Origin of the sequence: Xanthomonas sp. NCPPB 3583 (assembly GCF_041475715.2) — a bacterium.
Classification (GTDB): domain Bacteria; phylum Pseudomonadota; class Gammaproteobacteria; order Xanthomonadales; family Xanthomonadaceae; genus Xanthomonas; species Xanthomonas euvesicatoria.
Genome location: NZ_CM191263.1, coordinates 115,344 through 344,929 on the forward strand (window position 1 = coordinate 115,344; position 229,586 = coordinate 344,929).

General features: G+C 65.2%; 196 protein-coding genes, 2 other RNA genes and 6 pseudogenes (2 of these 204 cut by a window edge). 131 read left to right on the top strand and 73 right to left on the bottom strand.

All coding sequences use genetic code 11. The features are described from left to right. Positions 1–1,057 carry the 5' portion of an amino acid aminotransferase gene (locus ACCQ07_RS00495; protein ID WP_014088932.1) on the bottom strand. 146 nt of this gene lie to the left of the window's left edge, so the window shows 1,057 of its 1,203 coding nt (coding positions 1–1,057); its start codon is at positions 1,055–1,057; the stop codon falls past the left edge of the window. A gap of 156 nt (positions 1,058–1,213) precedes the next feature. Between ACCQ07_RS00495 and ACCQ07_RS00500 the strand changes: the two genes are divergently transcribed. From ACCQ07_RS00500 to ACCQ07_RS00520, 5 genes are all read left to right on the top strand, one after another. Then, positions 1,214–3,352, top strand: a complete 2,139-nt coding sequence (locus ACCQ07_RS00500) for a TonB-dependent receptor family protein (protein WP_372363687.1) — start codon at positions 1,214–1,216, stop codon at positions 3,350–3,352. Positions 3,353–3,453: 101 nt separating this feature from the next. Then, positions 3,454–3,750: a hypothetical protein gene (locus ACCQ07_RS00505; protein WP_031420532.1), complete on the top strand. Its 297-nt coding sequence runs from the start codon at positions 3,454–3,456 to the stop codon at positions 3,748–3,750. A 194-nt stretch (positions 3,751–3,944) separates the two neighbouring features. After that, on the top strand, positions 3,945–4,463 hold the full coding sequence (locus ACCQ07_RS00510; protein WP_057681993.1) for a hypothetical protein: 519 nt from the start codon (positions 3,945–3,947) through the stop codon (positions 4,461–4,463). Positions 4,464–4,848: 385 nt separating this feature from the next. Continuing rightward, complete coding sequence (adh, locus tag ACCQ07_RS00515; protein ID WP_057681991.1) at positions 4,849–6,378, top strand: aldehyde dehydrogenase; 1,530 nt, start codon at positions 4,849–4,851, stop codon at positions 6,376–6,378. Positions 6,379–6,553: 175 nt separating this feature from the next. Continuing rightward, complete coding sequence (locus ACCQ07_RS00520; RefSeq protein WP_011345853.1) at positions 6,554–6,949, top strand: DUF779 domain-containing protein; 396 nt, start codon at positions 6,554–6,556, stop codon at positions 6,947–6,949. A gap of 102 nt (positions 6,950–7,051) precedes the next feature. Here the strand turns inward: ACCQ07_RS00520 and ACCQ07_RS00525 are convergent, their stop codons facing one another. Beyond that, entirely contained in the window at positions 7,052–7,231 is a 180-nt protein-coding gene (locus ACCQ07_RS00525) for a hypothetical protein (RefSeq protein WP_014088937.1), read from the bottom strand. Positions 7,232–7,381: 150 nt separating this feature from the next. On the opposite strand from ACCQ07_RS00525, the gene ACCQ07_RS00530 reads away from it, so the two are divergent. Further along, complete coding sequence (locus tag ACCQ07_RS00530) at positions 7,382–7,780, top strand: hypothetical protein (RefSeq protein ID WP_033478792.1); 399 nt, start codon at positions 7,382–7,384, stop codon at positions 7,778–7,780. After that, positions 7,780–8,739, top strand: a complete 960-nt coding sequence (gene ku, locus ACCQ07_RS00535) for a non-homologous end joining protein Ku (protein ID WP_008573931.1) — start codon at positions 7,780–7,782, stop codon at positions 8,737–8,739. The genes ACCQ07_RS00530 and ku overlap by 1 nt, the downstream gene beginning before the upstream one ends. Before the next feature lie 137 nt (positions 8,740–8,876). On the opposite strand, the gene lldD is transcribed toward ku, so the two are convergent. From lldD to ACCQ07_RS00555, 4 genes are all read right to left on the bottom strand, one after another. Next, positions 8,877–10,043, bottom strand: a complete 1,167-nt coding sequence (gene lldD, locus ACCQ07_RS00540; protein WP_031420537.1) for an FMN-dependent L-lactate dehydrogenase LldD — start codon at positions 10,041–10,043, stop codon at positions 8,877–8,879. A gap of 139 nt (positions 10,044–10,182) precedes the next feature. Continuing rightward, complete coding sequence (locus tag ACCQ07_RS00545; protein WP_057681990.1) at positions 10,183–11,697, bottom strand: carotenoid oxygenase family protein; 1,515 nt, start codon at positions 11,695–11,697, stop codon at positions 10,183–10,185. 26 nt (positions 11,698–11,723) lie between these two features. Beyond that, on the bottom strand, positions 11,724–12,146 hold the full coding sequence (locus tag ACCQ07_RS00550; RefSeq protein WP_031420540.1) for a DUF2141 domain-containing protein: 423 nt from the start codon (positions 12,144–12,146) through the stop codon (positions 11,724–11,726). A gap of 217 nt (positions 12,147–12,363) precedes the next feature. Beyond that, positions 12,364–12,930: a methyltransferase family protein gene (locus ACCQ07_RS00555; protein WP_008573922.1), complete on the bottom strand. Its 567-nt coding sequence runs from the start codon at positions 12,928–12,930 to the stop codon at positions 12,364–12,366. Positions 12,931–12,989: 59 nt separating this feature from the next. Between ACCQ07_RS00555 and ACCQ07_RS00560 the strand changes: the two genes are divergently transcribed. The 4 genes from ACCQ07_RS00560 to ACCQ07_RS00575 all read left to right on the top strand — a co-directional run bounded on the left by ACCQ07_RS00560 (position 12,990) and on the right by ACCQ07_RS00575 (position 16,656). Continuing rightward, the gene (locus ACCQ07_RS00560; protein ID WP_033478795.1) at positions 12,990–14,189 is read left to right on the top strand and encodes a sensor histidine kinase; all 1,200 of its coding nucleotides are present in this window, start codon (positions 12,990–12,992) and stop codon (positions 14,187–14,189) included. After that, entirely contained in the window at positions 14,186–14,818 is a 633-nt protein-coding gene (locus ACCQ07_RS00565; RefSeq protein WP_014088941.1) for a response regulator transcription factor, read from the top strand. The genes ACCQ07_RS00560 and ACCQ07_RS00565 overlap by 4 nt, the downstream gene beginning before the upstream one ends. Before the next feature lie 601 nt (positions 14,819–15,419). After that, positions 15,420–15,818 carry a hypothetical protein gene (locus tag ACCQ07_RS00570; protein ID WP_031420546.1) on the top strand — a complete coding sequence of 133 codons (399 nt, stop codon included), beginning with the start codon at positions 15,420–15,422 and terminating at the stop codon, positions 15,816–15,818. A 289-nt stretch (positions 15,819–16,107) separates the two neighbouring features. Further along, complete coding sequence (locus ACCQ07_RS00575) at positions 16,108–16,656, top strand: hypothetical protein (RefSeq protein WP_031420548.1); 549 nt, start codon at positions 16,108–16,110, stop codon at positions 16,654–16,656. Positions 16,657–16,777: 121 nt separating this feature from the next. On the opposite strand, the gene ACCQ07_RS00580 is transcribed toward ACCQ07_RS00575, so the two are convergent. Next, positions 16,778–17,176 carry a hypothetical protein gene (locus ACCQ07_RS00580; protein WP_031420549.1) on the bottom strand — a complete coding sequence of 133 codons (399 nt, stop codon included), beginning with the start codon at positions 17,174–17,176 and terminating at the stop codon, positions 16,778–16,780. After that, on the bottom strand, positions 17,173–20,520 hold the full coding sequence (locus tag ACCQ07_RS00585; RefSeq protein WP_057681989.1) for an nSTAND1 domain-containing NTPase: 3,348 nt from the start codon (positions 20,518–20,520) through the stop codon (positions 17,173–17,175). Before ACCQ07_RS00585 ends, ACCQ07_RS00580 begins: the two co-directional genes overlap by 4 nt. 279 nt (positions 20,521–20,799) lie before the next feature. On the opposite strand from ACCQ07_RS00585, the gene fabV reads away from it, so the two are divergent. The 5 genes and pseudogenes from fabV to ACCQ07_RS00610 all read left to right on the top strand — a co-directional run bounded on the left by fabV (position 20,800) and on the right by ACCQ07_RS00610 (position 28,003). Next, positions 20,800–22,008, top strand: a complete 1,209-nt coding sequence (gene fabV, locus ACCQ07_RS00590) for an enoyl-ACP reductase FabV (protein WP_218497294.1) — start codon at positions 20,800–20,802, stop codon at positions 22,006–22,008. A gap of 31 nt (positions 22,009–22,039) precedes the next feature. Next, positions 22,040–22,525 (top strand): annotated as a pseudogene (locus ACCQ07_RS00595) (hypothetical protein); the annotation flags it as partial. A gap of 110 nt (positions 22,526–22,635) precedes the next feature. Beyond that, entirely contained in the window at positions 22,636–23,274 is a 639-nt protein-coding gene (locus ACCQ07_RS00600; protein WP_218553956.1) for a DUF1629 domain-containing protein, read from the top strand. A gap of 786 nt (positions 23,275–24,060) precedes the next feature. Next, entirely contained in the window at positions 24,061–27,312 is a 3,252-nt protein-coding gene (locus tag ACCQ07_RS00605) for a coiled-coil domain-containing protein (RefSeq protein ID WP_372165794.1), read from the top strand. Positions 27,313–27,352: 40 nt separating this feature from the next. Then, positions 27,353–28,003: a hypothetical protein gene (locus ACCQ07_RS00610; RefSeq protein ID WP_372164859.1), complete on the top strand. Its 651-nt coding sequence runs from the start codon at positions 27,353–27,355 to the stop codon at positions 28,001–28,003. Between the two features lie 150 nt (positions 28,004–28,153). Here the strand turns inward: ACCQ07_RS00610 and ACCQ07_RS00615 are convergent, their stop codons facing one another. Further along, positions 28,154–29,176, bottom strand: a complete 1,023-nt coding sequence (locus tag ACCQ07_RS00615; protein ID WP_372164861.1) for a PfkB family carbohydrate kinase — start codon at positions 29,174–29,176, stop codon at positions 28,154–28,156. A 286-nt stretch (positions 29,177–29,462) separates the two neighbouring features. Between ACCQ07_RS00615 and ACCQ07_RS00620 the strand changes: the two genes are divergently transcribed. The 13 genes and pseudogenes from ACCQ07_RS00620 to ACCQ07_RS00680 all read left to right on the top strand — a co-directional run bounded on the left by ACCQ07_RS00620 (position 29,463) and on the right by ACCQ07_RS00680 (position 45,571). Further along, positions 29,463–32,243 carry a TonB-dependent receptor gene (locus ACCQ07_RS00620; RefSeq protein ID WP_372363689.1) on the top strand — a complete coding sequence of 927 codons (2,781 nt, stop codon included), beginning with the start codon at positions 29,463–29,465 and terminating at the stop codon, positions 32,241–32,243. Between the two features lie 364 nt (positions 32,244–32,607). Further along, positions 32,608–36,444, top strand: a complete 3,837-nt coding sequence (locus tag ACCQ07_RS00625) for a LamG-like jellyroll fold domain-containing protein (protein ID WP_372363690.1) — start codon at positions 32,608–32,610, stop codon at positions 36,442–36,444. Between the two features lie 225 nt (positions 36,445–36,669). Continuing rightward, positions 36,670–37,356 carry a Shedu anti-phage system protein SduA domain-containing protein gene (locus ACCQ07_RS00630; protein WP_372164867.1) on the top strand — a complete coding sequence of 229 codons (687 nt, stop codon included), beginning with the start codon at positions 36,670–36,672 and terminating at the stop codon, positions 37,354–37,356. Positions 37,357–37,425: 69 nt separating this feature from the next. Beyond that, positions 37,426–38,355, top strand: coding sequence for a hypothetical protein (locus tag ACCQ07_RS00635; RefSeq protein ID WP_372164869.1), 930 nt, complete (start codon positions 37,426–37,428; stop codon positions 38,353–38,355). Between the two features lie 71 nt (positions 38,356–38,426). Then, positions 38,427–39,026, top strand: a complete 600-nt coding sequence (locus tag ACCQ07_RS00640) for a hypothetical protein (RefSeq protein ID WP_372164872.1) — start codon at positions 38,427–38,429, stop codon at positions 39,024–39,026. A gap of 212 nt (positions 39,027–39,238) precedes the next feature. Then, positions 39,239–39,862: a hypothetical protein gene (locus ACCQ07_RS00645; protein ID WP_372164874.1), complete on the top strand. Its 624-nt coding sequence runs from the start codon at positions 39,239–39,241 to the stop codon at positions 39,860–39,862. Positions 39,863–39,932: 70 nt separating this feature from the next. After that, positions 39,933–40,763: a DUF4393 domain-containing protein gene (locus tag ACCQ07_RS00650; RefSeq protein WP_372164876.1), complete on the top strand. Its 831-nt coding sequence runs from the start codon at positions 39,933–39,935 to the stop codon at positions 40,761–40,763. 366 nt (positions 40,764–41,129) lie between these two features. Continuing rightward, a pseudogene (locus ACCQ07_RS00655) lies at positions 41,130–41,797 on the top strand (transposase); the annotation flags it as partial. Between the two features lie 63 nt (positions 41,798–41,860). After that, positions 41,861–42,969, top strand: a protein-coding gene (locus ACCQ07_RS00660) for an IS3 family transposase (RefSeq protein WP_122272034.1) whose coding sequence is annotated in 2 segments (ribosomal slippage) — positions 41,861–42,122 and positions 42,122–42,969 — 1,110 coding nt in all. Because the reading frame shifts where the segments join, the coding sequence is not laid out codon by codon here. 19 nt (positions 42,970–42,988) lie between these two features. Further along, positions 42,989–43,132: pseudogene (locus ACCQ07_RS00665) on the top strand (IS3 family transposase); the annotation flags it as partial. Positions 43,133–43,526: 394 nt separating this feature from the next. Next, the gene (locus ACCQ07_RS00670; RefSeq protein WP_071117476.1) at positions 43,527–44,120 is read left to right on the top strand and encodes a hypothetical protein; all 594 of its coding nucleotides are present in this window, start codon (positions 43,527–43,529) and stop codon (positions 44,118–44,120) included. A gap of 776 nt (positions 44,121–44,896) precedes the next feature. After that, a complete protein-coding gene (locus ACCQ07_RS00675; RefSeq protein WP_372164880.1) occupies positions 44,897–45,250 on the top strand; it encodes a SymE family type I addiction module toxin in 354 nt (117 codons plus the stop codon). Between the two features lie 96 nt (positions 45,251–45,346). Beyond that, positions 45,347–45,571, top strand: coding sequence for a hypothetical protein (locus ACCQ07_RS00680; protein WP_218556424.1), 225 nt, complete (start codon positions 45,347–45,349; stop codon positions 45,569–45,571). A 724-nt stretch (positions 45,572–46,295) separates the two neighbouring features. On the opposite strand, the pseudogene ACCQ07_RS00685 reads toward ACCQ07_RS00680, so the two are convergent. The 3 genes and pseudogenes from ACCQ07_RS00685 to ACCQ07_RS00695 form a co-directional block, all read right to left on the bottom strand. Next, positions 46,296–47,742, bottom strand: a pseudogene (locus ACCQ07_RS00685) (XVIPCD domain-containing protein). After that, the gene (locus tag ACCQ07_RS00690) at positions 47,739–48,452 is read right to left on the bottom strand and encodes a hypothetical protein (protein ID WP_338334754.1); all 714 of its coding nucleotides are present in this window, start codon (positions 48,450–48,452) and stop codon (positions 47,739–47,741) included. Before ACCQ07_RS00690 ends, ACCQ07_RS00685 begins: the two are co-directional and overlap by 4 nt. After that, entirely contained in the window at positions 48,449–49,138 is a 690-nt protein-coding gene (locus tag ACCQ07_RS00695; protein WP_372164882.1) for a hypothetical protein, read from the bottom strand. Before ACCQ07_RS00695 ends, ACCQ07_RS00690 begins: the two co-directional genes overlap by 4 nt. A gap of 517 nt (positions 49,139–49,655) precedes the next feature. Here ACCQ07_RS00695 and ACCQ07_RS00700 point away from each other — a divergent pair. The 5 genes from ACCQ07_RS00700 (at position 49,656) to ACCQ07_RS00720 (ending at position 52,992) form a co-directional block, all read left to right on the top strand. Continuing rightward, on the top strand, positions 49,656–50,039 hold the full coding sequence (locus ACCQ07_RS00700) for a SymE family type I addiction module toxin (protein ID WP_218550937.1): 384 nt from the start codon (positions 49,656–49,658) through the stop codon (positions 50,037–50,039). Positions 50,040–50,207: 168 nt separating this feature from the next. Next, positions 50,208–50,717: a hypothetical protein gene (locus ACCQ07_RS00705; RefSeq protein ID WP_208596967.1), complete on the top strand. Its 510-nt coding sequence runs from the start codon at positions 50,208–50,210 to the stop codon at positions 50,715–50,717. 117 nt (positions 50,718–50,834) lie between these two features. Next, positions 50,835–51,191 carry a DUF4279 domain-containing protein gene (locus tag ACCQ07_RS00710; protein WP_244149636.1) on the top strand — a complete coding sequence of 119 codons (357 nt, stop codon included), beginning with the start codon at positions 50,835–50,837 and terminating at the stop codon, positions 51,189–51,191. A 765-nt stretch (positions 51,192–51,956) separates the two neighbouring features. After that, positions 51,957–52,166, top strand: coding sequence for a hypothetical protein (locus tag ACCQ07_RS00715; protein ID WP_014088960.1), 210 nt, complete (start codon positions 51,957–51,959; stop codon positions 52,164–52,166). 538 nt (positions 52,167–52,704) lie between these two features. Then, positions 52,705–52,992: a hypothetical protein gene (locus ACCQ07_RS00720; RefSeq protein WP_372363692.1), complete on the top strand. Its 288-nt coding sequence runs from the start codon at positions 52,705–52,707 to the stop codon at positions 52,990–52,992. A 172-nt stretch (positions 52,993–53,164) separates the two neighbouring features. Here the strand turns inward: ACCQ07_RS00720 and ACCQ07_RS00725 are convergent, their stop codons facing one another. Both ACCQ07_RS00725 and ACCQ07_RS00730 read right to left on the bottom strand, forming a co-directional pair. Next, complete coding sequence (locus ACCQ07_RS00725) at positions 53,165–54,022, bottom strand: SDR family oxidoreductase (RefSeq protein WP_372364103.1); 858 nt, start codon at positions 54,020–54,022, stop codon at positions 53,165–53,167. A 7-nt stretch (positions 54,023–54,029) separates the two neighbouring features. Then, entirely contained in the window at positions 54,030–54,518 is a 489-nt protein-coding gene (locus ACCQ07_RS00730) for a MarR family winged helix-turn-helix transcriptional regulator (RefSeq protein WP_372363693.1), read from the bottom strand. An 865-nt stretch (positions 54,519–55,383) separates the two neighbouring features. Here ACCQ07_RS00730 and ACCQ07_RS00735 point away from each other — a divergent pair. The 5 genes from ACCQ07_RS00735 (at position 55,384) to ACCQ07_RS00755 (ending at position 65,946) form a co-directional block, all read left to right on the top strand. Continuing rightward, entirely contained in the window at positions 55,384–58,500 is a 3,117-nt protein-coding gene (locus ACCQ07_RS00735) for a maltotransferase domain-containing protein (protein ID WP_372363694.1), read from the top strand. Beyond that, positions 58,497–61,847: a maltose alpha-D-glucosyltransferase gene (treS, locus tag ACCQ07_RS00740; RefSeq protein ID WP_008574468.1), complete on the top strand. Its 3,351-nt coding sequence runs from the start codon at positions 58,497–58,499 to the stop codon at positions 61,845–61,847. Before ACCQ07_RS00735 ends, treS begins: the two co-directional genes overlap by 4 nt. 11 nt (positions 61,848–61,858) lie before the next feature. Continuing rightward, the gene (glgB, locus tag ACCQ07_RS00745) at positions 61,859–64,042 is read left to right on the top strand and encodes a 1,4-alpha-glucan branching protein GlgB (RefSeq protein WP_046932016.1); all 2,184 of its coding nucleotides are present in this window, start codon (positions 61,859–61,861) and stop codon (positions 64,040–64,042) included. 192 nt (positions 64,043–64,234) lie between these two features. Next, positions 64,235–64,729, top strand: a complete 495-nt coding sequence (locus ACCQ07_RS00750; protein ID WP_014088967.1) for a metallophosphoesterase family protein — start codon at positions 64,235–64,237, stop codon at positions 64,727–64,729. A 68-nt stretch (positions 64,730–64,797) separates the two neighbouring features. Next, positions 64,798–65,946 (top strand): aldo/keto reductase, encoded by a 1,149-nt coding sequence (locus tag ACCQ07_RS00755; RefSeq protein WP_372363695.1) that lies wholly within the window; start codon positions 64,798–64,800, stop codon positions 65,944–65,946. A 45-nt stretch (positions 65,947–65,991) separates the two neighbouring features. On the opposite strand, the gene ACCQ07_RS00760 is transcribed toward ACCQ07_RS00755, so the two are convergent. Further along, positions 65,992–67,614 carry a carboxylesterase/lipase family protein gene (locus ACCQ07_RS00760; protein WP_372363696.1) on the bottom strand — a complete coding sequence of 541 codons (1,623 nt, stop codon included), beginning with the start codon at positions 67,612–67,614 and terminating at the stop codon, positions 65,992–65,994. Beyond that, positions 67,611–68,687, bottom strand: a complete 1,077-nt coding sequence (locus ACCQ07_RS00765) for an alpha/beta hydrolase (protein ID WP_372363697.1) — start codon at positions 68,685–68,687, stop codon at positions 67,611–67,613. The genes ACCQ07_RS00760 and ACCQ07_RS00765 overlap by 4 nt, the downstream gene beginning before the upstream one ends. A 138-nt stretch (positions 68,688–68,825) precedes the next feature. On the opposite strand from ACCQ07_RS00765, the gene ACCQ07_RS00770 reads away from it, so the two are divergent. The 10 genes from ACCQ07_RS00770 (at position 68,826) to ACCQ07_RS00815 (ending at position 79,918) form a co-directional block, all read left to right on the top strand. After that, positions 68,826–69,647 carry a 2-keto-4-pentenoate hydratase gene (locus ACCQ07_RS00770; protein ID WP_008574478.1) on the top strand — a complete coding sequence of 274 codons (822 nt, stop codon included), beginning with the start codon at positions 68,826–68,828 and terminating at the stop codon, positions 69,645–69,647. Positions 69,648–69,684: 37 nt separating this feature from the next. Continuing rightward, on the top strand, positions 69,685–70,683 hold the full coding sequence (locus tag ACCQ07_RS00775; RefSeq protein WP_008574481.1) for a TRAP transporter substrate-binding protein: 999 nt from the start codon (positions 69,685–69,687) through the stop codon (positions 70,681–70,683). 10 nt (positions 70,684–70,693) lie between these two features. Next, positions 70,694–71,215: a TRAP transporter small permease gene (locus ACCQ07_RS00780; protein WP_008574483.1), complete on the top strand. Its 522-nt coding sequence runs from the start codon at positions 70,694–70,696 to the stop codon at positions 71,213–71,215. After that, positions 71,215–72,498 (top strand): TRAP transporter large permease, encoded by a 1,284-nt coding sequence (locus ACCQ07_RS00785; protein WP_008574485.1) that lies wholly within the window; start codon positions 71,215–71,217, stop codon positions 72,496–72,498. Before ACCQ07_RS00780 ends, ACCQ07_RS00785 begins: the two co-directional genes overlap by 1 nt. 193 nt (positions 72,499–72,691) lie before the next feature. Continuing rightward, the gene (locus ACCQ07_RS00790) at positions 72,692–74,275 is read left to right on the top strand and encodes a family 43 glycosylhydrolase (protein ID WP_011345889.1); all 1,584 of its coding nucleotides are present in this window, start codon (positions 72,692–72,694) and stop codon (positions 74,273–74,275) included. A 141-nt stretch (positions 74,276–74,416) separates the two neighbouring features. Beyond that, on the top strand, positions 74,417–75,475 hold the full coding sequence (locus tag ACCQ07_RS00795; RefSeq protein WP_011345890.1) for a LacI family DNA-binding transcriptional regulator: 1,059 nt from the start codon (positions 74,417–74,419) through the stop codon (positions 75,473–75,475). 421 nt (positions 75,476–75,896) lie between these two features. Continuing rightward, positions 75,897–76,751 (top strand): 5-dehydro-4-deoxy-D-glucuronate isomerase, encoded by an 855-nt coding sequence (gene kduI, locus ACCQ07_RS00800; protein ID WP_011345891.1) that lies wholly within the window; start codon positions 75,897–75,899, stop codon positions 76,749–76,751. Between the two features lie 181 nt (positions 76,752–76,932). Next, the gene (gene kduD / locus ACCQ07_RS00805; protein WP_008575030.1) at positions 76,933–77,688 is read left to right on the top strand and encodes a 2-dehydro-3-deoxy-D-gluconate 5-dehydrogenase KduD; all 756 of its coding nucleotides are present in this window, start codon (positions 76,933–76,935) and stop codon (positions 77,686–77,688) included. A gap of 232 nt (positions 77,689–77,920) precedes the next feature. After that, entirely contained in the window at positions 77,921–78,583 is a 663-nt protein-coding gene (locus ACCQ07_RS00810) for an RpiB/LacA/LacB family sugar-phosphate isomerase (RefSeq protein WP_008575029.1), read from the top strand. Positions 78,584–78,805: 222 nt separating this feature from the next. Further along, positions 78,806–79,918, top strand: a complete 1,113-nt coding sequence (locus ACCQ07_RS00815; protein WP_372363698.1) for a GDSL-type esterase/lipase family protein — start codon at positions 78,806–78,808, stop codon at positions 79,916–79,918. Positions 79,919–80,144: 226 nt separating this feature from the next. Here the strand turns inward: ACCQ07_RS00815 and ACCQ07_RS00820 are convergent, their stop codons facing one another. Further along, the gene (locus ACCQ07_RS00820; RefSeq protein WP_008575027.1) at positions 80,145–80,789 is read right to left on the bottom strand and encodes a DMP19 family protein; all 645 of its coding nucleotides are present in this window, start codon (positions 80,787–80,789) and stop codon (positions 80,145–80,147) included. 137 nt (positions 80,790–80,926) lie between these two features. Beyond that, entirely contained in the window at positions 80,927–81,817 is an 891-nt protein-coding gene (phhA, locus tag ACCQ07_RS00825) for a phenylalanine 4-monooxygenase (RefSeq protein WP_057681292.1), read from the bottom strand. Positions 81,818–81,944: 127 nt separating this feature from the next. On the opposite strand from phhA, the gene ACCQ07_RS00830 reads away from it, so the two are divergent. Both ACCQ07_RS00830 and ACCQ07_RS00835 read left to right on the top strand, forming a co-directional pair. Beyond that, positions 81,945–82,427 carry an Lrp/AsnC family transcriptional regulator gene (locus ACCQ07_RS00830; protein ID WP_029818208.1) on the top strand — a complete coding sequence of 161 codons (483 nt, stop codon included), beginning with the start codon at positions 81,945–81,947 and terminating at the stop codon, positions 82,425–82,427. Between the two features lie 293 nt (positions 82,428–82,720). Continuing rightward, complete coding sequence (locus tag ACCQ07_RS00835; RefSeq protein ID WP_372363699.1) at positions 82,721–84,919, top strand: TonB-dependent siderophore receptor; 2,199 nt, start codon at positions 82,721–82,723, stop codon at positions 84,917–84,919. A 405-nt stretch (positions 84,920–85,324) separates the two neighbouring features. Here the strand turns inward: ACCQ07_RS00835 and ACCQ07_RS00840 are convergent, their stop codons facing one another. Beyond that, positions 85,325–86,368: a patatin-like phospholipase family protein gene (locus ACCQ07_RS00840; protein ID WP_218504629.1), complete on the bottom strand. Its 1,044-nt coding sequence runs from the start codon at positions 86,366–86,368 to the stop codon at positions 85,325–85,327. 174 nt (positions 86,369–86,542) lie between these two features. Between ACCQ07_RS00840 and ACCQ07_RS00845 the strand changes: the two genes are divergently transcribed. Then, positions 86,543–87,916: an amidohydrolase gene (locus tag ACCQ07_RS00845; RefSeq protein WP_014088979.1), complete on the top strand. Its 1,374-nt coding sequence runs from the start codon at positions 86,543–86,545 to the stop codon at positions 87,914–87,916. A 27-nt stretch (positions 87,917–87,943) separates the two neighbouring features. Here the strand turns inward: ACCQ07_RS00845 and ACCQ07_RS00850 are convergent, their stop codons facing one another. Together ACCQ07_RS00850 and ACCQ07_RS00855 are read right to left on the bottom strand one after the other, a co-directional pair. After that, the gene (locus ACCQ07_RS00850; RefSeq protein ID WP_218496854.1) at positions 87,944–88,951 is read right to left on the bottom strand and encodes a TIGR00266 family protein; all 1,008 of its coding nucleotides are present in this window, start codon (positions 88,949–88,951) and stop codon (positions 87,944–87,946) included. Between the two features lie 197 nt (positions 88,952–89,148). Continuing rightward, positions 89,149–89,994, bottom strand: coding sequence for an ABC transporter ATP-binding protein (locus tag ACCQ07_RS00855; protein ID WP_372356634.1), 846 nt, complete (start codon positions 89,992–89,994; stop codon positions 89,149–89,151). Positions 89,995–90,140: 146 nt separating this feature from the next. On the opposite strand from ACCQ07_RS00855, the gene ACCQ07_RS00860 reads away from it, so the two are divergent. Genes ACCQ07_RS00860 through ACCQ07_RS00875 form a run of 4 tightly spaced genes read left to right on the top strand, consistent with a single transcriptional unit; the run spans position 90,141 to position 93,986 of the window. Further along, a complete protein-coding gene (locus tag ACCQ07_RS00860) occupies positions 90,141–91,346 on the top strand; it encodes a DesA family fatty acid desaturase (protein ID WP_057681359.1) in 1,206 nt (401 codons plus the stop codon). After that, a complete protein-coding gene (locus ACCQ07_RS00865) occupies positions 91,336–91,731 on the top strand; it encodes an EF-hand domain-containing protein (RefSeq protein WP_057681295.1) in 396 nt (131 codons plus the stop codon). Before ACCQ07_RS00860 ends, ACCQ07_RS00865 begins: the two co-directional genes overlap by 11 nt. A 48-nt stretch (positions 91,732–91,779) precedes the next feature. Further along, positions 91,780–92,517, top strand: coding sequence for an ATP-binding cassette domain-containing protein (locus ACCQ07_RS00870; protein WP_042774052.1), 738 nt, complete (start codon positions 91,780–91,782; stop codon positions 92,515–92,517). Beyond that, entirely contained in the window at positions 92,514–93,986 is a 1,473-nt protein-coding gene (locus ACCQ07_RS00875) for an ABC transporter permease/substrate-binding protein (RefSeq protein ID WP_011345901.1), read from the top strand. Before ACCQ07_RS00870 ends, ACCQ07_RS00875 begins: the two co-directional genes overlap by 4 nt. A gap of 191 nt (positions 93,987–94,177) precedes the next feature. Here the strand turns inward: ACCQ07_RS00875 and ACCQ07_RS00880 are convergent, their stop codons facing one another. After that, positions 94,178–95,359, bottom strand: a complete 1,182-nt coding sequence (locus ACCQ07_RS00880) for an aminotransferase class V-fold PLP-dependent enzyme (protein WP_057681296.1) — start codon at positions 95,357–95,359, stop codon at positions 94,178–94,180. A 71-nt stretch (positions 95,360–95,430) separates the two neighbouring features. On the opposite strand from ACCQ07_RS00880, the gene egtB reads away from it, so the two are divergent. From egtB to ACCQ07_RS00895, 3 genes are read left to right on the top strand one after another with little or no spacing between them, the layout of a single operon-like run. After that, positions 95,431–96,714: an ergothioneine biosynthesis protein EgtB gene (egtB, locus tag ACCQ07_RS00885; RefSeq protein ID WP_029818216.1), complete on the top strand. Its 1,284-nt coding sequence runs from the start codon at positions 95,431–95,433 to the stop codon at positions 96,712–96,714. Beyond that, on the top strand, positions 96,711–97,697 hold the full coding sequence (gene egtD / locus ACCQ07_RS00890) for an L-histidine N(alpha)-methyltransferase (RefSeq protein ID WP_014088986.1): 987 nt from the start codon (positions 96,711–96,713) through the stop codon (positions 97,695–97,697). The genes egtB and egtD overlap by 4 nt, the downstream gene beginning before the upstream one ends. Before the next feature lie 15 nt (positions 97,698–97,712). Then, a complete protein-coding gene (locus tag ACCQ07_RS00895; protein WP_031420622.1) occupies positions 97,713–97,982 on the top strand; it encodes a DUF3253 domain-containing protein in 270 nt (89 codons plus the stop codon). A 97-nt stretch (positions 97,983–98,079) separates the two neighbouring features. Here ACCQ07_RS00895 and ACCQ07_RS00900 read toward each other — a convergent pair whose 3' ends face one another. Then, complete coding sequence (locus tag ACCQ07_RS00900) at positions 98,080–101,823, bottom strand: indolepyruvate ferredoxin oxidoreductase family protein (RefSeq protein ID WP_209242195.1); 3,744 nt, start codon at positions 101,821–101,823, stop codon at positions 98,080–98,082. Positions 101,824–101,982: 159 nt separating this feature from the next. On the opposite strand from ACCQ07_RS00900, the gene ACCQ07_RS00905 reads away from it, so the two are divergent. The 13 genes from ACCQ07_RS00905 (at position 101,983) to ACCQ07_RS00965 (ending at position 115,465) form a co-directional block, all read left to right on the top strand. Continuing rightward, the gene (locus ACCQ07_RS00905) at positions 101,983–102,618 is read left to right on the top strand and encodes a hypothetical protein (RefSeq protein ID WP_008571529.1); all 636 of its coding nucleotides are present in this window, start codon (positions 101,983–101,985) and stop codon (positions 102,616–102,618) included. A gap of 832 nt (positions 102,619–103,450) precedes the next feature. Further along, positions 103,451–104,368, top strand: a complete 918-nt coding sequence (locus tag ACCQ07_RS00910; protein WP_008571532.1) for an AEC family transporter — start codon at positions 103,451–103,453, stop codon at positions 104,366–104,368. A gap of 323 nt (positions 104,369–104,691) precedes the next feature. Then, entirely contained in the window at positions 104,692–105,324 is a 633-nt protein-coding gene (locus ACCQ07_RS00915; protein ID WP_011345909.1) for a ParA family protein, read from the top strand. A gap of 15 nt (positions 105,325–105,339) precedes the next feature. Next, positions 105,340–105,816, top strand: coding sequence for a SixA phosphatase family protein (locus ACCQ07_RS00920; RefSeq protein WP_003488452.1), 477 nt, complete (start codon positions 105,340–105,342; stop codon positions 105,814–105,816). Between the two features lie 3 nt (positions 105,817–105,819). After that, positions 105,820–106,392, top strand: coding sequence for a YceI family protein (locus ACCQ07_RS00925; RefSeq protein WP_008571534.1), 573 nt, complete (start codon positions 105,820–105,822; stop codon positions 106,390–106,392). Continuing rightward, entirely contained in the window at positions 106,389–108,407 is a 2,019-nt protein-coding gene (locus ACCQ07_RS00930) for a phospholipase D-like domain-containing protein (RefSeq protein ID WP_277574399.1), read from the top strand. The genes ACCQ07_RS00925 and ACCQ07_RS00930 overlap by 4 nt, the downstream gene beginning before the upstream one ends. Before the next feature lie 290 nt (positions 108,408–108,697). Further along, a complete protein-coding gene (locus tag ACCQ07_RS00935; RefSeq protein WP_011345912.1) occupies positions 108,698–109,126 on the top strand; it encodes a hotdog fold thioesterase in 429 nt (142 codons plus the stop codon). 21 nt (positions 109,127–109,147) lie between these two features. Next, complete coding sequence (locus tag ACCQ07_RS00940; protein ID WP_014088993.1) at positions 109,148–110,047, top strand: lysophospholipid acyltransferase family protein; 900 nt, start codon at positions 109,148–109,150, stop codon at positions 110,045–110,047. Positions 110,048–110,106: 59 nt separating this feature from the next. Next, complete coding sequence (locus tag ACCQ07_RS00945; RefSeq protein ID WP_029818227.1) at positions 110,107–111,096, top strand: YheT family hydrolase; 990 nt, start codon at positions 110,107–110,109, stop codon at positions 111,094–111,096. A 20-nt stretch (positions 111,097–111,116) separates the two neighbouring features. Beyond that, positions 111,117–111,350 carry a hypothetical protein gene (locus ACCQ07_RS00950; protein WP_277575180.1) on the top strand — a complete coding sequence of 78 codons (234 nt, stop codon included), beginning with the start codon at positions 111,117–111,119 and terminating at the stop codon, positions 111,348–111,350. Between the two features lie 150 nt (positions 111,351–111,500). Further along, positions 111,501–113,573: a tetratricopeptide repeat protein gene (locus ACCQ07_RS00955; protein ID WP_136733408.1), complete on the top strand. Its 2,073-nt coding sequence runs from the start codon at positions 111,501–111,503 to the stop codon at positions 113,571–113,573. A 190-nt stretch (positions 113,574–113,763) separates the two neighbouring features. Further along, positions 113,764–114,375, top strand: a complete 612-nt coding sequence (locus tag ACCQ07_RS00960) for a YbhB/YbcL family Raf kinase inhibitor-like protein (protein WP_057681300.1) — start codon at positions 113,764–113,766, stop codon at positions 114,373–114,375. 79 nt (positions 114,376–114,454) lie between these two features. Then, complete coding sequence (locus ACCQ07_RS00965) at positions 114,455–115,465, top strand: zinc-dependent alcohol dehydrogenase family protein (protein ID WP_184422441.1); 1,011 nt, start codon at positions 114,455–114,457, stop codon at positions 115,463–115,465. Between the two features lie 55 nt (positions 115,466–115,520). Here ACCQ07_RS00965 and ACCQ07_RS00970 read toward each other — a convergent pair whose 3' ends face one another. Together ACCQ07_RS00970 and ACCQ07_RS00975 are read right to left on the bottom strand one after the other, a co-directional pair. After that, on the bottom strand, positions 115,521–116,336 hold the full coding sequence (locus tag ACCQ07_RS00970; RefSeq protein WP_372363700.1) for an META domain-containing protein: 816 nt from the start codon (positions 116,334–116,336) through the stop codon (positions 115,521–115,523). A gap of 240 nt (positions 116,337–116,576) precedes the next feature. Further along, the gene (locus tag ACCQ07_RS00975; protein ID WP_109290530.1) at positions 116,577–117,374 is read right to left on the bottom strand and encodes an undecaprenyl-diphosphate phosphatase; all 798 of its coding nucleotides are present in this window, start codon (positions 117,372–117,374) and stop codon (positions 116,577–116,579) included. Positions 117,375–117,595: 221 nt separating this feature from the next. Between ACCQ07_RS00975 and glnA the strand changes: the two genes are divergently transcribed. The 7 genes from glnA to ACCQ07_RS01010 all read left to right on the top strand — a co-directional run bounded on the left by glnA (position 117,596) and on the right by ACCQ07_RS01010 (position 125,488). Then, positions 117,596–119,005, top strand: coding sequence for a type I glutamate--ammonia ligase (glnA, locus tag ACCQ07_RS00980; RefSeq protein WP_003488480.1), 1,410 nt, complete (start codon positions 117,596–117,598; stop codon positions 119,003–119,005). A gap of 273 nt (positions 119,006–119,278) precedes the next feature. Further along, complete coding sequence (locus ACCQ07_RS00985; RefSeq protein ID WP_002808480.1) at positions 119,279–119,617, top strand: P-II family nitrogen regulator; 339 nt, start codon at positions 119,279–119,281, stop codon at positions 119,615–119,617. 22 nt (positions 119,618–119,639) lie between these two features. Continuing rightward, on the top strand, positions 119,640–121,082 hold the full coding sequence (locus ACCQ07_RS00990) for an ammonium transporter (RefSeq protein ID WP_029818235.1): 1,443 nt from the start codon (positions 119,640–119,642) through the stop codon (positions 121,080–121,082). 264 nt (positions 121,083–121,346) lie between these two features. Beyond that, positions 121,347–122,402 (top strand): two-component system sensor histidine kinase NtrB, encoded by a 1,056-nt coding sequence (locus ACCQ07_RS00995; RefSeq protein WP_008571546.1) that lies wholly within the window; start codon positions 121,347–121,349, stop codon positions 122,400–122,402. Beyond that, positions 122,395–123,822: a nitrogen regulation protein NR(I) gene (ntrC, locus tag ACCQ07_RS01000; RefSeq protein WP_008571547.1), complete on the top strand. Its 1,428-nt coding sequence runs from the start codon at positions 122,395–122,397 to the stop codon at positions 123,820–123,822. The genes ACCQ07_RS00995 and ntrC overlap by 8 nt, the downstream gene beginning before the upstream one ends. Positions 123,823–124,189: 367 nt before the next feature. Then, on the top strand, positions 124,190–124,792 hold the full coding sequence (locus ACCQ07_RS01005) for a superoxide dismutase family protein (protein WP_031420650.1): 603 nt from the start codon (positions 124,190–124,192) through the stop codon (positions 124,790–124,792). A gap of 48 nt (positions 124,793–124,840) precedes the next feature. After that, entirely contained in the window at positions 124,841–125,488 is a 648-nt protein-coding gene (locus ACCQ07_RS01010) for a superoxide dismutase family protein (RefSeq protein ID WP_014088999.1), read from the top strand. A 533-nt stretch (positions 125,489–126,021) separates the two neighbouring features. On the opposite strand, the gene ACCQ07_RS01015 is transcribed toward ACCQ07_RS01010, so the two are convergent. Together ACCQ07_RS01015 and ACCQ07_RS01020 are read right to left on the bottom strand one after the other, a co-directional pair. Continuing rightward, entirely contained in the window at positions 126,022–126,459 is a 438-nt protein-coding gene (locus ACCQ07_RS01015) for a VOC family protein (protein ID WP_029818253.1), read from the bottom strand. After that, positions 126,456–127,340, bottom strand: coding sequence for a hypothetical protein (locus ACCQ07_RS01020; RefSeq protein WP_039417480.1), 885 nt, complete (start codon positions 127,338–127,340; stop codon positions 126,456–126,458). The genes ACCQ07_RS01015 and ACCQ07_RS01020 overlap by 4 nt, the downstream gene beginning before the upstream one ends. A gap of 88 nt (positions 127,341–127,428) precedes the next feature. Between ACCQ07_RS01020 and ACCQ07_RS01025 the strand changes: the two genes are divergently transcribed. Next, a complete protein-coding gene (locus tag ACCQ07_RS01025; RefSeq protein ID WP_017156403.1) occupies positions 127,429–128,724 on the top strand; it encodes an acetyl-CoA C-acetyltransferase in 1,296 nt (431 codons plus the stop codon). Positions 128,725–128,946: 222 nt separating this feature from the next. Here ACCQ07_RS01025 and ACCQ07_RS01030 read toward each other — a convergent pair whose 3' ends face one another. The 3 genes from ACCQ07_RS01030 to ACCQ07_RS01040 all read right to left on the bottom strand — a co-directional run bounded on the left by ACCQ07_RS01030 (position 128,947) and on the right by ACCQ07_RS01040 (position 132,069). Then, entirely contained in the window at positions 128,947–130,212 is a 1,266-nt protein-coding gene (locus tag ACCQ07_RS01030; RefSeq protein ID WP_031420658.1) for a heme biosynthesis protein HemY, read from the bottom strand. After that, positions 130,209–131,186 carry a uroporphyrinogen-III C-methyltransferase gene (locus tag ACCQ07_RS01035; protein ID WP_008572010.1) on the bottom strand — a complete coding sequence of 326 codons (978 nt, stop codon included), beginning with the start codon at positions 131,184–131,186 and terminating at the stop codon, positions 130,209–130,211. Before ACCQ07_RS01035 ends, ACCQ07_RS01030 begins: the two co-directional genes overlap by 4 nt. A 103-nt stretch (positions 131,187–131,289) precedes the next feature. Further along, complete coding sequence (locus tag ACCQ07_RS01040) at positions 131,290–132,069, bottom strand: uroporphyrinogen-III synthase (RefSeq protein ID WP_008572011.1); 780 nt, start codon at positions 132,067–132,069, stop codon at positions 131,290–131,292. Positions 132,070–132,272: 203 nt separating this feature from the next. Here ACCQ07_RS01040 and ACCQ07_RS01045 point away from each other — a divergent pair, with 203 nt between their 5' ends. From ACCQ07_RS01045 to ACCQ07_RS01075, 7 genes are all read left to right on the top strand, one after another. Then, positions 132,273–133,082: a glycosyltransferase family 25 protein gene (locus ACCQ07_RS01045; protein WP_014089004.1), complete on the top strand. Its 810-nt coding sequence runs from the start codon at positions 132,273–132,275 to the stop codon at positions 133,080–133,082. Positions 133,083–133,384: 302 nt separating this feature from the next. Continuing rightward, a complete protein-coding gene (locus ACCQ07_RS01050) occupies positions 133,385–133,855 on the top strand; it encodes a YiiD C-terminal domain-containing protein (RefSeq protein ID WP_017156408.1) in 471 nt (156 codons plus the stop codon). 28 nt (positions 133,856–133,883) lie between these two features. Further along, on the top strand, positions 133,884–134,306 hold the full coding sequence (locus tag ACCQ07_RS01055) for a hypothetical protein (protein WP_071117612.1): 423 nt from the start codon (positions 133,884–133,886) through the stop codon (positions 134,304–134,306). Between the two features lie 75 nt (positions 134,307–134,381). Further along, complete coding sequence (locus ACCQ07_RS01060) at positions 134,382–134,816, top strand: rhodanese-like domain-containing protein (protein WP_005912207.1); 435 nt, start codon at positions 134,382–134,384, stop codon at positions 134,814–134,816. A gap of 109 nt (positions 134,817–134,925) precedes the next feature. Then, positions 134,926–135,438: a protein-export chaperone SecB gene (gene secB / locus ACCQ07_RS01065; RefSeq protein WP_003488515.1), complete on the top strand. Its 513-nt coding sequence runs from the start codon at positions 134,926–134,928 to the stop codon at positions 135,436–135,438. Positions 135,439–135,453: 15 nt separating this feature from the next. Further along, positions 135,454–136,479: an NAD(P)H-dependent glycerol-3-phosphate dehydrogenase gene (locus tag ACCQ07_RS01070; protein WP_008572015.1), complete on the top strand. Its 1,026-nt coding sequence runs from the start codon at positions 135,454–135,456 to the stop codon at positions 136,477–136,479. Positions 136,480–136,541: 62 nt separating this feature from the next. Continuing rightward, a non-coding RNA gene (locus ACCQ07_RS01075) (sX9 sRNA) lies at positions 136,542–136,615 on the top strand. Positions 136,616–136,950: 335 nt separating this feature from the next. Here the strand turns inward: ACCQ07_RS01075 and ACCQ07_RS01080 are convergent. Next, positions 136,951–137,547, bottom strand: a complete 597-nt coding sequence (locus tag ACCQ07_RS01080) for an OmpO family porin (protein WP_003488520.1) — start codon at positions 137,545–137,547, stop codon at positions 136,951–136,953. Between the two features lie 375 nt (positions 137,548–137,922). Between ACCQ07_RS01080 and poxB the strand changes: the two genes are divergently transcribed. From poxB to ACCQ07_RS01110, 6 genes are all read left to right on the top strand, one after another. Further along, positions 137,923–139,632 (top strand): ubiquinone-dependent pyruvate dehydrogenase, encoded by a 1,710-nt coding sequence (gene poxB, locus ACCQ07_RS01085; protein ID WP_029818263.1) that lies wholly within the window; start codon positions 137,923–137,925, stop codon positions 139,630–139,632. A gap of 49 nt (positions 139,633–139,681) precedes the next feature. Further along, positions 139,682–141,124, top strand: a complete 1,443-nt coding sequence (locus ACCQ07_RS01090) for a sensor histidine kinase (RefSeq protein ID WP_136733403.1) — start codon at positions 139,682–139,684, stop codon at positions 141,122–141,124. Further along, positions 141,109–142,455 carry a sigma-54-dependent transcriptional regulator gene (locus ACCQ07_RS01095; RefSeq protein WP_136733402.1) on the top strand — a complete coding sequence of 449 codons (1,347 nt, stop codon included), beginning with the start codon at positions 141,109–141,111 and terminating at the stop codon, positions 142,453–142,455. The genes ACCQ07_RS01090 and ACCQ07_RS01095 overlap by 16 nt, the downstream gene beginning before the upstream one ends. Positions 142,456–142,645: 190 nt before the next feature. After that, a complete protein-coding gene (locus ACCQ07_RS01100) occupies positions 142,646–143,398 on the top strand; it encodes a hypothetical protein (protein ID WP_014089009.1) in 753 nt (250 codons plus the stop codon). Positions 143,399–143,500: 102 nt separating this feature from the next. After that, the gene (locus ACCQ07_RS01105) at positions 143,501–144,118 is read left to right on the top strand and encodes a hypothetical protein (RefSeq protein ID WP_003488352.1); all 618 of its coding nucleotides are present in this window, start codon (positions 143,501–143,503) and stop codon (positions 144,116–144,118) included. A gap of 92 nt (positions 144,119–144,210) precedes the next feature. After that, positions 144,211–145,440 carry an MFS transporter gene (locus tag ACCQ07_RS01110; protein WP_008572189.1) on the top strand — a complete coding sequence of 410 codons (1,230 nt, stop codon included), beginning with the start codon at positions 144,211–144,213 and terminating at the stop codon, positions 145,438–145,440. 350 nt (positions 145,441–145,790) lie between these two features. On the opposite strand, the gene ACCQ07_RS01115 is transcribed toward ACCQ07_RS01110, so the two are convergent. Next, entirely contained in the window at positions 145,791–146,267 is a 477-nt protein-coding gene (locus ACCQ07_RS01115; RefSeq protein ID WP_008572190.1) for a tRNA (cytidine(34)-2'-O)-methyltransferase, read from the bottom strand. Positions 146,268–146,293: 26 nt separating this feature from the next. Next, entirely contained in the window at positions 146,294–146,755 is a 462-nt protein-coding gene (locus ACCQ07_RS01120) for an XAC0231 family protein (RefSeq protein WP_029818268.1), read from the bottom strand. Positions 146,756–147,141: 386 nt separating this feature from the next. Here ACCQ07_RS01120 and ACCQ07_RS01125 point away from each other — a divergent pair, with 386 nt between their 5' ends. From ACCQ07_RS01125 to ACCQ07_RS01140, 4 genes are all read left to right on the top strand, one after another. Further along, positions 147,142–147,462: a DUF4156 domain-containing protein gene (locus ACCQ07_RS01125; RefSeq protein ID WP_008572192.1), complete on the top strand. Its 321-nt coding sequence runs from the start codon at positions 147,142–147,144 to the stop codon at positions 147,460–147,462. A gap of 101 nt (positions 147,463–147,563) precedes the next feature. Beyond that, positions 147,564–148,580 (top strand): 3-oxoacyl-ACP synthase III, encoded by a 1,017-nt coding sequence (locus tag ACCQ07_RS01130; protein ID WP_008572193.1) that lies wholly within the window; start codon positions 147,564–147,566, stop codon positions 148,578–148,580. Positions 148,581–148,663: 83 nt separating this feature from the next. After that, the gene (fic, locus tag ACCQ07_RS01135) at positions 148,664–149,803 is read left to right on the top strand and encodes a protein adenylyltransferase Fic (protein WP_338339401.1); all 1,140 of its coding nucleotides are present in this window, start codon (positions 148,664–148,666) and stop codon (positions 149,801–149,803) included. A 148-nt stretch (positions 149,804–149,951) separates the two neighbouring features. Further along, a complete protein-coding gene (locus ACCQ07_RS01140) occupies positions 149,952–150,854 on the top strand; it encodes an alpha/beta fold hydrolase (protein WP_014089013.1) in 903 nt (300 codons plus the stop codon). Positions 150,855–151,009: 155 nt separating this feature from the next. Here ACCQ07_RS01140 and ACCQ07_RS01145 read toward each other — a convergent pair whose 3' ends face one another. Beyond that, positions 151,010–151,393 (bottom strand): YkgJ family cysteine cluster protein, encoded by a 384-nt coding sequence (locus ACCQ07_RS01145; RefSeq protein WP_014089014.1) that lies wholly within the window; start codon positions 151,391–151,393, stop codon positions 151,010–151,012. A gap of 320 nt (positions 151,394–151,713) precedes the next feature. On the opposite strand from ACCQ07_RS01145, the gene oleC reads away from it, so the two are divergent. The 3 genes from oleC (at position 151,714) to ACCQ07_RS01160 (ending at position 154,844) form a co-directional block, all read left to right on the top strand. Further along, positions 151,714–153,375, top strand: coding sequence for an olefin beta-lactone synthetase (oleC, locus tag ACCQ07_RS01150; RefSeq protein WP_218556174.1), 1,662 nt, complete (start codon positions 151,714–151,716; stop codon positions 153,373–153,375). A gap of 235 nt (positions 153,376–153,610) precedes the next feature. Beyond that, positions 153,611–154,621: a 2-alkyl-3-oxoalkanoate reductase gene (gene oleD, locus ACCQ07_RS01155; protein WP_008572201.1), complete on the top strand. Its 1,011-nt coding sequence runs from the start codon at positions 153,611–153,613 to the stop codon at positions 154,619–154,621. Between the two features lie 64 nt (positions 154,622–154,685). Continuing rightward, positions 154,686–154,844 (top strand): DUF1328 domain-containing protein, encoded by a 159-nt coding sequence (locus tag ACCQ07_RS01160; protein ID WP_003468167.1) that lies wholly within the window; start codon positions 154,686–154,688, stop codon positions 154,842–154,844. 188 nt (positions 154,845–155,032) lie between these two features. On the opposite strand, the pseudogene ACCQ07_RS01165 reads toward ACCQ07_RS01160, so the two are convergent. Next, positions 155,033–155,392 (bottom strand): annotated as a pseudogene (locus ACCQ07_RS01165) (D-alanine--D-alanine ligase A); the annotation flags it as partial. A 128-nt stretch (positions 155,393–155,520) separates the two neighbouring features. On the opposite strand from ACCQ07_RS01165, the gene ACCQ07_RS01170 reads away from it, so the two are divergent. The 4 genes from ACCQ07_RS01170 (at position 155,521) to ACCQ07_RS01185 (ending at position 159,361) form a co-directional block, all read left to right on the top strand. Further along, positions 155,521–156,165 (top strand): ubiquinone biosynthesis accessory factor UbiJ, encoded by a 645-nt coding sequence (locus ACCQ07_RS01170; RefSeq protein ID WP_014089017.1) that lies wholly within the window; start codon positions 155,521–155,523, stop codon positions 156,163–156,165. After that, positions 156,162–157,835: a ubiquinone biosynthesis regulatory protein kinase UbiB gene (gene ubiB, locus ACCQ07_RS01175; protein WP_008572222.1), complete on the top strand. Its 1,674-nt coding sequence runs from the start codon at positions 156,162–156,164 to the stop codon at positions 157,833–157,835. The genes ACCQ07_RS01170 and ubiB overlap by 4 nt, the downstream gene beginning before the upstream one ends. Positions 157,836–157,844: 9 nt before the next feature. Further along, positions 157,845–158,348 carry a cupin domain-containing protein gene (locus ACCQ07_RS01180; RefSeq protein ID WP_218489554.1) on the top strand — a complete coding sequence of 168 codons (504 nt, stop codon included), beginning with the start codon at positions 157,845–157,847 and terminating at the stop codon, positions 158,346–158,348. A 260-nt stretch (positions 158,349–158,608) separates the two neighbouring features. Further along, positions 158,609–159,361, top strand: a complete 753-nt coding sequence (locus ACCQ07_RS01185) for a pseudouridine synthase (protein ID WP_031420679.1) — start codon at positions 158,609–158,611, stop codon at positions 159,359–159,361. 176 nt (positions 159,362–159,537) lie between these two features. On the opposite strand, the gene ACCQ07_RS01190 is transcribed toward ACCQ07_RS01185, so the two are convergent. Beyond that, the gene (locus ACCQ07_RS01190) at positions 159,538–160,116 is read right to left on the bottom strand and encodes a DUF2059 domain-containing protein (protein WP_372364104.1); all 579 of its coding nucleotides are present in this window, start codon (positions 160,114–160,116) and stop codon (positions 159,538–159,540) included. Positions 160,117–160,171: 55 nt separating this feature from the next. Here ACCQ07_RS01190 and arfB point away from each other — a divergent pair, with 55 nt between their 5' ends. From arfB to dcp, 4 genes are all read left to right on the top strand, one after another. Continuing rightward, positions 160,172–160,603 carry an alternative ribosome rescue aminoacyl-tRNA hydrolase ArfB gene (gene arfB / locus ACCQ07_RS01195; protein WP_005912264.1) on the top strand — a complete coding sequence of 144 codons (432 nt, stop codon included), beginning with the start codon at positions 160,172–160,174 and terminating at the stop codon, positions 160,601–160,603. A gap of 2 nt (positions 160,604–160,605) precedes the next feature. After that, on the top strand, positions 160,606–161,235 hold the full coding sequence (locus tag ACCQ07_RS01200; protein WP_011345965.1) for a lysophosphatidylcholine acyltransferase: 630 nt from the start codon (positions 160,606–160,608) through the stop codon (positions 161,233–161,235). Between the two features lie 88 nt (positions 161,236–161,323). Further along, positions 161,324–162,340 carry an isoaspartyl peptidase/L-asparaginase family protein gene (locus tag ACCQ07_RS01205; protein WP_057681313.1) on the top strand — a complete coding sequence of 339 codons (1,017 nt, stop codon included), beginning with the start codon at positions 161,324–161,326 and terminating at the stop codon, positions 162,338–162,340. A 108-nt stretch (positions 162,341–162,448) separates the two neighbouring features. Continuing rightward, positions 162,449–164,632: a peptidyl-dipeptidase Dcp gene (dcp, locus tag ACCQ07_RS01210; RefSeq protein ID WP_164738726.1), complete on the top strand. Its 2,184-nt coding sequence runs from the start codon at positions 162,449–162,451 to the stop codon at positions 164,630–164,632. A gap of 395 nt (positions 164,633–165,027) precedes the next feature. Here the strand turns inward: dcp and ACCQ07_RS01215 are convergent, their stop codons facing one another. After that, entirely contained in the window at positions 165,028–166,083 is a 1,056-nt protein-coding gene (locus ACCQ07_RS01215; protein ID WP_014089022.1) for an MBL fold metallo-hydrolase, read from the bottom strand. Between ACCQ07_RS01215 and ACCQ07_RS01220 the strand changes: the two genes are divergently transcribed. Together ACCQ07_RS01220 and ACCQ07_RS01225 are read left to right on the top strand one after the other, a co-directional pair. Next, a complete protein-coding gene (locus ACCQ07_RS01220) occupies positions 166,082–166,303 on the top strand; it encodes a hypothetical protein (RefSeq protein ID WP_338339438.1) in 222 nt (73 codons plus the stop codon). The genes ACCQ07_RS01215 and ACCQ07_RS01220 overlap by 2 nt on opposite strands. A 9-nt stretch (positions 166,304–166,312) precedes the next feature. Beyond that, complete coding sequence (locus tag ACCQ07_RS01225; protein WP_014089023.1) at positions 166,313–166,945, top strand: TetR/AcrR family transcriptional regulator; 633 nt, start codon at positions 166,313–166,315, stop codon at positions 166,943–166,945. A 170-nt stretch (positions 166,946–167,115) separates the two neighbouring features. Here the strand turns inward: ACCQ07_RS01225 and ACCQ07_RS01230 are convergent, their stop codons facing one another. The 4 genes from ACCQ07_RS01230 to ACCQ07_RS01245 all read right to left on the bottom strand — a co-directional run bounded on the left by ACCQ07_RS01230 (position 167,116) and on the right by ACCQ07_RS01245 (position 170,978). After that, positions 167,116–167,463, bottom strand: coding sequence for a VOC family protein (locus tag ACCQ07_RS01230; RefSeq protein WP_014089024.1), 348 nt, complete (start codon positions 167,461–167,463; stop codon positions 167,116–167,118). A gap of 68 nt (positions 167,464–167,531) precedes the next feature. Continuing rightward, entirely contained in the window at positions 167,532–168,260 is a 729-nt protein-coding gene (locus ACCQ07_RS01235; RefSeq protein WP_338339396.1) for a helix-turn-helix transcriptional regulator, read from the bottom strand. Between the two features lie 144 nt (positions 168,261–168,404). Further along, positions 168,405–169,667 carry a cation:proton antiporter gene (locus ACCQ07_RS01240; RefSeq protein ID WP_372364106.1) on the bottom strand — a complete coding sequence of 421 codons (1,263 nt, stop codon included), beginning with the start codon at positions 169,665–169,667 and terminating at the stop codon, positions 168,405–168,407. Positions 169,668–170,021: 354 nt separating this feature from the next. Beyond that, entirely contained in the window at positions 170,022–170,978 is a 957-nt protein-coding gene (locus ACCQ07_RS01245) for a LysR family transcriptional regulator (protein WP_011345974.1), read from the bottom strand. A 118-nt stretch (positions 170,979–171,096) separates the two neighbouring features. Between ACCQ07_RS01245 and aceB the strand changes: the two genes are divergently transcribed. The 4 genes from aceB to ACCQ07_RS01265 all read left to right on the top strand — a co-directional run bounded on the left by aceB (position 171,097) and on the right by ACCQ07_RS01265 (position 178,190). Further along, positions 171,097–172,713, top strand: coding sequence for a malate synthase A (aceB, locus tag ACCQ07_RS01250; RefSeq protein WP_014089027.1), 1,617 nt, complete (start codon positions 171,097–171,099; stop codon positions 172,711–172,713). Between the two features lie 159 nt (positions 172,714–172,872). Next, on the top strand, positions 172,873–174,168 hold the full coding sequence (gene aceA, locus ACCQ07_RS01255) for an isocitrate lyase (RefSeq protein ID WP_218496825.1): 1,296 nt from the start codon (positions 172,873–172,875) through the stop codon (positions 174,166–174,168). Between the two features lie 299 nt (positions 174,169–174,467). Next, on the top strand, positions 174,468–175,526 hold the full coding sequence (locus ACCQ07_RS01260; protein WP_014089029.1) for a GGDEF domain-containing protein: 1,059 nt from the start codon (positions 174,468–174,470) through the stop codon (positions 175,524–175,526). 3 nt (positions 175,527–175,529) lie between these two features. Continuing rightward, positions 175,530–178,190, top strand: a complete 2,661-nt coding sequence (locus ACCQ07_RS01265; protein ID WP_122273438.1) for a putative peptide modification system cyclase — start codon at positions 175,530–175,532, stop codon at positions 178,188–178,190. Here ACCQ07_RS01265 and ACCQ07_RS01270 read toward each other — a convergent pair. Then, positions 178,130–178,468, bottom strand: a complete 339-nt coding sequence (locus ACCQ07_RS01270) for an NHLP-related RiPP peptide (protein ID WP_372167564.1) — start codon at positions 178,466–178,468, stop codon at positions 178,130–178,132. The two genes, ACCQ07_RS01265 and ACCQ07_RS01270, sit on opposite strands and share 61 nt — an antisense overlap. Positions 178,469–178,559: 91 nt before the next feature. On the opposite strand from ACCQ07_RS01270, the gene ACCQ07_RS01275 reads away from it, so the two are divergent. Further along, the gene (locus ACCQ07_RS01275) at positions 178,560–179,768 is read left to right on the top strand and encodes a putative peptide maturation dehydrogenase (RefSeq protein WP_029818296.1); all 1,209 of its coding nucleotides are present in this window, start codon (positions 178,560–178,562) and stop codon (positions 179,766–179,768) included. Positions 179,769–180,010: 242 nt separating this feature from the next. Here the strand turns inward: ACCQ07_RS01275 and ACCQ07_RS01280 are convergent, their stop codons facing one another. The 4 genes from ACCQ07_RS01280 to ACCQ07_RS01295 all read right to left on the bottom strand — a co-directional run bounded on the left by ACCQ07_RS01280 (position 180,011) and on the right by ACCQ07_RS01295 (position 187,247). Continuing rightward, positions 180,011–182,095 (bottom strand): S9 family peptidase, encoded by a 2,085-nt coding sequence (locus tag ACCQ07_RS01280; protein WP_218554453.1) that lies wholly within the window; start codon positions 182,093–182,095, stop codon positions 180,011–180,013. A gap of 99 nt (positions 182,096–182,194) precedes the next feature. Further along, a complete protein-coding gene (locus ACCQ07_RS01285) occupies positions 182,195–184,222 on the bottom strand; it encodes an acetyl/propionyl/methylcrotonyl-CoA carboxylase subunit alpha (RefSeq protein WP_372363702.1) in 2,028 nt (675 codons plus the stop codon). A 240-nt stretch (positions 184,223–184,462) separates the two neighbouring features. Beyond that, positions 184,463–186,073, bottom strand: coding sequence for a carboxyl transferase domain-containing protein (locus ACCQ07_RS01290; protein WP_122273434.1), 1,611 nt, complete (start codon positions 186,071–186,073; stop codon positions 184,463–184,465). 10 nt (positions 186,074–186,083) lie between these two features. After that, positions 186,084–187,247, bottom strand: a complete 1,164-nt coding sequence (locus ACCQ07_RS01295; protein ID WP_008572264.1) for an isovaleryl-CoA dehydrogenase — start codon at positions 187,245–187,247, stop codon at positions 186,084–186,086. 128 nt (positions 187,248–187,375) lie between these two features. Between ACCQ07_RS01295 and ACCQ07_RS01300 the strand changes: the two genes are divergently transcribed. The 3 genes from ACCQ07_RS01300 (at position 187,376) to ACCQ07_RS01310 (ending at position 188,978) form a co-directional block, all read left to right on the top strand. Beyond that, the gene (locus tag ACCQ07_RS01300; RefSeq protein WP_011345985.1) at positions 187,376–187,996 is read left to right on the top strand and encodes a TetR/AcrR family transcriptional regulator; all 621 of its coding nucleotides are present in this window, start codon (positions 187,376–187,378) and stop codon (positions 187,994–187,996) included. 86 nt (positions 187,997–188,082) lie between these two features. Beyond that, positions 188,083–188,457 carry a hypothetical protein gene (locus tag ACCQ07_RS01305; protein WP_031420702.1) on the top strand — a complete coding sequence of 125 codons (375 nt, stop codon included), beginning with the start codon at positions 188,083–188,085 and terminating at the stop codon, positions 188,455–188,457. Beyond that, positions 188,454–188,978 (top strand): RES family NAD+ phosphorylase, encoded by a 525-nt coding sequence (locus ACCQ07_RS01310; protein WP_008572268.1) that lies wholly within the window; start codon positions 188,454–188,456, stop codon positions 188,976–188,978. The genes ACCQ07_RS01305 and ACCQ07_RS01310 overlap by 4 nt, the downstream gene beginning before the upstream one ends. A gap of 106 nt (positions 188,979–189,084) precedes the next feature. On the opposite strand, the gene ACCQ07_RS01315 is transcribed toward ACCQ07_RS01310, so the two are convergent. The 4 genes from ACCQ07_RS01315 to ACCQ07_RS01330 form a co-directional block, all read right to left on the bottom strand. Continuing rightward, positions 189,085–189,420: a DUF3325 domain-containing protein gene (locus ACCQ07_RS01315; protein WP_014089036.1), complete on the bottom strand. Its 336-nt coding sequence runs from the start codon at positions 189,418–189,420 to the stop codon at positions 189,085–189,087. Then, entirely contained in the window at positions 189,417–191,036 is a 1,620-nt protein-coding gene (locus ACCQ07_RS01320; protein WP_008572272.1) for a PepSY-associated TM helix domain-containing protein, read from the bottom strand. The genes ACCQ07_RS01315 and ACCQ07_RS01320 overlap by 4 nt, the downstream gene beginning before the upstream one ends. After that, complete coding sequence (locus tag ACCQ07_RS01325; protein WP_008572273.1) at positions 191,033–191,344, bottom strand: DUF3649 domain-containing protein; 312 nt, start codon at positions 191,342–191,344, stop codon at positions 191,033–191,035. Before ACCQ07_RS01325 ends, ACCQ07_RS01320 begins: the two co-directional genes overlap by 4 nt. A gap of 181 nt (positions 191,345–191,525) precedes the next feature. Beyond that, complete coding sequence (locus tag ACCQ07_RS01330; protein ID WP_008572279.1) at positions 191,526–192,170, bottom strand: DUF4198 domain-containing protein; 645 nt, start codon at positions 192,168–192,170, stop codon at positions 191,526–191,528. 282 nt (positions 192,171–192,452) lie between these two features. On the opposite strand from ACCQ07_RS01330, the gene ACCQ07_RS01335 reads away from it, so the two are divergent. Both ACCQ07_RS01335 and ACCQ07_RS01340 read left to right on the top strand, forming a co-directional pair. Beyond that, positions 192,453–192,971, top strand: a complete 519-nt coding sequence (locus ACCQ07_RS01335) for a c-type cytochrome (protein ID WP_008572280.1) — start codon at positions 192,453–192,455, stop codon at positions 192,969–192,971. A gap of 271 nt (positions 192,972–193,242) precedes the next feature. Next, positions 193,243–194,961: an ExeM/NucH family extracellular endonuclease gene (locus tag ACCQ07_RS01340; RefSeq protein ID WP_029818304.1), complete on the top strand. Its 1,719-nt coding sequence runs from the start codon at positions 193,243–193,245 to the stop codon at positions 194,959–194,961. A 293-nt stretch (positions 194,962–195,254) separates the two neighbouring features. Here ACCQ07_RS01340 and ACCQ07_RS01345 read toward each other — a convergent pair whose 3' ends face one another. Continuing rightward, a complete protein-coding gene (locus tag ACCQ07_RS01345) occupies positions 195,255–195,650 on the bottom strand; it encodes a MerC family mercury resistance protein (RefSeq protein WP_014089041.1) in 396 nt (131 codons plus the stop codon). A gap of 52 nt (positions 195,651–195,702) precedes the next feature. On the opposite strand from ACCQ07_RS01345, the gene ACCQ07_RS01350 reads away from it, so the two are divergent. Continuing rightward, complete coding sequence (locus ACCQ07_RS01350; RefSeq protein ID WP_008572284.1) at positions 195,703–197,028, top strand: GTP-binding protein; 1,326 nt, start codon at positions 195,703–195,705, stop codon at positions 197,026–197,028. 163 nt (positions 197,029–197,191) lie between these two features. Here the strand turns inward: ACCQ07_RS01350 and xopR are convergent, their stop codons facing one another. After that, positions 197,192–198,406, bottom strand: coding sequence for a type III secretion system effector protein XopR (xopR, locus tag ACCQ07_RS01355; RefSeq protein WP_272939460.1), 1,215 nt, complete (start codon positions 198,404–198,406; stop codon positions 197,192–197,194). Between the two features lie 96 nt (positions 198,407–198,502). Then, on the bottom strand, positions 198,503–199,378 hold the full coding sequence (locus ACCQ07_RS01360) for an EamA family transporter (RefSeq protein WP_057681322.1): 876 nt from the start codon (positions 199,376–199,378) through the stop codon (positions 198,503–198,505). 66 nt (positions 199,379–199,444) lie between these two features. Here ACCQ07_RS01360 and ACCQ07_RS01365 point away from each other — a divergent pair, with 66 nt between their 5' ends. The 4 genes from ACCQ07_RS01365 to ACCQ07_RS01380 all read left to right on the top strand — a co-directional run bounded on the left by ACCQ07_RS01365 (position 199,445) and on the right by ACCQ07_RS01380 (position 202,681). After that, on the top strand, positions 199,445–200,107 hold the full coding sequence (locus ACCQ07_RS01365; RefSeq protein WP_014089045.1) for an alpha/beta hydrolase: 663 nt from the start codon (positions 199,445–199,447) through the stop codon (positions 200,105–200,107). An 81-nt stretch (positions 200,108–200,188) separates the two neighbouring features. Further along, a complete protein-coding gene (gene zapE, locus ACCQ07_RS01370) occupies positions 200,189–201,283 on the top strand; it encodes a cell division protein ZapE (RefSeq protein ID WP_011345994.1) in 1,095 nt (364 codons plus the stop codon). A 399-nt stretch (positions 201,284–201,682) separates the two neighbouring features. Further along, on the top strand, positions 201,683–202,144 hold the full coding sequence (locus ACCQ07_RS01375; protein WP_005912321.1) for a MarR family winged helix-turn-helix transcriptional regulator: 462 nt from the start codon (positions 201,683–201,685) through the stop codon (positions 202,142–202,144). Positions 202,145–202,252: 108 nt separating this feature from the next. After that, complete coding sequence (locus ACCQ07_RS01380; protein ID WP_029818309.1) at positions 202,253–202,681, top strand: organic hydroperoxide resistance protein; 429 nt, start codon at positions 202,253–202,255, stop codon at positions 202,679–202,681. Between the two features lie 234 nt (positions 202,682–202,915). Here the strand turns inward: ACCQ07_RS01380 and ACCQ07_RS01385 are convergent, their stop codons facing one another. Then, complete coding sequence (locus ACCQ07_RS01385; protein WP_372363704.1) at positions 202,916–203,719, bottom strand: DUF2884 family protein; 804 nt, start codon at positions 203,717–203,719, stop codon at positions 202,916–202,918. Positions 203,720–203,938: 219 nt separating this feature from the next. Between ACCQ07_RS01385 and ACCQ07_RS01390 the strand changes: the two genes are divergently transcribed. Beyond that, positions 203,939–204,355 (top strand): hypothetical protein, encoded by a 417-nt coding sequence (locus tag ACCQ07_RS01390; protein ID WP_005928480.1) that lies wholly within the window; start codon positions 203,939–203,941, stop codon positions 204,353–204,355. Between the two features lie 309 nt (positions 204,356–204,664). Here the strand turns inward: ACCQ07_RS01390 and xopE are convergent, their stop codons facing one another. The 3 genes from xopE to ACCQ07_RS01405 form a co-directional block, all read right to left on the bottom strand. Beyond that, entirely contained in the window at positions 204,665–205,867 is a 1,203-nt protein-coding gene (gene xopE, locus ACCQ07_RS01395; protein ID WP_127166947.1) for a XopE/AvrPphe family type III secretion system effector, read from the bottom strand. Positions 205,868–206,045: 178 nt separating this feature from the next. Continuing rightward, positions 206,046–207,074 (bottom strand): NADPH-dependent curcumin/dihydrocurcumin reductase, encoded by a 1,029-nt coding sequence (gene curA / locus ACCQ07_RS01400; protein WP_122273426.1) that lies wholly within the window; start codon positions 207,072–207,074, stop codon positions 206,046–206,048. Between the two features lie 133 nt (positions 207,075–207,207). Further along, positions 207,208–208,179 carry an aldo/keto reductase gene (locus tag ACCQ07_RS01405; protein ID WP_008572321.1) on the bottom strand — a complete coding sequence of 324 codons (972 nt, stop codon included), beginning with the start codon at positions 208,177–208,179 and terminating at the stop codon, positions 207,208–207,210. A gap of 233 nt (positions 208,180–208,412) precedes the next feature. Here ACCQ07_RS01405 and ACCQ07_RS01410 point away from each other — a divergent pair, with 233 nt between their 5' ends. Together ACCQ07_RS01410 and ACCQ07_RS01415 are read left to right on the top strand one after the other, a co-directional pair. Then, positions 208,413–209,267 (top strand): class I SAM-dependent methyltransferase, encoded by an 855-nt coding sequence (locus ACCQ07_RS01410; protein WP_011346001.1) that lies wholly within the window; start codon positions 208,413–208,415, stop codon positions 209,265–209,267. Between the two features lie 93 nt (positions 209,268–209,360). Beyond that, complete coding sequence (locus tag ACCQ07_RS01415) at positions 209,361–209,933, top strand: pseudouridine synthase (protein WP_029818317.1); 573 nt, start codon at positions 209,361–209,363, stop codon at positions 209,931–209,933. A gap of 330 nt (positions 209,934–210,263) precedes the next feature. On the opposite strand, the gene ACCQ07_RS01420 is transcribed toward ACCQ07_RS01415, so the two are convergent. After that, complete coding sequence (locus ACCQ07_RS01420; RefSeq protein ID WP_008572324.1) at positions 210,264–210,695, bottom strand: hypothetical protein; 432 nt, start codon at positions 210,693–210,695, stop codon at positions 210,264–210,266. Positions 210,696–211,161: 466 nt separating this feature from the next. After that, positions 211,162–213,663 (bottom strand): ATP-dependent helicase HrpB, encoded by a 2,502-nt coding sequence (gene hrpB, locus ACCQ07_RS01425; protein WP_372363705.1) that lies wholly within the window; start codon positions 213,661–213,663, stop codon positions 211,162–211,164. Positions 213,664–213,894: 231 nt separating this feature from the next. On the opposite strand from hrpB, the gene ACCQ07_RS01430 reads away from it, so the two are divergent. Beyond that, complete coding sequence (locus ACCQ07_RS01430) at positions 213,895–214,179, top strand: hypothetical protein (RefSeq protein WP_008572328.1); 285 nt, start codon at positions 213,895–213,897, stop codon at positions 214,177–214,179. A gap of 176 nt (positions 214,180–214,355) precedes the next feature. Here ACCQ07_RS01430 and ACCQ07_RS01435 read toward each other — a convergent pair whose 3' ends face one another. The 9 genes from ACCQ07_RS01435 to ACCQ07_RS01475 form a co-directional block, all read right to left on the bottom strand. Further along, complete coding sequence (locus tag ACCQ07_RS01435) at positions 214,356–214,829, bottom strand: YehS family protein (protein WP_003489391.1); 474 nt, start codon at positions 214,827–214,829, stop codon at positions 214,356–214,358. 167 nt (positions 214,830–214,996) lie between these two features. Further along, positions 214,997–215,356 carry a hydroxyisourate hydrolase gene (gene uraH, locus ACCQ07_RS01440; protein WP_014089054.1) on the bottom strand — a complete coding sequence of 120 codons (360 nt, stop codon included), beginning with the start codon at positions 215,354–215,356 and terminating at the stop codon, positions 214,997–214,999. Then, complete coding sequence (gene hpyO, locus ACCQ07_RS01445; RefSeq protein ID WP_014089055.1) at positions 215,326–216,747, bottom strand: FAD-dependent urate hydroxylase HpyO; 1,422 nt, start codon at positions 216,745–216,747, stop codon at positions 215,326–215,328. Before hpyO ends, uraH begins: the two co-directional genes overlap by 31 nt. After that, positions 216,744–217,235 (bottom strand): 2-oxo-4-hydroxy-4-carboxy-5-ureidoimidazoline decarboxylase, encoded by a 492-nt coding sequence (gene uraD, locus ACCQ07_RS01450; protein ID WP_029818321.1) that lies wholly within the window; start codon positions 217,233–217,235, stop codon positions 216,744–216,746. Before uraD ends, hpyO begins: the two co-directional genes overlap by 4 nt. After that, entirely contained in the window at positions 217,232–217,627 is a 396-nt protein-coding gene (gene hpxZ / locus ACCQ07_RS01455) for an oxalurate catabolism protein HpxZ (protein ID WP_014089057.1), read from the bottom strand. The genes uraD and hpxZ overlap by 4 nt, the downstream gene beginning before the upstream one ends. Beyond that, positions 217,624–218,514 carry an allantoinase PuuE gene (gene puuE, locus ACCQ07_RS01460; protein WP_127166960.1) on the bottom strand — a complete coding sequence of 297 codons (891 nt, stop codon included), beginning with the start codon at positions 218,512–218,514 and terminating at the stop codon, positions 217,624–217,626. Before puuE ends, hpxZ begins: the two co-directional genes overlap by 4 nt. Continuing rightward, positions 218,511–219,767 carry a pyridoxal-phosphate-dependent aminotransferase family protein gene (locus ACCQ07_RS01465; protein WP_136733376.1) on the bottom strand — a complete coding sequence of 419 codons (1,257 nt, stop codon included), beginning with the start codon at positions 219,765–219,767 and terminating at the stop codon, positions 218,511–218,513. The genes puuE and ACCQ07_RS01465 overlap by 4 nt, the downstream gene beginning before the upstream one ends. After that, on the bottom strand, positions 219,757–221,043 hold the full coding sequence (locus ACCQ07_RS01470; protein ID WP_503255321.1) for an allantoate amidohydrolase: 1,287 nt from the start codon (positions 221,041–221,043) through the stop codon (positions 219,757–219,759). The genes ACCQ07_RS01465 and ACCQ07_RS01470 overlap by 11 nt, the downstream gene beginning before the upstream one ends. A 500-nt stretch (positions 221,044–221,543) precedes the next feature. After that, positions 221,544–222,476 (bottom strand): LysR family transcriptional regulator, encoded by a 933-nt coding sequence (locus ACCQ07_RS01475; RefSeq protein WP_008572345.1) that lies wholly within the window; start codon positions 222,474–222,476, stop codon positions 221,544–221,546. 366 nt (positions 222,477–222,842) lie between these two features. Here ACCQ07_RS01475 and ACCQ07_RS01480 point away from each other — a divergent pair, with 366 nt between their 5' ends. Both ACCQ07_RS01480 and ACCQ07_RS01485 read left to right on the top strand, forming a co-directional pair. Continuing rightward, entirely contained in the window at positions 222,843–223,730 is an 888-nt protein-coding gene (locus tag ACCQ07_RS01480) for an alpha/beta fold hydrolase (protein ID WP_372363706.1), read from the top strand. 240 nt (positions 223,731–223,970) lie between these two features. Further along, positions 223,971–224,047: non-coding RNA, sX9 sRNA (locus tag ACCQ07_RS01485), on the top strand. Between the two features lie 4 nt (positions 224,048–224,051). On the opposite strand, the gene gvpU is transcribed toward ACCQ07_RS01485, so the two are convergent. The 5 genes and pseudogenes from gvpU to ACCQ07_RS01510 all read right to left on the bottom strand — a co-directional run. Next, a complete protein-coding gene (gene gvpU, locus ACCQ07_RS01490) occupies positions 224,052–224,510 on the bottom strand; it encodes a gas vesicle accessory protein GvpU (RefSeq protein WP_008572349.1) in 459 nt (152 codons plus the stop codon). A gap of 209 nt (positions 224,511–224,719) precedes the next feature. Then, a complete protein-coding gene (locus ACCQ07_RS01495; RefSeq protein ID WP_008572350.1) occupies positions 224,720–226,300 on the bottom strand; it encodes a gamma-glutamyltransferase family protein in 1,581 nt (526 codons plus the stop codon). Beyond that, positions 226,300–227,760, bottom strand: a complete 1,461-nt coding sequence (locus ACCQ07_RS01500; protein ID WP_372363707.1) for an AtzE family amidohydrolase — start codon at positions 227,758–227,760, stop codon at positions 226,300–226,302. Before ACCQ07_RS01500 ends, ACCQ07_RS01495 begins: the two co-directional genes overlap by 1 nt. Positions 227,761–228,158: 398 nt before the next feature. After that, positions 228,159–229,344 (bottom strand): annotated as a pseudogene (locus tag ACCQ07_RS01505) (nucleoside hydrolase). Positions 229,345–229,477: 133 nt separating this feature from the next. Next, positions 229,478–229,586 carry the 3' portion of an adenosine deaminase family protein gene (locus ACCQ07_RS01510; RefSeq protein WP_372363709.1) on the bottom strand. It continues 1,442 nt past the right edge of the window, so the window shows 109 of its 1,551 coding nt (coding positions 1,443–1,551); its start codon lies off the right edge, out of view; the stop codon is at positions 229,478–229,480.

Here is a 229,586-nt window from a genome sequence, read left to right on the forward strand (position 1 = left end):
AGTACGAGAACATGCCGGCCTGGCGCTGGATGAAGTCGAACTCCGGCGCGCCCAGCGTGGCGAGTTTTTCCACCAGCCCGGCGCGCAGGGAATGGATGCGCTCGCGCATTTCGGTCAGTTCCTGCTCCCACAGATCGCGCAGCTCCGGGCTGGTCAGCACGCCGGCCACCAGCGCGGCGCCGTGCGTGGACGGGCTGGAGTAGATCGTGCGGATGATGCGCTTGACCTGCGACTGCACGGCCTTGGCTTCGGCGGCGGTGGCCGAGACCACCGACAGCGCGCCCACGCGCTCGCCATACAGCGAGAACGACTTGGAGTAGGAGCTGGCGACCACGTAGCTGTCGATGCCTTCGGCAGCCAGCAGGCGCACCGCATAGGCATCGGCCTCGATGCCCTGGTCGAAGCCCTGGTAGGCGATGTCGACGAACGGGAACAGGTTGCGTTCCTTCAACAGCCCCGCCACCTGCTTCCACTGTTCGCGGCTCAGGTCTGCGCCGGTGGGGTTGTGGCAGCAGGCGTGCAGCAGCACCACGGTGCCCGGCTCCAGCTTGGCCAGGTCGGCTAGCATGCCGTCGAAGTTCAGGCCATGGCTGGCGGCATCGAAATAGGTGTAATCGACAACCTCGAAGCCGGCCGCGCCGAACACCGCGCGATGGTTTTCCCAGCTGGGGTTGCTGATGGCGATGGTGGCGGTGGGCAGCAGCTTCTTGAGCAGGTCCGCGCCCACGCGCAATGCACCGCTGCCGCCGACGGTCTGCGAGGTCGCCACGCGGCCGGAGGTCACCAGCGCAGAGTCGGCGCCGAACAGCAGCTCCTGGGTGGCCTTGTCGTACGCGGCCAGGCCGTCGATGGGCAGGTAACCGCGCGGTTTGGCGTCCTGCGCGAGCTGCTGCTCGATCTTGTGCACGGCGCGCAACAGCGGGATGCGTCCGTTTTCGTCGTAATAGATGCCCACGCCCAGGTTGACCTTGTTGGGGCGGCTGTCGGCGTTATAGGCCTCGGTCAGGCCCAGGATGGGGTCGCCTGGAACCTGTTCCACGTTTGCAAAGAAGGACACGGCATGACTCGCTGAAGGACGAAAGAGTGGGGTACTTCCGGATCGTTGACCGCTGCTGGGCCAAACCACTTCATCGTAGCAGCCCACGGCCGGCGTAGCATGCTTCGTTCCGTACGCAACAATGCACTGCCAGTACGGATGAGGGACACTACCTGCATGTCCAGACTCACCTTGTTGGCCGCCGCCTGCGGCCTGTTCGCCACGGGCGCCACATCGCCCGTCCTGGCCGCCGATCCGGCGCCGCCCGCCTCCACGCCGATCCAGCGCCTGCCCGCCGTGCAGGTGGACGCAGCGCGCGTGCGCGGGGTGGACGACTTCGACCTGCCGGCCTCGTTCACCGTGGTGGCGGCCGATGACGACAACCGCCGTGGCGCGCAGGTGTCCGAGCTGCTGGACGGCATCCCCGGCCTGGTGGCGCGCGACCGCCAGAACTACGCGCAGGACACCCAGCTGTCGATCCGCGGCTTCGGCGCGCGCTCCACCTTCGGCGTGCGCGGCGTGCGGCTGTTGGTGGACGGCATCCCGGCCAGCATGCCCGACGGCCAGGGCCAGCTGTCGCACTTCAACGTGCTGGGCGCGCAACGGGTGGAAGTGCTGCGCGGGCCGTTTTCGGCGCTGTACGGCAACTCTTCCGGCGGCGTGCTGCAGCTGTGGAGCGCCGATGGCCAGCCGGACGACCCGTGGCGTCTGCGCGCCACCTATGGCAGCAACGCCACCGTCAACGTCGGTGCGCAATTGCTCGGCCAGCAGGGTGCGGTGCACTACAACGTGGCGGCCAATCGTTTCGACACCGATGGCTTCCGTGCGCATAGCCGCGCCAGGCGCGACTCGGTCAATGCCAAGCTCGGCTTCGATCTGGCCGAGGGCCGCCGGCTGGACCTGGTGCTCAACTATCTGGACGCACCCGATGCCCAGGACCCGCTCGGTCTGACCCGCGCCCAGTTCACTGCCGACCCGGCACAGGCCACGTCGGTGGCCACCCAGTTCGATACCCGCAAGTCGGTGCGCCAGTCGCAGGCAGGCGCCATCTTCACCCAGCAATTGGATAACCAGACGCTGCGCCTGATGGCCTATGGCGGCCAGCGCAGCGTGGAGCAGTCCCTGGCCATTCCGGTGGCGGTGCAGCGCAACCCGCTGCATTCGGGCGGGGTGATCGATCTGGACAGCAATTACGAAGGTGCCGATGCGCGCTGGGCCTGGCAGGGCGAAGCGCTGGGCCGGCCGCTGCAGCTGACCGTGGGCACCAATGTCGACCGCCAGCGCCAGCACCGCACCGGTTACGAGAATTTCGTCGGCGACGCACTCGGCATCAAGGGCACATTGCGCCGCAACCAGCGCGATGAGGTCCAGAACGTGGACCAGTTCGCGCAGCTGTGGTGGCAGTGGAGCGAGCGCTGGTCGGCGCTGCTGGGCGTGCGCCATAGCGACGTGCGCTTCGAATCGGACGACCACTACATCGTGGGCCGCAATCCCGACGACAGCGGCAAGCGCGCTTATTCGGCGACCACGCCGGTGGCCGGCATCGTGTTCCGCGCCGACGAGGATCTGCGGTTTTACGCGTCGGTCGGGCGCGGTTTCGAAACGCCCACCTTCAACGAACTGGGGTACCGCAGCGATGGCGGCGCCGGCCTGGCGCTGGACCTGGGCGCGGCCACCAGCCGCAACTACGAAGTGGGCAGCAAGTGGCGCGCGCAAAGCGGCGCGGCGCTGGAATTTGCGGTCTTCCGCGCCGATACCGACGACGAGCTGGCGGTGGCCAGCAATACCAATGGGCGCAGCACCTATCGCAACATCGGCGCCACTCGGCGCCAGGGCGCGGAGCTCAGCTGGCAACAGCCGATTGGTGCCGCCCAGCAGCTGCAGCTGGCCTATACCTTCGTCGATGCCACCGTGCGCGACGGCTACCTCACCTGTGCCAGCAGCGGCTGCGCCACGCCCACCGCACTGGTGGCCAGTGGTTCGCGCCTGCCGGGTGTGCCGCGCCAGCAACTGTTTGCGCGCTGGCAATGGCAGCCGGCGCAATGGCAGTTGGCTGCCGAATCGGTGGCCTCCGGCGCCACCGTGGTCAACGACCTGGCCACCGAACGTGCACCCGGCTACGCCTTGGTGAACCTGGAAGCCTCCCGGCGCTGGACCACCGCGCAGGGCGCATTGCGCGCCTTCGCACGCATCGACAATGTGCTGGACCGGCAGTACGTGGGCTCGGTCATCGTCAACGATGGCAACGGCCGCTACTACGAGCCCGGCCCGGACCGCACCTACACGGTGGGATTGCAGTGGGATTTTGGCGGCTGAGAAACACCGCACACCACCACGCACCGTGGCCTCGTAGGAGCGCCCCCGGGCGCGACGAGGCTGTCCCGATCAGACCGATCCCCACGCCATACCGCACCAGCATGATCGTGATCGACCACGCCCCTGCCGACTGGTTCCTTCTCTCCGAGGGCGATCGCTCTTGGCTGGATATCAACTGCGCGATCTCGGCCGCCGGCTTTTCGATCCTGCTGCTGTTGGACGCCACCGAGCGTGCCGCCGTGCTGGCAGGCCAGCATGCCGCCTGCGCAACGTTGGCGGCCCACGTTCAAGCCCGGCCACACGACTACGCTGCACGCGACAGCAGCGCGACCGACGGCAAGCGCGTGCTTGCGGCAGTGCGTCAATGGCGTGCGAGAGGAAGTACCGCGGCCGGCTAGTGCGCTATTGCGCCGTGCCGATGGGACTAGCCGATGGCGAGACTGAAGGTTGCGCTGCTGCCTGTGCGTGCTCGCAGCGCGTTGCGCTCTGGTAGACAGCCTCCTGCGCGAGTCCGAGCAAGTCGGCGCCGAGCCAGGCACCGTCAGATCGGCATGCTAGCCTCTGCCACGCATTCACGGCATGGAGCGCAACGATGATGGTCTGCAAGCGAACGGTCATGGTGGCGGCGATGGCGGCCGGCCTGCTGGTCTGCAACGCCGCGTGGGCAGACCACGTGGATATGCGCATCGTGCGCGACTATCCGGCCGGCACTCCGGCCATTGCACAAATCCACGCGTGGTTGCAGCAGCAATCCAGGCTGGGGACGCAGCCCGGGCAAACGCCGCCGCCGGCCGATGCCGCAGCGCTGGGCGCGGTGCGCATCAGCACCGCCATCTTCGATCGTCCGTTGAATACGCGTGCCGATGACATCAGCAACGCCGCGCCGCTGCCCGCACGCGGCCAGCCACGCGACGAAATCACGATCGACGCCTGTAATGCCGGCCAACGCCATCGCTGGGTCTATTCCTGGGAGCAGTCCGGTCGGAGTGCCGCATGGCAGCTGCGCTCTTACCGGCTACAGACGGCAACCGACTGCCGGGAGCCACCGAAGCAATCCATGGCCATCGGCACGGCAGCAGAGCACGGTGTGACGGTAACTGGTAAACCTTAGCGCGGTTGGCAGCGTCAGCTCGGTGAATGCACAAGCCTGGCATTGTGTCACCGCCCGCGTTGCGTTGATTAAATCGACGTGCTTGCCGCGTGCGCTACACGCCTTGCTCTCCTCGCCGATGTTCAGTGTGTCAGTGCCTCACTGGCGAACCTGCGTTGCGACAGATGCGGCAAGCCGGCGGCCAGACGAAGCGGCGCGGCATACGCCATCCTGCTGCAGCGCCATCGGCGTCAGGCCGATGACGCGCTGCAGCGTATTTTCTGCGGGAATGGCAGGGTCAATCCCGGTTCCACGATGACGCAGCGCAACAGCATCGCGCATGACATTGCGCTAGCACTTGCGCGGGTATACACGTTCGCATCGGACCACTTGCCAGGAGATCACGATGAACGCGCAACCTGCCACCAAGCCGCTCAACACCGATCCGCAGTCGATCTTCAAACCGCGCTACGACAACTTCATCGGCGGCAAGTGGGTCGCGCCGAAGGGTGGTCAGTATTTCGACAACACCACGCCGATCAACGGCAAGGTCTTTACCTCGATCGCGCGCTCCACCGCTCCGGATATCGAAGCGGCGCTGGATGCTGCGCACGCGGCCAAGGAGGCGTGGGGCAAGACCTCCACCACCGAGCGCTCTAACGTACTGCTCAAGATCGCCGACCGCATCGAACAGAATCTCGAACTGCTCGCGTACGCCGAGACCTGGGACAACGGCAAGCCGGTGCGCGAAACGCTCAATGCCGACGTGCCATTGTGCGTGGACCACTTCCGCTATTTCGCCGGTGCCATCCGCGCGCAGGAAGGCGGTATTTCCGAGATCGACAGCGACACCATCGCGTATCACTTCCACGAACCGTTGGGCGTGGTGGGGCAGATCATTCCGTGGAATTTCCCGCTGCTGATGGCGTGCTGGAAACTGGCACCGGCGCTTGCCGCCGGCAACTGCGTGGTGATGAAGCCGGCAGAGCAGACGCCGGCTTCGATTTTGGTGTTGATGGAACTCATCGGCGACCTGCTGCCGCCTGGCGTGTTGAACGTGGTCAACGGCTTCGGCCTGGAGGCCGGCAAGCCGCTGGCCAGCAACCCGCGCATCGCCAAGATTGCGTTCACCGGCGAAACCACCACCGGCCGGCTGATCATGCAGTACGCCAGCCAGAACCTGATTCCGGTGACGCTGGAGCTGGGTGGCAAATCGCCCAACATCTTCTTCGCCGATGTGATGGCCGAAGACGACGATTTTCTCGACAAGGCGGTGGAAGGCTTCGTGCTGTTCGCCTTCAATCAAGGCGAAGTGTGTACCTGCCCGTCGCGCGCGCTGATCCAGGAATCCATCTACGACAGGTTCATGGAAAAGGCGCTTGCGCGCGTGGCGGCGATCAAGCAGGGCAATCCGCTCGATCCCAACACCATGGTCGGTGCGCAGGCGTCCAGTGAGCAGCTGGAAAAAATTCTCTCCTACATCGATATCGGCAAGCAGGAAGGTGCGCAAGTGCTGATCGGCGGCGAGCGCAACACGCTCGAGGGCGACCTGGCCGGGGGCTTTTACGTCAAGCCCACGGTGTTCAAGGGGCACAACAAGATGCGCGTGTTCCAGGAGGAGATCTTCGGCCCGGTGGTCTCGGTCACCACCTTCAAGGACGAAGCCGACGCGCTGGCGATCGCCAACGACACGCTATACGGCCTGGGTGCCGGCCTCTGGAGTCGCGACGCTTCGCGCCTGTATCGGATGGGCCGCGCGATCCAGGCTGGCCGCGTGTGGACCAACTGCTATCACGCCTACCCGGCGCATGCTGCATTTGGCGGGTACAAGCAGTCGGGCATCGGCCGCGAAAACCACAAGATGATGCTCGACCACTATCAACAGACCAAGAACCTGTTGGTGAGCTATTCGCCGAAGGCGCTGGGGCTTTTCTAACGGCAGCTGCGTGGCTGACCGCCTCGATGTTTGCGCACACGAAAGCCAGCCGGGCTTGTTCTGCTGCACCATCGATGCAAAGGCATGCACACGTGTCCGCGTGCATGCACGCCCGCACATAGCGGCAGGGTATGGTGCTCGACAAGGCGGCCGGAGCGGCCGCAGGAGTTAGCCGATGCAAGACAGCACCACGCGCACTGAGCTGCCGGCCCAGGTAACGGCCACGCTGGCGGCACTGCAGCTGATCGACAAGCTGCGTGCCCAGCATGGCGATGTGTTGTTCCACCAATCCGGCGGCTGCTGCGATGGGTCTTCGCCAATGTGTTTTGCGGTCGGCGAATTCATCGTCGGCGACCGCGACGTCTTGCTTGGCGAGATTGGCGGCGCGCCGTTCTACATCAGCGCGCCGCAATTCGAATACTGGAAGCACACCCAGCTCATCATCGATGTGGTGCCGGGGCGCGGTGGCATGTTTTCGCTGGAAAATGGGGAAGGTGTGCGCTTCCTGGTGCGGTCGCGGCTGTTTGACGATGATGAATTCGCACGGTTGCAGCAGGCCGGCCGGGCGTGAGCGACGCGGTGACATTTGCCCCGTGATCACGGATCGGCCTGGTGCAGGTTGGTTTGTGTTTCAACCCACGCTTTCAGCCAGAGACCCGCCAGGAATACCTCTTCAGCCATCGGTCCCCGTCGATGGCGCGCTTCCCGGCTTCTTGGCCGGCGTCTGGTCATCGGCAGGAATCAGGCGCCCGGGCGCATCGCCGGCGCCGCGGTCTTCATAGTGTTCGGCGTCGCGCTTGCCGTGTTGTTCGCCCGGCTGGGTGGGTTGGTCGCGTAACGGGTCGCGGGACATGGTGGACTCCTGACAGCAAGATGGGCGAGCAGTTCACCGCGCCTGCGGTGAAGGGCACGCAAATCGCGCAATGCAAGCGAATTTCTCACGCATGGCTCACGGCAGCGGCGTTACTGATGTCAGCCCCCATGCCGCACCGTGGAGCCGCCCATGCGCCCCCAGGATCGCCGTCCCGACCGTCGCCTGTTCAGTGCCCATGTCGAGCCCGCTCCGCCCAGGCGCGCGCCGCGCAAGTCACGCATGCCGGATACGGCTGGCGTGGCGCAGGATTTCCATTGCTACAGCCTGGCCGACTACCAGCGCCGCCGCCGGCGTGGCGGGCCCACCTGGCGCGATTTATCGCCGGCCTATGCGTTTGCGCGGATCACCCACGCTGCCGATTGGCCGCGCGGGGCCGATATCGATTGCGAGCAGGCCCTGGCTGCGCAGTGGGACAGCATGCGTGGAGCCTCGCGACTGGACTGGCCGCATGTGCGCGACATTGTCGAAGATGCCTGGCTGGCCCTGGACCACATTCCCGAAGCCGCAATTCATGGAGCAGCGCACTGATGGCACGACCGATCTGGACCGGCACCCTTTCCTTCGGCTTGCTCAACGTGCCGGTGTCGTTGATGTCGGGCGAGCGCAAGGTGGATCTGCATTTCCGGATGCTGGATTCGCGCGACAAAAAACCGATCCGCTTCGAACGCGTCAATGCCGACACCGGCGATGAGGTGCCGTGGAAGGAGATCGTCAAGGCATTCGAATACGACAAGGGCAGCTACGTCATCGTCGAAGAACAGGATATCCGCTCTGCGGCGCCGGAAAGCCATGAAACGGTCGAGGTGGAAACCTTTGTCGATGCAGCCGACATCGACCCACGCTATTTCGAAAAGCCCTACATCCTGGTGCCGGGCAAGAAGGCCGAAAAGGGGTACGTGCTGTTGCGCGAAACCTTGCGCGACACCGGCAAGGTAGGCATTGCCAAGGTGGTGATCCGCACCCGCGAGTATCTGGCTGCGGTGATGCCGCAGGGCGATGCATTGATCCTGTTGTTGCTGCGTTATCAGCAGGAGGTGGTGGACCCGCAGGACTTCAAGCTGCCGGCCGGTGCGGTGGGCGAGTACCGCATCACGCCCAAGGAACAGGAGATGGCAAAGCAGCTGATCGAGTCGATGTCCGGCACCTGGCAGCCGGAGGATTACCACGACGAATTCCGCGGCAAGCTGGAAAAGATCTTGCGCAAGCGCATCCAGGAAAAGGGCGGCACGACCACCGTGGACGTGGAACCCCCTCAGCACGAAGACGCCACCACCAACGTGGTGGACTTCATGTCGTTGCTGCAGAAGAGCCTGCAGGCCAATACGCGCACGCCAGCCAAGAAATCCAGCACGGCCGAAACGGCAAGCGCACCTGCAAAGAAAGCGGCGACCAAGAAAGCGGCGAAGAAAGCCGTCAGGAAGACCGCAGGCAAGGCGGCCAAGAAGACTGCCGCCAAGACGGCCGCGCCCAGGCGCAAGGCGGGATAGGCGGGGGCGCAGCACGGACGGTACGGGCGGCATGCCCGCCTGTCGGCGCGCGCTTGGCCGCGAATGGTGAGGCACTCTTGGTCCGCTGCCTGGCGGGCCGCTCACGGCGCTCGATCACGCGCGACGGTCTCGCGGCGTCAAGGCGAGATCGCATCGGCCCGCTCGCGCGTCACCCGGCTCAACGCGTCGGCGCTGATCTCGGCGATGGAATGCGTGCCGGTCAGCGTCATCGCCACGCGCATTTCCTTTTCGATCAGGGTCAGCAGGTTTTCCACGCCGGCCTGCCCGGCGGCCGCCAGCGCGTAGACGAACGCGCGGCCCAGCAATACCGCATCGGCACCGAGCGCGAGCATGCGCACCACATCCAGCCCGCTGCGGATGCCCGAATCGGCCAGAATCTTCAGTTCGCCCTTTACCGCATCGGCAATGGCCGGCAGCGCGCGTGCGCTGGACAGCACGCCGTCGAGCTGACGGCCGCCGTGGTTGGAGACCACGATGCCGTCGGCGCCGAAGCGCACCGCATCGCGTGCGTCCTCCGGGTCCAGGATGCCCTTGATCACCATCGGCCCGGTCCAGAATTCGCGGATCCATTCCAGGTCTTTCCAGGCAATGGACGGGTCGAAGTTGGCGCCCAGCCAGCCGATGTAATCCTGCAGGCCGGTGGGGCTGCCGCGGTAGGCGGAGATGTTGCCCAGATCGTGCGGCCTGCCGAGCAAGCCCACGTCCCACGCCCAGCGGGGGTGCGTCACTGCCTGCAGCATGCGCCTCAGCGAGGCATTGGGCCCGCTCATGCCCGAGTGCGCATCGCGGTAGCGCGCGCCCGGCGTGGGCATGTCCACGGTGAACACCAGCGTGGTCACGCCCGCGGCCTTGGCCCGTTCCAGCGCATTGCGCATGAAGCCACGGTCCTTGAGCACATAGAGCTGGAACCACATCGGCCGTTCGATGGCCGGCGCCACTTCTTCGATCGGGCACACCGACACCGTGGACAGGGTGAAGGGAATGCCGCGCGCGGCCGCCGCACGCGCGGCCTGCACTTCGCCGCGGCGTGCATACATGCCGGTGAGGCCGACCGGCGCCAATGCCACCGGCATCGCCAGCGTTTCGCCGAACAGCTCGGTGCTCAGGCGCAGATCCGACATATTGCGCAGCACCCGCTGGCGCAGCGCTACATCGGCCAGGTCCGAGACATTGCGCCGCAAGGTGTGCTCGGCATACGCGCCGCCATCGATGTAATGGAACAGGAAGGGCGGCAGGCGTGCTTGCGCAGCGGCGCGGTAGTCGGAAGCGGCGGAAATGATCATCGAAGACGGGACGGCAGCGGCGGGGAGCGGCCGAGTGTAAGACGATCCATCCAAGACGGCACGGCACCGGGGCAGCGAGTCGGCACTCTAGGTCTGGATGCGGCTCGAGACAGTGCCATGCCCGTTGCAGTGCGCCCGCTTAGGCGGGCGCAAAATGCCCGTGAAACCCTAGCGGTAGCGCGTACGGAAGCCATGCCTGGGCCACCGGCCCGGCATCGATATGTCGTGCGTCCAGCACCATCAGCCCGGTGCGGCCGCGGCGGGTGTCCAGCACGGTGCCGACCAGCCAGCCATCGTCTGGGCGGTCGCTGCCGGGCCTGGGGACGAACACATGTTCCTCGGCCAGCACGTCCGGACCATAGCGATGCACCTGGCGGCGGTCGCGTTCCAGGTCATAGCCGGCCACGGCATTGAGGAACGGCGAGTTGTTGGGCCCATCGATGCATGGCGCATACAGGCGTGCGCCGGTGGTGGTCGGGGTGCGGCGGTCGTACAACGGCAATTCCAGGTTATCCACCGGATGCGGCTGCCAGTGCGCGCGGCCGTTGCTCAGGTCCAGATGCAGGCTGCGCAGTTGCACCTGTGATGGTGCGGCCGCCGGGTCGCCGTGCATGGCCGCACGCATTGGCGAGCGCGCCTGCTCCGGATCGTCGTACACGATGGCGCGCACCACGATGCGGTCGCGATGCGCATAGGCGTCGGCAAAGTGGTATGCCACCGCAAAGTCGGCTTCAAACCAGCGTGGTTGGTCCAACGCATCCTTGGGCACCACCGCAATCCGCGATGGCGCTTCGGGCGTAAAGCGCAGTCTTTCGAAGAACGCGCCCTCGCCGTCCAGCCGGCGGTACGGCGCCATGACCAGAATCAAATGCCGATCTGTCATGGCAAAGCTGTGCATATAGCCGGGGGCGTCGGTGTGCAGCAGCTGCACGTGACGCAACGTGGCATCTGCGCCCAGGTGCCAGAGCACCACGCCGCTGGCGCCTGCCGCATTGATTGAGCCGAAGTTCCATGCGCTGCCGTCGCGGTCGATCAATGGGTGTGCGGAAAACGGCATCGCAGCCAGATCGTCGCGCCAGGTCACCGGGCCGAGCGTGCGCAACGCATCCGGATCCAGCTCGATCGCCGATCCCGCTTCCCATAATGCGAACAACCGGCCATTGAGCATCGCCACCGAGGTATTGGCGGTGTTGACGTCGTCGTTATTGCGGACCGGCTGCATGTCGGGCACGGAGGTGCCAGCGGCGCGATACAGAAAACGCCCGGCCTGCTGTTCCTGGGTGAATTTATGCGTCGCCACCATGCGCCCGACGTGCTGCACCTGGGTGCCGCCCAGCTGCCAGCAATGCACCATGCCATCGCCATCGAACCAGTGTTCGTAGCGGAACCCGGCGCGCTCGGTCCAGGCCGGGCCATTGCGATACAGGCTGCCTGCCAGTCCTTCGGGAAGCTTGCCCTGCACTGCCGTGGTGGTCGGCCCGAAGGTGGGGCTGGTCACGCTGCGCCAGCCCAGCAGCCACGGTGTGCGCTGCACCTGTGTATGAAACGCTGCCGCTTCTGCGGCGTGTGCAGGCAGACTGCGTAACATCCAGCTGCCGAACGCAGCGCTGCCGCCGGCGGCCAACAGGGATTGCAGAAAGCGACGACGGTGCATGGCAGCGCTCCTATCGCGTGCCGGTGTCAGCGCATTTGCACGCTGATGCGCTTACCGCTGGCCGGCAGGTCGAAGACGATCTCGTCCAAGCCAGGCTTGCGCATGCCGGTGGGGTTGTTGCTGAAGCCATATCCTTCCACCGGCATGCCGATCAGGTTGGTGTCCAGCTTGCCGTTGGCGTTTTCGTCGTGATTGATCATCACGGCATAACGGCCGGGCGGAAGATTCTTGAACTGGATGTGCGGTGTGCTGCTGGTGATCGGCAGCGTCTGCGCCTGCACCGGCGGCTGTGCACTGTCCAGTTGTGCGGCCGAGGCGATCACCGCGATGCGCAGCTTGCCTTGTTGCGAACGCAAGCCGCTGACGTCCACGTTCAGGTCGGCGGCGTGCACGCCGGCGCTGCCGAGCAGCCATGCGAGCGCAACAACGGGATAGGGACGGGCGAGCATGCAACTCTCCTGGCAACGATAGGGATGCGACGCGGTGGGACCGATCGTACGCAGCGTATCCACCTTGCTGCGCTGGCGGCCGTCGCAGATCGGACCGTGAGGGGTCGCCCATACTTGCAGCAGCACGCCAGGTTGCATGTCGTGTGGGCCGAACCTGGGTGCAAGCAGACGAAGCACTGCCTGGCATCCATGCGCGACGCCGCTGCTGTCTGCGCCGTCACCACACCAGCGGCAGCAGGCGCCGGCTCTGCTTCGCATACGCCGGGTAAGCCACCGGGAAGGCGCGCTGCAACGCGGCCTCTTCGATGCGAATGCGGTACAGGAAGACCCAGGTCACCGGCACCACGATCGCCATCACCGACAACGCATTGCCCATGCCCAGCGCCAGCCCGTAGAACGCCAGCAGCGCGCCGGTGTACGACGGGTGCCGCAGCCAGCGATACGGACCGCGACGCACCAACTGGTGATCGGGCTGGATGGTCACGTCCACCGTGAACCAGCGCGCCAGCACCTGGATGGCCCACACGCGCAACGCCAGCCCGCTGCCGATCAAGGCGCAGCCGGCCCACTGCAGCGGCCCCGCCCAACCCAGCGGCCAGTGCGCCAGGCCGCTGTAGGCCAGCATCACTGCAACGGCCACCGCCGCAGACAACACGCGCCACAGGTATTTCAGGGTGCCTTGATCGTGCGCGCCACCATCGCCGGCGCGGCGACGGCGGCTGAGCAGCAGCTCATAGCCACCCCAGACCAGATTGAGCGCGATGAACAGACTGGAAGCGGACATGGTGTGACTCCTTGGCAACGCGGTGAGTGGATGAGGCCAGTCTGCGCGCGCACTGCACCATACCAGGGGCCGCAGGTCATCGATCCCACCTGCCAGAAGTCACCTTCTGCCTGCGCACCATTGCCGAGCGCCTGCATGGCGGTCAGCATCGCCGCATGAACTCTTCCTTCCGCCACCTGTTGCACCCCCTGCGCCTGGCCGCTGCGTTCACCATTGCCGCGGTCGCGCTGTCGTTCATGCCCGATGCGTCTGCCTACGGTGCCTGGCGCTGGGGCGCGCTGGCCGGCTTTACCGCATTGTTCGTGGTGCACACCGTGTTGCCGCAAACGCATGCATTGCGCACGGTGGCCACCCTGCTGCAAGCGGCGTTGGCCTTGCTGCTGGTCTGGATGGAGCCGCATGCCGGCACCGCGCCGGTCCTGCTGGTGATGCTGGTGGCGCAGGCGGGCATGACCTGGCCGCCGTTGCGCGTGCTGCTGCTGGCGCTGGTGTTGAACGCGGGCATGTACGCGGTGCTAGTGCACGCCGGCTTCGATCGGGCCTTGTTGATCGTGAGCATCTATGCCGGCTTCCAGGCCTTTGCCGCACTCACCGCGCATTACGCCCGCAGTGCCGAGCGGGCGCGCGACACCTTGGCCTACGTCAACGCCGATCTGCTGGCCACCCGCGCGCTGCTGGCCGACAGTGCGCGCGATGCCGAGCGTTTGCGGCTGGCGCGCGAGTTGCACGATGTGGCCGGGCACAAGCTCACCGCCATGCGCATCAACCTGCGCCTGCTCAGCGCCGACCCGGCCCTGGCGCAGCGCAACGAGGTGGCGGTGGTGGAGCAGTTATCGGCTGAACTGCTGTCGGACATCCGCAACGTGGTGCAATCGCTGCGCGACGACCAGGGCCTGGACCTGCAGACCGCCTTGCGCGCGCTGGCCGCCCCGTTCCCGCGCCCGACGCTGCGCCTGCAGATCGATGCCGACGTGCGTGTCACCGATGCGCGCGTGGCCGAGCTGCTGCTGCGGCTGGTGCAGGAAGCGCTGACCAATGCCGTGCGGCATGCCGACGCCGATGAAGTGGCCGTGCACCTGCATTGCGTAGGCGCACAGTTGCACGTGGACATCTGCGACGATGGCCGCCGCGCCGAGCGCATCCGCGAAGGCAACGGCATTACCGGCATGCGCGAACGCCTGGCCGCATTGCATGGCCAGCTGGACCTTGGCCGCACACCCACAGGCGGCATGCACCTGATTGCGAGACTACCGGTATGAGTTCACGTCGTATTGCCCTGGCCGACGACCAGATCCTGGTGCGCGCCGGTCTGCGCGCGTTGCTGCAGCAGCAGGGCGTGGAGGTGGTGTGCGAGGCCGACGACGGCCAGGGCCTGCTGGATGCGCTGGCCATCCATACGGTGGACGTGGTGCTCAGCGACATCCGCATGCCCGGCCTGGACGGCATCCAGGCACTGGAGCAGCTGCGCGCCCGCGGCGACCGCACCCCCGTGCTGCTGCTCACCACCTTCGACGACAGCGACCTGCTGCTACGCGCCAGCGAGGCCGGCGCGCAGGGCTTCCTGCTCAAGGACGCCGCCCCGGAAGACCTGCGCGAGGCGATCGAGCGCGTTGCCGCAGGCGACACCCTGCTGCAGCCGGTCAGCACCGACCCGGTGCGCGCCCGCTACCAGTTCCGCGACCAGCAGGCCCCGCGGGAGACCTTCAACGAACGCGAGGTGGCGATCCTGCGCCTGCTGGCCGGCGGCTATTCGAACAAGGAAATCGCCCGCACCCTGTTCCTGGCCGAAGGCACGGTGAAGAACTACGTCTCTACCATCCTGGAAAAGCTGGGCACCCGCGACCGCACCCGGGCGGTGTTGAAGGCGATCACGTTGCGGGTGATTTGAGGGCGGGGAATCGGGAATCGGGATTTGGGATTCGAGATTGGGGATTCGGAAAAGCGGGCAGGTGGGGACCGGATCGGAAAGCCCTAGAGCTAAAGAGAACCTAAGCCCCTCTCCCTCCGGGAGAGGGGTTGGGGTGAGGGTACGGCGGAAGACAGCCACCTCGGACAAGCTCAGCCGTGGCCTGAACTTGCAGTCGGCCTCACCGGCCGATCCCGCCTTGCATCCCAGAACAGTGCGCAGCCTTGCACCGTCATCCTGCAACTACGCGCCACCTTGTCCCGCGGTAGAAGGGCCGAAGTTCGCTTGCTACCCGACACGACGCAAGCCCCTCGCCCCCTCGGGAGAGGGGTTGGGGTGAGGGGACGGCCGATACCACTTGCTGCCGTTTCGCCCCGCCCACACGCTGTCCCGAGTGCCGAGCTCGTTCAGGCCTGCATTTCTATGTGACTGTTCCATAAGGGTTTATGGGCAACCGCCAGCGTCGGCCAGCAACCGTAAGGTTGCCGTCAGGTCTGGCGCGGGGCCGCGCATGAAGGGTGATCCGGCGGCCAGCGACGCCGCCCGGGGACGCGCCGCGCTCCGGTCTGCTGCGGAGTCCGTCATGCGCCTGGTCCGGTCGTGGTTCGTGTTGATCGTCGTGCTGTTCACCAGCGCCTGGGGGGCGTCGACCCAGGCCGAATTGCCGGTCAGTTGGCCCCGCGCAGCCCTGCCGATCCAAACGGTCGCCGAACGCGACATGCGGGTCGTCGTGGGATGCGCGTCGGCAGTGCAGGGAACTGCTGCCCATGCCTGCGATCGACTGATCAGGCGCTTCGATGGAGAAGGTTGCCGGCAAGGTCTGGCGAGTCGCCCACGCCAGGTCGGCCAAACCGATGACCCTGAATGCGCGGGCATCGGCACGGGCACGGCCGGCACGTGGTCGAGCCGTGGCCAGATCAAGCCGGCTTTCAGCAACGGAACCGAGCCCGACGAGCGTCTGCGCAGGTTGGCCGACATCTAGCCACGCTCCTAGGGTTACCTGGGATGCACCACGCCCGCAGCGGCGGCAAGGAGCAGGCGCCACGCAGTGCATGCGGCGCCAGATCGATGCCGCGTGCTGGCAGCAGCACGCCGTCATCCTGCAGGATCGGGCGACACGCGCTAGACGCGCAGCAACACGGTCGATACGAAGGAACGTATAAAGACGCAAGGCCGCAAGGAGCGGCCATGCTGGTGTGCAGCGTTGAGGAAGTGACACGATGGGCAGGTATCGGATTGGCTGCGCCGTTTTGGCTATCGCATGTTTGCTCATGGCCGCCACCGGCTGTGCAAAGCAGCCGAGGTTATCGTCGCGACTGATCGTGACCCTCGACGCGCCGATACTGGAACAAGGGGGCGCGGTCATCGTATCGGCGCGTCCGATTGCCGATCACCAGTGGCGCCTGCTTGAGGGCGCCAGGTCAACCAAAGCCGGGTACGAGAAAGAATTTCAAGTCACCGTTGCCTCGCCGGCATCGATCATCGAGCTGCATTACCCTGAAAGCGGAACCTATAGCTTCAAGCTGCAGCCGGCAGCACGTGCCAAAACACGTCCTCTCCAATCGCGTCGGGTGCTGATCGGCCAGGCCGACCTGACGGATCCGCAGACAAAACGCCAAGTGCATTGGCCTTCGATGAGTGTTGTCCATGTCAGCGGCAGCACCTACCCGGAAGGGTGGGCGCGCACTCTAGCGTCCACGTTCGACGTGCCTTTCAAAAGCGATGCGCCAGACAACTATGTGATATCCAGTTTTCCTGCAGGTCGCGTGATTGCCCTGACGCCCAAGGCAATCGATACCTACGTTCGGGACACCAACTGAGCACCTGCATGCAGGCGCTCCGCGGCGGTCGGGTCTCTTATTGTGTGCAACTGAGCCATCGCTCGATCGCGCGGCGGCTCCCGTCCGGCGGCGAACCGTCGGACGGAGATGGACTCAAGGATCAGTGACGCCCGAATTCGGTCGGCGAAATTTCCGGATCGTTGCCGACCTGGGGGTCGCAGCTGAAATGCTTGCCGGTGTGGGTATCTTTCACCACCACGCTGAAAAAGATCAGTGTCCGGTCTTTATTGGCATTGACCACCTGCACCCAACTGCCGTCGGAGGCAATTTCCGCCGGGCCGATCTGCCCCGTCGAATCGGAATTCAGCAGGCTGATGATCTTGAAGCGGTGGGGCACCGATTTGCAGAACGCGTAGCGCAGGGTCACGCCCTGTTCGCCTTTGCCACAGATGAGCAGGTCCGGCGAGAAGCTGTAGAAGTAGGCGCCCCTGCCGGTATTGCCGCCGAACTCAACGTGCGCCACGGTCAGTGTGATGGGGATGATCTTGGGATCGGTCATGACGTTGGTGATTCCTTGAAGAGCGGGGCATAGAGGGAAACGAATCCCGGGTGGCGGTAGCCCGCTTGATACAGCCATCCGAGCTGTTGCGTCACGGCAGCGCGCCGACCCAGATGAATCTGTGCGCGAATCCAGGGGTCGAGCAAGGTCTTGTCGCGACTATTGCCGATATCGGCGCCGAGCACTGCCACGGCACGTTGCCAGGCGGCGCGTGCACCGACGTGATCGCCGCTGGCGTCCAGCTGTTCGCCATACCAGACCAATGCAGTCGCCAGCGCCGACACGCCGATCAGGTCGGCCGGTTTGGCCTGATGCAAGGCATCCAGCCGCGCCACGATCGCCGCCAGACTGGCCGTCTGACGGTCGCCGTGCAGTCCCTGCACCCGATTCAAGCGAAGCGCGATGATGGCGTCCAGCCATTCCCATTCCGGCAGCGGCTGGTGCGCCAGCACGCCTGCCAGCGTTTGCCGCGCCTGGGTGAGTTGGCGTGTGGCAGCAGCGGCGTGCCCGTCCAGCGCGGCCACCCAGCCGGCCTGCGCATAGGCATGCGCCAGATCGCGGCGCCAGGTGCGGTTGTCCGGCTGTTGCGCGACCAGTGGTTCCAGCATCCCCACGCTGGCTTGCGCGTCGGCTTGCGCCTGCGCCAGGTGACCGCGTGCCAGCGCCAGATTGGAGGTGCGCACCAACGAGGTGGCCATGCGCCGTCGCCAGGCGTTGGCATCGGGATCGTGCTGCACTAGCAGGCGCAGTGTTTCGATCTGTTCGCGATAGCCCTGTTCGGCCGGTGCCAGCAGGCCCTGGGTTTCCTGCGCCAGACTCAGCCAGGAAAGGCTGTCGACAAGCTCATAGCGCACGGACGCGTTGTCTGGGGTACGCGCCAATACTTGGCGTTTGAGCGCGATCGAGCGGGCGAACAAGCCGATCGCCGTGTTGGCCTGCCCTTCGCTACGCGCCAGCGTGCCAAGATTGTTGAGCGCGTACGACAACTCCAGTTGCCAGTGTGGATCATCCGGCGCGGTGCGCACCAACCATTCGCTGGCGGCCAGATACTGCGACCAATGGGTGCGTGCCAACGGAAACTGTTTGCTGCGATAGGCCATGTTGCCCAGCCAATACGCCGTCTGACCTATTTCCGCATGCGCCTCCACTGCGTCCGGCGCCTGGGTACGCGCCTGCTCGGCAGTGGACGCGGCACGCGTGAATGCGGCCTGCGCCTCTTCCAGCTTGCCCTGATTCATCAGCACTTCGCCGGTGGTACGCAGCGCACGTGCGTGGTTGATCAGATCACCGGTTGCCATGCCCGACTCGGGCAGATCCTCCAGATAACGCAGCGCACGGCTGCCGACGCTATCGAGCAGTTTGAGGTTGCCCACGGTGCGCAACTGCTCGGCCAGATCGCCCAGCATGTAGCCCACCAGTTGCTGCGCTTGATCGCGGCGTTGTTCGGCCACTTGCTGGGCCTGGCGCGCCTGCCAGCCGAGCAGCAGCGAGGCGCTGGCCAGCACCACCAGCAGTGCGGCGGCGGCGGCGTATACGCTGCGGCGCTGGCGTTGCGAGCGTTCGCAGGCGCGCAGGAAGGCATGATCCAGGGCGTCCAGATCCTGCGGCATGCGTCGCGCAGCCTCGCGTGCTTCGCTCAGCGGGCGGCCGCTGTTGAGCAAGTGATCGCTGCGCCGGCCTTCGGCGGCCCAGCGTTGTGCCGCCAGTTGCAGCCGCTTGCGCGCCTGCAGCAGGCGGCGGTTTTCATGGATCCACTCGGCCGCACGCGGCCACTGCCGCAACAAGGCTTCGTGCGCGACCGCAAAGCCCGGTTCGCCGGCCACCAGCTCGCTGACGAACAGGCGCGCATGCACGAACGCATCCACCAGCACGCGCGCTGCGCCACTCGCCGGCAATGCCGACCACAGCGCACGCCGCGCGGTGACGGCATCGCTGTCGGGGTGGATCACGCTCAGCAGCGTCAGCACCTCGCCCAACGCGGCCTGCGCATTGGAAGGCAATGCGCGAAACGTCCGCTCGGCATGATGCGCCAGCGCGCCTTCCAGGCCGCCCAGGGCGCGATACGCGGCAAATGTCAGCAAGCCGTCGTCGCTGCGCTGCGCATGCAGGGCATGCAGCAGATGTTGCAGCAACGGCAACGCATCGGGCTGGCGCGTGGTGGCATCGCGCAGCACATCGTCCAGGCGGCCGGCGCCGCTGTGGTCTTCTTCGAAGCGCAGCCCGGCCATCGCTGCCGGCACGCGGATGATCTGGCCAATCTCGCCATCGCGTGGCGGCAGCAGATCCACGTGCCCATCGCCGCGTTTGAGCTCGACGATGTCCGGCAGCGCATCGATCAGGCGCGGATAAAAATCGCTGCGGGTGAGCATCAGCACGGCCACGTGCGCGCTGGCGCACAGCGCGTGCAAGGCGGCCGCCAGCGCAGCGCGATCGGCGGCCGTGATGCCGGGCGTGGCCACCATCGCTTCGGCATGGTCGATGACCAGCAGCAGATGGCGCCGGGTGTGCACGTTCTCGCGCGCCGGGCCGGTTTGGCGCATCGCCTCGTCGATGGCCGCATGCAGCGGCGCAGGTTGCTGCAGCCATTCGGGCAGGCGTGCCGTCTGCGCCGGCGACAACACGGCGCGCCCGCCTGGTGCCCACTCGCTTAATGCGCGTGCGAGCGTATCCAGCACATCGCCGCCGCGGCATTGCGCCAGGTTGCAGTACGCCACCGCGGTGGCCTCCAGCCCATCCAGGCCGCCGGGCTGGCACAGCAACGGCACCACGCCGGCGCGCAGCAACGAGGTCTTGCCGCAGCCGCTGGCGCCGCTCACCAGCACCAGCCCACGCTGGCTGTGCAATTGCGCGCGCAACGCGCCCAGCACCTGCGCAATCGCATGGCTGCGGCCGAAGAACACGTCTGCATGTGCCGGGTCGAATGCCTGCAGCCCCATGTACGGGTTGCCGTTCCCCCACGCCTGCGGACCGATCACCGCACCGCGGTAATCGTCGGGAAACACCACCTTCGGCAGCAGCCGGTAGCCACGCTTGCGGATGGTTTCGATGAAGCGCGGCTGGCGGCTGTCGTCGCCGAGCTTGCGGCGCAGCTGGGCGATGGTCTTGTGCACCGGGTTATCGCCGTAGAAGCTGCCGTGCCACACCTCGATCAACAACTGTTCGGCGCTGATGACCTCGCCGGCGCGCTCGGCCAGCGCGATCAGCACTTCCATCATGCGCGGTTCCAGCGTGATGGTCTGGCCGTCGTCGATCAGCGTCAGCCGCTCGGGCTCGACCAGCAATGGCCCAAGACGGAACCGCGGAACGGAGCCCAGCTGCGTGACGCGCTCGCTTCGAAGAGACATCGCTCAAATAACCGGTCGCACAACTGGAAGGGGCCTCGACAATCGCCCTCAGGCGCGGCCAGGCACGGCACGGCAGGGCCGAAACGTAGCACAGCCCGCTGCCGGGTGAGTCGATTGCGGTCGCTGTTCGTTGCGGCGCGCGCGCAGGTGCTGGCGTCAGGCTGCCCCGCGGCGGCCCTCACGTGCTTCCATACAGCGGCGTGTGTTACGCATCAGGCTGTTTCGCGCGCGCCACACGCACTAAGATGCCGCCAGCATCTTGCTGACCAGGAGTCCACGTTGATCATCCATCCCAAAGTGCGCGGCTTCATCTGCACCACCACGCATCCGCTTGGCTGCGAGCGCAATGTGCTCGAGCAGATTGCCGCAACGCGTGCGCGTGGCGTACGCACTGACGGCCCCAAGAAAGTGCTGGTGATCGGCGCGTCCAGCGGCTACGGCCTGGCCTCGCGCATCACCGCTGCCTTCGGATTCGGTGCGGACACGCTGGGCGTGTTCTTCGAAAAGCCCGGCACCGCCAGCAAGGCTGGCACGGCCGGCTGGTACAACTCGGCCGCATTCGACAAACATGCCAAGGCGGCCGGGCTGTATAGCAAGTCGATCAATGGCGATGCGTTTTCCGATGCCGCACGCGCGCAGGTGATCGAGCTGATCAAGACCGAGATGGGCGGCCAGGTCGACCTGGTGGTGTATTCGCTGGCCTCGCCGGTGCGCAAGCTGCCGGGCAGCGGCGAAGTGAAGCGCTCGGCGCTCAAGCCGATCGGGCAGACCTACACCGCCACCGCCATCGACACCAACAAGGACACCATCATCCAGGCCTCGATCGAGCCGGCCAGCGCGCAGGAGATCGAAGATACCGTCACCGTGATGGGCGGGCAGGATTGGGAATTGTGGATCGACGCGCTGGAAGGCGCCGGTGTGCTCGCCGATGGCGCGCGCAGCGTGGCCTTCAGCTATATCGGCACCGAAATCACCTGGCCGATCTACTGGCATGGCGCACTCGGCAAGGCCAAGGTCGATCTGGACCACACCGCGCAGCGCTTGAATGCGCGCCTGGCCAAGCGCGGTGGCGGCGCCAATGTGGCGGTGCTCAAGTCGGTGGTCACCCAGGCCAGCGCGGCCATTCCGGTGATGCCGCTGTACATCTCCATGGTCTACAAGATCATGAAAGAAAAGGGCTTGCACGAAGGCACCATCGAGCAGCTCGACCGCCTGTTCCGCGAGCGCCTGTACCGCGAAGACGGCCAGCCGGCGCAGGTGGACGACGCAAACCGCCTGCGCCTGGACGACTGGGAATTGCGCGACGACGTGCAGGACGCCTGCAAGGCGTTGTGGCCGCAGGTCACTACCGAGAACCTGTTCGAGCTCACCGACTACGCCGGCTACAAGCACGAGTTCCTCAAGCTGTTCGGCTTCGAGCGCACCGACGTGGATTACGACGCCGATGTGGAGACGGACGTCACCTTCGATTGCATCGAGTTGGGGTGATTACCGAGAGTCGCAACTCGGAATCGCGACTCTGCGTAATGCAGTGGCCCGCCACGTTGGCGACTGGGGGGCCTGCGGCGTGTCTACTGCGACAGCATTGGGCGGCAGCGGTTTCGTGCCTGCGGCCTTAGTGGTCGGCGACGCGCTGTTGATGAGCAAGGCGTTCGACAAGGGCGCCGATTTGCTGGACAACCGCGCCATCTATCACCAGACCGACAAGGCCGGGGTGGAGTGGCAGTTCAACGGTCGCAACTGGCAGCGCAAAGCGGCCATCGACCTCGCTCCAGATGGCCGGCGCACGAGCGGCGAGCAGCCCGTGGTCGCCAGCTACGAGAAATCGCAGGAACTGGGCGCGCTTGCCAACGCCAAGGCCGTGGAGTTGGCGCTGGGCAGAGTTCCTCCACCGCAGGACCCGTTCAACATCCCTGCACGGGCCAGCGACCAACTAGGACTAGACAACCAGAATTGGCGGCGCAATCCCGAGCGTCAGACCCGGGGGTGCCAGGTCAGAAATGCAAAACAACGGACATAGTACTACCGTTGCACTGTGTGCCCGGAAGTGCGACTGCGGCGCTAGACTCTGACGCAATGATCCTAGCGACATAAATCTAATGACGGATACCATCAATGGAAACGACGACAGCCAATCAGCCCAAAGGGGGTGAGTTCTTTATCCTCGAAGCGGGCACGATCAACGGTCCCGGGCATGGCGTCGTCTTTGTGAACTTAGATAGATTGCTGACGCCGCCGCGCTTGATTCTTTTGCCAGAAGGGGGGGGCTTTCCTGAGCTACGGGAGAAGCCTCAATTGATCTACAGTCCAAGCAAAGGTGTTCCCCCGCGGGATTTGGAAGCTGGTTTTAGTGGCTACTGGCTTGTGTCTGAGAGGCTTCATCGAGTCATGCTCTCGGTCGATCCCAAAGCCTTTGCTTTTGCGGAAGTAGACTACCGCCTCGCCGATGGAGCGGAGGGGCCGCGCTACTATCTCTGTGACGTGGTCCAAGAGATTGACGCATTGGACGAATCGACTTCCATACTCTCCATCGAGACTGGCGAAGAGTTCATCAACGGTAAGTTTTACGATTTGACTGGTGGCACAAGCGTCACGTTTAAGCATGACCGGCTAGGTGCCGCACATGTTTTCAAGACCCCTTATAACGACACGGTCTTCTGCGATCGGTTCTTCAAGGATGCGGCTGCTGCCGCAGGTATTGCTACCGACACCGATGCCGACGGCCTGTGGTTTATCGACGCCTCGGACATCTAGCAGCGCGGTAACGCTGAGAAGTAAGGAGCCTGCTTCATGCCTCGCAACGGACCTGTTTTTCAAGACCACCATGCCATCGAGCAAAGGACGCTTGAACGAAGCCCACTTTTGGAGATGCTGGCAGAAAAGGGGGAATTCAATATTCATGCCCCGGAAAACCGGATATTCCTGCCAGCCGATCCTGCATTCGCACAAACACTGGGCATCACACCGCATAGCGGTGGTCCTATCTCGGATTACCAGATCGGGCTCCAGCAAAACTTGCGGCGTTTGCAACGAAGCACCGACTACATTGACGCACGGAGCGGCGACCCAGAAGCCCTGGATCGAATTGCAGCACGCGTAGAGACCCTCCGCGACACGGTTCGTGTGGGTCTCATTAATGGCGATTTGCACACTAATGCGCCACTTGGCCTTCGCGCCGACGATATTCGCCCAAACGTCCAGAATTTCTTTCGCAACGAAGTCGGTTATGGACAGGCCCATGTTGCGCAACTCCAGAGCCTGAAGGGCTATGCGGCGGTGGATAACGGCTGGGCGGCGGTGACACATACCGAAGGCCGTGTGGTGGGCACACTCCAACATATCCAGAGCGTCCCCAATCCTCTGACCCGCGGTGGTGCAGTCGAACTCCAGCGGCATAGTTTGTCTCAGGCTATTTCAAACGCTTACCACGGTGGACGCTTGACCATATCGCCGGGGGGTGTTGCTGTTGTTGAGAACACCTTGGGCGAAGAAGCCGCCAGACCTCTGCGAATTCCTCGCGGTCAAAGCGGTGCCGCGTCCATGGAAGTGCTGCTGGGCAATGCGTCGGCCAGTACCTTGGTGCGCTCGGGTGGCTTGTTGGCGACAGGTGCAGACGCAGTGCTAACCGCGCGCCGCTCGGCCGAGTTGCTGGAACAAGGCAATGCAACGGCCGCGCAGTCCGAAGTCACCCATGCATTAGCGCGCAACGTCGGCGGCTGGGCCGGTGGCGCGTCCACCGCCGCCGCGATTGGTGGCAGCGGCTTTATACCTGCTGCCCTAGTGGTTGGCGATGCGTTGTTGATGAGTAAGGCGTTCGACAAAGGCGCCGACTTGCTGGACAACCGCGCCATCTACCACCTGACCGACAAGGCGGGCGTGGAGTGGCAGTTCAACGGCCGCGACTGGCAGCGCGAAGCGGCCATCGAACTTGCCCAGGATGGCCGGCGCACGTCGGGCGAGCAGCCCGTGGTGGCCAGCTACGAGAAATCGCAGGAACTGGGCGCGCTTGCCAACGCCAAGGCAGTGGAGTTGGCGCTGGGCAAAGCCCCGCCGCCCCAGGACCCGTTCAACCTCCCAGCACGGGCCAGCGACCAGGTTGGACTAGACAACCAGAACTGGCATCGCAATCCCGAGAGCCAGGCATGGGAGCGCCAAGTCAAAACCGCCGTGTCCGGTGCCAACGACCGTGGCAGCTATGAACACCAAACCGCTTCCCCGGAACGCGCGCAGCAGCTCAACCAGGAAGCCTTGGAGCGCATCGAAAGCAACATTGCCTCCGGGCGCGAAGCCATTGCCGCCGCCTACCTGCAAAACCACGCCGCGCAACGGGCCCATGCCTATGGAGTGGAGGTGCCGGCGGCCGTCCAAGCCGCCCAGGCCAAGCCCGGTGCGGTGCTAGGTTCGGACGCCCAGCTTTACCAGCGGAACGAGTCTGGGCAGTGGGCCGGCAAGGATGGCGTCGCCACTGGCAATCTGGCGGTGGAGCTGGAACTGACCGACAAACTGCGGCAGCCCTCAATCGAGCGCTCCCAGGAAGCCTTGGCAGCGATCCATGCGCTTCCGGCTCCCACGGCGGCACAGATGGAGCAGAACGAGCTGCTGCACCGTTACCGGGCCGCAGGCGTCGATTTGAACGTCAACCCGCAGACCCAGCATGCCGTGGCGCTGGCCTCGCAGCGGACCAGGGACGCCAACGGCATCACCGGGCCGACCATGCAGCAGTTGCAGCGCAATGAGTCCGGCCAATACGGCTATGACAGCCCCATCGCGCACCTCCAGCGCGGCAGCGATGGGGTGACTCGCGTGGTGGCCGTCACCAGCAGCGAGGACATTCGGCAGGCGTTGAGCGAGGCGCAAGGCAGCCGGCGAGAGCCGCCAGCCCTTGCACGGGCGCCCGAAGCAAAAGGGGAAACAGACAGCTCTACGTCTGACTCTTCCAATCCGCAACAGGTGCTGGATATCCAGGCGCGCATGCAAGCCTCTGTCGCGGCGCAGGCGCGACAAGAACGCGAACAGCAAGATCGCCTCGCGCAAGAGCAGCATGCCGCGCAGGTGCGCGAGCACCTCCAGCAGGCACAGCCAGAGCGCGAGGATCGGGCGCAGAGCGAACAGGCAGTCCAGGCGCACGCGCTGTTGGAAGGTCAACGCCAAGCAGAGCAGCAGCGTGAGCTAGAAGAGCGCCAACTACAGGAGCGGCAGGCACAGACCAGCCAGCAACGCGAGCTGCAGGAGCGTGAGGAAAGGGATGTCCAGGAACGTCAGGCGCAGGAGCGCCAAGCCCAGGACAACCAGCAGCGGGAGCAGCAAGAGCGCCAGGCTCAAGAAGCCACGCGGGTCGAAGTCCAGGAACGTCAGGCTCAGCAAGCGCAGCAGCAAGACCCCAGCCAGCACTCCTCGCAACAAGCCGATCCTCAGCCGCACGCTCCGGATGCGGCGCTGGCTCAACAAACGCCGCAGCCCGAGTTGCAGCAGTCAGACGCCCACCAGCAGTTAGAGGCGCATAACCAACAGACAGGCGAACGCGCGGCTGACACTACGCCCGACCCACAGACCCAGGCACATGGTTCAGGCAGCGCGCAGTTGCATCAAGCAAGAGAAGCGGAACGCGCGTTGGAAATGCAGGCAGTTGAAAGCCGCGATGCCTCACGCCTGCCGATTCCTGCACTCGAGGGCCAGGAATCCGGCAACCAACCTTTGCAAAGCGCGGAGGCCGATGCGGTGCCGCCAGCACTGCATCCCCAGGTGCAAACGCAGCAAGCAGAGATGGAGCCAGCATCGGTCCGTCAGCAAGACGTGGCGCGTGAGCGGGAGGTGGAGCCTGTTCGCGTCATATCCGCAACAACGCCTGCGTCAGAAGAACCGATGATTGCATCGCAGTCCGCGGGGTCTTCCACTTTTGAACGAGATGCGGGGACAGGTCAGCGCCATCCTTCAGACGCGCCGCATGCCTATCAGGAAGCGGCTTTGCTGCCAGCAGCACACCTCGCGCAAGCACACGAGCAGTCCCTGGAAGCCAGTGCGGTAAGTCGCTCCTCCGCGGGTGCACCAGACGCGGAAAACCAACGCACTCAATCGACCCCGACACATGACCGCAGCGCCGCAGACCCGGGTGGTGCAATCTTCCTGGAAGAGACCATGCGCTCGCTGCGTCAACTGCAACAGGAGATTGAGGCGGCGGATCGGGAAGACGAACGCTTCCACCAGGAATGGAGGGAGTATCGCGAGCGCGGAGAACCTTATCCCTTCGCTCAAAGGAGGGCGCTAGACCAGGAAGGTAGCAGCATGGATGCACTCAGCGCGCACCAACCAAGTGGCCGCTCGCCTAGTGAAGCGGCTGAGCAAGCCGATGCCTTCCCATCTCCAGTTCAGCGCTTTGCCGGTCCAGGGGAAGAGAATGCGCCAAACGACGCGTCGAAAGCTGAGCGCAAATCCATCACGGGCGACCCGGACGTAGACGAGGTCCTCTACGCGCTCGACAGCAAGAACGAGTTGGCGATCGAGCAAGCGCTGAACCGAGTCGCCAACAGCGCAGCGACGCAGGCGCTCATCAAAAGAGGCAACGAGTTCCTGGAGGCGCAGGCCCAGCAGGAGGCCCAGGAGCTCGCCACCACACGTCAGGCGCTGGGGATGGATGTCTCAGCGGAAATCAACACCAGCCGCGGGCCGGTCATGGTGATGACGCTGCCGGAGTTTGCCAAGGGACCGATGCAGAGCGGTCCCCAAGGGGACGGCGGTGGGGGTGGAGACGGCGGCGGGGGAGGAGGCGGTGGTGGTGGAGGGGGTGGCGGTTAGTCAAAATCGCTTCCGTGACCAGCCGAGCTCAGGAGACCCCATGGACAGGCAAGACGCCGCCGCAATGGCGGAAATGATGGCGATTTTGAACGCATCGAACGCCTCGCTGCAGGAAACGGTCAAAGCGCTGACGACGCTGGTGGCATCCATGCAGCAGCGCGAACAACGGCTGCGCGAGGTGGTCGCCGAGCAACTTCAGGTAGTCCAACACGCGGCCAGCAGCGCCGATGCCAAGGTCAATCAGGTACTGGAGAATGCGTTGCCGCGGTTGACGCAGCTGACCAATCAAGCGTTGACGCAGACATTGGAGCCGGCCGCCAAGCGGTTCAACAAAGAGATGGCCACTGCGGATGAGACATTGCAGCAAGCCACTCGACGTTACGCGCAGGCCCAGCAGTCCTTGGAAACAAAGATCACGCGACGCATGGGCATTGCATCCGCCACGATGCTCGTGGCCGGCGTGTTGGGCCTGGGTGCGGTGGCCTACTCGGTTGGCATGATCACCGAAAAGCGAACCGAACTCGCACAGCTTCGAGCGTCCATCGACTACCTGGATCGCGTGTCCCGTGCCGACCTAGCTCCCTGTGGCGAAGACCGGCTCTGTGCCACCTTGGAGAAGAATGGGCCGCGTTACGGCAACCAGCGGCAATACAGAGCGATTAACCTGCGCACTGCAGCTGCTATGCGGTGATCACACCAAAGGCGTTCAGACGCATGTCGAGCACCCTTGGAGCAATCAACGAAATGGCTATGCGGGCGGTGCTGGGTGCGGCATACCCGATCGCAACCGCCAGGACACAAACGCCAGTGCTCTTACGATTCCCAATTCCCCACTCCCGATTCACCGCTTCACATCAAACCGCGCATCGCCCACGCAGGCCTGCACATCGGCTACCGACAGCGGATTGAAATCGCCGGGAATCGAATGCTTCAGGCAACCGGCGGCCAGGCCGAAGCGCGCCGTGTCCTCCAACGACCAGCCTTCGATCAGGCCGTGCAGCACGCCGGCCGCAAACGCATCGCCACCGCCGATGCGGTCGATGATGGGGGTGAGTTCCTCGCTGGGCGCACGTGCCACCGCGCCATCGCGCGGCACCAGCATCGCGCCCAGGCTGTGGTGGTCCACGTTGTGCGCCACGCGCTGCGTGCACGCCATCAACTGCAGCTGCGGGAAGGCAGCGAAGGCTTGCTGCGCGGCCGCCTCCACGCGCGCTTCCAGCGTGTCCTGCGCAAACTCGCCGCCCAGCACCACGCCGATGTCGCGGTAGTCGGCAAACACCACATCCGCGCAGGCAAACAGCTGATGCAGGATGCCGCGCGCATCGCCCTGCCAGCGTTGCCACAGCTTGGGCCGGTAGTTGCCATCGAACGACACCTTCACCCCGGCCGCACGCGCGGCACGTGCCGCCGCCAACGTGGCCTGCGCCACCTCCGCGCCCAATGCCGGGCTCACCCCGGACAGATGCAGCCATTGCACGCTTTCCAGCAGACGCGGCCAGTCGTAGGCCTCGGCCGGTGCCAGCGCAAAGGCCGAGTCGGCGCGGTCGTAGATCACTTCGCTGGGGCGATGGATCGCCCCGGTGGTCAAGAAATACAGGCCCATGCGGCCGTCCACGCGCCGCACATGGCGGGTATCCACATCGTGCCGGCGCAGTTCGCCCAGCACCGCGGCGCCCAACGGGTTGTCCGCCACCGTGCTGACCATCGCCACCTCGTGGCCGAAATGCGCCAGTGATACGCCGACGTTGGCCTCCGCACCGCCGCAGTGCACGTCCAGCCGAGGCTGCTGCAGCAGCAGCGCTTGACCAGGCGCCCCCAGGCGCAGCAATAACTCACCAAAACACAGGATACGGGCACGGCTCATGCGGCAATTACCTCGGCTGGGTGATGCGTGACGCGGTGGGGGCGCCGCCACGCATTTGGATGACCATCGGTGTCATTCTAGCCGGCACGAAATGCCGGCTGCTACGGCCATGATGCGACGTGAAGTGACCGCTTGCACCCGTTTTTCGGAAATTTGGTGGCGTTTTCTGCTGCGCTGCAAGATGTTACGGGACGATTCAGCTGGTAACGTCGTTTTGACCAGCGGTGTCATTGCCGCTCTCAACCCGCTATTTCACATTGTTCATGGACCCTTGGGAGGGGAGGACATGCAATTTCGGACCACCAGCCGGAAGACACCGGTTACCTTGCTTGCGCTGTCGATCGGCCTGGCGCTGAGCGGCCAGGCTGCCGCACAAGACGCCGCCCAATCGCCCGCCGAGCCCGCCGTTGACCTGGACACTGTTACGGTGACCGGTTACCGCGCCAGCGTCGAGAAGGCCCTGGACATCAAGCGCGGCGAAGCCGGCGTGGTCGATGCCATCGTGGCCGAGGACATCGGCAAGTTCCCCGACCTCAACCTGGCCGAGTCGCTGCAGCGCATTCCTGGCGTGGTGATCACCCGCGACGCTGGCGAAGGCCGCGCCATCACGGTGCGTGGCCTGGGCCCGGAATTCACCCGCGTGCGCATCAACGGCATGGAAGCGCTCACCACCGTGGGCGCCGGCGACCAGAGCGGCGGCACCAACCGCGGCCGTGGCTTCGATTTCAACGTCTTCGCCTCGGACCTGTTCTCGCAGCTGATCGCACGCAAGACGGCCTCGGCCGATGTGGAAGAGGGCTCGCTGGGGGCCACCGTCGACCTGCGCACCGCGCGCCCGTTCGACTACAGCGGCTTTACGTTTGCCGCCAGTGGCCAGGCGGCCTACAACGCCATGGCCGAGAAGGCCAACCCGCGTGTGGCTGCGTTGATCGCCAATACCTGGGCCGACAACACCTTCGGCGCGTTGCTGTCGGTGGCCTACACCGAGCGGCAGGTGCTGGAAGAAGGCTCCAACACCGGCCGCTGGGCCAACGGGACGAGCAACGGCAACTTCAGTGCGGCATCGCCATTTGCGGCCGCACGCTCGGCCGACGTGTACCACCCGCGCTTCCCGCGTTATGTGCAGATGGAACACGACCAGCAGCGCCTGGGCGTCACCGGCTCGTTGCAGTGGAAGCCCACCGACCGCACCACCATCTCGCTGGACGCGCTGTACTCCAAGATCGACGCCACGCGCGATGAGCATTACATCGAGGCCATCTCCTTCAGCCGCGGTCGTGACAGCGGCACGCCGCGCCGCGCCGACCGCGACGGCAAGCCGACCACCATCGTGCGCAACGGCGAGATCCGCAACAACGCGCTGGTGTACGGCGAATTCGACAATGTCGATATCCGCTCGGAGAACCGCCACGACGAGTGGAACACCGAGTTCAAGCAGGTCAGCCTGGATCTGGAGCATCGCTTCAGCGATGCCTTCTCCGTGTCCGGCCGTGTCGGTACCTCGCGCTCGGCGCACGAGAACCCGGTGCAGACCACCATCATCATGGACAAGTACGACGTCGACGGGTACAGCTACGACTATCGCGGCAACAACCGCGCGCCGGTGCTGAACTACGGCATCGACCCGACCAATCCTGCCGGGTGGGAACTGGCCGAAATCCGCCTGCGTCCGCAGACGGTGGACAACGATTTCGATACGGCGCAGATCGACTTCAACTGGAACATCAGCCCCGGCTTCCGCCTCAAGGGTGGCGTGCTGGCCAAGGACTACACCTTCAGCACGGTTGAGCTACGTCGCGCCAGCGAAGTGTCGGTGCCGACCTTTGCCAATGGCACCCGCATCGTGCCGACGGACCTGACCGAGCAGGCAGGCCTGAAGGGCATCAACGGCAGCCCGTCCAACTGGGTCGTTCCCAATCTGGATGCCGTGGCCAACCAGCTCGGCATCTACAGCAACACCGGCACCTACGCCGTGGCGCCGCGTGCCAACAACACCCGCAGCGTCGAAGAAAAGGACCGCGGCGTCTGGTTGATGGGCGAGTTCTCCACCGACCTGGGATCCATCCCGCTGTCGGGGAATTTCGGCGTGCGCTATGTGCGCACCGAGCAGGAGTCCACCGGCTATGCGTTGATCAACAACGCGCCGGCGCTGACCACGGTGGGCCGCAAGTACAACAACACGCTGCCCTCGTTCAACCTGGTGGCCGAGCTCGCGCCCGACCTGCTGCTGCGTCTGGGCGCGGCCAAGGTGATGTCGCGTCCCGGCCTGGGCAGCCTCACGCCCGGTGTGACCGTGGCCGTGGCCGGCGGCGCACGCACCGTGTCAGGCGGCAACCCGGATCTGGATCCGATCGAAGCCACCAATGTCGATCTTGGCCTGGAGTGGTACTTCAACGAAGGCGCGATGCTGGGCGTCGGCGTGTTCTACAAGGACATCGAAAGCTTCATCCAGACCGCACGCGAAGTGCGCCCCTATTCCAGCAGTGGCCTGCCGGCCTCCTTGCTGGATGGCACCGGCGCCAGCATCAACGACGACTTCACCTTCAGCATTCCGTTGAACACGCCCGGTGGCGAGTTGAAGGGCGTGGAAGCGAACTATGTCCAGCCATTTACGTTCCTGCCGGGCAAGTGGGCCAACCTGGGCGTGCAACTGAACTACACCTGGGTGGATTCGCAGATCCAGTACCTGTCCAGCACCGGCGCACCGGTGATGAAGAACGACCTGACCGGGCTGTCGCGCTCGTCGTGGAATGCGACCTTGTTCTACGAGGGCGAGTCCTTCGCTGGCCGCATCTCGGCCACCAATCGCGACGACTACCTGACCCAGGCCCCCGGCACCGAAGCGGGATTCAACGTGGATGGCGTACACGGCATGACCGGCACCACCATGATCGACGCCTCGCTGCGCTACAAGATCAGCAAGCAGCTGGAGTTGAGCCTGGAGGGCATCAACCTCACCAACGAAGCGTCCGACGAATGGGTGTGGTCGCCGCAGACCGGCGAGTTGCCGCTGCAGTACACCGAAACCGGCCGCCAGTACTTGCTGGGCCTGCGCTACAAGTTCTGAGTGCAGCCAAGTCGCGCCAAGAGATATCCGCCCGCTACGTACATCGCGTAGCGGGCGCGAGATCAACGGTGCAACGCATCTGTACGACGCACCGCTGGCCGCACACCGCTGCACGCAATGCAGTGGTGGATGGCAACCCGCCCGCGCCGCGCACAACGCACCGCCCTGGTCATCAGCGTGCGTCCAGTGGCGGCCAAGGTGCGATGCACGCGCAGGCTGGCACCGCGTAGTCTATGCAGGCCATCGCGGCGCCGGGCAAGACATGTGGCAGACCCGTGCCGGCGTGGGGCTGTCATCCCCATGCAGTTTCGAATATTCGCCGCGCGGTGACCCCGTGCGGCGATGCTTTTTGAGGAGTCAGGCAGTGAGCGTGCAGAAGTGGTGGACGAGTGTGCTGTTGTTGATTGCGCTGCCGATGCGTGCGGCCGCCGCCGATGCACCGGAGTTGTTGTTCCGCGTCTCGGCCGACCAGAGCCTGCAAGCCGATGTGGCCCGTGGCGATGGCGTGCCCAATTTCCGCGACAAGATCGCGCTGGTGCCCACCGGCAAACGCGGCAACGCCATCGAGTGGGCCGACGACGGCGTGCTGTCGTGGAATGCGCCCGGCAACCTCTACACCCAGCGCGGCACGCTCAGTTTCTTCTGGCGTTCGCGTTACCCGGTCGGCGAAGCGCCGTTCGTGATCTTCCGCGTCGGCTATGCCGACCACACCAGCTGGGACATGGCCTGGCTGCGCATCGACTGGAACGGCCACGGCTTCGATGCCTTCGTCACCGATGCCAATCTCGCGCGCACCCGCGTCTCGTTCAAGCTCGACAGGAATCCGGCCGCCAGCGACTGGACCCACATTGCGTTTGCCTGGGACGAAACCCGCGGCGTGCGCCTGTATGTCGATGGCAAGGAAGCCGCACGCGCACACTGCGGCGCGCCGTGCGCCAATGGCGGTTCGCTCGATTACGACGCCGCGCTCGACCAGTTCGGCCTTGCCGGCCGCGTGATGTCGCCGCACCAGGTGCAGAGCCGCTATAACTTCCTGCGCGGCAGCGACTTCGACGAGATCCGCATCTACGACCGCATGCTCGACGCCGGCGGCGCGGCCGCACTCGCGCGCCTGCAGGAACCCACCACCGCACCCGCCATCACTGCGGACGCGCAATACGCCGCCTTCCTGCATCGCTACGGCTGGGACAACGGCCATGCACCGCCCGCATTGACCGCACCGGTCACGCGCATCCGCAAGGTGGAATTCACCGACGCGCGCGACCTCAAACAATGGATGTGGAAGGCCACCGACGGCATCGCCGAAACCACCTGGCCCGGCGTCTATAACCGCTCGCGGCTGCCGGGACGCAACGACTACTTCCAGCTGCCCGACTGGAACACCTATGTCGAAGGCGGAAAAGCGCTCGACCTTTCCCTGCCGGACGAACCCTTCAACCGCATCGAACTACGCGGCGCCGCCTACGGCCAGGCCACCTACGCTGCACCTAATGCACAGCCGCAACCCCTGTTCGCACGTCAACAAGGCGTGGTGCGCAGCGTGGATCAGTTCCCCGAGCGCCGCGGCGGCACGCTGCGCTTTGCCAACACCGCGCAGGAAACCCCCATCCAGGAAATCTGGGCCTACAACGTGCAGCCGGGCGCCGTGCCCAAAGGCAGCGCGCAACTCAGCTACACCGTGCGCAGCGACATCCAGCCCGACTACGACAACCTCGCCGAACTGCGCGGTGTCATCGCCGGCCGCTACCCGCCGGGCGAGCGGCAGACCGTGATTGCGCTGCCCACCAAGGCGCCGGCCCGCAAGCGCCCCAGCGACAAGACCGCAACAACGAATCAGCACCCCATCGTGCACATCCTGGTGCCCTCCAGCCTGGGCGACCCGCCGCCGGATCAGCCGCTGATGCGCAGCTGGTCCTACGGCTGGGAAAACATGCACGACGGCCTGGACGGCATCGCCATCACCTTGCCGGCGCTGAACCTGCCAGCCACCCACAACGGCAGCATCCCGCTCAACATCCGCATCAAGGACCCCATCTGGCCCGCGCGCGACATGATCGATGTTTCGGTCGCGGTGGCCCCCGGCCAGGCGCGCACGCTGTGGCTGGACCTGCGCGACAGAATCCTCAGCAACGACAGCCTGATGCTCAGCATCGCCGCCGCCGCGCCCGGCTTCGACGCCAACGCGCTCGACGGCACCCAGCTGCAGTTGGTGTTCAAACCGCGCGCCGAGGCCATCAAAGAGCACGTTGCCGACCGCTTCAACCAGGTCAAGGACAACTGGGGCTTTTTGGTCGAAGAACACACCACCTCCAAGCGCCAGCTGCTCTACAAACGGCTGGATGCCGACATCACCGACCTGCTACGCGTCGACCCGGACCACGCCCTCGGCCGCCAGTACTGGAACGACATCAGCTACGCCAACCAGGGCGCGTTGCCGGTCGAACTGCCCCCCGTGCCCAAGGGCGTGCCGGCCTGGGCGTTCTGGCAGCTGCAGGACCTCAGCGCCACCCGCCGCTATATCCGCTGGTGGATCGAGCAGCGCCAGGTGGCCTACGGCGATTTCGGCGGCGGCATCTCGGATGACTCGGACCTGGTGCAGCAATGGCCCGGCGTTGCGCTGATGGGCGTGGATCCGGACATGCTCAACGCCTCCATGCTGGCGCTGTCCGATGCCAACTACCGCAACGGCATGTTCACCAACGGCCTGTCCACCATCGAAACCGACGAGCTGCATTCCTACGAGGAGGGCATCAACCTCAACAGCGCCCTGCTATATCTCAACTGGGGCGACCCACGCACCGTCGAGCGCCTGATGGAAACGGTGAAGGCCTTCGACACCATCATCCAGGTCAACCCGCAAGGCCACCTGCTGTTTGCCAGCAACTGGTTCGGCGGCCGCAAGGTCTACCGCGAGCCCAACTGGCAATGGCAAAAACCGTATTCCTTTCCCATCGTGCACCCGGCCATCCTGCTGGGCGGCTATAACGCCGACCCCAACAGCCGCCGCATCGTCACCGGGTTAGCAGACGGCTATCTCGCCCACGCCTACACCAACGCCAAGGGCAACTGGGCCCTGCCCAACGAGATCAACTGGCAAACCGGCAAAACCCGCGGCGGCGAACTGTTCGAAGGCAGCGGCGGCGCCGACACGCTGCACACTTTCTGGGCCGCCTACCGCTTCACCGGCGAAGATCGCTATCTCAAGCCGATCGATTACCGCGTTGCCAACAGCGGCCCCAATGGCCTCTCGCTGCTCAACGAGAATTTTCTCGATGTCATGGGCAAGCGCAGCGACTGGAGCGGCAAGCTCATCGATGCCGCAAATAAAGACGACGGCAGCGCCCCGGACTTCCTGCATCACGTGGCCTGGGAGCAAACCGGCAATCTCGAGTATCTCGCCGCCATTTACCGCAGCGAGGCACACGAGAAACTGCAGAACTTCTACATGAACACCGAAGGCCACTGGTGGAGCGACCGCGTGGAATCCCCCACGGTCAACCTGCAGCGCGCACGCCTCGGCGGCGTGGCGCTCAAGCGCAACCAGACCTACCCCGGCCACACCGTCAGCTGGCGCTTCGCCGATCCAGAAGCGGCGACCCAGGTCGCCATCGCCATCCCCGCACCCCGGCAAGACCGCTTCACCGTCATCGCCTACAACACCTCCAGTAAACCTCAGCGCGCCAGCATGACCGGCTGGAACGTCGCCCCGGGCCAATGGCGCATCACCCAAGGCGTGAGCAAAGTCAATGACGGCAAGCTCGACAGCGCGGGTAAAACGCAAGAGGTCGCTTTCGAAAAAAGCGCTTCCATTGACATCGACTTCCCCGCAGGCCGCACCACCGTCCTGCAGCTCGAACGTATCGCAGCCACCACCCCGGTCGAACTACGCCCGGACTTGGGTATTGGTCATGGCGACGTGCGGGTGACCGCAGACGGCATTGAGGTGACCGTGCACAGCCTCGGCCATGCCGATGCACCGGCCGGGTTTGTGGTGCTGGAGGATGGGCGTGGGAAGGAGTTGGCAAGAGCTGCATTCCCGGCGTTGGAGGCTCCGCAGGATTTGGTGCCTAGGACGGCGGTTGTGCGTTTGCCGCTGCAGGGCGGGGGCACCGGCAAGGGCGCGCGATTGCGTCTGATAGCTGAGGGCGAGGTAGCTGAGGTGACTCAGCGCAATAACATGCTAGCGGTACCACGAAAGTAGGAAACGAGCTCAAGCAGTGGATTTTCTAGATCCAGGCGTTAGGCCGCAAGTAACTAAGGCATAACAGGATGAGCCCCCAAGGACCGGGCCTAACACCTGTCGCCAGCAGTAGGTACATAGTTAGAAAGCGATTAGCTTCAAACGCTTCTAGTGATTGACCGCTGTCAAGGAGTCGGCGAGGATCAGGTTATCCCGCGCTTAGGCGGTCCAATAGAGTTAGCCGCCATGACGATCAGACTTGCCAGCCCTAATGAATATCCGAAGCACTTCCCACCGCAAGCTTGGCATGTCCTGCCAGCGGCAATCGAGAGCGCAGTCCAAGCCGCCTTTGCGGAGCTAGTCGAAAATCCGAGTGCGGGTGAGACAGAAGCCGACAATTTTCTCAAACGCAACCCCGCGCTTCTTGGACAATGCCTTAACTTCACCAACTTTGGCCATCATGGGACTTGGGTAGTACCGCAGAAATTGGTTGACCCCGGCGCTAACACAGTAAGAAAGGGCAAAAAGCCAGACTATCTACTCGGCGGAAAGAACTCCGACGGGTTCCATTGGTGTGTCGTCGAACTTAAGAGCCCGAACGAGAAATTGTTCAAGAAGTCCGCCTCAGGCGTGGCATTTAGTGCCACGGCCAATGAGGGGATCTGCCAACTAATTCAATACATTGACTACTGCTCAGCCAACCAATCCTTCATGCGCGATCACTTCAAACTCAATGAATTTCGCGAGCCAAGAGGATTCTTGGTGCTTGGCCGCGAGGCTGAGCTAGATCAAGATCCGGAGTTGCAAGAGCTGCGCTCCGCTTGGAATCGTCTATCAGGCGGGCGATTGATGATCCGATCTTATGATGCCATCTTGCGTAGCAACACCAGCTCGTGGGGACAAGTCGAGCATGGCTACCACAACGAGGGCTAACAAGCCATTCAAGCCGAACCCGCTTCGCGGGTCGGCTTAATTCAAGCGTTAAGTCTATTAGGAGACTTCGTGGCAACTGGTCGGGATGAAGCCAGCGACGAACTATCAGATTGCACTGTGCACACGCATCCAGTGCCCGCTGGTGAGCTGAGCCGATACAGCGTCGAAGGCGACCCGCACGCCGAACAGGACATTCGCAGTTACGTAGAGGGCCAAGCACGGGACGAAGTCGTACAGCACGTAGAGCGCGTGAAGCGCGAAGTGGTGCTTGGCCAGGTGTATGAGATCTGGGACGTGACCACGGATAAGGATAGGTGGTGGGTGCTCACCAACTTAACGAACCTGTACTCGCAGCGCCACTTCCCTAGCTTGGATTACACCCTTTCGTTTCACATCGGCCTGATGGCTCGGCTCCGGGACAGATCGGGAGGGGCAGACGCTGAAGAACCCTCGCCATTCGAAGAAGTGATCCGCCGAATGGATCAAGCCGAAGGTCGCCTTGGCCATGCCGTCGAAGCCGAGGACTATCAAGCGGTGGGCATGCAACTGAGAGAAGCTCTCCTTTCACTTGTAGTAGCGGTTCGCCGTAGAGTGACGATCCCGGAAGGGCTGGACGTACCACAAGCAGCAAACTTCATTGCGTGGTCCGATCTGCTCATGAACATCCTCTGCGGTGGAGGAAGCAATCGAGAGTTGCGGCAGCACCTGAAAACTTTGGCCAAAGAGACATGGCAGTTGGCTAATTGGCTCACACATCACCGCAACGCCACTGAGATAGCTGCTTCAGTTGCTCTGCATTCTTGTCAGACGGTTGTTGGCCATCTTATACAATTGGTGCAGCGGAGCAGCACCAATCAAGTCGAGCGCTGCCCCGTGTGTTCCTCCAGGAACATCCGGACACACTTTGATATTGAGATTCCGCCGGATGGCCAGTACTTCTCCAGCTGTGGCAGCTGCGATTGGGATAGTCATCCCGGATATGGCACAGAAGAGGCCTAACAATTCGTCCAAGCCGACGCCAACTCGTGGCGCGGCTTAACTCAAGCGTTAGGCATCATAAGGAGAGCTTCGTGCCGCGAATCACCCTCACCGACCTTATAGAGGTCGTAACGAAGTCAGGAAGTCCCAAAGCAACGAAGGTCAGTCAGCTAAAAAATAGACAGGCCTACGACCCGGCAACAGATTTTTACAAGCCACTTCGAGAAGGTCTTGTCTCCCTCCACAAGAATGGCGGGGTTAAAGCCGATTTGGTCAACTTGACCAAGGGGCTGCCGGACCCCAAGAAAGTCGCCAACTATCCTCCTATGGTTGCCGGATACAAGAAGTGGTGGGGACAGAGGACGCTCGAGTGGTTTACCCCTCCCGGAGACACTTACACCAGCTCAGGGATTGACGTTTCAATCAATCCAGAGCTTGGACTGAAGATTAACGGTCAAGCGCACGTTGTAAAGCTCTACCTTAAAACTGAAACGCTTGTAAAAACGAAAGCAGATCTAATTGTCACGCTTATGAACCACGTTCTTAGCTCATCACAGGCTGCCGGTACGCAGATCAGCGTCCTTGACGTTCGCAACAGCAAAATCTTCACCTATTCAGCCACCGGGAAAAACTTCAAGCCTATGGTAGATGCGGAACTATCTTACGTGGCGAGCTTGTGGCCGCATGTGTAGTGCATAAGAATCCATTCAAGCAGACGCCGCCTCGCTGCTTGGCTTAGTAAGGCACCGAAGAATAGGGTCAGGTCTACTTAAAAAGTCAACCTGACCCTGTTCTCCCGGCAGATGGCAGAGATTCAGGGATTTTGAGTGATTGACGGACATAAAAGACTCGGTCAGCGTCATGTTATGCAACACTTGCCTCGACCTAATAGGATCCAGCACTTATGAAGGATAAAAAGTTATCCGAAAAATTGATTTATCTCGATTCAGAGTTCGTGTCCAGGCTTTACGAGTCGGAGTTTGATTACTCGCCAAAGACTCAAATAACACGTACGGAAGGGATTCAAGCATCAGCATCTATCGCTTTTCTTTCAGGTGGCGGAAACTCCAGTGAGAGTAGGAGTTACAGCATTTCGAGTCTAGAGATGTTGGATGAGCTTAAAAAGCGCCTTCTTAAGTTCCCAGATTTTGCGTCGATCGACTACAAGATTGACTCGCCATCAACGTACTGCTGGCTTGAAGGGACCCTGGGAATTAGTAAAATAAAAGTAACACGCACAAAGCAAACAATCACGCTCATCGGCACGCCAGGTCCTAACAAAAACGTAAAGAGTGACGAGATTGTTGGGGAAGAAGCTTTCTTTAGTTTTACTAGTTGCGATGCAAAATTCGCTCTATCGCCAACGGATCAATATTTCATGTCTGGAATTGCCGCTTTTAAAGGCCTCACACATTTGATAATTGATAGATTTTCTCTTCCCAGTCGCGCATTAGTACGCGTTTTTTCAGAAAATACTTCGTTTGGTGAGTGGATTGCAACACCATTAATAATGTATGACGCGCACTGAATAATAGTAATTATTTTAAGCGGGTCCGTAAAGTTGCCATGAGGCAGCTAACCATTAAGGGGGGTATATCGTGGCGGAAGAAGAAAAGCCATTCGCAAGCGCACAGGCGAGTGTTGTGCTTGTTGGTGAACTGATGAAGGCTGCTGGCAACGATCCTAATGTCAAGGAAGCCGCAGGAAATCTGGGGAAAGCGGCCGTAACGCTCTCCCGTACTATCAATAATGCGCTTTTGCCGCTTGCGGCGGTGAATTTTGCATTTGATAAGGCTCGTGCGTATTTTGAAGGGAATTTTCAAAATGATGTTGCAGAACGTGCAGCTAGTATTCCGTTAGAAAGTCTCCAGGAACCTAAGGCCTCCGTAGCGGGTCCAGCGTTGCAAGCTCTAGCTTTCACACATGAAGAGAAATCACTTAAAGATATGTTTTTAGGCCTTCTGGCCACCGCAATGGATTCCCGAAGATCAGAGCTGGCCCATCCGGCATTTGTAGAGATCATCAAGCAACTCGATGCGGGGGAGGCTAAGCACCTTATACAAATGCTTAAATCAAAAGTTTATGTCCCAATAGTGTCCGTCGAAAGAAGGGGCGTGGATGGTGGTCAAAATATTCTCGCTCGACATTTGGTAGACCTTATAGACTCCACTACGCGCGAACCCATTCGATTGTCACGGTTTCCTGCAATGCTTGAAAATTGGTCAAGACTTGGCCTAGTGGATATCCGCTACGACGCTTGGATAAAGGATGATAGCGCCTACAACTGGGTTGAAGTACGGCCGGAGTACCTAGAGCTAAAGGGTTTGCATGAATCGCCAGAGAACTCCGTGTCTTTCAGTAAAGGCTATGTGCATGTGACCCACCTCGGAGCAGAATTTGCCGAAGCGATTGCGGTCGAATCTTTGTAATGTCTACGGATTCATCTAGATACATATTGGTTATTGTCACTTATAGGCGAAGAGCGGGGTCCGAAGAACGGGGTCAGGTTGAGTTTTTGGTGGAGGATCAACAGATGAATTTGAGTAAGAACCGGGTCAGGTTAACTTAAGAAGTAAACCTTATAACGGTTCCGGAACCCGCTTTTGCCAGTCACCAACTAAAAAAATTCATTCAACCGAAGTTGCTTTGCGACTCGGCTAATTCATTTAGGCGCTAGGACCAAAGGAGTGCGCGTGGCGGAGATCGTAAGCGATTGCCCCCGATGTGCGACGTCCCCCCAATTTTGAGTAGCACCTCAGTTTGGAGTCCAATTCCCTACCCCAAGGAGATTGGACGTGAAGAAGCGTTTTTCCGAAGAGCAGATCATCGGCTTCCTGCGCGAGGCCGAAGCGGGCATAGCGATCAAGGACTTATGCCGGCGGCATGGCTTCAGTGAGGCCTCGTACTATCTGTGGCGCAGCAAGTTCGGCGGCATGAGCGTGCCCGACGCCAAGCGGCTCAAGGACCTTGAGGCCGAGAACGCGCGGCTAAAGAAGTTGCTGGCCGAGCAGTTGTTCGAGAATGACCTGATCAAGGATGCTTTGCGAAAAAAGTGGTGAGCGCACCGGCGCGTCGTGCGCTGGTGCGCGAGTGGATCGGGCGTGGTGCCAGCGAGCGTCGTGCGTTGGCGGCGATCGGCATGAGCGCCAGCGCGCTGCGCTATTGCCCACGTCAAGACCGCAATGGCGAACTGCGCGAGCGCATTCTTGCGTTGGCGCATCGCCATCGCCGCTACGGCGTGGGGATGATCTATCTCAAGCTGCGACAGGAAGGACGCCTGGTGAACTACAAGCGCGTGGAGCGGTTGTATCGCGAGCAGCAGCTACAAGTCCGGCGCCGCAAGCGCAAGAAGGTACCGGTTGGCGAGCGTCAGCCGCTGCTGCGGCCAGCGCAGGCCAACCAGGTGTGGTCGATGGACTTCGTGTTCGACCGCTCCGCCGACGGCCGAGTGATTGTCAGTCTCCCGTAAAATTGATCCAGCCATAACTAGAGGTCTCCAGCACACTAGCCACCAAGGAGACCAACAATGCGCAAGAGCAAGTTCACCGAGAGCCAGATCGTCGCCACGCTGAAACAGGTCGAGGGCGGCCGCCAGGTCAAGGATGTCTGTCGCGAGCTGGGCATTTCCGAGGCGACCTACTACGTCTGGAAGTCCAAGTACGGCGGCATGGAGGCCGCTGACGTGCAACGCCTCCGCGACCTGGAGACCGAGCACAGCAAGCTCAAGCGCATGTACGCCGAGCTCGCGATGGAAAACCATGCATTGAAGGATGTCATCGCAAAAAAGCTGTAGACCCGACGCACAAACGCCCGCTTCTGGCCTGGCTCGTCGAGCGGCATGGCTGGAGCGAGCGCCGGGCCTGTTCAGTAGTTGGCGTGGCTCGCTCGACAGCGCGCTATCGGCGCCGTCCCGATCGCGACGAGGAGGTCATTGCGCTGTTGTCCGAGTTGGCCGAGCGTTTTCCCGAGCGTGGATTTGGAAAGCTCTTTCAGATCATCCGCCGTCGCGGACATGTGTGGAATCACAAAAGGGTCTGGCGCGTGTACTGCTTGATGAAACTCAATCAACGACGTCGCAGCAGGCGCCGGGTCCCGACGCGCTATCCAAAGCCGCTGGCATGCGGCGATCGACCCAATGCTGGATGGTCGATCGATTTCATGTCCGATGCGTTATGGGATGGTCGGCGGTTCCGCACGTTCAATGTCATCGACGATTTCAGTCGGGAAGCCTTGGCCATCGATGTGGACCTGAATCTTCCGGCCGCCCGCGTCATCCGCACGTTGGAACGCATCGCAGCCTGGCGCGGCTATCCGAACAAGTTGCGTTTGGACAATGGCCCGGAATTTGTTGCATTGGCCTTGGCCGAGTGGGCTGAGCGCAAGGGTATCGCGTTGGATTTCATCGAGCCGGGGCGTCCGATGCAAAACGGTTTCATCGAACGCTTCAACGGCAGTTATCGGCGTGGCGTATTGGACATGCACATCTTCCGCACGCTAAGCGAGGTCCGCGAACAGACCGAACAGTGGCTCGCCGACTACAACCAACAGATCCCGCACGACAGCCTGGGCGGGCTAACGCCCGTCGAGTTCCGTGATCAACATCAACCGCAGACCTCTAGTTTTAGCTGGCATTGAATTACGGGGAGTCGACATGATCAAGTGTCTGGTGATCGTGGACGACGCAACGCACGAAGCGGTCGCCATCGAGGTGGAACGCGCGATCTCCGGGCACGGGGTTGCGCGCGTGCTGGATCGGTTGGCACACAGTCGCGGCCTGCCGCAGGTGATCCGCACCGACCAAATAACGGGGTCAGGTGCACTTAACGGCAGCCTTAGTCGTTGCTTGTTCAGAAGTGAGGGCCGGCTCGCTGTCTGCTGGCAGTTGCGGGTACGTCATTGTCTCTGACTGAAACGGGGTCAGGTTAACTTAAGGAGTCAACCCGAGCCTGGTTGCGTGGAGTTCGGCGTTTCGCCGTCCACTGCCTTCATTGCGTTGCACTAATTGCCTCTGGCTTTATGGGCATTTGACGCCTTGACAGCCTCTTTCTCCAAGGCCGTGTCACAATCGATCTCGGAGGTAGTGCCGGCGACAGGGGTTGCATCATCGAATCCTTCTGACTACTCACTGCCTAACAACTAATTCAAGCCGAAGTTGCTTCGCAACTCGGCCCAATTCTGTCGCTAGGCTAGTCATGATTGATCACAACCAAAATTGGGAGCGCTTCCTCGATCCAGAGGTTGTCCGGCCATCGCTGTTCACGGCAACAATGTTCATCACGGTTTTCGAAATTCTGAAGAACACTGTAGTCGACAGGATTCGAGACTTCTATTCGGAAAGCTGGTCTAAAGAAGGCAATGCCGTCTCCTCAGAGTACGCAAGTAATGTTCTTTCGCGTAACAAGAGTGTGGTGTACGCATCATTGAACTGGCTTGTCGAACTTGAAGCTATTGACCAATCCGACCTAGCGATATTTGAGCAACTAAAGAATACGAGGAATCTGCTAGCACATCGCCTCTTTGACGTTGTTACAGGCCACGTGGAGTCAAATCATCAGGAGCAGTTCGATGTCCTTGTCGATTTTTTACGGAAAATCGAAGTGTGGTGGGTGGTTAATTTCGAGCTTGCCATCAATCCAGACTACGACAGCCAACAGATAGATGAGTCAGGAATCGTGCCCGGATCAATCTTGTCACTTCAGATTTTGTTGCAGGTAGCTAGCGGCAGCACTGAACTCCTGGAGGTGTGGCGAAGTCAGAGAACAACGAGATCGCCAGACGCCAGGTAGCGCGTAGACGCCGAGGCCTAGCCGATAGAATGGTTGGATTTAGTTAATAGATATCGCTAAATCTTATTTTTTCGCCAATTATAAGTAATAGCCCTGATTTCCAATTGAGAACTAGCAATGGACGCAGCGCAGCTAAACCAGCAACTTGACATGGAACTGGCCGCCGATGGCGTGGTTTCGCGTGAGCTATACCTCCTGCTTGCCGAAGCTCATGGCTATGGAGCTACAAGCACTACAGGCTGGGTAGAGGCAAGGTTGTGCGTTTTGGCCAAACGGGTTGAGTCAAGCGCACCTTTAACTCTCTACACACCGCACGGCACCCAACAGATGTTGTGCCAGTCCCTGGTAGAGCTGCAAGCTTGGGCCTCCGAGAATTTCCCGGATGCCAGAATGAAAGTTACCTAGCTCGTCAATTGTCTCTTCTGGAATAAGAGGTCAGAGTCAGTTTCATGCCTCATCTGAAACGGTGTTGACCTTGTCAGATTTTGATCAGCGCTTTGCCACGCAAAGCAGTTGACATCCCAACAAACCCGCAGCAATCTCTACCACAAGGAGCGTAGAAACTCCTCACAGAGCGGTACCCACCTCCGTCAAACCGGTGGGTTTTTTGTGCCTGCAGCATCTTGCGGGTGCAACCGACGCGATGCCTGCGTCGGGAGGGCGGCTAATACAACACCCTTTGGGGAAATACGCCCGCCGGCTCTGTGCGGTTTCTAACCTCCCGACATCCCGTCGCCACCCGGCGGCGGGGCCTGTTCGTCAAGGAGGGCTTTGCCATGCGTCGACCCACGTCCAGTCCCAAGCCAGCGCGCAAGCGCGCCACGGTGCCGCCGCCCACCGAGGTCGGCTGGCACTCGCTCGACCCCTCGATCCCGCCGCGGCCCTACCTCGAGCGCACCCCCATCCCCGAGCCCCGCCCCGATCCCAATAAGCCGCGCCGCCCAGGCCACCCGCGTGCCCCGCAACACTGCACCGTCGGCTACGGCTACTACCCCGACAGCCACCAACGCATCCCCACGCTGCGCCTGCGTGGCCGCTGGCTGGAACAACTCGGCTTCACCATCGGCAGCAAACTCAACATCCGCATGCGCAACGGCGAGCTCGTTGTCAGCGTCGCACCTACGGACTAACCAGGTGCGCAGCGTACGCGCAGCACGCAACCGCACGCCCCGCGCCAATCGCCACACCGTGCGCGCGCCCCGCTCACCGCGCAGAGGAGGACACAGATGGAGCACCCCGCCGTCGTCTTGCATCTCACGTTGGACCAACGCAACCAGCTCGACCGCCTGCTACGCAGCCTCATCGCTCATGGCGACGTGATCGCCATGAGCAAACCAGAGTGCCTGGAGGCGCAGACGCTGCCCACGCTGGGCCAAGCCACCTTCGATGCCGCCAACGCCGTGCGCGCAATCCTTGATCGGCGAATGGAGCACAGCTATGGCGACCCATAAAAGCACCGTGCGATAACTTGCGAGCCTGGAATCGGAATTCGATAAGGCACGTGACCGTGCTGCGGGTCGGGCGGTGGTTACGCAGGCGTGGGGCGATTGACTGCGGTGAACGACTCGGCGAGGATCGCGCTATACCGCGCTTAGGCGGTCTGATAGCAGCTAGGCGCGTATGGCAACGATCTCAGTGGTTGGGTGGCGATTAGATGATGTTCAATGGCGAGCTGAAGGCGTGCATGCCGCTGCTGAGTTCTCACGCCGCCTTCGGCGAGGGATAAGTGCGTCGCCAGCACAGCGCCGGAAAATCGAAAGATCAGTACTCGCGCGCGAGCATGTTGAGATCCATGACATATCTGTAGATCACGTTCAATCGATGATGCATGTACTTGAGGCTTTGGGCGCAGAGATCTTGGTGGACATGGGCACAGGTGGTCAATGGCACCGGCAACGTCCCTAGCAGTTGACTTAATCCAAAGCCGCTTAGTGGAACGGCTCAGTTTAGAAAGCAAGAACGGGGTCAAAGCAAGAACGGGGTCAGGTTGACTTAAGGAGCCAACCTGAACCAGCTTGCGTGGAGTTCGGCGCTTCGCCATCGATTGCGTTCATCGCGCTTCACTAATTGCTTTGGAACAAGAACGGGGTCAGGTTCACTTAAGCATCAGCCCCCGTTTCTTGTCGATCAAGGGCTGCTAGCCTTTGATGATGACTGTGCGGACATTTCATCGCCTTAAAGTGTCGGAACGGGGCCGCGCTGTTGTTGCTCCTGTGAGCGCTGCTGTTCCATTGCCAGCTCTTGCGTGCGCTCATGCGCTAAGCGCTGGTTGACAGATTCCAGTTGGGTAAAGCTCTCTTGGACAGGTCGCTGCGCTGCGTCGGCTGTTGGGATATGAGCGCGCAACATGGCCGGATCCTTTGGATCGCCTTGCACTACAAACAGGGTCTGCGCAGCGGGCGAGTCTCTGGTCTTTTCGCTGAGCAGCACGTGGTCCACCCGAGTTAGCCCATTGTCTTTGGCTAGCGTCAGCAGACTCGCTGTCATCCGTTCACTGGTCGCGTCAAACGTGCGGCCGTTGGCTGCATCTAACTGCTCCACCTTGCTTCGGATCTGCTGATGCATGGCATGGTCCGGGTGTCCCGCTTCTGCAGGGGTCAATGTGCGGCTTGGCTCATTCGGTGCCGCAAGATTGGGAGAGCTAACGCCGCGTGCGCCAGTGTCCTTGAGCTGGACCATGCCATAGCCGTCCTTGCCAAGGTCAACGATGTTGAAGGTCTTCGCAGACCCTAGCTCCAGTCCGTTGCGCTCCAGCTGTTGGATCCAGGCCCAGCGATTTGAGATCGATGCGGATTTCCGGCGGCTGGCGATCATGCGCCAGATGCGCGTAGTTCTGTGCGATGTGACTGATCGGATTGACGCCATAGTAGTTCCGATAGTCGGAATCGCTATGTGGGCCTAGCGTGCCGCGGCTGTCGTAGAAGCACTGTTCCACTGACTTTGTCAGCGCATCATTACGTGAGAACGGGCGCGTGGTGAGCTCTTCATATGTCAATCCGTTGGCAAACTGCGGTGGAGCAACGTCTCTTTCCACACAACGCGTAGTCGAGCGTTGGAGCAGTCGCAGCTCGACCATTTCATCAGGCATTCCAGGGTTCTGATGCTTGATGCGGTCGTGAAGTGCACGCATGCCTGAAATCTCTGAGAGCGCTTCATCCTCCCGGGTGCTATCCAGGTAGACGCGTGTTGGCCCAGTCAGGTCGACCTGACCCTCGCGATTCTCGTGCGCCTCCTGCATCCGGTTGCCCATTGTCGTTGCGAACTCGGCCAGTGCTTGAGCGCGGTGTTCTGCCAGCACGCCATGCATCGTCTCATGCCCGAGTACTTCGGTGATGTAATCAATCCGCTGCGCGCCGGTGAAGTCGCTGAACGCTGCAGCGCTGATGTTGAGCGTGCCGGCGCTCCCATTCTTGCCATCCTGGAAATGGCCGCCGTTGTTCTGGCCATGCGAGACCGCAATCGATCCGATATGCCCCTTCTCGATCGCATTACCAAGCAAGTTCGATAGATAGGGCGATTCTGATAGCGCTTGACGAATACTGGACTCGGCCTCTTTGGGAAGGCGCGGATCGTTTGCCATGCGTCCCAGCAGAGGTTCGATTCTTGGATCGACACGTATCATGACTTCCCCCCATCGATCTGCATGCCGTAAGCGCATTCGCGCGAACCACTGTCCTGGCTGGTTCGGTAGACCAGCAACGCGACGGAGAAGCCTTGCGTTCCATTATTGAGTGGGCGCCAATGCTGGCGCAGCCATCCTCCCTGGAAAGGCCTTTGCCCACCACGCTTGTACCCAATCTCCTCCAGTTTCCGTGACAGCGTTGTTGCATCCCAAACACAACGCGAGGTAGGCGTGCGCGTTGGGTCGATACGTTCTGGTAGACCGACGGCGACTTCCATACTAGAGAAGATTTTTTCTGCGGGTACATGGGTTGCGTAAAAATTGTAGCCGTCACTCAGGGAAATATTCTTCATGATGTAAAAAGTATGCACAGAGTCCGTGGTGCCGTCGAACTTTGCGCCCAGTGCGGCCTCCAGACGTGTGTAATTCATGTCGGCCGGTGACTTGAATCCATCGACAAACCTAAGCAACCTGGCCTCTAGCTCTTGAGAGCTAATGCTGGGCATGTTCTGCTCCGAGCGATCGCTTACGATCGTATTCTGGGCAATGACTGGTGCTGATGCAGATGGCGTAGCGGAATCCGTTTTAGGATCGGCGCACGCGCCCTGAAGTCCAGCCGCAAGGAGCAGCAACAATAGGGGGAAAAATCTTCTTCCTGTTCTGGTCTGTTCGGTATTCACAGGCTCTACTCTTCGAGTGACCCATTTCATGGCTTGCCTCCATCGATCTTGACGCTATAAACGCACTCTTGTGGACTGCTTTGTTCATTGGTTCGATAGAGAAGCAACGAGACAGAAAAAATCTGACTTCCGCCGTTGATCGCGCGCCAATGCTGGCGTAGCCATCCACCCTGAAACGGCCGCTGCCCGCCGCGCGTGTATCCCATCCCTTCGAGCGCTTTGGAGAGTGCTTCTGCTTGCCAGATGCAGGTCGACGTAGGCACGCGCGTGGGGTTGCTATGGTCAGGTAGAGTCACTGCAACCTCTATCCGCGAGAATCCATCTTTCGTTGGGCGATGCGTCGCGTAGAGCTCATAGCCATCGGCCAGAGAAACCTCCTTTACTTCACGCCACGGGTATGCCGGATCAGACGGTGGTCCAAGTTTGATGCCAAGTGCTGACTCCATCTGGGGATAGTCCAGATCCGCTGGTACTGTCAGTCCATCAATGAAGCGCAGCAGCCGGCGCTGCAATTCTTGCAGAGTGGTGTTCGCAGAGACGAGGACGGCGCCGTTGTCGGTACCTCTGCTCTTCTCTTGAGGCGACGGCGTCGCTGTCGCAGCAGATGACGTGCCTGCATCCCGCTTTGCTTCATGGGGTGTGCGAGCACATGCACTTGGCAGCGCTATTGAAAGCAGCAGCAAGGGAAGCAGGTTTCGGAAGCTAACTTTTATCATTGGGATCCTGCGACTCACGCGACATCGCGCTGCTGGCCAATTGTCACCCGTGCCGTCTGTCTCCTGCACTATCGGGTCCGAAGCTGAGTGGTGCGTTGATGATGGATATAAAGTGGGGAAGCAACTTACGGGTGTGTTGGGGATGGGCTCGCAGTAGCCCTGTCTCTGGTCCAATCCAACACTGAATCTGCTTCTTCAAATGTTGACGCAAAGATCTTCCATCAACGCTTTACGGATTGCCAGCCTCGACCGGTTGACATGACGCGCAGCGCGTAGCAGTCTCGTCGACAAGGAGCGTAGAAACTCCTCGTACAGCGGTACCCACCTCCGAAATCCCGGTGGGTTTTTTGTGCCTGCAGATTCTTGCGGGTGCAGCCGACGTAATGCTCTGCGTCGGGAGGGTGGCCAATACAACACCCGCAAGGGGAATAAGCCCGCCGTCTGTACGCGGTTTCTAACCTCCCGACATCCCGTCGCCACCCGGCGGCGGGGCTTGTTCGTCACGGAGGGCTTTGCCATGCGTCGACCCACGTCCAGTCCCAAGCCAGCGCGCAAGCGCGCCACGGTGCCGCCGCCCACCGAGATCGGCTGGCACTCGCTCGATCCCTCGATCCCGCCGCGGCCCTACCTCGAGCGCACCCCCATCCCCGAGCCCCGCCCCGACCCCGGCAAGCCGCGCCGCCCCGGCCACCCACGTGCCCCGCAACACTGCACCGTCGGCTACGGGTACTACCCCGCCAGCGACCACCGCATCCCTACCCTGTGCCTACGCGGTCGCTGGCTGGAACAACTCGGCTTTACCATCGGCAGCAGACTCAACATCCGCATGCGCAAGGGCGAGCTGATCGTCACCGTGGCGGATGATGGCGAGAAGGCGACAGACAAGGCAGCCAACAATTGACGGTAGCCACCGACTCGACGAGCTTCATGCTGATACCACTGCACACCAGCATGCGTAGCGCTGTGCTTGAGGTGGTGCTTGGACTACCGGGTTACCTGACAACCTATCCAAGCCAAAGTTGCTCCGCGACTCGGCTTGCCACAGAGGCTAGATCCTACTTTGGCAGCGATGAAACAAGCGAACTTTTTTATCGCAGTATTGTTGGCATTTGTCGTCGCGGCGTGCTCTCGTCCAGTCGCTCCGTTCTCATCTGCACACGTTGATCAGTCTGTATCACAGCAGAGTCGCTATCCGTTGGCAGCAGAGCCATCGCTTGTCGGAACTTATTCAGGGCGGTCAAAGTCTGGCGGTGGCTACTTCTATGACCACGTCCTTGAGTACAGGGTCTGGCTCCATCCCGAGCAGGGAGCGGTGCCACTGGCTGGAGACGATGACTACTTCGCCGCGTTCGCGCAATACGAGCCGGCGTTGGCCTTCTCGCAGGCGCACAAGGGTGCCGAGCCACCCGTGGTCTTGGTGCGGCAGCTGGAATCGATCAATGAACCCAGTCCAGGCGTCTATCAGCACCAAAGCGGCGCACGGATCGCTGAGTGGCTGCCTCAATGGCTACCTGGATCCAAGCGCGAGCCTGATAGCATCACCAGGTTCCTGGCCGCGCATGCGTCAACGCAGAAGTAGGCCTGGTAGTTCGTCCAAGCCGACGCTGCTTCGCGGTGCGGGTTAATTCAGACATTGGGGTCCAATGGAGCACTAGAGTATTCCGTAGCAACACTCCGATTCTTTGGAGACGATCTGGTGCCTGACGAGATCAGCGCGTTGCTTTCGGGCAGCCCCACAGCCTCCCAGCATAAAGGGCAAGAACTTAAGTTGAAGAACGGCGCAGTGCGCATTGCCAAGACTGGCAGCTGGAGACTGACTTCAACGCAACGCGAGCCTGAGGATCTCGAGGCACAGATTTTCGAAATCCTGAACCAGCTCACCCAAGACTTGACCGTGTGGGAACACTTGAGCAATCGCTATCAGCCCGATCTGTTCTGCGGCATCTTCATGGCTGGGAGGAATGACGGTTTAGCGCTTTCCGCTAAAGCCCTGTTGGCGCTTGGACAAAGAGGTATTTCCTTAGGCCTGGATATCTATGACCCAACCAGCTAGAGATCCTCTATCACGTTAGCAGATCTATTGAATGCCAACCTGTTTTGGGGAGCGGCTTAACCCAGAGGTCAGATGCGTGCGACTGTGCCGCCGCCCACGAAATCGGCTGGCACTCGCTCGACCCCTCGATCACGCCGCGGCGCTACCTCGATCGCACGCCCATCTCCGAGGCGTATGAGCCGATCAATATTTGGAGTTTTGTATTTAGTTTCATGCGGCAGAGCAACGCAGTCAGGAGCAACTAGTAAGTCAAATTAACTGCAGTCTTCGCCCACATCCCATCACCACGCGGCGGTCACAGGGCGTCGTGATGGCAGAACCCTTGCAACGCTGGTTCATGTCGCTCATGAGCATGGCGGCCGCGGTCGAATGCAGTCACAGACGGAAGGATCAGGCGGCGCGCGTCTTACGCCCCGCAGGGCTGGACTGCCGCCAGCGTCCATTGTCCCGGTGGCTCGCCAGCCGTGCCAAATCCTCACACCGCGCACGGTCGACGTGATAACCTGACCACCGCCATTCGGCGAAGACGGAAAACCAGGTGACCAGCCGACGCCATAGCAAGCGGCGTTGGGAGCTGTCTCGCTGAGCCACGCCTAGCGCAAGTTGCCCAGAGACATGCATGTCATTTCAACCATTACCAGGGAGGTATTCATCATGAAGCCACGTTCTATTGGCGCCACCTTTGCACTAGCTGTGGCTCTCGGCCTAGGCCTGGCTGCCCCAGCTCGCGCTCAGACCGCAGATCCTTGCTCGGTTTTTCTTTGCATGGCCGCCGTGTCCGGCTTCGGCACACCGAGTGCCGAATGCGCAGCGCCGATCGCAGCCTTCCACGCCATCCAGATATGGGACCCGCACTTCGATTCGGCGGCCACAGCGGCGGCGCGCCGGACATATCTGATGACATGTCCAGGTGTCGTCCCGGTGAATCAAGCCACCCTGGAAGCCATCATCGGGCAGTGGGGCTACACACCTTGACGGGGTTGCCCGCTGACTCAGGAATTTGCTTCTGAGCCAGCGGGAATAGCGCCACGCCCTGTTTGCCATGGACATCGCACCACACACAACACCTTTATGCGCCGTTGAGCTCCCACGCCTCGATCAGTGGGAAGTGAACGCAGTAGCGTTATATGTTCGTGCGCAGGGAGCACATTCTGCCCTGTTTTGCTCGCTCAGGTGGCTGTGCTCCCAGTGAGCGTGGCAGGCGCTATGCGCTTATCTACAACGTGAAAGAAACGGTGCCGGGGTTACCTAAAAACTTAATCTGAACCCATTATCGCCGTTGTCGTGCTTTGCAGAACTTGTCTTAATCTATCCGTCTGGTGTTATGACAGTTATTGAAATTTTTCCATCGGCTGGTGTCGGCCTTGTAAAGCTCGGCATGTCCCGCGCCGAAGTTCATGCTGTCATGGGGGCGCCTCCAACTAGCTTCAGAAAAGTTCCCACGTCTGCCTATCCTACAGACGCATGACATCACAACGGGTTTCAGGTTTTTTATGGGGGCATCGAGCCGAGCGTGGAGTTCATAGAGCTCTCCGCGAATTGCGGATTTGAGGTTCTGTGCCTCGGCCAACGTGTATTTAGTACGCCAGCATCAAGGCTCGTCGAGAAATTCCTTGCAGTTACTCCTTTCGATCCTTTTGATAAAGAGTTGGGGTACAGCTACGTGTTTCCAGAACTTGAGCTTGCGTTGTGGCGTCCGGATATGGAAGAGCCGCAGGGAGAATATTTTTCCACGGTGGGCATCGGGTGCGTTGGCTATTTTTCACGCAAAATACCCGCTGAGAGTACGGGGGAAACCTAACTTGAAGCCAGCATGATCCCTTTCGGCGGCCCCCCAGAGCTGGATAAAATTGAAGACACAAAGGGCAAGAAAAAGGGGGCGGGTTTAGGCCGTTAAATAGGTCCACTGGAAGCAGAGTCTGGGCAAAAAGGCGGATCGGACCTACTGGAAGCCCTTGCTCTGGCCCCAATGGCTAACCCACAAACGCCTGCCGATGATCGCGAACAAAGTCATCGAATGTATGCGGGCGCTTCCCGGTGAGTCGCTTGACCTCGAACGTGGGATCGATGTCGTGATGGCCTGCCACCACATCTGCGAATTGCACGGTCAGGCCTTTGGCCATCCACGGCGAGTTGCCGGTCGCACGCATCAATACGCGAAACACAGGCGTTGGCAGGTCGAGATAACGCACCTTGCGCCCGATGATTTTCGATAGGCGCGAGGTTGCTGCCTGCATGTCGAGCGTCTCGGGACCAGTGAGGAAATAGGTTGCACCTGCGTGCCCTTCTTCGGTCAGTACCGTGGCCGCCACGCGTGCGATGTCGCGGGTGTCGATCCACGATACGCTGCCCTGGCCTGCCGCCATCGGAAATAGGCCCTTGGCGATCGGATCCTTGAACCACAGGAAATTCTGCATGTACGCGGTGGGCTTGAGGATGGTCCACGCGATGCCTGACGCACGCAGATGGTGATCGATCAGCGCATGCGATTTCGCCCATGGTACCGGCGAACGCACGTTGCAATCGGATGCCGACACTTTCACGATCCGACCGATGCCGGCGCGCTTGGCTGCATCGATGGCGGCCGTCTCCTGAGCGACCTGCTCGGGAGTGGGCGGGGTAATGAGAAACAGCGTGTGGCAGCCCTGCATTGCGCCTTGCAGCGTTTCGGGTGTGTCGAAGTCGCCCAACACGGCATCCATGCCCTTCTGCTGCAGGTTGTCCACCTGCTCCTGCTTGCGGCACATCGCGCGAAACGGCGTGGCGACTTCTTGTAAGAGCCTGCACAGTTCGCCGCCGATACCACCCGTGGCACCTGATACCAGAATCATGATTGCGTTACTCCTGCAGTTTGACGATGGAACTGGAAGCGCTGGGCGCTTCACCCAGATACTCCGAGATGACAGCGCTCATCTCCTCAAGGGTGCGGACGGCATCGCGGATGCGATTGATGCCGATCTTGTCCGCAATGGCTTGATCGACGGGGGCAACGGCCTTTTCGGCGCCGCTGACGGCCTTGATGCCTGCGCGGGTAAGGACAACGAGCTTGGCGCGTAGGTGATGTGGATTCGGCTGGAACTCGACCAGCCCCTGCTCGGCAAGTACATCCACGATGCGCTGCACTGCCTGCCGGGTGAGGCCCATGTTGCGTGCAATGGAAGCAGCGGGCAGCGGCGCTGGTGCGTAACGCAGCGCGGCTAACAGCTGCCACCACGCACTGGTGAGCCCCAGGTGGGCAACCAGCTCGTTGCCAGCGCTGACCAAGCGGCCATTGGCCGCGAACACTGCTAGCGCCAACGCGCGGACATGCTCGTTGTCGGTCTGCATACGAAGGCTCTTTCTCAAGTCGACAACATGTTGTCAATTGAAAAGTGAGCTGCGTGTGATTGTGTAGCGTAAGGTCTGGTTACGAGACATGGCTCGCCACGAATGAAAAGCGGGCCGCTCGGGTACTTCGTCTTGCGAGCGCATCTATGCAATCGACGCAGACCGGCCGAGCATGCTGGTGTCGAATGCAGAGAGAATTCCCTGCAAATCAATTGAAAAATAATCAATGGAATGGTTTTAGCGGTCCATTGTCATTGGACGAGCACGCAGCGTGAATGCAGCAGAGCACGCCGTGTTCCTGGTATCGCTCAAGCGTTATGTCACATGGACGTCAGGCCCACTGATGCGCAAGGTCTGATACTGAAGGTACTTGCTCGATCCGATGCCATTGGCCAGCGAGACGAACGGCGTTGAGAGACGCGCTTGTCTCGGTGGCAGCGACCCAGCTGATGTACTCCTCAGTTGGTCGAGATGTTGGCCTGCAGTGTGTGGGTCAGGCCTCCTTACGTGGCCTCTGTCACCAATAAGCGCACGCGATCGTCAACGGTGATGGTAGGCGCTCCACTGACACACCACAGCCGCGCTTGTTTGATTTTCGTCAACTCCACCGACACATGAAATTCGCAGTGGGGGTGCTTGACTGCATGGGTCAAGAATCGTTGCGGAGTCGCGCATGAGTGCAGTCACGGGTGGCAGGGTCGGTCGGGCAGCGTGCCGGCATGTGTCAATACGGCAAGGTTCGGTACGTGTAGGCGATGGTGCGGGGTGTGGTGAGCAAAGGCTCGCATCACTGCCAAACGGCAAGCAGGCGCTGGCTTCACTCGTAATGGCGCCCCTGCGCGCCGTTGTTCGCTGAGGGGGCGCCATGCGCATCTGTGTTCTCAATGACGCACTGAAGGACCCGACCGGGCTGGAGCAGCGCTGCGTGGCGGCGCGCGAGGCTGGCTGCGATTACGTGGTGATGGCCGCGCCCTTCGAGCGCGATGCCGAAGGCCGTTTGATCGAGCCGGCGGCCGGTGCCCCGACGCAAATGCAGCGCTTGCACGAGTCGGTGCAGGCGGCGCGCCGTGCGGGGGTAAAGCTGTTGATCGATGTGCGCCTGGACGAAGTGGGCGGTGCCAGTGCGGTGGTGCGCGATAACCCACAGTGGTTCCGCGCGCGCAGCACCGCGGTTCCGGACCCGCGTCAGCCGCGTGCGACGCCGGAAGTGGCCGAAGCCCGCTTTGCCTACGCACAGGAAGGTGCGGCGCTGGTGGAATGGTGGAGTGCGCGCCTGCTGGAGTGGGTGGGCCAGGGCGTGGGTGGCTTCCGGCTGCTGCAGCCGCAGCAGGTGCCAGTACAGCGCTGGCGCGAGTTGATCGCGCGCGTGCACGCGCAGGCGCCGGAGGTGGTGTTTGCGGCGTGGACGCCGGGTCTGGGGTTGGAGGCCTTGCAGCAGCTGGCCGGTGCCGGGTTCGATGTGGCGTTTTCGTCGCTTGCCTGGTGGGATGGCCGCGGCAGCTGGTTCTTCGACGAAGACAGCGCACTGCGTGCGTTGGCGGCGCAGGTCGTTGCCGTGCTGGACGCGCCCGATGGCAAGCGCGCCGCGGCGCCCGAGCAGCATTGGCAACTGGCGCTGGCGTTGGGCGGGGCATGGCTGCTGGACGATGCGCACCTGGCGGCATTGCCATCGTCGATCCGCATCACCGACGGCCTGCCAACCAGCAATGCTGGCATGCGGTTGCGCCCGCTGCTGCGTGAGGCGACCGGGCTCACCGCGGTGGCGATCGAGCCGCTGGGCGGCTTGCCCTCCTTGTTACTGATCAACGGCGACACCCGGCATGTGGTGCCGGTGCCGGCCTCAGACCTGTTGCGGCTGCTCGGCGATGCCGAGGCCTTGGTGGCCGAAGATGGCCGCATCTTGTCCGGGGCCACGCTGGAGGCGCTAGAGCCGGGCGAAGTGCGCGTGTATCGCAGCGTGCCGGCGCGCCATGTGCTGGCCGTGCCGCGCATGCGCCCGCGTGCGCAGACCGCCGGTACCTGGCCACGCGTGTGCATCGAGTCGGTGACGCCGTCGGTGGATAACGGCCGTTTTCCGGTCAAGCGCACGGTGGGCGACCGCATTTGCGTGGAGGCCGACGCGTTCTGCGATGGGCATGACCGCATCGCGGTGGCGGTGCTGTGGCGTCCGGCAGACGCCAAGACCTGGGCCAGCGCGCCAATGCGTGCGTTGGGCAATGACCGCTGGCGGGCCGAGTTTCCGTTGGAACGCATCGGCACCTACGAATTTCGCGTGGAAGCCTGGCGCGACGTCTTCGCCACCTTGCATGCGGATCTGGAAAAGAAACGTGCTGCCAATACGGTCCTGCCGGTCGATGTGCAGGAGGCGATTGCGGCAGTGCAGGCCGCACAGGCGCGCAGCGACGGTGCACTGGCCGAGCGCCTGCAGGCAGTGCTCACCCGCATCGGTGCGCAGAGCGAACCCCTGCAGCAGCTGGCCATCGTGCTGGAGCCGGACACCGCGCAGGCGATGGCGCTGGCCGACGACAAGCCATTCCGCTCGGAATATCCGGTCACCTTCCGGGTGGAATCCGAGCGCCGCGCGGCGCACTTCGCCAGTTGGTACGAACTGTTCCCGCGTTCGCAAAGTGGCGATGCGAGCCGGCATGGCACCTTCGATGACGTCATCAAGCGCTTGCCGCACATCCGTGCGATGAACTTCGACGTGCTGTACATGCCGCCGATCCATCCGATCGGCCTGAACAACCGCAAGGGCCGCAATAACTCGGTGACGGCGGTGGAAGGCGAACCCGGCAGCCCATATGCGATCGGTGCGACCGATGGTGGGCATACCGAAGTTCACGCCGAACTCGGTGGACTGGAAGGCTTTCGCCGTCTGATCCAGGCCGCGCGTGCGCAGGGCTTGGAAGTGGCGCTGGATTTTGCCATCCAGTGCGCGCCGGATCACCCGTGGTTGAAGGAGCACAAGGACTGGTTCACCTGGCGCGCCGATGGCTCGATTCCGTACGCGGAGAACCCGCCCAAGAAATACCAGGACATCGTCAACGTCGATTTCTACGCCAGCGGCGCGGTGCCGGACCTGTGGAATACGCTGCGCGACGCGGTGCTGTTCTGGGTCAACGAAGGCGTCACGCTGTTCCGTGTCGACAACCCGCACACCAAGCCGTTCCCGTTCTGGGAATGGCTGATTGCCGATGTGCGCGGCCGGCGCCCGGATGTGGTGTTTCTCTCCGAAGCCTTCACGCGGCCAAAGATGATGTACCGCCTGGCCAAATGCGGTTTCTCGCAGTCCTACACCTACTTCACCTGGCGCAACCACAAGCACGAGCTGCAGGCCTATGTGGAAGAGTTGAACAAGGGCGTGCCGCGCGAATGCTTCCGCCCGCATTTCTTCGTCAATACGCCGGATATCAATCCGCTGTTCCTGCAGACCAGTGGGCGCAACGGCCATCTGATCCGCGCCGCGCTGGCCACCACGCTCTCAGGCTTATGGGGCATGTACCAGGGCTTCGAACTCTGCGAAGCCACCCCGCTGGCGCCGGGCAAGGAAGAGTATCTGGACTCGGAAAAATTCCAGCTGCGCGCCTGGCCCGAACGTGCGCCCGGCGACATCGTCGAGGAGATCACCCGCTTCAACCAGCTGCGCCGCATGCATCCGGAACTGCAGTCGCACCTGGGCACGCGCTTCTACCAGGCGCATAACGACCAGGTGCTGTACTACGGCAAATTCCTGGATGCCGGCTACCTGTCGCGCAGCCGCAGCATGGTGCTGGTGGCGATCAATCTGGATCCGCACGCCGGGCAGGACGCCGATATCGAGATTCCGTTGTGGGAACTGGGCCTGCCCGATCACGCCAGCGTCGCCGTGGACGATCTGTGGGATGGCCATCGTTTCGCGTGGCACGGCAAATACCAACACATCCGTCTAGAGGCAACGCGACCGTTCGCGTTATGGCGCATCCGCGCAGGAGAGGTCGCATGAATGCAGTGGCATCGTTACAAGCCGACGCAGAGCAGTCCGCCGTGGTTGCCGACCAGCGTTGGTACAAGGACGCGATCATCTACCAGGTGCATGTCAAGTCGTTCTTCGACTCCAACGACGACGGCATCGGCGATTTTCCGGGGCTGATTTCCAAGCTGGACTACATCGCCGAACTCGGCGTAGACACCATCTGGCTGCTGCCGTTCTATCCCAGCCCGCGCCGCGACGATGGTTACGATATCGCCGAATACATGGCGGTGCATCCGGACTACGGCAGCATCGAAGATTTCGAGCAGCTGGTGGCGCAGGCGCATGCGCGCGGCATCCGTATCGTCACCGAGCTGGTGATCAACCACACCTCCGACCAGCACCCCTGGTTCCAGCGCGCACGTCATGCGCCCGCTGGCTCGCCAGAGCGCGACTTCTACGTATGGTCGGACACCGACCAGGAATACGAAGGCACGCGGATCATCTTCTGCGATACCGAGAAATCCAACTGGACCTGGGATCCGGTGGCCGGGCAATACTTCTGGCATCGCTTCTACTCGCACCAGCCGGATCTGAACTTCGACAATCCGGCGGTGCTGGAAGCGGTGCTGGAGGTGATGCGTTTCTGGCTGGATCGCGGCGTGGATGGCCTGCGTCTGGATGCGGTGCCGTACCTGATCGAGCGCCCGGGCACCTCCAACGAAAACCTGCCCGAAACCCACGCGATCCTGCGCAAGATCCGCGCCACCCTGGACGCGGAATACCCGGACCGCATGCTGCTGGCAGAAGCCAACATGTGGCCGGAAGATACCCAGCAGTATTTCGGCCAGAATGCCGACGAATGCCATATGGCGTTCCACTTCCCGCTGATGCCGCGCATGTACATGGCCATCGCGCGCGAAGACCGCTTCCCCATCACCGACATCATGCGCCAGACCCCGGAGATTCCGGAAAGCTGCCAGTGGGCGATCTTCCTGCGCAACCACGATGAGTTGACGCTGGAAATGGTGACCGATTCGGAGCGCGATTATCTGTGGCAGACCTATGCCGCCGACCGCCGCGCCCGCATCAACCTGGGGATTCGCCGCCGCCTGGCGCCACTGCTGGAGCGCGACCGCCGCCGCATCGAATTGATGACCTCGTTGCTGCTGACCATGCCCGGCACGCCGGTGCTGTATTACGGCGACGAGATCGGCATGGGCGACAACATCCACCTGGGCGACCGCGACGGCGTGCGCACGCCGATGCAGTGGTCGATCGACCGCAACGGCGGCTTCTCGCGCGCCGACCCGGCGCAGCTGGTGCTGCCGCCGGTGATGGACCCGCTGTATGGCTTCCAGGCGGTGAATGTGGAAGCGCAGATGCGCGACCAGCATTCGCTGCTGACCTGGACCCGCCGCGTGCTCAGCGTGCGCAAGCGCTACCAGGCCTTCGGCCGCGGCAGCTTGCGCTTCCTGTACCCGGGCAACCGCCGCATGCTGGCGTACCTGCGCTGCTATCAGGATGAAACCGTGTTGTGCGTGGCCAACCTCTCGCACACCTTGCAGGCGGTGGAGCTGGATCTGTCCGAGTTCGAGGGCCGGGTGCCGGTGGACATCATCGGTGGCGGCAGCTTCCCGCCGATCGGCCGGTTGACCTATCTGCTGACGGTGCCGCCGTTCGGCTTCTACGCCTTCCAGCTGGTCAGCGAAGGCACATTGCCCGATTGGCATGTCCCCAGCCCGGTGCCGCTGCCGGATTACCGCACGCTGGTGCTGCGCAGCGATGCCGACGAAAGCGCCGCACTGCTGCCGCATCTGCCCACCCTGGAAGGCGAAATCCTGCCGGCGTGGCTATCGGCGCGACGCTGGTTCTCGGCCAAGGACCAGGCGCTGCGCAGCGTGCGCATCGCGCGCCGCACGCCGTTGCCGGGCGATGAGCCGATGACGCTGCTGGAACTGGAGGTAGAGCTGGAAGACGGCCGCCACGAGCGCTACATGCTGCCGGTGGGCATCGTGTGGGAGCGCGAGCAGCCGAGCACATTGGCCGAGCAGCTGGCGCTGGCGCGCGTGCGCCAGGGCCGCGAGGTGGGCTATCTCACCGATGCGTTTGCGCTCAAGCCCATGGTGCGCGGTGTGATCGATGCGCTGCGCAGCAATGCAGCGCTGGACTTCTGCGACGGCGACGATGCCTCGCAACAGGGGCAGGTCTGTTTCGAAGCCACCCCGGCACTGGCAACGCTGGATATCCCGCAAGATCCGGAGATTCGTTGGTTGTCGGCCGAACAGAGCAACAGCTCGCTGGTGGTCGCCGACAAGGCCGTGTTCAAGCTGCTGCGGCATGTGGCCGTAGGCGCGAACCCGGAGATCGAGATCGGCCGCCGCTTGACCGAGATGGGCTATGCCAATGCCGCGCCACTGCTGGGCAGCGTCAGCCGCATCGACGCGCAGGGCACCGTCACCACCATCGCGTTGTTGCAGGGCTTCATCCGCAACCAGGGCGATGCCTGGCGCTGGACGCTGGACCATCTGGCGCGCAGCTTCGACGAATACGCCACCGCGCAGACCGACGAGGCGCGCGCCGAAGCGGTCGCCGGCTACGATGCCTTCGCCGCCGTGGTGGGCAAGCGCCTGGCCGAGTTGCACGAAGCGCTGTCGCGCGCCACCGACGATGCCGACTTCGCGCCGCAACGCATCGACCTGCCCACCGCCAACGATGTGGTGGCCGGCGTGGGACGCCAGGTCGAAGAGATGTGGGACACCGTCAACGCACGCCTGGCCGGCAGCGAAGACAGCGCCGAACGCGAGGCGCTGGAGGCGGTGCTCGCCGAGCGCCCGCAGCTGGATGCCTTGCTCGCCAGGGCGCCGAGCGTGCTGGCCGATTCCTTGCTCACGCGCGTTCATGGCGATTTCCACCTGGGCCAGATCCTGGTGGCCTTCGACGATGTGGTGCTGATCGACTTCGAAGGCGAGCCGGCCAAGCCGCTGGCCGAACGCCGCGCCAAGGCCAGCCCGCTGCGCGACGTGGCTGGCTTCCTGCGCTCGCTCGATTACGCCAGCGAAGTGTCGGCACGTGGCGAGGAAGGCACCGCCGCCCGCGCGGGTGTTGGCGTGGACACGCACCTGGACGAATTTCTGGTGCAATTCCGCCGCCGCTCCACACAAGCCTTCCTGGACGCTTACCATGCCGTGCTCGACGCCAGCGCCCATCCGTGGATTGCGCCGGCGGCGTTCAATGCAGCCACCTTGTTGTTCCTGGTGGAGAAGGCTTGCTACGAAGTGCGTTATGAAGCGGCCAATCGCCCTGGCTGGTTGATGGTGCCGATCGAAGGCTTGCGACGCATCCTGCAACGCGCACGCGCCGGTGCAGGAGACACATGATGAGTGGAGTAATGACAGCAGTGAGCAATCGATGGGATCCCGGCGCGGTACGCGCCCTGGCAGAGGCGCGCCATGGCGACGCGTTCGCGGTATTGGGCGCGCACCCGTCCGACAACGGGCGCTTGTTGCGCACCTATCTACCCGGCGCCGACCGGGTCAGTGCGGTGCTCGACGATGGGCAGGTGGTGGCGCTGGACGCCGGCCCGGAGCCGGGCCTGTTCGCCGGCGAGTTGCCGGCGCACGGTGGGTATCGCCTGCGCATCGGCTGGCCCGGTGGCGAGCAGGAGACCGCCGACCCGTACGCGTTCGGCCCGCAGCTCAGCGACTTCGACCTGCACCTGATCAGCGAAGGCCACCACTTGCAATTGGCCGACGCGCTGGGCGCCAACGTGGTCGAAGTGGACGGCGTGCGCGGCACGCGCTTTGCCGTCTGGGCACCGAATGCCTCGCGCGTGGCGGTGGTGGGCGACTTCAACAGCTGGGACGCGCGCCGTCATCCGATGCGGCTGCGTCACCAGGCCGGCGTGTGGGAGTTGTTCGTGCCCGACGTCGGCCCCGGCGCACATTACAAGTACCAGCTGCGCGGTCCGCACGGGCACGAACTGCCGGCCAAGGCCGACCCGGTGGCACGCCGCGCGGAGCTTGCGCCGGGCACTGCGTCCATCGTGGCCGATCCCACGCCGCATCAGTGGAGCGACGACGGCTGGATGGCCACGCGTGCGCGCCGCCAGGCCCATGACGCGCCGATGAGCATCTACGAGATCCACGCCGGCTCGTGGTTGCGCGAAGCAGGCCTGGATCTGGATTGGGACGGGCTGGCCGATCGCCTGATTCCGTACGTGGCCGATATGGGCTTTACCCATGTCGAGTTGATGCCGGTGAGCGAGCATCCGTTCGGCGGCTCCTGGGGCTACCAGCCATTGGGTCTGTTCGCGCCGACCGCGCGCTTCGGGACACCCGATGGATTTGCGCGCTTTGTCGACCGCTGCCATCGCGAAGGCATCGGCGTGATCGTCGATTGGGTGCCGGCGCACTTTCCCACCGATGCGCACGGGCTGGCGCATTTCGACGGCACCGCGCTGTACGAGCATGCCGACCCGCGCGAAGGCTTCCACCGCGACTGGAATACGCTGATCTACAACCACGGCCGCCGCGAGGTGTCCGGGTTCCTGATTGCCAGTGCGATGGAATTTCTGCAGCGCTATCACGTCGATGGCCTGCGCGTGGATGCGGTGGCCTCGATGCTGTATCGCGATTACAGCCGCAACGCCGGCGAGTGGATACCCAACATCCACGGCGGGCGCGAGAACTACGAGACCATCGCGTTCCTGCGCCGGCTCAACGAGGTGGTGCGCGAGCACACACCGGGCGCGGTGATGATTGCCGAGGAATCCACTGCGTTTCCCGGTGTCACCGCCGACGTGGCGCACGGCGGCCTGGGCTTTCACTACAAGTGGAACATGGGCTGGATGCACGACACCCTGCATTACGCCGGGCTGGATCCGATCTATCGCCGCTACCACCACGGTGAGCTGACTTTCAGCATGGTCTATGCGTATTCGGAGCGCTTCGTGCTGCCGATCTCGCACGACGAAGTGGTGCACGGCAAGGGTTCGTTGCTGGGCCGCATGCCGGGCGACGATTGGCAGCGCTTCGCCAACCTGCGTGCGTACCTGGGTTTCATGTTCACCCACCCGGGGCGCAAGTTGCTGTTCATGGGCTGCGAATTCGGTCAACCGACCGAGTGGAACCACGACGCCGGCCTTCCGTGGCATTTGCTCGACGACCCTCGCCATCGTGGTGTGCAGACGTTGGTGCGCGATTTGAACCGGCTGTATGTGCAATACCCGGCGCTGCATGCGCACGACGACGATCCGTCCGGATTCGCCTGGGTGGTGGGCGACGATGCCGGCAATAGCGTGGTGGCGTTCCTGCGCAAGGGCAAACGTGGCGACGCACCGGTGCTGGTGGTGATCAACTTCACTCCGGTCGTGCAGCACGGCTATCGCATCGGCGTGCCACAAGGCGGCCAGTGGCGCGAGGTGTTCAACAGCGACGCCGGCATCTACGGCGGCAGCAACCTGGGCAATGGCGGCAGCGTGACGGCCGAGCAGCAATCCATGCATGGGCACGCGCAATCGCTGCCGCTGCTGTTGCCACCGCTGGGCGCCATCGTGCTGACGCCGTATGGCTGATGCTTCCTGCGCCTACCACCGGGCACCTGGCCTGGTGGTAGGCGGCAGCTGCGTCATGCATCCAGCTTTCATCGACAGGGTGGGCCATGTGCTGGCATCGCTTGCATTGCTGCGCTCCCACTCGACTGTGATGGCATGGGTCTGTGCAGGCGGACGCTTGCGCAGCAAGTCATCCAGCAGCAGGTCATCCCGATGATCACGCGCAAACACGGTGATGGCGAGACGGGCACCGGCACGCGCATCGGCGTGATCTCCGATACGCATGGCCTGCTTCGGCCCGAAGCGCTTGCCGCGCTTAAGGGCTGCTCGCAGATCATCCACGCCGGCGATGTGGGCAAGCCGCAGGTGCTTGAGGCGTTGCGGGCACTGGCACCGCTGCATGCCATCGCAGGCAATATCGACGACAAGCCGTGGGCGAACGGCTTACCGCAGACGCTGGATCTGCACATCGCTGGTGTGCGTATCCACGTGCTGCACGATCTGAAGACGCTGGCACCGCAGGTGCAGGCGGATGTGGTCATCAGCGGCCATTCGCACAAGCCGTCGGTGCGCATGCACGATGGGGTGCTGTACCTCAATCCGGGCAGCGCCGGGCCGCGTCGCTTCAGTCTGCCGATCAGCGTGGCCATGCTCTGGCTGGGCGATGGCGCGCCGCGCGCGCACGTGCAGCCATTGGCCCTGGGCTGAGTCCGCTGACTTGGCATGCACATCGGCGGGGCCATGCTCGTGGGCCACGTTGTTGCAAGGGATTCCCCATGAATACACGTCGCCAATTCCTTTCTGCTGCCGCGGCCGGTACTGCGGCATTGGCCGCTGCACCGTTGATGGCGCAATCATCGGCGCCCGGCAGCGTGATGCCCACGCGCGGGAAAACCGATGCGGGCGCATTGCCGACCAATCCGCGCGTCGAGGGCGCACGCTACCGGCCTCGCAGTCGTCTCGGCTTCGGTGGCGTGGCCATCGGCAATGGCTTTGCGCCTGCCACCGACGCCCAGAGCGAGCAAACGCTGGCAGCGGCATGGGAATCGGGCGTGCGGTATTTCGATACCTCGCCTTGGTACGGGCTGGGCTTGTCGGAGCGACGTACCGGCCATCATCTGCACAACCATCCGGCCGACGATTACGTGGTGTCGACCAAGGTCGGGCGCCTGCTCACCGCGACCGACACGCCGCCCAAGACGATGTGGCAGCAACCTTCGCCGTTCGACTATCGCTATGACTACAGCGCGTCCGGTGTGCGGCGCTCGATCGAAGACAGCCTGCAGCGTCTGGGGGTGTCGCAGATCGACATCGCATATATCCACGATCTCTCGCCGGAGAACGAAAAAGACCTGGGCATGCCATGGGAGCAGCGGTTCGCCGAGGCGGTGAAGGGCGCGATGCCGGAGCTGACCAAGATGCGCAAGGAGGGCTTGATCAAGGCCTGGGGCTTTGGCGTCAATCGTCCTGAGCCGGCCTTGCGCGCAATCGAAGAAGCCGACCCCGACATCTTCCTGCTCGCCTGCCAGTATTCGCTGCTCGACCATGCGCAGGCCTTGCATGACACCTTCCCGAAGATCGCAAAGCATGGCGCCTCGGTGGTGGTCGGTGCGCCATTGTTGGCTGGCTATCTGGCCGGGCGCGAGCGGTATCTCTACGACGGCACCATTCCGCCATGGGCGCCTGCCAAGCGGCAGAAAGCGCTGGCCATCTGCGACCGGCATGGCGTGGATCTACGCACCGTTGCGCTGCAATTTGCTGCAGCTCCGCAGGTGGTGTCGGCGGTGATTCCCGGTGCGCGCACGGCCGAGCAGGCCCGCGCCAATGCAACCTCGATGCAGGTGGCGATTCCGCCGGCACTGTGGGAAGCGCTCAAGCGCGAAGGCGTGATGGAGGCAGACGCGCCGGTGCCCGCGGCGCGTTGAGGGCCGGGCCCGCGCGCAGCGCATGGTGTTTGCGCTGCATGGCAATTAAAACGTCCCGCGTTGAATGAACGGTGCTTGTTGATACAACACGCGCTCGCCACCACGTGGATCCAGTTCCAACCGGCTTGGCGTATCGAACACCAGCGTTTCGCGCCGTTTCAAGGAATAGGGTTGCCAGTGCGGCGCACCGCGGCGGTTGGGGTCGCCATGCCGGGCAAACGCAATCAGCGCTTCGCTCATTTGCTCGGCCATGCGCTGCGCATCGGCACCATCGCCGGTGCGCGAGCCCGGCTGGCGCACGTTGTCGAACACCAGCGGAATATCCAGGGTATGGAAGGCGCCGAACTTGCCGCCATCCAGCGGCGAACCCCAATCCAGTTGATAGACCCAGGTGGGCGCGCCCTGACGGGCACGCGCCTCGGCTTCTTCGACAGCGCCGCGCCACGAGCGGCCGGCGGTGGTGGCTGCGAAGAACACCTGCGACGGCGTGTACTGCGGATAGAGGCGCCGATATTCGGCAATGATCACCTGCGGCAACAGGTCCACGTATTGCTGCGCCTCCAGCCTGGCCGGCAACTCGTCCCAACTCAGCGCGAAGTTCTTCGCATCGTTGCCGAGAAAGCCGCGTGTTTCATCGCGCGTATTGCCGATCACCATCGGAAGACGTGCCGACTGCACCGGCGCCGTTGGCCAGAACGGATGCACCGGCACGTTGCGCGCATCCAGCACCGGGCCGAAATACAGCGCGTTGCTTTCCACCCGCGATGGGTCGCGCACTTGCGCGGCAGCCAGCAGTTGGGCCACCGGCAGCGTGCGCATGCGCGCGATCTCGCCTGGCGCAATCTTTAACGCATCGAGCAACAGTTGCGCGCGCTGGGTGGCCGCACGCGGCCCGGCCACGGTGACCTGTTGCCCGCTCATGGTCCAGGCGCGATGAAAGAGCCCGCGCGCGGCCGGCATCGCCATCAGCGTGGCGATCTTGGCGCCACCGCCCGATTGCCCAAACACCGTGACATTGTTGGCGTCGCCGCCGAATTCGGCCGCATGCTGGCGCACCCATTGCAGGGCCTGGATCAGGTCCAGCTGCCCGGCATTGCCGGAGTCGGCAAAAGCGGCATCGCCCAGCTGCGCCAGCGACAGGTAGCCAAACAGATTGAGCCGGTGATTGACGGTGACCACCACCACATCGCCGCGCTTGCACAGGCGCACGCCGTCGTAGAGCGGGTCGCTGCCGGAGCCGGTGGTGTAGCCGCCGCCGTGGATATAGAACAACACCGGCCGCTTGCCGCCATCGCGCAGGCCAGGTGTCCACACATTGAGGAACAGGCAGTCCTCACTGGTGGGCTCGTTGGCCTTGAGCTGCGGCGCCGCTGCACCGAATCCGCTGGCATCGCGCACGTGGTGCCACGGCGTCTCCGGCAACGGCGCCTGGAAGCGCCGCGGGGCAGTGTCGCCGCCATACGGGATGCCCTTGAACACGCAGACGCCCTGGTCGCGGTAGCCGCGCAGCGCGCCGCCACGCACGCGTGCCAGCGGCGCGCCATCGTCGCGTGGCGGCGCAAGTACGGCCGCGGCAGCGAAGCCGGGAAGCGTTGCTGCCGCAGTCGCGAGCAGGCCACCACGCAGCAGCGTGCGGCGTCGCGTGTCGGGGGTGGCTTGGGTCGTCATCGCCCCATCTCCTTCGCCGGTGAAGGTGGTGCAGGCTTGGCTACAGGCGGCTGCGGCTTGGTGACATGCGCGATCCAGGCTTGCGCCAGCTGCGGCCATGCGGACACGGTAAGACCGCTGCCGCTGGCGGCACCGAAACCATGGCCTCCCTGCGGGAATACGTGCAGCTCGCTGGGCACCCCGGCGCGCAGCAGCGCAGCGTGCATCAGCAGGCTGTTGCGCACCGGCACCACGTTGTCGTCCTGCGCATGCAGCAAAAAAGTGGGTGGCGTGTGCGCGTCCACGTGCAGCTGCGGCGAATAGGCCTGCACCCGCGCCTGGCTCGGGGCGCTGCCGATCAGGCGTTCGCGTGAGCCTTTGTGCGCGTTGGCGCTATCCATATCGATCACCGGGTAGATCAGCAACTGGAAGTCCGGTCGTGCGCTCAGTGCATCGGCCGCGTCGATGGGCGGATACACCTGCGCGGCGTAACGCGTGCCCAGGCTGGCGGCGACATGGCCGCCGGCCGAAAAGCCCATCACGCCCACGCGCTGCGCCTCGATGCCATAGCGCGCCGCATTGGCGCGGATCAGCCGCAAGGCACGTTGCGCATCGGCCAGCGGCACGTCGGCGCTGTTCGGGTGGCCTTCGCCCGGCAGCCGGTAGCGCAGCACGAACAGGGTGATGCCGGCGGTGTCGACGAAACCGGGCACCAGCGCGCTGCCCTCGTTGTCCAGCACGATGCGTTGATAGCCGCCGCCAGGCGCAACCAGCAGGGCGGTGCCATTGGGCTGTTTGGGCCGGTAGACCACCAGGTACGGCCTACTGACCTGCTGGATGTAGCGATCCGGCTGCGCCGGGTCGCTGCTGCGCTCGACGATGCGCTGCGGTTGCGGCAGCGCCGTATCCCCCGGTGCCAGCGGCGTTGGCCACAGCGCGATCCGGCTGGCCTGTTCGGCGGCAGTGTCGGCGCTCGGTCGCTCGGCCGCCGGCGCGGGGCGCGCCAGCAGCACGCCCAGCACAACGAGCGCCAGGCCATGCCGCGTGGCGCGCGAAAGCGCGGTCAAAGCCCGCGTTTGGCGTGTCTGTTCCATTCACCCCTCCCAGGGCCACTTCGTCACCGCGACCACAATGCCGCAGTGCACATTGCCAATGACACCGGTTTACCATATACAGCACACCGTGCCGCTGTCGATTGGCAGTGCAACAAGACACCTATCGGGGAGACACCCTTGAGCAACGACGCCGCCACTCCGCCACCGTCCACATCCACGCTGTCCGCCATCGCCCAGCGCTTTGTGGAAGCACGCCGTGCAGGGGCATCGCTGCCTGACTTTCCCGGGCAAATCCCCGACGATCTGGTCACCGCCTACCAGGTGCAGGACATCGCCATCAGCCAATGGCACGACCATGTCGTGGGCTGGAAGGTGGGGTATATCGCCGCCGAGCGCCGCGATGCGTCCGGCGACGAGCGCCTGCTTGGCCCGATCTTCTCGCAGAAGGTCTGGAATGCTACCGGTGGAACAACCGAGTTCCCGATCTTTGTCGGCGGCTTCGGCGCGGTGGAAGCCGAATATGTGCTGGTGCTCGGCGCCGATGCCCCGGCCGAGCAGACCCACTTCACCCCGGAACAGGCCGCGCAGGTGCCGGCCACCTTGTTCATCGGGGTGGAAATCGCCAGCAGCCCGCTGGCCACCATCAACCAGTTGGGCCCGCGGGTGGTGATTTCGGACTTCGGCAACAACAACGGCCTGATTCTGGGCCCGGAAGTGACCGATTGGCTGGCGCGCGACGAGGCTGCGCTCACTGCGCAGACGCTGATCGACGACCAGGTGGTCGGCACCGGCGGCGCCACCACCTTGCCCGGCGGCCTGCGCGCGGCCTACGCATTTGCGCTCAGCCGTTCGGCACAGCGCGGGCGTCCGCTCAAGCGCGGTGATCTGATTGCCACCGGCAATGCCACCGGTATCCACGACATCGAAGTGGGGCAGCGTGCCCTGATTCGCTTCGCCGGCATCGGCGATATTTCCTGTACGGCTGTGTCCGCCAGTTGACGGCGGCCCCCGTGACCAGACGCTTGGGAGGGCGCCAATGATCACACGCAGACATTTTCTTGGTGCCGGGCTCGGCGCCGCGGCTGCCGCCCCCTGGTTGGGTGCCGGCGCCACCACGCCGATTCCCGGCGGGCAGTTGCTCACCGCCACCGATGTGCACGTCGGCGATTACCCCACCGTGGAAGCGGTGCGCTGGTTCGGCAAGCAGCTGGAAGAACGCACCCATGGCCGGCTCAAGCTGCGCCAGTACCACTCCGGCCAACTGGGCCGCGAGTCGGAGGCGATCGACATGGCGCGCTTTGGCGCCATCGACATCACCCGTGTGTATTCGGGCGCGTTGAACAACACCTTCCCGCTCACGCAGGCGCTATGCCTGCCGTATGTGTTCGATTCGGTACCGCATCTGCGCCGGGCCATCGACGGGCATGTCGGCGACAGCGTGCTGCGCAGCTTCGAGCAGCGCGATCTGGTCGGTCTTGCCATCTACGATTCGGGCGCGCGCTGCTTCTACAACACCAAGCATCCGCTGCATCGCCCGGAAGATCTCAAGGGCCTGAAATTGCGGGTGGCGTCGTCGGACATCTTCCTCAAGCTGATGCGCATGCTGGGCGCCAACCCCACGCCGATGTCGCTGGGCGAGACGTTCTCGGCGATGGAAACGCACATGATCGACGGTGCGGAAAACAACATGCGCAGCTTCCAGTCCAGCCGGCATTTCGAAGCCGCGCATTACTGGTCGCAGAGCGAACACTCCTACGCGCCGGACATCCTGGTGATGTCGCGCCAGAGTTTCCAATCGCTGAGCGCGGCCGACCGCGGCCTGGTGGTGGAACTGGCGCGTGCCTCGGTGCCGGTGATGCGCAACTTGTGGGATGCCTCCGAGACGGTGGCGCGCAAGCAGGTCATCGACTACGGCGTGAAGCTCAACCAGGTCGACATGCCGGCGTTCCGCGCCGCCGCTGCCCCGCTGCTGGCCGAATACCGCAAGCAGCCGGAGATCGAAGCGCTGTACCGCCGCATCCGCGATTTCGCATAGAGGTGACCCGATGACCGAACCCGAGACTGTTGCCGTCCCGGTCGCGCCGTTGCAGCGCGCGCTGGACCGCGTTTCCGATATCGCCGTGGGCGTGGCCTCCTTGGCGCTGCTGGGCCTGGTGGTCGTGCAGGGCTGGCAGGTGTTTACCCGCTACGTGCTCAACGACTCGCCCAGCTGGACCGAGCCGGTAACCCTGTTGCTGCTGAGCACCGCCCTGAGCCTGGGCGCGGCGGCCGGCGTGCATACCAACCGCCACTTCGGCTTCTACCTGCTGGGCGAACACGTGCCGCCGCTGGTGCGCAAGATGTTCGAAGTGATCCGCCCGCTGATGATCATGTCCATTGGCGCGGTGCTGGCGTGGTGGAGCGCGGCGCTGCTGTTGGACGGGCTGGATATCAAGATGGCCGGTGCGCAGATGCCGCAGAGCATCAACTACCTGCCGCTGTCGATCGGCGGTGCGCTGATGGTGCTGTTTGCCGTGTTCAAGTTGTGGCGTGTGCTGCGCCCGGTCCATGCTGGAGGAGTGCGCTGATGGGCATCGCCATGTTGTTGGGCACCTTCGTGGTGCTGCTGTTGATCGGCGTGCCGGTGGCCTACGCCCTGGGCGCGGCGGCACTGGCCACGCTGCTGTATCTGGACCTGCCCACGGTAGTGCTGGTGCAGCAGATTTCTGCCGGTAGCGGCTCGGCGTCGTTGATTGCGATCCCGCTGTTTATCTTCGCCGGCGAGTTGATGTTGCGCGGTGGCATTTCCGAACGCCTGATCGCCTTGGCCTCGTCGTTGGTCGGGCGTGTGCGCGGCGGTCTGGGCCAGGTCAGCGTGCTGTCGTCGCTGTTCTTCGGCGGCGTCTCCGGCTCGGCGATTGCCGATGTCTCGGCGGTGGGCGGCACCATGATTCCGCAGATGATCAAACGCGGTTACGACCGCGATTACGCGGTGAACGTGAGCATGACCGCTGCGCTGGTGGCCTTGCTGGTGCCGCCTTCGCATAACCTGATCCTGTTCTCGGCCGCAGCCGGCGGCGGCTTGTCGATTGCCGATCTGTTCGCGGCCGGCATCTTTCCGGCGTTGTTGATGACCGCCGCGATGATGGTGACCGGCTATGCAGTGGCGCGTCATCGCGGCTACGGCACCGAAGCCTTTCCCGGTTGGCGTGCGGTGGCCCTGCGCCTGATCGGTGCGCTGCCCGGCCTGGGGTTGGTCGGATTGATCTTCATCGGGATTCGCGCCGGCATCTTCACCGCGGTGGAAAGCGCCGCCATTGCCGTGGTGTACGCATTGATCGTCACCGCATTGCTGTATCGCCAATTGCGTTGGGCCGAGTTCTTCGCGGCGGTGACGCATGCGGCGCGCACCACCGGCGTGATCCTGTTCGTGATCGCCACCGCTGCGGTGTTCGGCTGGTTGCTGGCCTATCTGCAGGTGCCTGCGGCAGCGGTGAAGTTCCTGCAGGCCATTGCCGACAGCAAGAACATGGTGCTGTTGATGATCGTGGTGATGCTGCTGTTGCTGGGCATGTTCATGGACCTGGCGCCGAAGATCCTGATCTGCACGCCGATCTTCCTGCCGGTGGTGAAGGCCTACGGCATCGACCCGATCCACTTCGGCCTGGTGATGGTGCTGGCCGGCGGTATCGGCCTGATCACGCCGCCGATCGGCTCGGTGTTGTTCATCGGTACTTCCATCGGGCAGATCACCATCGCGCAAAGCATGCGCACCATCTGGCCGTTCTGGCTGGCGGCGTTGTGCGTGCTGTTGATCGTTGCCTTTTTCCCTGAGTTGTCGCTGTGGCTGCCGCGCGCCCTGCGCGCCTGAGCTGGGGCGATTGCGTGATTGCGTAACGGCAAACGGGCGGTCGGTACGGCTTGTTCGCGTGGTAACGAGCGCCTGCCATCCACACGCAGGCGCGTCAGGCGTCGCTGCCGGCGGGAGGCTCTGTCGCATCTGGTTAACCGGTGGCATTGCGCGCCATCGTGGTAAAGCCCGGCATCCGGGACTAGGAGAGAGCATGCGTGTGCGTCCCATTTCATCCCGATGGCGTTGGCCGATGGCCGGCGGCTTGCTGCTGTGCGCCGGCCTGAGCGCTGCGGCGGACTGGAAGCGCGGTATCGAGCACCAGCGCATCGCCGACCAGGGCGATGGCAGCTTTCTCAATCCGGTGCTGGCCGGCGACCATCCCGACCCGTCGGTGCTCAAGGATGGCGATGATTACTACCTCACGCTGTCTTCGTTCGATGCCTACCCGGGCCTGCCGATCTGGCACTCGCGCGATCTGGTCAACTGGCAGCCGCTGGGCCACGCCATCACCCAGAACGTGGGCGCGATCTGGGCACCGGACCTGATCAAGCACGGCAAGCGCTACTACATCTACTTCCCGGCGCGGCGCGGCGACCAGGGCGAGCGCAGCAATTTTGTGGTCTGGGCCGACGACATCAAAGGCCCGTGGAGCGCGCCGATCGACATCGGCCTGGGCAAATACATCGACCCCGGCCATGCAGTGGGCGAGGACGGCAAGCGTTACCTGTTCCTGAGCGGCGGCGATTACGTGCAGCTGTCCGATGACGGCCTGAAGGTGGTCGGCACCCCCAAGCACGTCTACGACGGCTGGAAATATCCGGAAAGCTGGGACGTGGAAGGCTACGCCCAGGAAGGCCCCAAGATCACCCGCCACAACGGCTGGTACTACATGACCACCGCCGTGGGCGGAACCGCCGGCCCGCCGACCGGGCACATGGTGATCACTGCGCGTTCGCGCTCGATCCACGGCCCCTGGCAGAACGCGCCCAACAACCCGATCACCCGCACCAGGAGCGCGCAGGAGCCGTGGTGGTCGCGCGGCCACGCCACCCTGGTGGAGGGCACCGACAAGCGCTGGTGGATGCTCTACCACGGCTACGAAAACGGCTACTGGACGCTAGGCCGGCAGGCGCTGCTGGACCCGATCGAATGGACGCCCGATGGCTGGTTCGTCGCCAAGGGTGGGGACCTGGGCACGCCGCTGAAAAAGCCCAGTGGGCAGGCCCTGCCGCACGGGTTGGCGTTGTCGGACGATTTCCGCGCCAGCACGCTCGGCCCGCAGTGGGCGTTCTTCAATCCGGCCGCCGACGAGGCCAAGCGCCTGCAGGTGGGCAATGGCGTGTTGCGGCTGCAGGGCAAGGGCAGCGCGCCGCGCGACGCTTCGCCGCTGACGGTGATCGCCACCGACCCGGCCTACCAGTTCGAAGTGCAGATGACCGTATCGCCGGGCGGACAGGGCGGGGCGTTGCTGTTCTACAGCGACAAGCTCTATGCCGGCGTCGGCAGCAATGGGCAACAGTTCGTCATGCATCGCTACGGCGAGGAACGCCCGGCCACGCTGGCGCCCAGCACCAACGGCGGCACGCTATGGCTGCGCGTCACCAACAACCGCCACATCGTCACCATTCACAGCAGCACCGATGGCAAGGCCTGGACCAAGTACCCGGTGCAGATGGAAGTGTCCGGTTACCACCACAACGTGGCCGGCAAGTTCCTGGCCCTGAAGCCGGCGCTGTATGCCGCAGGCCCCGGCCAGGTGGAATTCCGCAATTTCCGCTACCGCGCCCTGGACTGACCGTTCTGCATCGGCGGGCATGTCGTGGCGCTGCCTGCTGTGGCGGGCCCGTCACGGCGGACCCGGTGCAGCGGCAGGCTTCGCTCAGGTCTGCCGGCCGTCGGGCCGGTAGAATCCAATCAACTTTACTGGTTGACCGCTATGCCCGCCCGCAAGATGCCTGAAGAGGGAATGCCTGGCCTGCCGAAGGGTCGGGTCGCAACGATCAACGACATCGCGCGGATGTCGGGCGTGTCCAAGAAGACCGTCTCGCGGATCATCAACAATTCGCCGCTGGTGCGGCAGGACACGCGCGAGAAGGTCGAGGCGCTGATGCGCGAGGTCGGCTATGCGCCGGATCCGCTCGCGCGCGGGCTGGCGTTCCGCCGTTCGTTCCTGATCGGCATGGTCTACGACAACCCCACCGCGCAATACATCGTGGACATGCAGTACGGCGCGCTGGACGCGCTGCGCGGTTCCAGCTTCGAACTGGTGGTGCACCCCTGCGACAGCCGCAGTCCCGGCTATATCGAAGGCGTGCGCCGCTTTGCGCAGGCGCAGAAGCTGCACGGCGTGATCCTGGTGCCACGCGCCTCCGAAGACCAGGCGCTGGCCGACATGCTGGCCGAGATCGGTTGCCGCTACACCCGCATCGCCTCGATCGCGCTGGACACCACCTCGCAGACGGTGATCACCCACGACCGCGACGGGGCAGCGGAGGCGGCCGATTACCTGCTTTCGCTGGGCCACCGCGACATCGCCCTGGTCACCGGCCCCAGCGCCTACCGCTCCTCGATCGAGCGCACCTCCGGCTTTGCCGACGCGCTGACCCGGCGCGGCATCGAACTGCCGCCCGAGCGCATCGTCGAAGCCGGTTACACCTTCGAATCGGGCGTGGCGGCGGCCGAAAAGCTGCTGCTGGGCAAGAAGCGCCCCACCGCCATCTTCACCGGTAACGACGAAATGGCCGCCGGTATCTACAAGGTCGCCCTGCGCGCCGGCATCAGTATCCCGCGCCAGCTCTCGGTGATCGGCTACGACGACAGCTCGCTGGCCTCGCGGCTGTGGCCGCCGTTGACCTCGGTGCGCCGCCACACCCGCGACACCGGCCGCACCGCCGCGGCGATGCTGATCCAGCCCGATAACGCCCCGCAGCTGCCCACCGCCAGCGTGCGGCCGCACCTGATCGTGCGCGACTCCTGCCAGCCGCCGGAAGATTGAGCTACTTGGTCCTGGCGGAAGAGGAACAAAGCCCCTCTCCCGCCGGGGCGAGAAGGCACAGCTTGCGCGGCATCGCCGCGCGTGCCTTGGAGCGCCCGCGCCGCTGGCGCGGGCCGGGGCGCGGAGCGGGGGTTGGGGTGAGGGTAAGGCGGCAGGCAGCCAATTTAGAAAGCTCAGGCTTGCGCCGGAAGGCAATAGGCCACCACCCACAAAGCAAGCTGTGCTCTTCAACACAGCGCGCAGCCTCGTACCCTCATCCGCCCCTGCGGGGCACCTTCTCACGATGGGAGAAGGGAGTTGGTAGTCCGTGCGTCCACCGACACCGTCTTTCGTGCACTGCGCAATGACACCGGTTAACCAGAGTCGGTAGACTAGCCCCGTGCAAGCCCACGTTCCCCCTTGCTTGCCTTGGAGAAGTGCCATGTCCCTGTACTGCAAAACGCACTACGCCACCCATCCCGACGCCATCAAGGGCGCCAGCAACGACGCGCTGCGCGAGCTGTATCTGCTCGATGGGCTGTTCGTGGACGACGCGGTGACGCTCAAGTACACCCACTACGAGCGCTTCGTGCTCGGTGGCGCCGCGCCGCTGGGCAAGACGCTGGAACTGCCCAGGCAGACCGAGCCCGCCTCGGCCGCGGGGCATCCGTTCCTGGAGCGTCGCGAGCTGGGCGTTCTCAATGTCGGCGCAGGCACCGGCACGGTGACCGTGGACGGCACCGCCTACACGCTGGGGCCCAAGGACGGCCTGTACGTGGCGATGGGCAGCACCGATGTCAGTTTTGCCTCCGCAGACGCGGCCAACCCGGCCAAGTTCTATCTCGCCTCCACGCCGGCGCATGCGCGCTTTGAGACCAAGCAACTCTCGATCAAGGATGCGGTGGCACTGGAGCGCGGTGCGCTGGAAACCAGCAACGAGCGCACCATCTACCAGTACATCGTGCCGGCCACCTGCCAGTCCTCGCAGCTGTTGCTCGGCCTGACCGTGCTCAAGCCCGGCAGCGTCTGGAACACCATGCCGCCGCATCTGCACGACCGCCGCAGCGAGGTGTATTTCTATTTCGACCTGGGCGCCAACGACCGCGTCTACCACTTCATGGGCGAACCCGATGCGCAGCGCCACATCGTGATCCAGAACAACGAAGCGGTGGTGTCGCCGCCGTGGTCCATCCACATGGGCGCCGGCACCAGCAATTACGCCTTCATCTGGGCAATGGGCGGCGAAAACCTGGATTACACCGACATGCACGTGCTGGACATCTGCCAGCTCAAGTAAGGCCTGCATCGACGTGCCGGCACCCACCAGGCCAGACATGACGCCGCCTGGTGCGAGGCCGGCGCCAACAACGCTGGCGCGACCCAGTTGGGCGCCGGCGTTGCAGCAGTTCGTACAACCCGGCCGCGCGCTGCGCGGCTACTCATCACACCACGGCACATCCAGCAGGAGCGATAAGGTAATGAGCAATCCGTTCAGTCTCGAAGGCAAGGTCGCACTGGTCACCGGTGCCAATACCGGCCTGGGCCAGGGCATCGCATTGGCCTTGGCCGAGGCAGGTGCCGACATCGCTGCCGCTGGCATCCAGGCGCCCACCGAGACCGAAGCCAAGGTCAAGGCGCTGGGCCGCCGCTTCATCGCCATCGAAGCCAACCTGATCAGCATCGAGCCGGTGCAGCGCATCATCGAGGAGACCATCGCCGGCCTCGGCGGGCTGGATATCCTGGTCAACAACGCCGGCCTGATCCGTCGCACCGATGCGGTGGATTTCAGCGAGCAGGACTGGGACGACGTGCTCAACGTCAACCTGAAATCGGCCTTCTTCATGGCGCAGGCCGCAGGCCGTCACTTCATCGCGCAGGGCCGCGGCAAGATCATCAACATCGCCTCGATGCTGTCGTTCCAGGGCGGTATCCGCGTGCCGTCCTACACTGCCAGCAAGTCCGGCATCGCCGGCATCACCCGCCTGCTTGCCAACGAATGGGCCAGCAAGGGCGTGACCACCAATGCCATCGCACCGGGCTATATGGCCACCGACAACACCGCGCAGCTGCGTGCCGACGAAGACCGCAACAAGGCCATCCTGGACCGCATTCCGGCCGCGCGCTGGGGCGTGCCGGCCGACCTGGGCGGCACCGCCGTGTTCCTGGCCAGCAGCGCGTCGGACTACGTCAACGGCGCCATCATTCCGGTCGACGGTGGTTGGCTGGCGCGCTAAGCGCTCGCCTCTGTACGGCTCTCCTTCTCCCAGTGGGAGAAGGTGCCGAAGGGCGGATGAGGGTCGGGGTGCACGCACATGACCAGACGCGTCCCGCAGCTCCGACACGTTCTTCAGAACCTGATCGCTCACCGACAACGCACCTGAAAAGCGAATCAAGACCGCACCCAGGCGCGCACACCAACCGACTCCACAGTCGACACAACTTCCCCAAACCAATCGGAGCATCCCCATGAAAATCGCACTCATGAATGAGTTCAGCCAGGCCGCCAAGAACCCGGTGATCCTGCAGCAGCTCAACGAGGTCGCCAGCGAGCAGGGCCACAGCGTGTTCAACGTCGGCATGGACGGCGACAACGACCACCGCCTGACCTACATCCACCTGGGCATCGTCGCCAGCCTGCTGCTGAACTCCAAGGCGGTGGACTTCGTGGTTGCCGGTTGCGGCACCGGCCAGGGCGCGATGATGTCGCTCAACGCCCATCCGGGCGTGTTTTGCGGCTACTGCATCGAGCCGACCGACGCCTACCTGTTTGCCCAGGTCAACAACGGCAACGCGCTGTCGCTGGCGTTTGCCAAGGGCTACGGCTGGGGTGCGGAAATCAACGTGCGCTACATCTTCGAAAAGGCCTTCAGCGGCGAGCGTGGCATGGGTTATCCGGCCGAGCGTCGCGAATCGCAGCAGGCCAACGCCGGCATCCTGACCCAGCTCAAGCAGGCCACCGCCAAGTCGTACCTGGACGGCCTGCGCGCCATCGACCCGGAACTGATCAAGCAGGCCATCGGCGGCGAGCGCTTCCAGCAGTGCTTCTTCGACAACGCCCAGGATGCTGAAATCCGCAACTTCGTTGCCGGCCTGCTGGGCAAGACCGAAGCTGCTGCAGCAGCTGCGTAATTAGTCGGTGCGTTTTAGCCCCTCTCCCGCCGGGAGAGGGGTTGGGGTGAGGATAAGGCGGAAGACAGCTGGCTTGAACGGGGGAGGCTTGAAGGGCTTGAGAAGACAGGACGGCCGTCCTGCATTTCCTTGCCGCCGCATCCTCATCCGCCCTTCGGGCACCTTCTCCCGATGGGAGAAGGAAACAGCGTCGCGTCCTTAGCATTGTTCCCGGAGCCCATCATGCGTCTGCTGCTGTTCGCATTGCTGCTGCTCTGCGCAAATAGCGCCCGCGCCGAACCCCACCGCATCTTCATCGCCGGCGATTCCACCGCTGCCCAATACGGTGCCGAGCGCGCGCCGCAAGCCGGTTGGGGCCAACTGCTGCAGGACTGGTTCGACCCGGCGCAATGGCAGGTGCGCAATCACGCCAAGGGCGGCCGCAGCACGCGCAGTTTCATCGCCGAAGGGCGGCTGGATGCCATCGCAAAAGAATTGCAACGCGGCGATGTCTTGCTGATCCAGTTCGGCCACAACGACGCCAAACGCGAAGACCCCACGCGCTATACCGACCCCACGACCGACTACGTGCAGTTCCTGCGCCGCTATGTCGCCACTGCGCGCGACAAAGGCGCGACGCCCATCCTGATTACGCCGGCCGCCCGGCTGTTGTACGACTTCGGCGCGTTGCTCGACACCCACGGTCGCTACACCTTGGCGATGCAGCAACTCGCCGCGCAGGAACACGTTGGCTTGATCGATCTCAACGCCAGTTCCAGCGACTGGATTCGCGCACTCGGCGAGCAGGCGGCCAAACCGTATTTCCTGTTCGTGCCCGAACAGGGCAAGGCCGACGGTACCCACTTCAGCCGCGCCGGCGCGACCGCCATCGCCTGCCTGGTGGTGCACGGTTGGTTGCAGCTGCAGCCGGCGCTCAAGGCGCAGCTGCAGCGCGACGCCGATTGCGGTGCTGCGCCCGACACCAGCGCGCAACGCGCCGCGCAGGCGCATCCCTCGCTGGTGGTGCACGAGCGCGATCTCGCCCGCGAACAGCCCGGCCCGCATGGCGGCGCCGGCCCGACCACGGCGTATCCGTTCTTCGCAGATGCACCGGCGCTGAAATTCGTGCTGCGCAAACGCGTGCTGCACAAGGGCGCCGGCATCGGCCTGCATCTGCACGACAAGGATGAGATTTATTACATCGTCAGTGGGCGCGGTTTATATGCGCTGGACGGAAAGCAATACAACGTCGCCGCTGGCGATGCGTTGTTGACGCGGCCGGGCAGCACGCACGCCTTGCAGCAAACCGGCGAAGAATCGCTGGTGCTGTTGCTGGCGTACACCGCATCCAAGTAGCCCTCGCGCCTCAGACAGCGCAGCTGCAACGAAGCGCTGCGTTTTTCAAATGGGCTGAGTTGTCATCAGGCACGGCCAGCCTGCGAGTCGCCTGCTTCCACGTGCAGATGGCTGCAGTGGATCAGCGGCAGGAGCCAGCGACGGCAGACAGCCGATCACGCCGGCGCACAAACCATGTCAGGGGTGGTCGCGGCCGACATCCAGCGATGCAAGCTTTCCAGCACCGTCAGGCCTTATCCACCCCGTAGTGCGTCAGCCCCAGGCGCGCCAGTTCGGCCGAGCGGCGGTAGTAGACCTCTTCCCACCCGTCCACGCGTTGGCGGTCGGTGTCGCTCATGGCATCGAGAATGTCTTCGATGCTGAGCAGATTCGGATCTTCTTCCAGGCGCTCGAACACCGCGCCCAGGCCCTCGATGGCTTGACGCGCTTGCGCCGCGCCCATGGCGGCCAGACCCCGCAACGCATCGCTGCGGGTCGCCGCATCCCAGCGGTCGAAATAGCGGGCGTAGCCGCTCTCGTTCATGTCCGCATCCAGCCGCGCCAGCGCGATCAGTTCGCGTTCGCCCGGCGACAGCGCATCCATGCGCCCGCGCAACTGGGCGAGCTTGGCCTGGGCGCGGGCAGCGCGGCGGCGCCACAGCAACTCGGGCATGTTGAGCAGGCCCTCCGCGGTGGGAGGCGCCACCGCGGGCCAGTTCACCCCGAAGCCGTCCTCGGTGATCTGCCATTGCGCGCGTTGCGGCGGCGATGCCTTGAGCAGGAGCCGATGCGCCTGGATGGGCTCGTCGATGCGGATGCCGTTGGCCAGGGTGAACAGCAGGCGGGTGTCGTCCAGCTCCAAGCGCCGGATGCGCAGATGCGTCAGGTCCATTGAGCGAAGGCGATGTAGGGAGGTTTGACCTTAGTGCGCGTCGGCGGTGGTGTCGAGTCGATGCAGGTCACATCGCGGCATCGTGACCGCGCCGCACCGCCGCGCAGCGGTTGGTCGGCGTGACCTCGGCAGCGACCTCACACGTCGCCGTCGCGGCTCCAACCCTCACCGCTACCGCGTTGGATCACCCGATCGCCCGGCAGCACATCACCCGCCGGCACCTGCGGTTGCTGGGCAAGCTCGGCATAGATCGGGGTGAAGTCCGGCGCGGTGGCCTCCATCAGCTGCGCAAAGCTGTCGATGACGAAATAGGTCTTCTGGAAGCTGTCGATGCGGTAGCGCGTGCGCATGATGCGCTGCAGGTCGAACCCGATGCGGTTGGGTGCGGGCGAGTCCAGCGAATACAGCGATTCGCCCTTGGACGACACGATGCCGGCACCGTAGATGCGCAGGCCCTGTGGCGTGTCGATCAGACCGAATTCCACCGTGTACCAGTACAGCCGGGTGAGGTTCTGCAGCGCGTCCGGGCCGATGCCGTGCGCCTTGACCCCGCCGCGGCCATAGGCCTGCATGAAGTCGGCAAACAGCGGGTTCATCAACAACGGCACGTGGCCGAACAGGTCATGGAACAGATCGGGTTCGGCGATGTAATCGATCTGATCGGGCCGGCGGATCCACCACGTCACCGGAAAGCGTTTGTTGGCCAGATGATCGAAAAAGTCCAGTTCCGGCAGCAGGCCCTGCACGCCGACCAGGGTCCAGCCGGTGGCCGCCTGCAGCACGCGATTGAGCGCATCGAAGCGCGGGATGTGCGTTTCGCCCATGCCCATCGCGTCCTGCGCCTGCAGGAACTCGTCGCAGGCGCGGCCCACCAGCAGCTCGCGCTGGCGCCGATACAAGGTGCCCCAGGTGGCGTGATCGTCGGCGCTGTAGCTGTCCCACGGCTGCTCCACGACCGCGGTGGTGTAGACCGGCACATAGCCTTTGTCGGTGAGCTGGTTTTCGACGCGTTGCGGGGCGGTATTCATGCAGCGGCTCTTCCCGGTGATCAGCCGTCACCTTAGCCGGATGTGCGCGCAACGGGATTGCGAATCTTGCGCGGTGCAAGCGGATTGGCGCAAGATTCGTGCGTCATCGTCTGCTGCTGCGCAACATATGGATCAACCCATCGCCCTGGACCGCACCGATGTGCGCCTGCTCGCCCTGCTGCAGACGCAGGGGCGCAGCAGTAATGCGGAGCTGGCCGTGCAGGTCAATCTGTCGGCGTCGGCGTGCCTGCGCCGCACCCAGCGGCTGGAGGCGGCCGGCATCATCGCCGGCTATGGCGCGCGCCTGGACGCGCGCGCGCTGGGACTGGGCTTGCAGGCGTTTGTGCGCGTGCAGCTGGAGCAGCACGGGCAGGCCGACATCGAACATTTCGCCGAGGGCGTGCGCGGCTGGGACGAGGTGGTGGCGTGCTGGGCGCTGACCGGCGACATGGATTACCTGCTGCAGGTACAGGTCCGCGACCTGGAACACTTCTCGCGGTTTCTGCTCGATCGCCTGCTCAATGCCACCGGCGTGTCGGATGTGAATTCCAGCTTCGTGCTGCGCACGGTGAAGGCGCCGGAAGGTCTGCCGCTGTCGCATCTGGCCTGAGGTGCAAACCAGCCGCGTGCCAGTAGGGCAGGGCGCCGCCCGCATGCCGCAGCCGGAAAGACGCACCGGCGTTGCGCCGGTTTCCAGGCGGACGCAAGAAACGTGCTGCTTGCCACATAAACGATAACGATTTACATTTACCTCACATCCTGGCCGCGTCCGGCCATGTCGTTCGTGTCGCATCGCCAGCCCACGCAGGGTCAGCCAGCCGGTTCGAGTGGACGCCTGCGTGTGCCTGTGCCTTTCCCTGTTGCGTGACGCGCTGCGTCCGCAGCGATCGACGAGAACGCCCCATGTCTGCTGCCATCGCTCCCCTTGGCTTGTTGCCTGCCGCGCTGCTGTGCGCGCTGTCGACCTTGGCTCCCGCCACCCATGCCGCCGAATCCGCCGACGCGACCAACGCCACGACGCTCGACCAGGTCAGCGTCAACGGCACGGTGAGCCGCGCGCAGCCGGCCACCACCACACGCCTGCCGCTGACCTTGCAGGAAACGCCGCAATCGGTGAGCGTGATCGGGCTGCAGCGGCTGGAAGAGCAATCGCTGTTCAGCATCGACGATGTGATGCGCAACGTCACCGGCGTCAACGTGTCGTTCTACGACACCCAGCGCCCGCTGTATTTCGCGCGCGGTTTCCAGATCACCGACTTCCAGGTCGATGGCCTGCCCACCTACAGCGGTGCGACCAACCAGGAATACGACACGGTCTTCTACGACCGCATCGAGGTGATCCGCGGTGCCAATGGCCTGCTCACCGGTGCGGGCATTCCCTCGGCCACGGTCAACCTGTTGCGCAAGCGCCCGGGCAAGGACTTCGATGCCGCGTTCGGGGTGAGTGCGGGCACCTGGGATTTCCGCCGCATGCAGGCCGACGTCAATGCGCCGCTGACCGAAGACGGGCGCTGGCGCAGCCGCGTGGTCGCGGCCTGGCAAGACCGCGATTACTACTACGACCGGTACCACGACAACAAGATGTCGGGCATGGCAGTGCTGGAAGGCGATCTGACCGACAGCACCACGCTCACCGTCGGCTATCAGCGCCAGGACAACACCCCGGTCGGCTCGACCTGGGGCACGGTGCCGTTCTTCGCGGCCGACGGCTCCTTCGCCAACCTGTCGCGCTCGACCAACATGGCGCCGGAATGGACCCGCTGGCAGCGCGAAACCAGCACCGCGTTTGCCAACCTGGAACAACGCTTCGGGCAGGACTGGTTGCTGCGCGTCAACGCCGCCCACACCAAGGGCGCCGTGCAGAGCCTGCGCGTCTACGGCACCGGTTACCCGGCCGCCGATGGCAGCAGCGTGTTTCTGCGCGCCAACGCTGGCGAAACGCAGGACACGCGCGATAGCGTGGACGTGTATCTGTCCGGCGGATTCGCCCTGTTCGGCCGCCAGCACGATGTGGTGATCGGCGGCAGCTGGCAGGACCTGCAATCGACCACCTATACCCTGGCGCAGACCTATCCCGACGACTGGGCCACCTGCGGCAGCGAACGTTGCTATTTCATTCCCAACATCCGCCACTGGAATGGCGACGCTTCGGAAGTGACCTATACGCGCACCGGTGCGCGTCGCCAGGCACGCACCACCCAGCGCGGCGTGTATGCCTCCACGCGCTTGCGGCTGGCCGACCCGCTGTCGTTGATTGCCGGCGCGCGATTGAGTTCGTGGGAGACCCGCACCCAGGCGTTCAATGCCAGCGGCAGCTACACCGGCACCAGCGGCCGTTATGACGTCAGCGACGAAGTCACCCCGTACGTGGGTCTGGTCTACGACATCGTGCCGGATGTGTCGGTGTACGCCAGCTACACCGAAATCTTCAATCCGCAGAACTACCGCGACAAGGACAACAACCTGCTCGCACCGGTGGAAGGCTCCAACCTGGAAGCCGGCATCAAGGCGCAGTTGTTCGATGGTCATGCGATGGCCACTGCTGCCGTGTTCGAGGCCAAGCAGGACAACTACGCGGTGCGCGACATGACCCAGCCGGAAGCCTCGCTGCCGGATGGCAGCTCTGCGTACATCGGCGTGGACGGCACCAAGAGCCGCGGATGGGAAGTGGACTTCAATGGCGAAGTGCTGCCCGGCTGGACCATCAACGCTGGCTATACCCACGTCAAGGTCACCCGCGCGCCGACCGATGCGATCTACGCCAACCTGCCCGAAGATTATCTGCAGCTCTCCACCCAGTGGCGCCTGCCGGGGACGTGGGACCGCTTGAGCATCGGCGGCGGCGTGAGCTGGCAGAGCGCGGTGCGCGGCTTCAATATCGCGCGCCCCACCGGCGACGGCACTGGCGCCACCACCCCGGTCACCGTGGTGCAGAACCCGTACGCGCTGGTGCATTTCAACGCCAACTACCGCATCAGCGACCAATGGACCGCCACGCTGGCGGTGCGCAATGCGTTCGACAAGACCTATTGGGCGAATCTGGATTATCAGAACTACGGCGAACCGCGCTTTGTCAGCGTGTCGCTGCGTTGGCGGTATTGAGACATTGCCGATGACGTCTGGGCTTGAGACATTGCCCATCAAGTCCAGGCGTTGCTACCGATAAGGCCTCGCGGCCAGGGCCGCTCCTACAAGCGCGGCGCCGGCCGTGCCGACGTCGCCGATACACCCAAAGACCCCCGCCCCGGTCGGAGCGGCCCCGGCCGCGCGCCCATCCGACACGTCTCAGCGCACCCGAAAGAACCGCCACGCCGTCGTCGAAGCGGCTCAGGCCGCGACCTTGTCCGGCCACCCTCAGGACATCAGCACAAGGCATCAATAACGCAGTCGCCCCACGCATCTGGTCTAAATGCGCGCGTCTCGAACCAGGCGCCCACGCCCGCTCAGTTCCGCATGAGCTCGCGCGGCACCGGCATCAACTGCGGATCGCCTCGCACCGCAGCCGCATCACGGTGCCACGCAGGCCTGGTCCTTGCCACGCAGTTTTTCCCAACGCGAGCGTTGTTCCAGGCAGCGCTCGTACGCCTGTTGCTTGGCCGCTTTGGCCTGGTCGGCGGCGGTCCGGACTGCGCTGCTGCGCGCGGCCTGCAGTTGCGCAATCTTGGCGCGAATCTGCGGCATCACCGCCATTGCGGCGCGCTCGCCTTCGAGGATCGCCGCAGCACGTTGGTTGAAATCGGCCGAGCCGATCTCGTTGACCTTCGGGCGAATGACCACGTCGGCACGTTTGAGTTCGGCCTCGCCCAGGCGCTGGCCCATGATCGAAATCGACTGGTTCACCGTGCCCAGCAGGTCCCCCGGATTCTTGCCGCTGGCCTTGCTGGAGATATCCACCGCCACCACAAATTCGGCACCCAACTGGCGCGCCGCATCCACCGGCACCGGGCTGACCACGCCGCCATCGACGAAGTGATATTGACCGATGGTCACCGGCTCGAACACGCCCGGGATGCTGCTGGACGCGCGCACCGCCTGGCCGGCATTACCGCGCACGAACACGGTGCGTTCGCCATCTTCCAGTCGCGTGGCGACCGCCGCGAACGGCTTGCGCAGTTTTTCGATCGGCTTGCCGCCGAGCTGTTCGTTGACGTAGTCCTGCAGTTTCTGGCCCTGCACCAGCCCACCGGAAAACAGCCGCACATCGCGGATGCTGGTCTGGTCGAGCGCGACGGCCTTTTCCTGCATTTGGAACGCATCCATGCCGCTGGCATACAACGCGCCCACCACGCTGCCGGCGCTGGTGCCAGACACCACCACCGGTGCGAAGCCGTTGGCCTCGAGCATCTTGATCACCCCGATATGCGCAAAGCCCTTGGCCGCACCGCCACCGAGCGCGACGCCGATCTTGATGGGCTTGGGGGCTGCGGCCGAAGGTACCTGCACCACCGGCGCCGGTGTCGCCGGGCGTGGCTCGCCCCCGCAGGCGCTGAGCAGCCCGGCCAGTGACAGGGACAGGGACAACAGGAGGCACTTGCTAGGAAAGGCGGTCATGGCGAGCGTGCACAGGGCGCGATGTGGACAGCGGCGCAGCATACACGCCGCAGCCCTGGCCGCCGGTCTGCGTTGGCGGCGGGCGGCAGGGCGTCATGCGCAGATATTGCGCGCTGCGCGCACACCTCGCCTGCCCTGATGGTATCGGGCGTCCTTGCGTTGGTACCGTAGGGCATGGACTCGGCCAAACGCACAGTCTGCAGCAGCAGCATCTTCGATCACGCGTCTGCGCGGTGTCCGCTGCGTGGACTGGCGCTGTCACTGCTGCTAGCCGCATTGCCCTGTCATGCGCTGGACGCGGTAGCGGTCAAGCGGCAGGTCGATGGCATTCTGGATCGGGACTATCCACGTTGGGAGGCGCTATACCGGACCGTGCACCAGCACCCCGAACTGGGCTTCGAGGAAACCGCGACTGCGCAACGGCTGGCCAAGGAAATGCGCGCGCTGGGGTTTCAGGTCAGCGCGGGCATTGGCCGGACTGGGCTGGTGGCGATGTATCACAATGGCCCCGGCCCCACGATCATGGTGCGCACTGAACTAGATGCGTTGCCGATGCGGGAAACCACGGGGCTGGCGTACGCCAGCGACGTCCATCTGCAGTCCAGTGACCGCGATACCTATGTGGCGCATACCTGCGGTCACGACATTCACATGGCGGCCTGGGTCGGCACGGCCGCAACCTTGGTGCAGCTGCGCGCCCAATGGCGCGGCACGCTGATGTTCATCGCCCAACCAGCGGAGGAAAAGGGTCGCGGTGCGCAGGCGATGCTTGACGATGGCCTGTTTGCCCGGTTCGGCAAGCCGGACTACGGCTTTGCCCTGCATGTCGGTCCGGATGCCTACGGCCATGTGTTCTACAAGGCCGGGGCGGTGACCTCCAACTCCGATGCGCTGGAGGTGGTGTTCCAAGGCAAGGGCGGGCATGGGGCGATGCCCGCCGCGACGATCGATCCGATCCTGATCGCGGCGCGCTTCGTTGTCGATGTGCAGAGCGTGATCAGTCGCGAAAAAGACCCGGCTGCGTTTGGCGTGGTCAGTATTGGAGCGTTCAACGCCGGCACGGCCGGCAACGTCATCCCAGACCGCGCGCAGCTGCGCGGCACCATCCGCAGCCACGACCCTCAGGTGCGCGACAAGCTGCTCGACGGCGTGCGACGTACCGCGCTGGCCAGTGCGCAGATGGCCGGCGCGCCGGTACCGCAGATCGCCCTGGGCGAGCGCGGGTCCAGGGCGGTGATCAACGATGCAGCGCTGGCCGAGCGTACCGGGGCGGTTTTCGCGCAGGCGTTCGGGGTCGATGCCGAGCGCCAGCGCGAACCGAGTGCCGCCAGCGAAGACTATTCGGCCTTCGTCGCTGCCGGCGTGCCGTCGTTCTACTTCGGCATCGGTGGACTCGATCCGCAGTGGCTGCAGCAGGCCCGGCAAACGGGCGAGCGCATTCCGGTGAACCATTCGCCGGACTTCGCGCCGGTGCCGCAGCCAAGCATCCGGACCGGCGTGGAAGCGATGACACTGGCGGTGATGAACGTGATGCCGCCGCCCTCCTGAGATGGGCGCGGCCGCGCCGGATGTAGGTCAGAAGCGGTTATCGCCATCCAGCAACCGCCCCAGGCCGCCCAGCACCGAGCCTTCGCCGCGCTGTTGGCCGCCGGCTTGCGGGGCGGCCTGCAGCATGCGGCCGGCCATGCGCGAGAACGGCAGCGATTGTAGCCAGACCTTGCCCGGGCCGGTGAGGGTGGCCAGGAACACGCCTTCGCCGCCGAAGAACATGCTCTTCAGGCCAGCAACGCGGCGCACGTCCATGTCCACGCCGGCGTGGTAGGCCACCACGCAGCCGGTGTCCACGTCGATACGCTCGCCCGGGCCCAGCTCGCGTTCGACGACCGTGCCGCCTGCATGCACGAACACCCAGCCGTCGCCTTCGAGCTTCTGCATGATGAAGCCCTCGCCGCCGAACAGGCCGGTGAGGATCTTGCGCTGGAAGGCGATGCCCAGCGATACCCCGCGCGCGCCGGCCAAAAAGCTGTCCTTCTGGCAGATCAGCTGGCCGCCATGCTCGGACAGGCGCAGCGCCAGCACCGTGCCCGGGTAGGGTGCGGCGAAGGCGACCTTGGCCTTGCCGCTGCCGGCGTGGGTGAACACGGTGGTGAACATGCTTTCGCCGGTGACCACGCGTTTGCCGGCCGACAGCAGCTTGCCCATCAGCCCGCCGCCACTTTGACCGGCATGCGAGCCGTCGCCGAACACGGTGTCCATCTGCACCGCCGCGTCCTTGTACATCAGCGCACCGGCCTCGGCGATGGCGCTTTCGCCGGGGTCCAGCTCGACTTCGACGAACTGCATGTCGTTGCCGACGATGCGGTAGTCGATCTCATCTGCGCGCCCGCTCATGCCGGTCAACGGCGGCGGCACGCTACCGCCCCCCTGCAGCTCGGCCAGCTGACGGGCCGGCGTCCAGCCATCGAGCCCGTCGCGCCAGGCGAGCGCATCGGGTTGGCGCTGCGCATGCGCGCGAGCGCTGGCATCGTCGAGGGGGCCGAGACGGTCGGCCTGTCCGGGGTTATGGAAATACCACTGGGCCATCGGACGACTCCTGTCTGTGTGTGCGGCGAGTCTAAGCGCAAGCGCCGCGGCGGCGTCCCGTGTCCAAGGTCATGTCTGCAGAGCGTGGTTGTGACGCGGTTGTGCGCCCGTCCGGAGCGCTTCGCCATCGCGATGCGGAGCATCGCTGGCAGCTCGTGCAAGGACACGGCCTGCGCGAGCTGCGGGATGGGTGGCCCTTACTCGCCCACCGTTGCCCAACAGCGCGCGCCATCACGCTGCACCCGCACCGGGCCATCGAACACGGCCGACAGGCTGGCATCGGTGAGCAGCGCCTCACGCGTGCCGTCGGCCACCACCTTGCCGGCGCGCAGCAGGATCACCCGTTCGATCTCCGGCACGATTTCTTCGATGTGATGGGTCACCAGCACCAGCGTGATGCCTTGCCGGGCGAGGTGCCGCATCGTCTCGAGCAGGTGCTGGCGTGCCACCAGATCCAGCCCGGTGGACGGCTCGTCCAGCAGCAACGCCTGCGGGCGATTGACCAGCGCACGCGCAATCAGCACACGGCGCGTTTCGCCGGCCGACAATTGCGCAAATTGCCGGTCCACCAGCGGCAATGCGCGCGCCAGCGCCAGCGCTTCGCGCGCGCGTGCACGCATGTCGTCGCTGATCTCGCGATGCGGCGGCACCACGTAGCTGGCGAAGAATCCGGAGAGCACCGCGCTTTCCACATCCAGCCCGGGCATGTCGGCCAGATTGACGCTCAGATCGCCGGTGACGATGCCCAATTGCGAGCGCAGGCGATCCACCTGCCAGCGCGTTTGTCCCATCACCTTCACTGCGGGCAGACCGTCGGCGCGCGCTAGCGGGTACAACTCGCGCGTGATCAATTTGATGAAGGACGATTTGCCGCAGCCATTGGGCCCCAGGATCGCGGTGTGCTGCCCCAGCGCGATGCGCAGGCTCAGCGCATGCAGGACCCGGACCTGGCCGCGCATCACGCTGGCCTGGTCGAGTTCGATCAGCTGGGCGGCGTTGGTAACGACAGTGGAATCGGCAGCATGTTCGGTGGCAACAGTCATACGGGTGACAGCAGACGGAAGTGGGGAAGGGGGTCTGAACCGCTTTAGAAATGTAGGTGCAACCCTACGCATCCGAAGGGTGAAGTTTGCCGCGATCGCCCCCATCATGTCTGCATCAAATGGAGAGCGCTGCTGTGGAGATGCCGATGTTGTCCGATCCGATCATCGACGTTCTGACTTCCGGCGTGGCAGGGCTGGGCGCGTGGGGCATGCTGGCGGTGCTGCTAGTCTTCACCCAGCTCACCATCTTTGCAGTGACCTTGTACCTGCATCGCAGCCAGGCGCATCGCGGTGTGGATTTCCATCCGGCCATCGCGCATTTCTTCCGCTTCTGGACCTGGTTGACTACCTCGATGATCACCCGCGAATGGGTCGCGATCCATCGCAAGCATCACGCCAAGGTCGAGACCGAGGAAGACCCGCACAGCCCGCAGACCAAGGGCATCGGCCAGGTGTTCTGGCGCGGTGTGGAGCTGTATCGGCAGGCGCGTGCCGAGCGTGCCGACATCGAGCAATACGGCAAGGGCGCGCCCAGCGACTGGATCGAACGGCATCTGTACACGCCGCATGCCAACGCCGGCCCGATGGCGTTGCTGGTGATCAACTCGGTGTTGTTCGGATTGCCGGGAATTGCGTTGTGGGCAATCCAGATGGCGTGGATTCCGTTCTGGGCCGCCGGTGTGGTCAACGGCCTGGGCCACTGGTGGGGCTATCGCAATTTCGAATCGGCCGACACCTCCACCAACCTCACGCCCTGGGCGCTGTGGATCGGTGGCGAAGAATTGCATAACAACCATCATGCCTTCCCGAGCTCGGCGCGGTTTTCGATGCGGCGTTGGGAGCTGGATATCGGTTGGGTCGCCATTCGCGGCTTGCAGGCACTGGGCCTTGCCAAGGTGTTGCGGGTGGCGCCGTCGCTGGATATCCGCCCCAATATCGCCGTGCCCGATGCCGACACGCTCAAGGCGCTGCTCTCGCACCGGTTCCAGGCCATGACCGACTACCAGCGCAATGTGCTCAAGCCGGCGTTGCGCGAAGAGGCGGCCGTCACCGGCGCCAAGCTGCGCGAGTTGCTGCCGCGTCGCCTGCGCAAGGGCCTGGTCGACGACGGGCGCTGGCTCAAGCCGGATGCGCGTGCACAGTTGCAGGCATGGGTGGCGCAGCGTCCGCGCATGCGCACGCTGGTCGAGTACCGTGCGCGGCTGACCGCGGTACTGGAAGCGCGCAGCCACGATGCGTCCGAACGGCTCCGGCAATTGCAGCAGTGGTGCCATGAGGCCGAGGCCAGCGGCAATGCCGCGTTGCAGGCGTATGCGGCGCGGCTCAAGGGGTATGCGCTGAGTGGTGCGTAACCCGGGCGGCAGGCGCGCTGTGGTGCGTATACACCGGGCGCGTGGCGTGATCGTGCGTGCCTTGCTGGTTGTGTGGTGTGCCTGTGTGCCGGCGATTGCCGCGCAGGCCCAGGTCCAGGACAGCCAGCAATATCTGCAGCGCATGGATACCGATGGCGATGGGCGGGTGAGCCTGGACGAATATCTAGCCTGGATGAGCTACGCCTTCGATCAACGCGATACCGATCACGATGGCGTGCTGGAAGGCGATGAACTGCCGGGCCGTCGCGGCAAGCCGATCACCCGTGCGGCGCATCGTGCCACCTTGATCGCGCGCTTCGCGCGCCAGGATGCCGATGGCGACGGCTACCTGAGTGCACGCGAACTGCTGGCGCCGCCCCGCTGATGCACACCTTCGCGCGTGGCTGACGCTGCCTTCGGCAAGCTCGGCCGCATGTTCACTCTCGACCGGGTCAGCCGCCGCTACGGCCAGGCCATCGCACTCGATGCTGTCTCGCTGACGTTTGCCAGCGGCATCACGACCGCATTGATCGGCCCGAGCGGCGCCGGCAAATCCACCGTGCTGCGCATGCTGGTCGGGCTGGAGTGGCCGGACAGCGGCACGGTCGCTTTCGACGGCACCCCGTTGCAGCGCGCCAACCTGCAGGCGCAACGGCAACGCATCGGCTACGTCATCCAGGAAGGCGGCTTGTTTCCGCATCTGGATGCACGCAGCAACGTGACCTTGCTGGCACAGACGCTGGGCTGGGCGCGGGAACGCATCGAGGCGCGTCTGGATGTCTTGTGCGCCCTGTGCCAATTGCCAACGCAGTTGCTGGCGCGCTACCCGGCCGAACTCTCCGGTGGTCAACGCCAGCGCGTGGGGCTGATTCGTGCATTGATGCTGGACCCGCCGGCCTTGTTGCTGGACGAACCACTCGGCGCGCTCGATCCCATCGTGCGCTACGACCTGCAGGCGCAGATGCGCGAACTGTTCGCGCAGCTGGGCAAGACCGTGGTGCTGGTGACGCATGACGTGGCCGAAGCCGCCTATCTGGCCGACAACCTGGTGCTGATGCGCGCCGGCCGCATCGTGCAGCAAGGCCGTGCGCGCGATCTGCTGGAGCAGCCGGCCGATGCGTTCGTGCAGCGCTTTCTCACCGCCCAGCGCAGCATTGGCGATGCCGCATGATGGCGCGTGCGCTCATCGCCGTGGTGTGGCTGATCTGCAGTGTTAGCGCGCAGGCCGCGCAGGTCACCATTGGGTCGAAGAACTTCACCGAAGCGGTGATTCTTGGCGAAATCGCCACCGCCGCCGGCAAACGTGATGGTGTAGACGTGCAGCACCGCGCACAACTCGGTGGCACGCGCATCCTGTGGCGGGCGCTGGAGACCGGGCAGATCGACGCGTATGCCGAATACACCGGCACGCTGGCACAGGAGCTGCTGCAACTGCCCAACGCCAGCCAGGCCGAGCTGCGTGCCGCACTCGACGCACGCGGGCTGGCGATGACCGATTCGCTGGGTTTCCAGAACACCTATGCCTTCGGTATGAAGCGCGAACGTGCGCAGGCATTGGGCATCGCCTCGTTGTCGGATCTTGCACGGCATCCCAGCCTCAAGATCGGTCTGAGCAATGAGTTCATGCAGCGCGCCGATGGCTGGCCGGGCGTGCGCGCGGCGTACGCGCTGCCGCAGGCCGCGACCGGGCTGGATCACGACCTGGCCTATCGCGCGTTGCAGAGCGGCGCCATCGAGGTCACCGATCTGTACAGCACCGATGCGGAAATTCCGTATTACCAGCTGCAGGTGCTACGCGACGACCGCCATTATTTCCCGGACTACCAGGCGATTTTTGTGTATCGCAAGGACCTGGCGCACCGCTCGCCGGCGATGCTGCAGGCCTTGCGGGGGCTGCAAGGACGTATCGATGAAGCGACCATGCAACGGCTCAATGCACAGGTCAAACTGGAGCGGCAGTCCGAAGCGGCGGTTGCCGCGCGTTGGCTGGGCGTCACGCCGGCCTCTGAAACGGACTCGCGTTTGACGCGGCTGCTGCGGCATACGCGCGAGCATCTGGCGTTGGTGGGTATTTCTTTGGGTCTGGCGTTGCTGCTTGCGCTGCCGTTGGGCGTGCTGGCGGCGCGGCGTCCACGTCTGGGGCAGGTGGTGTTGTCGTTGACCGGTGTGCTGCAGACGCTGCCGTCGTTGGCGGTATTCGTCTTCATGATTCCGCTGTTCGGCATCGGCGCCAAGCCGGCGATTGCCGCGCTGTTCTTGTATAGCCTGCTGCCGATCGTGCGCAACACCCATGCAGGGCTGACCTCGATCCCACGCGAACTGCGCCAGACTGCGCACGCCATCGGATTGCCCGCGTGGACACGCCTGTGGCGGGTGGAACTGCCGCTGGCCCGCCGCACGATCGTGGCCGGCATCCAGACCGCGGCGGTGATCAATGTGGGCACCGCCACGCTGGGTGCGCTGATCGGTGCGGGCGGCTATGGCCAACCGATTCTCACCGGCATCCGCCTGGACGATATCGGCCTGATTTTGGAAGGCGCCATTCCCGCTGCCGTGCTTGCGCTGCTGGTGCAGGCGGTGTTCGAAGGCGCCGAGCGATGGGTAACGCCGCGTGGGTTGCGGATCAGCCAGCGGCAGTGACGCGGCGTTCAATCGCTGAAAACCGAGCGCGCCGCTTCGCTGCCACTGATCCTTGCGCCAATTGTCGTTCGTAGAGCGCGCTGGCCTGCGATGGAGCCTTGCCGGTGCTGCCTGACGACGCGCAGGCCTGCGTACATGTGTTGCAACCAGTACCGCTGCAGATGCCTGGCCAGCGATGCCTGCGCGCCGCCTCACCCATCCGGCAGCGCTGCAATGACCTGTGATAACGCGTGGTCGGTGACGCTCAAATGTGGCGCGATGCGCAGACGTCCATGCCGACGCGTGCAGATCACGCCACTCGCGCCGAGCGCCTCTGCCACCGCATCCAATGCCGCTGCCGGCGGCTGCAGTGCGGTGAGATGCGGCGCATGTCCGGGCGTGCACCAGCTGCCCACGCCGCGCGCCTGCAGGGCGGCGTCCCAATGCGCAGTCAACTCGCCCAACGCCGCTGCGATGCGCGCCGGCTGCCACGCGGTGAGTTGTTGCAGGGCCACCGTGGCCATTGCGACCCGCAATGGGTCGGCAACCCCGCCCGCATCGAATCGGCGTGCACCGCTGCGATACCGCGGCGCGCTGGCCACCGGAAATTCCCAACTGCTGCCCGCATCGCGGCCGATCCAGTGTTCTTCGATCGGCAGCCCGTCCGTGCGCCACTGCGGTGCGACCCACAGCCACGCCAATCCCATCGGCCCGAGCAACCATTTGTGCCCGACGCTGACTACGAAATCCGGTTGCCAGCGCGGCAGATCCGGTGGCAACACCCCCAGGCTCTGGCTCAGGTCCAGCACCAGGGCAGCGCCGCGTGCCTGCACGGCGGCACTGATGCGGTCCAGATCCAGCATTCGCCCGTCCAGCCAGTACGCATGCGGCAAGCTGGCAATCCGCAGCGCAGGCGTGTCGGCAATGGTCTGCAGCACTGCATCGGTCAAGCTGCCGCCAGCGGTGGCGGGCACCGCCACCAGATGCGCGCCGGTCTCTGCGCAGCGGCGCTGCCAGATCAACAGATTGGACGGAAATTGCCCTTCCAGCACCAGCACTGCGTCGCCGGCTTGCACAGGCAGATTGCGCGCGGCCGTGGCCAGGCCGTGCGCGGCCGACGGCACCATGGCCACCGCATCGGCATCGCCGTCCAATAGCGCGGCCGCAAGTCCGCGCACCTGCTCGATCTGCTGTAACCAGGTATCGAACGGCAACCGCCATGGTGTGGCCATTGCATCGACCGCCTGGTGCGCAACGGTCTGCATGGCGCGCAACAACGGACCACGCGACGCCGCATCCAGATGGATGACCCCGGAAGGCAGCGCGAACGCCTGCTGACGCTGGGCCCACGCGAGGGGCGCAGCAAGCGTACTGGACAGAGATGGCGATGACATGCCCACAGCTTACCGCTGGCTGCCACGCTGCCCACACGGCACGTTCACGGGCGCTCCCCAAGCATAGGGCGATGTCTGCACTCTCACCTCTGCTGGGCCACCTCCAGCAACAGCAGTTGATGCTGCTGGAACGCTACGCGCAGACCCGCGCGCTGAGCGACCGTCTCGCCGCACCCTTGAGCGCCGAAGACGCGATGGTGCAGAGCATGCCGGACGCGAGCCCGAGCAAATGGCATCTGGCGCACACCACCTGGTTTTTCGAACGCTTCGTGCTGCAGGCCGATCCGGCGTACCGCGTGTTCGACCCGGCCTGGGACTTCCTGTTCAACAGCTACTACCAGAGCGTGGGGCCGATGCATGCGCGGGCCCGCCGCGGCGTGCTTTCGCGCCCCTCGTTGCAGCAGGTACGCGACTACCGTGCTGCGGTCGATAGGCAGATGCAACAGCGCTTGCGCGAGGGCCTGCTCGATGCACAGGCCTGCACCGTCGTGCAGCTCGGCATCCAGCACGAGCAGCAACACCAGGAGTTGCTGCTGACCGATATCAAGCATGCGCTGTGGAGCAACCCGTTGCAGCCGGCCTACCGTGACCTGCCCACACCGCCTGCGGCCGTTGCCAGCCCGCTGCGCTGGCATGCGCGCGACGAGCAGATCGTCCAGATCGGCGCCGCTGCATGGCCACAGGCCGACAGCTTCGCCTACGACAACGAATCGCCACGCCATCGCGTGCTGGTCGGTGCGCATGCGCTGGCCAGCCGTGTGGTCACCAACGCCGAGTTCCAGCAATTCATCGATGACGGCGGCTACCGCAGTGCCGGTGCCTGGCTCAGCGATGGCTGGGCGATGGTGCAGGCGCAGGGTTGGCAACATCCCTTGTATTGGGATGCCGATGGCCGCGAGTTCACGCTGGACGGCTGGCGCACGCGCGATCCACACGCGCCGGTCTGTCATCTGAGCCTGTTCGAAGCCGATGCGTTCGCGCGCTGGGCCGGTGCGCGCCTTCCCACCGAAGCCGAGTGGGAGCAGGCCGCGACCGGCGTGCCGGTACAGGGCAATTTCGTCGACACCGATGCGTTGCATCCGCGTGGCGCCGAAGCAGTGGACACCGGTATCCAGCAGCTGTTCGGCGATGTCTGGGAGTGGACCGGTAGTGCGTACCTGCCGTATCCAGGCTTTACCCCGTGGCCCGGGTCGCTGGGCGAATACAACGGCAAATTCATGAATGCGCAATGGGTCTTGCGTGGTGGCAGTTGCGCCAGCCCGGCCAGCCATCTGCGTGCCAGTTACCGCAACTTTTTCCCCTCCGATGCGCGTTGGCAGTTTGCCGGCGTGCGCCTTGCCAAGGATCTGCCTTGAACGCCGCCGCCCATGCCCTGCAACGCGCGCACGCCGCGCTGACCGACCTGCGCCCGCAGCCGGACGACATCACCGCCGATGCACTGGCGGGGTTGTCGCAAACGCCCAAGACGCTGCCGTCGAAATATTTCTACGATGCGCGCGGCTCGCAACTGTTCGAAGCCATTACGCAGCAGCCGGAGTATTACCTCACCAGGACCGAGCTGGGTTTGCTGGAAGCCAGCATGGGCTCGATCGCACAGGCGATCGGCGCCGGCGTGCATGTGGTCGAATACGGCAGCGGCAGCGGCCGCAAGACCGAATTGCTGCTGCAGGGCCTGCGCGATGTGGTGGCCTACACGCCGCTGGAAATCTCGCGCACCGCGCTGCTGGAAAGCACTGCGCGGCTGGCCCAGCAATTTCCGCAGATCCAGATGTTGCCGGTGTGCACCGACTTCACCAAGCCGCTGCGCCTGCCCGATGCGCAGCGCCCGGCGCGGCGGCACGTGGTGTTCTTCCCCGGCTCCACGCTCGGCAATTTCGCCGACGCGGCCGCGATCGAACTGCTGGACGCGATGCGCCAGACCATGGGCAGCGACGGTTGCGCCCTGATCGGCATCGATCTGGACAAGGACGCCGGGCTGATCGAAGCGGCCTACAACGACGCAGCCGGTATCACCGCCGAGTTCACCTTGAACCTGCTGGCGCGGCTCAATCGCGAGATCGGGAGCGATTTCGATCTGGACGGTTTCCGTCACCACGCGGTGTATGTCCGTGAGCGCGGCCGCATCGAAACCTTCCTGATCAGCCAACGCGCGCAGCGCGTGCAGGTTGGCGGCAAGGACATCGCGTTTGCCGAAGGCGAAGCGATGCAGGTCGAATACAGCTGCAAATACACCGACGCGCGCTTTGCCGAACTGGCTGCCGCAGCCGGGCTCAAGGTCACCCACGGCTGGAACGATGCCAAGGATTGGTTCGGCCTGCGCCTGCTGCGCCCATTGTGATCCCGCGGGGCGGGCGTGCAGTCGCCCGATGATGCGCAGGTGGCCGCGTTGATCCGGCACCTGCTTGCGCAACGTCGGCCCGAGCAATCGATCTGTCCCTCGGAAGTCGCGCGTGCCTTGAGCGATGACGCGGCGGTGTGGCGAAGCCTGATGCCCCAGGTGCGTGCGGTGGCCGCAGCTGCCGCAGGCAGAGGCCTGGTACGGATCACCCAGCAGGGTCGAACTGTGGACCCTGCCACCGCACGCGGACCGATTCGACTGATGCGTGGGCCGCATTTCGACTGAAGCCCCATTGAGTGGATGCGCCAGCTGCCGTATGTAGCGGGATTAAACCGAATGTCGCCGAGCGACTACATCAAAAGGATGTAATCGTTCGGTGACATCAGGCCGCCTGCACCACGTGCAACGCCTTGGGATTACGCCACTGCGCCAGCAGCGCGGCTTCGCGCGCCCTGGCTTCCTGCAGATGCGCATGCTTGACGTGGCCATAGCCGCGAATGTGTTCCGGAATGCTGGCGATCTGCGCGGCCAAGCCCACGTTATCGGCATCCAGCCGTTCCAGCAGCATGTCCACGGTTGCGCTGTAATCGGCAATCAGCCGACGCTCGCCACGCCGTTCTTCGCTGTAGCCGAAGACGTCGAACTTGCCGCCACGCAGGAACTTCAACCGCGCCAGCAGCTTGAAGGCGGTGAACATCCACGGCCCGTACTCGCGTTTGATCAGGTTGCCGTGTGCGTCTTTCTTTGCCAGCAACGGCGGCGCCAGGTGGAAGCGCAGCGTGTAGTCGCCCTCGAACTGTTGTTGCAACCGGCGCTGGAAATCGCCACGCGTATACAGCCGCGCCACCTCGTATTCGTCCTTGTAGGCCATCAGCTTGAAGGCGTACCGGGCCACCGCCTCGGTCAGTGCGCTGCTGCCGGGCACGCGCTGCAGCTCGTGCGTGCGTACGCGCTCGACCAGGCTGCGATAACGCTGCGCGTAGGCCGCATCCTGGTAGTCGGTCAGGAACGCGACGCGACGCGCGATGGCCTCGTCCAGCGAATGCGCCAACTGCTCGTCGTCGAGCGGCGCGGCCGGTGCAGCGACCTCGCCATGCAACGTGCTGCCGTCGGTCTGTGCCAGCGCACGCGGTGCGCTCTGGCCGCTGAGATCGTGCTCTTCCCAGCTGCCTGGTCCGCGTGCATGCGGTGTATCGCCATGCAGATGTGCAGGCGCGTCGGCACCGGCCAGACCCGCAGCGCGTTGCACCGCCGGCAGATCGATCGCCGCCAGGCGCCCCCAGGCGAACGCCTGCTGATTCATCGCAACGGCTGCACCATTGAGTTCGATCGCGCGCATCAGCGCCGCATGCGATAGCGGCACCAACCCGTGCTGCCACGCGTAGCCAAGCACGAACAGATTGCTGGCGATGGCGTCGCCCAGCAACGCCGTTGCCAGCTGCGTGGCATCCAGCAACAACGGCTCCTGGCCACCGAGCGCAGTGCGCACACCGGCGATGATCTCGGCAGCGGGAAACTGCAGGTCCGGTTGCGTGGTGAACGTGCCCGGCATTGCTTCGTAGGTGTTGAGCACCACCTGGGTGCGGCCATCGCGCACCTTGGAGAGCGCCCAATAATCGTTGACCACCACCATGTCGCAGCCCAGCACCAGGTCTGCTTCGCCGGCGGCGATGCGCACGGCGTGGATGTCGGCGGGCTGGCGTGCGATGCGGATATGCGTGGTCACCGCGCCGCCTTTCTGTGCCAGGCCGGTCTGGTCCAGCACCGTGGCGCCCTTGCCTTCCAGGTGCCCGGCCATGCCGAGCAGCGCGCCGATGGTCACCACGCCGGTGCCGCCGACGCCGGTGATCAGGATGTTCCAGGGCCGTTCCAGCGCGGTGCGCTTGGGCGGTGAGGGAAGCGTGTCCAGCAGCGTGCTGGCGTCGCGCCGCTTGCCCTTGCGCGGGGCACCGCCATGCACGGTGACAAAGCTCGGGCAAAAGCCCGCGACGCACGAATAATCCTTGTTGCAGTTGGACTGGTCGATCTGGCGCTTGCGCCCGAATTCGGTTTCCTTCGGCAACACCGACACGCAAAAGCTTTTCTCGCCGCAATCGCCGCAGCCTTCGCACACCAGCGAATTGATCATCACCCGCTTTGGCGGATCGACCAGCTTGCCGCGCTTGCGACGGCGGCGTTTCTCGGTGGCGCAGGTCTGGTCGAAGATCAGGATCGACACGCCCTTGACGGTGCGCAGATGCTGCTGCACGGCATCCAGTTCGCCACGATCGTGAAACGCGACCTCAGGCGGAAACAGCTCGCGCCGCCGCGTCCACTTGCCAATGTCGTCGCTGACCACCGCAATCTCATGGATGCCTTCGGCGCGCAGCTGGTGGGCGATGTCCGGCACGGTGAGCGTGCCGTCCACCGGCTGCCCGCCGGTCATCGCCACCGCATCGTTGTAGAGAATCTTGTAGGTGATGTTGACGCCGGTGGCGACCGACTGCCGGATCGCCAGTGAGCCGCTATGGAAATACGTGCCATCGCCCAGGTTCTGGAACACGTGCGGGGTGTCGGTAAACGGCGCCTGCCCGGACCACGTGACACCTTCGCCGCCCATGTGGGTGAAGGTGTCGGTGGCGCGGTTCATCCAGGTCACCATGTAGTGGCAACCGATACCGCCCAGCGCGCGCGAGCCTTCCGGCACGGCGGTGGAGGTGTTGTGCGGGCAGCCGGAGCAGTAATGCGGCACGCGCGGGAATTGCGCGCGCGGCAAAGCCATTTCCGCTTCCTTGGCGTCCATCCAGCGCAGCCGCTGCTGGATCGAATCGGTATTGATCGTGCTCGATTGCAGCAGGCGCAGGATGCGCCTGCCGATCACCGCCGCGATGGTGGCCGGCGTCAGTTCGCCGGTGGACGGCAGGATCCACGCGCCCTGCTCATCGTACTTGCCGACAATGCTCGGCCGCGCGCCGGCGCTGGCCGGCCAGTTGTAGAACAGTTCCTTCATCTGGCGCTCGATGAAGGCCTTTTTCTCTTCCACCACCACGATGTCTTCAAGCCCCTGCGCAAACGCGCTGATCCCTACCGGCTCCAGCGGCCAGGTCATGCCGACCTTGTAGACGCGGATGCCGATCTGCGCGCAGGCCTGCGCGTCCAGGCCCAGGTATTCCAGCGCCTGCAGCACGTCCAGGTAGCTCTTGCCGGTGGTGACGATGCCCAGTCGCGCATTTGGTGAATCCAGCACCACCTTGTCGATGTGGTTTGCGCGCGCAAAGGCTTGCGCGGCGGCGATCGCATACCGGTGCAGGCGCATCTCCTGGTCCACCGGCGGGTCCGGCCAGCGGATGCTCAAGCCGCCCGGCGGCAGTGCGAAATCCTCCGGCAGCACGATGGTGCGCGCGAACGGGTTCACGTCCACCGAGGCGGACGATTCCACCGTTTCGGCAATCGTCTTGAAGCCGATCCAGCGCCCGGTGTAGCGGCTCATCGCCCAGCCGAGCAGGCCCATGTCCAGGATGTCCTGTACTCCGGCCGGATTGAGGATGGGCATCATCGCGCTGACGAATTCGTCTTCGGACCCGTGCGGCAGGGTCGAGCTGCGGCAGGCATGGTCGTCGGCGGCCAGCGCCAGCACGCCGCCAAACGGCGAGGTGCCGGCGGCATTGCCGTGCTTGAAGACGTCGCCGCTGCGGTCCACGCCCGGCCCTTTGCCGTACCACATGCCGTAGACGCCCTGCACGTTCGCGCCGGGGAACAGGTTGGTCTGCTGGGTGCCCCACACCATGGTGGCGGCAAGGTCCTCGTTCAGACCTGGAGTGAAGGTGACCTTGGCCGCGTCCAGGTGTTTGCGCGCCCGCCACAGTTCCAGGTCCAGCCCGCCCAGCGGGCTGCCGCGGTAGCCGCTGATGAAGCCGGCGGTCTCCAGCCCGGCGGCGTCATCGCGCAGGCGCTGCAGCAGCGGCAGCCGCACCAGCGCCTGCACACCGGACAGGTAGATGCGCCCATCGGTGCGCGTGTACTTGTGGTCCAGCGTGTAGTCCGCATCCACCCGGCCGAGCTCCGGCGTGTTGGCAGAGTCGGGAGAAGAAAGCGCAGCGGTACTGGTCATGGCGTGCCCGGAAAGGGTGGCTGGGCCCCGGTGCATGTCATCTGAAACTATCTGACGCACCCGACGGATTCCAAAACGGCGGTGCAAAGTGTAACAGTCAGCTTTTCCGCGCCCGTCCCTGTGCGGATGCGCAGCCGACGCGCTGCGGGTAGGATGGGGACGGGAAGGGGTCGTTTGCTGTCAGGGGAAAACACAGTGAAAAGGAAATACGCGTGGGCCGCTCTGGCCCTGCTCGGAGGGGTGTGGTCGTTGGCGCAGGCGCAGAGCTTGCCCAAGCCCAAGGAGTTCTATTTCGACGAAGACCGCGGTACCACCAAGGCCGTGGTGGCCGTACAGGGCCAGGGCGATGCAGTCGTCGACCGGCTGGCGGCGATGGTGCAACGTGACGCCCGCGCGGCCGACCCGCGCGCGCAGTTGGCGGCGCTGGCCTACGCCGGTGGGCGCACCCAGTTGGGCGATGAGTTGTATCAGGGCGCGCTGGCGCTGGTCTCCAACGGCAGCCAGCAGTACCGGGCCATCACCTGGAACTATGGATGGGACCTGCTGCGTGCCGACCAGCCCGACAAGGCGCTGCAGCAATGGGCCAACCTGGCCAATGGCCGTCCGGCCACGCCGGAATGGCTGCCGACCACGGCTGCACTGGCGCTCTGGCGCGCCGGACGCAAGCAGGAGGCGGTCGAGTGGTATGCCGCAGCCGTGCGCACCTGGCCGGACCGTTGGAGCAGTACCGCCAACTACGCCAGCCTGTTGCCGGAATGGCGCGAGGCAGAGCGCGCCAGCCTGGCCGAGGTCTTTGCGGCCTGGCAGGCCAACCCGCCAGCGTTTCCGTAAGCGCTTCGCCGCGCTGCGGGAGTTCCTGCAGCGCGGCTTGTGCAGTGAATCGACCGGTTGCCGCCATTGGCCGATACGCCAGGCGCCATCTGGCGCGTCGGCCTGCCGCTACTTGAAACGAAGACGTCTAACGTTGATTCCGCGAGTTCGGTGAAAGGCTGAGCAGGTCTGCGCCTGATTCCAATCACGGCTCAAAACTTTGGCGTGCCGACGTTGCGAGGTCGATGCGGGAGAGCAACGCGTTGGTCTGTGGCGTGGCTGCGGGGCCCTTGTCCGCCCACCATCGCAGGACACGCTGCAAGTACGTCTTTGTAGGCGCTTGCGCGGCAGCCGTGCCGCGTAAGGTCCCGCGACGGCGGGCGCAAGGACCAGTTGAGATGGTCGATGCGCAGAGCTAAGACAGCAGCAGGTCGCCTGGCTGGCGCGGCGTCCTCGCTCCTTCAATCGAGTCACCAACGAACTGTCTGATGCGCTGTGCTTGCCGATCGCGGGACCGTTGGCGGCATGGATCCCGCCATCGAGCCTCCACGGACGGGTTCACGGCGTGTCGCGCACTCGGCGCTGCAAGCTTGCTCCACGGCCTGGTCCGCCCACCATCGCGGAACACGGTGCAAGGACGTGTTTGACCAACGCATTGTCCGGAGCGGCGAGGGCGCCGCGTGTTCGATACGCTGGCTTCCGCATAGGGAAACGATGCGGTCGTGGCAGCTCCGCGGTGACCGGAGCTCGGGTGGCGTGCACCTTGCACCCCAGCCAGGCCAACGCATCCACCGATGCGCGCACCGCGCGCTATGCGATCCTGTGCATCGCTTTCCAACGGACACGATCGCGCATGGCGGTAGATGCATTTGCCTTGATTCTGGCCATGTTGGGGCTGGGCCTGCTGTTCGCCCGCCTGCGGGTGTTGCCGGACAACAGCGCCGATGTGCTCAACCGCATCGTGCTGTACATCTGCCTGCCGGCGTCGGTGCTGACCTATGTCCCGCGCCTGCATCTGGATGCGTCGCTCGGTGGGGTGATTGCCACGCCATGGCTGCTGACCGCCATCATCGTGCCGTTGCTGTGGGGTTGCAGCCGCCTGTTGCGCTTGGGCCGCGCCGAATACGCCGCGCTGCTGATGTGTGTGGTGTTTACCAATTCAAGCTTCATCGGCTTTCCGATGGTGCGCGCGCTGATCGGCGATCACGCGCTGCCGTATGCAGTGGTCTACGACCAGTTCGGCACCTTCGTGTTGCTGTCCACGTTCGGGCTGTATGTGCTGGCCCGGTACAGCGGCGATACCCCGCCGACCGCACGGCTGATCGCGATGCGCGTGCTGCAGTTCCCGCCGTTGTGGGCGCTGCTGTTCGCCTTGACCCTGATGCCCGAGCAACCGCCGGCCTGGATTGGCTCGGGCCTGAAGAATCTGGCCGATGCGATGTTGCCGCTGGTGATGCTGTCGGTGGGCTTTTCGCTGCAGCTGCGCCTGCCTGCCGACGAACTCAAGCCCTTGGCTGTGGGCCTGGTGTTCAAGCTGCTGCTGATGCCGGTCCTGGCCCTGCCGTTGTCCTGGGGGCTGGGCCTGCATGGGCAGATGCTGCAGACCAACGTGCTCGAATCGGCCATGCCCACCATGATCACCGCCGCCGCGCTGGCCATTTCGCACCGGCTGGCCCCGCGCCTGGCTGCAGCGATGGTCGGCTACAGCATCCTGCTGTCGTTGCTGACGCTGCCTGCGTGGGCCTGGCTGCTGGCGCGGCTGGTGGCGTGAAGCCGTAACGCTTGCAGCAGCCAGAGCGCGCTGGCGCCGCAGGCACACGCTTGCGCTTGTTCGGGCTGTGATACGCCAACACCTGCAACATCGGCGCCATGCTGCATTGCGACGCCGCGGCTGAGCGATACGCGTGGACGATCTTGCGCCGTGCCAGGCTTCCATCGTTGCCACGCACAGCTGCGGCGCAAGGCCTTGCGCGCATCGGCTGAAGGTCTGCGCTGTCGCTGCCTGTCCCGCAGCAGTGCGTTTAACGCGTTTCGACTACTTCCTCACCTTGCCGCGGTGTACGCTGCCGGCTTGCTCCCGGAAGCGAGGCGTGCATGAAGACAGTCCTGGTGGCCGCCTCCAAAGGCGGCGTCGGCAAGACCACGATCGCCACCAATCTGGCCGCACATGCGGCGTTGCAAGGCCAGCGCACCGTGCTGGCAGATGCCGATCCGCAAGGCTCGTCCACCCGCTGGGCAGAGCGCCGCGCCAGCCTGGAAAGTGCGGTCTTGCCGATCGACGCCACCAAGCGCCGCAGCTGGCAGAGCGCCGTGCCGGACGGCACCGATGCCCTGATCGTCGATGCGCCGGCCGGTGCCATGGCCGACGACCTGAGCGGATTTCTCGACCACGTCGATGCCATCGTGGTACCGGTGTTGTCCTCGGCGCTGGATATCGAAGCGGTGGTCGGCTTTCTCAACACGCTGGCCAAGGTGCCGCGCGTGCATCAGCGCAAACTGCCGGTGGGCCTGGTGCTCAATCGTGCCCGTCCCTGGACCCAGACCTCGCAACAGGCCGCCGACATGATCGGCAACTGGCCGTATCCGCTGGTGACCCAACTGCGCGACACCCAGGCCTATGTGGTGATGGCCGGGCTGGGACGCAGCTTGTTCGACTACCGCTCGGCGCAGGTGCGCGACCATCAACAGGACTGGGAGCCGCTGTTCAAGTGGCTCAAGAAGTCCTAGAACCGGAAAGTTCCTATGCGCGAATTGATCTTGTTGCGACATGCCCACGCCGAACCGGCCGATACCGGCCAGGCCGATTTCGATCGCCCGCTGTCGCCGCACGGCATCGCCGAGGCCGAGGCGGCCGGGCGTTGGCTGCGCGAGCAGCGGCTGGTGCCCGACCGGGTGCTGTGCTCCCCGGCCCGCCGCGCCCGCGAAACCCTGGAGGCGGTGCTCGAGCTCACCGGCTACATCGAACAACGGCTGGACGAACGCATCTATGAGGCCACGCCCGGCACCCTGGCCAGCCTGGTGGACGAACATCGCGAGGCCGAGCGCCTGCTGCTGGTGGGCCACAACCCTGGCCTGGAACGGCTGGCAGCGCTGATGCACAGCGGCCAGACCGGCGATTACCGCGGCATGCCCACCGCCTCGATCGCGTTGCTGGCCTTGCCGCTGGACGCCACCATCGAGCCGGGCATCGCCCGCCTGACCGCCTTCTGGTGGCCCTGATCCGTGTCATCGTCGCTGCGCTGGTACGCCTGGCTCGCGCTCTGGGTCGTGTTCCCCTGCATGGCGCAGCAGAAGGTGCAGTCCATCGACCCGGCGCAATCGCGCTTCGGGTTCGAGATCAAGACGCGCTTCGGAATGAAGATCGAGGGGTTTTTCCCGCGTTTTCGCGGTGACGTGGTGACCTTGGCCGACGGGCGTCAGCAGGTGCGCTTCCGGCTGGACGCCACTCAGGTGGAGATCCCCGGCAAGGACCGCTACACCAGCTGGATGCGCGGGGAAGATTTTTTCGACGTTGCGCAGTACCCGGTCGTCGAATTCGAGTCGCTACCGTATGTCGACGAAGTGGTGAAGCAGGGGGGCGACATCGTCGGCAACCTGACCATCCGCGGAATCACCCATCTGGAAACGCTGCATGTGGTGCCGGCCGAATGCACGCGGCCGGGCTATGATTGCGACGTGATCAGTCGAGGGACGGTCCTGCGTGGACGTTACGGAATGAATGCGTGGCAGATGGCCCTGGGCGACAGGGTGACGTTCATTCTGCGTGGGCGCCTGCAGGAGGCGCGGCGCCCGTGAAGTACCTGTTGAGGGTGTGCGTGCTGGCAACGTTGTTGCTCGGCACCGGATGCGCCAGCCTGTCACAAACCGAACGCAACCTTGCCGCCGGTGTCGCTGCCGCGGCACGCAGCACTGTAGTCAATTGCAGCCAGGCCGATCGCTGTGCGCAACCCTCGCCATTGCGCGCGCTGGGCGGGGAGGCGATGACCGCCTCCACACCGGCGGCGCCGCGGCATTACGCCACCATCGTCGACCACGGCGAAGAATCGCTGGTGGCCCGGCTCAACCTGATCCGCAGCGCCACCCGCAGCATCGATCTGCAGACCTACATCTTCGACAAGGACGACAGCGCGCGCATGGTGCTGGACGCACTGGTGGACGCCGCCCAACGCGGGGTCAAGGTGCGCATCCTGATCGATCAGTTGTCGGCGATCGCCGATCTGCAGATTCTCGGTGCGCTGGCCAGCAGTCATGAAAACCTGCAGCTGCGCATCTACAACCCCACCTTCGGCAAGGTCAAACTCAATTACTTCGACTATGCCGGCAGCGTGCTGTGTTGCTTCCGCCGCTTCAACCAGCGCATGCACAACAAGCTGCTGGTGGTGGACGACGTGCTGGGCGTGGTCGGTGGGCGCAATTACCAGGACGACTATTACGACTGGGACAGCGAGTACAACTTCCGCGACCGTGACGTGATTCTGGCCGGGCCGGAAGTGCGCGCCATGGCCGCCAATTTCGATGCGTTCTGGCGCGCCCGGCGCAGCGTCCCGGCCGAGCGTCTGAACGATGTCGGGCGCCTGCTGCTGGAGCAGGGCGTGCCGACGATGCCGCCGGCCGAGTTCCGCCGGCCCGACCGGGTGGCGCGGGTGGACCGCGAAGTGCGCGACCCGCAATTCGTGCGCGACGCTTTCGTGACCCCGGCCATGCCGGTGCAGCGTGTGCTGTACGTGGCCGATCTGCCGCAAAAGCACCGCCGGGAACATGCGGCCAAGGCGGTGTCCACGGCGCCGGAACTGGATGGCCTGATTGCCGGCGCGCAGCAGGAAGTGCTGCTGCAGACCCCGTACCTGGTGTTGTCCGACCAGGCGCAGGCGATCTTCCGCACGTTGCGCAAACACCCGCAGCCGCCGCGCATCGTGGTGTCGACCAATAGCCTGGCCGCCACCGACAACCCCATCGTGTATGCGCTCTCGTACAAGTTCAAACGCCGCAACATGCGCGAGCTGGGCTTCAACGTGTACGAGTTCAAGCCGTTTCCGCTCGACGCCCCGGTGGATTACGCCAACCTGGTGCCGGACCCGCTCAACCCCGCTTCCGGGGTCAATCAGGACAGCCGCAACAATCGCCTGATCGGCGGCAGCGCTGCGGGCAATGCGATGCGCGGCAGCAGCGGCCCGGAAGGCAACGCCAGCGCGAGCGCCGGCAGCGTGCTGCGTGGCAGTGGCGGCGGCCGTGCGCCGGGCGGGAGCGAGGTCGATCGGCGCGTGTTGCGTACCGAAACGCGGCCCTCGTTCCTGGGCACGCGCGCGGTCAACAAGCCGCTGCCGGTGACCCGCGCCGGTGCGCGCATGGGCTTGCACGCCAAGTCGTTGGTGGTGGATCGCCGCATCGGCGTGATCGGTACGCACAACTTCGACCCGCGCAGCGAGAACTACAACACCGAAGCGGCCGTGGTGATCGACGATGCGCGCTTTGCGCAGGCGTTGGCTGCCAGCATCGAACGCGACATCGCCCCGGAAAATGCCTGGACGGTGGCGCCGCGCGAAAAGCCGCCGGTGCTGAGCGGGTTGAACTACAGCGTGGGCAAGGTCTCCGAAGCCTTGCCGGTGCTGGACTTCTGGCCATGGCGCTACGCCACCAACTACGAGTTCCAGCCCGGCCCGGATTGCCCGTTCCCGCTCAAGCGGCAGGACCCGCAGTTCCGCCAGTGCTATGTGGCGGTGGGCGATTTTCCGGAGGTCAATGTCGGCCCGAAGTGGCTGCTGGTGCGCATGCTGACCGCCTTCGGCGCCGGGCTGGTACCGATTCTCTGATCGGCTGGCGTGCCGCGCGGGTCGCAGCAGCCGGTGCCCGCGGTGCAGCGCGTTGTGGTTGGATGCACGCAGTTGGCTGCGGATCGGCCCCTGGACGCCGGAAATCGCCGAAGCGGCTGCAGTTGTCACGGGCGAGGGTCGCGTAGTGCATTGGTGCCACCGACGAATGCGGTCAGGTGACGGCAGCACTGCCCAGTTGCATCGCGTCCCAGGCGCCGGGATGCTCTAGCGCTTCCCGCTCCCCATTCCCCATTCCCCATTTCCCATTCCCCATTCCCCATTCCCAGCCCATGACCTTCCGCGAACCCGTCGATTTAGCCGCCCTCAATGCCGCCAGCCGCGATACCTTGATCGAGCATCTGGGCATCGTCTTTACCGAAGCCGGTGACGATTGGCTGCGCGCCACCATGCCGGTGGATGCGCGCACCAGGCAGCCCTACGGCCTGCTGCACGGTGGCGCCTCGGTGGTGCTGGCCGAAACGCTGGGCAGCAGCGCCGGCAACCTGTGCGTGGATATGTCGACCCAGATCTGCGTGGGGCTGGAGATCAATGCCAATCACCTGCGCGCCGCCACCCAGGGGCTGGTGACCGGCACTGCACGGGCGGTACATGTGGGGCGTAGCACGCATGTCTGGGACATCACCATCGAAAACCCGGCCGGCAAACGCGTCTGTGTGTCGCGATTGACCCTGGCGGTGGTCGCGCGCAGCAATGGCTGAGCTCGCCCGGCAGCGGCATGCATGGAACAGCGTCATCCGCTGCCGGCACTGCGCGGCGGCCACGCTGCTGTCACAATGGTTGCGCTTCCTTCCCCCGTTACCGGTTCCGTTCGTCGAATGAGCGAGTCATCCCTGGACGCCACGCGCGACGCTGGCGGCGCGTTGCGTTGGTTCCGGTACCTCTACCGGGTGCCACTGTTGTTGCTGCATCTGTGTCTCGGCCTGCCGGTCACCATGCTGTGCGTGGTGGTGCCGGCGCTGGCGCAGATCCGGATCGGGCACGACGACACCCTGGAGGAGCGGATGATCCGCTGGTGGCAGGGCACCTTGATGCGGGTGTTCGGCTTCCGGCTGCGCCGCTTCGGGACGCCGCTACCGGGCGCGACCCTGTTCGTGGCCAACCACGTCAGCTGGGTGGATATCTCCATCCTGCACAGCCAGCGCGTGATGGGGTTTGTGGCCAAGCGCGAAATCGCCGGCTGGCCGCTGGTGGGCTGGCTGGCAACCAAGGGCCAGACCATCTTCCACCAGCGCGGCAATACCGAATCGCTGGGCGGGGTGCTGCAGGAAATGCTGCTGCGCCTGCAAAGCGGCAAGCCGGTGGGGGTGTTCCCGGAAGGACGTACCCGTGGCGGTACCGAAGTGGGCCCGTTCCATGCGCGCATCTTCCAGGCGGCGGTGGAAGCCGGGGTGCCGGTACAGCCGGTGGCGCTGCGGTACGGGCTGCGCGGCAACGCGCAGGCGGTGGTGGCCTTCGGTGAGCGCGAGAGTTTCTTCGCCAATATCGTGCGCCTGCTGGGCGAACCGTCGCGGCTGGCCGAAGTGCATTTTCTCGAGCCGATTCGCGCGCTGGACATCGAAGGCCGCCGTCGCATGGCCGAGACCTCGCGCCAACGGATCGTCGCAGCGATGGAATCCTAGCCGACGATGCGCACGCGCCTCTCCCCTGCGGCCAGCCGCAACGCCGGTGCGATGCGCGCATGAACGCCTCCGATTACTTGCCGCCGCGCTGGCTGCGCAATCCCCACGTGCAATCGGTGCTGGGCAGCAGCGCCTTGCGGCGCATCCGTAGCCGCCAGTTGCTGGCCGCCAGCGGTGCGGTCACCAGCGAACATATCCTCGATGGCGGCGACGGTGTGCGCCTGCAGGGTTGGATGAGCATCCCGCCCGGCGATGCGCCACCGCGCGGCACCGTGCTGTTGCTGCATGGCTGGGAGGGCAGCGCCGATTCCAACTACATGCGCCTGACCGCCGCGCGCCTGCTCGGTCTGGGCTACCAGGTGTTCCGGCTGAACTTCCGCGACCACGGCGGTACCCACCATCTCAATGTAGACCTGTTCCACTCCGACCGCATCGAAGAAGTGGTCAATGCCGCAGGCGATCTGTGGCGGCGTTTTCCTGCGCCGCAGTTGCTGGCTGCAGGGTATTCGCTGGGCGGGAATTTCGCGCTGCGGCTGGCGCTGCGTGCGCCCGCCGCCGGCCTGCCGCTGGCGCGCGTGGCGGCGGTGTGCCCGTTGCTGGACCCGGCCGCCACCATGACCCAGCTGGAGAAGGGCCCGCAGTTCTACGACTGGTACTTCCGCCGTAAATGGCGCGAATCGCTGCTGCGCAAGCGCAAGCTGTTCCCCGAGCAGCACGGGTACGACGACGCCACCCTGGCGCTGGACATGCGCGGGCTGATGGCCTGGCTGGCGGTGAAGCACACCGGACACGGCTCGCTGGAAGCGTATTTCGACAGCTACTCGATTGCCGGCCAACGCCTGGCCAACCTGCAGGTGCCGGTCGACATCCTGATGGCCGAAGACGACCCGGTGATTCCGTTCGCCGATTTCGCCGCCTGGCAGTTGCCGGCGCATGCAAAGCTGGAAATCGCACGCTGGGGCGGGCATTGCGGCTTTCTGGAAAACGCCCGCGGCGACGGCTTTGCCGAACGCTGGGTGGCCGAGCGGCTGGCGTCAGCGCGCGAATGACGCCGACACGACATCCGTCCATGGATGCAGTGATCGCCGTTTTGCCAGTGGTCGTCGGTTGCGTGAGGGTCTACTTCAGCGCGATCAGCCTCTACACCCGGCCGCAGACCGGGCAGATCCTGTTCCGCTCCCGCGCAGGATCGGTTTCCGTCGGCGCCCATGCTGCGCTCTGGCATCTGGGCCAGTTGATGTTTGGGGCGCTCTGCGTGGCCTGCGGCGCGAGCGTGCTGCGTCGGACGTCGGCAAGCGTTTGAACCTCTGGCCGGCGCGAACGATCGATGTGGGTTCGCACCGCCGATAACGCCCACCCTGCACACGGCGGCAGGCAGCAGCGTGCGTCGCCCATGCAAGCCGCCGCAGCGCGCATCGTTACAATAGCGGTTTGTCCGGGACCCGCCACCGCCATGCAAGACGCCATCCTTCAAGCCCTGCGCCGCAATGCGGCCGACGATGCGGTGGCGCTGGCCCGCGAGTGGGTCACCAACGCGCCCGATCACGCCGGTGCCCACCGCTGGCTGGCGCTTGCGCTGCAGCAGCAAGGGCAGCCGGTGCTGGCGCTGGACAGCATCGATACCGCGCTGGCGCTGACGCCCGAAGATGCCGACCTGCACTTGCTGCGCGCCGGCGCATTGCTGGCCACGCGCGATCTGTCCGCCGCCGATGCCGCGCTGTCGCGCAGTACCGCGCTGGATCCCAACCAGTTCAATGCCTACGTGATGCAGGCGCATCTGGCGGTGGCACGCGGCGATCTGGACGAGGCCGAGCGGCTGAGCCGCACCGCTGCGCGCCTGGCGCCGGAACACCCGCAATTGCTGGCGGTCGATGGCGTGGTGGAAATGCGCCGCGGCCACAGCGACCGCGCGCTGGCGCTGTTGACCCGCGCTGCCGAGCAGCTGCCCGACGATGCCCGCGTGCTGTTTTCGCTGGGTTTTGCGTATCTGCAGAAGGAGCATTTTGCGTTCGCCGAGCGCGCCTTCGAGCGCGTGATCGAGCTCAATCCGCCGGGCACTGCGCTGCGCGCCTTCATTGCGCAACTGGCCCAACGCCAGGGCCGCCTGGACGATGCACTGGCGGCGATGCAGGGCGTGCTCGAGCAGCCCGGCGGCGATCTGCCGGCCATGCGCCGGCTGGCCGGCGAGATGGAGCTGCAGGCCGGTCGTCCCGATCAGGCCGCCGCGCACCTGCGCCTGGCACTGGCGCACTGGCCGGCCGACCGCCGCACGTTGCACGCGCTGCTCACCGCCTGGGAGCGGCTGGGCGCGGTGGACGATGCGCGCGACACCCTGGATGCGGCACTGGCCACCTCGGCCACGGCACACGACCTGTGGCTGGCGCGCCTGGCAGTGGAGCCGGTCGGTGGGCCGCAGGCGCAGGCGGTGATCGAGCGCTGGCTGCTGGCCATGCCCGAACACCTGCCGGCGCTGGAAGCGCTGATGCGCGTGCACGACATGCAGGGCCAGGCCGACGAGGCGGAAATGGTGGCGCGCCAGATCGTGGCGGTGGAGCCGGGCCGCATCAGCGGCGAGCAGCGCATCGTCGAAGCCTTGCTGCAACGCGACCCGCCGGCGGCGATCGCCTGCGTCGAATCGTTGATCGAGTCGCTGCCTGCACCGCAGCAGACCGTGCTGCGGCCATGGCTGGGCAATGTGCAGGACCGCGCCGGCCAGCCCGATGCCGCCGTGGGTACCTGGATGCAGTTCCACCGCGAACAGGCCCAGCATCGGTTGCCGCTGCCGCCGCAGGCAGCCAGGCAGCCGACGCAGTGGCCTGCGCTGGGCAGCATTCCCGACACGGTCACCGCACGCCCGCTGTTCGTGTGGGGCACGCCCGGCTCGCATGTCGAACGCCTGGTCGCGGTGATGGGCGCGGCCACCCCACTGGTGCGTGGCGACCGCTATGGCACCACGCCGCCATCGGATGCGCTGCAGAGCTACCGCACCCTCGAACAGTTGGCCTCTGGCGAATTGGCACCGATGGCGTTGGTGGAAGGCTGGAAGGCGCAACTGCCGCGCCGCGGCATCGACGATGGCAATGTCATCGACTGGTTGCTGTGGTGGGACAACACCTTGCTGACCGCGCTGCGCCCGCATCTGCCCGAGGGCCGGCTGGCGATCGCGTTGCGCGACCCGCGCGACATGTTGCTGGACTGGCTCTCGGCCGGGGCGTCGGCGCCGCTGGCACTGCAATCGCCGCAGCAGGCCACCGACTGGTTGCTGATCGCGCTGGAACAGCTGGCCACGCTGCACGAGCGCGACCTGTACCCCCACCGCATCATCCGGCTGGACGGGATCGAAAACGACCCGCAGGGTATTTCGACGGCCCTGGAGCAGGCGTTCGGGCTGAGCTTCCCGCTGGTCGAACCGCGTGGCCCGGCACGGTTGGCCTCTGGCCGCTGGCGCGATTACCGCGGCGTGCTCGGCGCGCAGTTCGATCTGCTCACGCTGATCGCGGTGCGCTTCGGCTACCCGCAGGACTGAGGCGCCATCAACGCGGTCGCGCCCACGGCAGTTGGGCGTGGCCGCAGTCGCTTCGTCGCATCGTGTGCAGGCGCGGTACGTACGCGGCGGTAAACCCGGCCGAGCGCATCAGAAGGTTCCATCGCGACGTCTTCCGCTGTGGCGCGGACCCAGGCACCCTGATCCGTATCGCTTCCCTCGGAGACCCGCCATGCGTCTGACCAGCAACAGCATCGAAAACGGCAAGCCCATCGCGGTGGAATTTGCCGCTGGCACGCCGGAGGGCTTTGCGCCCAACCGCAATCCGCACCTGGCCTGGAGCGAGGTGCCGGCCGGTACACAGTCGTTTGCGCTGCTGTGCCTGGACCCGGACGTGCCGACCGTGCCCGACACCGTCGGCCGTGACGACCTGCAGATTCCCGTCGAGCAGCCACGCACCGATTTCGTGCATTGGGCCATGGCCGATATCCCCGCCGATGTGCATGAGATTGCGGCGGGCAGCTGCAGCGACGGCTTCGTGGTCAAGGGCAAGCAGCAGCCAGCCGGCCCGGCCGGTGCCCGGCAGGGCTTGAATTCCTACACCCAGTGGTTCGCCGGCAATGCCGACATGGCCGGCCACTACCGTGGCTACGACGGCCCGTACCCGCCGTTCAACGACCTGCGCGTGCACCGGTATTTCTTCCGCGTGTTCGCGCTGGACGTGGCCAAACTCAGCCTGCCCGACAGCTTTACCGCCGCCGATGTGCTGTCGGCGATGCAGGGGCATGTGCTGGCCGAAGCGGCGTTGCACGGCACCTACACGTTGAACCCGTCGCTGCGCTGAGTGATCGCGCCGATGGCGTCGATCGCCCATCGCTTGACGCCAGCCACGTCCGGCCGGCGTCGCAGCACAGGTAATCCCCTTGAAAGCATTCCAGATTGGCAATCAAACCGGCCTTGACAGCCTGGTCGCGGTCCAGATGCCTGAGCCGGTCGCAGGGCCAGGTGAGGTCATCGTCGCTCCGCGGCTGGTCGGCCTGATCAACCGCGACCTGCAGATCCTGAAAGGCACCTACGGCGGCAAGCTTGCGCCTACGCGCGTTCCGGTTGCCGAGGGCGTGGGCATCGTGACCTCCGTCGGTGCCGGTGTCAGCCAGGTCGCGCCAGGCGACCGCGTCGTCAGCGGGCACTTTCCCACCTGGCTGGAGGGCAGGTTCGATGCCGAGATGTTCGCCCACGACCTGGGCGTGACCCACGACGGCTGGCTGGCCGAAAAGGTGTCGCTGCCTGCCAGTGCCCTGATCAAGGTGCCTGCGTCGCTGGAGGACGAGGATGTCGCGGCGCTGGCATCGGCCGCGGTGACCGCCTGGAACGCCCTGGTGGACGTGGCCAGGATCAAGGCCGGCGACCTGGTGCTGTGTCTGGGAACAGGTGGCGTCTCGATGGCCGCGCTCCAGCTGGCCAAGCTGCACGGGGCCCGCGTCGCCATCACCTCGTCCAGCGACGACAAGCTCGAGCTCGCACGCCGCCTGGGCGCCGACATCACCGTCAACTACCGCACCCACCCCGACTGGGCCGAGGCAGTCGTGCAGCTGTCCGGCGGTGGCGCGGACGTCATCATCGAGACCGGCGGGCAGGACACCTTGGGGCAGTCGATCAAGGCCGCGGCGGCGAACGCGACCATCGTGGTGATCGGCGTCACCCCCGGGGCGTCTTCGCCCATTCCCGATTACGTGGCGTTGATCCGCAAGAACGTGACCATTCGCGGGATCGCCAACGGCAGCCGGGCGATGTTCGTGGACCTGCTGCGGGCGATCGAGCAGCACCGCATCAAGACCCTGCACAGCAAGACGTTCCGGTTCGATGAGGCGCCCCAGGCCTTGGACTATTTCGCCAAGGCGCAACACGTGGGCAAGGTGCTCATCCGGCTGTGATGCGGGGCGGCGTCGCAGCGTGCCACGCCGTTGCCGGCCCCCTACTGCGGCTGCGCTAGCTGCCGGCTTCGATCATCTGGTCGAGCACGTAGACCGGTTTGGCGTCAGGCGCGCTGCCGGCCGGGTAGCGGGTCACGCGCAGCAGCGTGCGGATGCCCTCTTCATGGTCGAAACCCTCGATCGTGCCGTCGTAGGGATGCCACGACGTGGCGGCCGCTGTAGCGGCGGCCGCGCCCTGCTCGTGCTCGCGCACTTGCAGGCAGCGGCGCGCAGGGTCCAAAACGCAGGGCACGGTCTCTGCGGCCACCTCGATCAACAGCGTCTGCCCCGGCCCACCATACCGGGTGTCCGCGGTGGGCGTACCGCCGAAGATCAGCACGGTGCCGTCGCTGCGGGTCAGGGTCAGGCCAGGCACGGCTGCCGCGTTGTCCATGACCACTGCAAAGCGCCCGGACAACAGGTCGCTGGCCGCGCGTTCCTGCGCCATCCGGCGTGCATCGGCGCACATCCGCTTGCTCGAGACCACCCGGCCAATCTGCACGTGCGCCTGGGCCACGCTGTAGTTGGCGCCCAGCGCGTTGCAGGTCTGGCTGACCTGGATGCGCTGATCGTCGAAGTCCAGTTGCACCGGCGACACGCCGTCGACGAACAGGCTGCGCAAGGCCGTGCCATGCGCATCGCTGGCCTGCTGCAAGTGCCAGTGCTGCGCACGCAGGGCAGCGCGCAACGGGACATTGTCCGTGTCGGGGGGAGCGGTGACCGGTGCCCGCGCAGCAGCGTGGCCGGAGCCGGGTGGGTCCGGCGATGCACCCGACCCGCAGGACGTCACGCCCGCCGCCAGCAATGCAGGGGCGAAGAACACGGCACGCATGCGCAGCTCCCGGTGGTCGATGCGTCAGTGATACCGCCAGCGTGCGCCCGGGGCAATGACCGGCGTCACGACGTGGACGCATCAGAGCCGCCAACCAAGCGACTGCGTCCGATATCCGGCGGGGCGGCGGTTGCCCGCAATCGGCTGGCAGCGCGCGGACGCGGCAGTGCCCAGCGCATTTGTGTGCGCCCGGCCTGCACGTCGCAGCCATCACGACGTGCAGGCCGGGGCGGTGGAATGTCAGCCCGCCGCCGCCGGCAGCCACAGCAGCAGGGCGGCGCCCAGCAGCATGCGATACACCGCAAACACCGTGAAACGGTGCTTCTTGATATAGCCCAGCAGCCACTTCACCACCACAAAGCCGGTGATGGTCGCCGCCACGAAGGCCACCGCCACGTCGGTCCAGTTTTCGGTGCCGAAACCGCCTTCCTTGTACATCTCCAGCAGCGCGTAGCCGCTGGCCGCAAACATGGTCGGAATGCCCACCATGAACACGAAATCCGCCGCTGCCGAGCGCTTGCTCAGGCCCAGCAGCATCGCGATGAAGATCGTCGAGGCCGAGCGCGACGTACCGGGAAAAACACCGGCCACGACCTGCGCCAGGCCTACGGCGATGGCCACCTTCCAGGTCACCATATCGCGCTCGGGCAGCTTGCCGGCGAAGTGTTCGGCCACCAGCATCCATACCCCGCCGATCAGCAACGCCCAGGCGACCGGTTGGAGCGTTTCGGGCAATTGCCAGCCGGCCTTGCGCACGATCAGCCCGACCACCGCGGTGACCAGGAAGGCGACGCCGACCTTGAGCACGTAGTCGCGGTTGGCGCGCTCGCCCAGGCCGGTGGCCAGGCTCCACAGGCGCTGCCGCAGCGCCAGGCAGATGGCCAGGATCGCGCCGGCCTGGATGACGATATTGAAGAAGTCAGAACGGCGTCCGAGCCATTGTTCGGCGATCAACAGGTGGCCGGTGCTGGAGATCGGCAGGAATTCGGTGAGGCCTTCGAGAATGCCCAACAACAGGGCGGAAATCAGATCGGACATCGGACTGGGCAGGGGTGAGGGAAGCGCCAGGATAGTGCATTGCGGCATGCACCATATCGGTGCGTTCTAGTTTGCGCTTTGCACTTTTACGGTGCGATGCTGGCGGTACAGTCGCGAGCGATGTAAGCAAAATCAAGGGCTTGTGAAGCGCACAGGCTTGGCACGGTCCCTGCTGTGGTACCGCCCACGAGCCACTTAACTCCTGCCTGAGGTTTCTTCCGATGTCCGTGGAAAATGTTGAAAAGCTGATCAAGGACAACAAGGTCGAGTTCGTCGACCTGCGCTTCGTCGATATGCGTGGTGTACAGCAGCACATCACCTTTCCGGTCAATATCATCGAGCCGGCGCTGTTTGAAGAAGGCAAGATGTTCGACGGCAGTTCGATCGCGGGCTGGAAGGGCATCAACGAGTCGGACATGGTGTTGCTGCCGGACGCGGGCACCGCGTATCTGGATCCGTTCTTCGCCGATCCGACCATCGTGCTGACCTGCGACATCCTCGACCCGGCCACCATGCAGAGCTATGAGCGCGACCCGCGCGGCATCGCCAAGCGCGCCGAGGCCTACCTGAAGTCCTCCGGCACCGCAGACCAGGCGTTCTTCGGCCCGGAGCCGGAATTCTTCATCTTCGATTCGGTGCGCTTTGCCAACGACATGGGCCACACCTTCTTCCAGGTGGGTTCGGAAGAGGCGGCCTGGAACACCGGCGAAAAGTACGACGGCGGCAACAGCGGTTACCGCCCGGGCGTGAAGGGCGGCTACTTCCCGGTTCCGCCGACCGACAGCCTGCACGACCTGCGCGCGGAAATGATCAAGACGCTGGAACAGGTCGGCATCGAAACCGAGGTGCACCACCACGAAGTGGCCACCGCCGGCCAGTGCGAGATCGGCACCAAGTTCAGCTCGCTGGTGCAGAAGGCCGACGAACTGCTGACGATGAAGTACATCATCAAGAACGTCGCCTACCGCAACGGCAAGACCGCCACCTTCATGCCCAAGCCCATCGTGGGCGACAACGGCTCGGGCATGCACGTGCACCAGTCGCTGGCCAAGGGCGGCGTCAACCTGTTCACCGGCGACGGCTACGGCGGCCTGTCGCAGCTGGCGCTGTGGTACATCGGCGGCATCTTCAAGCATGCCCGCGCGATCAACGCCTTCGCCAACTCCGGCACCAACAGCTACAAGCGCCTGGTTCCGGGCTTCGAGGCGCCGGTGATGCTGGCCTATTCGGCGCGTAACCGTTCGGCCTCGTGCCGCATTCCGTGGGTCACCAACCCGAAGGCGCGCCGCATCGAAATGCGCTTCCCCGATCCGTTGCAGTCCGGCTACCTGACCTTCACCGCGCTGATGATGGCCGGCCTGGACGGCATCAAGAACCAGATCGACCCGGGCGCCCCGAGCGACAAGGACCTGTACGACCTGCCGCCGGAAGAAGAGAAGCTGATCCCGCAGGTGTGCTCCAGCCTGGACCAGGCCCTGGAAGCGCTGGACAAGGACCGCGAGTTCCTCAAGGCCGGCGGCGTGATGAGCGACGACTTCATCGACGGCTATATCGCGCTGAAGATGCAGGAAGTCACCAAGTTCCGTGCTGCGACCCACCCGTTGGAGTACCAGCTGTACTACGGCAACTGAGTTCCACCGCGGTGATGGCGGAGGCCCCCCTCCCACCTCCGCCATCGCCGCACATGTTCGATCGATCCAGGGCCCCGGCCGTGGATCGCAGGGGTAACGAGAGAGCACATCGTTCGCGGCGCGCGGGCCTGACCTCTCCCACGAGGCGGATGCATGGCATCTGCTGGGGTCCGCGCAATCGCGAACGATCGGATGCCGGGGTGGCATCCAGGTGACTGACACCGCCGGGCGGCGCAATGCCGGCCGGTTCTTTCCACCATTCGGGGTATGCGCATGAAATTGATCACCGCCATCATCCGGCCGTTCAAGCTCGACGAGGTCCGCGAGGCCTTGTCTGCAGCAGGCGTGTCGGGCATCACCGTGACCGAGGTCAAGGGCTTCGGGCGCCAGAAAGGCCACACCGAGCTGTACCGCGGCGCCGAGTACGTCGTCGACTTCCTGCCCAAGATCAAGATCGAAACGGTGGTCACCGACGACCGTCTGGACGCGGTGGTCGAAGCGATCCAGAACGCCGCCGGCACCGGCAAGATCGGCGACGGCAAGATCTTCGTGACCGCGATCGAGCAGGTGGTGCGCATCCGCACCGGCGAGATCGGCGCCGATGCGCTCTGACCCCACCAGCCCCGGAGTTCGTATGAAGACAGCTCTTTTTGCCGGGTGGAAAGCCCGGTTCTACAGCGTGTGCATGCTGATGCTGTTCAGCGCGCTGATGGTGGGCGGCATGGGCAGCGCGCAGGCGCAGTCCGGTGCGCAGGTCACCCCGTTGCCGACCGAGCCGGTCACCACCGAACCGCTGCCGTCGGCGCAGCCGGCCGCCCCGCCGGCCGCCGCCGCCGAAGCCGCACCGGTGGTGGAAAAGGGCGATGTCGCCTGGATGCTGACCTCCACCTTGCTGGTGCTGCTGATGGTGGTGCCGGGCCTGGCGCTGTTCTACGGCGGCATGGTGCGCGCCAAGAACGTGTTGTCGGTACTGATCCAGGTGGCGGTGGTGTTCTCGCTGCTGACCGTCCTGTGGGTGCTGTACGGCTATAGCCTGGCGTTCTCCGGCGAAGGCGCGTGGATCGGCAATCTGGACAAGGCGCTGCTCAAGGGCGTCACCATCGAAACCCTGGCGGCGACCTTCACCAAGGGCGTGAGCCTGCCGGAATACGTGTTCGTCGCGTTCCAGGCGACCTTTGCCGGCATCACCGGCGCGCTGATCGTCGGCGCCTTCGCCGAACGCGCCAAGTTCGCTGCGGTGCTGCTGTTCTCGGTGATCTGGTTCACCTTCGGCTACCTGCCGCTGGCGCACATGGTCTGGGCCACCGGCGGGTACCTGTTCGGGTTGGGCGCGCTGGATTTCGCCGGTGGCACGGTCGTGCATATCAATGCCGGCGTTGCCGGCCTGGTCGGCGCCTACTTCGTCGGCAAGCGTGCCGGGCTGGGGCGTGAGGCGATCAAGCCGCACAACGTGACCCTGACCTTCGTCGGCGCCTCGCTGCTGTGGGTGGGCTGGTTCGGCTTCAACGCCGGTTCCAACCTGGAAGCCAATGCCGGTGCGGCGCTGGCCTTCCTCAACACCTTGCTGGCCACCGCCGCCGCCATCCTGGGCTGGTCGCTGACCGAGAAGATCATCAAGGGCAAGTCGTCCGCCCTGGGCGTGGCCTCGGGCATGGTGGCCGGCCTGGTCGGCATCACTCCGGCTTGCGGCACCGTGGGTCCGTTCGGCGCGATCGTCATTGGTCTTGCCGCCGGCGTGCTGTGCGTCTGGGGCGTCACCGGCCTGAAGCGCCTGCTGGGCGCCGACGACAGCCTGGACGTGTTCGGCGTGCATGGCCTGGGCGGCATCATCGGTGCCATCCTCACCGGCGTGTTCTCGGCGGCCTCGCTGGGCGGCCAGAAGGGTGGCGATTACGACATCGTCCACCAGGTCGGCATCCAGGCGCTGGGCGTCGGGATCACGGTTGGCTGGATCGGCGTGGTGTCGGTGGTGGGCTTTCTGGTCGCCAAGCTGGTGTTCGGCCTGCGCGTCAGCGAAGAAGCCGAGCGCGAGGGCCTGGACATCACCTCACATGGTGAAGCTGCGTACGAGTCCTGAGCATGCACACCCGCGGCCGCGCTGCCGCGGGTGGCGCCCTGACCCGGCCGGGACCGCCCAGCCGGGTCCGTTTTCCCCCGCCGCCCATTGGGCGCGGAACCACTGCCGAGGTGCCTGCATGACCAGCCCCACGCCCGTGACTGCCGGCGCGGATGCACGCTGGATCGGTGCGACCCGCCGCCGTCCGGCCTCCATGGTGTCTCCGTGCGCTTCGCTTTGCGCGACATCGATGCATGGCGCTGCGCTTTGCACTAAATTGGTGCAATGGTGACGTCCTCTTCCATGCCATCACTGGACAGCCTGGGCACACCGGTCGCCTGGGCCGACCGCGAGGGCCGCGTGCTGGGCGTCAACCCGGCGTTCGCGCGCTGGCTCGGGGTCAGTGCACGGCGGTTGGTCGAACAGCCCCTGGCCGCGCTGGAAGTGCAGGGCGACGCGTTGGCGCGCTTTCTGCTCAACGACGAACGTGACGTCTTGCGCCTGCACCGGCTGGCGCTGGGCCTGCCCAACGATGCGCCGCGTTTTGCCGAAGGCTGGCTGTCGCGGCTGGACGATGGCGGCTGGCTGCTGGAAACCCACCCGGTCGACGAATTTCCCGCGCTCGATCCCACCCACGCCCTGCCCAATGCCTTGAGCGCTGCGCTGAAAGGGTTGGCGCACGAGCTGCGTAACCCGCTGGCCGGGCTCAAGGGCGCCGCGCAGCTGCTGGCGCGCCGCGCGGCCGGGCGCGACGAAGACGAGCGCGAGCTGATCGAGCTGATCGGCACCGAGATCGAGCGCCTCAACACCCTGCTCGAACGGCTGCTCTCGCCCACCCCGGCGCGCCCGCACGACCGCCTCAACATCCATGTCGTGCTCGAACGCGTGCTACGCCTGGCCGAAGCTGAAGGCGGCTGGTCGGTGCAGGTGCAGCGCGACTACGACCCCAGCATTCCCGACATTCTGGGCGATGGCGACCGCCTGACCCAGGCGGTGTGGAACCTGGTGCGCAACGCCTTCCAGGCCGGCGCCACACGCGTGACGCTGCGCACCCGCGTGGAGCATGGCCAGCGCATCCGCGACCGCGTGCATGCGATGTCGCTGCGGCTGGAAATCATCGACGACGGCGGCGGCGTGCCGGAAGAACTGGCCGAGCACCTGTTTCTGCCACTGGTCAGTGGCCGTGCCGAAGGCAGCGGTCTGGGCCTGGCGCTGGCCCAGCAGGTTTCGCGCGAGCACCACGGCACGCTGACCTATCGCTCGCGTCCGGGCCATACCGTTTTCACCCTGCTGCTGCCCGAGCTGGCCGGCGATCACGACAAGGAGCAACCGCATGGCTGAGGCCGCCGCCGTATCCCATATCTGGGTGGTCGACGACGACCGGTCGGTCCGTTTCGTGCTGTCCACCGCCTTGCGCGATGCCGGCTATGCCGTAGACGGCTTCGACAGCGCCGCCGCCGCGCTGCAGGCGCTCGCCATGCGGCCCACGCCGGATTTGCTGTTCACCGACGTGCGCATGCCCGGCGAAGACGGCCTGACCCTGCTCGACAAACTCAAATCCAAACACCCGCACTTGCCGGTGATCGTGATGTCGGCCTATACCGACGTTGCCAGCACCGCCGGCGCCTTCCGCGGCGGCGCGCACGAGTTCCTGTCCAAGCCGTTCGACCTGGACGACGCGGTGGCACTGGCCGCACGCGCGCTGCCGGACGCCGATGCCGGCGTCGAAGAAATCGTCGCCACGCGGCTGGCCGAGGGCTCGGCTTCGCTGATCGGCGACACGCCCGCGATGCAGGCCTTGTTCCGCGCGATCGGGCGCCTGGCGCAGGCGCCGCTGTCGGTGCTGATCAATGGCGAAACCGGTACCGGCAAGGAGCTGGTCGCGCGCGCGCTGCACAACGAATCGCCGCGCGCGCGCAAACCCTTCGTCGCGCTCAACACCGCCGCCATCCCGGCCGAACTGCTGGAAAGCGAATTGTTCGGCCACGAAACCGGCGCCTTTACCGGGGCGACCAAACGGCATATCGGCCGCTTCGAACAGGCCGATGGCGGCACGCTGTTTCTGGACGAAATCGGCGACATGCCGTTGCCGCTGCAGACCCGCCTGCTGCGCGTGTTGGCAGAGAACGAATTCTTCCGCGTCGGTGGGCGCGAATTGATCCGCGTCGATGTACGCGTGATTGCCGCCACCCACCAGGACCTGGAAGCGCTGGTCGAACAAGGCCGCTTCCGCGCCGATCTGCTGCACCGCCTGGATGTGGTGCGCCTGCAGTTGCCGCCACTGCGCGAACGGCGCGGCGACATCGCGCAACTGGCCGAAAATTTCCTGGCCATGGCCGGGCGCAAACTCGACATGCTGCCCAAGCGGCTCTCGTCGGCCGCGCTGGAAGACCTGCGCCAGTACGACTGGCCCGGCAACGTGCGCGAACTGGAAAACGTGTGCTGGCGCCTGGCGGCGCTGGCGACCTCGGACATCATCGACGTGGTCGACGTGGACGCCGCATTGGCGCGCGGCGGCCGGCGTCACCGCAGCGGCCGCAGCGACGGGCAGTGGGACGACATGCTTTCCAGCTGGGCCGCGCAACGCCTGAGCGAAGGTGCCCAGGGCCTGCACGCCGAAGCGCGCGAGCGCCTGGACAGGACCTTGCTCGAAGCGGCCCTGCAACTCACCCAGGGCCGCCGCGCCGAAGCTGCTGCCCGCCTGGGACTGGGCCGCAACACGGTCACCCGCAAACTCGGCCCGGGGCGCAAACGCCGCTGATCTGGGTCCAACGCCCCTCGCCAATGGGGACGGGGTTGGGGCGAGGGTGCCTGCCGATGAAAGCGCGAGTGCCCGCGCACCTATCCAGCGATGCCTTGATCGAGCCGAGGCCGCCCGACAGTGCCCGCGGCAAGCATTGATCAGTGGTACGCCGCCGCATGCGGCGCTGTCGATGACGCCACCGCAACCCTGCCGTGCCGACGCCGTCGTCCGGGCAGTCACGCAGCGTGCCTGGCGCCTCGCACACCATCCGACAAGCCGACCCGGCACACCGACCCCGTACACTCCTGTGCCGCCAGCAGGCCCATTTCATGACACGTGAACATGCGCCCGCATAGGTTTCCAGCCTGATCAGGAGAACTGCTCGATGCGTTACCGGTCGCCCACGATCGTTGCCCTCACCGCGCTGGCGCTGGCCGCCTGCAGCAGCACGCCACCGCCGCCCAAGGCGCCTCCGCCGCCAGCGGCGCGGACCGTGCCTGCGCGCCCGGTGCAGCAAGCCGAGGCCGCGCTGGCTTCGGCCTCGGGCAGCCTGGTCAGCGGCCGGGTGGTGCTGGTGCCGGCGCTGCAGGGCATCCGCCTCACCGGCACCATCGGCGGCCTGCGTCCGGGCGGTGTGTCCGGATTCCATGTGCACGAACGCGGCGATTGCAGCGCGGCCGATGCCAGCAGCGCGGGCGCGCATTTCAACCCGGGTGGCGCACCGCACGGGCGTGCCGGTGGCGGCGCGCATCATCTGGGCGACATGGACAATCTGCGTGCAGACGCCGAAGGCGTGGTGCATCTGGACATGATTTTGTCCGGCATCAGTCTGGGCGATGGCGCCCCGACCGACGTGGTCGGCAAGTCGCTGATCGTGCATGCCGACCCCGACGACTATCGCAGCCAGCCCAGCGGCAATGCCGGTGCGCGCCTGGCCTGCGGCGTCATTCGCGTCACCCAATGGGGCACGCCCCCTTCGCAGCCCTGAGTCGGGGCGTCAACGGCTGCAGTTGCGGCCTTTCTTCAGGAGTACTCCATGCGCATTGTTCCGACCACCTTGTTTCTGGCCACCGCCCTGGTGCTGACCGCGTGCAAGCGCGAGGAACCAGCGCCCGCCGAGCCGGCACCCGCACCGCAGGCCAGCACCCCGGCCGAAGCGGCGCACGGTGGCGAACACGCCGCCTCCATGGTCACCGAGGCGGCGGCCACCACCACCGCAACCGCCGAGCTCAAGCCGACCAAGGGCAATGACGTCAAAGGCACGGTGACGTTCAAGACCGTCGACGGTGCGCTGCGCGTCACCGGCCAGCTCAGCGGCCTCAAGCCCAATACCGAGCACGGCTTCCACATCCACGAAAAGGGCGATTGCAGCGCACCGGACGGCAGCAGCGCCGGCGGTCACTTCAACCCGTCCCAGTCCGATCACGGCAACGTCAGCACCGAGCCGCACCATGGTGGCGACATGCCCAACATCACCGCCGACGCGCAGGGTAACGCCAGCATCGACGGCCCGGTCTCCAGCAACGTCAACCTCGGCAAGGCCGACCAGTTCGATATCGCCGGCCACGCGGTGATCGTGCATGCCGACGCAGACGACTACAAAACCCAGCCCACCGGCAACGCGGGCGGCCGCCTGGCCTGCGGCGTGATCACCACCGATAACGCGCAGGCGGCGACCAAGTAAGTGCTCTGCGACCGTTGTCGATGCACGGCAACGGTTGAATACGACGACGCTGCGGGCGATGTCGGCCGACCGGCCGGTGGACATGCAGGCAGCGCTGCAGCTCACACACCAACGCCGCGGCGACAGCGCCGCGGCGTTTGCGTAGGCGCGAGGTGCAGCGTCCAACCTTCGCTCCGATCGCGATATGGCGCACACATGGGTGGATGCGCCTGGATGCGGCAGCTTGCCGATGCCATAAGCGCGAGCCGTGCGCATCCAGCGCAGCGATTGTCGAACGAACGCCGCAAACGCCGTCTTCCACTGCCCCTGGCGATCACCCGGTGATCCGCTTGCCAGCGGTCATTGTGCGTAGGCAGACGCGGTGTCTGTCCAAGGCCGATCGGGCCAGAGCCAATCGGGCACGCGAACAGTTCGCTTGAAGGCAGTGCACGCTGTTCGAGGAGATCGAACCGGTGGCATCCAGCCCGCCAATCGCGCGACAACCTCAGGTGTTGATCGATCACGGCAAATGCGGCTCACCGCGCAGCGATCACTCAATAATTCGCCCACAACCCCGGTGTCGCCAATTCCAGCAAATGCGCATCGGGATCGCGGAAGTAAATGCTTTGCCCGCCGCCCGGCCATTGCGTACGGCCTTCGATGGCGACCCCGCAGGCATGCAGGTGATTTTCCCAGCCGGGCAGGGCATCGCTTGCGACCGCCAGTGCGAAATGCTGGCGCCCGTTGCCGTCATGCGGCGGAATCGTGCCGCCTGGCAGCGTGACCGTCGCCGAGGTGCTGCCTTGCAGGAACAGCAACAAGACCTGCCCAGGCGCGATGGCGTAGGCGGCCATGCGCGTATCGCGGTGCATCGGTTGCAACCCCAGCACGCGCGCGTAGAAGGCGCATGCGCGCTCCAGGTCCGCAACATACACGCCGGTTTCCAGCACGCCCTGCAGCGCAGGGGGCAAGGCCGCCGGCGTCTGGCTCACGCCGCCAGCGCCTGCCGCGGATCCTGGCCCGGCTCGATATGCACGTACAGCACGGGCAGCCCATGCGCTTCCAGCACGGCGGCCATCTGCCGCTGGCGTGCCAGATAGTGCTCATAGACGCCGCGCAGGCGTTCGCAATCTTCGCGGTCGTGCGCGTAGTAATCGCACCACCCTGCGGGATCGAACAAGGCGATACGCACTTCGCCATCGATGTAGCGCAACACCGGCTCGGGGGGCTGCTCCAGCCACTCTTCGGTGTGCGGCGCCAGCAGTGCGGCTTCGATCAGCGGCCACAGCGGCGCCAGGCCCTGATTGTCGTACTGCATCGACATCATCGCCGCCAGATCGTTGGCGGTGAGATACCGCGCATGCTCGATGCGGGCGCCGAAGCTTTCCTGCGCCAGCAACGCGGTATCGGCCTGCGCCATTCCCTGGGCCAGCAGCACTTCCTCCATGGCGTCGGCCACGCCGGCAACCGTGTGCGGGTCGCCGGACAGCAGGAACGGCAACACGCGCAACCCACCGCCGGCCAGTTGCGCATCGGCCTGGAACGGCAGCGGGATCTCGCCTTGCGCGTCGGCACCGAAGGCCAGCACCCGCGGGCCCTGGTCGCGCCCGGGTGCACGCGCCTGCAGCTCTTCCAGGCGCCGATGCAGCGGCCAGCCCGGCCGCAACACTTCGGACGGATCGAAATGCGCCAACGCCACGCTCAATTCCAGATCGCGGACTTCCGGGATCCATTGCGCCAGGTCGCGGCCGATGCGTTCGGCCAGCATGCCGGCCTGCGCCGGCGCCAAGGCGCCGCGCTCGGGGGCGCTTCCGCCGGTCAATTCCAGCGCCAGCACACCCATGGCGGTTACGCCGTGTTCGGTCTTGCTCATGATTCGCGGTTGGCCCATCACGGGGTCGAAGCTACACTGCGGCCATTATGCCTGCCGGCCCTGTGCAGGCCATGTCCCCGAGTCCTCCATGCCAGGTCAACCGATGCCCGCAGCCCGTCCCGTCGCCATTTTGGGCGGCGTTCGTATCCCGTTCTGTCGTCAGAACACCGCGTATGCGGATGTGGGCAACCTGGGCATGTCGGTGCGCACGCTGGGCGCGTTGGTCGAGCGCTTCGGGTTGCATGGGCAGCAATTGGGCGAAGTGGCGATGGGCGCGGTGATCAAGCATTCCGCGGACTGGAACCTGGCGCGCGAGGCGGCGCTGTCGTCGGGTCTGTCGCCGCTGACGCCGGGCATCACCCTGCAGCGCGCCTGCGGCACCAGCCTGGATTCGGTGATCACCATCGCCAACAAGATCGCGCTGGGGCAGATCGACTCGGGCATCGGCGGCGGCTCTGACACCACCTCCGAAGTGCCGATCGTGTACGGCAAGAAGTTGCGCGCACGGCTGCTGGCCGCCAACCGTGCCAAGGCCACCGGCGACAAGCTCAAGGCGCTGCTGCGCGGCTTCAAGCTGGCCGAGCTCAAGCCCGAGTTCCCCGGCGTGGCCGAGCCGCGCACCGGCAAGAGCATGGGCGACCACTGCGAGGACATGGCCAAGGAATGGAACATCTCGCGCGATTCGCAGGACGAATGGGCGGTGGCTTCGCACCATAAGCTGGCCGCTGCCTATGAGCGCGGTTTCTTCGACTCGCTGATCGCGCCGTTCCGCGGCGTCTCGCGGGACAACATCCTGCGCGCGGACACCTCGCTGGAAAAACTCGCCACGCTGCGCCCGGCCTTCGACAAGACCTCTGGCCGCGGCACGTTGACCGCGGCCAATTCCACCCCGCTCACCGATGGTGCGGCCGCGGTGCTGCTCTCCAGCGAAGCCTGGGCGCTGGCGCATGGCCACACCCCGATGGCCTATCTGCGTGATGCGCAGGTGGCGGCGGTGGATTTCGTGCATGGCGAAGGCCTGTTGATGGCGCCGACCATTGCGGTGCCGCAGATGCTGGCGCGTCAGGGCCTGACCCTGCAGGATTTCGACATCTACGAAATCCACGAGGCCTTCGCCGCGCAGGTGCTGTGCACGTTGCGTGCCTGGGAGAGCGAGGATTACTGCCGCAATCGCCTCGGGCTGGATGCGCCGCTGGGACGCATCGACCCGGACAAGATCAATCCGCTGGGCTCGTCGCTGGCCACCGGCCATCCGTTCGCCGCCACTGGCGCACGCGTGGTGGCCACGGCCGCCAAACAGCTGGAAGAGCGCGGCGGCGGCCGTGCATTGATTTCGATCTGCACCGCCGGCGGCATGGGCGTGGTGGCGATCGTCGAGCGCTGATGCCGTGGTGCGGTACGGGATTGCGCATTCGGGATTGGGGATTTGCAGAAGCGGCAGTTGAATTCTGCCGTTGCGGGTCCGCCATCCTTAATTCCATCGCTGTATGGCTAACAATGCGACGTCAGCTTCTTCGATGAAGCAGATGGCCGCTTGGCGCGCATTGACCCCGTTCGCGGGAGTGCAATGCGGCGGTAAGCACATCGCATACCGCCGCTGTCCCGACTACAGAATGCGATCGTCCGCTGCGTGCGGATCGACTGGCGCCGGGTCGTGCGTGGTGACGATCGGCCCGCGCAACGACTGCTGTGGCATGACGTCGCGTACCGGTTCGCCGCGTGCGGCGCGCAAGGCATTGGCGTAGCAATGCTGTGCCGACAGCAGGTCGCCGGAGGCGGCAAACCCGTGTCCCAGCTCTTCCCAGGCCTCGCTGCCGGCGCCGCTTGCGATGGCGCGATGCAGGAATTCCTCGGCCTGCGACCACTGCTGTTGATGACGCGCGAGCCGCGCCAGTGTCAGCAACAGCCCTGGGCTGTCGGGATATTGGGTCAGCCAGCGCTGCGCGCTGGCGCGGCGCGAATCGTATTTTTCCAGCGGCAGCACGCCGTACAGGCGTACCAGCGATTCGTCCCATTGCGCGTCCAGCGCCTGCTCCAGGCTGTGCACGGCGGCATCGTCCCAATGCAGCACGGCCGCACGTTGCGCGTAGGCGCCAACCACTGCCGGAGTGGTGCGTAATGTCTTGGGCAATGCTTCCCAGCGCTCGGCCAGTGCATTGGCGTCGCTGGCCTGCAACAGGGTCTGCTCGGCCAGCGTCGCTTCCAGCGTGCTGTAGGCATCGGGCGCCAAGACCGCCTGCTGACGCAGGGCACCGAGCTGGCCATAGGCTTCGTCGGCGCGACCGATCTGCGCCAGGGCGTGGGTGCGCAACAGCAGGCCGCGTGCCGGCAACGGCTGCGCGTTGGCGCTATCCAGTGCATTGATCGCATCGACCGGGCGCTGGCGCGCCAGGTGCCGCTCGCCCTGCAACAGCGCATAGCCTGTCGGGTCGCGCTCGGCCAGTTGCTTTGCCAGTGCCGTGGCCGCCGCCTCGTCGCCGCGCGCATCGGCCACGCGCACCGCGCTGGCCAGGGCAATGCCGCTGACCTCATCGTCTTCGCTGGCACTGACCAGCAGCCGCTCGGCGCGCTGCCATTGGCCATGATCGGCAGCGCGCAGACCTTCGATCAAACGCGCACGGCCCTTGTTGCGGCGGTACTTGCCCCACACGCGGAACGGCAGGCTGATCAACGTCCAGAGCAGCCACAGCACCAGCAATGCGATCAGCAGGATCAGCAGCGCTTGCGGCATGGCGGCGTGATAGTCGTTGCCCCCCACACTGACAACGACGTTGCCCAGGTCGTAACTGTTCTGATGCGACAGCCACTGTGCACCAAGCACGCCCAGCGCCACGGCAACCAGCAGGATCAAGACGGTACGCAACACTTTCATTGGGTGGATCTCCCTTCACGCATGGCCTGCAGTTGCAGCAGGGTGGTGCCCAGTTCCGGCAGGCGCGGACGCAGTGGCGCTTGTTGCAGGCTGCGCAAGCGTGCACGCAGCTGACGACGTTGCGGCGAATCCGGCCAGAGCCGGGTGGTCCAGGTCTCCACGCGGCGCAGCGATTGCGCAAAACCGGCGGCATCGCCACGTTCCGCGGCCGCGCGGGCCAGGCTGATTTCGATCTGCACTGCATCGCGCGCAGCACGCCGGTCGCCGCCGGTCAGCAAGGCGTCGCCGCGGCTGGGGCGGATGTCCACCAGCGGCGCCAGCGCCTTTTGCCACCACGGTTGCGCCGCGGCGCTGGCCTGTGCGGTCTGTTCCGGCAGGCGCTGCAACTCGGCGGCCAAGGTGTCCAGATTCTTGCCCGCCTCCGCCTGCGGGCCAGCCCCCAGACGCTCCAGCGCATCGCGTTCCTGTACCAATGCCTGACGCAGATTGAGGTAACCGGGGTCGTCGATGCCGTTGAGTGCGCCGTTGGCCAGCGCATAGGCGCGCCGCGCGCCATCGGCATCGCCGGCGATACTCAGGCGCTGCTGGCCGAGCCGCAGCAGCAGCTCCACTTCATCCAGGCGCAGCGCCTGTGCGCCATGACGGTTGGGGTCGGCCAGCTTTTGCACGGTGTCTTCGAGCAACGCGCTGCGCTGACTCAAGCCCAGCATCTCGTCGCGCAGGACGCGGTTGGTGGCCGCCGCGTCCTGCAGACGTTCGTTGGCCAGGCGCTGATCGCGGCGCAGCGTCTCCAGCATCTGCTGGGTGCCGTCCCAGCGTTGCTGCTGCGCCTGCGCGGCCTGCAGCTGCGTTGCCTGATAGTTCTGCCACGCGCGCCAGCCCAGGAACAGCGCCACGCCAACGGCCGCCACGGCGACGACAAGCAGCAGCCATGCCAAGGGAAAGCGTCGCGCAGGAGCGGGCATTTCGGTCATTCGGACATCCTCGGGCAGTCACGACCGGCGCAGGCGCCGCAGTCATCGCACACAGCATGGCGTGCAGCGCCGGACGGCGGCAAGCTGTGCTTGAGTTCGCAGTTCAGCAAGGTCGTGGTGGTGTCATGATTGCCGCCTCAGCAGCAGCGGCGAGCTGCTGCGGCAACGGGCCTGCTGCGCGCATGCCATGCACGAAACCGGCTGCACGTGCGGCGTCGAGCATGCGATCGCTGGATGCCACTACCGGACGCTGTTGCCACGCAGCGACCAATTCGGCAGGCAGCTGTTGCAGAACCAGCGTCAGCGCTTCGGCGCTACTGAGCGCCAGCACGCTGCGCGGCAGTGCAAGCGACAACGCCTGGATGGACGAGGCGCGCAAGCGCAGCGGGACGCGTCGATAGACATCGGCACGCACGATGCGTGCACCGCGCTGCTGCAACGTGGGCGCCAGCATGCCGCGCCCGCCGGGGGCAGTGATCAGCCCGACGGCCTGTAGCGGTGCCTGCAGCAGCGGCAGCGCAAGCAGGCCTTCGCTGTCCATGCGCGCCGGCCGCACCACGCTGTCGATGCCGCAGGCGTGCAATGCGCGCGCAGTGCCGTCGCCCACGCTGACCCAGTGCGCCTGCGCCGGGCGCTGCAGCGGCGCCAGACGATGCGCTGCCTGCACCGCGGCCGGGCTGGTGAAAATCGCAATCGGCGCTGCCAGCGCCTGCCGCAGCGCGTCTCGCGCCTGTGCGGTGTCATGGGTCTGCAGGCGCCATGGCGACAGCGCAAGTACCCGTCCGCCATGCCGCGCAACTGCCCGCCGCAACGGCGCATGTTCACCGCTGGGGCGCAGCGAGATCAGGGTCCAGGCAGCGTCGGGATGGGCAAGGCCGGTCATGAGGTGATTATGCGAGAGCGTGGGTCACCTGCGGCCCACTGTCGCCGCATCCGGGGATGCCAGTACGAATCGATGGCGCAATGCCGGCAGCCAGAGCGATGATTCGGCAGCCTGACTGGCGCCCTTCGACTCGATCCGGAACCTCTTGCAACCGCTGGGAATCCGGTCACGATCCTGGCCGATAACCGTGCTGGAGCGGCGAAGTGATCAAGTCCTATCTTATCAACATGCAGCGCAGCGGCGACCGGTTGCAGGCCATGTCGGCGCGCTTCGACGCGCTGGGCCTGCCGTTCGAGCGCATTGCTGCCATCGATGGCGCTACGTTGACGGACGAGCAGATCGCCGACTTCGTACGCGAGCGCCCATTGGAAGGGTCGGGCGATGCCTTCAGCACCGGCCCGCGCAAGTGGACGGCGTCCAACATCGGCTGCTTTCTCAGTCACCAGGCAGCGTGGCGCATTGCGGCCGATTCCGACGACGCCTACACGGCGATTTTCGAAGACGACATGCATCTGTCCGATGCGCTGCCGGCGTTGCTGGGCAGCACCGATTGGCTACCGGGTGGCCGCAGCATCGTGCGGCTGGAGCCGTCCTACAACCGCATCAAACTCGATGCCAAGGTGGCGGATGTCGCCGGGCGCCAACTGCGCCTGGTGCGGCCATCGACGTATCAGCATTGCTGGCCGGTATGCGCCGGCGCGCTGATCATCAGCAGGGATGCGGCGCGATTGCTGCTGGCTGCGAAGGCGCGCTGGCACACCATGGCCGATATCTTTTTGTTCGGCTGGAACGAGTCGCCGGTGGCGCACCAGTTGTCCACCTATCAGCTCTCGCCGGCTGCGTGCATCCAGGACAAATTCTTCCATGCAGCTGCGGAAAACATCGTGTTTACCAGCACGATCGATGCGCCGCTGACGCACGCACAGAAGCAGCGCAGCACGCATTGGAAAGCCAAGGCCACCGCGCTGTTGCGGGTGGCGCAGGGCTATCGAAAGGTGGTCTTTGCACCTTAGCGTGGCAAACAAGCACTCGCGCGCAGGCGTCGGTCGTGCCGGGCGGTTTGATGCATGGCGCGCTATCTGCAACGCCACCGGCAGGCATCGTGGCGGATACCGCGTGCTGACTGAGCGCGTGATCCGGGCTGGGCCAAGGCATCGAAAAGGTTGTTGCATGCGGCCAGCGCGATGCCGGCCCACACATCGCACGTGGCGATGACTGCATTCACCATGCGGTACCGCATGTCATGCAGGTGCACAAGACGCTCGCAGAACATTGCGGCATGATGCCGCCCTTCGCCGTCTTTCAGTCTTTGCCGATGACTCCTTCGTGCACGCTCGCATCCGCCCTGCAGTCGCTGCAGCAGCAGTTCATCGCCATGCCGCCGGTCCTGTCGATGGGCATTGCCGTGGACGGTCTGCACGATGGTGCGTTGCGCCTGCGGGCGCCGCTGCAGGCCAACGTCAACGACAAGGCCAATGCGTTCGGCGGCAGCCTGGCCTCGCTGATGACGCTGGCCAGCTGGGGGTGGCTGACCCTGCAGCTGCAATTGGCCGGGCACCACGCCGATGTCTACGTTGCAGACAGCCAGCTGCGCTATGTCGCGCCGGTGTACGAAGACCTGGTCGCCAATGCCGAGCCGTCCGAGCTGGGGAGCTGGGAGGCCTTTCTGGCGACGTTCCGGCAACGTGGCAAGGCGCGCATCGGCATGCGCGCGCAGATCGCGCTGGGCTCCGGTGCCGCCGCGGCCACGTTGAGCGGGCGCTTCGTGGCGTTTCCAAAACGGTAGGATGCCGGCTGGATCCGGGGGAATACGCATGCGTGCAGTCACTACAACGATCGTGCTGCTTGGGCTGGCACTGCTGAGCGGGGTGGCCAATGCCGGCAGCCGTGCCCAGGCGCGGGCGCTGGAAACCATCCAGGCCGCCTACACGGCCGCCGTGCGCTGGAACGATTTCGATGCCGCGCAGGGCTTCGTCGAGCCGGCCTATGCCCAGGCGCATCCGCTCAGCGACCTGGAACGTTCGCGCTACGAGCAGGTGCAGATTTCCGGCTACCGCGAGGTGCGCGTGGGCCAAGACCCCAATGGCGACCTGCGGCGCGAGGTCGAGTTGCGGGTGATCAACCGCAATACCCAGGCCGAACGGCTGGTGCGCAGCATCGAGATCTGGCGCTGGAATCCCGAACAGAAGCGCTGGTGGTTGGCCAGCGGCCTGCCCGACCTGTGGAAGGGCCAGTAGCCTGGCCCCTGCGCGCCGGGCGTCGCGTGCGCCAGCTGTGCGACAATTCCCGCCCGCTCGACTGACCCTGACCCCGTGAATTTCGAAGAGCTGCAGGCCTTTGTCGGCCGCAACCCCATGTTGTCGCTGGCCCTGGTGGGCCTGACCATCGCCCTGATCGTCACCGAGGTCGCGCGCCTGTTCCGCGGCTATCGCGCGCTCAAGCCGGCCGAGCTGACCCGTCTGATCAACAGCGAAAATGCGCTGGTGATCGACCTGTCGCCCACTGCCGACTTCGAAAAAGGCCACATCGCCGGCAGCCGAAACGTGGCGCTGGCCAAGTTCGACCCGGCCGGCAAGCTATTGGCCAACGCCAAGGCCTCGCCGGTGGTGGTGGTGTGCCGCAGCGGTACCACCTCCGCCGGTGCAGCCAAGACGCTGAAGAAAGCTGGTTTCGAACAGGTGTACTGGCTCGAAGGCGGCGTCGCCGCCTGGCAGATGGCCGAGCTGCCACTGATCAAGGGCCGCTGATCCGCCTTGTGCGGCAACCGGCACGCCCCCATTGCTGGCGTGAGAGACTTGCGCTTTCACGTTTGCATCACTCAACGCTGCATCCACCGAACCGTTTCTGGAGTTAGGAATGTCCGACGAAATCCTCAACGGCGCCGCTGCGCCGGCCGACGCCGCTGCTGGTCCCGCCTTCACCATCGAAAAGATTTACGTCAAGGACGTGTCCTTCGAATCTCCGAACGCACCGGCCGTCTTCAATGACGCCAACCAGCCCGAGCTGCAGCTGAACCTCAACCAGAAGGTGCAGCGCCTCAACGACAACGCCTTCGAAGTGGTGTTGGCCGTGACTCTGACCTGCACCGCCGGTGGCAAGACGGCCTATGTGGCCGAAGTGCAGCAGGCCGGCGTGTTCGGCCTAGTCGGCCTGGACCCGCAGGCGATCGACGTGCTGCTCGGCACCCAGTGCCCAAACATCCTGTTCCCGTACGTGCGCACCCTGGTCAGCGACCTGATCCAGGCCGGCGGCTTCCCGCCGTTCTACCTGCAGCCGATCAATTTCGAAGCCCTGTACGCAGAAACCCTGCGTCAGCGTCAGAACGAAGGCACTTCGCTGGCCGATTCCGAGCCGGCTGGCAACGCCTAAGCGTTGATTGCGCCGATGAGCGATTGGACCCACAAGATCGCCGTTCTCGGCGCCGGCTCCTGGGGCACGGCCCTGGCCGCGCTGCTCGCCAGGCATGGTCATCCGACCGTGCTCTGGGGGCGCGATGCGGCGATGGTGGATACCATCGACCGCACCCACGAGAACGCGCGCTATCTGCCGGGCATTGCGCTGCCCGACAGTCTGCGTGCCACCACCGACCTGCAGGCGGCGGTGGCTGACGCCACCTGGATCCTGGTGGTGGTGCCCTCGCATGCGTTCACCGAGACCATCCGGCTGATCGCACCGCTGCGTCCGGCCGGTGCCGGCGTTGCCTGGGCGACCAAGGGCTTCGAACCCGGTTCCGGGCGGTTCCTGCATGAAGTGGCACGCGACATCCTCGGCCCCAGCGTTCCGCTGGCCGTGGTGACCGGGCCCTCCTTCGCCAAGGAAGTCACGCTCGGCCTGCCGACCGCCATCACCGTGCACGGCGACGATGCGGCGTTCGCACAAGTGGTGGCCGATGCGATGCACGGCCCCACCTTCCGCGCCTACACCGGCGACGACATGGTGGGCGCCGAGCTGGGCGGGGCGATGAAGAACGTGCTGGCGGTGGCCACCGGCGTGGCCGACGGCATGCAGCTTGGTCTCAATGCACGGGCCGGTCTGATCACGCGTGGCTTGAACGAGATGCTGCGTCTGGCGGCGGTGATCGGCGCACGTCCGGAGACCCTGATGGGCCTGGCCGGATTGGGCGATCTGGTGCTTACCTGCACCGGCGATCTGTCGCGCAACCGGCGCCTGGGTCTGGCCCTGGGGCGCGGGCAGAGCTTGGACGATGCGATCCGCGAGATCGGCCAGGTTGTCGAATCGGTGCAGACGGCCGATGAGGTCATGCGTCAGGCCGAACACCACGGCATCGAACTGCCGATCTCCAATGCCGTGCGCGCGGTATTGCACGGTGAAATCACTCCGGAAGCAGGCCTGAAGGAACTGCTGGCACGCGAGCGCAAGCCAGAGTACCCGCAGACCTTGTTTACCTGAGAACAGCCGACAAACCGCTGCGCTTACTGCCAGTCGTGCGTGGGCCGGTGCTTAGAATCCTCGTGCGCCACCCTTGCATGACGGTTCCGCGCGCTGTCCACGCCACCGGATGATTGCTCGCTCCGTCTTGTTCGCCGCGCCAAGACCGGTAGCGCCTCGGCATCCGATGCGAAAATGCACAACACAACGCCCGGCAGTACCGGGCGTTTTTTTTGTTTGGCCGCTTGCCGCGCGGCGCAAGCACCGCTTTGGCGGATCGGGCGCCAGGTCGTTGGGGCACCCAACGCGAGCGCGGCCCACCCTCGTGACGCAGATGCATCGTTGGCGAGGTTCCCTGTGCGAAGTGACGCGCATCGTGACGTGCATGTTCAAACCGCCAACCGATCGCCCAAAAGAAAGAAGCCCGGTCGGAGGACCGGGCTTCCAGTGCAACGCGGGAGAGAGAGAGCGCGCTGCAGTCAAACGTGCGGCTTACCAGCTGAAGCGCGGGCCGACCGACCATTCCTTGTTGCCGTCGCCATCCATACGGATGTCGCCATTGATGCCCCAGTTCTGGTTCAACTTCACCTGGGCGCCAAGGCGGCCGTAGAAGTTGTCGCCGATGTCGATGCCACGCTTCTTGGAGAAATCTTCGTAGCCAGCCAGGGCATAGACTTCGAAGTGCTCGCCGAAGGCGTTACGCAGACCGGCTTCAACGCTGTAGCCGTCGAAGTTGATGTTCGGGGTGTCCAGGTCCAGCTTGCGGTAGGCAACGCGCGCAACGAAGTCGGTGCTCGTGGCGATTTCGTGGTTGAAGCCCACGCCGACGCCCCACTGCTGGAAGTCCGAGTCGGTGTTTTCGAACACGTTGTTGTTGTCGTCAGCATTCTGCTTGCTGTAATCGCCGAACACGTGGAAGTTCGGAGCGATGGCATAAGAGGCCTTCACGCCCCAGCCGTCCGCATCGCGACCTTCGGTCGGCGTGCGCACGTAGTCGCCTTCGACGAAGTTGTAGGAGAGGTTTTCAGCAGCCGAAGCCGCAAACGGCAGAGCTGCGAGAAGGCCGAGGGCCAGCAAAGAAGTCTTCATGATCGGGATACCTGTACTTATTTGATTGGACCGGCGCTGAGGCGGATGCCGTTCGCTGCCGAGATGTAAATTCTCCGTTATTCGATGGAACGCGACATGAATTTTGGACTGACCAGTTGATGAATCATCGCGCCAGATTCAGCTGCGCTTTCTTGTGTAGCGTGCAGATGCGCGTACAGCACGTGCAAAACGTGATGCTCTAGCGCTTACATGGCGCCGACGTGAGGCATGTGTACACAAACGCGGCAGATCGCCTGGTTTCCAACGTTTTACGCGCGCTCGCTCCACCAGCACATTGCACTGACACCGCCGCTGGGAGCATTGCACGCCTGTTGAACACACCTGTGGAGCTGCATCGTGGCGAAGAAAAAAACGTTGGCGCGCTTTCTGGCCGAGACGCTGCAGAGCGCCGGGGTCGAGCGGATCTGGGGCGTCACCGGCGACAGCCTCAACGGCTTGACCGATGCCTTGCGCGAGATGCAGACCATCGCGTGGATGCATGTGCGGCACGAAGAAGTGGCCGCGTTCGCCGCAGGTGCAGAGGCGGCGGTGACCGGCCAGCTGGCGGTGTGTGCCGGCAGTTGCGGGCCGGGCAATCTGCACCTGATCAACGGGCTGTTCGATTGCCATCGCAGCCGCCAGCCGGTACTGGCGATTGCCGCGCATATTCCGTCGTCCGAGATCGGGCTGAGCTATTTTCAGGAGACCCACCCGCAGGAGCTGTTTCGCGAGTGCAGTCACTTCGTGGAGTTGGTGACCAACCCGGCGCAATTGCCGGAAGTGCTGCATCGGGCGATGCGCACGGCCATCCTGCAGCAAGGCGTGGCGGTGGTGGTGATTCCCGGCGATATCGCGCTGCTGGAGGTGGACAAGCATGTCTCCAGTGCGTGGCCGGCGCTGCGTCAGCCGCGGGTGCTGCCCGCCGCCGAGGACGTGCGGCAATTGGCCGAGCTGCTGCAGCAGAGCAAGGCAGTGACGCTGTTGTGCGGCAGTGGCTGTGCCGGCGCGCATGACGCAGTCGTGGCGTTGGCCGACACGTTGGGTGCGCCGGTGGTGCATGCGCTGCGCGGCAAGGAATACGTGGAGTGGGACAACCCGTTCGATGTCGGCATGACTGGCCTGATCGGTTTCAGTTCCGGTTATCACGCCATGCTCAATTGCGACACCTTGCTCATGCTGGGCACGGATTTTCCGTACCGGCAGTTCTACCCGAAGGACGCGACCATCGTGCAGGTGGATCGCGACCCGAGCGCGCTCGGTCGGCGCACGCCGTTGCAGCTGGGCATTGCCGCCGATGTGGGTGAAACCATTGCAGCATTGCTGCCACAGCTGCAGCGCCGCGAAGAACGTGGCTTTCTGGAAAAGTCGCTTGCGCACTACCGCAAGGCGCGCGAAGGGCTGGACGATCTGGCGGTGCCGGCAGATCCCGGGCAGCCGCTGCACCCGCAGTTCGTGACCCGGCTGATCAGCCAGATCGCCGATCAGGATGCAGTGTTCACCTGCGATGTCGGCACGCCCACGGTGTGGGCCGCCCGCTACCTGCGCATGAACGGCAAGCGTCGCTTGCTGGGGTCGTTCAATCACGGTTCGATGGCCAACGCAATGCCGCAGGCGCTTGGTGCGCAAGCGGCATTTCCCGGTCGGCAAGTCATTTCGCTATCGGGCGATGGTGGCTTTGCGATGCTGATGGGCGATTTCATCTCGCTGGCGCAATTGAACCTGCCGGTGAAGGTGGTGGTGTTCAACAACGCTTCGCTGGGATTTGTGGCGATGGAGATGAAGGCTGCCGGTTACCTGGATACCGGTACCGAGCTGCGCAATCCGGACTTTGCAGCGATGAGCAATGCGATGGGCATCCTCGGGATTCGTGTGGACGAATCATCGCAACTGGAGCGTGCATTGCGCCAAGCCTTCGCGCATTCGGGTCCAGCGTTGGTGGATGTGCGCATCGCCACGCAGGAGCTGGCGGTGCCGCCGGCGATCAAGCTCGAACAGGCCAAGGGCATGGGCCTGTATCTGCTCAAGGCGGTGATGAGCGGGCGTGGCGATGAGGTCATCGAGTTGGTGAAGACCAACCTGCGTTAATTCAGTTGTACTCGCGCACACTGGCTGTCCTCTTCAGGCCGCTTCGTCCATGCCCCGTTCGCTGCTCCGGCAACTGTTGCTGATCTGGATGGTGATCGTGGCCGCCTGTGTGGGCGTGGCCACGATGTTGTACGGCCTGTATCGGCAGACCGAGGGTGTGCGGCTGGAAGAGGCGCGCCAGCAATTGGGCGGGCAATGCGCGCGCATCGTGCAACGCTATGCCGGGGCAAGCGAGGCGGCGCGTCGCGGCGACGATGGCGCAGGCCTGGCAGCGGTGGTGGTGCAGTTGGTGCTGGCCGATGCGCCAGGCGTCGAAGGCGGTGTCTGGGACCTGCACAAGGGCTTTGTTGCCTATGCCTACCCGACCTACGACGGCAGCGATCACAAGACCGATATTCCCGCCGCGGAGTGGGCCAACATCGTCAACACGGCGCAGCAGAGCGTGACGACAAGGCAGGCGGCGCAATACCGTCGCGACGGTCGCCGCGAGGTGCTGCTGATCAGCGCTTGTCCGTTGGCATCCGGCAGCGCGGCATGGACGATGACGCGGGTGCCGGCCAGCAAGGCCGACGCATGGCGGCCATTGGTCGTTGGCATGCTGCTGATCTTCGCGATGGTGGCGATATCGGCCATTGCGCTGGGCGTGCTGGTACGGCGCTGGAGCCAGCGCCTGCAGCGGATCCAGCAGGCGCTGGCCGCCGACACCCAGACGCCGCACATTCCGCCGACCGGTGCGCCGGAACTGGACCGCCTGGGCGCGGCGGTCAACGACTATGCGCAGCGCAACGCGCAGGCGCTGGCGCAGACGCGCCGGCTGGCCGACGAGCTGTCGCGGCACGAACGGCTTGCCGCACTGGGGCGCATGACGGCCACGGTGGCGCATGAGATCCGCAACCCGATCGCCACGATGCGGTTGGCGCTGGAAAACGAGATCGCGCGCCGCGATGCGACGCCGGACGATGCGGCGCATGGCGAGTTGATGCTGGCGCAGATTCGTCGCCTGGATGGCGTGGTCGAGAGTCTGCTCGGCATGGTGCAGCCGATTCGTCTGCAACTGGAGACGGTGGTCGTGCAGGACTGGCTGGCGACGCTGCTGGAACACGGCCCGTTACCGCCGGGCACGCCGCCGCCCCGCCTGCTGCTTCCGGCCGCGCCGTTGCGCTGGACCCTGGATCCGCAGCAACTGGGGCGCGCCGTGCACAACCTGCTGCGCAATGCTGCGCAGCACGCCGATCCAGGCAGCGAGGTCACGCTGCAGGCGGCAGCAGTGGAGGGCATGTTGCAGCTGCAGGTCTGCAACCGTGGCGCGCCGATCGCAGAACCGATCGCTGCGCACCTGTTCGAGCCGTTCGTCAGTGGCCGCGCCGACGGCAATGGCCTGGGGCTGGCGCTGGTGCGCGAGATCGCGCGTGCGCATGGCGGGCACGCGCGCTACGCACATGCCGACGGGCTGACCCATTTCATCCTGGAGTTGCCATGGCGCGCATCCTGATCATCGACGACGACGCGGCGTTTCGCACCACCTTGCAGGCCACCTTGCGCTCGCTCGGGCATACGGTGGTCGCCGCCGGGAACGGGCCGGACGGGCTGGCGCGGCTGAGCGAAGGCGGCATCGACATGGCGTTCGTGGATTTCCGCATGCCGGGCATGGATGGCATCGCGGTGCTGCGTGCGCGCCTGGACGATGCGCAGGCGCGTCAGGTGCCGCTGGTGATGCTGACCGCCCATGTGTCCAGTGGCAACACGATCGAGGCGATGACGCTGGGCGCCTTCGATCATCTGGTCAAGCCGGTCGGCCGTGCCGATATCGTGGAGGTGGTGGAGCGCGCGCTGCTCAGTCGTGCCGATGCGCAGGCTGCAGCGACAGACAGCTCGCCTGCGCCGGTCGAAGATGAGGATGCACTGGTCGGCCACAGCCCGGCGATGCGCACCGTGCACAAGCGCATCGGGCTGGCAGCGGCGTCCGATCTGCCGGTGCTGATCACCGGGGAAACCGGCACCGGCAAGGAATTGGCCGCACGCGCGCTGCATCGCGCCAGCCCGCGCGCCAATGCACCATTTGTCGCAGTCAACTGCGCGGCCATTCCGCTGGACTTGATGGAGAGCGAGCTGTTCGGCCATCGCAAGGGGGCGTTTTCCGGCGCCAGCAGCGACCGACGCGGGCTGATTCGCGAAGCCGATGGCGGCACGTTGTTTCTGGACGAAATCGGCGACATGCCATTGCCGATGCAGGCCAAGCTGCTGCGTTTCCTGCAGGAAGGCGAGGTGACGCCACTGGGTGGCAGCGGCCCGCAGAAGGTGGATGTGCGGGTGCTGGCCGCCACCCATCGCGACCTGGCGGCCTGCGTGGCCGACGGACGCTTTCGGAGCGACCTGCGTTACCGCCTCAATGTGGTGCCGATCGAACTGCCGCCATTGCGCGAGCGTGGCCAGGACATCCTGCTGCTGGCGCAGCACTTCCTGAGCGCCGATGCAGCGCGTGCGCAGAGCCTGTCGCCGGCCGCGCAAGAGCGCCTGCTCGCGCACCGCTGGCCTGGCAACGTGCGCGAATTGCGCAACGTCATGCAGCGCAGCCAGGTCTTGGTGCGTGGCGCCAGCATCGATGCGGCGGATCTGGATGAAGCGCTGGGCGAGGCGGGTGAGTTGCCGCCGCAGGAGCCATCGGTGGTGACCGGGACCCTGCCCGAGGCCGTGGCGCGGCTGGAAACGCAGATGATCCGGTCGGCGCTGGAACACAGCCAGGGCAATCGCGCCGAGGCCGCGCGCCGGCTGGGGATCCATCGGCAGCTGCTCTATCGCAAGCTGGAGGAATACGGCCTGTGACACTTACGCGCACATCGATCGCAGGCTGCGGGACAGGTGTCCCCAAACCAGACAGGGTGGATGAAATGCAGACGTCTCCGTCCGGCTGCAGAGCAAATAAAGCTCTTTCAAAACAATCAGTTATTGGTTGGCACGATTGCTGCTTTGTCTCTGGTACGCGGCCCCTTCCCGCCGCGCAGGAGACATCCCCATGATGCGTCAGACTGTTCTTGCAATTGCCCTGGCCTGCACCATCGGCGCCGCCGCCGCACAGGTGGCCGCCCCGCCGCCGCCGCCGGCGCCCAACGGCCCGATCGGCGGTCCGCCAGCCCCGCCGACCCCGGTCGCCGCCACACCGGTGAGCGTGAGCGGTACCGTCGAGCGCTTCCTGCTCAACCCCAATGGCGAGGTCGACGGACTGTGGCTGCGCGACGGCACCCAGGTCGGGTTTCCACCGCATCTGTCCAGCGAGGTGAAGGCAGCCGTACGGGCCGGCGACAATGTCGTCGTCAAGGGCTTCCGTCTGGGCAATCTGCCGGTGCTGCAGGTCAGTTCGATCCGCTCCGGCCGTAGCGGCCGCGAGGTGGTCGACCGTCCGCCCACCTTCGGCGCCGCCCCGCCGCCGCCGCCGACCCCCGGCCAGCTGACCCCGTTGCAGTCCGATGGCACGATCCAGCGCCTGGTCTATGGGCCTGCCGGCGAGGTCAATGGTGCGCTGGTCAGCGATGGCACGGTGGTGCGGATGCCACCGCATCTGGCGCTGCAGTTTGCCGATCTGCTGCGCGTGGGCGAGCCGCTGAGCGCCAGCGGCTTCGGTGTGGCCACCCCGGACGGCCGTGCGATCGAGGCGACCCAGCTGGGGCGTGATCGCTCCTCGCTGCGTGCGCTGTTCACCGCGCCGCGTCCGGACGGCCCGCTGCCGCCACCGCCGCCGGGCGCGCCGGTTCCGCCGGCCGGCCGTTGAGTCGTACCGCTCCTGTTTTGTTCGTTGGTTTCCTCCGCTGGTCACGCAGCCGCGTGGCCAGCGGCTTGACCGGCAATGCCGGTCCTTTTTCGGAGTAACACCATGCATTGGGTCGACCCTGATTTCCTCCCCGCCACCCGCGGCACCCTGGCGCGTTTCCTGCTCAACCCCAAGGCCGATATCGACGGCCTGCTGCTCACCGATGGCACCGAAGTGCACACCCCGCCGCATCTGTCCGAGGCGCTGCTGAAGGCGCTCAAGCCTGGTAGCGCGCTCACCGTACGTGGCCTCAAGCCGCGCGACGTGGAGATGCTGGTGGCGCTGGCAATCGATCCGGAAGGCGGCAAGCGCATCCTCGATGAAGGCCCGCATGGGCCGCATGCCAAGCCCAAACCCAAACCGCCCGGCAAACCGCCCAAGCCGGAAGTGGCCCAGCACAGCGGCACCATCACCCGGTTGCTGCACGGTCCGCATGGGCAGGTGCATGGCGTGCTGCTGGACGATGCGGTCACGGTGCGGTTTCCGCCGCATGCCGGTGGCGACTTCGCCAAGCAGCTAGTGGTCGGCAAGCCACTGGTGGCCGAAGGCGAGACCAAGGCCACGCCGCACGGTGTGCTGATCCATGCCCATGCCTTGGGTGGCAAGGCGGCGACGCTGAAGCAGATCGAGCATCCACCGCACGGCCCTGCGCATAAACCCAAGCCCAAGCCCAAACACTAGGAGCCTAACATGCGGCCACCGCGCGCCACTGAGATGCCCGCCCCGTGGCCTGCCACGTGCGCCTTCGTGCGCGCTCGCAGCGGAGCGGTGCCATGCCGATGACCAAGGCCAGGCCCCGTGGGACACGCGCGCTGGAAGCACTGCATTTCAGCGTGGCCGATGTGCAGGACGGGCTGGGGCCGTTCCTCAGCGTGTTTTTGCAATCCAAAGGCTGGTCGGTGGCGGCGATCGGCACGGTGATGAGCGTGGGCGGCATTGCCGGCATGCTCGCCACCACACCGGCCGGCGCGCTGGTCGATGCCACCCGGCGCAAACGCGCCGTGGTGGTGGTCGGTTGCCTGGCGATCCTGCTTGCCACCGCCTTGATCTGGCTGCAGCCCACCTCTTCGGGCGTGGTCGCCGCCCAGATCGCCTCGGCGTTGGCAGCGGCCGGCATTGGCCCGGCATTGACGGGCATTACGTTGGGGCTGGTGCACGCGCACGGTTTCGACCATCAGCTGGCGCGCAATCAGGTGGCCAACCATGCGGGCAACGTGCTGGCCGCGGTGCTGGCCGGCTGGTTGGGATGGCGCTATGGCTTCGCCGCCGTGTTCCTGCTGACCGCCTTTTTCGGCGCCCTGGCGCTGGTGGCGGTGCTGGCGATTCCGGCTGCGGCCATCGACCACCGCGCAGCACGCGGTCTGGCAAGCAACAACGGTGGGGATGCGTTGAGCGGTTGGCGTGTGCTGCTGACCTGCCGCCCGCTGGCGCTGCTGGCGGTGACGCTGGGGCTGTTCCATCTGGGCAATGCGGCGATGCTGCCGCTGTACGGCATGGCGATCGTGGCGGCGCACGCCGGCGACCCGAGTGCATTGACGGCCACCACCATCGTGGTGGCACAGGCCACGATGGTGGTGGTCGCGTTGCTGGCGATGCGCTGGATACGCGTGCATGGGCACTGGTGGGTGCTGCTGGTGGCGTTCATGGCCCTGCCGTTGCGCGCCTTGGTGGCGGCATCGGTGATTCACGGCTGGGGCGTGTTTCCGGTGCAGATCCTCGATGGGCTCGGCGCCGGCTTGCAAAGCGTGGTGGTGCCGGCACTGGTCGCGCGGTTGTTGCAAGGCACCGGGCGCGTGAATGTCGGCCAGGGCGCGGTGATGACCGTGCAGGGCGTCGGTGCGGCACTGAGTCCGGCGTTTGGTGGCTGGTTGGCGCATGCCTTCGGCTACCGCATCGCGTTTCTGACCTTGGGTGCGATCGCGCTGCTGGCAGTGGCGTTATGGGCCGGCTGTCGCGGCATGTTGCAGGCAGCGGCTTCCATGCAGGCCGAGACAGTGCTGTGACCGGTGCGCAGGGCGCGCGCAAGCGGAGCGACCGATCGCTGTCCGTCGCGACTTGCGCGCTATCGATCGCACTGCGTTGGTAGGGACGAGCAAGTGCGCTCTGACCAGGGGCGTGTCCTGTCGGCCGGCAGGCCTGGCAGTCGCGCAGATGACGCGGCGCACATCATCGCCTCGTTGGTCCGGATCGATGCAGTGTCTGTCGCTGTCCAACGATAGCTACCACCACAGATGCCGCGTCCTGGTGAGAGATCAGGTGCGGTAGCCACCATCTCATCGCGCGTCCGTCGATGCGGTCTTGCCAGCAGGCACGCAGGCGCATGCCGTTGCGTACAGTCCCGGCTATCGCCTGGTTACTGGCCGCCAGCGAAATTCCATTGCCGCCAGGCTTCGAACACCATCACCGCAACGGTGTTGGACAGATTGAGGCTGCGGTTGTCCGGGCGCATCGGCAAACGGAGCCGGTGCTGCGGCGGAATTGACTCCAGCACCTCGGCCGGCAGGCCGCGGGTTTCCGGACCAAATAAAAACGCATCGCCATCGGCGAACTGCGGTGTGTCGTAGCGCACCGTACTGCGGGTGCTCAGCGCGAAGACGCGCTTGGGCGCGATCGCGGCCAGGGCGCTGGGCAGGTCGGTGTGCACCTGCAACGGCGCGTATTCGTGGTAGTCCAGGCCGGCGCGCTTGAGCTGCTTGTCGCTGAGGTCGAAGCCGAGCGGCTCGATCAGGTGCAGGCGCGCGCCGGTATTGGCGCACAAGCGAATCACATTGCCCGTATTGGGCGGAATTTCAGGCTGAAACAGGATGACGTCGAGGACAGGTGCTGGCATGCGCGCAAGTGTAGCTGCGCGCGTGCTTAAAGGCTGATGGCGGCGTTGACCAGCGCTTCCAGTTCGGCCGGCGAGGGCTGCAGCTGCGGCGTCGGCAGGTTCACGATGACCTGGCCCATCAGTGCACCGATGGCGCCAGCTGCCTGGCTGGAGGCGCTCTGCGCGCTGGAGGCGGCGCTGCGCACCACCAGGTCGGCACGCTGTTCAGCCGAAGGGTGCACCTGCACCGCCGCCAAGGTGACGATGCGCGGGCCGGCCTGTTCGGCGGCCAGTGCGGCCACTTGCTCGGCCGAGGGACGCACTTGCACGGCGGTCAGGGTGCGAATGGCGCTGTTGCGCTCCAGTGTCTGCTGGGCGATCTGGTCGGCGGCCGGGCGAACCTGGACGGTGTCCAGGGTGGTCAGGCTCGCGGCCTGGGCAAACCCGGCCAGGGTGGCGCCAGCGAACAGGGCGGTGGAGAGGGCGATGCGCAGGGTCTGGGTCTTCATGGCGAGGTCTCTTGGTGTTGTTAATCAGTGGTGTGGTAGTAAGGTAGTACACCGTTTGGGTGCGCACAAGAACTTTCGCGTGGCTTTTTATTTTGTTCAGCGAAAAGTCAGTTTCAGCGGCTGTCGGCGGTTGCGAGATACAGGGGAGCAAACGGTGTGCCAACAAAAGGCCATTGTTTTTAAAGGGATTTCAGCCGCATAAGAGTGTCCGCGTCCGGACACCCGGACGCGCTGCAGGACGGCGGACACCGCGGCTAAACGGGTATGCACGCTCAAGGCAAGGCGGTTCGGTGCGCTGAATGGGTGGATGGCGGGTGCCACCGCGCGCCGGATCGCCAGCAGGCAACTGCGGCACAATCCGGCTTTCCCCACAGGTGTGATGACTTATGCGCGTGCTGATGCTGTCTGTTCTGGTTGCCACCACCACTGCGGCGTGCACCTGGGTGCCGATCGAACAAAGCGGCAAAAGTGTGCGGGTGCTGCCCGCAGGCCCTGTGCCAGCGGGGTGTCAGCAGCAGGGCGAAGTGGTGGTGACGGTCAAGAGCAAGGTCGGCTTCTATAACCGCAACCCGCTGCGCGTGCAGGAAGAACTGGAAACGCTGGCGCGCAACGAGGCCCCCGGCGCCAACGCCAATGCGGTGCAGGCGCAAGGCCAGCCGGCCGACGGCAGCCAGCGTTTCAACGCCTTCCGCTGCCCCCCGCGCTGAACCGTTGGGCTGGGGCGCAGGCGATTCAATTGTAAAGATGCGGTAAAACCAGCCAGCGGCTAGACTAGCGCCCCCTCGCCTGACGCCATGGCGCTACTTCGATGCTCTTCCAGAATGTCTCCATCGCGGGACTGGCGCATGTTGATGCGCCGCACACGCTGACTTCCAAGGAAATCAACGAACGCCTGCAACCGACCTACGACCGCCTCGGAATCAAGACCGACGTGTTGGGCGACGTTGCCGGTATCCATGCACGGCGCTTGTGGGACCAGGATGTCCAGGCATCGGACGCCGCCACCCAGGCCGCGCGCAAGGCGCTGATCGATGCCGGTATCGGCATCGAGAAGATCGGCCTGCTGGTCAATACCTCGGTGAGCCGCGATTACCTGGAGCCGTCCACGGCGTCCATCGTGTCCGGCAACCTGGGCGTGGGCGACCACTGCGTCACCTTCGACGTGGCCAACGCCTGCCTGGCCTTCATCAATGGCATGGACATCGCCGCACGCATGCTCGAGCGCGGCGAGATCGACTACGCGTTGGTGGTGGATGGCGAGACTGCCAACCTGGTGTACGAAAAGACCCTTGAGCGCATGACCTCGCCGGATGTCACCGAGGAGGAGTTCCGCAATGAACTTGCCGCGCTGACCCTGGGCTGCGGTGCAGCAGCCATGGTGATGGCGCGCACCGAGCTGGTGCCCGACGCGCCGCGCTACAAAGGCGGCGTGACCCGTTCGGCCACCGAGTGGAACAAGCTGTGCCGGGGCAACCTGGACCGCATGGTCACCGACACCCGCTTGTTGCTGATCGAAGGGATCAAGCTGGCCCAGAAGACCTTCATGGCCGCCAGGCAGGTGCTGGGCTGGGCGGTGGAGGAGCTGGACCAGTTCGTCATCCACCAGGTCAGCCGCCCGCACACCGCCGCCTTCGTGAAGTCGTTCGGCATCGACCCGGCCAAGGTCATGACCATCTTCGGCGAGCACGGCAACATCGGCCCGGCCTCGGTGCCGATCGTGCTGAGCAAGCTCAAGGAGCTGGGCCGCCTGAAGAAGGGCGACCGCATCGCGCTGCTGGGCATTGGCTCGGGCTTGAATTGCTCGATGGCCGAAGTGGTTTGGTGATGCACGGAAAGACGCGTTAAAAAAAATGGATTTTTAGAACGCGTTCTTGCATCATGTTCGTTCTCGCAACATGAGCAGGTGCCATGGATGAGCCACCCGCTTTCGACCCGGGTCAACCCCACAATGCTCTCCCGCCGCTACCGCCGGCGGGAGATATAGAAACCCGCAGCCTGCTCAAGGCTTGCATCGTCGCACGCACCGCCCTGGCCGAACTGAAACAGGCCACCGCGTTGTTACCCAACCCGGCCGTGTTGATCAATACGATTCCGGTCCTGGAAGCGCAGGCCAGCTCGGAGATCGAAAACATCGTCACGACCACTGACGATTTATTTCGCTACGCAGACGACCAAGAGCGCGCCCAAAACCCCGCGACCAAAGAAGCCCTGCGTTACCGCAGTGCGCTGTACGAAGGCTTTCAATCGCTCAGACAGCGGCCGCTGTGTACCGAAACCGCAATTGTCGTGTGCAGTCGTATCAAAGCGGTGCAGATGCAGATTCGTCGCGTGCCTGGTACTGCGCTGGCTAACGATCAGATCCAGCAGATCATTTATACCCCGCCAGTGGGTGAAACGCTGCTACGCGACAAACTCGCGAACTGGGAGCGCTTCATCCACGAGCACACCGATGTCGATCCATTGATCCGGATGGCGGTTGCGCATTATCAATTCGAAGCGATCCACCCATTTACCGATGGTAACGGTCGCACAGGGCGGGTGTTGCATCTGCTGATGCTGATCGAACAAGGATTACTCGATGTGCCGGTGCTGTATCTGTCGCGCTACATCATTCAACATCGCAGCGACTACTACCGCTTGCTGCTGGACGTGACGCGGCATGGACACTGGGCCGAGTGGATTCATTACATGCTCGCTGCCGTCGCTGAGACTGCTGCATGGACAACAGCCAAAATCCAGGCGATTCGCGGCTTGGAGGCACAGGCGCAAGATCACGTCCGCAGCCTCGCACCGAAGGCCTACAGCCGCGAGCTTGTCGATGTGATCTTCAACCAGCCGTATTGCCGCATCCAAAATGTTGTAGAGGTGCTGGGCGTGACCAGGCAAACCGCTGCACGTCACCTCAAGGAACTGGTAGATATCGGTGTCTTGAAAGAGCAGCGTTTAGGCAAAGAAAAACTGTTCCTACATCCGGCATTTCTACAGCTGCTGTCCAGCGACGAGCATCAACTGCCGCCGTATCGGGGGCATGCGAGGCAAGCCGAGTGACGCTTGGGATCTATTCGAATCTCCGCTACGGGCGGCGTGCCTTGGCCCGGACGCATCGTGACAATCAACGTAATCTGCACTTGTGTGCGGTACAGGGCAGCACCTGCACCGCGCGAAATTACTCGAACTGAATCGGACGCGTTTTTGCATGAATTACCCCGGCTACCCCTTTACCCCCAAGCGCCTTGAAGTGCGCCCCGGCGTTGCGATGTCGTATCTGGACGAAGGCCCGCGCGATGGCGAGGTGGTTGTCATGCTGCACGGCAATCCGTCGTGGAGTTATTTGTGGCGGCATCTGGTGAGCGGCCTGTCCGATCGCTACCGCTGCATCGTGCCCGATCACATCGGCATGGGGCTGTCCGACAAGCCGGACGATGCGCCCGACGCGCAGCCGCGTTATGACTACACGCTGCAATCGCGCGTGGACGATCTGGATACGTTGTTGCGGCATCTGGGCATCACCGGGCCGGTGACGCTTGCGGTACACGATTGGGGCGGCATGATCGGGTTCGGCTGGGCGTTGTCGCATCACGCCCAGGTCAAGCGGCTGGTCATCACCAACACCGCAGCGTTCCCGCTGCCGGCGGAAAAGCCGATGCCGTGGCAGATTGCGATGGGCCGGCACTGGCGGCTGGGCGAGTGGTTCATCCGCACGTTCAATGCGTTCTCGTCCGGCGCTTCATGGTTGGGCGTGTCGCGGCCGATGCCGTCGGATGTACGCCGTGCGTATGTGGCGCCGTACAACAACTGGCGCAATCGCATCTCCACCATCCGCTTCATGCAGGATATTCCGCTGTCGCCGGCCGACAAGGGGTGGTCGCTGCTGGAGCGCTCGGCGCAGGCGCTGCCTGCGTTCGCCGATCGCCCGGTCTTCATTGCCTGGGGCCTGCGCGACATTTGCTTCGACAAGCACTTCCTGGCCGGCTTTCGCAAGGCACTGCCGCAGGCCGAAGTGACAGCATTCGACGATGCCAATCACTATGTGCTGGAAGACAAGCATGAGGTGTTGGTGCCGGCGATTCGCGCGTTTCTGGAGCGCAATCCGCTCTAGTGCACTGCGCCGGCAGCAGCGTGCGGCCACGCGTCAGCTCACTGCACGCAATGACTGGAATGACTGCATCCAAATCCGATGCAGCGCATCGGTCATCCCGGCCAGATGCCTGCCGACGCGGTTGCGAGCACGACACAAGGTGCTGCGCTACAGCGTTACACCGGCGGCAGCGGGTTGCGTTGTGCGTCGTCCACGCCAACCCAATCGGCATCGGTCAGTGCGTGCAGGCCGTGCGCCAAACGCGCTTTATCGCATTGCGCACTGCGCTGCCCGAATTCCAGCGAGGCCGGCACGGCCGCGCAGGACGAGGGGCGGCGGTCGTGGATGCTGCAGCGGCTGTAGCGCCCGATGTCCGCGTCCAGCGCGATGCAGCGCGGCTGCGACTGCGAGGTGCCGCGCATCACCCGCTCATGCGTGCGTAGGGCGTCGGTCAGCTCGATCGGCACCCTGCCGCCCAATGCAGGATCGGCTTCGCTCCAATGGAAACTGACGCGGAAATAGGCGCAGCAGGCGCCGCAGGTAAGGCAGGGGTGTGCCATGGAATGCCGGGCCTGGCGCGGCGAAATCGCGTGGGAAGCGCGGCATTTTGACCGAACCGCGCCGCGATACAAGTAGCGTGCCGCGGTGACCGGTTAGCGATTCAGATGCGCGCCGCCATGCCTGGGTGGGCGGCGCTCCACGCGTGCCGCGCACCCAGGCATGCGCTGCGAACGCGTTGCGGCGATTGGGTCGGGTACTGCCGCGCATCGATGCGTCATGGCGTCAGGTGATGATGAGCCGCGCTTGCGCCCGCGCCGCGCGTCGCCTTCAGGCAGCCTGCAGCGGCCGGCGTCATTGGCGCATGGGTGATAATGCGCAGATGACGACCCTCTGCAATATCGCGGCCACCCTTCCGCAACTGGCGCGCGAGCGCCCCGACCAGATCGCCATCCGTTGCCCGGGCGCTCGCGGCGCCAACGGGTTTGCCGCCTACGATCTGACCTTGAGCTATGCCGAGCTGGATGCGCGCAGCGATGCGATCGCCGCCGGGCTGGCACGCCACGGCATCGGGCGCGGCGCGCGTGCGGTGGTGATGGTGCGGCCGTCGCCGGAATTCTTCCTGCTGATGTTCGCCTTGTTCAAGGCTGGCGCGGTGCCGGTGCTGGTGGACCCCGGCATCGACAAGCGTGCGCTCAATCAGTGCCTGGACGAAGCGCAGCCGCAGGCATTTATCGGCATTCCGCTGGCACAGCTGGCGCGCCGTTTGCTGCGCTGGGCGCGCTCGGCAAAGCAGATCGTTACCGTCGGCGGACGTTACGGCTGGGGGGGAGTCACGCTGGCGCGGGTGGAGCGCGATGGTGCCGGCGCAGGCAGCCAACTGGCCGACACCGCGCCCGACGATGTGGCGGCGATCCTGTTTACCAGTGGCTCCACCGGTGTGCCCAAGGGGGTGGTGTATCGCCACCGGCATTTCGTCGGCCAGATCGAATTGCTGCGCAATGCGTTCAACATGCAGCCCGGCGGGGTGGATCTGCCGACGTTTCCGCCATTTGCCTTGTTCGACCCGGCGTTGGGGCTGACCTCGGTGATTCCGGACATGGACCCGACGCGCCCCGGCAGTGCCGACCCGCGCAAGTTGCATGATGCGATCGCGCGCTTCGGTATCACCCAGTTGTTCGGTTCGCCGGCCCTGATGCGCGTGCTGGCCGACTATGGGCAGCCGCTTCCTAACGTGCGCCTGGCCACGTCGGCCGGTGCGCCGGTGCCGCCGGATGTGGTGGCGAAGATCCGCGCGCTGCTGCCGGCCGATGCACAGTTCTGGACGCCGTACGGCGCCACCGAATGCTTGCCGGTGGCCGCGATCGAAGGGCGCACCCTGGATGCCACGCGCGCCGCCACCGAGGCTGGTGCCGGCACCTGTGTGGGCCAGGTGGTCGCGCCCAATGAGGTGCGCATTATTGCGATTGACGATGCGGCCATTGCCGATTGGAGTGGCGTGCGCGTGCTGGCGACCGGTGAGGTCGGCGAGATCACCGTTGCCGGCCCCACCGCCACCGACACCTATTTCAACCGCGATGCGGCCACGCGCATCGCCAAGATCCACGAACGCCGCAGCGATGGCAGCGAGCGCGTCGTGCACCGCATGGGCGATGTCGGATATTTCGACGCCGAAGGACGCTTGTGGTTCTGTGGGCGCAAGACCCAGCGCGTGGAAACCGCCAGCGGCCCGCTGTACACCGAACAGGTGGAGCCGGTGTTCAACGTGCATCCGCAGGTGCGGCGCACCGCGCTGGTGGGCGTGGGTGCGCCCGGACAGCAGCAACCGGTGCTGTGCGTGGAGTTGCAGCCGGGGGTGTCTGCTCCTACGTTCGCACAGGTGGAAAGCGACCTGCGCGCGCTGGGCGCTGCCCACCCGCACACCGCAGGTATCGCGCGTTTCCTGCGCCACTCCGGTTTTCCGGTCGACATCCGCCACAACGCCAAGATCGGCCGCGAAACGCTGGCGGTGTGGGCAGCGCAGCAGTTGCACAAGAACGGATGACAACAGGCAGCGCCTAGTAGTCAGGCGGGTATGGATGGCGCACTTGGAAATTGCAGCGCGCAAGTGGTCGATTCCGATCACCGCACCCACCCACCCGCCCGCCAGGGATTAGGCGCAGTGTCTGTTGATCGCTGCGGCCCTCGACGGCAGCCTGCACGGCCGCGCGTCGACGCAAGATCGCCAAGTCGGGTGTGGCCGGCTATGGTGTCGTCCCTCAGAGGCGAGGTGTTGTGCGATGAAGGTATTGGTGACCGGTGGTGGCGGCTTTCTTGGCCAGGCGTTGTGCCGCGGCCTGCGCGCGCGTGGGCACGAGGTGGTGAGCTTCCAGCGCGGCGATTACCCGGTGCTGCAACGCCTGGGCGTGGGCCAGATCCGCGGCGACCTGGCCGACCCGCAGGCGGTGCGGCATGCCTTCGCCGGTATCGATGCGGTGTTCCACAATGCCGCCAAGGCCGGCGCATGGGGCAGTTACGACAGCTATCACCAGGCCAATGTGGTGGGCACGCAGAACGTGATCGAGGCCTGTCGCGCCAACGGCGTGCCGCGGTTGATCTATACCTCCACGCCCAGCGTCACCCATCGCGCCACCAATCCGGTGGAAGGACTCGGTGCCGATGAAGTGCCGTATGGCGAGAATCTGCGCGCCGCCTACGCGGCGACCAAGGCCATTGCCGAGCGTGCAGTGCTGGCGGCCAACGATGCCCAGTTGGCGACAGTGGCGCTGCGACCGCGCCTGATCTGGGGGCCGGGCGACAATCACTTGTTGCCGCGCCTGGCCGCGCGTGCGCGTGCCGGGCGGCTGCGCATGGTCGGCGATGGCAGCAATCTGGTCGACAGCACGTACATCGACAACGCCGCGCAGGCGCATTTCGATGCGTTCGAGCACCTTGCCGTGGGCGCTGCCTGCGCAGGCAAGGCGTACTTCATTTCCAATGGCGAACCGCTGCCGATGCGCGAGTTGCTCAATCGTTTGCTGGCTGCGGTGGACGCGCCGGCAGTCACGCGTTCGCTGTCGTTCAACACCGCCTACCGCATCGGCGCCGTGTGCGAAACGCTATGGCCACTGTTGCGTCTGCCAGGCGAGGTGCCGTTGACGCGTTTTCTGGTGGAACAGCTGTGTACGCCGCATTGGTACAGCATGGAGCCGGCACGTCGCGACTTCGGCTATGTACCGCGCATCAGCATCGAAGAAGGCCTGCAACGGCTGCGATCCTCATCTTCCAACGACATCGCCATCACCGGATAAAGACCGGCATATCCACAAGATACGTCTGCGCCGATTCGGCACGACAACTTCTGGATACCTTGCCATGCTGCATTACGCCATCATCTTTTTCGTCATCGCCATCATCGCTGCTGTGCTGGGCTTTAGCGGTATCGCCGGTGCGGCGACCAACATCGCCTGGATCCTGTTCGTGGTGTTCCTGATCCTGGCAGTGATCTCGATGTTCCGTCGCGGCAAGGTATAACGCTTAGCTGCGATACGTCACGGCAGCGGCGCTGCCGGTTGGCGCTCACAGGGCCCGCTTCCGCAAGGACGCGGGCCCTGTGCGTTGTGGCCGGAGATGCGCGCATTTTGAATGTGCGTTGTTGAGTCCAAGCGCGGCGTCGTGGTCGTGGGCGCGCGCTTGTATGCGATGTAACGGCGGCAGCGCCATCAAGGCAGTTGGACCGCACTGCGCAGCAATTGGTCGTCGGCATGCCGTTCTAGTGCAAGCTCGATCAACCGCGTGATCAGGCTGCGATAGTCCAGCCCGCTTGCCTGCCATAATTTCGGATACATGCTGATGCGGGTGAAGCCCGGCAGCGTGTTGACCTCGTTGATCACGATGCGTCCATCGGCGCACAGGAAGACATCCACCCGTGCCAGGTCTGCACAGTCCGGCGCCTGGTAAGCCTGCACCGCGATTTGCTGGATGCGCTGCTGGGTCCGCGCATCGATGTCGGCCGGGATCACGATCTCCGCGCCGTGTTCGCTGATGTATTTGGTCTGGTACGAATAGAACGCGTCGTGCACCTGACCATGCGCCGCGGTGCCCGGCAACCTGCCGTCGCAACGACCGCACGACCGCCGTACCGACAGCCGGCGCACGTGCCACACCGCCGTCGGGCAGCTGCGACATGCAGGGGCGGTAGAATGCGGGCATGCCCGGATCACTCTTCAATTCCCTCAAGCCGCTCGCCGGCCAGGCCCTGCAGGCAGCGCTCAACCGTGCGCTGGCGCTGGACCCGGATACCCGCGACGCCCTGCTGCCGCTGGAAGGCCAGCGCATCGCGCTGACCCTGGAGGCGCCCGCGCTGGCCCTGCAGATCCGCGTGCACGAGCGCCGGTTGCTGGTCGGCCCGGTCGATCAGGCACAGGAACCTGACCTGGCGGTGCGCAGCAGCCTGGCCGGCTTGCTCGGGCAACTGCCGCTGCTGGCCAACGCACGTCGCACCGGCGCGCCGGCCGGTCGGCTCAAGGTTTCCGGCGACGCCGAACTGGCGCGCCAGCTGCAGCAACTGGCCGGCCGCTTCGACCCGGATTGGCAGTTGCCGTTCGTTACGGTGTTCGGCGACATCCTGGGCGTGCAGATCGCCGGCGCGGTGCGCGCAGCGCTGCAGCAGGCACGTCGCAGTGCGGTGAATCTGGCGCAGAGCGCGGCCGAATTCGTCACCGAAGAATCGCGCGATGTGGTGCCACGCGCCGAGCTCGAGGCTTTCCATGACGACGTGGACGAGCTACGCGATGACGTCGAACGGCTGGCCGCGCGCGTGCGCCGCCTGCGTGCGAGCGGAGGCACAGCATGAAGGCGATCCTGCGGGCAAGCCGCATCGGCCGGGTGATCCTGCGCTATCGCCTGGATGCCTTGCTGGAAGGCACCCCGGCCGAGCGCTGGTTGCGTTTGGCCAAGCCCTTCGTGCCGCGTGCCAGCGCCGAAATCGCCGCGCAATCGCGCGGTGCGCGGCTGCGCCTGGCGCTACAGGAACTGGGGCCGATCTTCGTCAAGTTCGGGCAGATTCTGTCCACCCGGCGCGATCTGATTCCGGCCGACGTGGCCGAAGAACTCACCTTGCTGCAGGACCGGGTCAAGCCGTTCGATGGCCAGGCCGCGCGCCTGATCGTCGAAGCCGCACTCGGCCTGCCGGTCAGCGTGGCGTTTGCCAGCTTCGATACCGTGCCGCTGGCCTCGGCGTCGATCGCGCAGGTGCATGCGGCCACGTTGCCGCCCGATGCCAACGGCGTGCGCCGCGAAGTGGTGGTCAAGGTGCTGCGTCCGGACATCGAACGCCAGATCGATGCCGATATCGCGTTGCTGCACTCGCTGGCCACTTTGGTCGAGCGCACCCACCCGCGTGCCGACAAGATCCGTCCGCGTGAAGTGGTGGCCGAGATCGAAGGCACGCTGGCCGCCGAACTGGACCTGCAGCGCGAAGGCGCCAACGCCAGCGTATTGCGCCGGTTCTGGGAAGGCTCGGACGATCTGTACGTGCCGGAAGTGATCTGGTCGCACACCGCCGAGCGCGCGCTCACGCTGGAGCGCGTGTACGGCATTCCATCCGACGACATCGCCAAGCTCGATGCGGCGGGCATCGATCGCAAGGCGCTCGCGGCCAAGGGCGTACGCGTGTTCTACACCCAGGTATTTCGCGACAACTTCTTCCATGCCGATGCGCACGCCGGCAACATCTGGGTCGATTCGGACCCGGAACGCCGGCTCAATCCGCGCTTCATTGCGCTGGATTTCGGCATCATGGGCCAGCTCTCGCAGGAAGATCAGTACTACCTGGCCGAGAACTTCATGGCGATCTTCCACAAGGATTACCGCCGCATGGCCGAGTTGCACGTGGAGGCCGGCTGGATGCCCAGCAACGTGCGCATCGACGAACTGGAAGCGGCCGCGCGCTCGGTATGCGAGCCGTATTTCACCCGGCCGTTGTCGGAGATTTCGCTGGCGCAGGTGCTGATCAAATTGTTCCGCGTGGCGCAGCGCTATGAGTTGACCCTGCAGCCGCAGCTGATCTTGCTGCAAAAAACGCTGCTCAATATCGAAGGCGTGGGCCGGCAGCTGGACCCCAAGCTGGATATCTGGGCGGTGGCGCGACCGGTGCTCGAACGCATCCTGCGCGAGCGTTACAGCCCGCGCCGCGTGCTGCGCGAACTGGGCAAGCGGTTGCCGGAGATCATGACCCATGCGCCGGACATGCCGCGCCTGGTGCACAGCTGGCTGAAGCAGCAGGTGGAAGGCCGCCATCAGATCGACATCCGCTCGCCCGAACTGCTCGCCCTGGACCTGAGCCTGCGCAAGCTGCAGACCCGCGTGGTGACCGCCATCACCGGCAGCGGGTTACTGGTGGTCGCGGCCGTGCTCTATGGACTGCATCCGGATGGTTGGTACCTGGGTACGGTGCCGGTGTGGAGCTGGATCAGCGGCGGCGCCGGTTCAGCCGCGCTGCTGGTCGCCTGGTTGCGGCGATAGGGGACGACGATGCCCGACGCAACCGATACCTTGGACGCAAGCACACCCGTAGCGGCGATTGCTGCGCTGGATGCGCCACCGCGCACGCAAGAATCCAGCTATCCGCCGGTGTTCGCCGCGCAGATGGGCGGCCGCCAGAAGCGTGCACTGGGCGAGGTGTTCGGGCTGCGCAACTTCGGCGTCAACCTGACCACGCTGGCGCCGGGTGCACGTTCGGCGCTGCGGCACGGGCATTCGCAACAGGACGAGTTCGTCTACATCGTCAGCGGCGCGCCCAGCCTGATCACCAACGCCGGCGAGCAGTTGCTGCAGCCGGGCATGTGCGTTGGCTTCCGCGCCGGCGATGGCGATGCGCATTGCCTGATCAATCGCAGCCAGGCGGTGGCGACGTACCTGGAAGTGGGCGACCGCAGTGCCGGCGATTGCGTGACCTATCCGGACGATGACCTGATGCTGGTCCCCGTGGCGGACGGGCAGCGCGCGTACCGGCACAAGGACGGCACGCCCTACTGAGCGCGCCGGTGGTGGTCCATCTGTTGGCGTTGCACGATGGCGCAATACACCGCGATACGCGCATCCGTCTGCTGCCCTGACGCTGGCGTGGTTGGGGCAAGTGAGACGTGAAGCAGCCACCCATGCGGCGGGCAGGCATCAGCTGCGTGAGGAGCGCGCAGCAATTGCACCGTACGAGCGGTCCAGGCCGCAGCCATTGCCGTGCGCGTGGCCTGGTGACAGAACAGTTGCGGTGTTCGCCGCTCGGCAGCGGCGATGCAGTGGCATGCGGTGTCGGCGATGCGGATAATCCGCCGGTGAGCATATCCCCCAAGCATCTGCAGATTCTCTACCAGGACGATGTCCTGGCCGTCGTCGACAAACCCGCCGGCCTGATGGTCCATGACAGCAAGCTGGCGCGTGGAGAGGACGACTTCCTGGCCGACCGTCTGCGCGAGCAGCTGGGCAAGCCGATCTTTCTGGTGCACCGGCTCGACCGCGCCACCAGCGGCTGCCTGCTGCTGGCCTTCGACCGCGACAGCGCCAGTGCGCTGGGCAAGGCCTTGATGGCGGGCGAGGTGGAGAAAGATTATCTCACCGTCTGTCGCGGCTGGCCGGCCGAGGAGCGCTTCATCGTCGACCATGACCTGGACGGCGGGCCGGGCAAGCCGGTCAAGAAGCCGGCCGTGACGCATTTCCAGCGTCTGGCCACCGGCGAGCTGGAGATTCCTTCCACCGGGTTCACCACCTCGCGCTACGCACTGCTGCGCTGTCAGCCGCAGACCGGCCGCTTCCGGCAGATTCGCCGGCATATGAAGCACCTGTCCCATCACATGATCGGCGACACCAGCCACGGCGACGGCCGCCACAACCGCAGTTTCCGCATGCTCGGCATCCACCGCATGTTGCTGCACGCCGAACGCCTGGGATTTCCGCATCCGGGCGGTGGCCGGCGCATCAGCATCACCGCGCCGCTGGATGCGGAGTTCACCAAGGCGTGTGCGTTGTTTGGTTGGGACGTGGCGCAGTTGTAGGTGGCGCCACCGCTGTCGCGCGGGAGCGCCCTGATCGTCCTACGGGGGAGGGGCGCCGCAGAGGCGGATGAGGGCGCGCGCTCAGCCCGCCTGGTCAACGCGCGTGCCACTCTCCGCTAACTCAAGGCCCCAGCAAAGCAAGCTCTGACGATTCCCCATTCCCCATTCCCCGCCTTTCAGGGCTTCTTGGCCGGCGCAGGTTCGTTGACGATCTTCTCCAGGTCCTTCTGCAGGTCGGCAAACAGCGGCAGCATCCTTTGCTGGATGGCGCCCATCAGGTTCTGGGTCAGGGCGGGGGTCTTGTCGAGCAGGCTCTGGCCGGCCGAGCTCTCGTAGAACTCGGCCATGGCCAGCACGTCCTCGCGCGAGAACGAGCGCTTGTAGATATCCAAATACATCGGGCGCAGTTCCGACCACGACAGCGCCTTGCGCACGGTCTGGCGGGTGCGTTCCTGGATGCGCTGCAGCTGCGCCTGTTGGTCGGGGTCGAGCTGGCGCTGTGCGGTGAGCTGGGCGAATTGCTGCTGCTGCAGTGCTTCGATCTGCGGCAGCATCGTATCCAGCATGGTCTGCGCGCGCGAGGCGGCCAGCAGACGGTTGATGTCGGCATCGCTGGGCGCCTGCGCCAATGCCGCCGGGGCAGCCACGGCCAGCAGGGCCGACAGCAGCAGCCGGCACGCAAGGTGGCGCGTGGCAGTGAGCGAATGGGTAGGTGTCATCGGAGCATCCTGCAAACGGGGGACCGGCCGCAGCATACGGGAGCCGGCGTTCGCGCGCGCGTCCACGCCGCTGCCGATACAATCGGCGCACATGGCCAGCGACCCGATCCAGATCACCCCCAGCCTGACGATTCCGCCCAGCGAACTCGTCGAACGCTTCGTGCGTGCCAGCGGCGCCGGCGGGCAGAACGTCAACAAGGTCTCCACCGCGGTGGAGCTGCGTTTCGACGTGGCTGGGTCGCCGTCGCTGCCCGAGCCGCTGCGGGCGCGGCTGCTGTCGCGGCGCGACCGCCGCATGACGGCCGACGGCGTGCTGGTGATCGACGCGCAGCGCTTCCGCACCCAGGACCGCAACCGCGACGATGCGCGCGAGCGGCTGGTCGAAATCATCAGTGCGTGCCTGTCGGTGCCCAAGCGCCGGGTCGCCACCAAACCGAGTCATGGTGCCAAGCTGCGGCGGCTGGATGCCAAGCGGGAACGCAGCCAAATTAAGCGTGGACGCTCTGCGTCCCACTGGGAGTAAGCGTGAGTCAACCCGACCCGTCGTTGCCACCGGTAACACAGGCCAACATCCTGCTGCAGCCATCTCCGCCCCGGATGCCGCGTGCCCATGGCCGCTTCATCCGCTGGCTGGGCCGTACCGCCTTGCGCGTGACCGGCTGGCGCCTGCTCGGGCGGCTGCCCGACGAGCCCAAGCTGGTCATGATCGTGGCCCCGCATTCGTCCAACTGGGACGGCTTTTTGGGCTTTGCGGCCAAGTTCGCGCTGGGTTTTGAAGTGCGCGTGCTGGGCAAGGCGCAGCTGTTCTGGTGGCCGCTGGGCCCGCTGCTGCGCAAGCTCGGCGGCATTCCGCTGGACCGCAGCTCGCCACAGGGCACCATCGGCCAGGCGGTGCGGCTGATCCGTAACTCCGAGCAGATGTGGTACGTGATCACCCCCGAAGGCACGCGCAAGCGGGTGGAGCAATGGAAGGCCGGCTTCTGGAAGATCGCTTCCGATTCCAACGTGCCGATCCTGCCGGTGTATTTCGACTACCCCAGCAAGACGGTGGGCATCGGCGAGCCGTTCTGGACCGGTAACGACATGGCCGCCGATATCGCCGCCATCCGCACCTGGTACCGACCGTGGCGCGGCAAGCATCGCGATACGTTGTGAGTGGCGTGGCGCGCGGTTGAAGGATCGTCGGCGTTGGTTGGTGAACCGGTGCGCCTGTCGTCGAATATGCATTCCATCGAGGCACTTCATGATCGCTAGGTGCGCACGCGCGTTGTGTCTGTCGCTTTCTCTGCTGCTCATCGCCGGCCCGGCGCTGTCGGCCACGCCGATGCTGGTGATCCACGGTGGTGCGGGCGTGGAGAAATCCAGCCTTTCCAAGGACGAGCAGGCGCAGGCGCGCGAGGCGATGCAACGCGCACTGCGCACTGGGCACGCGGTGTTGAACCGCGGTGGCAGTGCGGTGGATGCAGTGGCCGCCACGATCACCGTGCTGGAGGACGCACCGCAGTTCAATGCGGGGCGTGGTGCGGTGTTTACCCACGACGGCAGGAACGAACTGGACGCGGCCATCATGGACGGCGCCAGCGGCAAGGCCGGCGCGATTGCCGGCGTGCACACGGTCAAGAACCCGATCCAGCTGGCACGCCGCGTGATGGACCACTCCAGGCACGTCATGCTGGTCGGCAACGGCGCCGAGCAATTCGCGCGCGAGCAAGGCGTCGCCCTGGTCGACCCCAGCTATTTCCGCACCGACAAGCGCTGGAAGCAGCTGCAGAAGGCGCTCAAGGCCGAGGCCGGCGACCGCCAGGCGCAGGCGCAGCTGGACCTGGAAACCGCCAAGCATTTCGGCACGGTCGGTGCGCTGGCGCTGGACCGCGACGGCCATCTGGCCGCTGGCACCTCCACCGGCGGCATGACCAACAAGCGCTATGGCCGCGTGGGCGATGCGCCGATCATCGGCGCCGGCACCTATGCCAACAGCCAATGCGCGGTGTCGGGCACCGGCTGGGGCGAGTTCTACATCCGCGCCGTGGCGGCCTACGACATCTGCGCGCGCATGAAATACGCCGGACAATCGCTGCAGCAGGCGGCCGAGACCGTGATCGACCAGCAGATCCCAAAGGCCGGCGGCGACGGCGGCGCCATCGCGCTGGATGCACAGGGCAACCTGGCGTTTCCCTTCAATACCGAGGGCATGTACCGCGGCTGGATCGGTGCCGACGGCACCCCGCATGTGGCGATTTTCAAGGACGAGACGCTGTAGCGCCGCCATCCCCAACCGCGTCCGTCGACCCAATCCAACGGCACATGTCAGCGGCCGCGAAACCCGCTAGCGTGGCCGGCTGCACTACCCACTCAGGAATCACACGCCATGTCGCGTACCGTCGTTCTGGCCGCTGCCATCACCCTGGCACTGGCTGCTTGTTCTGGAAAAGAGTCGTCCGGCCAGGAGTCCACCACCGTGCCCGAGAAAACCGCCCCGGCCCCGGCCGCGGATGCTGCATCCAACCCCTTGCTGACTGCCAGCACGCTGCCGTTCCAGGCGCCGCCGTTCGACAAGATCAAGGACGCCGATTACCTGCCGGCGTTCGAAGAAGGCATGCGCCAGCATCTGGCCGACATCCGCAAGATCGCCGATAACCCCCAAGCGCCCACCTTCGACAACACCATCGAAGCGATGGAGCGTGGTGGCGAAACGCTTACGCGCGTGTCGCGCATCTTCTTCGGGCTAGTGCAGGCCGATACCAGCGACGCACGCCAGAAAATCCAGGAAGAGATCGCGCCCAAGCTGGCCGCGCATCAGGACGAGATCAATCTGGACCCCAAACTCTTCGCACGCGTCAAAACCATTTACGACCAGCGCGACACGCTGAATCTGGACCCGGAGCAGAAGCGTCTGGTCGAGCGCGACTACGAAGAGCTGGTACGCGCCGGCGCGCAGTTGTCCGATGCCGACAAGGACAGCCTGCGCAAGCTCAACGTGGAAGAAACCACCCTCTCCACGCAGTTCCATACCCGCCTGGTCGCCGCCTCGGCCGCCGGCGCGGTAGTGGTGGACGACAAGGCCAAGCTCGATGGCCTGAGCGAAGGCGATATCGCCGCCGCGGCCGATGCCGCCAAGGCCCGCAAGCTCGATGGCAAGTATCTGCTCACCCTGCAGAACACTACCCAGCAGCCGGTGCTGGCCTCGCTGAAGGATCGCCAGCTGCGTGCCGAGGTGTTGAAGGCCTCTGAAACACGCGCAGAAAAGGGCGATGCCAACGACACCCGCCAGACCATCCAGCGCCTGGCGCAGCTGCGCGCGCAAAAGGCCAAGTTGCTCGGCTTCGACAACTACGCCGCCTACAGCCTGGGCGACCAGATGGCCAAGACGCCGGATGCTGCGCTCAAGCTGCTGACCGACACCGTGCCGGCCGCCACCGCCAAGGCGCGCCGCGAAGTGGCCGAGATGCAAAAGGTGATCGACGCACAACGTGCTGATGCAAAGACCGGCGATTTCAAGCTCGCCGCGTCCGATTGGGACTTCTACGCCGAGCAGGTGCGCAAGGCCAAGTACGACCTGGACGAGGCGCAGATCAAGCCGTATTTCGAGCTGGACAACGTGCTGCAGAACGGCGTCTTCTACGCCGCCACGCAGCTGTACGGCATCACCTTCAAGCAACGCACCGACATCCCGACCTATCACGCGGATATGAAGGTGTATGAGGTGTTCGATGCCGACGGCACTTCCATGGCGCTGTTCTACACCGACTACTTCAAGCGCGACAGCAAGTCCGGTGGCGCGTGGATGGACGTGTTCGTCGAGCAGGATGGCCTTACCGGTGCCAAGCCGGTGGTCTACAACGTGTGCAACTTCACCAAGCCGGCCGCCGGCCAGCCGGCGTTGCTGAGCTTTGACGACGTCACCACCTTGTTCCATGAGTTCGGCCATGCGCTGCACGGCATGTTCTCGAAGGTGAAGTACCCCTCGATTGCCGGCACCAGCACTTCGCGCGACTTCGTGGAATTCCCCTCGCAGTTCAACGAGCACTGGGCGTCCGATCCGAAGGTCTTCGCACACTACGCCAAGCACTACCAGACCGGCGCGCCGATGCCGGCCGAGCTGGTGGAAAAGATCAAGAAGGCCAAGACCTTCAACAGCGGCTACGCCACCACCGAATACCTGTCGGCGGCGCTGCTGGATCTGGCCTGGCACACCCAGCCGGCCGACGCGCCGCTGCAGGACGTGAGCAAGTTCGAAGCCGACGCCTTGAAGCGCTTCAAGGTGGATCTGGCCGAAGTGCCGCCGCGTTATCGCAGCAGCTACTTCGACCACATCTGGGGCGGCGGTTATTCGGCCGGGTACTACGCGTACTTCTGGTCGGAAGTGCTCGACGACGATGCGTTCGAATGGTTCAAGGAAAACGGCGGCCTGACCCGCAAGAACGGCGACACCTTCCGCGCCAAGATCCTCTCGCGCGGCAACACCGTCGATCTGGCCACGCTGTATCGCGATTTCCGCGGCAAGGACCCCAGCGTCAAGGCGCTGCTGGAAAACCGAGGATTGACCGAGTAAGCGTGTGCGTGCGTAGGCGATGTTTGCATGCGAAGGCATGCATGCCTGGCCAGTGCTGAGCAATCAGGACGGGATGGCCACGTGCCATCCCGTTTTTTGTTTGTGCGCATGTACGCGCTACATGACGGTATTGCCACTTTCAGGATCAGCATTCAGTTTTTAACGCACCGTGCCCGGGTACGTGCCACGTCATGCCGGTCGTATCCGCATGCCTGCCGCTGCAGTGCGCGCCGCGCAGATCGAGACACGTGGCAGTGGCACTCGCGATGTCGAAGAGACCGACCTTGCCGATCTTTGCGTCACGCTGTGCACGCGGTCACCAGGGCGTCGACAAGCATCACACGCACCATGGCGTAGCCACACCCGACACCCACGCCGGCCGCGCAGCCGGCCATTTACGGCGTAGCCACCACTCCATCCGACGCAGTGGCCGCAGCGTCCTGCCGCCACCAACGCACGCGGTTGCCGGGGGCATTCAAGTCCACACGCTCGCCCATGCACGGGGTGATCAGTGCGACACCAGCAGAGTCGGCCAGCGCCACGATCCGGTCCAGCGGCTCCTGCCACGCGTGCATGGCCAGATCGAAGGTGCCGTTGTGGATCGGCAGCAGGCTACGGCCGCCGACGTCGATGAACGCCTGCAGGCTCTGCTCCGGCTGCATGTGCACGTGCGGCCACATGTGGTCGTAGGCGCCGTTTTCGATCAATGCCACATCGAACGGCCCGAGCTGCTCGCCGATGGTCTTGAAGTGCGGGCCATAGCCGCCGTCGCCGCTGAAGAACAAACGCAGGTCACCTGCCTGGATCACCCAGGAACACCACAGCGTGCGTCCATTGTCGAACAGCCCGCGGCCGGAAAAATGTTGCGACGGGGTGGCGGTGAGCTGCAGGCCGGCAACGCTGATCGACTCCCACCAATCCAGCTGCCGCACCTTGGCCGGGTCTACGCCCCAGCGCACCAGCAGGTCGCCCACGCCCAACGGGGCGACAAACACGCCGACACGGTCGGCCAGCGCACCGATGGTGGCGCGGTCGAGATGGTCGTAGTGGTCATGCGACAGGATCACCCCAGCCAGCGGCGGCAGCGCGTCCAGCGCAATCGGCGGGGCGTGGAAGCGCTTGGGTCCGGCGAACGGCACCGGCGAGGCGCGTTTGGAAAACACCGGGTCGGTCAGCCACAGCCCGCCCGCCAGCTTCATCAGCAGGGTGGAATGGCCTAGCCGGTACAGGCTGCGATCCGGTGCGGCCAGCAGTTGCGCGCGTGTCAGCGGCTGCACCGGCAAGGGCGCGGAGGGCACCGTGGTGCGGGGCTTGCCGAATACCATGGCCCACATCAGGCCGAGCTGCTCGCGCAGGGTCATGACGGTGGTCGGCAACGGCATCGCATTACGGAAGCGGCCAGCGCGAAACTGCGGCGAATCGACATACGGGGAAGGGCGTGGGGAAGCCATAGGAAGTCCGGGCAAGACGTGGGAGAGCAGAAGGACGAGCGATCAGGCAACGGCGATGCAGCGGGCACTGGGTGGACCTGGCGTCAGGATCGGCATGGACGGGCGTACAGGCAGCTTCTTACAGACCAACGGCGGCGGGGTGACAACCGCACAGCGCACCAGCACTGATTACACTGCACAGTGTAGTTTTATTTTCGTGAAAGTAAACTGCCGGGTGTAAAATCGCCCCATGTCGACCGCATCTTCCCCTCCGGCCACGCCCCAGCGCCTGACCGACCGCAAGCGCAACGCCATCGTGGAGGCCGCCATTGCCCAATTCCGGCAGCACGGCTTCGAAGCGACCAGCATGGACCGCGTGGCCGCCACCGCCGGCGTTTCCAAACGCACGGTCTACAACCACTTCCCCAGCAAGGACGCCTTGTTCGGCGAGATCTTGCGCGGACTGTGGCAACGCAGCGCCGAGGCGGTGAACCTGGCGTATCGGCCCGACCAACCGCTGCACCTGCAGTTGATCGCCCTGCTGCAACAGAAACTGCGGCTGTTGGACGACCCGGCGTTCATCGATCTGTCGCGCGTGGCCATCGCCGAAGGCATCCACTCGCCGGCGCGTGCGCGCGAATTGTTGTCGCAGCTGGGCAGCAAGGAAGAGGGCACCACCACCTGGCTGCGTGCCGCACTGGCCGATGGCCGGCTGGCAGGCGTGGAGCCTGAATTCGCCGCGCAGCAGTTGCAGGCGCTGGTGAAGGGCTTTGCGTTCTGGCCGCAGATCACCATGGGCCAGCCGCCGCTGTCGCCGCAGCAACAGACGCAGGTGGCCGAATCGGCGGTGGCGATGTTCCTGGGGCTGTACGCGCGCAAATGAGCGCGGGCAGTCCGTTCATTTGCGCTCCTGGAGTAACAAAGCGTAGCGAGTATTCGTCAGGTGAGCGCAGCCGGCGCACGCACAGACGCAGCGGACGAGTGGGACGTGCCCCGATTTCGCGCACCGGCCGCGCCGCCTGGCGGCGCGCGCAGCCGTTTTGGCAGCTGCGCTTAGTCTTTCGACCACACTGCCAAGGGATAGCCGTGCGGGTCGGCAAAGTGAAAACGGCGCCCGCCCGGGAACGCGAACACCGGTTGGGTGATGCGTCCACCTGCCGCTTCGATACGCGCCTGGCTGCGCGCCAGATCATCGGAGGCGAGCACCACCAGCGCGCCACCCGGTTGCGGCGTGCCGTGGAAGAAACCGCCGCTCAGGCGGCCGTCGCGGAATTCGCAGTAGTCAGGGCCGTAGTCCTGAAATGTCCAGCCGAAGGCCTGCCCATAAAAAGCTTTGGCGACGGCGATCGAGTCGACGGCAAATTCCAGATAATCGATGCGGTGCTGCGTGGTGTCGATCATGGCGTGCTCCTGAGCGAGTGCACAGCATGCAGATGGCGCACGCCGGTGGCTTGGCGAAAACGGCCAACTCAGCATGCATGCTGCTGCACCAGTGCGCGCGGACTCAGCCCTGTGAGTTGACGTGCATCGCGCACCAGATGCGGCGCATCGCCGTAGCCTGCATGCAGCGCGGCCTCGGTCAAGTTGCGGTGCCTTCGCACGATCCGAAGGAAGCGCTGCAGGCGCAAGACGCGCTCCAGCGTCTTGCTGCCATAGCCGAACGCGTCCTGACAGCGGCGGCGCAGCGAGCGCTCGCTGATTCCCAACGCGTCGGTCAACGCGCTTAGCCGGGTCGGCGCGCCGACGGTCAGTTGTTCGAACAGCCAAGCCATCTGCGGATCGCGCGCTGCGGCGTGCTGTTGGCACAGTGCCTGCAAGGTCTGTAACGGGTCGGCGCCGTCTTCCAGGCGATGCTGCCATGTGCGGCCCCGCTCGCCCCACAGCGTTTCCAGCGCAACGCGTTGGTCGGCAATGGCGTGTAACGGCAGCTGCAGCAGACCGGCTGCCACGCCCGCTGCCAGACGGACACCGGTCAACGTCGTGCCTGCCGCCACCGATGCGGGATTGGCAATGCGATCCGGCCCGGCGACGAATACTTCGCTGCCATTCCAGATCAGATCGACGCTGCCATCGGGCAACACCAGCACCGGTTGCGGCGCGTGACTGCCCTGGCGAAATTGCCAGCTGCACTGCAGCTGCGCGCGTAACGCAGGCGGTGCCGCGCTTTCGGCATAACACGGCTCAGCTGGGTCGGACATGACGGCACTCTGCGTGAGAGCGGATGCGGGCGTGTGCAGTGCCGCAACGTGGAGCGCGCCATGATTCAATGGCATGCACTGCACGGCAGCCCAGTTGCATGCACGGTATCGGGCCTGACGCGGCACCGCAGCACCATCGCGCCCTCATCCGTGAGGTGAATTGCTTGCGGCCAGCGCATCGGCTGCTGCGTGCCGTTTGCGCTGGAACCAGGCCACCATCGGCGAGGCCATTACCGTGGTCACCAGCGTCATGCCGAACAACAGCGTAAACAGATCCGGCCCGATCACGCCGCTATCCAGGCCGATCTTGATCACCACCAACTCCATCAGCCCGCGTGCGTTCATCAGCGAGCCCACGGTAAGACTGTCGCGCCAGTGATGGCCGCTCAGGCGCGCACCTAGCGTGCAGCCGAGCAACTTGCCGCCCACCGCCACCCCGATCACCAGCACAAGTCCGCTCAGGCCGGCGCCGGCGAATGCGCCAGGGCTGGTGGCTTGACCGGCAACCGCAAACAGCACCGGCATCAGCAGGGTGATGGCCAGCGGCTCGATACGCCCGGCCAGATGTTCCAGCAGGCGGTCATCGCGCGGCAGGCAAATGCCGAACAGGAATGCACCGAAGATCGCATGCAGCCCGATCCACTCCGCCAGCGCGGCGCACGCCAGCAGACCGATCAAGACCCATACCAGCGCGCTCGGTGCATACCGGCCGTCATGCGCGCGTGCGCGCAGCACGCGCGCATAGGCAGGCTTGAGCACACCGAACACGGCGGCGATCAAGACCAACGCACCGATGGCCGTGAACGCCACGCCGCCATGCGCGTTGTTGCCGGTCAAGGTCAGCACGATCGCCAGGAAGATCCATACCGTGGCGTCGTCGATCACGGCCGCGCCCAGCGCCAGGCGGCCGGCGGGCGTCCGCGTCATGTTGCGGTCCTTGAGGATGCGCGCCAGCACCGGAAATGCCGTTACCGACATCGCCGCGGCAATGAACAGCGCGAATGGCCAGAAGCTGACGCCTTGCGGTGCGAAGCGCGGGAACAGCCATGGCGCGGCAGCCAGTCCGAGCAGCAGCGGCAACACGATGCCGGACACGCCCACCAGGATCGAGGCGCGCACTTGCGCCTTGGTGCCTTCCGGCGCACGCAATTCGACACCGACCACGAACATGAAAAGCACCACGCCCATCGTGGCCAGGCCGGACAGCGGCGGCAGGCTTCTGGCGGCGAACAACGCCATGTGCAGGTCGGACAGCCAGGCACCGAATGCGATCGGACCGAGCAACAACCCGGCCGCCATTTCGCCGATGACCGGCGGCTGCCCAATGCGTTGCAACAACGCACCGCACAGGCGCGCAGCGCCCAGGATCACTGCCAACTGCACCAGCAACAACGTGGTCGGATTCATCGCGTGAGCATTCCAGTGGTTGAGTCGGCTCAGCCGCGCGTCCTGCAGGGCATCGGCAAGTTCCCCCCCAACCGACGACACGGCGATGCGCGGCATGCCGGCGCTTAGTGTATGCATGGCGACGCGCTGCGATCAGGTTGGCGATCAACGCGCGCAGGCAATGCGTCCTGACGTGAGGGATAGATGGTCCGATGTAGGTCACGGCATCTTGTCGCGTTCGCTCGCATTGCTGCATGGCACACACGTTTGGCGCGCTTGATCCAGCGTCTTCCGGCGGATGTGCGTGATGGATGGCGCGACGCGTGCTCGCATGGCCGCGATGCCAGACGATGACGCCGGGCCATCGCGAACGACTCAACGCTCCGAATCGCCGCTCTCGTCGTAGCCACGCGGCGTGAACAGATCCGGCTGAATCAGCTCGATAAACGCGCGTGCTTGCGGCGACAGATACTTGCCCTTGCGCACCACCACGCCGTAGCTGCGGGTCGGGAAAAAATCCTTCAGCGAGCGCGTGGCCAGCTTGTCGCGGTCGGCGTCGGTGAGGCAGATCGCAGTGACGATGGAAATACCCATGCCCATCGCCACGTATTGCTTGATCACCTCCCAGCCGCCCACCTCCAGTGCCACGGTGTAGGGCACGCGCGCCTGCTGAAAGACCAGATCGACCAGGCGGTAGGTCACCTGCCGGCGCGGCGGCAGGATCAATGGATATGGCGACAGATCCTGCAGCGAGACCTCGGCCTTGCCGGCCAATGGATGATCGGGCGGGGTGATCAGCAATTGCTCGAAACGGTAGACCGGCGCGTAGTTGAGGTCGGCCGGCACATCCAGCATCGAGCCAACCGCCAGGTCCACCGCATCTTCGCGCAGCAGGTCGGTGCCATCGGCGCTGATGGCGTTGTGCAGGGTCAGCCGCACGTCCGGATGGCGCGCGCGGAAGTTGGCCACGATGCGCGGCAGCAGGTACAGGATGGTGGAACTGTTGGCGGCGATATTGAGCTCGCCGGCATCCAGCCCGCGCACCTTTTCGCGAAAGCTCGCTTCCAGCCCATCCAGGCTTTCCACCAGCGGTTGCGCCATGTCGTACAGCAACTGGCCTTCGCGGCTGGGTGCCATGCGTCGCCCGGAGCGTTCGAACAACGGCACGCCCAGATCACGCTCCAGTGCCTGCAACTGCAGTGTCACAGCCGGCTGGCTGACATAGAGCGCCTCAGCGGCCCGTGAGACAGAGCCCAGCCGCACCGTCTGGCAGAATGCGCGCAACGGCTTGAGGCGATCAGATTTGTAGGAAAATCGAGGGGTTGGCGCCATGAGCGTGCGTTGCGCTGGTCTAATATAAGTCGAGCTTATTTACAGCATTGATAAAACTGCTTTGTCAAATAGTTGCATCGGGCGCACGGTGCAGGTCCGGATGCACAAGGACCCCCACATGGCTGCCACCGCGTTTGCTCCCCGTCCCACCGACCACGCCACGCCCGGTATTGCGCTGACCACCCAGATCGCCGGCCAGGCAGAGCTGCTGCCGGCCGCCGCGCTGGCCCTGCTGGTTTCGCTGCACCGGGCGATCGAGCCCGGCCGCCAGCAGCGTCTGGCCCAGCGGCGCCAGCGCCAGGCCGCTTTCGATGCCGGTCAGCTGCCGGACTTCCGTACCGATACCCAGGCCATCCGTGCCGGCGATTGGCGTGTGGCTCCCCTGCCGGCGGCACTGCTGGACCGCCGTGTCGAAATCACCGGCCCGACCGACCCGAAGATGGTCATCAATGCGCTGAACTCCGGCGCCAAGGTGTTCATGGCCGACTTCGAAGATTCCACCGCGCCGACCTGGCGCAACCTGCTGGCCGGCCAGCGCACCCTGGCTGCGGCGGTGCGCGGTGACCTCAGCTTCGATGCGCCCAACGGCAAGCACTACGCCCTGCGCCCGGAGGCCGAACGTGCAGTGCTGATCGTGCGCCCGCGCGGCTGGCACCTGGACGAAAAGCACGTGTTGATCGACGGCCAGCCGTTGGCCGGCGGCCTGTTCGATGCGGCGCTATTTGCCTTCCACAATGGCCGTGCGTTGCTGGCCAAGGACCGCGGCCCGTACCTGTACCTGCCCAAGCTGCAGAGCATGGAAGAAGCCGCACTGTGGGACACCGCGCTGGCGCATATCGAAGCGATGCTGGGCCTGCCGCATGGGCAGATCAAGGTCACCGTGCTGATCGAAACGCTGCCGGCGGTGTTCGAGATGGACGAAATTCTCCACGCGCTGCGCGAGCGCATCGTGGGCCTGAACTGCGGGCGTTGGGACTATATCTTTTCCTACCTGAAAACCTTTCGGGCGCACCGCGACCGCGTGCTGCCCGAACGCGGCCAGGTCACCATGACCCAGCCATTTTTGAAGGCCTATTCGGAGCTGCTGATCAAGACCTGCCACCGCCGCGGTGCGCATGCGATGGGCGGCATGGCCGCGCAGATTCCGATCAATCACGATGAAGCCGCCAACGAACAGGCCATGGCTCGCGTGCGTGCCGACAAGTTGCGCGAAGTGACCGCCGGTCACGATGGCACCTGGGTGGCGCATCCGGCGCTGATTCCGGTGGCGATGAAACTGTTCGACGAACACATGCCCACCGCGCATCAGCAGCATGTAGTGCGCAATGACGTGCAGGTGACGCGCGACATGTTGATCGCGCCCTCGCCGGGCAATGTCACCCGCGCCGGGTTCGAAGGCAATGTCGAAGTGTGCGTGCGCTACCTGGCGGCCTGGCTGGACGGCAATGGCTGCGTGCCGATCCACCACCTGATGGAAGACGCCGCCACGGCCGAAATCAGCCGCGCGCAGCTGTGGCAGTGGTTGCATCACGGCCAGCACCTGGATGATGGCACCGCCATCGATCAACACCTGCTGCAGGCCACCTTGCGCGCACTGCCTGCACGGCTGGGAACCGCCACCGCGCTGCCCGGCGCTGCACGGATCGATGAAGCGATCGCCTTGCTCGAAGAGTTGAGCCGCGCCGACGAACTGGCGGACTTTCTTACCGTACCGGCGTACCGCCTGATCGATTGATTTCACCCTGCGGCGACGCCTGCCACCGGCATCGCGCAGTTTCCACTTCAACGCATTTCAACGCCCGTTGCGCACGCACGCGCAACGACGGCCTTGCCATGCCGCATGCCCACCATTCCTTCCTCGTTCCATCCGTCGTACCTCTCAGGAGAACGCAAGATGAGCACCACACTGCAAAGCGCCGAACAACTGCAGCAGGACTGGTCCAACAACCCGCGCTGGAGCGGCATCACCCGCAATTACAGCGCTGCCGATGTGGTGCGCCTGCGTGGCACCGTGCATGTCGAGCACTCGCTGGCGCGGTTGGGCGCGGAAAAATTGTGGACCTCATTGCATGCCACGCCGTTCGTCAATGCGCTGGGCGCATTGACCGGCAACCAGGCCATGCAGCAGGTCAAGGCCGGCTTGAAGGCGATTTACCTGAGCGGCTGGCAGGTTGCCGCCGACGCCAATCTGGCCGGGCAGATGTATCCGGACCAATCGCTGTACCCGGCCGATTCGGTGCCGGCGGTGGTCAAGCGCATCAACAACACCTTGCTGCGCGCCGACCAGTTGCATCACGCCGAAGGCAACGATGCCATCGACTTCCTGCAGCCGATCGTGGCCGACGCCGAAGCCGGCTTCGGTGGCGTGCTCAACGCCTTCGAACTGATGAAGGCGATGATCGAAGCCGGCGCGGCTGGCGTGCATTTCGAAGACCAACTGGCCTCGGTCAAGAAGTGCGGCCACATGGGCGGCAAGGTGCTGGTGCCCACGCGTGAGGCGATCGAAAAATTGAATGCCGCGCGCCTGGCCGCCGATGTGCTGGGCGTGCCGACGGTACTGATTGCGCGCACCGACGCCGAAGCCGCCGACCTGATCACCAGCGACGTGGATGCCAACGACCAACCGTTCACCACTGGCGAGCGCACGGTCGAAGGCTTCTTCAAGACCCGCAATGGCCTGGACCAGGCGATCAGCCGCGGCTTGGCCTATGCCCCGTACGCCGACCTGATCTGGTGCGAAACCGGCAAGCCGGACCTGGAATTTGCGCGTGCGTTTGCGCAGGCCATCCATGCCAGGTTCCCCGGCAAATTGCTGGCCTACAACTGCTCGCCGAGTTTCAATTGGAAGAAGAATCTGGACGATGCCACCATCGCCAAATTCCAGACCGAACTGGCGAGCTATGGCTACAAGTTCCAGTTCATCACCCTGGCTGGCTTCCACGCCTTGAACTACGGCATGTTCCATCTGGCGCACGGCTATGCGCGCCGGCAGATGAGTGCGTTTGTCGAATTGCAGCAGGCCGAGTTCGAAGCGGCGGAGAGGGGATTTACCGCAGTCAAGCACCAGCGCGAAGTAGGCACCGGCTATTTCGATGCAGTGACGCAGGCGATCCAGCAGGGGCAATCGTCCACCACCGCCTTGCGTGGCTCCACCGAAGAAGCGCAATTCCATAGCGACAAGGCGGCCTGATGGCTGGCGGCACCGCAACGGCAGCGGCTGTACATGAGGCAATGCAGTGCAGCGACACCTGGCGCTGAGTTGATGCAGCTGTTGCTACAGCAATAGCCGACCAAGGCAGATTCAACCGGCGCCACATTGCGCCACCCTGGGAGGGGGAAGGGCTCGGAGAACCGAGCCCTTTTTTTACGTCCGATACCCGTCAATTCGTCTCTTTCTTGGTGAGAAATAGTGTGATCTGGTGCTGAACAAGGGGGTCCTGTAGGATTTGTCCATGGGCTAATGGTGCAGGCTGGCCTAAGGGAAAACCGATGACGTGCCACAACACCGCAGGCGCACTCGAGCCGACAGGGAACGTTGCCAAAACGGTCCCCGATGGGCTGCATGCGCTGATGACTGCCGAGGAACTGGCGTTTTTCGCCCGTTTCGGCCGTTCGCGTGAGGTGTCCGCGGGCCAGTCGCTGTTCGAGCGCGGTGCGGTGGGCACGCAGATGTACATCGTTGTCAGCGGCCAGATCGACCTGGATTTCGGCGAGGACCTGATGCTCAAGCATCTGGGCCCGGGAGAATTCTTCGGCGAGCTCGGCCTGCTGATCGGCGATCACGCGCGCAGCGCCGGCGCCAGCGCCTCCACCGACAGCCGTCTGATCGAGCTGGCACACGAGGATTTCCAGCGTCTGGTCGACCAGGACCCCTCGATGGTGGCGCACTTCCTGCGCCGCTCCATCGTGCGGGTGGTCAACAACGAACAATTGCTGATCCGCCAGCTGCGCCGCCGCAACCACGATCTGGAAGCGGCGCTGGACAACCTCTACGTCACCTCGCACCAGCTCAACCACACCGAAGAACTGAGCCGGACCGACGAGCTCACCGGCCTGCACAACCGGCGCGGGCTGGCGTTGCACCTGCAGGAATGCCGGCGGGCCGGCCACGTGCCGGGTGTGGGCCTGATCCTGATCGACTGCGACCGTTTCAAGCGCATCAACGACGAGTTCGGTCACCTGGCAGGCGACCGCGTGCTGCAGAACGTGGCCCATGCCCTGCGTTCGGTGATCGCCGAAGGCGACCTGGCCTGCCGTCTCGGCGGCGACGAATTCTGCGTGCTCGTCGCGCAAGGCACCAGCGAGCTGGTGCACCACATCGGCGAATGCATCGTGCGCGCGGTGGAAGCGCGGCTGTGCAACGGCCAGGGCGAACAAGGCTGCTCGGTCAGCGTAGGCTCGTGCATGATCGACGCGGACGCGGCCTGGAACGACTGGTACACGCTCGCCGACAGCGCCTTGTACGAGGCCAAGCGGCAGGGCGGCAATGTGCTGTGCATGCAGGAGACGCTGGCCCTGGATCAACCGCCTGCCACCGGTCACCGCTGAGCGATGAGCAGCCGCACCCACGCACGCAAGGACGCGTCGTCGGAAGCGATCCAGGCGCCGCGGCTGCGCACCTTGCTGTTGACCGATCTCTGCGATTCGACCGCGCTGGTCGAACGTATCGGCGACAACGCCGCGGCCGCCTTGTTCCGCGAGCACGACCGCCTGGTGGTCAAGCTGCAGCAGCACTGGCGCGGCCGCCTGATCGATCGTTCCGACGGGCTGCTGCTGCTGTTCGACCGCCCCATCGATGGCCTGGGTTTCGCGCTGGATTACGCGCGCGGGCTCAAGACGATGGGCGATGCGCATGCGCTCACGCTCTGCGCACGCCAGGGCCTGCATGTGGGCGAAGTGCTGACCTGGCGCAATAGCGACGAAGCGATCAGCATCGGCGCCAAGCCGCTGGAAGTCGAAGGGCTGGCCAAGCCCACCGCCGCACGCTTGATGTCGATGGCACGGCCGGGGCAGATCTTGCTCTCGGCGGTAGCCGAGTCGTTGACCCATCGCGCCGCACGCGAACTCGGAAACCGCGCCGACCGGTTATTGTGGAAATCGCACGGGCGCTGGCGCTTCAAGGGCATGCCCACCGCGATGGAGATCTACGAAGTGGGCGAAGTCGGCCTGACTCCCCTGCGCATGCCGAAGAATTCGGCAAAAGCCTGGCGCGATGTGCCGCTGTGGCGCAGGCCGGCCGCGTTGGTGGCTGAGGTGGGGGTGGTGCTGGCGGTGGGAATCGCAGTGTGGTTCTTCATTCGGCCGCAGCCTGCGATTGCCTTTGCCAGCCGCGATTGGGTCGTGGTCGGCGATGTGCGCAATCTCACTGGCAATGCCGTGCTGGATGGAGCGCTGGAACAGGCGCTACGCATCAGCCTCGAGCAGTCGCGGTACGTCAATGTCCTGAGTGACATGAAGGTGCGCGACACGGTCATGCGAATGAAGCGCGATCCCAACACGACTGTTCTGGACCGCAGTGTGGCATCGGAGGTGGCGTTGCGTGATGGTGCCAGCGCAGTTCTTCTTCCGACCGTTGCTGAAGTTGGAGGGAAACTGCGTTTCAGCGTAGAGCTGGTGGATCCGCGCACGCAAACGACCGTGTATTCGGAGTTTGTCCAAGGCGACGGCTTACCGTCTGCGCTGTCTTCGGTGGATCACGTCACACGTAAGCTCCGCCAGGGGCTCGGCGAGATGGTCGCGTCGATCGACAAGAATTCAGTGCCATTGCCGGCCGTCACAACATCGAGTCTGGACGCGTTGCGTGCCTATGCACTGGGCGTGGAAGCGACTGCTAAAGGTCGGTGGCGTGAGGGCCTGGAACTGTTTGATCGCGCGGTCGGAATCGACCCGACGTTTGCGTTGGCTTACCTGGGGGCGGCGCGCATCAAGGTTGCGGTGTCAGACCGCAACGGCGCGCTTCCATATCTGGACAACGCGGTTCGGTTCCGTCAGCGCTTGCCGGCACGTGATCAGCTCTATCTAGATGCCTGGATCGCCGAGCTGCGGGCGGTGGACACCGCGCTCCCACTGTGGCGAACGTTGGCGTCCTTGTATCCGGACAATTTCGCCGGTGCCGCCAACACTTCATGGCATTTGTTTGTGGCAAACCGCTTTGCGGATGCGTTGCCATATGCGCAGGCTGCCGATGTCGTACAGGATCCGCTGCGTTCTATCGCGTCTGATCGCATCGGCCGCATCCTGATGGCACAGGGGAAGGTCGAGGCTGCGTTGCAGCGCTTCGAAAACTCGAACGACGGCGATCGGGCAGGGCCGCTGCGACGCCAAGCCGATGCCTTGGCAGTGCTTGGCCGTTATGCCGAGGCGCAGCGAACCCTCGACCGGATTGTAGAAAACGGCTACGCCAACGACGATGTGGTACCACTGATCGACCGCACCAGCATCGCGCTGGATCAGGCCAATTGGGCGGACGCAAATGCGGCAATGGCACAGGCCCTGGAGCGTAGCAAGCACACCGACGATTTCAGCTATCGGCAGTTTCTGGTGATTGGGGCTACCACCGCAGCCATCACCGGTGAAACAGCATCCGTCGGTCCCGGGATGAGTTCGGCGTTTGAAGCGCTGGTGGGCGCAATAAAAGCCAAGGGTCCGGCCGAGCCAAACCTTCAGGACGACGCTGCCATGATGCTGGCCCTGGTCAGCCAGGCTCAGCGCAATGGCGACGATCAGTTCACTGCACGCGCGCTTTCGGCGATCAAGCCTGCGCTCGCACACGAAACACCTGTGCTTGGCGAATTACGCGCGATCGTCGAAGCCCAGCATCTGGCGCTGTCGGGCGATCGGGTGGCCGCCATCGCTCGCCTGCCTCCCGGTCCCGACGATCTATTGCAGACGCGTGTGACCTTGTACACCTTGTTGCATGACAGCGGACGGCACGCGGAGGCATTGCAACAAGCCCGCTGGCTTTCCCTTCAGCGTGGGCGCGCCTACATCGAGGCAAATGCCTCGCAGACGTTACAGCCGCTCAATGTGTTGCACACGCGGTTAGCACGGTTATGGACCGCCGAGTCGCTGTACGCATTGGGGCGTACGCAGGAAGCCCGCGAGCAGGCGCAGGCGTTCGTGCGTGCCTGGCCTGCATCGCGTCTGCCTGCTTACCTGCGCAGCAGGGTGGAGCGAATACTTTCGGATTCGAAAGCGAAAATCACGGTGTGATTGGTCTTTTCGGTCAGATAGCTCTGTAACTCGGCACGCGCCAACGCAATGTCTTCCTTGGAAGCAAGTTGGTTGGTGGTCATGCAGTAATAAGGCTCTCCGGCACTGGGCACGCCGTCGTTGGCATTGGCGCCGGCAACACCGAGCTGAGCAAGCGCCTGTGCCGGGTTGTCTTGGAAGCAATCGCGAAAATCGTCGTCGTTGGAGAGCAGCTCCAGCAGCCTGTCGGCGATGGATGCATCAAACGGAAGGTGTGCCTGGTCGGCTGGATCGGTCATTGTCTTGTCCACAGGTGAGGGGGCTGGCGCATGATGTGATGGGATAGCTGAGACAATATCGACCATGCTCATGTGTCCTTGAGATGTCTCCATGCAGATTCGTCGCTGTGCCACGCTGTTCTTCGAGCTTCGCGACGATGCGACGTTCGATTTTGCTCAACTGCTTGCCGGCGGCGTTGGGCTGCGTCGCCGTACCCGCTGGCTTGCGCTTGCGCCTCACCTCGATGCCGAAGTGGAAGTGGCTGCGCACGAGCGTGATTGGCTAAGTCAACTCAGTCCTACGCGCTGGCAGCCGGTCGATCCGGTGCAACCGCTGCTGCCCTGGATGGAGCGGTTGCTCGATCAAGGTCTGGCGATCAGCGACCAAGCCGCGCACGCAACCCATCGGCAGCATGATGAGCAGGTGCAGCAGCAGCGTTGGTGGCCGTTGGCCGCGCTTTGGCATCGTTTTGCACGCTGGAAAGGCGAAGACAGCGTCGCGACAATGGAAGAGCAAGGCCTGACAACCGCAGAGGGAATGGTCGATCGCCTGGGCGCGCCGCCTGCCGAAGTCGTGGAGCGTGGGATAGGAGGTGTTGCCGCACGTATCACGCTGCCGCGTGCGGCCACCGGTGCCTTCGATGACCTGTTGTCACGCCGTGTGACCTGCCGCAATTTCGATAAGCAACGCGCGCTATCGCGTGAGTTATTGGGCCACATGCTCCAACGTAGCGTCATGGCGAGCGCGCGTGTTGCGGTGGGTCACGACACCGCGTTTTTGAAAAAGCCGGTCCCTTCGGGAGGAAGCTTGCATCCCACTGAGACCTATCTGCTGATTCAGCGCGTCCAGGGCATGCCAAGCGGGCTGTATCACTACCGTCCGATCGAGCATGCGCTGCAGCCCATGGCGCCGCCGCCTGAGCCGCTGTCGGATTTCGCACGTCGAGCGCTCTCCGGTCAGCACTGGTTTGCGCAAGCGCCGGTGCTGTTGATTCTGGTGCCACGGTTCTTGCGCAGCTTCTGGAAGTATCGGAACCACGCCAAGGCCTATCGCGCGATGATTCTCGATGTCGGACATATTGCGCAGACGCTTTATTTGAGTGCCACCGACCTGGGGCTAGGGGCGTTCGTGACGTCGGCCATCAATGAGGTCGACATCGAACAGGCACTGGGCCTGGATGGCCTGCAGGACGGCCCACTGGCCATCTGCGGATTCGGTTGGCGTGCCGAAGAGATGACGAACACCGAGCTGGATCCTAACGGGGCCATCTGGCTGTCCAGTCGCGATCGGGACTTATCCAAGGATCTTGAGCAGCCCTGATAGGGTCTTCCAGCTCTCGCGACACATGACCAGGGCAAGGCGGCTGCCCGCGCGGATGGAACTACTGCGCTGCCAGCAGCAAAAGCAGCGAGTCATCGAGTTGCTTTTGCGCTGACTCGGACACCGGCTTCGGCCGGTGGGGCGGCAACCGCTAGCTGCTCAGTGCTTACGCATCATGGGCGGCAGTACTCGCCGGAACAGCGAGTACTGCCTTGCAGACAGTGCGCGGCTGGCGCAGGTCTTTACTTCCGAATCGCCTGCGTATGCGTCTTCAAGGCCTCGCTCAGGCCGTTGATCTTGTCGGCGCCTTCCGGGACGGTGATGCTGGAGCCTTCCAGGTCCGCACCGATCGGTTGCACGCGGCCGCCCAGGCACTGGCTCAGGAAGCTTTCGGTCACGGCGTTGAAGGCCTTGCTGTTTTCCGGGCGGCGGAAGCCGTGGCCTTCGTCGGGGAACAGCACGTAGGTGACCGGAATGTTCTTGGCCTTCATTGCGTTGACGATCTGGTCGCTTTCGGCCTGCTTGACGCGCGGGTCGTTGGCGCCCTGGCCGATCAACAGCGGCTTGCTGATCTTGTCGACATGGGTCAGCGGAGAACGGTCGGTCAGCCACTGCTTGCCGGCTTCGGTGGCGGGGTCGCCCATGCGCCGGGTCAGCTGCTTGTAGAAGCTGGCCCAGTAGGGCGGCACGGTGCCGAGCAAGGTGTTGAGATTGGCCGGGCCCACGATATCCACGCCGCATTTGAAGGCGTCCGGGGTAAACGTCATGCCGACCAGCGTGGCATAGCCGCCGTAGCTGCCGCCCATGATGGCGACCTCGTCCGGTTTGGTGACGCCTTGCTTGACCGCCCATTGCACCGCGTCGAGCAGGTCCTCGTGCATCTTGCCGGCCCACTCGCCATTGCCGGCGTTGGTGAATGCCTTGCCGAACCCGGTGGAGCCACGGAAGTTCACCGACAACACCGCATAGCCGCGGTTGGCCAACCATTGTTCGTACGGCCCGTAGCCGTAGCTGTCGCGCGCCCACGGGCCGCCGTGCACGAACAGCACCAACGGCACCGGCTTGTCGGCCTTGCCGTCGTGGTTGGCATCGGCTTCGGCCGGCAGGGTGAGGTAGCTGATCAGCTTGAGGCCGTCGCGTGCGGTCAGCTCCTGTGGCCACATCGGCACCAGCGGCTTGCCCTCCAGTGCGGGCCGTGCGGAGAACAGCTTGGTCAGCTTGCCGCCATCGGCGCGATCGTAGCGGTAGTACGTGAGCGGGGTTTCTGCCGCGGAATAGCCCACGATCCAGATGCGGTCGTCGAGCGTGCGCGCGGCCACGCTGGCATCGCCGCCGCCAAGGGATTTGAGTTTCTGCAGATCCGCGGCAATGCCGTTGTCCAGCGGCTTCCATTCTTCGCGCAGGTAGTCGGTGGACACCGCCTGCACCGCCCCGGTCTTGGGGTCATTCAAGGTGGCGCCGACGTCGGCGCGCGGGTTTTCGAACAGCAGCGTGCGTGTATTGCTGGCCGTGTCGATGGCATACAGCGCTGCAGTGTCGCGGTTGCGCGAATCCTGCATGTACAGCGTCTTGCCATCCTCGGTCAGGCCCTCCGGCGCGGTATTGGTGACGTCCTCGAACGGAATGCGGTCCACGCTCTTCCAGCGGTTGCCATCGGGCACCAGCAACTCCCTGCCGGCATCGTCTGTCGCGCGCGTGGCGTAGCGCAGCTGGTAGTCGCCATCGAGCAGGTACGCATCCAGGCCGTCGGTGTTCTTCTGCACCAGCGTGCGCTTGCCGGAGGCCAGGTCCACGCGGTACAGGTCGTGCCACTTGGCATCGCGGTCGTTCATGCCGACCATGATCGATTCGGGATGTTGTGCGCTGACCCGATACACCTCGGCATTGGTCTTCTTGAACGGGGTGAGATCCTTGCTGCTGCCGTCAGCCAAATTGACCGAAAACAGGTGGAAATCTTCATCGCCGCCGTTGTCGCGCAGATACAGCAAGGTATTGGGTTGATAGGTCCAGAAGTAATTGCGAATGCCGCGTGCGGTGTCCTTGGTGATCGCACGCGCCTGGTCGGGCGCATCCACCGGCGCAACCCAGACATTGAGCACACCCGCCAGCGGCGCCACCCAGCTGAGGTACTTGCCGTCCGGACTGATGCTGACATTGGCCCGCTCGGGATTGCCGAACAGCGCATCGCGGGTGATCAGCGCAGGCGGCGCTGCGGGCGCTGCTGCCGCCGGTGCAGGTGCTGCCGCTTTCTCGGGAGCGGGCGCAGGTTTGTCGCTGCACGCAGACAGCGCGAGCAGCATGCTGGAAACAAGAAGCAGGCGTTGCATGGGAACTCCGGTGGCAAGGCGGCCGGGCCGGCCGATTTGCCACGCTAGCGGCAGCGTGCGTGCAGGCGAACGTGCCGTTGGTCACCCTGCCATGCGCCGCTACGCAGACGCGGACACAAATTCCACCAGCGCCGCACCGTCGTTCACCAGATCGCCTTCGGCCACCAGGTACGCCTGCACGGTGCCATCGCTGGGCGCGTGCAGGGTGTGCTCCATTTTCATCGCTTCCAGCACCACCAGTGCCTGCCCACGGGCGACCGGCTGGCCCACTGCTGCGGGCAGGGACACGATGCGGCCGGGCATCGGTGCGGTCAGTCCGCCGGTGTCCTGGGTGGGCTGGTCGGCTTCTGCCAGTGCATCGTGGTGACGGAAGGCGGCCCGCTGCGTGGCCCCGATCAGGGTCAGCGTGGCGCCGTCGCGCAACACCTGTGCACGCCATTGCCGGCCGTCCATCTCCACGCGCACGTCCGTCTCGTGCCGGTGGTAGCGCACGGCATGCGTCTGGCCTGCGTCGGTGACTTGCCAGCCATCGGCATCCGGGCGCACAGCAAGTTGGCGGCGCTCGCCGTTTGCTTCCAGGACGATGTGCTGCGCTGCATGCGCACCGATGCGCCAGCCGTCCGCGTGCTGCCACGGCGAATGCGGATCGGCTGGATCAACGGCCACTGGCGGCAATGCATCGGCAATCAACACCGCTGCAAGGCACCACCAGGCGTTGTCGGGGCTGCGCGCCTCTGGAAACAGCACGGCGTGTTCGCGCTCGATCAAGGCGGTGTCCAGATTCGCCGACGCGAACGAATCGGTCGCGATCAGGCGCGACAGAAATGCACTGTTGGTGGTGACCCCTACTGCGTGGAATTGCGCCAATGCCGCGCGCATGCGGGCCAATGCAGCCGTGCGATCGGTATCCCAGACGAGCAGCTTGGCGATCATCGGGTCGTAGTACGGGCTGATGGTGTCGCCTTGCTCCACGCCTGCATCGACGCGCACATGCGCGCTGGCAGCAGGCATCTGCAACTGACGCAGCGTGCCGGTGGACGGCAGGAAACCGCGCTCGGCATCTTCGGCGTACAGGCGCGCTTCCAGCGCATGCCCGTGGATGCGCAGCTCGTGCTGCCTGCGCGGCAAGCGTGCGCCAGCGGCAACCCGCAATTGCCACTCGACCAGATCGGTGCCGGTGATCAATTCGGTCACCGGGTGCTCCACCTGCAGACGGGTATTCATTTCCATGAAATAGAAATCGCCGTCCGGGCCGGCGATGAATTCCACCGTGCCGGCACCGACGTAGCCCACCGCCTGTGCCGCATCTACCGCCGCCTTGCCCATCGCCGCGCGCCTGGCTTCGCTCATGCCCGGTGCGGGCGCTTCTTCCAGCACCTTCTGGTGGCGGCGCTGCACCGAGCAGTCGCGTTCGAACAGGTACACCACCTCGCCATGCGTATCGCCGAACACCTGGATTTCGATATGCCGCGGCCGCCGGACATATTTCTCCACCAGCACGTGCGCATTGCCGAATGCCGACTGCGCTTCACGCTGGCAGCTCGCCAACGCGTCTTCGAACGCTGCGCTGGTATCCACCCGACGCATGCCCTTGCCGCCGCCGCCGGCACTGGCCTTGATCAACACCGGGTAGCCGATGGCGTCGGCTTGCGCACGCAGGAATGCCGGTGCCTGCTCGTCGCCGTGGTAGCCCGGTGTCAGCGGCACGCCGGCCCGTTGCATCAGTGCCTTGGCCGCACTCTTGTCGCCCATCGCGCGGATCGCCGCTGCCGGTGGGCCGATGAAGACGATGCCAGCGTGTGCGCAAGCCTCGGCAAATGCCGCGTTTTCCGACAGGAACCCATAACCGGGATGGATCGCCTGCGCACCGGTGGCGCGTGCCGCTTGCAGGATTGCTTCGCCCCGCAGATAGCTCTGCTGCGCGGGCGCGGCGCCGATGTGCACCGCCTCGTCCGCCAGGCGCACATGCCGTGCATTGCGGTCTGCATCCGAATACACCGCCACCGTCGCAATGCCCAGGGTGCGGCAGGTGGCGATGACCCGGCAGGCGATCTCGCCGCGATTGGCGATCAGGATCTTGTCGAAGGGCGCTTGCGTTGCTGCGGCGATAGGGTCGCGCTGGGTCATCGGATCAGTCTCTGCACGTCGCCGTAGCGGCGGGTCGTCTTACGAAGATAAACGGCTTGCCTGTTGCACACCGACATCGAGCGCAAGCAGGTTTGTTGTCACACGGCGCTGTGTTGCTGCAAGCCACCTGCGCAAACGTCGACGATTGCCGGCACGCATACACACAACCTCACTCCCAGCCTGCACACCAGCATCGGGTGCCGCAGCACGCAGAACCGCGGCTGCCATGCTCCCCCTCACTCACATGCGAAACACGCCAAAGCGCGTGGGTTCGATCGGCGCGTTCAAGGCCGCCGACAATCCCAGGCCCAGCACGCGGCGCGTATCGGCCGGATCGATGATGCCATCGTCCCAGAGCCGAGCACTGGCGTAATACGGATGGCCTTGCTGCTCGAACTGGGCGCGGATCGGCGCCTTGAACGCATCCTCGTCTTCGCCCGACCATGCACCGCCCTTGGCCTCGATACCGTCGCGACGCACCGTGGCCAGCACGCTGGCCGCCTGCTCGCCACCCATCACGCCGATGCGCGCATTCGGCCACATCCACAAGAAGTTCGGCGAATACGCGCGCCCACACATGCCATAGTTGCCCGCACCGAACGAGCCGCCGATCACCACGGTGAACTTGGGCACCTTGGCGCAGGCCACCGCCATCACTAGCTTGGCGCCGTCCTTGGCGATGCCGCCATGTTCGTATTTGCGCCCGACCATGAAGCCGGTGATGTTCTGCAGGAAGACCAGCGGAATGCCGCGCTGCGTGCACAGCTCGATGAAGTGCGCGCCCTTGAGCGCGGACTCGGAAAACAGAATGCCGTTGTTGGCAATGATGCCGACCGGGTAGCCATGCAGGTGCGCAAACCCCGTCACCAGCGTGCTGCCATAGCGCGGTTTGAATTCATCCAGGCGCGAATCGTCGACGATGCGCGCGATCACTTCGCGCACATCGAACGGCTTGCGCGTATCTGCAGGAATCACGCCATATAGTTCGTCGGCGGCATAGCGTGGCGGCAACGGTGCCTGCAGCGCCAGCGATGCGGCAGGTTTGCGCCAGTTGAGCTGCGCGATGATGGCGCGCACGCGCGCCAGCGCCTGCAGATCGTTGTCGGCAAAGTGATCGGCCACGCCGGAAATGCGCGTATGCACATCGGCGCCGCCCAGGTCTTCGGCACTGACTTCTTCGCCGGTGGCGGCCTTCACCAGCGGCGGGCCACCCAGGAAGATGGTGCCTTGCTCGCGCACGATCACCGTTTCATCGCTCATTGCCGGCACATAGGCGCCGCCAGCGGTGCACGAGCCCATTACGCAGGCAATCTGCGGGATGCCGTTGGCCGACAGGTTGGCCTGGTTGTAGAAGATGCGCCCGAAGTGGTCGCGGTCCGGAAACACTTCGTCCTGCAATGGCAGAAACGCACCGCCGGAATCGACCAGATAGATGCACGGCAACCGGTTTTGCTGCGCGATCTCCTGCGCACGTAAGTGCTTTTTCACCGTCATCGGGTAATAGGTGCCGCCCTTGACGGTGGCGTCGTTGGCCACGATCACGCATTCCACGCCGGACACGCGGCCAATGCCGGCCACCACGCCCGCGCACGGGACCTGGTCGTCGTACATGCCATGGGCGGCCAGGGGGGCGAGTTCCAGCAATGGGCTGCCCGGATCCAGCAAGGCATCGATGCGCTCGCGCGCCAGCAGCTTGCCGCGTGCGGTGTGCTTGGCGCGTGCGGCGTCGCTGCCGCCACGCGCGGTCCGTGCGAGGGTGCGGCGCAGGTCGTCGATCACCGCGCGCATCGCGGCGGCGTTGTGTTGGAAACTCTCGCCGCTGACCTGCAGCTGGCTATCGATCACGCTCATGGTGGCTCCGTCAGGCGGTGCGTTCGAACAACTCGCGGCCGATCAGCATGCGCCGGATTTCCGAGGTGCCCGCGCCAATCTCGTACAACTTGGCATCGCGCCACAGGCGTCCGGTGGGGTACTCGTTGATGTAGCCATTGCCACCCAGCACCTGGATGGCCTGGCCGGTCAGCCAGGTTGCCTTCTCGGCGGCATACAGGATGGCGCCGGCTGCGTCCTGGCGGGTGGTACGCCCGGCATCGCAGGCGCGCGCCACTGCATACACATACGCGCGGCAGGCATTGAGTCCCACATACATGTCGGCCAGCTTGGCCTGCATCAACTGGAAAGTGCCGATCGGCTCGCCGAACTGCTTGCGCTCGTGCACGTACGGCAACACCACGTCCATTGCTGCGGCCATCAGCCCGAGCGGCCCGCCGGCCAGCACCACGCGTTCGAAATCCAGCCCGGACATCAGCACACGCACGCCGCCGTTGAGCGTGCCCAGCACGTTTTCCGCCGGTACTTCGCAATCGGTGAACACCAGCTCGCAGGTGTTGGAGCCGCGCATGCCCAGCTTGTCGAGCTTCTGCGCCGTGGAAAAGCCCGGCATGCCCTTCTCCACGATAAAGGCGGTGATGCCGCGCGCGCCGGCGTCCGGGTCGGTCTTGGCGTACACCACCAGCACGTCGGCATCCGGGCCGTTGGTGATCCACATCTTGCTGCCGTTGAGCACAAAGCGGTCGCCGCGCGCATCGGCGCGCAGCTTCATCGACACCACGTCCGAACCGGAGCCGGCTTCGCTCATCGCCAGCGCGCCCACATGCTCGCCACTGCACAGCTTGGGCAGGTAGCGTTGCTTCTGCTCGTGGCTGGCGTTCTTGCGCAGCTGGTTCAGGCACAGATTCGAATGCGCGCCATACGACAGCCCGATCGCACCGCCAGCGCGGGAGATCTCTTCCATCGCCACCACGTGCGCCAGATAGCCCATGCCGCTGCCGCCGTACGCGTCTTCTACGGTCAGACCGAGCAGCCCTTGTTCGCCGAGCAGGCGCCATAGCTGGGCGGGGAACACGTTATCGTGGTCGGCTGCCGCGGCCAGCGGAGCGATATGGTGGCTGGCGAAGGCGGCCACGCTTTCGCGCAGCAGGTCGATCTCTTCGCCAAGCTCGAAGTTCAAGGACGGCACATGCATGCAACAACTCCACGGGGATCGGGATGTGCCGGGTGGGAGCGGGCGGACCGCGCGGCGGATGCGGCCAGACTAGCGGTCCGCAACAAAAAAGTGAACTAAAATTCAACTATTGAACCAAGAATCACACCATGGCTTATCGACGCTCCGCCCTGATGGAAGAACGCCTGGCCGGCAATCGCGAACGGATCCTGCACGCCGCCCGTGTCCTGATCGCCGAAGGCGGTTACCGCAATGCACCGGTCACCGCGGTGGCCGCGGCGGCGGGCGTATCAACCGGGCAGATTTATCGGCATTTCCCGTCGAAAGCTGAACTTTTCGTAGAAGTTCTAAACGAAGCGGTACAGCGCGAGATGGTCATCCTGCGTGCCATTGCGGCCACCCAGGCCAGCGCAGCCGAGCGCCTGCGTAGCGCGATCGCCACCTTCGTACGGCGGGCGCTGGCCGGCCCGGCATTGGCGTACGCCTTCATCGCCGAGCCCGTGGAGAGCGAGGTCGACGCCGAGCGCATCCGCGGCCGCCGCCTGTTCGGTGAGGTGTTTCGCCAGCTGCTTGCCGAAGGCGTGGCGGCCGGGGAGTTTCCGCAGCAGTCGCTGGATGCCGCGGCTGCCTGCATCGTTGGCGCGTTTACCGAGGCCCTGGTGGGACCGATCGCCCCCAGCCGTGGTGACCCGCAACAGGGCGAGCAACTGGTCGAAGCGATCTGCGGCTTCTGTCTGCGCGCGGTGGGGGCAGCGCAAGCGCGCAGCTGACAGTGCACTGACCGAGCGCATGGATGTGCCTCCCAGATGCAGCTGACTGTGCATATACTGTGCACCTACCTTGCCGGAGCCGTGCGATGGTCGCCGTTCTCAATCCCCTGACCTTGACCGAACGCCTGCGCGTGCCGGACCGAACCATCCTGTCGCCGTCGGCCATGGCCGGTCTGCTGGATCTGTCGCAACAGGAACTGGCCGACCTGGCCGGCGTGCATCGCAACAGCCTGCGCGTACACCCGGAAAGCCCGCGCGTGCAGGACTTGCTGCGCAATCTGTCGCGGCTGCTGGTGGCGATGGCGCAGGTGCAACCGGACGAGCGCCAGGTGGTGTTCCACCTCAAGAACACGCCGATCCCCGCGTTCGAGTTCGCCACCTTGCTGGAAGTGGTCAAGCAGGGGCGCACCGACGATGCGCTGACCTATCTGCGCACGGTCGCCGCAGGGGCCGCCGGTTGAAGCTGAGCGCCCCGGCGCACTGCACGCTCTATCGCGCCTTTACCCCGCGCTGGGCCGCCGAACCGCTGAGCGGTGCCGGTGCGGCGCGCTCGGGTGGGCGCTTCAATCGCTTCGGCCAGCCGGCGCTCTATCTGTCGCTGCAACTGGAAACCGCCGCGGCCGAATATGCCCAGGCAGCCCCGTTCCTGCCACCGTTGACGCTGGTCAGCTACGCCGCCGATCTTCCGGCGCTGGCCGATCTGCGTTTGCTCGATGCCAGCTGGGATGCGGTGTGGGCCGACTGGGCCGACGACTGGCGCAAGGCGCTGGTCAACAAGATCGAACCGGTGAGCTGGGTGCTCGGCGACCTGTTGCGCGAAGCAGAGATTCCCGGCGCGATCTTCCCCAGCATGGCGCGGCCGGAAGGCGTCAACGTGGTGCTGTTTCTGGACATGCTGCAGCCCGAGCGCGTGCTGCAGGTGCTTGACGATGGCCGCCTGCCGCGCGATGGCCGCAGTTGGGGCGACCCGCCGACAGTTTAGCTCGGCGATTCCGTCGGCCGGTCACGCGTGTGCTTCATGCTGCTCGTTGCCGCCGCGTCGGCATGCAAACGCACGCAGTAGACCTCTGATCAGCCGCGAACCACCTTCAACCACTCAGCACCTGCACCACACCCGCCAGCACCGGTGCAGCCACTGCGGCCGGCACGATCGCGCCGCGCCGGTACGGCAGCAGCCACAGCGACAACACCGCCGCACTGGCGGTCAACGTGCCCAGCCACAGCACTGCGCCGATGCCCCAGCCCTGCGCATGCACCGCCAACGCGAAGGTGACACACAGCAGCAACCAACCCAGCACACGCAGTTGGCGCGACCGTGCAGTGCCCAGCAGGCGGCCGCGAAGTTCCAGTTGATGCTTGTCCATCGCCAGGCATAGCGCAGCAAAGCCGGAAAAATTCAGCGCCAGCAACAGCAACACGCTCATGCGCTTTCCTGGATCGGCGCGGTGTGCGGCACGGGCGTTGCGGCAGCCGCAGCGCGCGCGCGTCGTGCCGAAGCCGGCTGCGGCGCTTTCCAACGCTGCAGGCGAAAGGCGGCAATGCCTAGGCTAAGGCCCAGGAACAGGCACACCAGATCCACACCGGCCAGTGCCCATTGCCCGGCCGGCAGCGTCACGCCCAGATGCGCATCGGTGGTGATCGCGTTGAGCACCGGCACCAGCGCGAACAACGCCGCGCCCAGATAGAGCTGCCAGCTCCACATCGCACGCCGCGGCCACACGAATGCGGCCAGCAATGCCGTGGCCCACGCAGCAAAAAACACATTGGCCTCCATCGCTGCACGCGCATCCAGGCCGACCGGCAACACGCGGTTGGCCCAGAAGAAGCTGGCAAAGGCGATCGGCAAACCGGCCACGGTGCCGATATTGAGTGCATCCACCAGGCGCAGCCCGAAACCGATTCGCCCGGCTTTCAGATGCTTGGGGCGTTCTTTCACTGCCCACATCACCACGCCGCTGGCCACCATCAGGCAGCCCAGCAGGCCGGAGCCGAAAAACAGCGCGCGCAGCCATGGCCCGGCGAAATGGGCCAGATGCAGGCCCACCATCACCCCGCGCGTCTGGCTGGCACCGCCCGGCGGCCCGCTGCGTTGCAGGCGCTCGCCGCTCACTGCATCGAACAGGATGGAGGGCACGTCGGTGGAAAGGTTGTCGGCCAACTGGCTCACCCCGACGGCAGCGTGCGCATCGTTGGGCAGTGACACCGCCACATTGCTCACCTGGCCACCACGCCAGTCGCTGCGCGCACGTGCCACGAACTGCTCCAGCGGCAGCATGTGCGCCGGTACACCGGCGGCCTTGCGCGTATCGGCCACCCGGTTGGCCGCCTCGTCGTAGAAGCGCATCTCATCGCCGGCATAGCGCGCCTTGATGCCCCACGGCAGGTACATGAACATCAAGGTCACGATGCCGGTGTAGGTAATCATCGCGTGGTACGGCAGCGCGGTCACCGCGCTGACGTTGTGGAAATCCAGCCACGACCGTAGCCCCTTGCCGGGGCGGAAGGTGAAGAAATCCTTGAAGATTTTCTTGTGCGTGATCACCCCGCTGATGATCGCCACCAACATGAACATCGCGCAGAACCCCACGATGTAGCGCGCCCACATCACCGGCACGTAATGCAGGTCGAAATGCAGCCGGTAGAAGAACTCGCCGCCCAGCGTGTCGCGTGCGGCGATGTCCTTGCCGGTGGCCGGGTCGATGATGGCGGTGCCGTACATCTGCCGGCGCTCTGCTGGTTTACCGTCGGCGGGCGCGGGATTCTGCCAGTACATGCTCACCACCGGAGTGCGCGGATCCGGCAAGGTGATGTTCCAGCTCACTGCATCGGCTGCGTGTGTCTGCAGATACTGCTCGGCACTGCGCAGCGCGGTGGCGGTGCTCACGGTGGTGGTGGGCAGTTCCGGGCGCATCCAGCGGCTGATTTCGTCGCGGTAATAACTGGCCGTGCCGCCCATGAAGATCAGCAGCAAGACCCAGCCGACCAGCAGCCCGGTCCAGGTGTGCAGCCACGCCATCGATTGGCGAAAGCCCTGCTTCATGCCGCGCTCCGTTGCAGCCACGTGGCCAACGCAAACATCAACGCCGCCGGCACCGCGATGCCGGCCCAGGCACGCCACACGCTGGCGGTGGCGAAGGCCCACAACGGCGCACACGCGCACACCACGATTCCGATCAGCATGCTGGTCAATACCGCTTCACTGCGCGGCATCGGCAGCACCAGCGCCAGCAACAGATTGGTGGCGCTGGCCAGCGCGTAGCCACCGAAGATGGCTGCCAGCGTGCGCGCAAGCACGCCCAGCCAGGGGCGCCTGAACCAGGCAAGCGGCAGGGGCGAGGCGCTGGACATCACGCCACCGCGCGCGATGGACGTGGGGCAACCGCCATACCGCAACGCAACGTTGCCCAGCCGGGTGGGCCGGCAACCGCAAGTGGTTCCCGCGTGTGGCATGGGACGCGCAAGCCCGGCGTCGCCACCGCGCAGCGGCAGCGCCCGTTCCATGAGTGCGCGGGAGATGTGCCGACCACGCTTACTCGGCCAGGAACGTCAGCGTGCTGATGTGATGCACCATCGACACCTGCTTGCCGGCGATCTCGCGCTTCACCGGTTCCTTGTGGGTGGCCACCAGGATGTGACGGCCGGCGCGCAGCGTGGGCAGCGTCACCTGGCCCTTGGCATCGGAGGTCAGCGTCTTCTGCCACTTCTGCGGGTCGATCACCGTCACTTCCACCTTGGGCAGCGGCTTGTTGCGATAAAGCACGGTCAGCGTATTGCGATTGGCAGCGGTGGGAACCAGCTCGAAATCGAGCTTTGCAGCCGGTGTGGCACGGCCGGCGCGTGCGTAATAGCTCACCGTCTCGAAGCCGCCGGCTTCCCCCTTCCACGGCTCGAACACGCTGTCGTCGCTCAACCACGCATCGCCGCTGCCGGCCAGCGGCGCGGTCAGGAACTCGGTCCCGCGCTGCAGCGGGCCGGCCTTGCCGGCAGTGCCGAACACGTTCGGCTTGACCACGCGCTTGATCTCGTCTTCGCCGTGGTCCAGCGCGTCCTGCGCCGGTTCGCCGAAGAAGATGCGCACCGGGCCGCTGCCGTCGCGCTCGATCCAGATTTCGTGGGCCTGGGCAGACAGGCTGATGCTGGCCAAGGCCAGGCAGGACAGCAGGAAGGATTTCATCGCGGCGACTCCTCAAGGACGGGACCGGCGAGGCGAGAACCGCGCCACCGTGGTTGTTGGGAATGATACGCAATTCCCACAACAGAGACCAATGCGCGGCATGCGGCGCTGCGGCAATTGGCCAGCCGAGGCGAGCGTGCCCGCGGACAGAAGCATCCGCCCACCGGGCGCGCAGCGCCCATCGCTGCGAAAACTGTCATACAGGCTGGTCAGACTGGCGCAAAGTGTGCTCTATACTCCGGCGCTAGCAGAGGTCTTCGACCAACAGCCAGGGGTGAGCGCGTGCGGAATTACGACCTCGAGTTCCTGAAAAAATTCTCGATGGTGATCGGTTTACTCGTGGTGATCACCCTGGGCCTGATCGCCCTGGCAGCGTATTTGCAACGCGCTATCCCCGACGAAGTCTCGCCCACCGCCGCAAAACGTGTGCAGCAACGCATTGCGCCTGCCGGTGCGGTGTATGCCGGCGCCACGGGCGCGTCCGCGCAGGCCGCAGCCCAGGCCGCGGCGCTGGCCAAGGCCGCCTCGCAGTCTGCTTACGGCGGTACGACCGACGGCAAGACCATCTTCAACAACCTGTGCACCGCCTGCCACACCACCGGTGTCGGCAAGGCGCCCACGCTGGACCATTCGCATTGGGATGCACGCATCGCACAGGGCAAGGACACCTTGTACAAGCACGCGATCGAGGGCTACACCGGTCCGGATGGCGGCATCATGCCTCCCAAGGGCGGCAACCCGGCGCTGACCGAAGAGCAGGTACGCGCCACTGTCGATTGGATGCTGGGCAACCTCAAGTAAGGGCTCGGCAAGTCGGCGGAGGAGGATGGGTCTGCGATTCCCGCCTGGTACCGCGCGTTGGCTGCGTTGCGCGCCCGATCGAACGCCTCGCGTGCAGAGGTGACCTAGGCGCTGCACCATCAGTGCACGCGTTAGCCGCATCACGGTTGCGCAGCGTATGTGCCTGGCGGTCATTGACCATCGTTTGCTAGCCTGTTTCCGCGCTTTTTCGTTATCACGCGCCGCCTTTCCGGGCGGCGTTTGCGTTTGATCCACTCACTGGAGTCGTTCGATGTCGCCTCGCCCGCTGGTTGTGCTCGGTTTGGTTGGTCTGTTGGCCCCGTTGCTGTGCAGCGCCGCCGATGGTGCCGCGCAGCGGCTCTCGATTGCCGACGTGCAGGGCGAAGACAGCCGCAGCCCGTACGACGGTCGCGTGGTGGAGGTGGAAGCAATCGTCACCGCCGATACGCGCGCGGGTCTGGCCGGCCTGTTCGTGCAGCAGCCCGGGTTCGAACCGCGGCGCTCGCATGGCCTGTTCGTCACCGGGGCCGGCAATGCCGAGCTGGCGGTGGGCGACCGCGTGCGCATCGTCGGCACCGTGCGCGAGGTTTCGGCAGGTGGCGAGGCGAGCCTGACCACCGTGGACGCCAGCAGCATCGAGCGGCTTGCCAGTGGCCAGCCGGTGCCGGTGCGCATGCTCAGCGGCCCGCCGGCCAACTGGGAAGCGCTGGAAGGCGAGCACGTGCGCATCGCCTCGCTCACGCTCAATGGCAGCGACCGCCTGGATACGTACGGCGAGCTGGTCGCCGCGTTCGGCGGACGCCTGTGGCAGCCGAGCGAGGTCGCCGCTGCCGGCACGCCGGCGTTCGCGCAGGTGCAGGCCGATAACGCACGTCGTCGCGTGTTGCTGGACGATGCGCGCAACGGCCGCAGCCCCAAGACGGTGTCGTATCTGCCGGCCGATCCGGTGTTGCGCAGCGGCAGCCTGCTCAAATCGGTCGATGGCATCGTCGATCAACGCTACGACGGCAACTATCGCATCCAGGTGCTGAGCCCACTGACCTTGCCGGCGATGCCCACAGCCGTTGCGCCGCAGGTGGGCGGCGATCTGCGTATTGCCTCGTTCAACCTGGAGAATTTCTTCAACGGCAATGGCCGTGGCGGTGGCTTCCCGACCAAGCGTGGCGCACGCACGCACGAACAGTTCCAGGCGCAGCTGGCCAAGCTGGTCGCCACCATCGTGCCATTGGACGCCGACGTGGCTGCGTTGATGGAAGTGGAAAACGACGGCAACGGCGCCGATGCGGCGGTATCGCAACTGGTGGCCGCGCTCAACGCTGCCGGCAAGGACAAGGATTGGCAGTTCGTCGATACCGGCAGCGGCCCGGGCGACGATGCGATCCGGGTCGGCATCCTCTATCGCAGCTCGCAGGTCACCCCGGTCGGCAAGCCGGCCACGCTGACCGGCGGGCCGTTCGAGAACCATAGTCGCGTGCCGCTGGCGCAGGCGTTTCGCAGTGCGCGCGGAGCCACCTTCGTGGTGGTCGCCAATCACTTCAAGTCCAAAGGCTGCGGCAACGCCAGCGGTGCAGACGCCGATCAGCAGGACGGCCAGGCCTGCTGGAATGCCACCCGGACCGAATCGGCCAAGCGGTTGCACCAGTGGCTGCAGACCGACCCCACTGGCGCGCAGACCAAGCTCGCCGTGCTGCTGGGCGACTTCAATGCCTATGCGATGGAAATGCCGATGCGCAGCCTGCGCGCCAGCGGCTGGCAGGACGCGTTTGCAGTGGCCGGTGTGAAGCAGCCCTACAGCTACGTTTACGACGGCCTGAGCGGGCGCCTGGACCATGCGTTGCTCAGCCCGGCGATGGCCAAGCAGCTGCGTGGCGCGGCCGAATGGCATATCAATGCCGATGTCATGGACGACGCCGGCTACGCCAAGCGCAACCTGCCGGGGCCGTGGCGCAGCTCCGATCACGACCCGGTGTTGCTGGGTTTTTCGTTGTAGCGCTGCCGATCGTGGCTGTGCACGCTGCACGCGTGCCAAGGCGAATTGGGGACGCGCGTGCTGCTGCAAACCGGGCGGTCATCGAGGATTGCGTAGGCCGTCGTCAAGCCAAGCGGACGCGGCGGACGATGACGCGAAGGTGATCACGGCGGCAGCACTGACGCCGACGCCGACGCGCGGCATGCGTTGAGGTGGTCGAGCCCAGCAGGGCGCGCATCGACCACCGGTGCGTGCCCCACCTCCCTTCCCGCCTGGCGACCGCTCTGGCGATGGTGCCGTACGCCGATCGGTCGCTAGTTCGCGCATGTCCCATGTCGGCGACGCAGCCGCAGATTGAGCAGATGCGTGCTGGCCAGCAGCAGGCTGCCGGCGACCGTGACCGGTGTTTCCAGCGCATCGCCGACCAGACCGCTCGCTCCAATCACCAGCCCGGCCAGTCCGCACAGCGCCAGCACCCAGACCGGCGCCGGCAGGGCGTGCCGGCGATGCGTGCTCCATAGCGCGTAGCCGCTCAGCGGCACCGCCGCCGTGGCGAACATCACATGTATCCACTCGGCCCGGCTCCAGGCGCCCAGTAGCGGGAGCGTGGCGGCCAGCAGCGGCAGGGCGAGGCAATGCAACAGGCATAACCCGGACAAGGCGATGGCCGAGCTGTCCAGCAGGGAGGCGGTGGCGCGCATCAGAAGCATCCGGTCCAGTAAGTGTTATATAGTAACACTCCTTTCCCGCCAGGTTCTCAGGATGTCTCTGTCCCCCCAGCGCGATGCGCGCCTTCCCGTCACCGTGTTGTCCGGCTTTCTGGGTGCGGGCAAGACCACCTTGCTCAACCGCATCCTGCACAACCGCGACGGCTTGCGGGTGGCGGTCATCGTCAACGACATGAGCGAGGTCAACATCGACGCGCAGCTGGTTCGCGAGGGCGGCGCGGCGTTGCGGCGCACCGAAGAGACGCTGGTGGAATTCAGTAACGGCTGCATTTGCTGCACGCTGCGCGACGATCTGCTGCAGGAAGTGCGGCGGCTGGCCGAGCAGGGTCGCTACGACTATCTGCTGATCGAATCGACCGGTATTGCTGAGCCGATGCCGGTGGCAGCCACCTTCGCGGTGCGCGATGCCGATGGTTTCAGCCTGTCGGACATCGCCCGGCTGGACACCATGGTGACGGTGGTGGACGGCAGCCATTTCCTGGAAGACTTCGGCTCGGCTGCCACGCTGGCCGACCTGGGCCAGCAAGCCGGCCCGGACGACACGCGCGGGCTGGTGCAGTTGCTGGGCGAACAGGTGGAGTTCGCCGATGTGCTGGTGATCAGCAAGTGCGACCGCATCGACGCGCAGCAGCTGCAACGCCTTCGCGCCGTGTTGCGCGCGCTCAACCGCGACGCGGCAATTGTGGATGCCGCGCACGGCGAAGTGCCGCTGCAGCAGCTGCTGGACACCGGGCGTTTCGATTTCACCCGTGCGCAGCTGGCGCCGGGCTGGATGCAGGAGCTGCGCGGCCAGCACACGCCCGAGACCGAGGAATACGGCATCAGCAGCTTCGTGTACCGCGCACGCCGGCCATTCCATCCGCAGCGCTTCGCGCGCATGGTGCACAGCGGCTTGCCGCAGGTGATCCGCAGCAAGGGCTTCTTCTGGCTGGCCAGTCGCATGGATTGGGTGGGCGAACTGTCCAGCGTGGGCGGTGCCACCCAGACCAGCGCGGCCGGGTTCTGGTTCGCTGCGCGCCACCGTGTGGATGCGCAGTCGGTCGGCCAGCCGCTGCAGACCAGCGTCACGCCACTGCCATACACCGATATCGGCTGGCAGCGGCAACAGACGCAGTGCTGGACCGCGCCACTGCCGCAACCGCACGAGGTGGGCGATGCCAACGAATACGCCGCGATGCAGCGGTTGTGGCATCCGCTCTGGGGCGACCGCCGCCAGGAGCTGGCGGTGATCGGCGTGGACATGGATGCACCGCGCACACGCGCCGCGCTGGACGCGTGCCTGCTCAGCGACCAGGAACTACGGCAGGGGCCGGCGCAATGGCAACTGCTGGACGACCCATTTCCGCACTGGGCGCGTTGAAGGCAGCACTGCTGCCGCCCGACAGGCGAGCCGCGGACATCGCCAGTCCCATTGCACTGGCGAGATCGCAGTTTTGGTCAATGGCACGCTGTGTCGTGGCTGACGCCAGGGCGTGCGTGGGCGCTGGCGGTCCGCGGACGCTTTGCGCGCAACGACGACGCGCTCAATAGCCGTTGTTGATCGCCTCCTGATGGTCGTCGCGTTCGTTCTGCTCGGACAGCGCACGCTCCTGCGGCGTGGTGGGGATGCTGTCCATCAAGCGTGGCGCACCCATCCGATGCAACTGGTCGTCGGTGCGCTTGACCATGTCTTCCAGCGCCAGCACGTTGGTATAGCCCTGCATCATGCGTTCCAGGCGTCGGATCTTGTCGGGCGGAGCATCGCTCTCCTTCAAGGATTGCAGGCGCCGCTGCGCGCGCGTGTAATACCGTGCCATCTTGGTCATGTCGATATTTTCGCGGACCGCAAGCAACGCACGGCGATTGGACTGCATCACGTCATATTGGACCATGGCCAGCCGACTGCTGGTGGTCCTCGGCGCAGCGATCTTCTCCAATGGCGCCAGCGCCGCCAACATCCCATCGAGCTGCCGATCGCGCACGGCGTCGCGCTCGGCGATCAGGGCCGCGCGCATCTCGAACACCGACCTTTCCTGCGGGCTAGGCGCCCGGCGCTCCTTGTAGAGGCGCCGGCCGATGTGATGGCACTGCTCGTTGAGCGCGGCCAATTCCAGATTCATGTTGCGCACCGGGCGTAGCCGCCTGGACGGCGAGGGCGGAGCCGGTGTCGCCGCTTTCGGGGAAGCAGCCGGTGCCGGCCGCACGGGGAACGTCGGCTGCTGCGGCGGCCGTAGCGGTTCGCGCCTGGCCACGTTTGGAACCTGCTGCTGCCGCTGTTGCTCGGGAGCGCGTTGACGTTGCTGAAAGCGTTCTGACGCGCGTGGCGGCGACGGCGGTTGCTGCGGTGGCGCTGCTGTGTATATCGGCGCACGATTGCGCGGCTGAGGCATCGCCTCGGGCGCCTTCCATCGCGCATCGACGCCAGCCTGCAGTGCCGGTGGACGCGGGTGCGTGCCTTGCCTGGCAGCGTTCGGTGCCGATGTGGCCAGCGCAGGCTGGCTCTGCGCCGTTTTCGTGGCTGGCGCTCCCATGCACATCGACGGCAGCTGTTTGCGTAGCATGGCCAGCGACTTGCGTGCCGAAGCCAGCATGCCTTGCCGCGATTTGGCCGCGCCCTGCGCGGTGCCGGCCTTGGGCGCGTGAGACAGCAGGTGCGGCGACGGCGTCGCACCTGCTGTCGCTGCCGTATCGGTGGCTGCCGGATTGAACGGCTCCGGGGCAACCGGATGAGTGCTGCGAAAGAACGAAGTCAGGCGCATCACAAACTCCCGCGGGAATGCACGCTCATGCTAGCGACCGCCAACCGGCGCGGAAGGCGGATGGCGAACCGACGTCGCGCAGGCCGAAAGCGGGCGTCAACCCAGGCGTATTCCCCAGGCAATCGCCGCGATGGCCGGTGCGGCCAGTGCCAGCCCCAACCAGCCGCGCAGGCCCAGGCGTTCGGCAAATCCCAATGTGCCCACCAGTGCCCCCAACACGACCACACCCAGATTCATGCTGGCAAACACGGTCGCCGGGCTGTGCGGCAGCAGCTGGTGGGCACGTACGTAACACAGGATGTTGCCGAAATTGAGCGCACCCAACAGCACGCCGGCGAGCATGCTGCGGGTGCTCATGCGTGCGCCACGTGCCCAACGCACGCCCTGCACGCCAAGCATCAGCAAGAAGGCCAGCGCAAAGCACAAGGTCAACGAGGTCAGCGATGGTGTCCCGGCCTGCGCGATGTGCTTGAGCAGCAGGTCGATGAGCGCAAAGCCCATCCAGACGCCAATCAGCCAGGGCAGGCCGGTTGTGCTCGGCAGCGGATCGGTCGCTAGGTGCTGACGGGGGCGTCGCACGATGCACACGATGGCCACCATGCCCAGCGCAAGCCCTGCCAGTTTCCAGCCATTGACCGGTTCGCCGAAAACGGTGAAGGCGGCGGCCAACGAGAGCACCAACGACAAGCGTTGCGCGACATCGGTGCGCACGACGCCGGCCACCGCGACCGACCGCGCCAGCACCAGGAAGATGGAGGGCAGCGCCACGGCCAACAGCAGCAACGCCAACCAGGGAGTAGTCGTGACGCGTAGCGTGTCCAGCGCCGGATGCAGGATCAGCCAGGCCAGGAGTGCAGCGGTGGCGTAGTTCCAGGTAATGGCCTGAAACACGTCGATCCGGTGGCGTGGCGCAAGCTTCAACAGCACCGACACCAGGACACTGCAGACAACGGCAAACAGCAGAAAATGCATGGGCAACGCAACGAAGTGTGCAGGCAGGGCGATGAACGCGGCCGGCGGGGCGGCTATTATGCAGGCATGTCCAATCCCTCATTCCCCACCGAATCGGCTGCGTTGACCTTGGACGGGCCGGTCGGCCCGCTGGATGTCGCGGTCGATCTGCCCGAGCCGGATGTTGCCGCACACGCGGTCACCGCCATCTTCTGTCATCCGCTCTCCACCGAGGGCGGCAGCATGCACAACAAGGTCGTCACCATGGCCGCGCGCGCGCTGCGCGAGCTGGGCATCACCGTGGTGCGCTTCAATTTCCGCAGCGTCGGCAATTCGGCCGGCGCGTTCGACCATGGCGATGGCGAGCAGGACGACCTGCGTGCGGTTGCCGAGTGGGTGCGTGCGCAGCGGCCAGGCCACACGTTGTGGTTGGGCGGTTTCAGCTTCGGCGCGTATGTCTCGTTGCGCGCCGCCGGCTCGCTCGAACCGCAGGTGCTGATCTCGATCGCGCCGCCGGCCGGGCGCTGGGATTTCAGCGACATCCAGCCGCCGGCGCAATGGTTGGTGATCCAGGGCGATGCCGACGAGATCGTCGACCCGCAGGCGGTCTACGACTGGTTGGAAACGCTGGAGCAGCAACCCGAGCTGGTGCGCATGCCCGACACCAGCCATTTCTTCCACCGCAAATTGATCGACCTGCGCGGTGCGATCCAGCATGGTGTCCGGCGCTGGTTGCCGGCCGCAGCCTGACCGCGGCACGGCCCACGCGTATCGCCAGGCGATGCGCTGTTGAGCGGTCCGCGCAACAGCCGGCGGCCCGCGGAGAATGCAATGAGTGAGATGACCCCGTCGCAGCGCTACGCCGCCGGCGTACAACGCGGCGACTGGCGCGCCGACCCTGCGCAGCAGGCGGCCTTGGCCGAGCTGGACCGCATCCACGAGGCGCTGGTGGACAGCGCGCAAGATGGTTGGCTGGACCGGCTGTCGGCGTTCTGGAAAAAGCCCGAGCCGGTACGCGGCTTGTACTTCTGGGGCGGTGTCGGGCGCGGCAAGACCTTTCTGGTCGATCTGTTCTACGACGGCCTGCCGATCAAGCAGAAATACCGCACCCACTTCCACCGCTTCATGCGCGGCGTGCACGAGCAGTTGCGCGAGCACGCCGGGCAAAGCGATCCGCTGGCACGCATCGCCCAGCAGTGGCGCGAGAACCTGCGCGTGCTGGTGCTGGACGAATTCTTCGTTACCGATATCGGCGATGCGATGCTGCTGGCACGTTTGCTCGAACGCCTGTTCGCCGAAGGCGTGACGCTGGTGACCACGTCCAACACCGCGCCGGAAAACCTCTATGCCAACGGCTTGCAGCGCGACAGTTTCATGCCGGCGATCGGGTTGCTGCAGAAGTTCTGCGTGGAGCTCTACGCCGAAGGCACCGAGGATTACCGCATGCGCGCGCTGACGCGTTCGCCGGTGTATCGCGCGCCGTTGGATGCGCAGGCCGACGATTGGCTTGCGCAGCGGTGGGCCGAGTTGAGCGGCAACGCCGAGGCGCGTGCCGGCAATATCGAAATCGAGGCGCGCAAGATTCCGGTGCGCGCACGCGGCAAGAGCATCGCCTGGTTCGATTTTGCTGCGCTGTGCGAAGGCCCGCGCGGACCCAGCGACTACATCGAGATTGCGCGCGAGTTCACCACCGTGTTGCTGGGCGGTATTCCGCACTTCGACCGCATGAACGAAGACGCCGCGCGCCGCTTCGTCAACCTGATCGACGAGCTGTACGACCGCCATGTCAATCTGGTCTGCACCGCGCAGGACGCACCGCCGGCCCTATACAGCGGCCAGCGCCTGGCTGGTGCGTTCGAGCGCACCGCTTCGCGCCTGATCGAAATGCAGAGCGCGGAGTATCTGGCAACGGCGCATCGCGCGTGAGCCGGTCATCGGATAGGCGATGACCTGTGCGATTGCCACTGCCGTGCATGTGCGGTGGTCGCACTGCACTGCCGGCAGCGTGACCGCTCAACAGCGGTTGACGACGATAGTCGGGTTGTTGCTGGTACGTCCTTCAATTCCTTCGTGGAGCCGATGAGGCGCCCCAGGTGATGCCGTGCGCATCCGGCGATCGTGATACGTGCCGCCGCCATGTCACGCGCGGCTGTGGCATCCCTGCCACAGCGCCTGATCCTGCAGCGCTACTGCGAAGGCCCCAGCTCCCAGCCAGCGTCCGAAGTTCTGGTCGCAATGGCCGATGGTCCCTCACGGAGCCAAGCCGCAGAGGACACCCCGATAAATCGCTTGCAATTAGATCGCGCACTATGTAAATTGCGCCCCATGGACACCGCCACGGCCACCACTGCCCGCACCGATGCGCTGCTGCAGCTCGACAACCAGCTGTGCTTTGCGTTGTATTCGGCCAACCTGGCGATGCACAAGCTCTACCGCGGCTTGCTGAAGGCGCTGGACCTGACCTACCCGCAGTACCTGGTCATGCTGGTGCTGTGGGAGACCGACGAACGCAGCGTGTCGGAGATCGGCGAGCGCCTGTACCTGGATTCGGCCACGCTGACGCCGTTGCTCAAGCGCCTGCAGGCGGCCGGGTTGGTGACCCGCACGCGTGCGGCCAACGACGAGCGCCAGGTCATCATCGCGTTGACCGAGACCGGCCGTGCGTTGCGCAGCAAGGCGGGCGCGGTACCGGAGCAGGTGTTTTGTGCGTCGGCCTGTTCGTTGGACGAACTGCGTCAACTCAAGCAGGAACTGGAGAAGCTACGCTCCAGCCTTGGCGCCGGGTGAGCTTCCGGCATGTGCACTGTTTTGCAACGCGTCGTACACGATTCAATCGTCAACTATTGAACCTATTGAACCCTCATGCGCCCCTCGCGCTCACCCTGGAGAACCACCATGGCCTCACCTGAAAAAGTCCTCTACACCGCCCACGCCACTGCCACCGGCGGCCGCGAAGGCCGTGCCGTGTCCTCGGACAAGGCGCTGGACGCCAAGCTGTCCACCCCGCGCGAGCTCGGCGGCGCCGGCGGCGACGGTACCAATCCGGAGCAGCTGTTCGCAGCCGGTTACGCTGCCTGTTTCATCGGTGCGATGAAGGCCGTGGCCGCACAGGACAAGCTCAAGCTGCCGGGCGAAGTGAGCATCGACAGCAGCGTGGGCATCGGCCAGATCCCGGGCGGCTTCGGCATCGTCGTGGAACTGCGTATCGCCGTGCCGGGCATGGACAAGGCCGAACTGCAGGCGCTGGTCGACAAGGCGCACCAGGTTTGCCCGTACTCCAACGCAACCCGCGGCAATATCGACGTCACCCTGACCCTGGCGTAATGCAGGCCAGGCCGTGATGCGCAGTGCGTGTCACGGTTTCAACGACGGCCCGGCGCATGCGTCGGGCCGTTGTGCGTTGGGGCTTGAAAAGATTGCAGGTTCGCGCACGCGTTGCCCGGCGATGACGCGCCAGCGGGCACTTCGGCGTCGCCTGTCATGGCATGCGCCGCGCGGCGTACGCACCGTGACGCACGGCAAGCGCATCGAGCAGACGCGCGCAAGGCGATACGCTGCTTAGCGCCTCGCCGTAGCCGCCGCGCCAGTGGAGGCCACGACATCCGCCGGCTGCGGGTGCGCGTTGAGCTCCAGCATCTGCAGGCGCTCGCCGTTGAAGCGGTACTCTAGCGCTTGCTGCACGGCGTAGAGCGCTTGCGCCCGCACGCACAGGGTGCGGGCCTGCGCTTGGAGCGCGTCGCTGCGGCCCTGCATCTGCCGCTGCATCTGAGCATCCAATTGCTCGCCGCGGCGCTCCAACTGCGCAGCGCGTCCGCTCATCACCGTCCACATCATGCTGCGGGTGAGGCTGCCGGCCAGCGCTTCGGCCGCATGTTCGACCTTGGCCTCGAAGCGCTCGTCGAATACGGCTTGCTCCCACCGCCCACGTCCGAGGGTGTCCGCCACCTGCGCCCGTGCTGCCGTGCGCAATTGCTCCACCTTGCGCTGCTGGCGCGCGCTGCCGGACAGCACGTGCACCACGCCATTGAGCGCATCGAACGTGATGTCGACCACCGACTGGGCAACCGACGCCACCGCCGGCATCAACGTGCGCGTGCCTTGCTCCAGCTCGCGCAGGCGTTGCGCGTCGGCGGCGCTGACCGGCTGTGGTTGGCGGTCCACGTTGAGCTCGCCACCGTGGAAAAAGATCTCGCGCGGCAGGCCCTGTTTGCGGCGCAGCCAGATACCGCCGGTATCTGCGAGCACGTCGTAGGAGGTGCTGACCGTGCATTGCTGCGAGGACAGCCGCGGCGCTGCGGTCTGGGCCTGTGCGGCGCAGGCCACCAGCAGCCACAACGGTGCGAAGAACACGGTGCTGCGCATGCGGTGGCCTTGGGAATCGGGCCTTCAGCATTGCGCACGGTGCAGGGCGCCGCCATGGGAAGGAAGTCAGGGTGCCGCCGGTGCGCGTCGACAGGCGGTTGCAGCGAAGCGTGAACCCGGTCGAGCATCGGCGCACTGACGGCATTCAAACGACGCGCTCACTTGATTCTCACGGCTGATGGTGTGAATTATGTTGCACAGCAGCATCGGAGCCACGCAATGCTCGACCCACGCATCGAAAAGGTAGACCTGGCGCTTACCGAGATTGCCCAGGACCCGTCGGAAAAGGTGGCGCTGTGGCAATGGGCATGCCGCGAGATGCTGCACGAGACGCTGATCGGCATGCACCAGCTTTCGCATCTGGCCGGCATCGCCCGGCAGGTGGCCAACGACTGGCGCGAGCCGGTGGATGTCATCGCACCTGCAAAGCCTTATCTGGCCGCGTCGGCGCTTGCCGACCGCCGTCTGCCGCAGGTGCTCGACGGCCTGGGCAGCACGCACGACGACAACGACCGCGCCACCCTGTGGCGATTGCGTTACGCGAGCCTGATCGCCTCGACCCTGCAAGGCATGCAGGCGCTTGCCGAAAAGCACCGCATCGACCGCCAGGCGATGGCGATCGGGCCGTTGAACTAGCGGCGATCGGGCCGCACCTCGCGGTTATGTGTCTTGCACGTGGCTAGCAGCTGACGCTTGCGCGTCCGTTCAAAGGCGCATCTCACCCGGCAGCATTACCGGATCATCTTCAACCCGAGGTTTCTGCACGGGCCGCGCATCACGACACGGTCTTGCGCGCAGGCTGCTGGTGCCGCGCAGCTGAATTCCACCGTCTACCAACAACGTATTGCGCAGCAAAGGTGTTCGGCAGGCCGCCACCAGCCCATCAGGCCGATGACGGGGTACCGCTAAACGATCAGGCAGCTGTTGGCCTGATCGAAGGGGCGTTCATCTCGCCACCGTGACAGGCGGGCGCCACCCGCGTCGATACCAGAAAGCCTGCCTTGCATTGGTTCGGGCATTGGTGACAAAACGCTTCAGCCGTGTGTGAGAAGTTGGCGCCCAACTCAAGGGCGGGCGACCCAAGGCATCCAGGCGCGCTGCATCTTTCAGGATCGCTGTCGTCGTGCGCGGCGAGATGGGCTGTGCGTCATCCAGTCCGTAGGCTTGCCGCGCCGCATCGGCGGCCAGCGCCTTACGCGTCCGCGGCGATAACTCTTGCAGCCTCTGGCGCGTACTTTGGACCAGGTCGGGGGCGATGACCGGAGTTGAGGCATAGATCTTGCGAGGTACGGGCGGGGTGCGAACGACGCTCTCCACGCCGCGCAGATGTGCATGGAACTCGGTTTGCGGATCCTCGATTTCGGCTTGCAATGCGCGGGTCCTGGCCAGCGCATCGATTGCACCCGGCTTGTCGAAGCGCTCAATCGGATAGGTGGATGTGCGGTGGTATGTTCCGGCCCAGCGCGAATCCCTGAGTAGAACCGCCGGACCATCGGACCACGAGTCGAGAACGACGGCCGAGTCTTGGGCCTCTGCCGAGCCTGGAGGCTGGTACAGCGCGTACATGTGGGCGCACGCTTGGTCACAGACGTTGGTTATCTGCCCGCCACCCTCCATGCGGGCCGCATGCCGGCGTGTGTTGATCGCTGCGTTTTGGTCACAATTGCCTGCGCTGACAGCCAGCGCGCAACCTGCCATCAAATTGATGTCATGTTTCCCGGGCCAGTAAGACAGGAAACTGTAAGACAGGTAACTACAGGTGGAGCTGCGCCCATTGCTGAGCCGAAAATCGCTCTCGATATTGCCTCGTCCATGATGCAAGGCCAGCCGTGTCTCGTGCACCGTTGCCGTAGCGTCGGCTAGGCGTTGACGGTCGCGAACGTCTTCAATGGGCCTGCCGCTGAGGCGCATTCCGAGTTGGTAGGCGGCCTGCTGGACTTCGTGCGGCTGCAGGGTCGGTTTCCCGGAGCGCCTCCGCCTCGCACGGGCAGCGCCGAGTCTCGCCAAGCCCTGCAGGCTAGGCGGCACCGATGGCTCGGGTAAAGGCGTGGGGGCGGTGACCTGCTCTGAGGCAGGGCTTTCGGGATGCTCAGGTGACGCTGCCACGCTCGACCCAGACATCGCCGGCTTTGAAATGCATAGTCCCATGTCGCTCTCCGATCATGAACCCCGCACCCAGTGTGGCAAGGTGCTCGGCGAACGTTGCTGGTTCGCCGAAGTCGTGTGTGGGATCACGAATGATTGGCGCTGGCGCCGCCGCGCATTGGGTCGCTTGGGAATGGAAAATCGCAAGCGCGAAGGGTGTAGAGAGGCACGACGAATACCGTTAGTCCAGAGCGACCACGGCCTTGCCGAAGTTCTTGCCGCGCAACACGTCGATCAGGCCCTGCGGGGCGCTGTCCAGGCCGTGCAGCACGTGCTCGCGGTACTGAATTTTGTCTTCGCGCAGCCACTGGCCCATTTCGCGCAGGAAGGCAGGCATCAGGCGGATGAAATCGTGCTGGATGAAGCCGCGCACCGTCAGGCGTTTGCGCAGCACCTGGCCCATGAAGTCGGGCAGGCGATCCGGGCCGGGGTGGGCTTGCCCGCGGCTGTTGTAGGTCGCGATCACGCCGCAGACCGGGATGCGTGCAAAGTCGTTGAGCTGCGGCAGCACCGCATCGAACACCTTGCCGCCAACGTTTTCGAAATAGATGTCGATGCCGTCCGGCGTTGCGGCGCGCAACTGCTCTGCAAAGTCGTCGGCGCGGTGGTCCAGCGCCACCTCCACCTGCAGCGTGTCACGCAGGTAACGTACTTTTTCTTCGCCACCGGCGATGGCGACCACGCGCAGGCCCTGCAGGCGTGCCAGCTGCGCCACCGTGGCGCCGACGGGGCCGCTGGCGGCAGCGACCACCAGCGTTTCGCCGGGCTGTGGCTTGCCGATTTCATGCAGGCCCGCATACGCGGTAAACCCGGGCATGCCATAGACGCCGAGCGCGGTGCTCAGTGGCAGGCTGTCGTCCTTGGGCAGCTTGCGCAGGGGTGTCGTGGGGGTCAACAGGCTATGCGTCTGCCAGCCGCCGGGCAGCACCAGCAGATCGCCAGGCTGATAGTCGGCGTGATTGGACGCAATGACTTCGCCGACGGTGCCGCCTTCCATCACGGCATCGATGGCCACTGGCGCGGCGTAAGAGGGACCTTCGTCCATGCGGCCACGCATATACGGGTCCAGCGACAGGAAGCGATTGCGGACCAGAATCTGGTCGTGCCCGGTCGGTGCGACGGCGACCTCTTCGATGCGGAAATTGTCGGCGCTGGGTTCTCCGTGCGGGCGCGATGCCAGCACGATGCGGCGGTTGATGATGGACGTCATGGGAATGGCTCGTAGGCAGTCCGCGCGTGCGCGGTCGGATGAGCACAGCCGCTGTGCGGCTGCGCGGGAGAGTGCTGTCACAGGCGCAGCAGGGTGCATGGTCGGCACACAACGCGACATGCCCCCTGATGCACTAGCGCGTTGCCGATGACTCCGGCGCGCTGGCGCTGTCCAGTTGCGCGATCTGATCGGCACTGAGCGCCACGCGTGCGGCTGCAAGCACATCGTGCAACTGGGTCACGCTGGTGGCGCTGACGATCGGCGCGGTCAGGCCGGGGCGTGCGATCAGCCAGGCCAGCGCAATCTGCGCAGGCGTTGCATTGTGCGTCACGGCCAGATCGTCCAGCGCCTGCAGGATGCGCAGGCCACGCGGGTTGACGTACTGCTTGACCACCGATGCACCGCGTGCGCTGCTCTTGCCGGCGTCGTCGGCGCTGCGATATTTGCCGGTGAGAAAGCCGCTGGCCAGCGAGTAATAGCTGATCACGCCCAGCTCGCGTTCGCGCACGAGGGGCTCCAGCTCGGCTTCGTAACCGGCGCGGTCGTACAGGTTGTATTCCGGCTGCAGGCTTTCGTAGCGCGGCAGCTTGTACTGCTCGGAAATATCCAGCGCATCGCGCAGGCGCGCAGCACTGTAGTTGGACGCGCCGATCGCACGCACCTTGCCTTGCTCAATCAGTCGGCCGAATGCCGCCAGCGTTGCTTCCAGCGGAATCGATTCGTCGTCTTCGTGCGCCTGGTACAGATCGATCACATCGGTCTGCAGACGCGTCAGCGAATCTTCCACCGCTGCTGCGATGTTGTCCGGCGACAGGCCGGGATGCTCGCTCCACTTGGCGACCTTGGTGGCGATCAGCACCTTGTCGCGCTTGCCGCTGCGCGCAAGCCAGCGCCCGATGATGGTTTCCGATTCGCCGCCGCGATTGCCCGGCACCCAGCCGGAGTAAGCATCGGCCGTATCGATGAGATTGAAGCCGGCATCCACGAATGCATCGAGCAAGGCAAACGAGGTCGCCTCGTCCGCGCTCCAGCCGAACACATTGCCGCCGAAGACGATCGGTTGAACCTGCAGGCCGGAGCGGCCGAGTGCGCGGGGTTGGGTCATCGTGGATGCTCCTGATTCGAACTGGCAACAGGATAGTCACGCACACCGATGTTGCGTGTGACATCTGCGTGGATTCAGCGTTCCGCCGATCGTCCTCAGCAGCTCACAGGATCTGAACATGTCGGCGACGGGGGACGCGGCAACAGGCCTTGTGCGAATGCACGACGGGCACATGGCAGGCCCGGGAGCGCATGCTAGGCTCGCGCTACTTTTTCCCGGATGAGGGTGCTGCGATGATCGGCAACAAGCTGGCCTGTGCATGTGTGATGGGTGTGGTGGTGGCGATGAGCGCGCCGCTGGCGATGGCGGTGAAGCCTGCCGATAGCGCGAGCTTGCCCGCGCCCGACGCCGCATTGCAGGCGGCCATCAACGGCAACTGGCGCGACCGCGTGTACGTGCAGCGCGATCAGTATCGCCATCCCGGTCAGACGTTGGCGTTCTTCGGCATCAAGCCGACCCAGACCGTCATCGAAATTACTCCCGGCGGCGGCTGGTATTCGGAAATCCTGGCGCCGTACCTGCGCGAAAAGGGCAAGTACGTGGCCGCAGTGGTCGACCCGGCGTCGGCACCGGAAGGCCGCAGCCGCGATTACGCGCAGCGTGCGCGCGACGAACTGGAGAAGAAGTTCCATGCCAAGCCGGAGGTGTATGGCAAGCCCTCGCTCGTGTCGTATGTGCCCAAGTCGCCGTCCTTTGGCGTGGACAACTCCGCCGACCTGGTGCTGACCTTCCGCAACGTGCACAACTGGCGCATGGCCGGCACTGCCGAGGCGATGTTCGCCGGCTTCTACAAGGTGCTCAAGCCCGGCGGCGTGCTTGGCGTGGTCGAACATCGCGCCAAGGCCGATGTGCCGGCCGACGACAAGAGCGGCTACGTTGGCCAGGCACAGGTGATTGCAATGGCCGAAGCCGCCGGTTTCACCCTGGTTGGCAAGAGCGAGGTCAACGCCAACCCGCGCGACACCAAGGATTACCCGGGCGGTGTGTGGACGCTGCCGCCTAGCAACAGCCATGACAAGGCCGACGATGCCAAGTACCAGGCCATCGGCGAGAGCGACCGCATGACCTTGAAGTTCGTCAAGCGCTGACGCCCGGCTGCATGCCGGCGCGTTGCGCGTGTCGGCATGCAGATGTTTGACGTCATTAGGGCATGTGCAGCGCGTCGCGCAACAGGATTGGCAATGTTGGTGTTGTTGAACAAACCCTACGGTGTGCTCTCGCAATTCAGCGACCGCTCGCAGCCGCCCAAGCGCACGCTGGCCGAATTCGGCTTGCCGCCCGATGTGTATGCCGCAGGCCGTCTGGACCACGACAGCGAAGGCTTGCTGTTGCTGACCGATGACGGTGCATTGGCGCATCGGCTGACCGACCCGCGCCACAAACAGCCCAAGACGTACTGGGTCCAGGTGGAGGGCGCGCCGCAGCCCGAACAACTGCAGGCGTTGCGCGACGGGGTGGTGCTCAACGATGGACCCACCCGGCCGGCACAGGTGCGCATGCTCGACCAGGCACCGCAGCTGTGGCCGCGCGATCCTCCGGTGCGCGTGCGCAAGACCGTGCCCGATGCCTGGCTGGAGCTGCAGATCACCGAAGGCCGCAACCGTCAGGTGCGGCGCATGACCGCGGCGGTGGGCTTGCCGACCTTGCGCCTGGTGCGCGTGGCCATCGGCGATTGGCGGCTGGACGCGCTTGCACCTGGGCAGTGGCGCGCTGAAGACACCGCCAGCGCGCGCCCGAGCCGAAGCCGGCGCTGAGGTGTGGCGTCTGTGACGGGCGCGGTACGCGTGGCAGGGCGGCAAGGCGTTTAGCCGCTGACAGGACGTTCGCATCGCCAGCGGGCGCAACGACCGGAGCGTGTGAGCGGGCAGATCCTGTTCTTGTCTCCCGCTTCGCCTGAGCCACGCATGGCCGACCGTTATTCGATGGGTTCGATGGTCGTCCCATCATATGACGCAGACGGCACGCAGCGTGGGCCCCTCAATCGCTGACATCGGTGCATTGCGCTGCACGCAGACATGCATGCCACAAACGAAAAACGCCACGGCTTGGTGCCGTGGCGTTTTTGCATGACTTCGCGCGATGGCTTATTCGATGCCGTCGCTCGGGGTCACTGCACCGCGGCGCTGGTAGGCCGCACGGCGTGCGTTGGCATTGCTGGCATGTTCGCGATCCAGACGATGCACATTGCCGCCGAGCACCTGCTGGTCACGCTGACGCTTGCGGTACACCGCATAGCCGATCAGGCCCAGGCCTGCGACCGCGGCGGCAACCGTCACGGCCGGGTTGCGCTTGACCAGTTTGCTGGCGGCCTTGCCGCCGGTGCGCACTGCGCCGAGTGCGGCGCCGGTCTTGAGCCATTCGCTTGCGCTCGGTCCGAAATGACGCAGGCTGCTGCCGGCGTGGCGTGCCTGGTCGCCCGCATTGGACGCGGCATGACGCAGCTGGTCGCCCGCAGTGCCGGCCAGTTCCAGGGCACGCTCCAGGGCGCGTTCGGTGATCACAGTCAGCTTGCTCATCGGAGGCGTTTCCTTTCTGAGTACGTGATCTGCAGTCTGTGCGCTGATGCGTATAGGCGGCGTTAGCGGGACCGGGTGCCGTTTGGCTTACGGTTAGGTAGTGCGCCGCGGTGGATTCCGAGTGCCCGTCTGTTTCACCGCCGCCGCGGGTCCGTGCGTTTCAGGTGCCGCGTGGTTTTGCTCTGTGGGTAGCTGCGGCTGTCCGCGCCGCAGGAGACTTCGAGCGCCCGTCTGTTTCACCGCCGCCGCGGGTCCGTGCGTTTCAGGTGCCGCGTGGTTTTGCTCTGTGGGTAGCTGCGGCTGTCCGCGCCGCAGGAGACTTCGAGCGCCCGTCTGTTTCACCGCCGCCGCGGGTCCGTGCGTTTCAGGTGCCGCGTGGTTTTGCTCTGTGGGTTGCTGCAGCTGTCCGCGCCGCAGGAGATTGCGAGCGCCTGTCTGTTTCACCGCCGCCGCGGGTCCGTGCGTTTCAGGTGCCGCGTGGTTTTGCTCTGTGGGTTGCGGCAGCTGTCCAGGGATCGTCCGGCCACGGATGCCTGGGATACCGCCCCTTCATCTCTTTTTTAACGTCCGGATACGTATTCGCCCAGAAACTCTTCAAGTCCTGGGTCACCTGCAACGGCCGCCCGCCGGGCGAGAGCAGGTGCAAGGTCAACGGGATGCGGCCGTCGGCGATGCGTGGGGTTTCGGCCAGGCCGAACAGTTCCTGCAGTTTGACCGCCAGCACCGGCGGTAGCGGTTGGCCGGCGGGGTCGAGGGCATAGCTGATGGGGCGCTCCATGCCGGAAGGCACGCTGATGCGGGTGGGCGCATGGCGGTCGATCCACTGGCGGCGCTCCCAGGGCAGCGCGCTCTTCAGTGCTTCGCCCAGGCTGGCCTCATCCAGCGCGTCCAGGCGGGTCTTGCCGGCGAAGGCCGGGCGTAGCCAGGTGTCCAGCGTCTCCAGCAGTGCGGCATCGGAGAGATCGGGCAGCGCCAGCTCTGGCATCCATCTCTGCAGCGACTGCACGCGGGCGCGCCACTGCTGCAGGCTTTCTGTCCACGGCAGGGCGTCCAGGCCGAGTTGACGCACTGCGTCGGTGAGCGCGGCTGCGGCGTGTGCCGGGTCGACGCGGCCGGCCGGGCGGCTGTCGAGCACGATGCGGTCGAAGCTGGATTGGCGGCGGGCGACCAGGGCCCGTTTGTCCGCGTCCCACTGCACCACGTCCTGCTGCACGAAGCGCTCGGGCAGGCTGCGACGCAGGTAGGCTTCATCCACCGGCGCGGCGCGCAGCAACAGCGCATCCTTGGCTTCATAGCGCAGTTCGCTGGCCACCAGCCACGGTTCGCCGCGCAGATCGCTATGGTCGAACAGGCGCGCGCTGCGGCCGTTGGCGAGCAGGTAGCGCAGCGGGTCGGCCGGATGGCGTGCGGCGATGCGATCGGGAAATGCGTGCGACAGCAGGTCGCCGAGCGCGTGCGCCTCCACGCTGGATGGCGGGGCGCTGTCGCAGCGCAGCCGGCGCCGCCATTGTTTGGCAGCGCTGTCGATGGCAGCCAGGCCGCCACGATCGGCGTCGGCCGCGCTTCGGCCCTGACGAAATGCCGCCAGCGCCCGCCAACGCGCGGCCAGCCCATCGCCACCCTGGCGCAGTGGGTCGCGCGCTTCCAGCAGCGCGGCCAGGTCGCAGGCCAGCGCCACACGCGGCGCATCGCCGGCCTGCGCCAGCATCGCCGCCAGGCGTGGATGCGTGCCCAGCGCGAGCATGCGCCGGCCGAGCGTGGTGATGCCGCCGCTTGCGGTGAGCGCGCCCAGCCGCTGCAGCAGCTCGTGCGCGGCGGCCAGTGCGCCACTGGGCGGCGCATCGACAAAGCGCAGTGCGCTGCTGCCCCAGGCGGCCAGTTCCAGCGCCAGGCCGGCCAGTTCCACCTGGGTGATCTCGGCACGGCGCTGCGGTTCCAGCCGTTGCGACTGCGGCCACAGCCGGTAGGCCCAGCCGCTGGCGACACGTCCGGCGCGGCCGGCGCGCTGGTCGGCCGAAGCCTGCGCAATGGCGGTCACGTCCAGCCGCGAAAACCCGCTGTTGGGGTCGTAATGCGGCTCGCGCGCCAGCCCGCTGTCGATCACCACGCGCACGCCGGGCAAGGTGACCGAAGATTCGGCCACGTTGGTGGCCAGCACCACGCGGCGGCGGCCTTGCGGGTCGGGCTGCAGTACCTGGCTTTGCGCCTCCACCGACAGCTCGCCGTGCAGCGGCAGCACCTGCACCGCCGGATCCAGCGCCTCCTGCAGTGCGCGATGCACCCGCGCGATCTCGCGCTGGCCGGGCAAAAACACCAGCACGTCGCCGGGATGCGTGGACAACGCGTGCTCCACCGCGCGCCGCGTCTGCGGCTCCAGCGCTTCGTCGCGGCGCGCCGGAAAGTGCGCAATCTCCACCGGGAAACTGCGCCCGGCACTGCTCAGCCGCGGCGCTTCCAGAAAGCCGGCCAGGCGTTCGCCATCCAGCGTGGCCGACATCGCCACGATGCGCAGGTCATCGCGCACCTGCGCCTGCACATCCAGCGCCAGCGCCAGACCCAGGTCGCCGGCCAGATGGCGTTCGTGGAATTCGTCGAACAGCAGCGCGCCGACGCTTTCCAGCATGGGGTCGTCCTGGATCAGCCGGGTCAGGATGCCTTCGGTGACGACTTCGATGCGGGTGCGCGCGGAGGTCTTGTTCTCGAAGCGGATGCGGTACCCCACCGTTTCGCCGACCGGCTCGCCGAGCTGGCGCGCCATGAACTGCGCCGCGCTGCGGGCCGCCACGCGGCGCGGCTCGAGCATCACGATCCTGCGGCCGGCCAGCCACGGCGCGTCCAGCAACGCCAGCGGCACCTGGGTGGTCTTGCCGGCGCCGGGCGGGGCTTCCAGCACCAGCCGCGGATGCGCAGCGAGACTGTCGCGGATCTGCGGCAACAACGGGGAGATCGGAAAAGCAGGGTCGGTCATGCGCGGGAAGGATACGTTTCTGCTGCATAGAGTGCGACAGAGACCTGTGCGCGACTGCCGGCAGCCCGCTGCGTTCCGGCTCACCACAATACAGCGCACGAAACGCTCCACGCTGCAGCGAAACATCGGGTGCGAGAGACGTAATCGCAGCGCTAAATCGGAAATCCCCGTATCCCACTTGGTCAAGGTCTTTCCACAATCGGCAGGCCACTCCGCCAATCCAGAGACGCTATGAACGACTACGGTTCTTATCGCTACCTGCCTGCCGATGGTTGGTACGCTACCTATCCCCAAGTGACCGATACCGACCAGGTGCGCGTCTTCCAACGTGTGGCGCTATGGCGGGTTGCCCCGCACGGTACCATCGTGGGTCTGATCTCCTCGCCCGACGGCGACCAGGAGGACATCGAGTCGCAGCTTCTCAGTGCCCCGCGCGGACAAGGCGTCCACTACATCCACATGGATGATATGACCGAACAAGAACGCGAGCAGATCCGCAACAGACGTTTCAGCTGATCGCACCTGCTGCGTTTTGGGCGCCGTCACGCGTGATCTGACGACGACGGTACGGATGGCGCATGGCCATTCGTACCGTGGTGGCGATTTAGAGCGTGCGTGCGGTTCTCATGCTCTTGCGCCGACAAAGGGCATCCGCTGGACAAGCGCCAGCGGCCAAGCGCGTGCGCTGAAGATCATCCCGCTTCGCGCATCCGGGCGGTCAGGCCCTTGAGGAAGGCGCGCAGCAGCTGGTCGCCGCAGGGGCGGAAATTCTTGTGGCCGGGTTGGCGAAACAGTGCGGAGAGTTCCGGCTTGGACAGCGGGAAACCGGCGCTGGCGAAGATGGCGTGCATGTCGACGTCCTTCAATTCGAAGGCCACGCGCAGCTTCTTCAACACCAGGTTGTTGCCGACGCGGGTTTCCAGCGGGCGTGGCGGCTGGCTCTCGTCGCGGCCGCGGAAGCGCAGCACCAGGCCGTCGAGAAAACGCGCCAGCATCGCATCGGTGCAGGGCTCAAAGCCCGGCTCGTCTTCCTTCTTCAGCCAGGCCTGTACCTGCGGCTTGTCGAGCGCGAACTCGGGGTCGGCCAGGTGGGTGATGTCCACCACCTTGTCGTCGCTGAGGTCGAGCATGTAGCGGATGCTGCGCAGTACATCGTTGTGGATCATGACCGTTCCGGTGCCCCGGCCTGTCGCCGGAAAGCGGCCATTCTACGGGGCTTGAGTGAAACCGGTCTGACACTGTGCGCAGGCGGTCATGCGCACCGGCGGCGATGGAAGCGCAGACCGTCGTGCAGACGGGCCCGAACTGCCTGCACCGCGGCACGACGCAGCGCTCAGCTGCCGCGATAGGTGGAGTACCCGTACGGGGACAGCAGCAGCGGGACATGGTAGTGGCCGTCGTCGGCGATGCCGAAGGCGATCGGGATGCAGTCCAGGAACGGTGGATCGGCCAGCGCCATGCCGGTTGCCTGCCAATAGCGGGCGAGGTCGAATTCCAGCCGGTAGCGGCCGGGTTGCAGCGCGAGCGCGGCCAGGTCCGGGCAGCGGCCGTCGGGATTGGTCACGCCCTCGAAGTGCAGCGTCTCGCCGGCGAACAGCCGCAGCGGCACGCCCGCGGCGGGGCGGCCGCTGGCGGTGTCCAGCACGTGCGTGGACAGCGTGCTCATGCCACCGCCTGGGTGGGCTGCGGCCATTGGCCGACGAATTCGGGTTGGTCGTAGGCCAAGTACTGGTCGACGACGGCCTGGCGGTCGTCCAGGAACAACTGGTCGGCCACTGCGCGGGCCAGCCGCGGCAGTGCTACCTTCAGCCCGGACAGCGCGGCGGCCGATGGGCCGTGATTGATCAGCGCCGAATAGTTGAAGGCGAACAGCCCATGCAGCAGCGCGGCATCGTCAGGCGTGCGTGGCAGCAGTTCGAAACCGGGGCCCAGATAGGGGTGTGCGTCCAGCACCGGATTGGCCTGGCCCGGCGGTGGCCGATAGCGGTCGCCCCAGCAGGCGATGCGCCCGGACAGCGCAGCCAGTTCCGGACGCAGCTGCGGATCGGTGACCAGGCCGGTGGCGATGGCAAGGAAATCAAAGCGGTGTTCGCGCTGCGGCGTGCGCACGACGATCTCGTCATCGCGTTCGGCCACGTCCAGCCACGGCGCGCCAAGATGCAGCGCGAAGCCGGCATGCGCACAGGCGCGCTGGAAGGTGTCGTTGGTGGGCGGTTGGTTGTGCGCGAAGAAGCTGGCCATCATCCGATACTTGTCTGCATCCGGCAGCGCCAGAAAACGCGGAATGATGCCGGCCTGTTCCATGTGCCGGAACGGATTGATGCGCGGCAATTCGCTACGCCGCACGAACACCTCGGCACTGGCGAGGCCCTGTTCGAGCGCAAAGCAGGCATTGTCGAAGGCCGAGGCGCCGCCGCCCAGAATGCCCACACGCTTGCCGGCCAGTGCGGCGAAATCGATCTGGCCGGACGTGTGCGCGTAGCGGTGCGCGGGCAGGGCGCGGCTGATCCACTCGGGCACCACCCACTGGCCCCCGCCCTGGATGCCGGTGGCCAGAATCAGTTTGCGCGTGAGCAGGGGGGCGCCCATCGCCAGATGCAGGCGATGGATACCCGGTGCGAAGTCCGGCTCCACGCGGACCAGGCGGGTGGCGTTGCGCACGGGCAAGCGCAGCGTTGTGCGATACCAGCGCAGATAATCCATCCAGCGCGCGCGCGGAATCTTGTCCAGCGCATCCCATGCGGCGCTGCCGTACTGCGCCTCCCACCACGCGCGGAAGGTGAGCGATGGCACGCCCAGATCGATCGAGGTGATGTGCTTGGGCGTGCGCAAGGTCTGCATGCGCGCGTAGGTCACCCACGGACCTTCCTGGCCAGCCGGGTTTTCGTCGATCACCAGCAGGTTGTGCACACGCTCGCGTTGCAGCGCGAACGCCGCCCCCAGGCCGCTCTGCCCGGCGCCGACGATGATGACGTCGTAGACGTGCCCGCTCGGATGCACGCGCGGTTGCACCCAGGCATCGCCGCCGTGGGCCAGGCATTGCAGGTCGTGGGCGAGGGTACGTTCGAGGTGGGCCAGGCTCATGGCAGTGCCTCCAGGCGCAGGTGAACGATCTTGCCGATTTCGGCGATGGCGGTGGCGATCTCTGCGTTGCGCGCGGCCTCCAGCCGCTGCGCCAGCGCGGCCAGAATGCCGGCCTTGTCGTGCAGCCGCACGCAGATCACGAACGGAAATCCGAAACGGTGGCGATAGGCCTGATTGAGCGCGTGGAAGCGCTTGAATTCGTCCTCGCTGAGCCGGTCCAGCCCGGCCGAAGCCTGCTCCGCGGCCGATGCTTCGGTGAGCGTGCGGTCGATCGCGGCCTTGCCGGCCAGCTCGGGGTGGGCGCGGATCAGTGCGACCTGATCTTGCGGCGATGCGTCGTAGACGACCTGCATCAGGCCGCGGTGCACATCGGCTAACGGCCGCCGCCGCAGCGCACGCTCGACCACCCACGGCGAGTGCTCGAACAGGTCGCGGTAGCGCGCCAGGAAGGCGGCATCGTCCAGCGCGGGGTCGTCGACCACGCTCATGCGTGCGTGCCTTGCAACGAGACATGCGCGGCCACCACTTTCCAGCCGTCGGCAAAGCGTACCCAGCTCTGGCTTTGCCGCCCGCGTGCACTGCTGCCCTCGCGAATGAACTCTGCGTGGGTGGTGGCAAAGTCATGCCCGAAGCCGTGTACCTGCACATGTGCGAGCTGGCGTTGCGGCGAACCACCGCGGCCGCTGCGAAATGCGCGGATCGCATCGATGCCGTACAACACTTCGCCCACGCCATAGCGCACCGTGCTTGGCGCTGCATGAAACAGCGCATCCATCGCCGCGATGTCGTCGCGCATCAGCGCGGTTTCGTAGGCATGGAAGGCGGCCGTCACTTGCGCGATCACCTCGGGCAGATCGATCCGGGAGGCGGCAATGCTCATGCCGGGTGCACCTGCAGCCAATGGCGCGCAATATCGATGCGGCGCGCAATCCAGGCATCGCCGCTGGCCAGTACATGATCGACAAAGCGCGCCAGCGCCGCCGCGCGTGCCGGCTTGCCCACGATGCGCCCGTGCAGGCCGATCGAAAGCATGCGCCCGCCTTCGCTGCGCAATTGTTCGAAGCTGTCGCGCAGATAGCGGAAGAACGGCTCGCCATCGGCAAAGCCGTTATAGGCGACGAATTTCATATCGTTGGCATCCAGCGTGTACGGCACGATCAACTGCGCACGGCCGTGGCGGTGGTCGTAGTACGGCACATCGTCGGCGTAGCTGTCGGCGTCGTAGACGAAGCCGCCTTCCTCGGCAATCAGGCGGGCGGTGTTGGGGCTGGTGCGCCCCTGATACCAACCCAGCGGGCGGCTGCCGGTGACGCGCGTATGCACGGCGATGGCCTGCGCGATATGCGCGCGTTCGGTGGCCTCGTCCACGTGTTGATAATCGATCCAGCGCAGACCGTGACTGGCGATTTCCCACTGGGCCGCCTGCATCGCGGCCACCGCATCCGGATTGGATGCCAAGGCCTGCGCCACCCCGAACACCGTCACGGGCACGTTGCGTGCAGTGAACAAGCGATGCAGCCGCCAGAAGCCGGCGCGGCTGCCGTATTCGTACAGGCTTTCCATAGCCATGGCGCGTGCGCCGGGGTGCGCGTGTGCACCGACCATTTCGGACAGGAACGCTTCGGACCCGGCATCGCCATTGAGCACGCAGTTTTCCGCGCCTTCTTCGTAATTGATCACGAACTGCACTGCGATGCGCGCGCCGCCCGGCCATTGCGCCGCGGGCGGCGTTGCGCCATAGCCGACCAGGTCGCGCGCAGCGTTCATGCCTGCGCTTCCGCGTGCCAGGCGGCCAGTGCCGCTTCCACCGCCAGGCCGTGCGTGCAGGCATCACCTTCGGCGCGCAGTACCGCTTCCAGTGCGGCCAGGGTGATCAGCACCTTGTGCTTCATCGCGTTGTAGCCCATCGCGCCGATGCGCCAGATCTTGCCCTGCAGCGGCCCGAACGCGGTGCCGATCTCGATCTCGAAATCCTCACGCATGCGGCGGCGCACCGCCTCGCCGTCGATGCCGGGCGGAATCACCACGCCGGTGACGTTGGTCATGCGATGCGCATCGTCGCCGAACACTTCCAGCCCCAACGCGCGGATACCTGCACTGACCGCGCGCCCGGCCGCCGCGTGGCGCGCGAAGCGTGCATCCAGGCCTTCCTGCAGGGCCACGCGTGCGCATTCGCGGGCGCCGTACAGCATGGTGGTGGCTTCGGTGTGGTGATTGAGGCGCTTGTCCGACCAGTAATCCATGATCATCGCCAGGTCGAAATAGTTCGAGGCGATGCGCGGGCCGCTGCCGTTGGCGATGTCGGCGCGCACGATGCCGCGTTCGACATGGCGACGCGCGAAGATGGCCTCGGCCGCGCGCTCGGACACGGTGATCGGCGCCGAGCCGGACGGCCCGCCCAGGCATTTCTGCAAACCGCCGGTAACCACGTCCACCTCCCAGCGGTCGCTGGCGACGGGCATGCCGCCGATGGTGGCGGTGGCGTCCACATAACTCAGCGCGCCAGCTGCGCGGCACAACGCACCGACGCCATCGAGCGGCTGGGCCATGGTGGTGGAGGTGTCGCCGTGCACGGTGGCCACCAGCCTGGGCGCCACGCGCTCGATCGCCTCGGCAATCGCGCTCAGCGGCAGTACCTTGCCCCACGGCGCATCCACCGTGTGCACATCGGCGCCGAGACGGCCCAGGATTTCGGTGAGCAGCAACCCGAAGCGGCCGAAGTTGAGCACCAGCACGCGCTCGCCAGGGCTGACCAGCGACACCAGCGCCGCTTCGATGCCGGCGCGCGCGGTGCCATCGACCAGGAACGTCCAGCGATTCTCGGTGCCGAACAATGGCCGGTACAGCGCCATCACCTCGTTCATGTAGGCGGTCATTTCCGGATCGAACTGCCCCAGCAGATCGGCGGCCATCGCACGCAGCACGCGCGGATGCGCATTGACCGGGCCCGGGCCCATCAACAGGCGCTGCGGGGGATCGAGTTCGCCAAAGGTGTGCAGCTGACGCAGATCAGGTGACAAGGGGTTCTCCCAGGTGTTCGATGAAATGGCGCATGACCGCCAGTGCAATCTCGGCATCGGCCGGATCGACATGCTCGTCCGGATGATGGCTGATCCCGCCGGCGCAGCGCACGAACAGCATCGCAGTCGGGCACAGCGCCGCCATCACCATGGCATCGTGGCCCGCACCGGAGACCAGCTGGCGCGGTGCGATGCCTTGCGCGGCAACCGCATGTTCCAGCCGCGTGATCAGTGCCGGCGCGCAGGGGCTGGCAGCCAGTGTCTGCAGCGGCTCGATGGCGATGGCGATGCCGCGGTGGATGGCGATCTGCGCCAGTGCCTGTTCGATCTGATGCACGGCGGCATCGCGGCTCGCGTCGCTGCCGGCGCGCACGTCCAGCGTGCAGTCCACACGCCCCGGCACCACATTGGTGGCGCCGTGTGCCACCTGCAGCGTGCCGACGGTGGCAACCAGATCGCTGCTGCCTACGCGCGCGATGCGCTCGATGGCCAGCAGCGCTTCGGCGGCGGCGCTCAACGCGTCGCGGCGCAGTGACATGCTGGTGGTGCCGGCATGCCCGGCGCGGCCCTCGAAGCGCAGCGCGAAGCGCCGCTGCGCGGCGATGGCGCTGACGATGCCGAGCGGCAATCCTTCGGCTTCCAGTACCGGGCCTTGTTCGATATGCGTTTCCAGATACGCCAGCACGCTGCCCGGGGCGCGGGCGGCGTGCTGCACGTGGGCGATGTCCAGGTTCCACGCGGCCAGGGCGCTGGCCACCGTGACGCCGGCGGCGTCGGTGACCGCCAGTGTGGCGGGGTCGAGCGTGCCGGCCACCGCGCGGCTACAGAACATGGACGCGGGAAAGCGCGAGCCTTCCTCGTCGCCGAAGGCGATGACCTCGATGGCGAACGGTAGTCTGCGCCCCTGTGCATGCAGCGCAGCGACGCATTCGATCCCGAGCAGGATGCCGAGCGGGCCGTCGTAGCGCCCGGCATCGCGCACGCTGTCCAGGTGGCTGCCGATCAGCAGCGCCGGCGTGTCTGGCCGCGTGCCGGCGTACCGGCCCACCAATGTGCCGAGGGGATCGATGCGCACCTGCATGCCGGCCGCCTTCATCCAGGTGCTCACCTGTTCCACCGTGGCGCGGTGGGCAGGACCAAGCCAGCCGCGGAATAGCCCGGTATCGCTATCGCTGTAGGGCGCAACGCCCAGCGCGTCGCAGCGTGCCACCGCACGCGCACCGCCAGGAGCGGTGAGGTCGGCGGTCGCTTGGCGGGACGGCAGGGCAGCGGGCATCGACAGGACCAACGGGGCTCGCGGAGCCTTCAACAGCGGTCCAGGAGCAGGCGGGAGAGGTGACGCTTGGACTATAGGGAGGCAGTCCTGTCGCCATCAAAGAGTTTTTTCGCGGGCTTGTGCTGCAAAAAATGCAACGCGGTACAGGCGCCCCGCTGGCCTGGTGCTGCCGCGGCAGGCATGCCCTTGCGACGACCTCATCCAGCGAATGCGTGCGCGTGCCAGCGGCACCTCGGCCACGGTCTTGCCCGCACCGGTTGGCGGCAACGCCGCGAATGCACCGCAACGCCGTGGGCGCTGCGTCACGCGCAGCCCATGCGCCACACGCCGCGCGAAGGAAAACCTCGGAACGTGCCCATGGGGCGGGGCGGCTGTTAATACGGTTCGGGAGGATCGCACCGCAACTGCGTCAGCTGATCGACTGCATGGCGTTGTTGCGGTCAGGCGCGCCTTCGCGCGCGTGCGGCAGCCAACGGCATGGCGGGGCTGCCTGGCGCCGCTCAACCGCCGTCCGCACATCCAAGGTCGTGCCGTAACGCAGCCACGCACTCGTCCACGAAGGTGCGCACCTTCGACGAGCCGCGGCGGCCTTCGACATGGACCACGTGCACCGGTTCGGGCGCGATTTCGAAGGCATCCAGCACGCTGACCAGCGTTCCGTTTTGCAGGTGTTGGCGGACCTGGTAGGACGGCACTTGCGTGAGGCCCCACCCATCCACTGCGGCAACGATGGCGGCGTTGAATGCGCTGACGCTCAGGCGCGAGGCAACGTCCACCTCATGCGCACGGCCATCCAGACGAAACGCCCACTTGGGTGCGCGTTCGGCCGCGGAAGTGGAAATCGTTGCATGCTGCGGCAGCCTGTCCGGGTGCTGCGGTATGCCGTGTTCTGCAAGATAGCCGGGCGAGGCACAGACCATGCGACGGACGCTGCCGACCGGGATGGCAGTCAGCGACGAATCGGGCAACGTGCCGATCCGGATCGCCACATCGATGCCTTCCTCCAGCAGCGGCACGACGCGGTCCACCAGCAGTGTCCGTGCGCGCATCGCCGGGTAACGGCTGAGGAAGTGCGCTACGACAGGTGTGACATGCAGTGCACCGAACATCTGCGGGGCAGTCACGGTGAGCAAGCCGCTGGGGAGCGTATGCAGCCCAGCGGCGCGGCTTTCGACATCCTCCAGCTCGGCCAACAGGCGCCGGCAGTCGCTTGCATACTGCTGGCCTGCCGCGGTGAACCGCATGGTGCGTGTGCTGCGCACCACCAGCAGCACGCCCAGCCGCGCTTCCAGCTGCGCGATGGTGCGCGTGACTGTGGCGGTGGAAATGCCGAGATGGCGTGCGACACCCGCAAAGCTGGTGTGCTCGGCCAGCGCGGCAAACAGCGTCATTTCCTGGATGCGGTCCACCTGCGCCTCGACTTCGACAATCACCTTCGACCGGGCACGCAGCCTAGCAGCCCGATGTGAGCAACCCCTGGATGCCGCATGCGCCATGCAGCGCATGCAAACGCAACAGTGGCCGCGGCATTGCGTGCGATGCAATGCTCAATTGAATCCCAGGGTGGTTCTCGTGCTGGACCGGCGCACCTAGCATGGCCGCCTTTCCACACGCTTTGCCGCACCAGCATGCACGCCGACCCACGCATCAATTCCCACCGGCAACATGCGCCGGCGTTATACGGGCGCCGCTCCATCCTGCGCCTGGGGTGGATTGGCACCGCACTGGCCCTGGGGGCCGGCAGATTGCGTGCAGCCGACACTTCCGGCGCATACACCCCACCACTTGACGGAGGCAGCATGTCCCACGACTCCACCCAGCGCATCAGGTATCGCACCCAGCAGGTTGGCGATGTCCAGGTGTTCTATCGCGAGGCAGGGCGCAAGGACGCACCGGTCCTGTTGCTGTTGCATGGGTTTCCCAGTGCCAGCCACATGTTCCGCGACCTGATGCCGCTGCTGGCAAGCCAATACCGTCTGATCGCCCCGGATCTCCCCGGCTTCGGCATGACCAAGGCACCGCCGCGTGGGCAGTTCGATTACACCTTCGAGGCGCTCTACAAGGTGATCGAAGGCTTTACCGACGCCTTGGAGCTGACGCGTTATGGCCTGTACCTGTTCGACTACGGTGCACCGGTCGGCTTCCGCCTTGCGGCCGCGCATCCGGAACGGGTGAGCGCCATCATCAGCCAGAACGGCAATGCCTACCTGGAGGGCTTCAGCGACCAATGGGACGCCTGGCAAGCCTACTGGCGTGAGCCAAGCGCCGCCAATCGCGAGGCCTGCCGTGCATCGTTGTCGCCGCAGACCATTCGTGAGTGGCAGTACGGTACCGGTGTCGCGCCCGGGGCACTGTCGCCGGACGGCTACATGCTGGATATCGCCTACATGGCGCGCCCGGGCGCCGAAGAGATCCAGCTCGACCTGATCCTGGATTACCGCAGCAACGTGGCAGCGTACCCGGCATTCCAAGCGTATTTTCGTACCCATCAGCCGCCATTGCTGGCCGTGTGGGGCAAGCACGACCCAGCCTTTATCCCGGCCGGCGCACAGGCCTACCGCAAGGATCTGCCAAAGGCCGAAGTGCACCTGCTGGACACGGGGCACTTTGCACTGGAGACGCATGCGGTGGAGATTGCGCACTCCATCAGTGAGTTCTTGTCGCGTACGCTCGCGCCGTCTGTATGACGCGTGGCCGTGTTGATGCCACTGCATCGCCAACGTGCGCTGAGGTCCAACGGCGCTGCCTGACACAGGATCGCCAAATGCTGCCGTTCTGGAGCGGCCTTGCACTGCTTCGAGATGTGGTTGGTAGTCCAGTGTGAGATGGCGCGCACTCACACTGGAGCAGACGGTACGGGGCTTGGAGCACCTAACAAAAACGACTGCGCAGCCGCCAGGCGGGCGCGGCCGGTGCCCGGAACCGGCATGTACCGCGCGTACACTGCGGTTCTGAGCGCGCCGTCCGCGCCCGCCTGACGGCGGCGCGCGACGTGTTGTTGGCCGCGCTCAGTCTGCCGACAGCGACCCAAGGGTGAAGCCGGAAACCGCATTGACCTTGCCACGCCACAACACGCCACGGTTGCTTGGCAGCGGCTGGCCGCCCGGTGAGAAGCAACGCGCATCGATCAGGTGGATGAACTGCGGCGGCGTGCTGCTCTGCTGCGCATCGTCTTCGGAATCGTAGATGCTGGCGTGGCTGGCAAACGCGCGACGGATATCTTCTTTTTCATCGGCCGCGCCGGGGTAGGCCGCAGAGAACTCCTGCGCAAATGCCTCGAAATACCGCTTGCCGCTGACCAACTGGCCGGAAATGACGATGCCTTCGACAAACAGCGTGACGCCGAACTGCACGTCGGAGGTGTTGGCAATGCCGACCAGCTTCTGCAGATACCAATCCACGCTCTGGCCATCGAACGCCAGCTTGACGTCTTCCAGCGACGGTTGATGTTGATCTTGGTCTGTCATGTTGCTCTCCTTGAGTGGATTGGACGACGCGTTAGCCGCAACGCAGATGTGGATGGCGCGCCGTTGGCGTGCCTAAGCATGGCACACGGATCGCCAAGGTTGCCGTGGTTGGGTTCGCTACGAAGGCTCCGGCACGACGGTCTTGCGACACCTGGACACTTTCACCCGGTGCATGCCCATGGCGCGCATGGGGCGGGCGACCGCTGTGCTCACCACCCCGCCACCACCCCATCGGAGCGCGGATCACTGGCGCCGCTGATCACGCCATCGACCTCACGCACCAAGGCACCGGCATGCCCCATCACCGCGCTGTACGCCGGCAGCAGTTCCACCGCATGCCCGGCGTTGCGCAGGGCTTGCACGACGGCCGGGTCGAAGCGGTCTTCCAGCTTCAACGCCGTGCTGTCTTCGCCCCAGGTGCGGCCGAGCAGCCAGCGCGGTGCGCTGACCGCCTGCTGCAGCGGCATGCCGAAGCGGGCGTAGCGGGAGAACACGGCGGCCTGGGTTTGCGGTTGGCCTTCGCCGCCCATGGTGCCGTAGGCCATCACGCGGCCATCGTCGAAGGTGGCCAGTGCCGGGTTGAGGGTGTGGAAGGGTTTGCGGCCTGGGGCAAGGGCGTTCCAGCCATCGGGGGCGAGGCGAAAGCTGCAGCCTCGGTTCTGCCAGGTGATGCCGGTGCGCGGCAGCACCAGGCCGGAGCCGAATTCGAAATAGGTGGACTGGATGCAGCTGACCGCGCGGCCGTGCGCGTCGATGGCGCCGAACCAGACGGTGTCGCCTGCTTGCGAGGGTTGTGGCCACGGCAGTGCGGCGCTCATGTCGATGCGTGCGGCGAGCGCATCGAGTGCGGTGCTGTCGTCGAGCAGGGCTTGCGCGTCGAGCGTCATCCAGGCGGGGTCGCCCAGGTGTGCGTCGCGGATCAGGAACGCCTGCTTGCTGGCTTCGATCAGCCCGTGCAGGTGTGCGTAGCTGTCTGCGTCTTCCACCTTCAGGCGATCGAAGAGCGCCAGGATCAACAGCGAGGCAAGCCCCTGCGTGGGTGGCGCGTGGTTGTAGAGGCGCGCGCCCTGGATGACAACCGATAACGGCACGCTGACGTCGGCGCGATGGATCGCCAGGTCGTGTGCGCTGAGCGGGCTGTCCAATGCCTGCAGGTCTGCGGCGATATCGTGTGCGATCGCGCCACGATAGAAACTCTCCAGCCCTTCATCGGCGAGCCGCTGCAGGGTGCGCGCGAGCTGCGCCTGGTGCAGCAGCGCGCCTTCGCCCAGCGGGACGCCGTGCGGCTCGAAGATCTCGGCATAGGCGCCGGGTTGCAGACGCAGTTCTGCGCCCTTGCTGGCGGCGATCTGCGCCCCGCCCAGCGTGACCGGCACGCCGGCGCTGGCGTGATGGATCGCATCGCTCAACAGGCGTTGCAGCGACACGCTGCCGTTTGCCTGCTGCAGGGCCAGCGCCCAGCCGGAGACGGTGCCGGCCACGGTATTGGCCGCGCCTGGCCCGCGCCACGGAACGTGGGCGTGGCCGCGATAGAAATCCAGTGTTGCCGCCTGCGCCGCGCGGCCGCAGGCATCGATGGCATGCACGCGGCCATCGGGTTCGTGGATGAGCCAGAAGCCATCGCCGCCGATGCCGGTCATGTGCGGGTAGACCACCGCCAGGCAGGCGGCGGTGGCCACGACCGCTTCGACGGCATTGCCGCCGTCGCGCAAGACATCGCGCCCGGCCTGTGCGGCCAAGTGGTGCGGTGCGACCACCATGCCGCGGCGCGCGCGCAGGGTATGCACCATCAGCGTGACTCCGGCGGCGGGCTGAAGGCGAGCAGGCCGTCGCGTTCGAGTTGCGCGGCCAGCGCAAACAGGCGGTCTTCACGGCCGGGCGCGGCGATCAGTTGCACGCCCAGTGGCAGGCGCCCGGGACGCGGCAACGGTGCGGCCAGCACCGGGCAGGCGGCCAGGCCGAGTGGCTGGGTAAAAATGCCCAGGTTCGCGCGTGCGGAGACGGGCAAACCGTCGATCTGGATGGTGTCCTGGTCGATGCGTGGCGCCACGCACGGGGTGGCCGGCGCGATGAGCACCTCCACCTGGTCCCACAGCGCGTGCATGGCATCGGCAAACCATTGTGCGAAGCGGTGCGCATCGGCCACCGCGCTGGCGGGCAGCTGCAAGCCGGCGAGCAGGCGGTCGCGGGTGGCCGGGTCGAACTGCGCGCCGTGCGCGGTGAGTGCGCTGCGGTGACGATGCCCGCCTTCGGCAGCGGTCAGGACGAAGGCAGCGGCGCGTGCGCGTTCGGCCTCCGGCAGGTCGATCGACGAAAGGCTGTTGCAGGCGGTGAGCAGGGCCTGCAGCCCGGCCTCCAGATCCGGATCCAGATTGCGTTCAAACCAGCCGCCCAACCGCGCGACACGCAGGTTGCCGGCATGGCACGAAGGCAGCGGCTGCCCGCGCAGTACCTCATGGACGCGGCGCAGGTCGGCTACCGAGGTGGCGAATGGGCCGACCACGTCCAGTGCATCGACAAACGGGAACACGCCATCCAGGGGCACGGCGCCGTGCGTGGGCCGCAGGCCGTAGATGCCGCACAGCGCGGCCGGCACGCGGATGGAGCCATTGGTGTCCGAGCCAAGCGCGAACGGCACCAGCCCGGCCGCCACCGCAGCCGCCGAGCCGCCCGATGAGCCGCCCGCCAGGTGCTGGAGATCGTGTGGATTGGCGGTGGTGCCGTAATGCGCGTTGACGGTGGCAAAACCGTACGCGAATTCGTCCATGTTGGCGGTACCCACCAGCACGGCCCCGGCGTCGCTGAGCCGTTGCACCACCGCCGCATCGCGGCTGGCCGGCGGGCAGTGCGCACGCACGGCGGCGCCGGCGGTGGTGACCTGCCCGGCGACGTCGAACAGGTCCTTGACCACGAATGGCACGCCGGCCAACGCGCCCCCGTCGCTGCCCCCGGCAAGCGCGGCCTGCACGCGCGCGGCATCGGCCGCGGCACGCGCCGGCAGCAGGCGGGTGATGGCGCACAGGCGGTCGTTGGCCTGGTTGATGCGCGTCAGCGTCTGGGTGGCCAGTCGCGCGGCCAGCGTGGGCTGGCTGCGCGTGGTGCTGACGATGGAGGCAATCTGGCCGCGCGCACCGCCGCCCTCGTGTGCCGTTGCAGGCGGCGCATGGAAGCTGGCCAGCAGCTGCGCGTGCCCACGCAGCACTTCGGTATTGCGATCGACGCCTGCCTGCCATTGCGCGGGGAGTTGCATGGATCACCTGTTGGAAAGCGGGGATTGGGGATTTGAGATTTGCTTGTGTGCTTGGCGTGCGGGTCGTGCAAACGTGCTGGCTGATGCGTTGAGAGCCGACACGAGGCTGTCGGGATTGCGCGTCACCGTTACCGCGGTCGTTGTGACCGCAAAGACCGCAGACGTGCAGCTTCCGGCGTTGGATCTAATCATGCAGCAGCGTCATCGCGGGTCGTGCTGTCTCACGTCCTGATCGAACGGCTCTCTCGCGGAGCGAGAAGGCAAGGTTTGCGCGCCACCGGTGCGCGTGCATGGGAGCGTTCGCATCGCAAACGCGGGCTGGGGCGCTGGCGGCGTTGGGCGAGGCTGTCACGGCAGTTGGAGATGTGCCAGGCATTTGTTTCCACGTAAATGACTGCCTACTCAACCGGCATCGCAGGGCTACCGGCGATCGCACCCTCATCCGCCCTGCGGTCCTCTTCTCCCCAGACAGGGGACCGACGTCCCGATGGGGAAAAGGGAAGTGGTAACCCCACTGCCGGTGGTTGCGGCGCGGTGAGGCGGTCGACCAGCAGCTGTTCGAATGCCGGCACGTCCACCGCATGCACCACCGTCTGCGCCTGCTCGCCCAGCCCGGGCTGATACCCCGGCGCCCACGACAAGATATCGCCGTACCCGGCATCGAAGGCGGTGTTGGTGTCGACGTACAGCGTTTCGGTGCGTGTGGCCAAGTCGGGGCGCAGCCACACGGCCGTGGCCAGTTCGTCCCACATCGGAAAGCCCGGCTCGCGGCGGCGCAGTGCGTGGCCAATCGTGGTGTCGGCCGCACTCATGCGCGCCAGCAACTCGGCGGTGAGTTCGGTGGCGGTGGAGGGGTCGACCGGCCACCATGGTGATCTGCCGCCACGGCGCGCGCATGACGATGCTGGCCGCTTCCGGGTCCCAGCGGATATTGAATTCGCGTCGCGGCGAATTGACGAACTCGCGTGCGAATTGCTGCGCACTCACGCTATTGCGTTGCTGCCGTGGATTGAGGCTGCCACCCATGTAGACCAGCTCGCGCGCCAACGTGGCAAAGGACGGGTCCAGCGATTGCGCCAGTGCCAGATTGGTCAACGGGCCGGTTGCGATGATGCTCACCTCGCCCGGGTATTGACGCACCATGCGCAGCATGAACAACGCGGCCGGCTCGTCTGCGGGGCGCACCACGCTGGGATTGCCCAACGCCAGCTCGGGCACCACATCGTGGGCGTGATAGCGCGGCGCGCTTTGCACGGTGTCGCCGTCCACCCAGTGCCTGGTCCATGCGCCTTTCCAGACGAGTTTTCCGTACAGCGCTTCCCAGCGCTCGGTGGCCAACTCGCTATTGAGCAGCGGATGCACCGGGCCGGGAAGCACTGGAATCTGCGGATGGCCAGCCAGTTCCAGCAGGCGGCAGGTATGCGCCAGCGCCTCATCGCGCCAGATATTGCCGCTGACGGCACTGATGCCAAGCACCTGCACGTCGGGCGATTGCAACAGCAGCAGCTGTGCGGGCGTGAAGCCGTCGATGTCGTCTTCGAGAATGACGCGGCGTCTGGATGAGGGGCGGTGCGGATCGGTCATTGCGTTCTTGTCGTGGAAGGTTGAAGGCGTTGCAACGGCGATGGAGAGAGGCATTTGTGGGAGCGTGCCTGCGCGCGACGGTGCGTACCGGTAAAGTGCGTTCGTGCTCGGGCGCGCTCCTACGCTGCGTGTGTCATGTGTGTTGCAGCAATAGCGTGCGCTCGTACTGGGCCAGATCGGTTTCCAGCTGCCATTGCAGCCGCGCCTTTTCGCTGCCCTGGCGGAATGCGCGACAGGCAGCG

What these genes read in the sequence shown, in the direction of transcription:
- ACCQ07_RS00500 (WP_372363687.1), top strand. Translation starts at nt 1,214, where the DNA reads ATGTCCAGACTCACCTTGTTGGCCGCCGCCTGCGGCCTGTTCGCCACG.
- ACCQ07_RS00505 (WP_031420532.1), top strand. Translation starts at nt 3,454, where the DNA reads ATGATCGTGATCGACCACGCCCCTGCCGACTGGTTCCTTCTCTCCGAG.
- ACCQ07_RS00510 (WP_057681993.1), top strand. Translation starts at nt 3,945, where the DNA reads ATGATGGTCTGCAAGCGAACGGTCATGGTGGCGGCGATGGCGGCCGGC.
- adh (WP_057681991.1), top strand. Translation starts at nt 4,849, where the DNA reads ATGAACGCGCAACCTGCCACCAAGCCGCTCAACACCGATCCGCAGTCG.
- ACCQ07_RS00520 (WP_011345853.1), top strand. Translation starts at nt 6,554, where the DNA reads ATGCAAGACAGCACCACGCGCACTGAGCTGCCGGCCCAGGTAACGGCC.
- ACCQ07_RS00525 (WP_014088937.1), bottom strand. Translation starts at nt 7,231, where the DNA reads ATGTCCCGCGACCCGTTACGCGACCAACCCACCCAGCCGGGCGAACAA.
- ACCQ07_RS00530 (WP_033478792.1), top strand. Translation starts at nt 7,382, where the DNA reads ATGCGCCCCCAGGATCGCCGTCCCGACCGTCGCCTGTTCAGTGCCCAT.
- ku (WP_008573931.1), top strand. Translation starts at nt 7,780, where the DNA reads ATGGCACGACCGATCTGGACCGGCACCCTTTCCTTCGGCTTGCTCAAC.
- lldD (WP_031420537.1), bottom strand. Translation starts at nt 10,043, where the DNA reads ATGATCATTTCCGCCGCTTCCGACTACCGCGCCGCTGCGCAAGCACGC.
- ACCQ07_RS00545 (WP_057681990.1), bottom strand. Translation starts at nt 11,697, where the DNA reads ATGCACCGTCGTCGCTTTCTGCAATCCCTGTTGGCCGCCGGCGGCAGC.
- ACCQ07_RS00550 (WP_031420540.1), bottom strand. Translation starts at nt 12,146, where the DNA reads ATGCTCGCCCGTCCCTATCCCGTTGTTGCGCTCGCATGGCTGCTCGGC.
- ACCQ07_RS00555 (WP_008573922.1), bottom strand. Translation starts at nt 12,930, where the DNA reads ATGTCCGCTTCCAGTCTGTTCATCGCGCTCAATCTGGTCTGGGGTGGC.
- ACCQ07_RS00565 (WP_014088941.1), top strand. Translation starts at nt 14,186, where the DNA reads ATGAGTTCACGTCGTATTGCCCTGGCCGACGACCAGATCCTGGTGCGC.
- ACCQ07_RS00570 (WP_031420546.1), top strand. Translation starts at nt 15,420, where the DNA reads ATGCGCCTGGTCCGGTCGTGGTTCGTGTTGATCGTCGTGCTGTTCACC.
- ACCQ07_RS00575 (WP_031420548.1), top strand. Translation starts at nt 16,108, where the DNA reads ATGGCCGCCACCGGCTGTGCAAAGCAGCCGAGGTTATCGTCGCGACTG.
- ACCQ07_RS00580 (WP_031420549.1), bottom strand. Translation starts at nt 17,176, where the DNA reads ATGACCGATCCCAAGATCATCCCCATCACACTGACCGTGGCGCACGTT.
- ACCQ07_RS00585 (WP_057681989.1), bottom strand. Translation starts at nt 20,520, where the DNA reads ATGTCTCTTCGAAGCGAGCGCGTCACGCAGCTGGGCTCCGTTCCGCGG.
- ACCQ07_RS00600 (WP_218553956.1), top strand. Translation starts at nt 22,636, where the DNA reads ATGGAAACGACGACAGCCAATCAGCCCAAAGGGGGTGAGTTCTTTATC.
- ACCQ07_RS00605 (WP_372165794.1), top strand. Translation starts at nt 24,061, where the DNA reads ATGGAAGTGCTGCTGGGCAATGCGTCGGCCAGTACCTTGGTGCGCTCG.
- ACCQ07_RS00610 (WP_372164859.1), top strand. Translation starts at nt 27,353, where the DNA reads ATGGACAGGCAAGACGCCGCCGCAATGGCGGAAATGATGGCGATTTTG.
- ACCQ07_RS00615 (WP_372164861.1), bottom strand. Translation starts at nt 29,176, where the DNA reads ATGAGCCGTGCCCGTATCCTGTGTTTTGGTGAGTTATTGCTGCGCCTG.
- ACCQ07_RS00620 (WP_372363689.1), top strand. Translation starts at nt 29,463, where the DNA reads ATGCAATTTCGGACCACCAGCCGGAAGACACCGGTTACCTTGCTTGCG.
- ACCQ07_RS00630 (WP_372164867.1), top strand. Translation starts at nt 36,670, where the DNA reads ATGACGATCAGACTTGCCAGCCCTAATGAATATCCGAAGCACTTCCCA.
- ACCQ07_RS00645 (WP_372164874.1), top strand. Translation starts at nt 39,239, where the DNA reads ATGAAGGATAAAAAGTTATCCGAAAAATTGATTTATCTCGATTCAGAG.
- ACCQ07_RS00670 (WP_071117476.1), top strand. Translation starts at nt 43,527, where the DNA reads ATGATTGATCACAACCAAAATTGGGAGCGCTTCCTCGATCCAGAGGTT.
- ACCQ07_RS00675 (WP_372164880.1), top strand. Translation starts at nt 44,897, where the DNA reads ATGCGTCGACCCACGTCCAGTCCCAAGCCAGCGCGCAAGCGCGCCACG.
- ACCQ07_RS00680 (WP_218556424.1), top strand. Translation starts at nt 45,347, where the DNA reads ATGGAGCACCCCGCCGTCGTCTTGCATCTCACGTTGGACCAACGCAAC.
- ACCQ07_RS00690 (WP_338334754.1), bottom strand. Translation starts at nt 48,452, where the DNA reads ATGAAATGGGTCACTCGAAGAGTAGAGCCTGTGAATACCGAACAGACC.
- ACCQ07_RS00695 (WP_372164882.1), bottom strand. Translation starts at nt 49,138, where the DNA reads ATGATAAAAGTTAGCTTCCGAAACCTGCTTCCCTTGCTGCTGCTTTCA.
- ACCQ07_RS00700 (WP_218550937.1), top strand. Translation starts at nt 49,656, where the DNA reads ATGCGTCGACCCACGTCCAGTCCCAAGCCAGCGCGCAAGCGCGCCACG.
- ACCQ07_RS00705 (WP_208596967.1), top strand. Translation starts at nt 50,208, where the DNA reads ATGAAACAAGCGAACTTTTTTATCGCAGTATTGTTGGCATTTGTCGTC.
- ACCQ07_RS00715 (WP_014088960.1), top strand. Translation starts at nt 51,957, where the DNA reads ATGGCCGCCGTGTCCGGCTTCGGCACACCGAGTGCCGAATGCGCAGCG.
- ACCQ07_RS00725 (WP_372364103.1), bottom strand. Translation starts at nt 54,022, where the DNA reads ATGATTCTGGTATCAGGTGCCACGGGTGGTATCGGCGGCGAACTGTGC.
- ACCQ07_RS00730 (WP_372363693.1), bottom strand. Translation starts at nt 54,518, where the DNA reads ATGCAGACCGACAACGAGCATGTCCGCGCGTTGGCGCTAGCAGTGTTC.
- ACCQ07_RS00735 (WP_372363694.1), top strand. Translation starts at nt 55,384, where the DNA reads ATGCGCATCTGTGTTCTCAATGACGCACTGAAGGACCCGACCGGGCTG.
- treS (WP_008574468.1), top strand. Translation starts at nt 58,497, where the DNA reads ATGAATGCAGTGGCATCGTTACAAGCCGACGCAGAGCAGTCCGCCGTG.
- glgB (WP_046932016.1), top strand. Translation starts at nt 61,859, where the DNA reads ATGACAGCAGTGAGCAATCGATGGGATCCCGGCGCGGTACGCGCCCTG.
- ACCQ07_RS00750 (WP_014088967.1), top strand. Translation starts at nt 64,235, where the DNA reads ATGATCACGCGCAAACACGGTGATGGCGAGACGGGCACCGGCACGCGC.
- ACCQ07_RS00755 (WP_372363695.1), top strand. Translation starts at nt 64,798, where the DNA reads ATGAATACACGTCGCCAATTCCTTTCTGCTGCCGCGGCCGGTACTGCG.
- ACCQ07_RS00760 (WP_372363696.1), bottom strand. Translation starts at nt 67,614, where the DNA reads ATGACGACCCAAGCCACCCCCGACACGCGACGCCGCACGCTGCTGCGT.
- ACCQ07_RS00765 (WP_372363697.1), bottom strand. Translation starts at nt 68,687, where the DNA reads ATGGAACAGACACGCCAAACGCGGGCTTTGACCGCGCTTTCGCGCGCC.
- ACCQ07_RS00775 (WP_008574481.1), top strand. Translation starts at nt 69,685, where the DNA reads ATGATCACACGCAGACATTTTCTTGGTGCCGGGCTCGGCGCCGCGGCT.
- ACCQ07_RS00780 (WP_008574483.1), top strand. Translation starts at nt 70,694, where the DNA reads ATGACCGAACCCGAGACTGTTGCCGTCCCGGTCGCGCCGTTGCAGCGC.
- ACCQ07_RS00785 (WP_008574485.1), top strand. Translation starts at nt 71,215, where the DNA reads ATGGGCATCGCCATGTTGTTGGGCACCTTCGTGGTGCTGCTGTTGATC.
- ACCQ07_RS00790 (WP_011345889.1), top strand. Translation starts at nt 72,692, where the DNA reads ATGCGTGTGCGTCCCATTTCATCCCGATGGCGTTGGCCGATGGCCGGC.
- ACCQ07_RS00795 (WP_011345890.1), top strand. Translation starts at nt 74,417, where the DNA reads ATGCCCGCCCGCAAGATGCCTGAAGAGGGAATGCCTGGCCTGCCGAAG.
- kduI (WP_011345891.1), top strand. Translation starts at nt 75,897, where the DNA reads ATGTCCCTGTACTGCAAAACGCACTACGCCACCCATCCCGACGCCATC.
- kduD (WP_008575030.1), top strand. Translation starts at nt 76,933, where the DNA reads ATGAGCAATCCGTTCAGTCTCGAAGGCAAGGTCGCACTGGTCACCGGT.
- ACCQ07_RS00810 (WP_008575029.1), top strand. Translation starts at nt 77,921, where the DNA reads ATGAAAATCGCACTCATGAATGAGTTCAGCCAGGCCGCCAAGAACCCG.
- ACCQ07_RS00815 (WP_372363698.1), top strand. Translation starts at nt 78,806, where the DNA reads ATGCGTCTGCTGCTGTTCGCATTGCTGCTGCTCTGCGCAAATAGCGCC.
- ACCQ07_RS00820 (WP_008575027.1), bottom strand. Translation starts at nt 80,789, where the DNA reads ATGGACCTGACGCATCTGCGCATCCGGCGCTTGGAGCTGGACGACACC.
- phhA (WP_057681292.1), bottom strand. Translation starts at nt 81,817, where the DNA reads ATGAATACCGCCCCGCAACGCGTCGAAAACCAGCTCACCGACAAAGGC.
- ACCQ07_RS00830 (WP_029818208.1), top strand. Translation starts at nt 81,945, where the DNA reads ATGGATCAACCCATCGCCCTGGACCGCACCGATGTGCGCCTGCTCGCC.
- ACCQ07_RS00835 (WP_372363699.1), top strand. Translation starts at nt 82,721, where the DNA reads ATGTCTGCTGCCATCGCTCCCCTTGGCTTGTTGCCTGCCGCGCTGCTG.
- ACCQ07_RS00840 (WP_218504629.1), bottom strand. Translation starts at nt 86,368, where the DNA reads ATGACCGCCTTTCCTAGCAAGTGCCTCCTGTTGTCCCTGTCCCTGTCA.
- ACCQ07_RS00845 (WP_014088979.1), top strand. Translation starts at nt 86,543, where the DNA reads ATGGACTCGGCCAAACGCACAGTCTGCAGCAGCAGCATCTTCGATCAC.
- ACCQ07_RS00850 (WP_218496854.1), bottom strand. Translation starts at nt 88,951, where the DNA reads ATGGCCCAGTGGTATTTCCATAACCCCGGACAGGCCGACCGTCTCGGC.
- ACCQ07_RS00855 (WP_372356634.1), bottom strand. Translation starts at nt 89,994, where the DNA reads ATGACTGTTGCCACCGAACATGCTGCCGATTCCACTGTCGTTACCAAC.
- ACCQ07_RS00860 (WP_057681359.1), top strand. Translation starts at nt 90,141, where the DNA reads ATGTTGTCCGATCCGATCATCGACGTTCTGACTTCCGGCGTGGCAGGG.
- ACCQ07_RS00870 (WP_042774052.1), top strand. Translation starts at nt 91,780, where the DNA reads ATGTTCACTCTCGACCGGGTCAGCCGCCGCTACGGCCAGGCCATCGCA.
- ACCQ07_RS00875 (WP_011345901.1), top strand. Translation starts at nt 92,514, where the DNA reads ATGATGGCGCGTGCGCTCATCGCCGTGGTGTGGCTGATCTGCAGTGTT.
- ACCQ07_RS00880 (WP_057681296.1), bottom strand. Translation starts at nt 95,359, where the DNA reads ATGTCATCGCCATCTCTGTCCAGTACGCTTGCTGCGCCCCTCGCGTGG.
- egtB (WP_029818216.1), top strand. Translation starts at nt 95,431, where the DNA reads ATGTCTGCACTCTCACCTCTGCTGGGCCACCTCCAGCAACAGCAGTTG.
- ACCQ07_RS00900 (WP_209242195.1), bottom strand. Translation starts at nt 101,823, where the DNA reads ATGCACCGGGGCCCAGCCACCCTTTCCGGGCACGCCATGACCAGTACC.
- ACCQ07_RS00910 (WP_008571532.1), top strand. Translation starts at nt 103,451, where the DNA reads ATGGCGGTAGATGCATTTGCCTTGATTCTGGCCATGTTGGGGCTGGGC.
- ACCQ07_RS00915 (WP_011345909.1), top strand. Translation starts at nt 104,692, where the DNA reads ATGAAGACAGTCCTGGTGGCCGCCTCCAAAGGCGGCGTCGGCAAGACC.
- ACCQ07_RS00920 (WP_003488452.1), top strand. Translation starts at nt 105,340, where the DNA reads ATGCGCGAATTGATCTTGTTGCGACATGCCCACGCCGAACCGGCCGAT.
- ACCQ07_RS00935 (WP_011345912.1), top strand. Translation starts at nt 108,698, where the DNA reads ATGACCTTCCGCGAACCCGTCGATTTAGCCGCCCTCAATGCCGCCAGC.
- ACCQ07_RS00940 (WP_014088993.1), top strand. Translation starts at nt 109,148, where the DNA reads ATGGAACAGCGTCATCCGCTGCCGGCACTGCGCGGCGGCCACGCTGCT.
- ACCQ07_RS00945 (WP_029818227.1), top strand. Translation starts at nt 110,107, where the DNA reads ATGAACGCCTCCGATTACTTGCCGCCGCGCTGGCTGCGCAATCCCCAC.
- ACCQ07_RS00950 (WP_277575180.1), top strand. Translation starts at nt 111,117, where the DNA reads ATGGATGCAGTGATCGCCGTTTTGCCAGTGGTCGTCGGTTGCGTGAGG.
- ACCQ07_RS00955 (WP_136733408.1), top strand. Translation starts at nt 111,501, where the DNA reads ATGCAAGACGCCATCCTTCAAGCCCTGCGCCGCAATGCGGCCGACGAT.
- ACCQ07_RS00960 (WP_057681300.1), top strand. Translation starts at nt 113,764, where the DNA reads ATGCGTCTGACCAGCAACAGCATCGAAAACGGCAAGCCCATCGCGGTG.
- ACCQ07_RS00970 (WP_372363700.1), bottom strand. Translation starts at nt 116,336, where the DNA reads ATGCGTGCCGTGTTCTTCGCCCCTGCATTGCTGGCGGCGGGCGTGACG.
- ACCQ07_RS00975 (WP_109290530.1), bottom strand. Translation starts at nt 117,374, where the DNA reads ATGTCCGATCTGATTTCCGCCCTGTTGTTGGGCATTCTCGAAGGCCTC.
- glnA (WP_003488480.1), top strand. Translation starts at nt 117,596, where the DNA reads ATGTCCGTGGAAAATGTTGAAAAGCTGATCAAGGACAACAAGGTCGAG.
- ACCQ07_RS00985 (WP_002808480.1), top strand. Translation starts at nt 119,279, where the DNA reads ATGAAATTGATCACCGCCATCATCCGGCCGTTCAAGCTCGACGAGGTC.
- ACCQ07_RS00990 (WP_029818235.1), top strand. Translation starts at nt 119,640, where the DNA reads ATGAAGACAGCTCTTTTTGCCGGGTGGAAAGCCCGGTTCTACAGCGTG.
- ACCQ07_RS00995 (WP_008571546.1), top strand. Translation starts at nt 121,347, where the DNA reads ATGGTGACGTCCTCTTCCATGCCATCACTGGACAGCCTGGGCACACCG.
- ntrC (WP_008571547.1), top strand. Translation starts at nt 122,395, where the DNA reads ATGGCTGAGGCCGCCGCCGTATCCCATATCTGGGTGGTCGACGACGAC.
- ACCQ07_RS01005 (WP_031420650.1), top strand. Translation starts at nt 124,190, where the DNA reads ATGCGTTACCGGTCGCCCACGATCGTTGCCCTCACCGCGCTGGCGCTG.
- ACCQ07_RS01010 (WP_014088999.1), top strand. Translation starts at nt 124,841, where the DNA reads ATGCGCATTGTTCCGACCACCTTGTTTCTGGCCACCGCCCTGGTGCTG.
- ACCQ07_RS01020 (WP_039417480.1), bottom strand. Translation starts at nt 127,340, where the DNA reads ATGAGCAAGACCGAACACGGCGTAACCGCCATGGGTGTGCTGGCGCTG.
- ACCQ07_RS01025 (WP_017156403.1), top strand. Translation starts at nt 127,429, where the DNA reads ATGCCAGGTCAACCGATGCCCGCAGCCCGTCCCGTCGCCATTTTGGGC.
- ACCQ07_RS01030 (WP_031420658.1), bottom strand. Translation starts at nt 130,212, where the DNA reads ATGAAAGTGTTGCGTACCGTCTTGATCCTGCTGGTTGCCGTGGCGCTG.
- ACCQ07_RS01035 (WP_008572010.1), bottom strand. Translation starts at nt 131,186, where the DNA reads ATGACCGAAATGCCCGCTCCTGCGCGACGCTTTCCCTTGGCATGGCTG.
- ACCQ07_RS01040 (WP_008572011.1), bottom strand. Translation starts at nt 132,069, where the DNA reads ATGACCGGCCTTGCCCATCCCGACGCTGCCTGGACCCTGATCTCGCTG.
- ACCQ07_RS01050 (WP_017156408.1), top strand. Translation starts at nt 133,385, where the DNA reads ATGACTCCTTCGTGCACGCTCGCATCCGCCCTGCAGTCGCTGCAGCAG.
- ACCQ07_RS01055 (WP_071117612.1), top strand. Translation starts at nt 133,884, where the DNA reads ATGCGTGCAGTCACTACAACGATCGTGCTGCTTGGGCTGGCACTGCTG.
- secB (WP_003488515.1), top strand. Translation starts at nt 134,926, where the DNA reads ATGTCCGACGAAATCCTCAACGGCGCCGCTGCGCCGGCCGACGCCGCT.
- ACCQ07_RS01070 (WP_008572015.1), top strand. Translation starts at nt 135,454, where the DNA reads ATGAGCGATTGGACCCACAAGATCGCCGTTCTCGGCGCCGGCTCCTGG.
- ACCQ07_RS01080 (WP_003488520.1), bottom strand. Translation starts at nt 137,547, where the DNA reads ATGAAGACTTCTTTGCTGGCCCTCGGCCTTCTCGCAGCTCTGCCGTTT.
- ACCQ07_RS01090 (WP_136733403.1), top strand. Translation starts at nt 139,682, where the DNA reads ATGCCCCGTTCGCTGCTCCGGCAACTGTTGCTGATCTGGATGGTGATC.
- ACCQ07_RS01095 (WP_136733402.1), top strand. Translation starts at nt 141,109, where the DNA reads ATGGCGCGCATCCTGATCATCGACGACGACGCGGCGTTTCGCACCACC.
- ACCQ07_RS01100 (WP_014089009.1), top strand. Translation starts at nt 142,646, where the DNA reads ATGATGCGTCAGACTGTTCTTGCAATTGCCCTGGCCTGCACCATCGGC.
- ACCQ07_RS01105 (WP_003488352.1), top strand. Translation starts at nt 143,501, where the DNA reads ATGCATTGGGTCGACCCTGATTTCCTCCCCGCCACCCGCGGCACCCTG.
- ACCQ07_RS01110 (WP_008572189.1), top strand. Translation starts at nt 144,211, where the DNA reads ATGCCGATGACCAAGGCCAGGCCCCGTGGGACACGCGCGCTGGAAGCA.
- ACCQ07_RS01115 (WP_008572190.1), bottom strand. Translation starts at nt 146,267, where the DNA reads ATGCCAGCACCTGTCCTCGACGTCATCCTGTTTCAGCCTGAAATTCCG.
- ACCQ07_RS01120 (WP_029818268.1), bottom strand. Translation starts at nt 146,755, where the DNA reads ATGAAGACCCAGACCCTGCGCATCGCCCTCTCCACCGCCCTGTTCGCT.
- ACCQ07_RS01125 (WP_008572192.1), top strand. Translation starts at nt 147,142, where the DNA reads ATGCGCGTGCTGATGCTGTCTGTTCTGGTTGCCACCACCACTGCGGCG.
- ACCQ07_RS01130 (WP_008572193.1), top strand. Translation starts at nt 147,564, where the DNA reads ATGCTCTTCCAGAATGTCTCCATCGCGGGACTGGCGCATGTTGATGCG.
- fic (WP_338339401.1), top strand. Translation starts at nt 148,664, where the DNA reads ATGGATGAGCCACCCGCTTTCGACCCGGGTCAACCCCACAATGCTCTC.
- ACCQ07_RS01140 (WP_014089013.1), top strand. Translation starts at nt 149,952, where the DNA reads ATGAATTACCCCGGCTACCCCTTTACCCCCAAGCGCCTTGAAGTGCGC.
- ACCQ07_RS01145 (WP_014089014.1), bottom strand. Translation starts at nt 151,393, where the DNA reads ATGGCACACCCCTGCCTTACCTGCGGCGCCTGCTGCGCCTATTTCCGC.
- oleC (WP_218556174.1), top strand. Translation starts at nt 151,714, where the DNA reads ATGACGACCCTCTGCAATATCGCGGCCACCCTTCCGCAACTGGCGCGC.
- oleD (WP_008572201.1), top strand. Translation starts at nt 153,611, where the DNA reads ATGAAGGTATTGGTGACCGGTGGTGGCGGCTTTCTTGGCCAGGCGTTG.
- ACCQ07_RS01160 (WP_003468167.1), top strand. Translation starts at nt 154,686, where the DNA reads ATGCTGCATTACGCCATCATCTTTTTCGTCATCGCCATCATCGCTGCT.
- ACCQ07_RS01170 (WP_014089017.1), top strand. Translation starts at nt 155,521, where the DNA reads ATGCCCGGATCACTCTTCAATTCCCTCAAGCCGCTCGCCGGCCAGGCC.
- ubiB (WP_008572222.1), top strand. Translation starts at nt 156,162, where the DNA reads ATGAAGGCGATCCTGCGGGCAAGCCGCATCGGCCGGGTGATCCTGCGC.
- ACCQ07_RS01180 (WP_218489554.1), top strand. Translation starts at nt 157,845, where the DNA reads ATGCCCGACGCAACCGATACCTTGGACGCAAGCACACCCGTAGCGGCG.
- ACCQ07_RS01190 (WP_372364104.1), bottom strand. Translation starts at nt 160,116, where the DNA reads ATGCTGCGGCCGGTCCCCCGTTTGCAGGATGCTCCGATGACACCTACC.
- arfB (WP_005912264.1), top strand. Translation starts at nt 160,172, where the DNA reads ATGGCCAGCGACCCGATCCAGATCACCCCCAGCCTGACGATTCCGCCC.
- ACCQ07_RS01205 (WP_057681313.1), top strand. Translation starts at nt 161,324, where the DNA reads ATGATCGCTAGGTGCGCACGCGCGTTGTGTCTGTCGCTTTCTCTGCTG.
- dcp (WP_164738726.1), top strand. Translation starts at nt 162,449, where the DNA reads ATGTCGCGTACCGTCGTTCTGGCCGCTGCCATCACCCTGGCACTGGCT.
- ACCQ07_RS01215 (WP_014089022.1), bottom strand. Translation starts at nt 166,083, where the DNA reads ATGGCTTCCCCACGCCCTTCCCCGTATGTCGATTCGCCGCAGTTTCGC.
- ACCQ07_RS01225 (WP_014089023.1), top strand. Translation starts at nt 166,313, where the DNA reads ATGTCGACCGCATCTTCCCCTCCGGCCACGCCCCAGCGCCTGACCGAC.
- ACCQ07_RS01230 (WP_014089024.1), bottom strand. Translation starts at nt 167,463, where the DNA reads ATGATCGACACCACGCAGCACCGCATCGATTATCTGGAATTTGCCGTC.
- ACCQ07_RS01235 (WP_338339396.1), bottom strand. Translation starts at nt 168,260, where the DNA reads ATGTCCGACCCAGCTGAGCCGTGTTATGCCGAAAGCGCGGCACCGCCT.
- ACCQ07_RS01240 (WP_372364106.1), bottom strand. Translation starts at nt 169,667, where the DNA reads ATGAATCCGACCACGTTGTTGCTGGTGCAGTTGGCAGTGATCCTGGGC.
- ACCQ07_RS01245 (WP_011345974.1), bottom strand. Translation starts at nt 170,978, where the DNA reads ATGGCGCCAACCCCTCGATTTTCCTACAAATCTGATCGCCTCAAGCCG.
- aceB (WP_014089027.1), top strand. Translation starts at nt 171,097, where the DNA reads ATGGCTGCCACCGCGTTTGCTCCCCGTCCCACCGACCACGCCACGCCC.
- aceA (WP_218496825.1), top strand. Translation starts at nt 172,873, where the DNA reads ATGAGCACCACACTGCAAAGCGCCGAACAACTGCAGCAGGACTGGTCC.
- ACCQ07_RS01260 (WP_014089029.1), top strand. Translation starts at nt 174,468, where the DNA reads ATGACGTGCCACAACACCGCAGGCGCACTCGAGCCGACAGGGAACGTT.
- ACCQ07_RS01265 (WP_122273438.1), top strand. Translation starts at nt 175,530, where the DNA reads ATGAGCAGCCGCACCCACGCACGCAAGGACGCGTCGTCGGAAGCGATC.
- ACCQ07_RS01270 (WP_372167564.1), bottom strand. Translation starts at nt 178,468, where the DNA reads ATGACCGATCCAGCCGACCAGGCACACCTTCCGTTTGATGCATCCATC.
- ACCQ07_RS01275 (WP_029818296.1), top strand. Translation starts at nt 178,560, where the DNA reads ATGCAGATTCGTCGCTGTGCCACGCTGTTCTTCGAGCTTCGCGACGAT.
- ACCQ07_RS01280 (WP_218554453.1), bottom strand. Translation starts at nt 182,095, where the DNA reads ATGCAACGCCTGCTTCTTGTTTCCAGCATGCTGCTCGCGCTGTCTGCG.
- ACCQ07_RS01285 (WP_372363702.1), bottom strand. Translation starts at nt 184,222, where the DNA reads ATGACCCAGCGCGACCCTATCGCCGCAGCAACGCAAGCGCCCTTCGAC.
- ACCQ07_RS01290 (WP_122273434.1), bottom strand. Translation starts at nt 186,073, where the DNA reads ATGAGCGTGATCGATAGCCAGCTGCAGGTCAGCGGCGAGAGTTTCCAA.
- ACCQ07_RS01295 (WP_008572264.1), bottom strand. Translation starts at nt 187,247, where the DNA reads ATGCATGTGCCGTCCTTGAACTTCGAGCTTGGCGAAGAGATCGACCTG.
- ACCQ07_RS01300 (WP_011345985.1), top strand. Translation starts at nt 187,376, where the DNA reads ATGGCTTATCGACGCTCCGCCCTGATGGAAGAACGCCTGGCCGGCAAT.
- ACCQ07_RS01305 (WP_031420702.1), top strand. Translation starts at nt 188,083, where the DNA reads ATGGTCGCCGTTCTCAATCCCCTGACCTTGACCGAACGCCTGCGCGTG.
- ACCQ07_RS01315 (WP_014089036.1), bottom strand. Translation starts at nt 189,420, where the DNA reads ATGAGCGTGTTGCTGTTGCTGGCGCTGAATTTTTCCGGCTTTGCTGCG.
- ACCQ07_RS01320 (WP_008572272.1), bottom strand. Translation starts at nt 191,036, where the DNA reads ATGAAGCAGGGCTTTCGCCAATCGATGGCGTGGCTGCACACCTGGACC.
- ACCQ07_RS01325 (WP_008572273.1), bottom strand. Translation starts at nt 191,344, where the DNA reads ATGTCCAGCGCCTCGCCCCTGCCGCTTGCCTGGTTCAGGCGCCCCTGG.
- ACCQ07_RS01330 (WP_008572279.1), bottom strand. Translation starts at nt 192,170, where the DNA reads ATGAAATCCTTCCTGCTGTCCTGCCTGGCCTTGGCCAGCATCAGCCTG.
- ACCQ07_RS01340 (WP_029818304.1), top strand. Translation starts at nt 193,243, where the DNA reads ATGTCGCCTCGCCCGCTGGTTGTGCTCGGTTTGGTTGGTCTGTTGGCC.
- ACCQ07_RS01345 (WP_014089041.1), bottom strand. Translation starts at nt 195,650, where the DNA reads ATGCTTCTGATGCGCGCCACCGCCTCCCTGCTGGACAGCTCGGCCATC.
- ACCQ07_RS01350 (WP_008572284.1), top strand. Translation starts at nt 195,703, where the DNA reads ATGTCTCTGTCCCCCCAGCGCGATGCGCGCCTTCCCGTCACCGTGTTG.
- xopR (WP_272939460.1), bottom strand. Translation starts at nt 198,406, where the DNA reads ATGCGCCTGACTTCGTTCTTTCGCAGCACTCATCCGGTTGCCCCGGAG.
- ACCQ07_RS01360 (WP_057681322.1), bottom strand. Translation starts at nt 199,378, where the DNA reads ATGCATTTTCTGCTGTTTGCCGTTGTCTGCAGTGTCCTGGTGTCGGTG.
- ACCQ07_RS01365 (WP_014089045.1), top strand. Translation starts at nt 199,445, where the DNA reads ATGTCCAATCCCTCATTCCCCACCGAATCGGCTGCGTTGACCTTGGAC.
- zapE (WP_011345994.1), top strand. Translation starts at nt 200,189, where the DNA reads ATGAGTGAGATGACCCCGTCGCAGCGCTACGCCGCCGGCGTACAACGC.
- ACCQ07_RS01375 (WP_005912321.1), top strand. Translation starts at nt 201,683, where the DNA reads ATGGACACCGCCACGGCCACCACTGCCCGCACCGATGCGCTGCTGCAG.
- ACCQ07_RS01380 (WP_029818309.1), top strand. Translation starts at nt 202,253, where the DNA reads ATGGCCTCACCTGAAAAAGTCCTCTACACCGCCCACGCCACTGCCACC.
- ACCQ07_RS01385 (WP_372363704.1), bottom strand. Translation starts at nt 203,719, where the DNA reads ATGCGCAGCACCGTGTTCTTCGCACCGTTGTGGCTGCTGGTGGCCTGC.
- ACCQ07_RS01390 (WP_005928480.1), top strand. Translation starts at nt 203,939, where the DNA reads ATGCTCGACCCACGCATCGAAAAGGTAGACCTGGCGCTTACCGAGATT.
- xopE (WP_127166947.1), bottom strand. Translation starts at nt 205,867, where the DNA reads ATGGGACTATGCATTTCAAAGCCGGCGATGTCTGGGTCGAGCGTGGCA.
- curA (WP_122273426.1), bottom strand. Translation starts at nt 207,074, where the DNA reads ATGACGTCCATCATCAACCGCCGCATCGTGCTGGCATCGCGCCCGCAC.
- ACCQ07_RS01405 (WP_008572321.1), bottom strand. Translation starts at nt 208,179, where the DNA reads ATGACCCAACCCCGCGCACTCGGCCGCTCCGGCCTGCAGGTTCAACCG.
- ACCQ07_RS01410 (WP_011346001.1), top strand. Translation starts at nt 208,413, where the DNA reads ATGATCGGCAACAAGCTGGCCTGTGCATGTGTGATGGGTGTGGTGGTG.
- ACCQ07_RS01415 (WP_029818317.1), top strand. Translation starts at nt 209,361, where the DNA reads ATGTTGGTGTTGTTGAACAAACCCTACGGTGTGCTCTCGCAATTCAGC.
- ACCQ07_RS01420 (WP_008572324.1), bottom strand. Translation starts at nt 210,695, where the DNA reads ATGAGCAAGCTGACTGTGATCACCGAACGCGCCCTGGAGCGTGCCCTG.
- hrpB (WP_372363705.1), bottom strand. Translation starts at nt 213,663, where the DNA reads ATGACCGACCCTGCTTTTCCGATCTCCCCGTTGTTGCCGCAGATCCGC.
- ACCQ07_RS01430 (WP_008572328.1), top strand. Translation starts at nt 213,895, where the DNA reads ATGAACGACTACGGTTCTTATCGCTACCTGCCTGCCGATGGTTGGTAC.
- ACCQ07_RS01435 (WP_003489391.1), bottom strand. Translation starts at nt 214,829, where the DNA reads ATGATCCACAACGATGTACTGCGCAGCATCCGCTACATGCTCGACCTC.
- uraH (WP_014089054.1), bottom strand. Translation starts at nt 215,356, where the DNA reads ATGGCCGCAGCCCACCCAGGCGGTGGCATGAGCACGCTGTCCACGCAC.
- hpyO (WP_014089055.1), bottom strand. Translation starts at nt 216,747, where the DNA reads ATGAGCCTGGCCCACCTCGAACGTACCCTCGCCCACGACCTGCAATGC.
- uraD (WP_029818321.1), bottom strand. Translation starts at nt 217,235, where the DNA reads ATGAGCGTGGTCGACGACCCCGCGCTGGACGATGCCGCCTTCCTGGCG.
- hpxZ (WP_014089057.1), bottom strand. Translation starts at nt 217,627, where the DNA reads ATGAGCATTGCCGCCTCCCGGATCGATCTGCCCGAGGTGATCGCGCAA.
- puuE (WP_127166960.1), bottom strand. Translation starts at nt 218,514, where the DNA reads ATGAACGCTGCGCGCGACCTGGTCGGCTATGGCGCAACGCCGCCCGCG.
- ACCQ07_RS01470 (WP_503255321.1), bottom strand. Translation starts at nt 221,043, where the DNA reads ATGCCCGCTGCCCTGCCGTCCCGCCAAGCGACCGCCGACCTCACCGCT.
- ACCQ07_RS01480 (WP_372363706.1), top strand. Translation starts at nt 222,843, where the DNA reads ATGTCCCACGACTCCACCCAGCGCATCAGGTATCGCACCCAGCAGGTT.
- gvpU (WP_008572349.1), bottom strand. Translation starts at nt 224,510, where the DNA reads ATGACAGACCAAGATCAACATCAACCGTCGCTGGAAGACGTCAAGCTG.
- ACCQ07_RS01495 (WP_008572350.1), bottom strand. Translation starts at nt 226,300, where the DNA reads ATGGTGCATACCCTGCGCGCGCGCCGCGGCATGGTGGTCGCACCGCAC.
- ACCQ07_RS01500 (WP_372363707.1), bottom strand. Translation starts at nt 227,760, where the DNA reads ATGCAACTCCCCGCGCAATGGCAGGCAGGCGTCGATCGCAATACCGAA.